Here is a 230,686-nt window from a genome sequence, read left to right as displayed (position 1 = left end):
CATTCGTCTATGCTCCGTAGTAGGTCGAAGTTACGCAAAACCCTTACGTCGATAAATATTGAATCCCTATTAAATAGATGGGTTTTTTACTATTTTTAGAGTTCACAAAATTTTCAACTAACCCATGAGCAACTACCACATTAAACATTTGGAAGAATATTTTCAGGTCTATAGGAAATCGGTCCGGAATCCAGAAGGATTTTGGGAGGAGGTGGCCGAGGAACATTTTGTGTGGCGGAAAAAATGGAATTCTGTTCTTGACTGGGATTTCTCCAAGCCAGAGATCAAATGGTTTGATGGCGCTCAGCTTAATATAACTGACAACTGTATTGATCGCCACTTAAGAATTCGCGGCGATAAAACAGCAATCCTTTTTGAACCCAATAATCCTGATGAGGAAGCACAGCACATTACCTATCGACAGTTGCATGAAAGGGTGTGTCGATTTGCCAACGTATTAAAAGACCAAGGCGTTCGAAAAGGGGATAGGGTGGTGATTTATTTGCCCATGATTCCAGAATTGGCTGTTTCCTTGCTGGCATGTGCCCGCATTGGTGCAATCCACTCCGTGGTTTTTGCCGGATTTTCTTCAACAGCCCTGGCAACGCGTATAAACGATTGCGAGGCAAAAATGGTCTTGACTTCCGATGGTTCCTACCGTGGAGCAAAAACCATCGACCTAAAAGGTATTGTGGATGAAGCCCTTACCCAATGTCCGGGAGTGGAGACCGTTTTGGTGACCGAGCGCACTGGGGCTAAGATCCATATGGAAAAAGGTCGGGATAAGTGGTTGGCCCCACTCTTGGAGAAAGCGTACTCCGATTGTGTTCCAGAAATTATGGAGGCCGAAGATCCACTTTTTATTCTTTATACTTCAGGATCCACAGGAAGGCCCAAGGGAATGATGCATACCACGGGAGGTTATATGGTTTACACGGCCTACACCTTTAAAAATGTGTTTCAATATAGGGAGGAGGATGTGTATTGGTGTACAGCAGATATTGGTTGGATTACGGGACACTCCTATATCGTCTACGGACCCTTGGCCAACGGAGCTACCACGGTAATGTTCGAAGGTGTTCCATCATACCCGGATTTTGGTCGCTTTTGGGAGATTGTACAAAAACATAAGGTCACCCAATTCTATACTGCTCCAACCGCGATTCGGGCATTGGCAAAGGAAAATTTGGATTTTGTCACCGAATATGATCTTTCAAGTCTTAAGGTACTGGGAACTGTGGGTGAACCCATCAATGAGGAGGCCTGGCACTGGTATAATGATCATGTTGGGGAGAAAAAATGCCCTATTGTGGATACATGGTGGCAGACAGAAACAGGAGGTGTACTTATTTCACCGATTCCGTTTTCAACTCCGACCAAGCCCACCTATGCCACCTTACCAATGCCAGGAGTTCAGCCTGCACTTATGGATGAGCATGGAAAGGAAATCAAAGGAAATCAGGTGGATGGACGTTTGTGCATAAAATTCCCATGGCCTTCCATAGCAAGATCTATTTGGGGAGATCATCAGCGGTACAAGGATACCTATTTTTCCGCCTTTGAGGGAAAATATTTTACAGGTGATGGTGCTTTACGTGATGAGGTTGGCTACTACCGAATCACAGGTAGGGTGGATGACGTTATCATCGTTTCGGGCCACAACCTAGGAACCGCTCCAATAGAAGATGCTATCAATGAGCACCCTGCAGTTGCTGAATCGGCCATTGTAGGCTTTCCTCACGATATAAAAGGGAATGCTCTCTATGGCTATGTAATTCTGAAGGAAACAGGTGAGTCCCGTGATCGTGACAATCTGAAAAAAGAAATCAACCAAATGATCACGGAACATATTGGGCCCATTGCGAAGCTGGACAAGATTCAATTTGTTCCAGGCTTGCCGAAGACCAGAAGTGGAAAGATCATGCGACGTATTTTGCGTAAAATTGCCTCAAAAGACACTGGAAATCTGGGTGACATCTCCACACTTTTGAATCCTGAAGTGGTTGAAAAAATTATGGATGAGGCCTTGTAAGAAACCTAGTTCTTATGATTGCAGTAGGTTGGAAGTACTAAAAACAACCTTGCTAGAGATGAATGTCTTGAGAATTTTAGGCGCTTTAGTGGTAATGGCCCATTTTTCTGGAGAGATCAATGCGCAAGACCCAATTTTTCAATTAGATTTTGATGCCCATAGTTTTGAAGAGACTATTACCGCTAAAGAGGATGCAGTTTACATAGCGGATTTGCTGCAATCCGAGTTCGCTCCGGGAATATCTGGTCGGGCTTTGGATCTTTCTGCCAATGCATCGCTGAGAAGGCCGATTAAGGTAGAGGATAATCTGCTTCCATTCTCTGATGGACAGTCTTTTTCCATTGTAACATGGGTTAAAACCTTACCCAATGCCTTGATGGGTACCCCTATTATGGGGAACAAAAAGGCCAATGACCCTGAAGCAAAAGGATGGCAACTTTACACCCAAAGTAACGGTGCTTGGGCATTGGAGTTGCATGACGGTAAAAATCAATATGCGTACAGACCAACTGCTGGCAGACAAGGAGTTAATGATGGGGAATGGCACCAAATTGCATTCACGGTCGATCAAGACAAAGAAGAAGTATGGATGTATTTTAACGGGAAAAATGTCGCCATATACAACACTCCTGGGATTGGGGATTTGCATGCGAAATTAAGAACCGTTATTGGAGGGTCTGATGAAAAATGGGAATACGGGTCCTATGCGCAATGGAATGCCTTTAATGGTTTCATAGATGAGATTAAGATTTGGGATAGAGTTGTTAGTTCCGAGGAAATCCATGATCTATATACCGAATTTTATTCTTACAACGAAGAACCTGAGGAAGAAATCAAACCACAACATTTAAAGGTCTTGGCATGGAATATATGGCACGGGGGACATAGATATGGTGAGGCTGTGGGCGTGCAGCGGGTTATAGAAACTATAAAAGCAACCAATGCGGATATTATTGGTTTAATTGAAACTTATGGATCAGGTGAAATTATAGCGGATGCTTTGGGATATCACTTTTATTTGATCAGTTCCAATCTGTCCATAATGAGCAAATATCCAATTACAAGCACGATTACTGCCTTTAAACCCTTCAATTTTGGAGGGGCGCAGCTTCGGTTAGGAAAAAACAGAGACCTAATCTTTTTTGATACTTGGCTGCACTACCTTCCGGATTATGGACAGGAGGTAATAGAAGGAAAGAAATCACCAAAACAGTTGATCGCTGATGAAGGAAAAACTCGCCATGCAGAGGTAAAGTCCATACTTATGGAAATTGCACCCTATCTCAAAAAGTCTAACGAGGTACCAATTATTATGTCTGGGGATTTTAATGTAGGCTCTCATTTGGATTGGATCGAGGAAACCAAAGGGATACATTACCAAAGGAAGGTAAAATGGCCCGTAAGCATGGAAATGGCCGATGCTGGGTTCATCGATAGTTATAGAGAATTATACATTGATCCATTGCTTGACCCAGGTTTCACATGGACCCCAAGAGCTGCAACTTCATCAAATAAATACGGATTGCGGGATAGAATTGATTATATCTATTACCAGGGCGAAGCGCTTAGCGCAATTGAATCCAAAGTAGTGGATTACCATCCCATCATGTTTCCCTCTGATCATGCAGGGGTCTTGACCGTTTTCCGAATAGATTAAAATCAAGGAAAGCACCCAAAATCACCAAAGTTGGAGCTTGGTGTAAGGCAAGGCCATAAAACACAGACCAAGGGATACAAACCATCATATCATGAAAAATAGTATCTCTTGGATTCTTCGGTTGGCGGCGGCCATAATCTTGTTGCAAACCCTATTCTTTAAGTTTACTGGCGCCCCAGAAAGTATTTACATTTTTGAACAAGTTGGTATGGAGCCTTGGGGGCGCTATGGAAGTGGAATAGTGGAGTTGGTGGCGAGTGTTTTGCTTTTATGGCCCAGAACGGTCGGTTTAGGTGCACTTTTGGGCATCGGTGTTATTTCTGGAGCCATCTTCTTCCACCTCACCAGTTTGGGGATTGAAGTCCAAGGCGACGGTGGATTATTATTCTATCTGGCCATGGTAGTTTTTGTTTGTTGTGCTATTCTTTTGAGGCTGTTTTGGGGGCAAGTGAAAGAGATACTGCCCTTCTTTTGAAAACAAGCGGTTAGGAGTTAGATCCAATATCCTAAAACCTCGTTAAAACCTTCATTTTCTTAAGCTGGCTTAAGTATAAATTCCACGTTGAGGAGTAGCTTTGTACTACATTTCATTTAAACAAAGCGAAATTGGCAGATAAACATACCATTGTGATTGTTGGCGGGGGATTTGCAGGCTTGGAATTCATTAAAAACATGCGTGATTCCCCAAGATTTAATCTCATTTTGGTGGACTCCAACAACTACAACTTCTTTCCACCCCTCATTTATCAAGTATCTACGGGTTTTATGGAACCATCAGCCATTAGTTATCCATTTCGGAAGATACTAAGAGGGAAGAAAAATGCGCGTTTTAGGTTAGGGGAGTTACAACGGGTCATTCCAAAGGAAAATAAGATTGTTTTGGACAATGGGGAACTGCTTTACGATACCCTTGTCATGGCAACAGGCACCGAAACTAATTTCTTTGGCAATGCTAATATTGAAAGGCATAGCTTACCCATGAAGACCATAAGTGATGCGCTTTCACTTAGAAATGTAATCTTTACAAGACTGGATAGAGCCACCAGATTATCCGATAGTGCTGAACGCAAGCGGTTGCTCACCTTTGTTATCGCCGGTGCCGGTCCCACGGGTGTAGAACTTTCAGGGATTTTTGCAGAAATGCGTGATCACATCCTCCAAAAAGATTACCCAGAACTGAAAAAAGAAGACCTTGGAGATATTTATCTACTGGATGGCCAAGATGCTGTATTGGCCGCAATGTCTTCAAAATCCCAAAGCTATACCTACAAGAAGCTAAAAGGGCTGGGGGTGAAAATCAAATTGAACACTTTGGTGACCGATTTTGTGGATGAAACAGTACATCTTTCCGATGGGAATACCATTGCGGCCAAAAACCTGATATGGGCGGCAGGGGTATCGGCAAAAGTCTTTGATGGTTTTAACCAGACTAGTTATGGAAGGGGTAGGAGACTGAAGACCAATGCCCATAATCTGGTGGATGGATATACCAATATTTACGCCTTGGGAGATTGCGCCGTTTTGGATGGGGACAAGGAATATCCTGATGGACACCCGCAATTGGCCCAGCCAGCCTTACAACAGGCTAAGAATTTGGCAAGTAATCTATTGTCAGCAAATGACACTTGGAAACCATTCACCTATAAAAATAAGGGCTCTCTGGCCATAATTGGGCGTAACAAGGCTGTAATGGACCCGCCCAAGGAGCGTTTTTTTGTTAAGGGTTTTGTTGCATGGCTAATATGGATTTTTGTGCATATTATGGGCCTTGTGAATTTTAAGAACAAGGTGCGCACTTTGTACAACTGGATTGGTTATTACCTCTACAAAGACCAATATTTTAGAATGATCATTAAACCTAGGGAGCGAGGGTGAAAAGAACTGATTTACTGAAATTTAAAATTATAGGTCAACGAAATTAGAGGACTGTTCAGCAATGCGATTTCATATGCCCCCAAAGGACTGCTACGAAAGATTTCGGAGTTTTCAGCAAAATCTATACGTTGGGTATAGTAGGTATTTATAGGGTTTCTTCTCCCATAAACGTTGTAGATGGTAAAGGTCCAATCATTTTGCCAGCGTTTGTTTTTCTTGCTTTTACTAAAGTGGACGTTCCAGGAAAAGTCCAATCGATGATACAAGGGAAGCCTTGCATTGTTTCGCTCTAAAAAAATGGGTACGGTTATGCCATCAACATCCACAGTGGCATTGGGTGCAGTAAAAGGTCGCCCTGTTTGCGCTGTGAAATTAAAACTCACCGTGTTATACTTATCCTTTTCAAAATTGATGGTTCCATTAAAAACATGGGGCCTATCAAAGTCCGAAGCAAACCAATTATTGTTATTTATACGATCCGCCACTCGCTCATTCACGGATCGCAACAAACTTCTGGACCACGTATAATTGAACCATCCATTTACATTTCCTGTAGGCTTTCTAAAACTAAGTTCAACTCCGTAAGCCTGACCTTTACCTTGAACGATATCCTGCTCTACAAACTCTTCGAGGAAAAAATCTGCACCGGGTTTATAGGTGAGCACATTTTTAGTATCCCGGTAATACCCTTCCAATCCTAATTCGATACTATTGTCGCTTAGGTTTTGATAAATGCCAAGACCATAAGTGTCGCCCGTTTGTGGTTTTATATTGGCGTCGGAAACTTTCCACCTGGAGGTCGGCAAAGGCGTGGTACTGTTATAAATGTTTTGGAGGTACTGGTTCACCCGAGCATAGCTTGCCTTTAGTGAAGTGTTTTCATCCAAAGCAAATGAAACTCCCAATCGTGGTTCCAGACCGGTATAAGTTTTGACAGCATCGCCCTTTCCAAAAACCTCCCGGTTGGTAATGGAACCATCTATGTCATCAAAAGTAGCAAGGGTGTATGGGCCAACTAGGGTAAAATGATTGTATCGTAAACCCCCGGAAAGTGAAAGTGACGGTATGGGTTTCCAGTTAAGATTCGCATATCCAGAAAGTTCATAGCTTGTTTCATCGCTTAGCGTAACTGGAGTAATATCGGCAGCAGTACCTGGATCTAAACTTCCTGGCGAGATTTTATAGCGATTGGCCTGCACTCCAATGTAGTAGTCCCAATTATCATTGACCTGCTTGGAAAACTCTGAAATAAGACTGATATAGTTGATTGCTGATTCAAACTCGATTTCATTATTGCTCTCAATTTCTGGAAAGATAATTTTTGGTGTGTAATCACTGCCCAATAAAACTGTCTTTAGATTCGCACTTTCGTTAAAGGAATGAGTCCATCTTAAGGTACCGTTCAAGATGCCGAAATCGTATTGGTTGGTTTCAGAACTCACATTTTCGATTTGGGAAATAAGGTCGAGCTGATAAAAATCCTTACTATAAAAGCCGGTAAATGAGACCTGGTCATCTTCCGTGGGGAGGTATATCAATTTAACGGTCCCATCGGCAAATCTCGCTTTGGTATTTTTCAAACGCTCCGAAAAAATTGGGAGTAAAAAATCGGTAAACCCTCCCCGAACACCAGCATAGAGCATCAGTTTATCCTTAACCAAAGGGGTTTCTACGGATAGTCTACTGGACAAAAGTCCGAGCCCGCCGGATAGCTTAAATTTATTTACATAGGGATTCTTCACTTTAACATCCAAAACCGAAGCTATCCGCCCTCCGTAGCGCGATGGAATATTGGCACGGTAAAGATCAACGTTGGAAACCGCCTCCGGTGTGAAAACAGAAATAAGCCCAAATAGGTGGGTAGGATTAAAAATGGGAGCATATTCATAGAGTAATAGGTTCTGGTCCAACGACCCACCACGCACGGACAGTCCATTGCTCACATCGCCTGCATTATTTACCCCTGCAACCAAAGTCATACTCCTCAGTACATCAAATTCGCCCAAAGCCATGGGCAATTTTTTTAGTTCCGGAGCTTTCAGTTGCACTACTCCCATTTGTGGGGATTCTATATTGTCATTAACCTTTTTTGCCTTCACCACAACCTCGGAAAGTTGTTGTTCTTGCTCGGATAAGGCGATTTCCAACAACACATGGCGATTTAGAACTATGCGTTGTCTATATCGCTTATATCCAATGTTACTGACCGTTATAGTGTATGTGTTTTCCGGAAGCTCAAGGGCTAGGTTCCCATTTTCGTCCGTGATTCCACCGCAAGAACATGGGGTAATGGAAATCTGGGCATTTTCAATTCCTTGCGCAGTTTGTTCATCCGTAATCCTAAACGAAAGTTCATAGGTCTGGGTTTGTGCGGTCATATACCCACCAATGGAAACAATAAGAAATAGATATATGCGAAAGTTTTTTTTCACGTAAGGGTTTTATGGTTTTATTCTTCCCAAGCTTCGGGTTCCATCGCTGTTTGAAAACGTGTTTCTGAACAACTGGTGCTGGTTACAATGGGTATGTTACAAGGTGGTGCATCACCAATACATTGCGCTGGATCACATAATATTTCACACGATTCCAACTGCAGAAAATCACGGACTTCAACCGGAGGTTCTTCAATTGCCTCTCTCCTAATAAAGATGGATCTAGTGGAGCTTGCTGCGGCAGTAAACCTTCCCAAAACAAATTCATCTTTGTCCTGAGTATTGGACATATTGCCCACCAAGGCTGCGGGAGGAGGTGCGTTAAGTCCCCCATTGTTATCCACGATATCTTTGAGCACCCTATAGTAATCATAGGCTTGGGGCGATAAAGAAAATTGTTGCAGCTCCACAACAATGTTTTCCTTGGTGTATAAAATGACGTCTGCTACGGGCAAAGCATTTATTTGGAGACCGTTGGTAAACTCATCGGAAAAAATCTTTATGTTTTCATTGTATCGTTTTTGCCAACAATCTTGTTCGCACAAATAATCAGCTGTATAGTCCAACCCGAATACTGGGTTTTCCTGGCACTCCCCATCTCTTAAAATCCCGTTGGCGCAACTTTTGCAAACCATCAAATTTTCAAAGGAGGTAAACCGCCAAAAATAGTAGTTATCACTATTTGGTGGATCGGTCAAGTCAACCGAGATAAAATGACCTGGAAGAAATTCATCCTTACTTTCCCGAAAGACCAGCTCCGGATTGTAGGTTGCCCGGATATTGGAAATTGCCACAGGTTCGGAAATACGTTCTGGTGAGGATTGGTACTCCCTGCCATCGGCCAAAGTAATAGAAAGCTCCCAGATACTTCCTTCGTCAGCTACAAAGTTCAAGGGTGGAACGTAGATATTATCTTGAGGTATTAGGGATACTTCCGTGTTGGTATCCACATTTCGGTAGCGCACTATGGCATCGCCCAAAAGGTTAAATTTTAATCTATCCTGCTCCAGAACCGATTCCGACACCGTAACAAATGAAGAACCCGGAGTGGTGGATAAAAGTGCATCGATGTAAATCAATCCTTCTTCGTTTTCAAAAATGGGTTCTACAGGATCAATACATCCCAATAAGAAAAAGGCAAGCCCATACCATAGGAAATTTATCTTATTACAATAGGAGTGCTTTTTGATCTGGGCGGGCATATTCAAATTCTTCTTGCAATCATAAAGGTCGCTAAAAAATTGATGCTCAAACCGGTCGCAGCTAAATGATTGTAATAATGTATTTATCAATACATGATCAGTAAGCTAAATTCCAACCAATTTTAGCAGAATGGTTCTGTTTTGGTACAGACTGGACAAGTATTTTAAAGCATTTCGAGAGGTTTTCTTTTGGTGCTAGAAAAAGATTAACAAAAGGCAACTAAAAAGTGATATGCCTTTGTATCTAGTTCTTCTAAATGAAAAAACCCTTGAAAATCAAGGGTCTTTTGTAGCGAGAGGGAGACTTGAACTCCCGACCTCAGGGTTATGAATCCTGCGCTCTAACCACCTGAGCTACCTCGCCATATTGCGGTTTTGCGGGTGCAAATATAAAGTTTAATTTTTGCCCTATCAAAATTCATTTTAATTTATTATTTGATATTTATTTTTATATCTTCCCAGATTATAGCCTATTGTTGAAAGGAAAAATAGAACACTAGAATGAGTGATAAGGTCAAATTTGAAATTGAGTTTGTAATACAGGCCTCGCCTCAATTACTTTACCAATATATCTCTACTCCATCAGGCTTGTCAGAGTGGTATGCCGATAATGTAAACTCTAGAAGTGAGCTCTTTACATTTATTTGGGATGGAGCAGAGGAGAATGCCAAAATGCTGAAACGGAAGAGCGATGAGTTCGTGAAGTTTGCTTGGGAGGAAAATGATGATGACAGCTACTTTGAAATGCGCATCATTGTTGATGAGATTACAAAGGATGTGTCCCTTTTCATTACAGATTTTGCTGAAGATGACGAAGTGGACGAGGCTAGAATGCTCTGGGAAAACCAGGTATCGGATTTAAAGCAAGTATTGGGATCCAAGTAGAAGTATTCCAAGCGAAAACGTATATTTGGTCCCGATTTTAATCGGGACTTTTTTATGGTCAATTTTGATGGGGCATTGCTTCCCAAATCTTCTCCAATCCTTACGCACGCCAATCGTGGACTCAAATATGGCGATGCGCTGTTTGAGACCCTCCGTTGTGTAAATCAAACTCTTTTTTTCTGGGAGGACCATTACTTTAGGTTAATGGCATCGATGCGAATTTTGCGAATGGAAATTCCAATGGATTTTACCCTGGAGTTTCTAGAAGGTGAGATTCAAAGAACAGTGGTCAAAAATGGTTTGGAAGACCAACCTGTTAGGGTGAGAATGACCGTTTTCCGAAAAGATGGAGGGCTTTACGATCCAACAACCAATGAGGTTTCTTATTTGATCGAAGTTGCTCCAATGGAGTCGCCCTTTTATCTATTGAATTCGGGATCTTATGAGGTAGAATTGTTCAAGGATTACTATCTGAACAAGGATATGCTTTCCAATTTAAAGACCACCAACAAAATCCTTAATGTAGTGGCCAGTGTTTTTGCCAAGGAAAATGGCTATAATAACTGTCTATTGATCAACGGGGATAAACAAGTTGTGGAAACCATCAATGGAAATTTATTTTTGGTGAGTGGAAACACGGTAAAAACCCCACCGTTGTCCGACGGATGTTTAAATGGCGTTATCAGAAAAAAGCTAATGGAGATCATTAAAACCGTTGAAGGCTTGGAGTTGCTGGAAGAGTCCATTTCCCCATTTGAGCTTCAAAAGGCGGACGAACTTTTCTTGACCAATAGTATCCAAGGAATTATTTCCATTGGGAAATACCGAAAAAAAGAGTTTAAAAATAAGCTGGCTCAGCAGCTTCTTGGTAAACTAAATGCAAAAGCCCGTTTGGGGTGAGCTAGTTTAAAGAGGGGTTTTCAGGGGAATTGGACCAAAGCAGGTAGTCTCCGCCAAGTTCAACCATTTTTTCCTTCCAGAATGCATTGGAAGGTTTTTCAAGAATGTTACTTTCATATTCATTTTGTACCACGACCCAAGATTTGGATGAGAGCTCATGGTCCAACTGATGGGAATCCCATCCGGAGTATCCTAAGAAGAACCGAATATCTTGCTCGGTAATGGTCCCATTGTTTATTAGCTCCACAGTCTTATCAAAATTCCCGCCCCAAAAAATACCATCTGATATTTCAATGCTATCGTCTATCAATTCTGGTACTTTATGAATAAAATAAAGATTGTCCTGTTCAACGGGCCCACCATTGAAGACTTTAAAGGGGATGGTAATTTCAGATATGAGGTCGCAAATGTTGTAATCCAAGGGCTTGTTCAAGATAAAGCCTACAGAGCCCTCATGGTTGTGCTCGGCCAAAAGTACCACGGATCTGTTAAAGGAAACGTCTCCGGTAAGTGTTGGTTCCGCTATCAATAATTTTCCTTTTGTTGGTTTGAGGCCTACCATTTAGCTAGCTTCTTTCTTTTAAATGTAATATAAATCCGAATAATTACAAAAAACCTTTGGAATGACCGTAAAATAAAAAAGCACTTCCGTTGGGAAGTGCTTCTATATATTGTGTTACCAAACTGATTAGTTGACTGAACCGCTCAATTCTGCTCCAGCTTTGAACTTTACAACGTTCTTAGCTGCAATCTTGATAGTTTGTCCAGTTTGTGGATTTCTACCTTCTCTTGCATTTCTCCTGGAAACTGACCAAGAACCGAAACCTACCAAAGAAACTCTGTTTCCTTTTTTAAGCGATCCCTCTACGTTACCCAAGAAAGATTCCAATGCTTTTTTAGCCGCTGCTTTCGTGATGCCAGCATCAGCTGCCATAGCATCGATTAATTCTGTTTTGTTCATAATGGAATTAAATTAATTGTTGTAAAATAATTTTAATGCTGAACAAATTTATATGGATTTGCCTCAAACGCAAGTAAAACCAAGGGAAATCGGGTTTTTTGTTGATAACTTGAAACGTTTGTTGATAAAGTAGAAAAAAAATGGGATGATTTCTGAGACTAGTGGTAGTAAGGCTTCAGCGAAGATGGGCCTCATTATCAAGACTTAGGCCATTTAGCACTTCACCAATTTCCATTCTTCGCTTACCTGGAAGCTGTACCTCGAGCAGATGAAGATAACCTCCCTCTACAGCAACCTTTAATCCTTTCTTTTCCGGAAAAAGTTTTCCTACCATATAAGTATGTTTGGCCAACTCTATCTCCGATTTATAAATTTTGATGTTAGCCTCCTCCTTATTATTTATTAATTGGCTCCAGGCCGCTGGGTATGGACTTAAGCCCCTAATATGGTTATGGATTTGTTCCATTGATGCTGTCCAATCTATTTTGCAGGTTTCCCGGTCTATCTTATGTGCTGGTTTAATTGCTGTAGCATCCTTTTGTGGTGTACTGGTAACTTGGTCCGATACAATTTGTTGACAGGTTTCCACAACTAGTTCCGAACCAACCAACATCAATCTATCATGCAGGGTGCCAGCATTGTCCTCCAAATAAATGGGTTCCGATTTTTGTAGAATGATATGGCCCGTATCTATTTTATCATCAATAAAAAACGTGGTAACACCTGTTTCGGTTTCCCCATTGATAATGGCCCAATTGATTGGAGCAGCGCCACGATATTGGGGAAGAAGGGAGGCATGAAGATTGAAGGTGCCAAAAGTAGGCATGCTCCAAATCACCTCTGGAAGCATCCTAAAGGCAACCACTACTTGCAAGTTGGCGTTAAGTTGGGCCAACTCTTTAATAAACTCCTCATTCTTTAAATTGGTGGGCTGCATCACCTTTAGACCTCGTTCCAACGCAAAGCTTTTCACAGCGGATTCCTGCAACTTACGACCGCGACCTGCGGGTCTATCCGGCGCAGTTATAACACCAACCACCTCGAATCCGGCGTCTAAAACTGCTTTCAGGCTTCCCACCGCAAAATCGGGGGTCCCCATAAAAACGATTCGGAGTTTATTTTTTGATGTTGTATGTATTTCCATTTGTCAATAAAATCAATTCATCTTCAAGCAACTCCTGAAGCGCCATTACTACTTGTTGTTGTGCAGCCTGTAAGGTCTGTTCCAAAATCCTGGAGGTTAGTGGTTTCTTTTCCAATAGCTCCAGAATCCCACGTTTTAGTACTTCAAGCGATTGTAATTCTGTCGGTCTGCAAATATCGCATGTCCCACAAATTTTAGAAGCCTTTTCTCCAAAATAATCTAAAATATAAGCACTTCGGCAACGGGTGCTGTTGTCTATATAGCTTAATATGGCGGACATATTTTGATGCTTAACTTGGTGGAAATCCTTGATTTTGTAGGCAAAGGTATTTATGGTACGATCATCCTCACGAGGAACCAGAAAGTTGATTTCCAAATCGCTTGTGGCATTTTTATATGTCGCAATACCATCAGCATCTAACTGTTGCAATATCTTTTTTAGGTTGACTTCCCCAATGCCCGTTTTTCTTGATAGCAGGTGAAGGTTTAGTTTGGTGTCATATTCTGTAATACCTCCATAAGTTCTAAGTATGGTCTGAATAATTGGAGCCGTTTGCCGGTGCTTTTCTAAATACTCAAAGATTGTAGATTTGGAGGCAGTAAACTTTAGCGAGGTTCGTTCGGAAAAATTCTCTGACAATGAAATGACGGAGTTCTGGTCTAGGATTCGAAGACCTTGATAGGTCATATTTGCGTTAAAACCGTAGCGTTGGCAAAATACATTGAATTTTAAAGGCAAAGGTTCGGCTATGGATTCACCGTAGGAAATTTGAAAGTAATTGTTCAATTTTACGTACAACAGTTTCACAAAGTCCACATTGGGCAAACTTCCGAGAAATTGCCGTTTGGCCTGCTCTTCATCCTCTTTGTGCGTAATCATGATTGCACGGGAAGGAAGACCATCCCTTCCAGCACGACCCGCTTCCTGAAAATAGCTTTCCAAACTATCTGGAATTTGATAATGGATAACTAGCCTTACATCCGGCTTGTCCACACCCATACCAAATGCATTTGTGGCTACTATACTTTGTACTTTTCCTTCCAACCAGAGTTGTAACCTTTCCTGTTTTTCCTTTTTTGAAATCCCTCCATGAAAAAAAGTAGTCTTGATGCCATTTTTTTTCAAGAACTCCGAAAGGCTCAAGGTCATTTTTCGTGACCTGACATATACAATGGAACTCCCATCTGTTAGGGATACATATTTATTAAGCTGGTACAATTTGTCTTCCGTATGCCGAACCTGGAACGAAATGTTGGAACGGGAAAAGGAATCCTTGAAAATGGTCGCCCTTTCCATATTCAGGTTATGCAAAATGTCCTTTACCACCTTTGGGGTCGCGGTGGCCGTTAAAGCCATTAGTGGGACGTTGGGGACTATATCCCTTAATACCGCACATTCCAGATAAGCGGGTCTAAAGTCATTCCCCCACTGCGAAATACAGTGAACCTCATCAATAGCAACAAGATTTACGTTCATTTGCCTGATGCGTTCCTGGACTATGGATTGTTGTAAACGTTCCGGTGAGAGATACAAAAACTTATAATTCCCGTAGAGGCAGTTGTCCAACAAATCATGGAGCTCCGTATGGGGGATGCCACCGGTAAGGGCAATGGCTTTGATTCCCTTCAATTTAAGTTGATTAACTTGATCTTGGATAAGTGCCACCAAGGGAGAAACCACAATACATATTCCTTCCATGGCCATAGCTGGAACCTGATAACACACTGACTTTCCTCCCCCTGTAGGCATCAGGGCAAGAACATCCTTACTGTTTAGGATAGTGTCAATAATGTTCCTCTGGGATCCCCTAAAATCGTCATGACCCCAGAATTCCTTTAAAATCTGTTTTACATCTTTCTGCACTAATCTGGTTTAAGGGCTTCCAGAATAAAGGAAACACGTTCTGGAACCGGGTTCTTGGGTACAAGAATGGGATCGTAGCCAAATTTTCTATAGGCATGCATCAGGGCCTCATGAATTTTCTCCGCTTCGGCATAAGTTTCAAGTCGTTCATTGTCCGAAACATAGATTTCTTTCCAAGGTGGAACAATAAATATGGTATCGTAGGGATGGTCCTTGCACGCTGCTACGAAACTAGCGTCGTACTCCTGACCAAAAAAATCCATATAGGCCAAAACATCAGGGATTCCACGGTCAAAAAAGCTAATGGGAACATCCAAATCCAAAGAATTGAGATAATGCTGGGTTCTTCCAGAGAGAAGATTTTTATTGAATTCCAAAGCGTCATCAACAAATACAAGGGGATTTGACACAAAACTATCGGGTTCCCCATCCAACTTTGCCTTTGAGGTCATATCCCTAATAATCTCATGAAAACAGTGATGTCCCTGCTCCTCCAATCCTTTTATGATGGATGTCTTTCCCGTTCCGGGCGCACCTGTAATAACGGTTTTATGGTTCCTCAAATACAATTATTTATCAACACAAAGTAATGAAATAGCCAGAAGGAAAAAAAATTGTATCCTAAGACATATATTTGTAAAAAATAGGGTATGGAGAAGGAGAAACCTGAAGAGTTTTACGCGCGGCTTAAAGAGCAATTATTGGAAAATACGGCATGGCCCTCCAATTATTTGTACAAGTTTATTGTTCCTACGGATGATGAGAAAATCAACCAAATCAACAATATTTTTAACAACACGGGTGCTGTAATAGAATCCAAGAAATCCAAGAAGGGAACCTACACTAGTATTTCCATCACGGTGCATTTGAAGGACCCGGATGAGGTCATTGCCAAGTACAAGGAAGTGTCCAAAGTAGACGGGGTTATTTCGCTTTAGGGCAGGCATTGCTATAATTTTAGTATTTTGCAGGCGTTATCAGATAAGACTTCCCAAAATTTAATTTCATTAAACGCTTTAATTTGAACGAAGTAGAGAATTTAGAATATAATACGGAGCGTCCAAAACTCCATATTCCAGAGTATGGCCGTCATTTTCAGAAAATGGTGGACCATGCCGTTTCCATAGAAGATAGAGAAGAACGGAACAAGATTGCCAAGGCGATAATCAGCGTTATGGGCAATCTGCAGCCGCATTTACGCGATGTACCCGATTTTCAGCATAAGCTTTGGGACCAACTTTTTATCATGTCCGATTTTAAACTGGATGTGGAATCGCCTTTCCCAATTACCTCTAAGGAAGTGTTACAGCAACGGCCAGAACCATTGGAATATCCGCAGAACCATCCAAAATACCGCTTTTATGGAAATAACATTAAGCGTATGATCGATGTTGCAATCAAATGGGAGAAAGGAGATATGCGTTCCGGCTTGGAATATGCTATCGCCAATCACATGAAAAAATGCTATCTCAATTGGAACAAGGATACTGTTGAGGACAGCGCAATATTTGCACATTTGAAAGAACTTAGTGATGGGCAAATAGATTTGGCTCCAGATGGTGAAACACTTACCGACAGTGGACAGTTCCTCAAAAACCGTTTATCCAAGTCCAACAGAAACGGTGGCAGCAATAAAAAAGGACAACGAAACAACAGGGGTAAAAAAAGGTATTAAATTCCATAGGAATCCATGGGAACATTTCGAATAGAGGGTGGGCACCAATTGCATGGTGAGATAACACCCCAAGGGGCAAAGAACGAAGCACTTCAGATTCTTTGTGCAGTGCTGCTTTCAGCAGAAAAAATTACCATAAACAATATTCCGGACATCGTTGATGTCAATAAGCTAATTGCACTTTTAGAGGACTTGGGCGTAAAAATCCAGAAAAAGGGTAAGGGCAGTTACACCTTTAAGGCGGATGATGTTAATTTGGAATATCTCCAGACCGACCAATTTAAACAGGATGGACGTGGTCTACGAGGTTCCATTATGTTGGTTGGCCCGCTGTTGGCCCGATTCGGAAAAGGGTACATCCCAAAACCGGGAGGGGACAAGATTGGCCGCCGTCGTTTGGACACCCATTTTGAAGGATTCATAAAGTTGGGAGCCAAGTTCAGGTACAACCGGGAAGAGTATTTCTACGGGGTTGAAGCTGATAAGCTCAAAGGAACCTACATGCTCTTGGACGAGGCTTCCGTTACGGGTACGGCGAATATTGTGATGGCTGCAGTACTTGCAGAAGGAACAACCACCATTTACAATGCAGCTTGTGAGCCTTATTTACAGCAGTTGTGCAAGATGCTCAATCGCATGGGAGCAAAGATTTCTGGAATCGGCTCCAACTTACTGACCATAGAAGGTGTTGAAGAATTAGGCGGAACTGAGCATACCATGCTTCCAGATATGATTGAGATTGGTAGCTGGATTGGTTTAGCGGCCATGACCCGTAGTGAACTCACCATCAAAGATGTCAGCTGGGACGATTTGGGCCAGATTCCGAACGCTTTCCAAAAATTGGGGATACAATTGGAGCGACGGGGAGATGACATCTATATTCCCAAGCATGAAAACGGATACGAGGTACAGAGCTATATCGATGGTTCTATTTTGACTATTGCTGATGCGCCTTGGCCCGGTTTAACCCCGGACCTATTGAGTATTTTGCTCGTTGTGGCCATTCAGGCCAAAGGCGAGGTGGTCATCCATCAAAAAATGTTTGAAAGCCGTCTGTTCTTCGTGGACAGGTTGTTGGATATGGGTGCCAAGATCATTCTTTGTGATCCCCACCGAGCCACAGTGATTGGCCATGACTTTAAATCCACCCTAAAAGCCACCAATATGGTTTCGCCGGATATTCGGGCTGGGGTTTCCTTATTGATAGCGGCCTTGTCTGCCAAGGGCACATCCACCATCAACAACATTGAGCAAATAGATCGCGGTTACGAGAACATTGACGAACGTTTGCGTGCTATTGGCGCCAAAATTGTTCGGGTTTAAGACTTTTCAACCTGTGCCCTGAATACCTTGGGCGACATTCCGGTGAACTTTTTAAATGTGGTAGCAAAATATTGGGACGTACTGAATCCCAAATTGTAAGCAACCTCGGTTACGGAATTGGTCTTTAGCAGTTCTTCTTTGGCCCTTTCAATCTTTAATCTGTTGATGTAGGCTTTGGGCGGAGCCCCAAAATGCTGTTTGAACCAGCTTTTAAAGTAAGCGGTTGAGAAATTCACCAATTCAGCCAACTCATCCACATAGATAATCCGATGCAAGTTTTTGGCTATAAAATCATCAATAATCTTAACTCTTTCCGAAGGAACTACAATTTGTACGGTCTGGGATAGTTCAAGAGTTTCCAACAGCAACTGAACCAATAATTGGTTTGTGGTGAGCTGGACTAATGTGGTCTGATCCGATTCAAGTTGGTCAATCAATTTTTGTAAAAGAGATTTTAGACTTAGGCTTCCTTTAAATATCTCCCCTGTATTAGCCTTGAGCGACGATATTAGAAAATCTGACTGTTCTTCAGGAAGATTGCAAAGCTGCCCTTGGGTATGATCTATATAAACCTGGAGCCAATACAATTCCCCAATATCCTCTGGATAAACCCCAGAACTGTGAGCGTGATTGGGTGGCACAATCAAGATATCATTACCTCGAAGTTTTAGTAATTTCCCTTCCAATTCATAATACTGCTGCCCTCTAATACAAAAGCAAATTTCCATTACACCCTGGTGCTGGTGGGATTCCAGTATGGGTTCAACTTTTCGATAATGGTAATGTCCAAAATCCACAAACCTTGGATAACCCAAGCTTGGTAGGTGGAATACTCTGCGTTTTTTTGTTTGATTTTGCATGTATATGTATAAAAAAATAGGGTCATACGAATTTAGAAGACTTTCCTCAGAATTCCGATTTAATTTGACCCATCAAGTTTAAACCATAAACGATGAAAGATTTGTTCCTAAAAAATGGATATGCAAAATTGGACCGTTTGATTCCCAATTCAGAAGTAGAAAATTTAAGAGTTTTATACGATGAATTACTTCAGGACAAAGAGCGCACCTTGGGATTGCGAAGTGATTTGGGTGGGGGAGAAGGTGGTACTGTGGAAAAAATCACCCAGATTATGCGCCCCAGCATGGTTGAGCCAAAACTCTTAGAGACGATTTCCTATCTACTAGCTTTGGATCATGTAAAAGACATGTTGGGTGAGGATATGGAGCTCGATTTTGATATGCTCATCAACAAAGCACCCCACACCAACACCCCAACACCGTGGCATCAGGATGCCGCCTATTGGATAAAAATGCCGGACAAACGATCGGCCAGCTGTTGGATTGCTTTGGATGAGGTCTATGAGGAAAACGGCTGTATGTGGTTCATTCCCAAAGATGGAGATACTATTTTACCTCATAAGCATTACACCGAAGGTGGTGCCTTGCATTGTGAAACAGATGCCATAAATGCGGAATGCATTCCGCTCAAACCTGGAGGTTGTACTTTCCATGATGGATTTACCCTCCATTATAGCAGAGGCAATACTACAGATTCGCAAAGACGGGCTTTAATTCTTAATTTCAGGCCTAAAGCAATGATCCAGTTAGAGCGGGAGCAGGGCGTTGATCATACCGGAGAGCGAAAAGTACGGAACAAATAACCTATGGAAATAAAATGGATATATCCAAGATGGGGGAGTGCCCACCTGGAATGGGAAGTGTTTTTGAGCAAGGTCAAAGAACATGGCTATCACGGCGTGGAAATAGATTTGCCATTTGGTCCGGATAAGAAAGAAATCGCAACCATGTTAACCGATTTTGAGCTGGACTTTGTGGGGCAGCATTGGCAGACTCAGGAAGTAGATCATGAAAAGCACATGGAGGAGTACAAACGCCATTTGTACAATTTGGCTGAGGAAAAGCCTTTGTTGATCAATTCCCACACAGGACGGGATTTCTTTTCTTTTGAACAGAATTTGGAGTTGATCAAACTTGCACAACAAGTAGAGGTGGAAACAGGTGTTCCTATCGCCCACGAAACGCACCGGTCGCGATTTCCCTTTGCGGCACATGTTTGTAAGCAATATTTGCATGAAATTACATCTTTAAAACTGACTTCAGACCTTTCCCATTGGTGCTGTGTGGCTGAAACCTTGTTGGAGAACCAGCAAGAGGCTGTGGATTTGGCTATACAACATACCTATCACATCCATGCAAGGGTAGGGTCTACCCAGAGTCCGCAAGTTATGGACCCAAGGGTTGATACATACCAAGAGGAGTTAGCTCAATTCAAAAAATGGTGGAAAGCCATGCTTGAAAATGCCGAATCAGGGGGGAGGCCGTATATCACGATTGCCCCAGAGTATGGCCCGCTACCTTATGCTTTGCAGCACCCTCAAACAGGAGAATTATTGGGGGATCAATGGGAAATCAACCAATTTATTAGAAAGGAAATTGAAGATTTATGGGATTAGTTATGGCTCCAATTGTTGGGGTCATCACTATCATTGGGTGACAGTCCCAGGATATCCCCATGGGTATCCACTCCTAGACCGACCACACTTCGGTTGACATAGTTAAAATAACTGACCACTTGATTGACTTCCAAGATTTCACCTTCGGTGAAGCCCACTTCCCTTAGGTGTTCAATATCTTGCTGTGTTATATCCGCATGGTTCAGCGTAAGCATTTTCGCATATAGGCTCCCAGCAAAGAATTTGGTGGAAAAGAAGTCGGATAATTTATTCTTTAGAACAACTTCTTTGAAAGTATCTGCTCTGGAATCATCGCCCAATAACCGCTTAAAGCCCTCAAAATGATGCTGAAAACAATAATCACATTGGTTAAGATGGCTCACATAAGTTCCCAAAGCTTCCAAATACCATTTGGGAAGGGTGTTGTTGGAATTGTGGAGCACGTTTTTATAGAGCGCCATATGACCCACCAAAGTATGTGGCCGTAAACTGTGGATAAGCAACACGTTGTCCACATTGTTGTTGGGGCCTTTTACCCGATCATAAATTCGTTTGAGTTCCTTGTTGGCTTCCTCATAGCCGATAATTTTGATCCAGCTCATTAATACATGGTGTTGGGGTTGGCGGATTTCTCCGGAATTTGTTGGATGGCATCCCAATGTTCGCAAATTTTTCCATTTTCATCAAACCGGAAGAAATCCATGGTTACGTATTGATCGTTGCCCGGCCAGGTTTGGTGGGTGTGCAGGGCCACCAAATTGCCTTCGGCAATGCAGCGTACAAATTCAATGGATTTATCGGGATACTCATCCTGCATTTGTTCAAAATAGCTGATAAACCCTTGGGTGCCATCGGCCACATCTGGGTTGTGTTGGATGTATTCTTCGCCTACATACTTTTCAATGGCTTCGGCGGGGTGCCCTAAATAGGCCATTTTATAAAAGGCAATGGCGTTTAGTTTGTTTTGTTCCAAGTTCATGTCTGTTTGTTTATTTGTCGTCAGTTCGAGTAGGTTTTCGATAGAAAACCATATCGAGAACTCATTTAGCCTAACGCGTCAATTCGAATTTTTCCAAAGGAAAAGTATCGAGAATCAAGGATTTGGCATATAAAATTCTTGTTTTCGATACAATTTTTTCAGCGATAGACTGAAAAAATCACTCAAACTGACGAATTTCAATAAATAAGCCGTCAAAGAATATTTCTAATATCCGTCCAATTAATCAACTGAATGTCGTCCCGGGCAATTTGCGCCTTGGCAAAATCGCTGGTAAAGAAATCAAAATCTATCTGCCGCCATTCCGACCCAAAGTTGGGATGGTTCACCGTTACCCCCTGCATTTCCTGTTCGTCAAAAGCTGGATGAATCAAGATCACATTGAAACCTTCCACCAAGTCATCAAACACACCCGCATAATAGTCCCACAATTGGCCCTTTTCAAAATACGAAATATCCCCAATGTGGACTTTGTCCACTGGAATGGCCTCGGGTTTTATCGGATTACTTTCATCCAGGCCGACCATATCGGATAATTCTCGACTACGCTGCACAGGAAGTTTGTAACGTCTACCCAATTCCTTATAGACTTCAAACAAATCAGGGCGGCTCCCCACACTGTACATGTGCGAATCCAAATGGGAAGGGGAGAGGCCGTATGAGAGGAATTTTTCTATCTGGGCAGTGAGTTCCTTGCGGACATCTTCGGCCGCGGCATGTTCCCGAACTTGTTCCCGTTTTTTATAGAAATGTCCATTGGAATCTACCAAAGAGGGCACTTCAGAAACGGGCAACACAGGGCCAAACTTATAGTTTTCCCATTCGCAAGTGAGGGTAAGGTGTACCCCATGATCAAACTGAAGATTTTGTTTTGTCCACTGCGCCATTTCATAAAACCAAGGGCAGGGCACCATAATGCTGCAGGAGTTTACAATCCCAGATTGCAAGGATTGCATGGTGGCCAAATTCTCTGAATGGGAGAGTCCAGCATCATCCGCATGAATCATTAAAAGTTTGGTGTTGGCAGGATAGCCGAGTTTTTGGGCGAGGTTCATTTTGGAATTATTTGTATTAAAATGAATTCTAAAGGGTTACCCCTTTTCCACCAAACTCCCATCCGGATATTGTGCAAACCGACCTTTATCCTGATCATGTACATTATCGGGGTAAGGCCAGGGCCAGCCACCGAACTGGGTCAAACGGTATTCTTCCATAGCTTGCTGGATTTCCTCCTCGGTATTCATTACAAAAGGCCCGTACTTGGCCACAGGTTCATCTATGGGTTGTCCTTGCAGCATTAAAAAATAGGCTTTTTCCGCACCAATTTTAAGGGTCACCTCTTGGAAAGGGTCCAAAGCAATACCAAAGTTGGGATTTACCTTTCTATCTCCAATATAAATCTCTGAACCTTCGTAGAAATAGAGGGTTCGAGTAGCCAAGGAGCTAATTTTAGGCAACGTGTATTCCGTTTCAGCCTCCACGTGGATATTCCAAATGGCAACTTGGTGCTCATCTTTGGCCGCCCAAGAATTTGGGGCAGGGTCATTGGCTTGGGCGCCTCTATAGTTTCCTGCTATGACTTTGATTTGGGCATTTTTTTCCTGAATCACAGGGATGTCCTCATGCCAGAGCATTTTAAAATGCGGTTCCACAAACTTATCAGCCTTAGGGAGATTCAACCAGATTTGGAACAGCTCCAAAGGGTTGTCCTTATCCGTGTTGAGCAAAGGAAACATTTCGGAATGTTGCACGCCCCTGCCTGCCGTCATCCACTGCACATCGCCTTGACCAAAGCGGCCGGCTGCGCCCAAAGAATCAGAATGATCACAAAAACCTTTGTTGACAATAGTGATGGTTTCAAATCCGCGATGAGGGTGGTACGGAAAACCTGGAATGGTCTGCCCGTGGTACATACGCCATCCGTCTTTGATAGTAAAATCGTTACCAATGTTTCTGCCTTCCAAGTGTTTGGGGTCAGGACCTAGTTCACCATTCCCTTTGGGATAATGGTCCAAATGGTACACACAGAACAAAAAGGGGTCTTGGGTCTGCCAAGGAAAACCTAACGGAAAGGTTTGTAGAATAGGATCGGGCATAGCTTATTTTTAGTTAATCGTGCTTTGGTTCTGAAGTTTTTGGAGTAGTGAATTGGGTACTCAGGTATTTCTGTTTCCATTCCCCGTTTTCATAGCTCCCTACAATAAAATTATAGGTATTATCATCCACGAATTCCCAATAATCGGTTACTAAGGATTCCCCATAGGCGTAGGTATAGACAATGTCTTTGCCTTTGGCGGTAACCGTACCCTCGGTAACTCCGCCGAACACATCAAACTCCCAAAACTTAATGGTATTTGATGCGGCATCAAATTTACGAAGACCATGATTCCGGGGACCGTAGATTGTTTGTTCCTTGTTGGTATAGCCATTGGAATCTGCTATGACCAGCGTTTGGCCAAGGTCGTATCGGAACGTAATATCCTGCTTAAACTTGGAACCATCTCCCCAATTTCCCTCGGCGGACCAGGTTTTGCCCACCAAAGGTTCAAAAAAAGAAAGTTGGTTTTCCTGACTTTGTAAGTTTCCTAAGCCTGCAAAAAGCAGGCTTAGGAATATTATTTTTTTCATATAAATTCTAGTTGCTCCCAATAGGGGGAGGTCCATCGATCATGGCCTCATATTTCTCATCACCCTTACGGGTTTTATACTCCTCTTTGACCTTGGCCACCAACTTTGGATTTTCAAACAGGTCCGCCATAGTCATCGCCATAGCCTTGGAGGCATAGATCATTCCTTTATGGCCAATGCTCATTCCACCACAGGCTACCACGGCCCAAGAATGCCAAGGGGTGTCTTTGGGTGCTGTGGTTACGCTTAGGTTAATGTTGGGTACATTCCAACTAACGTCGGCTACATCTGTTGAACCTCCGCCAGGATTTTTTTCTGTTTCTCTCAAGGGTTCAATTTTACTGTCCATTCCCACTTGTGGTTTGCCGGTGGCTTCTTGGATACCCTTACCAAATGCAATTTCCTGTTCAGTATAGGTTATGGGACCCAGCAGTTCTAAGTTTTTTTGCATGATTTCCCCTCCGGAACGGTTCACCAACATCTCATAAATTCCGGAAACCAGTGAGATTTTATAATCCACATTGGCCATGATGGCGGCGCCTTCAGCCATTTTTTTTACGCGTTCGTAAGTGGGTAGCATTACTTTTCTTTTTGGATCTCTAACCCGAACCCAAATTCTGGAATAATCAGGGACTACGTTGACTACCTGGCCTCCATCTTGGATATGATAATGTATTCTGGATGTGGGTTTGATATGTTCTCTATAGTAGTTCATTCCGTTGGTGTATAACTCAAGAGCATCGGAAGCGCTGCGTCCGTTCCATGGATCTGCGGAAGCATGGGCGGCCTGTCCATAGAATTCTACGATAAAGTCAATTAGTGAAAGGCCGCTTTGAACATCAGCCTCCGTATTGGCGCCAGGATGCCAGCTGATGTTAACATCAACGTCATCCCAAAGTCCGGCCTTCACCATCCACACCTTAGCAAAGAACTTTTCTTCGGCCGGAGTACCCAAAAACTTAACTGTCCCCTTGAGTTTACCTGCTTCAATTTGCTCCTTAATGGCAATGGCAGCACCCAAACTAGCCGCTCCAAACAAATTATGTCCACAACCATGACCTGGTGCTCCGTCTATTCTTGGATCCTTGGTGGGAACCGTTTTTTGCGAAAGTCCAGGAAGGGCATCAAATTCCCCCAAAACACTGATCACTGGTTGCCCAGAACCATAGGTGGCCGTAAATGCAGTAGGGATATCTGCCACACCCCTGGTTACCGTAAGCCCATTTTTTTCGGCGTAAGAAGCAAGCACTTCCGCCGAATTGGATTCATTGAAAGCAGTTTCGGCATACTCCCAAATGGAATCGCTGACCTTGATTAGGTTTTCTTTATGGTCTTCAATGGAAGCGATTATCGCTTTTTTGGTAGAATTCATTTTTTGCGCCCCAAGGTTGGCAGAAAGCAAGCACAAGATTAAAAGTGTAAAGAATTGTTTCATTATATGTGATATTTGAATTAGTCTAAAACCCGGTAACATCCTCTGAAAGTAGAAGAAGAGATTTCTTTCCTTTAAGAAAGTATCAACACTTAAAAGTACTGAAAAACCTTTAACCCACGGCGTCCTTATAGACTTTTAGGCAGCGTTCGCGGGCCATTTTGTGGTTAACGATTTCTGGGGGATAGGTAAGTTCTTGAAATTCAGGAACCCATTTATTTACATAACCACCCTTTGGATCGAATTTGGTGAGCTGTAGAGTAGGGTTGAAAATCCGAAAATATGGTGCTGCATCAACCCCTGAACCGCAGGCCCATTGCCAGTTGCCCACGTTGCTGGCCAGTTCATAGTCCAATAGTCTTAGGGCAAAATAAGCCTCACCCCAACGCCAATCGATAAGAAGGTGCTTGCACAAAAAACTTGCCACCAGCATTCGTACCCTATTGTGCATATAGCCTGTCGCGTTCAATTCCCGCATACCTGCATCTACTAGGGGGTACCCCGTCTGACCAATTTTCCATAGGTTAAACTCGGCCTCGTTGTTTCGCCATTGGATGCGGTCGTATTTGGGTTTGAAGGCCTTGGTGACCGTATGGGGAAAATGCCATAGAATTTGCATAAAGAACTCGCGCCATATCAGTTCGTTCCAAAAAGTCTCGTTCTCTTCTTGAATGGCCTTTTTTACTGCCTTTCGGACAGAAATGGTTCCAAACCTTAGATGTGGTCCTAATCTTGAGGTACCTCGGTGGAGACTGGGAATGTTTCTTGTATGCTCATAGTTGCTGATCAAACTGGGCGAAAGTTCAAAATCTGGAACCACAATCTTTGAGGGTTCAAAACCTAATTCTCGAAGTGATATTTGGGGAAGGTCGGAGGCGATTAAAAGATTATGGAAGTAGCTTCGCGTATCAAACTCCTTGAGATGTTCAATGGGGTTAAAGCTTTCCTTCCAGCGCTTTTTAAACGGGGTGTATACAACATAAGGTCGCCCATCATCCTTTACAATATCATCCTTTTCAAAAATGACCTGGTCTTTAAAGGTGTTTAAAGCGATGTTATTGGCTCCAAGTAATTCACGTATGGATTGGTCACGGTTTTGAGCGTAAGGCTCATAATCGTGATTGGTGTATACGGAGGCTATCTCAAATTGTTGGATGAGTTCTGTAAAAACCTCCAGGGGTTTTCCTTTATAAAAAGCTAATCCGCTTTTATGTTTTGCTTTAAGTTCAGTATTGATTTTTTGAAGACAACCGTAAAAAAAGGAAACACGGGCGTCTTGTTTGGGAAGTTTGTGAAGTATTTCAGTATCAAAAATAAAAATAGGGAGTACAGGACAATTACTGTTTAGTGCATGGTACAAAGCCGCATTGTCGTCGAGTCTAAGGTCTCGTCTAAACCAGAAAATGGAAACGGGCCCGGTCATAGAATTGTGCTATAGCTTGATAGTATGGACTTCCTAGACAGGTTTTAGTGTCAAATGACTGTCTTCAGCAATGTTGGAAGCGAATAATTTGTTCAGTTGCCGTTCGCGATACTCGAAAATTTGCTCCAGTTGCCGCTTTACAAAAAGCGAATGCGCCGTTCGGCCTAAAATCCCTAAAGGCAATTTGTAATCGATAATATCTTCCATTTCAATCCCAGTGCCCTTTTCAACAATAAAATGTTTGTGATGCCACAAATCATAGGGCCCAAAACGTTGTTCATCAACAAAATATTCACCTTCCCTTACATGTGTAATTTCAGTGACCCATTTGGTGCTGTAAAATGGAAATGGTTTCACAATGTACTGAATTATCTGACCGGGATACATTTTCTTTTCCGCACCTGAAAGGATGTTGAATCCCATGTGGTCCGGGGTAATGGTCGCCAAATTTTTTGGATTGGAAAGAAAATCCCAGGCTTCCTTTTTGGAAATGGGTAAATACTGTTTTTTGTGTAACCGGTAGATTTTCATGTCTTACAAAGATAATAAATTTGTTTAATAAAAAATAAAAAAGATTAAACAAAAATAGATTTGTTTCCTGTGTTTTGTTTTTAAGTCTTTCTTAACAATCGCAACTTGCCATTATATTTAGTTTTGTTTCACTAACAAATTTAAAACACCATTTACATGAAAAAATTAGCATTATTTGTGTTTGTAGCGCTTCTTTCCGTTTCCATGGAAGCACAGTTACAGACACCTCAACCCAGCCCATCATCCAAACTTAAACAGACCGTGGGTCTTACAGAAGTAGTGGTGGAATATGCCCGACCTTCCATGCGAGGAAGAAAAGTATTTGGAGATTTGGTGCCCTACGGTGATCTTTGGAGAACTGGTGCTAACCAAAATACAAAAGTTACTTTTAGTGATGACGTTACGGTTGATGGTCAAGAGATGAAAGCAGGAACTTATGCGTTGTATACCAAGCCTGGTGAGTCCTCCTGGGAAGTGATTTTCTATGCAGACGCCAACAATTGGGGCACTCCAAGAGAATGGGATGACAGCAAGGTGGCTGCTAAGACTACTGTTGAAGCGTATCAGATGCCTATGGCTGTTGAGACTTTTACAATTACGATTGACGATTTACACAACAACGGAGCGACATTGGGTATGATTTGGGAAAATGCCTATGTGGGTGTCAAGTTTGAGGTTCCTACACTGGCCAAAGCCCAGAAAAGCATCGACGCTGTGATGGCAGGCCCTGGGGCGAACGAATATTATTCGGCAGCTTCTTATTACTATGAGGAAGGGAAGGATTTGGCCAAGGCCAAAGAATGGATTGATAAGGCTGTGGAAATGCGACCAGAAGCATTTTGGGTGATGAGAAGACAATCTTTGATCTATGCCAAATTGGGAGATAAAAAAGGAGCCATCGAGGCGGCTAAAAGATCCATGAAAGTTGCTGAAGAGGCTGGAAACTCTGATTATGTAGAGCTGAACAAAAAGTCTCTTAAAGAATGGGGAGCGCTGTAAACCTGCACACCTTTTAATAGAACTGACCCACGCAAACGCGTGGGTTTTTTTACGCCTTGATTGGAGGTTTTCTTAGAAATCCGTCAAAACTCTCAATGATTAGGGCCAGGATAATTACCAAACCGCATCCAAAGGCGTTGAGCCATAAATAGGACATCCAGTCCAAATACCAACCAATAATCACAATGACCTGGGTGGCGAGGGCCGCAACAAATACGGCATTTCCTTTTACAAACTTGAAAAAGAAGGCCAGCAAAAATATACCTAATACGTTACCGTAGAAAATGGAGCCAATAATATTTACCAACTGAATAAGATTATCGAAAAGATTAGCCACACAGGCAATTATGATTGCAAGAACACCCCAAATTAAGGTAAAACCTTTGGTGGCCCAGAGGTAGTGTTTTTCATCCTTTTCAGTTGTGTTGTTTCTTTTGTATAAATCAAGAGCTGTAATGGTCCCAAGTGCATTCAACTCCGAGGCCGTTGACGACATGGCGGCTGAGAGGATTACAGCCAATAAGAGGCCGATTAAACCAGCAGGAAGATTGTCCAAGATAAAATGGATAAAAACATAATCCTTGTCATTGGTTTCCACAGAGCTATCCGCTTTGGCTATAAGGGATTTGGCTGCATCCCGGTTAGCTCTCTCCCTCTGGTTAATTTTTAGAATATCCAGTTCTGCCTGTTGTATAGCGTTATATTCCTTAAGGCTCAAAGCTGTTGAAAATGCTTCTTGGGCCTTTTTCTTTTCCTGTTCCAAAGCCACATGGCCTTCTTCCAAAATACGGTAATCTTCAGCATATTCCGAGTTTTGAATAGCTTCGGCAGCGGCAGGATTAAAGTTTATAGGGGAGTGGTTATATTGGTAAAAAACGAAGACCATCGCACCTACCAAAAGGATGAAAAATTGCATTGGGATTTTGAAAATTCCGTTGAAAATAAGCCCTAATTGGCTTTCGCGGACAGATTCTCCCGACAGATAACGTTGCACCTGACTTTGGTCGGTCCCAAAATACGCTAGGGCCAAAAAGAATCCACCTGTTATCCCACTCCAAAAAGTGTAGCGATTATTGGTGTCCAAGCTAAAATCCAAAATTTGTAGTTTGTTGTTGGCACCGGCTATTTTCAATGCTTCGCCAAAGGATACCCCGTTGGGAAGGGAACCTAATATAAAAAAGAAAGCAAAGAACATGCCCACCATGATGATGAACATTTGCTGCTTTTGCGTAACACTGACTGCTTTGGTGCCACCGGAAACGGTGTATAAAATCACCAAAATTCCTATGATGATGTTAAGGGTGCGTAAATCCCAGCCTAGTACCGCCGAGAGAATTATGGATGGAGCAAAAATGGTTATCCCCGCTGCCAATCCCCGTTGAATTAAAAACAAAATGGCTGTTAAGGTCCGGGTTTTAAGGTCGAACCTCCCTTCAAGCATTTCATAGGCCGTATAAACTTTTAGTTTTCGGTAGATAGGAATAAAAACCAGACAGATGACAATCATTGCCATTGGCAATCCAAAATAAAACTGCACAAATCCCAGACCGTCATGGAATGCTTGCCCAGGTGTTGATAGAAAAGTTATGGCACTGGCCTGTGTTGCCATTACGGAGAGACCGATGGTCCACCATTTGGCATCATTTCCGCCCATCACATAATCCTCAACATTTTTACTGCCCTTGGTTTTCCAAACACCGTAACCAACTATAAAGAGCAGGGTGCTGCCCAGGACAATCCAATCTAATATCCCCATTAAGGTCTAGTTATTTAGCATCATTATGAAGTAGAAAATCAAAATGTAAATGGCATTCAATAGCAATACAACCGTGTATTCCCTTTTCCATACCAATTTACTTTGCATATTATCCTTTGACATTGCTTTCTTTTTTCACTTCACTTTTTCCAATGGACAACATATTGGCAAAAAGTTTGTACGCCCCGGAAACTCCTGCAGGAAGTTCCCTGAAAAAGCTTAGTCCCGTGTAAATGTAGTGGCCGTCGCCATATGGTGCCACCAAGAGGCTTCCTTCTTTCGAGGTTTCACCTTCATCGGTCATGGAGAGCACCGGAGTGAATTCCTGACTCCATTCCTTCGGAAAATAAAGTCCACGTTCCTGCACCCATCCATCAAAGTCACTTTCCTTGATGGTGTTGGGAAAGTTGACCAAAGAATGGTCATTGGCAATAATACTTACACTGGCAGTTTCATCCGTAACCCTGTCCCGTGATAGAGTAAGGTCGTAGGGTGCAATGTTTTCAAATTGTTTGCTCCATCTTCCGGCCGTGTTGTACTGTACGATCATATTACCACCGTTTTCTACGTACTCGAAGAGCAAGGGCTGTTTAAATTTTAGCGATTCCACCACATTGTAGGCCCTTATTCCAACCACTATGGCATCATATTTATCCAAAGAACCACTTTGGATATCGTTGGGGTCTATGGTATGAACTTGGTAACCAATTTGTTTAAGGCTTTCAGGAACTTTGTCCCCGGCACCCATGATGTAGCCAATATGTTCCCCGGATTTCTGAATGTTCATCCTCACCACTTTGGCCTCGGCCGGCAATAGTATGGACTGTTTTGGAATGTGGTCGTAGACGATTTCAACCAACTCTTTGTCAAATTCATTTCCATTAAGTGTAACAATTGAAGTAATATTCCCTTCACTATCGTTCGATGGTGGTGTTACCTGAAAAGTTACGGCTTGTTCCTGTCCTTTTTGGGCTATTGAAAAGGAGGCGTTTTCAGGTAGTACCGTCCAACCTTGGGGATGTTCCAAATGCACGGTTCCGGAAACATTGTTTTTGCCTGCTCTCACCTGTACCAATACCTCACGCGGTTGGGCATCACTAAAAATCATGACCTCTTCGGCAATCTTGGAGGTAACCGAGGGAAGTACCGCGAAGGGTTCATACAACTCACCTTTATCAGGTTTGGAATATCTATGAATCACGGGTTTTATAAAGTTTATCTGATAACCGTCGAAATCCAAGGAGAAAGTAGCGTGAAAGACACTTGGAGTTTCAGGTTTTCCTATCATTTCTTGTTCGTTCACCACGTACATCCCCAAACTACCAGGTTTATCCAACCAATAGGGACTGGAACTGGTGGCATCAGCAGGAATATCGAAATCCAAGGTTAAATTTTCCTTTTTGTTATTAGTCAAAGTCAGATTAGGAGTCAATTTGGAAGTTACTCCAGTGACGGTAATTTCCTTTAGACCAATTTGCTGTGGACTTCTGTTCACTACCTCAATGTTAAGTTTGGCAGCATCCCCGGGAGTAGTGGAACCTGATTCGGTGCTAACTTCCATATAGAGTCCTGCACAGTCCAGAATAAGCTCCCTCAATTCCTCGGATTTAAGTGTTTTCCAATGATTGTCCTCAATCTGTTGTAGGAGTTGGTAGGCCTTTACCAAATCGGGCAAATGTTGGGAAGGATCGCTAAAATTAAAGTTCGACTCCACACCTTCCAGAATCTTACCAATAGCGTCGCCACCTTTTACCCGGGTCCATGTAGTGTTTATGCCATCAAAAAGATTGTTGGAAGCGGGCATGTCCCCTTTCAACAATTCTACATATTCGTCCTGCGACCCTCGAGTGGTCAATCTGCCGAATCCCTGACAAAGGTGTTGGCTACTGGCCATGGACGCAATTTCATTATTGGAAAGCCCCAGTTCAGGATAGTAAACTCCAATATCCAATTTTAGCATTTTGGATTTGTCCGCCTTTTCAAAATTCTCCCGACTACCATAAAACCACCAAGATGTATTAAAAAATATACGTTTGGGCTGCCAGATCGAGGTTAACTGAAGTTGTTCTGGATACTTATTGGTATCACCGGCCAGATCGAAGGCCTCTACGCTCAACATCGCTGAGGTGGTATGGTGTCCATGTGTTGTGCCTGGTGTTCTATGATCAAAACGGTTTACGATTACATCGGGTTTAAGTTTTCTGATGGCCCATACGACATCGGCAAGTACTTTGTCCTCATCCCAAATGGTAAGTGTCTCCTTGGGATGTTTGGAATAACCAAAATCATTGGCCCTGGAAAACCATTGTTCCCCACCATCCACGCGCCGTGCAGCAAGCAACTCTTGAGTTCGCAGAACCCCCAATAATTCTCTTAACTCAGACCCGATTAAATTCTGGCCACCATCACCACGTGTAAGCGAAAGGTACGCGGTTCGTGCCTTATCGTGATTGGATAGATAGGAAATTAAACGAGTGTTTTCATCATCCGGGTGTGCCGCTACATAAAGTGCGGTCCCCAAAAAATTCAGTTTTTGGAGCTTGTGGTGAATTTGGGTGGAAGAGGGTTTGTTGGGTGCCTGAGCAAATGATGTGGCAACAAGGCAAATCAAACTTAGGCTGCTAACCCATAATTTTTGCATACCTGATTATTTAGTGGTTGCACCAAATATAGAAAGATTAGTACCAGAGCAAATGGAATTTAGAACATCTTTAACAAGAGGAGACATCCCAAAATAGACCTTCCTAGAGACCCAAACTATCCCTTAAAATGACATCTTTATTGCTGTTCTGTCCCCAGTACGCTGTTTTAATTGATTTTAATCGGGTTGCCTTGGTTGTCAATTGCTTTGCACTTGGGCCAAAACCACTCTTGAAGGTCTCCGACCAACTTTCAATGCTATGTGGGAAAGATGTGGTAAAAGTAATTTGTAAAGTCCTTTCCAGCTCGGGGTAGGTCAAAGTGTAAGAACTAAGAGCACCATCTTGGGACAATTTAGCAACTGCATTATAGGCCTTTAAGGCTTTGTGCCGCAACCTCGAAAATTCCAAGGATGGAATTACTTCCAGTTCTCCGACTGGTAAATCCGTTGGGTTAATTCTAATCTTGTTCCAAATTTCGTTCTCCAACAGGTTTTTATCCAGAGTTACTTCTTGGTCCGCCTCAGACTCAAAATAAGAGTGGGAGGTAAGCTCAAATTGCTCTCTATTATTGAGTTGGGAGTACACATGTCCACACCATTCTTGCATGGACAAACTTGTTTTTATGGCATGCTGATTATCGTGAACGGGATAAAAAGTGCTGCTCATCACGGAATAGGGGTAAATGCCTGTAAGATATTTTTTGGTAGCGTTGAGTTTTAATACGGATACATTACTTCTATTCTGTCTATCGGCCTTCACCTGTTTTTCAGGCAGAAAAGGCTCCGTTACATAGATGAGGACTGCATGTCCGTCCCTCAGTTCGCCATAGCGGGCTTGTTCCAATTTGTAAGATGTTATTTCTGCATTTCCTGCATACCAATAGGACTTAAACTCATCCGACAAGACCTTTTTTGGCTCTTTAGCTTCCGATGATTCCAGATTGGCAACCAAGGGTTTTTCCATGTTTGAGGCCTTGGTTTTTTCAACACAAGAATTTAGTAAGGACAATAGGGTAAGACAAAATACAAGGAGCAGGAAATTATGCAGTACTTTTTTCATGATAGCAAGAGTTTGTATAAAGTTACGAATGAATACCTAGGAAACCAGTGCCATTAACGTTTTGTAAACTAAGTGGGTTGGCAGCCCAACTACATTGGTATAAGACCCCTTAATTTCAGAAATACCGATCATCCCGATCCATTCCTGAATGCCGTAAGCACCGGCTTTGTCAAATGGTTTACAAGTATCAATATAGAATTCAAGTTCTTCGTTAGTAAAATCTTTGAACTTTACTTGGGTTATGGCATGAGCCGTTTTTTGATTGGAAACCGAGGTAAAGCAGACGGAGGTAATGACTTCATGCCAGTCTCCGGACATCAATTGCAACATATGCTTTGCCTCCTCCTTGCTAGACGCCTTTGCCAATGATGTTTCTCTGTGCCACACGACCGTATCTGAAGTAATAACTATATCCTTCGGCTCCAACAGTTGTTTAAAAGGAGTGGCTTTCAGCTTTGCCAAATAATCTGAAATTTCACTTCCTTTTAAATGGTCGGGGTAAACTTCTTCCACCGCCATCGGCCGGACCTCAAAATCAAACCCCATTTCTTCCAAAAACTTCTTTCGTCTTGGGGAACCAGAACCAAGAATTAGCCTATACCCTTTCAATTTTTCTTTAAGTGGATGTGTGGGCTCAGTCATTTTTAGAGCTGTAATTATCGTTCCAATCGCCGCGTACCTTTAAAACCTGTTCAACAATGTCCCGAACACAACCATCTCCTCCATTCTTATGGCTCACATAATCTGAAATAGCTTTGACCTCTGCAACGGCATTTTGAGGAGCTGTGGCCAAGGCAACCATTTTCATTGGATGAACATCGGGTATGTCATCTCCCATATATAAAACTGAATTGGGATCGATATTGTGGATATCCAAATACTCGTCCAAAGGGTCCTGTTTATGATGTGCACCAAGATAAATATCGGTGATGCCGAGTCCTTGCAAACGTGTTTTTACACCTTCATTGGTACCTCCGGAGATGATGCAGATGTTATATCCTTTTTGCAAGGCCGTTTTTAGGGCATATCCGTCCTTTACATTCATTTTCCGAAGCATCTCCCCTTCTGTGGTTACCAATACGGACCCATCCGTGAGAACACCATCCACATCAAAAACAAAGGTGGTGATTTGGTTAAGGAGCTCCTTATAGTTTTTCTTCATATCTGGTTTTTATTGCTTCACTCAAAAGTTTATACAAAATCTGTTCTTGGGACTGTTCCAATAACTCTAAATGCTTCTCCACGCTCTTGGAATCTCCTCTTCTGGCTGGCCCGGTCTGTGCTCTGAAAGTTGACATGCCCTGAACCTTTTCAGCGGTTTCCAGGATTAACGGACGAAGTAAATCAAACGGAAGTTTTTCCTTCTCACAAATATCTTCTCCAACGCTATAAAGATAGTTGGTGAAGTTATTGACGAAGACCGCGGCCAAATGTAACTTCTTTCGTTGCTCGGAATCAATGTGGTGGACACGTTTTGAAATACTGGCCCCCAACTTCTCCAGTACCTCAAGTCCTTTTTGCTGCTTTGCTTCAATACAGACGGGAATTGTGTTAAAGTTTAATGCTCTTTCTTTAGAAAAGGTTTGCAATGGATAAAATACACCGGAATTCTCATGAGCTATCGACTTCATTTCCATAGCACCCGAGGTATGCACAACCATTCCTTTTTTATCGGCAACAAGTTGGGAAACCGTGCGAATGGCATTATCCTTTACCGCAATAATATAAACGTCGGCATCTTTTATTTTTAAAGGCTCAGAACAGGTTGGTGCGTAAACTTGATACGGTTTAAGATTGTCTTTGTTCCGTCCATAAACTTGAATAAGGTCAAGATCTGGGCAGGAATAGAAAACCTGACTCAAGTGATGAGCCAAATTACCAGTTCCCAAGACGATGACAGATAGCATGGCGCAAATGTAACCAAAGGCTACAAGGTGAGAAAAAACACTTTTTACCTTCTAAACATTTTTTGTGTTAAAGTTTGGACATGTTGCTGGGATCTAGGATTCTTTATGCCGTCATAGCAATCTTTTCATCCTAAAATAGCTTAATTTTGCAAGCTAAAATTACGTCGCGTCCGATGATAGACCTTCTTAAAAAGACCCTCTTCTCTACTAAACTTATGGCCGTCCTTTTTTTGCTCTTTGCTTCAGCAATGGGCATAGGAACCTTTGTGGAAAGCTGGTATAGTACCGAAACAGCTAGGATTTATATCTATAATGCCACTTGGTTTGAAGCTATCATGGTCTTTTTTATGATCAATTTTATAGGGAATATTTTTCGTTATCAGTTGCTCAGTTGGAAGAAATGGCCAGTTTTGGTGCTCCACCTTTCCTGGATTCTTATTATCGTGGGAGCCTTTGTCACGCGCTACATAAGTTATGAGGGAATGATGCCGATTAGGGAAGGTAGCTCGGAAAATCGATTCTATTCTGATAAGACCTTTTTAACCGTATTTGTAGACGGAGACATCAATGGGCAAACAAAGCGCAAGGTATTGGAGGATGACCTTCTAGTAACAGAGGAGGGAATGCGATCTAGTTTACCCTGGAAGTCCGATTTCAATGGCCAACCTTTTACCATTTCTTATAATGATTTTATGGAAGGTGCTGAGGAAGGTCTCATTCCAGATGAAAATGGAACCCCTTTCCTAAAGATTGTAGAGGCGGGTGACGGACAACGGCATGAGCACTATCTGGAGGATGGCAAAATAGCCAGTATCCATAATGTTTTGTTCGCTTTGAACAAGGAAACCGACGGAGCCATCAATATTTTTACAGACGGTGGGACCTACAGGATAAGCACTCCTTTTGAAGGACGTTTCATGCGAATGGCGGACCAGTTTCAAGGTGAAGTGGGCAAAGATTCCTTGCAAACTTTGCAATTGCGGTCGCTCTACACCATGGCGGGAATGCAATTTGTGATTCCGGAGCCGGTCGTCAAAGGAAGTAATGGAATAGTCAAAGTGCCAGAGAATGAGGTGACCGAGGCAAGTTTGGATGCGCTAGCAGTAACAATTTCGGCAAATGGCGAATCGGTAACGAAACAATTGCTGGGAGGAAAGGGTAGTGCCAATTTTTCGGATAAGATACATGTTGGAGGATTGGATTTCTCTCTAAGTTATGGATCTAAGGTATACGAACTTCCTTTTTCCATTCGACTGAACGATTTTATTGCCGAAAAATACCCCGGTACTGAAACCGGTTATGCTTCTTTTATGAGCAAGATCACGGTGAATGATGACCTTCTTTTCGACTATGATATTTTCATGAACCACGTATTGGACCACCGTGGTTATCGTTTTTTTCAATCCAGTTTTCATCCAGATGAAAAAGGAACAGTACTTTCAGTAAATCATGATTTTTGGGGTACCTGGATTACCTATATTGGTTATTTCCTGCTCTACATTGGTCTTATGGGGATTATGTTTTTTGGTAAGACCCGTTTTCGTGATTTACAAAAATCCTTGAAGAAGATCAAACAGAAAAAGACTGCTTTAGGAGCTATTGTTCTTCTATGGTCGATAACGGTTTCCGCCCAACAGGCGGAGGACTCACATGCCCATTCAAATTTGCCGTCCAAAGCGCAAGTGGACTCAGTCATCCGTGCTTCCATTGTTGCGGAGGATCATGCGGAACGTTTTGGGGCTTTGGTGATTCAGGACGAAGGAGGACGAATGAAGCCTATCCACACCTTTGCCTCGGAACTCCTCAGAAAATTGAGTGGAAAGGATACCTATGAAGATTTGACAGCCAATCAGGTTTTTCTATCTATGATGATGAACCCTGGAGTTTGGTACAATACGGAGTTCATCAAACTGGCAAAAAGGGAAAACGATAGCATACGAAAGGTAATTGGGGTTGAAAAAGGCACCAAGTTTGTTAAGGCCACTGACTTTTTTGATTCCAAAGGGAACTATAAGTTGCAACCCTATCTGGAAAAGGCTACTTCGACCACAAATCCATCCAATTTTGAAAAGGATTTTAAAAAGGTTGGTGAGCGTTTAAGCTTGCTCAATATAGCCTTAAGTGGACAGATTGTAAAAATCTATCCATTGTTGAATGATGAAAATAACAAATGGATTTCGGCCATAGAATATCGTTCAGGTCAGTATCAGGTTACTGATTCTCTTTACGCCAATTTCATCAAAAACTCCATGCCCTTCTATTTGGGCTCGCTTCAAAGCGCGATTTCCTCTGGTGACTATACCCAGCCAGACCGCCTGTTGGAGGCTTTTAAGCAAAATCAAAAAAATCACGGTGCCGAGGTGTTGCCCTCTGACAACAAGGTTAAGATTGAAATCCTGTATAACAAGCTGGATATTTTCAACCGTTTGTACATGTACTATGGATTAGTTGGAGGACTGTTGTTCTTGGTGTTGATTTTTAGAATTTTCAAGGAACGGGAAATATGGAAAGCCGCTTCCTATTTTCTTAAAGGGACCATTATCCTGTTTTTTGTTTGGCATACGGCGGGACTGATTTTACGTTGGTACATTTCCGGTCACGCGCCTTGGAGTGATGCCTACGAAAGTATTTTATATGTATCCTGGGCCACTATGGGAATTGGACTTGCTCTGGGTAAAAAAAGTGAGCTTACCATTGCAGCAAGTGCCCTGGTTACCGTAATGCTTTTGGTGGTGGCCCATATGAACTGGGTAGACCCCTCCATTGCCAATTTGGTACCCGTTTTGGATAGTTATTGGTTAATGATTCACGTAGCCGTAATTGTAGGGAGCTATGGTCCTTTGGGAGTTGGAATGATTCTGGGTCTGGTCTCACTTCTATTGATGGTGTTGACTACTAAAAGAAACAAGGAACGAATGGAGCTGAACCTCAAGGAACTTACCGTTATCAATGAATTGGCCCTAACTGCAGGTTTGGTCATGTTGACGATTGGTAATTTTTTGGGAGGACAATGGGCTAATGAAAGTTGGGGGCGCTATTGGGGATGGGACCCCAAGGAGACCTGGGCCTTGATTTCCATTATGGTGTATGCCTTTGTATTGCACATGCGTTTGGTACCTGGATTAAGAGGTAGGTGGATTTTCAATTTCGCCAGCGTTATAGCCTTTGCTAGTATTATGATGACGTATTTTGGAGTGAACTTTTACCTTGTGGGATTGCATAGTTATGCCAGCGGTGACCAGGTCATAACACCAAGTTTTATATGGTACACGGTCCTTTGTGTCTTTGTTTTAGGTGGAATAAGTCTTTGGCGATACCGGGTGCACTATACCAAATAAGGGAGTTATTCTTCCAGTAAGAGACGCATTAGTTCTTCCGCTGCCACTTTTCCTTTCTCCTTTAAAAAGGGTCTCGGGGTATCATCCCCAAGTTCAAATACTATGGCGGGCATATTGTAATTGACATAGAAGAACGCACTGGAAACCATGGTGGGTTTAATGCGTTTGGAAGGTCTTACGTTGGTTTTCTTTTGGGGTAGCCTATCACTTATCTTTTTGATCCAATCAAAAACGATTTTGCCCTTTTGTCCGCTAAACAGCGTGTCAACTGGGTAGTAAATATCGTCCCAAGTGGAGTGAAAATCGGCCCCAAAGACAAATTCATATCCGTTTGCACTTTTACTTTTTAGAAAGTCCCGTACGCTTCTTGTCTCGGGCTGGTTAAAGTTCTGCCAGTCCCTGTTGAGGTCAATTCCCCCCATGCTATGCCTCCAGTGGCCGTTATCCACCCCATCCGGATTCATCAGTGGAACCGCAAAGACCGTGTGTTCTGCGCGGAACTTTTTGGCTAGCTCACTCTCCCCGCTAATCGTTTCCATGAAAGATTTCATGGCGATAAATCCGGTGACTTCTGGTGGGTGCTGACGTGAGATGATCATCAAGGCTTTTTTTGATGAGGTAACTTCATCGATTTCCATAAGATGGATAGGACGCGATTCTATGGATCGCCCAATTTCTTGGATTGACACATAGGGTTTTGTGGCCAACGAATCTATCCAGCTCTTCACTCGTTTAGAGGTGTAGAGTTCTTGGGCTGTGACCCAAAGTGGATTTTCGGTCACGGATAGGGTCAGTTCTACCGATTCTGGCGCAGCTTTGATCCCAAATTCGCCCTCCCCGGGATTTATTGCTTTATAAGCAGTGCTGTCGATGGGTTTAAAATGGATGCCATCGGCACTCAATTTTGGAAAATACCGACTTCTGGAATCCTGGTACAACAACTTTACCGTGATTTCTCTTGGGTTTTTGGTCCACACCTTGAAAGCGTACCACGGACTTACATTGATTGGGGTATTTTCGGCAGTTATCCAAACAGTATAATGGTCATTGCCGTCAACAGAGACTCCGTTGAGTCTTGCTCCGTCGAAATCATTGGAAAAGAAGGTGGTTTCATCATCAAAAGACCAAATCCCCTTCCATTGCTTTTGGACAGGTTTGTTGACAGTAGGAACAATAGCACTTTGTTTTTGGCCCTGATATCCCTTTTCGGTACTGTTTTTGGCCGTAGTTTCGTATACAGGGGATGCAGAATTTTTACAAGCGTATACTAAAAGGAGCATTAAAACGGCAAGTAGACGAAGTGTGGTTTTCATGCGAAGATTTTTTATTGTTTTACTTACAGGGAGCTTCTGTAAATTGACCATGAAACTTTGAAATTTCAAAATTTTCATTAAAAAAAATATGGAAATGGTGATGGTAATACTTTTTTTAGCATCTTTGCACCATCATGAAGTTATAAGAATTATGTCCGCTATAGATGTCACATTGGCCTTTGTGCCGAAGAACTAACCGAAAGACTTTTCGGTAGAGTGACGTTTGCCTTCTTTTTTTACACATAATTCTTTTAAAATGACACAATCAAATAAATTATCCCTTAAGAAATTTTTTAGCTATTTCTGGACCGCTGTAACCGGTAAAGAAACTGAGTTTACTACAGGAAGTATCCGAAAGGCCATCTTTATGCTTTCCATTCCCATGATTTTGGAAATGCTGATGGAATCCATCTTTGCCATTGTGGATATTGCCTATGTATCCCAAGTTAGCGTTAATGCAGTGGCCACAATTGGGTTGACGGAATCTGTAATAACCCTTATTTATGCCCTTGCCATAGGACTAAGTATGGCCGCTACCGCAGTGGTAGCTCGTAGAATAGGTGAAAAAGATGTCCAGGGAGCAAGGGTTGCCGCTGTGCAGGCCATAGGCCTAGGTATTCTTATCTCCATACTATTGGGTATAGTTGGACTTCTATATGCCGAGGAGATCTTGGCATTGATGGGAGGTGAGCCCGACCTCATTGCCGAAGGTAGCGGATATACCCGATTCTTGATCGGAGGCAACATCACCATAATGCTTCTATTTTTGATCAATGCGATTTTTAGGGGTGCGGGTGATGCATCCATAGCGATGTGGGCCTTAGTGCTTTCCAACGGACTCAATATTATTTTGGACCCCATTTTCATTTTTGGTTGGGGACCTGTTCCTGAGTATGGTGTTATGGGGGCTGCAATAGCCACCAATATTGGTAGGGGAAGTGCGGTCATCTTCCAACTTGGAATTTTGTTCTTTGGTTGGAGTAAAATCAAATTGGCGTTGAAAGACCTTGTAGTCAACGTAAAGGTTATGGTCAATTTGATCAAGGTATCTTTGGGCGGGATAGCCCAGTTTCTAATAGGGACCTCCAGCTGGGTATTTCTAATGCGCATCATGTCCGAGTTTGGTAGTGAGGTGTTGGCGGGCTATACCATTGCCATCAGGGTTATCATGTTCACCTTGATGCCGGCTTGGGGTATGAGCAATGCTGCGGCCACCTTGGTAGGGCAGAATTTGGGTGCCCAGCAACCGGAAAGGGCAGAGATATCTGTATGGAAAACCGGGAAGTACAATGCCTACTTTATGGGCTTGGTTTCCTTGATCTACCTATTGTTTGCTAAAACCATAATTTCACTTTTTAATGATACGCCCAGCGTAGTGGAAAGTGGTTCACGTTGCTTGCAGATTATAGCGGTGGGCTATGTGTTTTACGCGTATGGCATGGTGGTTTCCCAGGCATTTAACGGGGCAGGGGATACCAAGACACCTACCAAAATCAATTTCTTTTCCTTTTGGATGTTCCAATTGCCCATTGCCTACGTGGCGGCCCTCGTTTTGGATTGGGGCGCAACTGGAGTTTTTGTGGCCATCACGGCTGCAGAAATGTTGCTAGCCATCATGGCGATTGTTTGGTTTAAAAAAGGGAATTGGAAAAAGGTCCAAGTATAGGTGGTTTCGTATCTTTATCCTAAACATTTTTTAGGATATGGCTTCGGAACAAAAAGGCACCAATACGATTTGCACCCACACCGGTAGTGTAGAGGATAAGTTATATAAAGGCGCCACCTCCCCATTGTATATGAGTACATCGTATGCGTTTGAGGAGGTGGATGTCAAAAGATATCCTCGCTATTTCAATACGCCCAATCAAGAAGCACTAGGCAAAAAACTGGCTGCGTTGGAACATACGGAAAAGGCCATGATTTTCGGAAGTGGGATGGCTGCCATCAGTACTGCCTTGATGACTTTTTTACAGGCCGGAGACCACATAATTTTTCAACAGACCCTATACGGAGGTACCTATAATTTCGCAGTGACCCAGTTGGAGCGTTTTGGAATAAGCTATTCATTTACCGATGGATGGAGAGCCTCAGATTTTGAAAAGGAAATCCGGTCGAATACCAAGGTGATTTATGTGGAAACCCCTTCCAATCCGTTATTGACGATTACCGATTTGAACGGTGTTGCCGAGGTAGCTAAGAGACATGGGATCATGACAATGATAGACAATACCTTTGCCAGCCCCATCAATCAAAACCCAGTGGATTTTGGAATTGATTTGGTGATACATAGTGCCACCAAGTACATGGGAGGACACTCAGACATCTGTGCTGGGGTAATTGCCTCTACAGAAGAAAATATGGAAAAGGTGTTTCAGACTGCCATCTGCTTTGGAGGAAGTTTGAGCGACTATACCGTTTGGTTATTGGAGCGAAGCCTTAAAACGATGGGACTAAGGGTAAAGGCACAAAATTCCAATGCACAACGAATTGCAACCTATCTCGAGCAAAGTCCAGATATAGAAAAGGTATATTATCCAGGTTTGATGAAACATCCAGACCATGAGTTGGCCAAAGCCCAAATGAAGGACTTTGGTGGCATGCTATCCTTTGAACTGAATCAGGAAATAGACGTGACCCTGTTTTTTAAACATCTTAAATTAATAAAACCCTCAATGAGTTTGGCCGGTGTGGAAAGCACGGTGTCTTCACCTGTAAAGACCTCCCATGCACTTATGAGCCCGGAGGATCGCACAAAACAAGGCATCAAAGATTCTTTGGTTCGGTTTTCGTTAGGAATTGAGGATTTTGAAGACCTAAAGGGAGATATAGAGCAAGCCATTGCCAAGGTTAAATCCATGCGGGTGCATGCATAGCAGAAATTCATGAAATTAGATATTCTAGTATTTGGAGCGCATCCTGATGACGCTGAGTTAGGTGCCGGGGGCACCATCGCCAAAGAAGTTTCCAGAGGTAAAAAAGTTGGAATTATAGATTTGACCAGAGGTGAATTGGGAACTCGGGGCACTGCTGAAATAAGGGACCGAGAAGCGGCCAAGGCCGGTCAGATTTTAGGTGTGGCGGTTCGCGAAAACATGCAGTTCGCGGATGGCTTCTTTATAAATGACAAGGAGCACCAAATGGAAATCATCAAAATGATTCGAAAGTTCCGACCAGAGGTTGTTTTGTGCAATGCGGTGGATGACCGTCATATAGATCATGGCAAGGGAAGTAAGTTAGTTAGCGATGCCTGTTTTTTGAGTGGGCTGGTTAAAATAGATACAAAAATGGAGGGTGAGGATGAATGGCAGGAAGCATGGAGACCCAGAGCTGTGTACCACTTCATCCAATGGAAAAACTTGGAACCCGACTTTGTGGTGGATGTAACTGGTTTTATCGAAAAAAAGAATGAGGCTATTTTGGCGTACGGTTCACAATTCTTTGATCCAAAAAGTGATGAGCCCGAAACACCTATAAGCAGCAAGAACTTTATAGATAGTGTTACCTATAGAGCAAGGGACATGGGAAGATTGGTTGGTGTGGAGTATGCTGAAGGTTTTAATGTGGAACGCTACGTGGCTGTGGATAACTTGGATGCCCTAATCTAATTAACTGGCTTGTTGGTACCGTTTCTCTGCCTTTGGAATGGTGAAGAAAAAGGTGGTTCCTTTCCGAATAATACTTTCGACCCAGATTTCCCCATTGTTTTTCAAAATCATCTCTTTACAGAGAGAGAGCCCCAACCCAGTACCTTTTTCATTATTGGTACCGTAAGTGGTTATGTTGGTTGAGTCCGTAAAGATTTTCTTTTGTATCTCGGTGTTCATACCGATCCCTGTATCCCGGATCATAATTTGCCACACTTTACGTTTTTCTTCGGCTTCAATGGTTATAAGTCCGTTTTCTGGAGTGAATTTTATGGCGTTGCTCAATAAGTTTCGAATGACGATATCTATATGGTGCTGATCTGCCCAACCCAAAGGGTTTTCTGGCAATTGATTGATGATTTTAATTGATTTGGCAGAGGCTACTTCCGATAAAAGCTGAATGTTGCTGCTTACCAACTTATCCAACGAAATTCGTTTAGGCTTTGTAGCTACCCCATTAAGCTGTGTCTGACCCCATGACAATAGATTGTTCAATGCAAAGGATATGTTTTCCACATCGGACTTGAATTTGGGGATGAAGGAAAGAAACTCATCCTTGGTAATTTCTCCTTCCGTAAACAGCTTCAACATGCCTTGCAATGCTCCAATGGGCCCTCTTAAGTCATGTCCGATAATGGAAAAAAGCTTGGTCTTAGTCTTGTTGATTTCATTTAGCTGTGATTCCCTTTGGCTGACCACCTCAGATTTTTGATGGAGCTCAACATTCAATTTCTTTTGGATACGGGCACTGCGACGCACCATAAAGGTAATTCCACTTAAGATCAATAAAATGATTACCGCAAAGTAAATATAGGTCCGCTGCTTGGCCAAGGCCATTTCATTTGCAGCTATCAGTTCCCTTTTTTCTTGTTGATACTGTAATTTGGTCTCCAAGAGGGAAAGACTTTGTCGATTTTTGTCTTTAGAGAGCGAATCCGAAAGACTGGTAAAGGTTTCTAGATGAATTAGTGCGGCATTTGTATCACCTTGACTTTTATGTAATTTATAAAGTGTCTCCGAGCACTCCTTTTCTCCCTGAAGAGATTTTATTTGTTTTGACAATTTAAGCCCGTCATTGGCATAGGCCAAGGATAAACTATCCCTTCCCAGTCCCAGATATACCTGGGCCATTCCGTTCAGCAGTTTAACTTTCTCCCGATTATCATCCAGGTCATTGTGCAACAAATTACTTTGATCAAACCAATACAAGGCCCATTGGTATTTTTCCTGCTCTAGATAGATACTCCCTTTTACCTGGTAGGCATAGGCCAGCCAATCATATATCTTATGTTTTTCAAAAATGGCTATACTCTTGTTCACATTGAACATGGCATGTTCAAAGTTTTTTGCGTCCTTGTACATGGAAGCCATATTGCTTTGTGTTTCGGCATGAAAGATTTCATTGCCTAATTTCCTATTGATGGCTTGTACGGTATCGTAGAAAATCTCAGCGTTCTTAAAATCTTTCTGATCCGCATAAAGGCTGGCGATATTTTCATTGAGGATGGACAGCATATCCTGACTGTTGACCTGTTTGGCCAAATCAATACCTTTTAGGTATAAATTGAGCGCTTCGGCAACATTACCTTCGTAATAGTGGTCATTGGAAAGTGCGTTGATAATACTCAACTCACATTCTTTGTCATTAATGTTTTTTGCGAGGGCCAGGGCTTTTTTGAATATGGCCATTGACTTTTGACGATTTCCCGCATCGGAATAATAACTGCCAAAATTTTCAAGGGTCCTGATTTCCCCATGTTTAAAGTCGATTGCCTTGCACAGCTCCGAAGCTTTTTGGTTTATGGCATATAAACTGTCACTGCTAAAGAACCGGTGGGCATGGGCAAATTCAATCAATAAATTGATGTGCGTTGTATCCTTCGGATTGAATCTTTGGGTAGATTCCAGTCGCTTTAGTTTAAAACCCAAACTGTCTCTTTGGCTCAACTGTCCATGCATCGAAATTGAAAACAGAAACAGGCCAACAAGCAGCAGGACTTTTTGTAGGATGAACCATGGTTTTTGAGGTCGTAATTTTCGGGACATTGGTACTTTAAACTATGATTTGTAAAAATACTTTTGTCATAAAGTAATCGGAATTAAATGTTGTGAACACGCGAAATATGTGTGTTTTATCCCCGTAAAAGTGTATTTCGTCGATGTTTTTGAAGATTTGCATGGTTTTCTGGTTCTTGAGGAAATGGGAAATCGGTATAATTTGAATGCAAACTTTATGTAGGCTAAACTTGAATTTCCTTTGACAGAAATAATAAAAGAAGTATTTTTGCCTCCGCTTTAAATGGTGGTTGTAGCTCAGTTGGTTAGAGCGCTGGATTGTGGTTCCAGAGGTCGCCGGTTCGAACCCGGTCTTCCACCCAACAAAAAGCCCTTCCAGATGGAAGGGCTTTTTTTGTGCCTTTGACGGGATGCTGTTGCTATTTTGCCGGTTTGTCCACGGCAGGACGATTTTCCCTGTTTGCTACTTCCCAAGCGGTATAGAATACCAAACGTGTCCGAGTTTCCAATAGATCATAATTGATTTTATCAGGTGTATCCCCAGGTCTATGATAATCTTCGTGTGTTCCGTTGAAGTAAAATATTATGGGAATGTTGTTTTTGGCAAAATTGTAGTGATCACTTCTATAGTAGAACCTGTTGGGATCGTTCTCGTCGTTATACGTATAATCGAACTCCATATTGATGTATTTTTCATTGACCTCCTCCGAAAGTTCATGTAGTTCAGTGCTGAGTTTGTCAGAACCAATGAGATATAGGTAATTCCCATCTCCACCCTTTTTGGGATCAATTCTTCCTATCATGTCAATGTTGAGGTTAGCAACGGTTTGCTCCAAGGGCAAAATAGGATCAAAATCTGTGTAATAGCGGGACCCCAACAATCCCTTTTCTTCTCCGGTGACATGCAAAAATACAATGGAGCGCTTAGGTCCCTTACCGGCATCGGCAGCTTTTTTGAAGGCTTCTGCAATTTCCAACAAGGCAACGCTTCCAGAGCCATCGTCGTCCGCACCATTGTTAATTTGACCATCCGCAGTAATTCCAATATGATCCAAATGGGAAGATATTACTAGATATTCCTCTGGTTTTTCCGAACCTTTGATGATGGCCGCTACGTTTTCCGAGTCGATAAGCTTGTTTGCACTTGATATTTGAAGCTCAAGTTCTACAGATAGATCAGATGGAGTATTATCGGAATCAATATCTGATTTAAGTGTGGTTGCCGAAGTTTTGTTGAGTAAGATGATAAAACTATCGGAAGTTTCTTCCTTCAGACTCATCTGACCTCGTTTGTTGGTCTTCATAAAGTTAAAATACCCTTTAAACCGGGAAAAGTTGCCATCATCAAAGTAGAGAACACCTTTGGCACCTTTTTCCGCAGCTAAATTGGACTTTTTACCCATAGCTTCACTCATATTGCTCCAAACGGATTTCTCATCAGTTCCCGATACAGTATAAGTTCCGTCAGCGTTTTTGGGTTCGCCGGCTTTTATCAAAACGAGTTTTCCTTTCACATCCAAACCTGAATAATCTGAGTAATTTTCAGTTTCAACACCAAAGCCGGCATATACCACTTGTGTAAAGGTTCCCTTTGCTTCAGAAAAAGTTAGGACATTGTCTCCAAGCTCGAAATTAGAACCATTTATAGTGATGCTTCCTTCGGGAACTTGCGCTATTTCCAAAGGAACTTTTTGGAAATAATCGCCATCTGGTTTGGCAGCGGGAATCTCCAATCCCTGGTATTCCTTTCTTAGGTATTCCACTGCTTTTTTCTGTCCTGGAGAGCCCGTGTCCCTTCCTTCGAACTCATCGGAAGCATAAGTGTAGAGGTGTTCTTTGAGTTCTTCTTGGGTTATGGTCTCTGCATATGCGACAGGATCTATGTCCTGTTTTGGGGAAGCTTGGGGGCTAACCGTCTTTTGGGAAGAATTGCATGAAAATGCCAGTCCGATTAAGGCAACGAAAATGATTCTCATTGTATATAATTTTGAATGAACAAGGCCAAAAATAAGGAAACAAACTACATCTATTTCCATATAGATCATTAATATCCAAAGGTATGGGAGCAAAGATGACACTGAACAATTCCATTTTAAACTACAATACAGGATAAGCGGGTCAAATAAAATTTGATATCGCATAAAAATTTATGGAAAACTTGTGGGGAAAAGTCTTTTAGGTAATACATTTGGAGTGACCTAATACTATGGTAATCGATATACTAAAGGCATGAGCAAAAATGTTATCGTAATTGGCGGAGGAATCATTGGTCTTTCCACTGCCTATTTTCTGCAAAAAAATGGGCACCAGGTAACCGTTTTGGATAAATCCAATATGGATTCTGGAGCGTCTTATGTAAATGCAGGTTATATAACGCCAAGTCATATTGTTCCGTTGGCTTCACCAGGAATGATTTCGAAGGGCATCAAATACATGTTCAATTCTTCGAGTCCTTTTTATATGAAACCACGACTTGATCTTGATTTTATGAAGTGGGCCTGGTATTTCAAAAAATCCTCGACCAAAGAGAAGGTGGAAAGGGCCATGCCGGTTATTATGGATATCAATTTATTGAGTCGTGAGCTATATGAAGAAATTCATAATTCTGGAGAGCTGGGCGATTTCCATTTAGATCGCAAAGGACTGCTCATGATGTACCAAACGAATAAGGAACGGGACCATGAAAATGAAGTGGCAGAAAGAGCAAAAGATATGGGGCTACAGGTCAATCATTTGGATTTGGACGGATTGCGTTTAGTAGAACCAGATGTGGAGCTGAACGCCAAGGGAGCCTTTCATTACGAATGCGACCGCCATACCACTCCCGATCAGATTATGGAACGCCTTGCGGGGTACCTCGCTAAAAACGGAGTGAAAATCCATAAAAATGAACAGGTTGTGGATTTAAAGGCAACCAGTGGAAAGGTGAGCGAAATTATCACCAATAAAGGAAGCTATACCGCTGATGACATTGTTTTTGCTGCAGGTTCTTGGACTACAACACTTTCCAAAAAACTAGGCGTTCATTTACCGCTTCAGGCCGGTAAAGGATATCGGATAAATGTGTCCACACCCACCAAGATAAACATGCCAGCCATCCTGATGGAGGCTAAAATGGCGGTTACCCCGATGCAAGGTTTTACGCGTTTTGCTGGTACTATGGAGTTTTCCGGTATTAATAATATCATACGCAAGGAACGGGTGGAAGCTTTGGCAAGGGGAGCAAGCAAATACTACAAAGGATTGCATATTCCCGAAGAAGACAAGCAGAATGCACAATGCGGCTTAAGACCCGTTAGTCCTGATGGATTACCCTACATTGGAACTACCGACAAATACAAAAACTTGGTTTTTGCTACAGGTCATGCCATGATGGGCTGGAGTTTGGGCCCTGCGACCGGAAAATTGGTGTCCGAATTGGTATCCGGGAATAAATTGTCATTGGATATTTCTCCGTTTGCCCCAGATCGAAAGTTCTAATACCATATTTTGTTTTGGTTAATTTAGATAACTGGCATTCTTTTTGTTTCGTAATTGGTTGAATTCGAACTAATTTTGCAGTATGGTCAAAAACTACTTTTTATCTTTTTTTACAATCCTCTTTTTTGCCGTTGGACTATTAGGTCAGGAAATACGGATATTAAAGGTGGGCGACTTTGACCTAAACGGGAAGGTAAAGACATGTTTGGTCATAACGGACTACGGCAAGGAACTCTTTGAATTTGATACCCAGGGATTCTTAACGCGGACCGTAACACAGTACAACGATACCGACCAGGACATTACATACTATAAGTATTCTGATGGTCAGCTCGTGGAAAAAAGGATGGAAAGTTACAAGGATGAGGTTTTGGACGCCGCGACGTCCATGGCCAATTTCTATACAAGGGATAGTCTACAGCCCGGTAAAGTAATGGAGCAGATTATCTCCTATGACAAGGAATTCATTGAACAGCAGGAATACGTGTATGACGATGAGGATAGGCTCGTAAAGATTACAACTTCGCATGCGGGGGGAGTAGATGAATCCACGATTGAATACGCTTCCTTCAAAAACGAATCCACCAAGAGCTATTTTATCAATGCCATATTGGAAAAATCCGTGAGGACCTCGGAACGGAAGAGGGCAGGAGGGACCCAAAAGGTAATACTGACCAAAGAATATGTGGATGGGGAACCTAACAAGGCCGAAGAGGAAGTCTTTGATGCATCAGGCAAGGTGCTTTCCAAAGAGATGTTTGAATATGACGGGGTCAAGAATGAATTTGCTTCACAGAAAAAATCATTTTATTCCTACAATGCCGAGGGTATTTTGGAAAAGATAACCACTAGAACAAGCAACTCCGAATCCGTAAAGGAATATATCTTTCAGTTTGATAGCAATGCAGAGAAAAACTGGACAAAGCAGATTATTACTCCGGATAATGCTTATTCAACAAGACGGATTACGTATTATCCTGAGGAAAAAGAAAAACAACCTGGAGATTCCAACTGATTACTTCAGTTCCAGAAGATCCCACAGATTACCATACAAATCCTGAAATACCACAACCGTTCCGTAATCCTCTTCCCTGGGATTTTCAGTGAACATAACACCTTTGTCCTGCATGGATTGGTAATCGGACCAAAAATCGTTTGTGTGAAGAAAAAGAAAAACCCTACCTCCGGTTTGATTTCCAATAGTCGCTTCTTGTTCCGGTCCAACGGCCTTACCGAGAACTAAACCCGCCTCTGAGTTTTTTGGGGAAACTACTACCCATCTTTTTCCCTCACCCAAATCAATGTCTTGTTGCAGTACAAAATTTAGCTTTTGTGTGAAGAAGAAAATGGCTTCATCGTAATCTTTTACCACAAGCGTGGTGTGGGCAATATGTCGCATACCTCTAAAGAATGGTTTTTATAAGTTCGGGTTTTATTTCATGTCCTCCTTGAAAGGTGATCAGTTCTGCTTTACCTCTGAAAAGCGATTCAATTTTAATCTGCTCCAAGGCTCTTCTCTTCTCGTTCAGAAATTCGTCTGAATCCCCAAATACAATTTTCACCCGAGTTGAGTCCCAATCAACAAAATTTAAATCTTCCTTCTTCAGCTCATTGGGAATACCACCTGCATAAAGAACCAAAGCGCTGCACTTTATCTGTCTTCGGACCATCCATCGTATCGCTACTGAGACCCCTTGCGAAAACCCAAATAGAATAAGATTTGTATGGGAGGAAAGTTTCTCTGCTTCAATCACTGCGTCTATATACCCCAACACATTTTCAGTTTCCATGGCGGTATTTTCTTTTGTCAACCAGCTTGCCCCAACGTATTTGTATTCGTTTTTCAAGTAATATTTGGATGGAGCCTGTGGAGCGATGATGTAGTTCTCCTCGGCATCCAAGTGCTCAAAATGCTTAATGAAATACCTGCTTAAATAGCCAATTCCATGAAAGACCAGCCAAATGTTTTTAGTTCTTGTGGTAAGGGTGTTAAGGGTTTTGTATGTGTTTTTTGAAGTGTAGGATACCGTCTTTTCCATGAGTGATACAAAGTGGGAAACTTAATTCTTTAATGCTATACCTTTACGTAATTTTACAAAAAATAGGTGGATGGAAGATCATAAGGAAAAGATTCTTGCGGTTTGCAACGGTATTTGCAAAAACACACTCATGGAAACCCTCGATATTACGTATACGGATGTGGGCGAGAACTTTTTAATTGCTCGAATGCCGGTGACGCCAAAGGTACATCAACCAGATGGCGTACTTCATGGTGGAGCATCGGTTGCCTTGGCAGAGAGTGTTGGAAGTGCGGCTTCCTATGTTTTCTTGGACGGGCAGGAATTTTTTGTAAGGGGGATAGAGATTTCTGCGAACCATGTCAAGTCCATTCGGGAAGGTTATGTTTATGCCAAAGCTTCCATTATACACAAAGGAAGAACTACCCAACTTTGGGAAATAAAGATAACCAACGAAGAAGGTGATTTAATTTCCAATTGTAAACTCACTACCATTGCCCTTCCCAGAAAATAAGGATTTTCAGCAGCTCATATCCAAGATTAAGTCTTGCTTTGAACAGGGCTTGCCCTTTGCGGTTTACCGAAAGCCGGGTGAAGCTGAATTGACAGGGGTTTTTCAATCGAACCAAGTAATTCATCGGACCGAAAATTTTGTTGGGCAAGGCTTTGTTTTTGCCCCTTACGATTTTAATGATGACGCCATACTTATTCAAGCTGATGAAGTACTCAAATTGGCTTGTCCACAACCCTTAACGCATGCCCCGAATAGAGCCAAAGTTTCAAATGATGGACGGAATGCCCACATGGATATGGTGGCGAGGGCCGTAAAAGAAATTCAAAAGGGAAGTTTAAAAAAGGTCGTACTCTCCCGAAAACTGGATGTAAAGGTTTATCAAGAACCAGATGTGATTTTCACTCAATTACTTCGGCACTATCCTGATGCCCTATGCTACCTTTGGTTTCATCCTAAAGTGGGCACTTGGTGTGGAGCCACGCCAGAAACACTTCTAAAAGTCAAGGGGAACCAACTTAGGACCATGTCGTTGGCCGCAACAATGTCCGTAAGGGAAGGGGAGGAGCCCAAATGGGGAAGCAAAGAAATCGAAGAACAGGAGATGGTTTCGGACTATGTCCGTGAACGACTTTCCATACTCACGGATAAGCTAGAGGTCGGGAAGGTACAGTCCGTAAGAGCAGGGAATCTATGGCACCTTAAATCCGAAGTGAAGGCGACATTGCTAAAAAATTCCATGGATCAAATTATTAAGGCACTGCACCCCACACCGGCCGTTTGTGGTGTCCCGGTTTTGGAAGCGAAGGATTTTATTGCGAAGCATGAAAATTATAAAAGGACCTACTATACAGGCTTTTTGGGTGAGCTAAACCTATGTGCCCAAGATGAGGTTTCACTATTTGTCAACCTGCGCTGTATGACAATTCAAAATGGGATGGCCAGTATTTTTGTTGGGGGAGGTATAACCGCTGCCTCCAATCCGGAAAGTGAATGGATTGAGACCCAGAATAAAAGTAGGACAATGCTCAATATCCTGGAATTTGAGTATCAATAATTTTGGGTGAATTGTTTTTTGGGATGTACTTTTGTGTTCCATGACGTACTCCAATATTCCCGCTGCCCAAACATTGGTTTTATACTTTAAAACAAAGGGAATTAAAAATATTGTGATTTCTCCGGGTTCCCGAAATGCCCCTCTGACCCTTAGCTTTTCCAAACATCCCGACTTCAATTGTTTTAGTATTGTGGATGAACGGTGCGCTGGTTTTTTTGCACTGGGGATGGCCCAGCAATTACAGGAACCAGTGGCGGTGGTTTGTAGTTCTGGAAGTGCCATGCTGAATTATTATCCGGCGGTTGCAGAGGCATTTTATAGTGACATACCTCTTGTTGTTGTTTCAGCTGATAGACCACAATATAAAATTGATATAGGTGATGGTCAGACCATCAGACAACAAGATATTTTTGAAAAACATATCGGCTATTCGGCCAACCTCAAACAGGATGTTTGCCATAATACTGAAACCTATAAGAAGTACGCAGTAGAAGGGCAAAATGAAAGTCAGGAATCCATTCAGAACCACAATGTTCTGGAAATTCAAAAGGCTCTGGACATTGCTTTTGAATACAGGACACCGGTTCACATCAACATACCTTTTGAAGAACCCTTATATGGAACGACCACTGTTCCCTTGGTAGAGGTGAAAAAACTGCAAAAGACTAGTTCCAATGCAAAGACCCAAGTTGATTTTGCATTGCTCAAGAACATCTGGGATTCAAGTAGCAAGAAAATGGTTTTGGTAGGGGTAAATCCCCCAGATGAACTCGAAAGTGATATCATAAGAAACCTAGGAGAAGATGACAATGTTTTGGTTTTTACGGAAACGACCTCCAATGTGCATCATCCTAACTTCTATCCAAGTATTGATAGTATCATTGCACCCTTGGAGAAAGCATCGGACAAGGAGGAAAAATTTAGGGCGTTACAACCCGATTTGTTAGTAACCTTCGGCGGTCTAATCGTATCCAAGAAAATAAAGGCCTTTCTCAGGGACTATCAACCCAAAAACCATTGGCATATAGGCGGGAAGAAGGCCTATGACACGTTTTTCTGTTTGAAAGAACATGTGAACATTCACCCAAATGATTTCTTCAGACAGATGTATCAACAACCCAAAGCATTGGAAGATAGTTATCGGTTACAATGGGATTCTGTAAAACAACATTATGAAAAAAGAAGGGCGGAATATTTAAAACAAATATCTTTTTCCGATTTTACCGCTTTTGATGAAATATTGAAAAATATCCCGAGGGGATATCAAGTACATTTGGCCAATAGTTCGACGGTACGTTATGCGCAATTGTTTTCAATGAACCCTTCTTTGCACATTTATTGCAATCGCGGTACCAGTGGTATAGATGGCAGTACTTCCACCGCAATGGGAGCTGCTGTCCACCATAAAAACCCTACCGTGCTGTTAACCGGGGATCTTAGCTTTTTTTATGATAGCAACGGTCTTTGGCACAATTATGTGCGAAGTGATTTTCGGATTATTTTAATCAATAATGGAGGCGGGGGAATTTTTAGGATTTTACCTGGTTTTGAAGAAACGAAGGATTTTTCAACCTTCTTTGAAACACAGCATGACCATTCAGCGGAGCAGTTGGCAAAGATGTACCACTTTGATTATGATTGTGTTAAAGATGCATCTGATCTAAGGAAAAGCTTGGTTGGGTTCTATGCAGAATCCACGGCACCAAAACTTTTGGAAATACGCACGCCAACGGCAGTAAACAATAAAATTTTGCTTGACTATTTCGATTTTATATCTTAGAACCAAGTCAAATAATAACCATAAAAGAACACTTGCAATCATGAGCAAAAGAGATGAATTAATTGAGAAGTATGCGGCCGATATCAAAGAAAAATTTGGACAAGCTCCCGACATGGATCTATTGACCAAAGTGGCCGTGGGATTGGGACCTGCCATCTACAACCTAGATGCTTCCAAAGTCTCAGGTTCCGATGAAAAGGAATTGGAGACAGTAAAAAATAACTTCTTGATGAAAAAATTGGGTCTTGATGAGAGCGCTGACCTCATGAATGCTATCAACAGTGTTATTGATCAATACGGGAGATCCGAAAAAAATAAGCACCGAGCGGTTATTTACTACATGCTCGCGAAGCATTTTGGAAAAGAATCTGTGTATAACTAAACGATAATGTCACTAGCTAGGAAGCGGCCAATGGCCGCTTTTTTTATGCCCATATTTACCGCTACCTTTGCCGCATGATAGAATTGGGGAACTACAATACATTGAAGGTACTTAGAGGAACAAGTATTGGCCTTTTTTTAGGAGATGGTGAAGGCACGGAAGTACTACTTCCGAATAAGTACGTACCGGAGGATTTCCAGATAGATATGGATATGAAGGTGTTTTGCTATTTGGACAACAATGAGCGACCCATTGCTACAACTCTTGAACCCTATTTGATTAGGAATGGGTATGGTTTCTTAAAGGTGGTCCAAGTAGGCTCATATGGGGCTTTTTTGGATTGGGGATTGGAAAAACACTTATTGGTTCCTTTTAGGGAACAGGCCACCCGCATGGAGGAAGGCAAAAGTTACGTAGTCCATTGTTACTTGGATCAGGAAACTTATAGATTGACAGGCTCAAGTCGCCTAAAAAGGTTTTTGAACAATGAGGGCTTTGATCTTCCCGTGAATACCGAGGTAGATTTATTGGTAGGCAGAAAAACTCCCCTGGGCTGGGAGGTCATTATTAATGATCAATACAAAGGTTTGGTATTTGAAAATGACGTGTACAAACCGATCACAGTCGGAAACCGTCTAAAAGGATACATCAAAACTGTAAGGTCAGATTTAAAGGTGGATGTTTCCCTACAGCCTATCGGGGCTAAAATGTTGGAGCCTACGGCAAATGGAATTTTGGAAAAGCTGAGGGAGCACAATGGCTTTTTGGGGTTACACGATAAATCGGATCCCGAAGAGATTAAAAGAACCCTGCACTTAAGCAAGAAAGCCTTTAAAAAGGCCATAGGCACCTTGTATAAAGAACGGAAGATTTCTATTAAGGAAGACGGAATTTACCTGCTTGAAAGCACTTAAAAGACTCGTTGAAGCAGTTCATAGATTTCTTTGTATTTTGATACCGTTAAGTTTTTTTCTTTCACCAAAAATTTTACATTTGTAATAGTGTATATTAACTTATTGAAAGCTATGCGTTTAGCGTACTTTCAAAACTCTTAACTTACCTAATATGCCGTTTATTGAAGAAAGTGATTTATTGGACTTGCACAAGGACATTGACAAGGCCCAAATAATCAATGAAAGACTTTTAGACCAAATAAAATATAAGAACAAGGATCTCCGCAAGATAAAATTGCAACGTAACATCCTGTTGGGCTTTACCGCATTGTTTGTCGTGGGTACTTTGGCCATTACATCTTTTACAGCTGGACTTAGCAGCAAGAACTCTTTTGAAAACCAGAATAACCTGCTGGTATCCATCGACAGCTTGGATGTCATTAAGGCCCGTATAGATAACCTTAAAATTCAGAATGAGGAATTGAGCTTGGTGCGGGAATTCTACCTGGCCAAAGCTTTTTTGGATAAGGAGACCATCTACTCCGTCCAGGTCAAGTCTTTTGTGGACAACAATGTAACCCTGGCTTCGGAAGCCCTTACGAATACACTTTTTGTAAAGACCAATCCATTCTATGCCTACTCCTTGGGTAATTTTGAGACCTTGGATGAAGCCCAATTGTTCAGAAAGCAATTGGTAAACATGGGATTCAAAGACGCGTTCGTTGCCTCCTACCAAGATGGAAAAAGAGTTAAAATAGAAGATCCTTATTAGTCTTGGGTAACACAAAGGCTTGGATACAAGCTGCGCGATTAAGAACACTTCCCCTTTCACTTTCAGGAATTATAGTCGGAACTGCCTTGGCAATGATGCAAGGTCATTTTGACCCTATTGTTTTTGTTCTGGCCCTACTTACCACAATTGGATTTCAGGTCACCTCCAACTTTGCCAACGATTATGGAGATGGCGTAAAAGGAACGGACAATGAAGATAGAATTGGCCCGGCTAGAGCATTGCAGAGCGGGTTACTCGCGCCCTCATCACTTAAGAAAGGGATCATTGTTTCCATAATACTAAGTTTGATTTTGGCCTTCGCCTTAATCTATGTTTCCTTCGGAAAAGAAAACCTAAAATATATTTTGGTCTTTACCGCGTTTGGGGTTCTCAGCATTTGGGCCGCCATTCGATATACTATGGGTGCAAATCCATATGGATATCAGGGTTTAGGTGATGTTTTTGTTTTTCTTTTCTTTGGACTTTTGGGGGTTTTGGGCAGCATGTTCCTGTTCACCAAATCGATGGACTGGGCCACCCTGTTTCCCGCCATGTCCATTGGCTTTTTATGTGTAGGAGTCCTGAACTTAAACAACCTTCGCGATGTGGTATCGGATCGTAAGCACGGCAAAAACACCCTTGTGGTTAAAATGGGGTATAAAAACGGAAAGCTATATCATTATATCGTATTGACTTTGGCTTTCCTTGGTTTTTTGACCTTTTCTTGGCTTAGAATTGAATCCTTATCCGCTTGGTTTTACCTATTGGCCTTCATACCAGTCCTTATCCATCTTATCAAAGTAATACGAACTCGGGACCCCGCTGAGTTGGACGGAGAACTGAAAAAACTGGCCCTGAGTACATTTTTGTTGTCCCTACTGTTCTTAACGGCTGTTAAGTTTTTTTTGTAATTTTGATTCGAACCCGCTAAACATTACACAATTTGGAACACCCCATTAAAATACTAATTGTAGAGGATAACGTAATTATTGCAGACGACATGCAATCCATGCTCGAAGAAATTGGGTACGAGATTGTTGATAATGTAATAGTGTACGAGCAGGCCGTTGAGGTATTGAAGAACAATCATGTCGATTTGGTGCTTATCGACATCATTCTTGCGTCGGATAAAACGGGAATAGATTTGGGCAAGCACATCCGGGAAGTTTACAATATACCGTTCATTTTCGTGACCTCAAACTCGGACCGGGCAACGGTTGAAAATGCAAAAACGGTGAAACCAGACGGGTATTTGGTGAAACCCTTTGAGCAACAAGACCTTTACACTTCAATTGAAATAGCACTGTCAAATTTCGATTATGCGCGTAAGGAGAAAAGTAAAGAGATTGCCGGCAATGAGGGGGATACCTTCACCTCGAATTCGGTTTTGAAGGATTCTATTTTTGTAAAGAAACAACATCTTTACTATCGTATCCAGTTTGGCGATATTCAATTTATAAAGGCAGACAACGTCTATTTGGAAGTAAATACTGTAGATAAGAAATTCTTGGTTCGTTCGCCGCTAAAGGATTACTTGGAGAAACTCCCGAAGAACAAATTCTATAGGGCACACAAATCCTACATTGTAAATGTGGATCATATTGATGCCATCAACTCCAAGGATATCATGATCAACAATAACCTGATTCCTATTTCCAAGGATTTTAAGGAATTCATAATTTCTTCCATGAATAGCTAATAGCTTTTTTATGTTAAAATATACAAGTGCCTTTAGGGGCACTTTTTTTTATTATAGACTTAATTGACCCAATTACCACAAGTTTCGTGTCGTTCACAACAATAGTTTCACCTGTTTGGTAGATGCGTTTACTTTAGCAGTGTTATTAATTCAGAAAAGTAATTTTTTCATTTTCATATAGTGTTCTCGTAAAAGGGTCTTGTCCAAGTTGGCAGGACCTTTTTTGTTTTGGAAGGCATGAGAACTCCATGAAATGCACAAAACACCGACAAAAATCACTTTTGCATACACCACCAACACTTTCACAACAGAATTGGACACTTTCACAACAATACTCCATAAGTCTTTACGAATGGATTTAATTTTGTTTTGAAACCTGCGTTTTAATTTAGAGGGGCACTTAAAAACACCTTTTTGATTAAGGGCAAGATTTGAAATAACAAAAAACGGCAAAACACACCTTAATACCCTATAAGCACTACCCATAAGATTGATGATGCACAACCTCAAGAAATTATTTTCAGCCTTATTTTTTGTAATGCTTTTAAATGCCTCCGCCCAGGATGTGGAAGGGGAGGAGATAAGTGTATTGACGGAGTTTCAAAATACCAATGGCTCTGAAGGAAGGTTTGAGGTCTTTTTTAATGCCGTAAACCGGTACAATATAAATTCCGCCTATGATTGGCTGGATACCATCAAAATATACCTTTCCAATTCCCAAAAAGCCAACGATTCCATTGCGGCTCAGCGCTACAGGGTCATGCAGACCCAAGTGTATAACGATTTGGGGGAGTTTGATAAAAGTATTGCGCTGGCAAAAGAACTGTATGCCAAAAAGGATTCTTTGGATTCCAGCTCACGAAAAATCATCTTGGAAGTATTGGACGACAACTATGCCAATTTACAGTTGTACGACAAACAAATAGAAATCCGTAAGGAAAAACGGGAATTGGGCTATACGGACAATGTGGCCTTCTACGATATCTACAGCAACTTGGGCTTGCATAGAAAAGCAAGGAACCAATATATCATGGAGGTAAAGCCTACCATTGCCGATAATGATTCCTATGGTTTGGCCAAGTACCACAGCAAGGTGGGAAACTATCTCAGATTGGATGATTCAGCTCCCACAGCCTTGAGCGAACTCAAAAAGGCCAAGGCGTATTTAGATGTGTTCCTGAATGATATCTCAAAAGAAAAAACAGAGGAGCAACTTTTTGAAAGTGACCTGTTAAAAGCTGAAATCGAAGGGAATATTGGAAAATGCCATGTGCTGTTAAGCGAGTACGAAGAAGCTGTGCCCCTGCTGGAAAACAGCATAGAGGTTTTGAATTCTTCGTCCCGTAACTCGCATAAAAGCGAGGTTATAGAAAATACCCTTAACCTGGCAGACGCCAATTTGCAGCTAGAAAGATATACCTCTGCCAAGCAAAGTTTGGACATCGATTTTGAAAATATCAGTATGCTGCAACGTATTAAACGGAACAGTCTGCTAGCCGCTTATTATGACAAGGTTGAAAGTTTTAGAAATGCAGCGACTTATTATAAGCGTAACGAGCGTATCAAAGATTCTCTTACCCAAAAGCAAAGTTCCATTATCAAACAACAACTGGTGACCATAGTTGCCAATGAGGATTTGGAAAACTCCCAACGTTTGATTGATGAGCAAAAAAGAATCAATGAATTGGCCCGAAGCGAAATGAAGGCCAAAGATGAGCGAATCAATCTAGTTTTCATTTCCTTGATTTTTACCTTACTTGGTTTTGCGGGATTGGTCTATGCCTATTTAAAGAGCATCAAGAACCAAAGATTGATTGCGGAACAAAAACATATCATCGAAAACGCTTTGGTGGAAAAGGATTCGCTACTTAAAGAGATTCACCATAGGGTAAAGAACAATTTACAGATGGTGTCCAGTCTGTTGAGTCTACAAACAAAGAATACCAGAAGCAAATCGGCCATCGAAGCCTTGGAAGAAGGAAAGAGCAGGGTAAAGGCCATGGCATTGATCCATCAAAAGTTATATCAGAACGATGATCTGTCTGTTATCGAAATGCAGGGTTATATCGAAAGTCTCATCAATAGTGTACAGTCCGTTTATAAAAAAGGAGGCCACAACATTAGCATTACCATAGATGCCGAAGGAACAGAGTTGGACATTGATCGCGCCATACCTTTTGGGTTGATACTGAACGAACTTGTTTCAAATTCCTTCAAGTATGCCTTCCCGGAAAATGACGACAACGGAAAGATTTACATCCATTTACGGAAGAATGGCGAACAAGGGTATTTTGAATATACCGATAATGGAGTTGGTCTGCCCGACGATGCAGACGAACGGGCCCATTCCTCAATGGGCATTCGCTTGATGAATCGACTGGTGAATCAGTTGCAATCCAAGCTTAACATCGACAAGGAAAACGAAGGAGTTCGTTTTTGGTTCAATTTTAGTTGATTCCTTTTTCACACCTGATGGTTTCAAAATGTGGTAAATTTGGAATCATTGCATGAAAGCTACCTACACAAAGTACATCCTAAATTTTAAGCGCCCCAGCGGCACTTCTCGGGGCATCATGACCCATAAGGAGACCTGGTTCCTGATTCTGGAGCGGGATGGTAATCTAGGTATAGGGGAATGTGGTATTTTAAGAGGGCTTAGCGCGGATGACGTTCCGGAATATGAGGAAAAACTCATTTGGCTTTGCAAGCATATTGAAGGCAACAAAGCCGAACTCCAAGCAGAACTAAAAGAGTTTCCATCCATTCAGTTTGGATTGGAACAGGCCCTTTTGTCCTTGGAGTCCCAGAATCCTTTTGAACTCTTTCCATCCGATTTTATCCACAAAAACGCTCCCATTCCCATTAATGGTCTCATTTGGATGGGCGACGAACAGTTTATGCTTTCCCAATTGGAAGATAAACTCAAAGAAGGTTTTAGGTGTATCAAAATGAAAATAGGGGCTATTGATTTTAAAACAGAACTATCTATTTTGAAATCCATACGAAAGAACTTTTCACCCAGTGAGATAGAGCTCCGAGTGGATGCCAATGGTGCATTTGCTCCAGAGGACGCCATGGTAAAATTGAACACCTTGGCGGAGTTTAAGTTGCATTCCATAGAACAGCCCATTAAACCAAAACAAAAGGAGGCCATGGCCAGATTATGTGGTCAAACACCATTGCCCATAGCTTTGGATGAGGAGTTGATAGGAGTTTTCGATGTAACAGAAAAACAAAGATTGCTACAAACCATACAACCGCAATTCATTATCTTAAAACCCAGTTTGGTAGGTGGCTTCCAAGGAAGTCGGGAATGGATTGAAATTGCAGAGTCAATGAATATTGGCTGGTGGGTAACCAGTGCACTGGAGAGTAATATTGGCCTCAACGCCATTGCACAATGGACGTATACCTTGAGTTCCGATATGCCTCAGGGTCTGGGGACAGGGAGTTTGTTCACTAACAACTTTGAAAGCCCTTTGGCGGTCAGGGACGGACAATTATGGTATGGGGATGGTACCGTTTGGAAACAGAATTTAATTAAGGATTTATGTATATAGAACAAGGATATAAAGGAGATCTTGGACTTTGGAAATACCTCTTTTTACCGGTGGGTTTCATTGGCTTGATGGCAGTAAACTATATTTTGACCATCAATTCGTCTGTTAGTGTGGAAGACGCCATGCAGCAGATGATAGAACAATGGGGCGCCAATACTGTCCTGGTTATCGCATTGCTTCCGCTAGCTGTGGGGCTGTTTGTAGTCTTGGGATGGACCAAGCTCATCCATCCCCAGTCCATAACTTCCCTGACCACCTCTCGAAAAAAAATAGATTGGAAACGCATCTTTTTTGCCTTTTCGTTATGGGGAGGTGTGACTATTTTATTGACCTTGATAGATATCTACGCTTCACCAGAACATTATGTGTTCAACTTTAACCTTGAAAAGTTCATTCCCCTGGCAATCATCGCCCTAGTACTTATTCCTATGCAGACCAGTTTTGAGGAATACTTGTTTAGGGGGCATATGATGCAGGGTTTGGGACTGGCAACCAAAACCCGATGGATTCCGTTACTGGTGACCTCTGTTTTGTTTGGGTTGATGCACATGGCCAATCCTGAAGTGGAGAAACTGGGCATGGGCATTATGGTCTATTACATTGGGACAGGACTTTTTCTAGGTATCCTTACTTTGATGGATGAAGGCCTGGAATTGGCCTTAGGTTTTCATGCCGCCAATAATTTGATAACCGCGCTTTTGGTAACTGCCGATTGGACCGCTTTCCAAACGGACTCCATTTATAGGGATATTTCTGAGCCCACTTTGGGTTGGGATGTACTTATTCCCATTGTCGTAGTGTTTCCAATTCTGCTCCTTGTATTCGGAAGAAAGTACAAATGGACCGATTGGAAAGGGAAGTTGTTTGGACCGGTCTTGACAAAGGAAGAATTTGTAGCAACAAATGATGGTGAATCCCTCTTGGCGTAAACTGCATCCAGATTTTAAATTGAATGGGAAATCCTACCAATGGGAAGAACTTCCGGAAGTAGGTTATAGCCTAATTAAAGAAGGAGAACCCTTTGAAAGAGCCATTGGGGACTTTTTAGTGGACTGGACCATGGACAATCCAACGGTTTTGGTCCAAACATCCGGTTCTACCGGGAAGCCCAAGGACATTCTTCTGAAAAAGGAGCATATGGTCAATTCTGCCAAGGCTACTGGAAATTATTTTGGTTTACAGGCAGGAGATACTTCGCTACTTTGTCTACCTAGCACAGGGATTGCAGGAAAAATGATGTTGGTCCGCGCTATGGTCCTGGGACTGGAATTGGATTATGTAAAACCATCGTCCACACCGTTGGATAACATAAGTCGAAATTATGATTTTTGTGCGATGGTGCCTTTACAGGTAGAGCATTCGTTGCTCAAGCTGGAATGTATTAGAACTTTGATTATAGGCGGAGCATCAGTTTCACCGAGTTTGAAGGAGAGGTTGATGTCGCTTCCCGCTCAGGTTTTCGAAACCTACGGGATGACGGAAACGATTACCCACGTAGCCGTTAAGTCAGTTAAAAATTCAGGTTTCAAAGCCTTGCCCAATATTTCCTTCGCACAAGATGATCGGGGCTGCTTGGTTATAGAAGCTTCTAAAATCTCCGATGAGCCAGTTGTCACAAATGATATGGTGGAGCTCATCAGTGAAACAGAATTCCAATGGTTGGGCAGGTATGATTCCATCATCAACTCCGGGGGTGTAAAACTCATCCCGGAGCAAATAGAGCAAAAAATCGCTCCCTTGATTTCATCGCGGTTTTTTGTCGCAGGAATTCCGGATGAGGTTTTGGGCGAGAAGTTGGTACTGATCTTGGAAGGAGAGGCCGTTCCAGATTCAGATTTCCTTGATGCTATAAAAAGGTTAGATGGGATAAACAAATATGAGGTGCCTAAAGAACTTTACTTCGTTCCCACCTTTGAAATGACTACCACTGAAAAAGTCAATCGCAACGTTATTCTAAGAAATCTTTTCGGGTAAACTTGGCTAAACACAATTGATGTGTTTCAAAAGTAAGTTTGCCTATTACCCTATAGTTACGTAATGGGACTTTGCCCTAAATGTTTAGAAATAGCTTAAGAAAAGTACAGCTTACCACTTTTTTTATGTGTGGGAAATGATGTATTTTAAGGGAAAGATTTTTTACATGCCAAAACTGATTCGCTTTTTACCTTTTGCCCTCTTGTCTTTCACTATTTATTCCCAACAAATACTTCCTGAGGTGGAACGGGCCAGGGTGGTGGATGAAATTTTGGAAGAACGTTTTACCTACCTGCTCCCAAAACTTATGGACCAAACCGGTATCGACATGTGGATTTTAATATCCCGCGAATACAATGAAGATCCCGTGCTTAAAACCATGCTTCCCGCGACTTGGCTCAATGCAAGGCGAAGGACGATTCTTGTGTTCTACCGGGATAAGGCGAAAAAAACCATGGAGCGACTTGCCGTGGCACGCTATAATGTGGGAAAAAGTATAGTTTCGGCTTGGGATAAGGAAAAGGAACCCAATCAGTGGAAAAGATTGATGCAGCTTATTGAAGAACGAAGTCCAAAACAAATCGGGCTGAATTTTTCCAAGGACCATAATATAGCCGACGGCCTTGATAAAACCGACTACGATGAATTTATGGCCAATCTTCCCGAAAAGTACCATTCCAAGGTGGCAACAGCGGAGCAGTTGGCGGTACGTTGGGTGGAGACTAGAACAGAAAGGGAAATGACCATCTTTAACCAGTTGGTGGATATAACCCATGATATTATTGCCGAAGCATTTTCTGAAAAAGTGATAACACCCGGGGTCACTACCACCACCGAGGTGGAATGGTGGATGCGACAAAAGGTTACCGATTTAGGGTTGGAAACTTGGTTTCACCCCACGGTTGATGTGCAGCGAACCAGCGAGGAACTGGTGGGGCACCTGTATTCCTTTTCGGGAAGACCGGATGATTTGGTCATCCAGCCCGGTGATTTATTACACTGCGATTTCGGCATTACCTACCTAAGACTCAACACGGATTGTCAGGAGTTGGCCTATGTCTTAAAACCAAAGGAAACCGAACCTCCTTCCTTTTTGGTAAATGCCCTAAAGGATGGCAACAGCGTACAGGATTTTTTAACCTCCAATATGATTAAGGGTCGAACTGGAAACGAAATTTTGGCCAAAGCACTTCAAGATGGCAGAAATGCAGGTCTAAAGCCCGCCATTTACACACATCCCTTGGGAAGTTACGGACACTCGGCCGGAACTACCATTGGCATGTGGGATTCCCAAGGCGGGGTAATGAAGGATGATGGGGAAAATTACCCACTCAACCCAAATACAGTATATGCTATAGAACTCAACACTACAGTAAATATTCCCGAGTGGAAGCGGGATATCCGCATCATGTTGGAGGAGGCAGGATTCTATGGCGAAAATGGATTTAGATATGTCAATGGGAGACAAACAGAACTCTTACTTATTCCAAGGGTGAAATCGCATCTGGGGAATTAAGGAATGTATATGATGGAAGATCAGAGATAACTGGGCCTAGCAATAGGCCATCAAAATTTAAAGCTATGAAACGAAACATTGTTTTGGTACTCCTCACCCTCGTTGGGTATGGATTGACCGCCCAAGTGCAGGTTAAAAAAATAAAGGGTATTGTCACGGATGGACTTTCCCCATTGTCTAATGTAAATATTAGCATCAAGGACAGTGATCAAGGTGTAAAAACCGATAAAACCGGGCGCTATGAAATTTATGCGGATGAGGGACAGGTGCTGGTCTACAGCTATGTAGGAAAACAGGATATGGAGATTATGATTCAAGATGTGACCCGTTTTCTCAATGTGGAGATGTTCGACAAGATTGAGGAGTTGGACGAGGTTACGGTCACCAAACGCAGCAAAAAGTCCCAAGTAGAACTATTTAAGGAATACCAAGAAAACAAAAGCCTGATCAAAACAGGCTTCGGAATTTTGGACCGTGAGAAGACGGGCTACTCCATGCGCATCTTGGATGGGGATGACTTAAGTTCGGCCGGGCAGGATTTTATAGACGGCCTTCAGGCATGGATTCCTGGCGCACAGGTGTTTAGACCCAATGCCTTTAGACCTGGTGGGGGTTCACTTTTGGGCAATGTGGGTCGCCCCACCGACCTGACCATACCTATTGTATATTTACCCCGTGCCACGCGTTCAGCAAAACCAGTACCAGCTGTTTATGAGGTGGACGGTGTGCTCTTCACCGATGCTCCTGTCTTTCTTTCCTCAAACAATATTGAACGCATTGCTGTAATAGAATCGATAGCAGGAATTGCCAGGTACGGCAGCTTGGCGGCTGGTGGTGTTGTGATTATTAACACAAAGACAGGGAACTATAGTAAAAAGGAAAAAGGCACGAACAAGCCGTTCGATCAAGCCAAATTAAGGAACAATTTTTGGGACGAATCACAGCTTGGGAATATGAATATCGCGGAACCTTCTTATATGGTGGAACTCAAGAACACCAAAAATAAAGAAGAGACAGAAGAGTGGTTCGAAACCCAGCAAAAGGTATATGCCAATTCCCCTTACTTTTATTTGGATGTCCTTTCCCATTTCAATTCTAGTAAGGAATACAAAAATTTGGCGGATGAAGCCATAACGGTTTTGGAAAGTAGGTTTGCAAACGACCCTAGGGTTTTAAAGGCCTTGGCTTACCAACTAGATGCTGCGGGCGCCTATGAAAGGGCCAATGAGATTTACAAACAGGTGTTCATTCTTCGTCCCCATTATGCCCAATCCTATCTGGACTTGTCCAACAGCTATCGAAATGCTGGCAATCTTGAGTACGCCGCCACGCTTTATGCCCGTTATAATTATTTGGTGAAAGAGTCCTTTTTTGAGGATTCAGAATCCTTTTCCACTGTCCTTGATAACAGTTTTAACAACCTTATTACCCAACATGGAAATTTGATAGGGGAGGGACGTACGGCGGTTAAGGTGAAAGATGGGGAAGAATTTAAGGGGACACGAGTCGTATTTGAATGGAATAATAGCGAGGCGGAATTTGACCTTCAATTTGTTAACCCGGAAAATCAGTATTACACATGGAACCATACGTTACGTGAGAATTCAGAACGAATTATGGAGGAGAAGAAACAGGGGTTTTCTTGCCAAGAGTATCTTATTTATAAACCCATAGGAGGAACTTGGAGAATCAATGCGCAATACTTGGGTAACAAAAGCTTGACACCAACGTATTTAAAAGCCACTGTTTACCATAATTTCAATACAGCGGCCCAGCAAAAAGAAATACATGTGTTTAAACTGAGCGCTAAAAACAATTACCAGAGCTTGTTTTCCATCGATGGTTCAAATTCGATGAAGGAACAATAAAACAGTGCTAAGGAAAGAGGTGACCGTCAATTCATAACCTGTATCTATGGGTTGGGAACTATCATCCGTCAACTCTGGGATGGATTTATTTTGAATTTTGCCTACTTTGTCGCAATCTTAATAATCTAAATATGAAAATCTCGAAATTTATTCTGATCTTTTTCTTTGGATTGATTGGAGCATTTGTGTTTGGCCAGGAAAAACAGGTGACCATTTGTTGGGATGTTTCCTATTCCATGTACAATAGGGATTTGGATAAGGAATTTTACTTTTTGGATGCCTACTTTAAGACTAATATGGATGCCTCCGTCGCCCTTCTTTCATTTAATAATGAGGTAGTATCCAAAGAGAGTTTCGGGGTTAAAGGAGGTGATTGGTCTAACATAAAGGAAAGACTTAGGGGGTTGACTTATGATGGTGCAACATCTTTTGAATTGCTTGATGCCTATACCGAAAAAGGGGATGTATTGGTTTTTACGGATGGAAATCAGAATTTGGGTACAACCACTCCCAATTTTGGTGGTGAGGTCTATATTATCAATGGAAAAAAAGACTTTAATAGGGCCAGCCTAAACCTCTTGACCATTGTGAATAATGGGAATCTTATTAACCTTACGGAAAAAACCGGAGAATTTGGATCAAGTGGTAAGACTAAGGCTTACTCAGGAACTGTATACAGTGGAACTTCCGGTTTGGCTGCTGTTGATGTCTATATAAAAGAGTTTCAGAGTCAGGGAATCAAAACCAACACTTCAGGTGGGTATAGTATCAGGGCTTCTGTTGGAGATACTTTGGTAGTTTCTTTTGGAAATAAGAAAAAGCAGATTTTGTTGGAGGAAGAAGATGAGCTTGATTTTGTTTTTGACGATTCAGGGATTCAACTACAGGAAGTGGTGGTAGTAGAGGATAGGGATAAACCTACTGAAGAAATAACAACTGGATTTGGAAAAGAAAACAAGGATAAGATTGGATATGCTGTGCAATCAATTGACGAGGAGGATATTTCACCAATTGCAACAACAGGCAATACTGCAATTCAAGGAAAATTTTCTGGCGTAAGCCTTGGTCAAAATGAAGATTTAAGTCAAATTAAAATGAGGCCGAGTAATTCGGTTCTGGGTAACAATTACGGATTAATAGTAATTGATGGAGTGCCTATGGAACGATCTAATTCTTTCACGGGTGAGGTGGCCAATACAGATTTTGTGAATCCTCAGAATATAGCAGAAGTTACTGTTTTGAAGGGTTTGGCGGCGACCAACCGTTTTGGTAGCCTTGGGGCAAATGGAGTATTGTTGATTACAACAAAAACAGCAAAGTCCAATGGACCCACAGGAAAGAAAAGAGATTTGGCCCAATTGACCGATAACTTTTATGACGGAAAACTAAAGGTTAACAATAAAACCTTGGTTACCCCATATTTAAAAGAACTTAAAAAAGGCAAGAACCTGGAAGAAGCTTACAAGATTTATCTGAACCAGCGTAAATCCTATTGGGATAACCCCGAGTATTTGGTGGATGTTGCCTCTTTTTTCTACGGGTCAAAACCCGAATTAGGAAATCGAATTCTTTCCAATATCCTGGAAAAAGATAATGTTGGTTTTGAAGAATTAAGGGGTATGTATCTTAAATCCATGGAAACTGGGAACCATAAAATGGCACTGGTGGCAAGTACTAAGATGTTGGATGAATACCCAAATAAAATACAACCGTATTTAGATGTGGCCATGGCCCATAAAGGTGCGGGTAACTATCAGGAGGCCTATGATATGCTAGCAAGCATCGTTGACCGAAAGGCCAATACCGAGCTTAATTTTTTAGGCCTTGATAAAATCGCTGGAGCGGAAATAAGAAATCTTGTGAATCGAAATGGTAAGGATTTAGACATGAACAAGGTAGAACCCAAGTATCGGAACAACCTGACCTATAATGCCAGGTTACTTTTAGATTGGAGCAATCCCGATGCAGAGTTTGTGGTACAGTTTGTAAATCCTCAAAAACGTTTTTTTAATTGGGAGCATACAGATACGAGCGACAAAAAGCGAATTTTAAACGAGCTACAGCATGGGTACGCCAGTGAACAATTCGAAATCGTAGGCTCCGACACCGTGGGTGACTGGATTTTGAATGTTACCTATCTGGGGAATCGAACCCATGGAAATAAAGTCCCTACCTTTCTAAAGTGCACCGTGCAGTACAATTTTGGAAAGCCCAATCAAAGAAATGAAGAATTCATGATTCGTCTCATGGAATCTGGAGAAGAACAACAGTTAGCCAAATTTGCGGTTCAGTGATTACACCTGCAAGACGCCCATATTAAAGCGTTTTTCTATTGGGGAGTGATTGGCAGCCTCAATGCCCATAGAAATCCATTTACGCGTGTCAAGCGGGTCAATAATGGCGTCTGTCCATAATCGCGAAGCTGCATAATAGGGAGATATCTGATTGTCGTAACGTGCTTTAATTTTTCCAAACAATTCCTTCTCTTTGTTGGCATCTAAGGCTTCTCCATTTTTCTCCAAAGAGGCCTTTTCAATTTGCAAGAGCACTTTGGCAGCCGAGTTACCACTCATTACGGCCAGTTCGGCGCTTGGCCAAGCCACAATCAATCGAGGGTCATAGGCCTTACCACACATGGCGTAATTTCCGGCACCATAACTATTACCAATAACAATGGTAAATTTTGGCACCACCGAGTTGCTCACGGCATTTACCATTTTGGCACCATCTTTAATGATACCTCCGTGTTCGCTTTTACTCCCGACCATAAATCCCGTAACATCTTGCAAAAACACCAGCGGGATTTTCTTTTGGTTACAATTGGCGATAAAACGTGTGGCCTTGTCCGCTGAATCGGAATAGATGACTCCGCCAAACTGCATTTCACCTTTTTTGGTCTTGACCACTTTGCGCTGGTTGGCAACGATGCCAACGGCCCAGCCATCGATTCTGGCATACCCGGTCAGGAGTGACTTACCATAGCCTTCCTTGTACTGTTCAAATTCGGAATCATCGACCAATCGTTTGATAATCTCCAACATATCGTATTGGTCACCTCTTGATTTTGGAAGAATCCCATAGATATCCTCTTGTTTCTCAGATGGTTTTTTTGAGGTAACCCTATTGAATCCAGCTTTTTCAAAATCCCCAATTTTTCCAACGATGTTCTTTATTTTATCCAGGGCGTCTCTATCGTCTTTGGCTTTGTAATCCGTTACGCCACTGATTTCCGAATGTGTGGTGGCTCCACCAAGGGTTTCGTTGTCTATACTTTCACCAATTGCAGCCTTTACCAAATAACTTCCTGCCAAAAAGATACTTCCGGTTTTGTCCACTATCAGGGCTTCGTCACTCATAATGGGTAAATAAGCGCCACCGGCAACGCAGCTCCCCATCACAGCGGAAATTTGGGTAATGCCCATGCTGCTCATGATGGCGTTGTTTCGGAATATGCGACCAAAGTGTTCCTTGTCGGGAAAAATCTCGTCCTGCATGGGAAGATAGACCCCCGCGCTGTCCACAAGATAAATTATAGGTAAGCGATTTTCAATGGAAATCTCTTGGGCCCGTAGGTTCTTTTTGCCGGTTATGGGAAACCAAGCCCCGGCTTTGACGGTCGCATCATTGGCTACAACCACACATTGTTTTCCTTTTACATACCCAACTTTTACTACAACTCCGGCCGACGGACAACCCCCGTGTTCCTCATACATTCCTTCGCCGGCAAAGGCCCCGACTTCAATGGAATCCGAACTCTTATCCAACAGATAGTCAATACGCTCACGGGCGGTCATTTTTCCCTTGGAGTGATGTTTTTCAATACGTTTTTTACCACCTCCAAGCTTTACTTCGGCCAGTTTTTTTCGGAGTTCGGAAAGTTTGAGTTTATTGTGGTCTTCGTTTTTATTGAAGTTAATATCCATAGTTCGTAAAACTGTTGCATCTTGTAGGCTAAAGATAAGGAGTTATAATCATTACTTTTGATGGAATATGGAACGAAAAATTAGATGGGGAATTGTTGGCCCTGGAAACATTGCCCATAAGTTTACTTCTGATTTGAAACTTGTTGAGGGAGCTGAGGTAACTGCTGTGGCTTCAAGAAACAGGGACAAGGCGGAAAAATTTGCTGATGAATTTGAAATTGGTCACGTCTTTGGGTCGTATGATGAACTTTTTGCATCAGATTCGGCGGACATTGTCTATATCGCCACACCCCATGTTTTTCATAAGGAATTGGCCATAAAGGCGATGAACCATGGAAAACATGTGCTGTGCGAAAAGCCAATGGGTGTCAATAGGGGTGAGGTGGAAGAAATGATCAAGGTTGCCAAAGCCAACAAGGTTTTTTTGATGGAAGGATTATGGTCCCGCTTCAACCCATCTGTCGTAAAGACGATGCAAATGGTGGAAGAAGGTGCTATAGGTGAAGTTTCTTACCTCCATGCAGACTTCGCATTCTATGGCATGGATAGGGACGAAAGCTCTAGGATACTAGATCCAAATTTGGCCTCGGGTTCCCTTTTAGACATTGGCATCTATCCTATTTTCTTGGCTTATCTCATTCTTGGGAAGCCTACCGAAATAAGTGCTTTTTCCAATTTTCACCAAAACGGTACAGAGCTACAGACATCCATGATTTTTCATTATAACAAGGCACAGGCTATCTTGTACAGCGGCTTAACAACAGCTTCCAAAATGGAAGCAGAGGTATCTGGAAGTACCGGGGAGATTTTCATACACCCTAGATGGCATGAAGCAAAGGGACTTACAAGTATGGTAAATGGCGAGGAAAAAGTGTGGGATATGCCTGTTTTAGGCAATGGCTTCACCTATGAAATCGAAGAAGTACAACAATGTCTTTGGGAGAGGAAACTCCAGAGTGATAAATGGTCACACCAAAACAGTTTGGATTTGGTTGGTCTTATGGACACTATCAGACAAAAAACAGGCATCAAATTTCCGTTTGAAGCATAAACTTGATGCTGTTTCATTGGATTATTCCATTTTTTACGATATTTGATTTTCTACTGAACTAACAATATGGGAATGAACAAGAATACGGTGCTGGCGTATGCCACTTGGATTATGATTCTAGTGGGACTGGGTATGATAGCACTAGGTGCCTTTAAGTATGATGAAGTTGCTGGCTACGGTTTTGCGGCCGTGGGAATCGGCTTTTTCGCGATTGCTTGGGTATTTAACGCACTCAAGGGCAGGGTTTAACTTTCCAGCTATATATTTAAATAAACAACTACCGAATGTCAGACGATAAGAAGGTCATTTTTTCAATGTCCGGGGTGACCAAGACGTTTAAAACCGCCAATACCCCTGTTTTAAAGAATATTTATCTCAGCTTCTTTTATGGAGCTAAAATTGGGATTCTGGGACTCAACGGTTCTGGAAAATCCACCTTGTTGAAGATTATAGCGGGAGTGGATAAGAACTATCAGGGCGATGTGGTTTTCTCTCCCGGTTATACAGTTGGGTATTTGGAACAGGAACCACAACTGGATGAGGATAAGACAGTCTTGGAAGTGGTAAAGGAAGGTGTTGCGGAAACCGTGGCGATTTTGGACGAGTATAACAAGATCAATGATATGTTCGGCCTTCCGGAAGTTTACGAAGATGCAGATAAGATGCAGAAGCTTATGGACAAGCAAGCTGCGCTTCAGGATAAAATTGATGCGTCCAATGCTTGGGAGTTGGACACAAAGTTGGAAATTGCTATGGACGCCCTTCGTACTCCAGAATCGGACAAGAAAATCGGGGTGCTTTCCGGTGGGGAACGTAGAAGGGTGGCCCTATGCCGACTGCTGCTTAAAGAACCTGATGTTTTACTCTTGGATGAGCCCACAAACCACTTGGATGCGGAGTCTGTACATTGGTTAGAGCACCATTTAGCACAATATAAAGGTACGGTGATAGCGGTAACGCACGATCGTTATTTCTTGGATAATGTGGCTGGTTGGATATTGGAATTGGATAGGGGCGAAGGTATTCCATGGAAAGGAAATTACTCGGGTTGGCTAGACCAGAAGGCCAAGCGATTGGCGCAGGAGAGCAAACAGGCTTCTAAAAGACAAAAAACCTTGGAACGGGAGCTGGACTGGGTTCGTCAAGGTGCCAAGGGAAGACAGACCAAGCAGAAAGCGCGTTTAAAAAATTACGATAAGCTTTTGAGCCAAGACCAAAAACAATTGGAGGAAAAATTGGAAATCTATATTCCGAACGGCCCTCGATTGGGTACAAATGTCATAGAGGCCAAAGGCGTGAGCAAGGCCTATGGCGATAAATTATTGTACGAGGACCTGAACTTTAACCTTCCACAAGCTGGTATTGTTGGAATCATTGGACCAAATGGCGCTGGAAAAACTACTATTTTCCGGATGATCATGGGAGAGGAAAATCCGGATAAAGGGGATTTTGCCGTTGGTGATACCGCCAAGCTGGCCTATGTAGACCAAAGTCACTCCAATATTGACCCTAATAAAACCATTTGGGAAAACTTTAGTGATGGACAGGAATTGGTAATGATGGGAGGGAAGCAGGTAAACTCTAGGGCATATCTGAGCCGCTTTAACTTTTCTGGAAGCGAGCAGAACAAGAAGGTAAGTATGCTATCTGGGGGAGAGCGCAACCGACTCCATTTGGCCATGACCTTAAAAGAAGAGGGGAATGTGCTGTTGTTGGATGAGCCTACGAATGATTTGGATGTGAATACACTAAGGGCTTTGGAAGAGGGTCTAGAGAATTTTGCAGGATGCGCGGTAATCATCTCGCACGATAGATGGTTCTTGGATAGGATTTGTACACATATTTTAGCTTTTGAGGGCGATTCGCAGGTGTATTTCTTTGAAGGGTCTTTCTCTGACTATGAGGAGAACAAAAAGAAACGCTTGGGAACGGATATCATGCCCAAGCGTATCAAATACAAAAAGTTGATTCGCTAAAACCAACCAACGGATTTATTTTTTGGCTTCCAAAGCCAGTAAACCTTCCTGAAGTAATTTACGGGCATTTTCCAGGTACATTTGTTGATGATGTTCCAGACTGTTTGGGCCTTCCTTATCTTCGGAAGTATCTTGTGAAATAGATTTTGAAAGTGTCACCAAGTTTTTAATGGCCTCTTCGGCTGCCTGCAGTCGTTCCGAGGAATGCTTATCAAAAACCTTGATCATTTCCATTTCCATGGAAGCTTCGTTTTGACTTGTCTCTACGTAAGCTTCATGCTCCAAGGTGCTTTCGGCACTATCTTCTACCACAACCGGAGTGGCTCCAAGGGTGCATTCGTCCAAGAGGGTTATAACCTCGTTGATGATGCCCATGGATTTTTTTGAGAAATAACGGCCGGCATCCCAATCAACAGGTTCTACGGCTTTTTGTAAGACTTCAATGGCGTCCAATCTTTTATCCTCAGAAGCATCGCATCCGCATTCTGCTTTAAAGCTTTCGGATTTTTCCAAGGCAACCAATGCCCTTTCTGCATAATACATCTGGTGTTCAAAATTGGTGGCGCTCAGTGCCTTTTTTGTATGACTCAGCCCATAAGTGATTTTGGCGTAGAAATTATCGCACTGATTGGCAAGGGAAATGTTTGCTGCAAAAACGCATGCTAAAGCAAACAAAGCATAATATTTGTTGGTCATGGTTAAGTACTGATTTGGGTTTGGTACTTCAATAGTAACGTTGAGGCCGCTTCATTATTATATAGGTCTAGAATTCGTCCTTGGGGTACCAATCGAGTTGCACGACCTTAATTTTCGGTTTTTTTTGTTCGATTAGAGTCCTAAATCTTTTGACATCTCCTACATTGGGTCTACCTCGATAATGATACGGATAGACCGCCATGGGCTGAAATTCCAACACTGCATCGGCTGCACTATCAACGGTCATGGTATAAGGAAGGTTCATACAAACAAATGCCTTGTCTATATTTTTTAAGTTTCTCATCTCGGGGATATCCTCGGTATCCCCTGAAAAATAAATACGTTCTCCACCCATGTTTAGAACATAGCCATTACCACGACCCTTGGTATGGAATTTTAAGGCTTCTTCCCTAAGATTATACATAGGAATGGCTTCAACGGTAATACCATATCTATCTTTTGAATCCCCATTGTTGAGCACATCAATTTGAGGGATAAATTCTTCTGGCATCTTATCGGCCACGGCCTGTGGCATCATAATTTTGGCATTGCGGGTATCCAGTTCTTGGAGGGTTTCCAAACTAAAATGATCTCCGTGAATGTCCGTGATCAATATTAAATCAGGAAGTTTATGGTCCTCAAAGGCCTTTTTGCCGCCAACAGGGTCTATATATATGGTATACCCTTTCCATTCCAATACCGCGGTTGCATGTTCAATTGGATGGATTTTAAGTTCACTGTTCATTTGGGGTTTTTCCGAAATAATTACTTTTTGTCCCAAAATGGGCATGGAGACAAGTGCCAGAATTAGACTTGTAGCAAGTTGAAGATACTTTTTTTTCATAATGGAGAAATTTCAAGAGGACATTAAAATTAGTGTATCCGCTTGATTACCAAATGTTTTTTTCAGATAATTTCATCCACAAAAATCCAAATCAAAAACTATTGCGTATATAACTCAGAACACAATTGATTAAAACACTTTAAACGCAAAGATCAATTAATTTAAAAGTTATGACGGAAACAAAAAGTAACAACGGATTAAAGGTAATAGCTGGTCTACTTGGGGTAATCCTTTTGGGAACTATCATCTATACAGTAAGCCTTTACCAGGATAAGAAAAAGACCACCAATGCACTTACCCAAGAAAAAGAATTGGTAGTAGATGATTTGAACAATCTTAAATCTGAGTACGACAAGGCTATTTTGGAAAGCAACGCTACTAATGAAGAATTGGTTGCTGCTAGAGACAATATTGCAAAGTATATCGATTCTGTGCAAGGAATGAAAGCTGACATTGCTTCCCTATCTAGATACAGAAGACAAGTAAGCGTTCTTAAAGCTGAAAGGGAAAAATTGTTGAAGCAAGTTGATTCTTTGACAAGCTCAAACACCTTGTTGGCCATGCAGAGAGACAGCACATTTGTTGAGTTGGAAAAACAAACTGTATTCAACGATTCTTTGGTTGTACAAAACACCCAGTTGGCTGATGCCGTAGAAAGAGGTTCTGCACTTAGCCTTTCTACTTTCACTGTAGACGCGGTAAGAGAAAGAAACAGCGGAAAATTGGTTTCTACTTCCAGAGCTAAAGCTACTGACAAATTCAAAGTTTGTTTTACAGTTGCAGACAACGTAATTGCTGAAGCAGGTGACAGAGAATTCTTTATTGAAGTACTAGACCCTCAAGGTAATGTTTTGGGTGACAGCTTCTCTAAATCTAGCGAAGATGGTGCCTCTATTAGCTATAGCAAGGGAACTAACTTCTACTATGAGAACAGCTCCTTGGATGTTTGTGATTATATCAACAAGCCAGCATCCGATTTCCAGAAAGGGAACTACATGGTTAATGTTTATGATGGTGGATTGAAGTTGTTAGGAACTTCCAAATTTGCCTTAAAATAGTATACACTATCCACATTTCACAAAAAAGCCCGGTTCTTGTTTGAATCGGGCTTTTTTAGTTGCTGGGATTTTGTTTACTTCAAACTTCCCACCATATCTTCAGGTTTAACCCATTCATCATATTCTTCTGCACTCACATAGCCCAAATTGATGGCTTCCTCGCGAAGTGTTGTTCCATTCTTGTGGGCCGTATTGGCAATTTCTGCTGCCTTATAATACCCTATTTTGGTGTTTAAAGCCGTTACGAGCATGAGGGAATTGTTCAACAAGGTCTTAATGACCTCGTGATTGGGCTCAATACCAACAGCGCAGTTCACGTCAAAACTTACACAAGCATCCCCAAGTAATTGGGCTGATTGCAAAATGTTTGCTGCCATCATGGGTTTAAACACGTTTAACTCATAATGTCCCTGGGTACCACCAACGCTAACCGCTACATCGTTTCCTATCACTTGTGCACAAACCATGGTCATGGCCTCACATTGGGTGGGATTTACTTTTCCGGGCATAATGGAACTCCCAGGTTCGTTCGCTGGAATAATAATTTCACCAATGCCCGAACGGGGACCAGAGGCCATCATCCGAATATCATTTGCTATTTTATTTAGGGATACGGCCAATTGCTTGAGAGCCCCATGACTTTCCACAATAGCATCGTGGGCAGCCAAGGCCTCAAATTTATTTTCTGCGGTTTGGAAAGGTTGACCGGTAAACTCTGAGATGTATTTGGCCACCAGAACATCATAACCATTGGGGGTGTTGAGTCCCGTACCAACGGCGGTCCCTCCCAAAGCCAATTCGCTCAAATGGGGAAGTGTGTTTTTTAAGGCTTTTAGGCCATGATCCAATTGGGATACATAACCAGAAAACTCCTGACCTAAGGTTAGGGGAGTGGCATCCATGAGGTGCGTCCGCCCAATTTTGACCACGTCCTTGAACTCGTTCGATTTTTTTGCCAAGGTGTCTCTAAGCTGCTCCACCCCGGGAATGGTAACTTCTACTATTTTTTTATAGGCTGCAATGTGCATCCCGGTTGGGAAGGTGTCGTTGGAAGATTGACTTTTATTGACATCGTCATTGGGTTGGATGGTTTTTTCTCCCTCCCCAATTTTCTTGCCTGCGATTTCATGTGCTCGGTTGGCAATAACCTCATTGACGTTCATATTGCTCTGTGTTCCGGAACCAGTCTGCCAAATAACCAAGGGAAACTGATTATCGTGCTTGCCCGCTAGAATTTCATCACAGACCTGACCAATCAAATCTCTTTTTTCTTCGGCAAGGACACCAAGTTCATGGTTGGTGTAGGCCGCCGCCTTTTTCAAATAAGCAAAACCATAGACCACTTCCAATGGCATGGAGGCTGGCGCTCCTATTTTAAAATTGTTCCGGGAACGTTCGGTCTGGGCTCCCCAATATTTGTCCGAGGGCACTTTAACTTCGCCCATGGTATCTTTTTCAATTCTAAAACTCATGTGTACATTTTTTAGGATATGCAAAGTTAGGACTTCGTCAAGTTATTTTACCTGACATCTGTACAATTGCACATTTTTTAATTTGAGATTTGCTTTTTTATATGAAATGAAGGTATCTTTGTGCAACAAAAGGAAATAACATGTTTGATTTTGACCAGTACCTAGGATTTTTAGCATTTTTGACCATTTTGACCATTGGTTTTTGGTTGATGATTTTCCTCTTGACTTTTGTGGTACCCTATTGGTTATTTGGGAACCTTATGGAAATGTATAAAGAAAGACGTGAGGCCAAGCGCGCTCAACGAAACGAATAAAAAAAGAGGCTTTAAGCCTCTTTTTTAGTTTTAGATTTCTTTTTCTTCTTTTTATCCTTCTTTTTCTTTTTCACCTTGAACTTGTTTTCCTGAAGTTCTACATAGGCCAAGTATTTTTCCTCAGGAAGCCCAGTTTTTAGCTCCTGATCTTGACGATCTCGGATTTTTTCCACTTCCTCCTGCATCTTTTGGGGCTCCAGCTCCAGGATTTGAAGTTCTATTCGCTGTTGCACGGATTTTACCAAAGTGGTTCGCACTACTGCTTCCTCAAAAGGGTCTAAACCCAGCTCCTCCTTAATCGTTGGCATTTCCAAATCCACAATCTCCTCTGCGGTCAAAGGGTCCGCTTTTTTTGGTGCTTCCTGGGCCTGTGGGATGGAACTGCGCTGTCGTCCAAAACGGTTCCCATAACCATACCCGCTTCCATAGCGATTACCATAACCGTATTGGGCTACCAAATCATTGGCAAATAGCAACCCCATGAATAGGGCGAGTGGTAGAAGTATTTTATTTTTTTTCATCAGTACCTTAAATTAATGGTGTTTAAGTCCTATGTATCAACCTAATTCATTGTAAATCCTTTATTTAGGACTCGAGCAAGTTACTAATTTTATCAGCAGGTCTTGCAACCACCGCTTTTTTACCCTTGACAACAATGGGCCGCTCAATCAATTTTGGATGTTCAATCATAGCCTTGATAATTTCTTCATCTGTAAGGTCTTTGCCCCGGTATTGTTCCTTCCAGATTGCTTCATTTTTTCGAACCAACTCCATAGGGCTGATACCAAGAAACTCAATGACAGTTGTTAAATCTTTTATGCTTGGAACATCTTCCAAATATCGTACCACTTCAAAGGCCTCCCCAGAATTTTCCAAAAATTCCAAGCCTTCACGTGATTTTCTGCATCTCGGGTTGTGATATATTTTAATCATGTTTATTCAATTACTGTTTCTGTCCTTAGGATTCCAAAATCCAACAAACGAATTCCAGAACTATTCCTCTTTTTGCCCCATCATCATTAGAAAGGCCTTCAGAAAAGGATTTAATTCTCCGTCCATTACCGCATCCACATTTCCGGTTTCTTCACTTGTACGCACATCCTTGACCAATTTATAGGGATGCATCACATAATTCCGAATTTGAGAACCCCATTCAATTTTCATTTTAGAGGATTCTATCTCAGCCCTAGCTTCTTGTTTTTTGCGAAGTTCAATCTCATACAATTGCGATTTCAACATCTTCATGGCGGTCGCCCTATTGTCGTGCTGAGATCGTGAATCCGAGCAGGAAATTTGGATTCCCGTTGGCTTGTGAACCAATTGCACCTTTGTTTCTACCTTGTTGACGTTTTGCCCACCAGCTCCACTAGATCTTGCGGTAGTAATTTCAATATCGGCTGGGTTGACTTCAATTTCTATGCTATCATCCACCAAGGGGTATACGTATACGGATGCAAAAGAAGTGTGTCTTTTAGCATTACTGTCAAATGGTGAAATACGAACCAGGCGATGCACCCCATTTTCGCCCTTCAACCAGCCAAAGGCAAATTCTCCCTCAATCTGCAGGGTCACCGTTTTTATGCCCGCAACATCCCCTTCTTGGTAGTTAAGTTCTTTAACCTTATACCCGTTCTTTTCGCTCCACATGAGATACATGCGCATTAGCATGGAAGCCCAATCACAGCTTTCCGTACCCCCTGCACCAGCGGTTATTTGAAGTACTGCAGTTAGCTCATCACCCTCCTCAGAGAGCATATTTTTGAATTCCAGGTTTTCTATGGCGAGTTGTGCCTGCTCCAATTGTGCATCCACTTCATTCTCTTCCACCTCACCGGCCTGAAGAAACTCAAGCAACACCTCCAGGTCCCCAACCATGGAACTCGCATCGTTGAAGTCGGAGACCCACTTTTTTTTAGCCTTTAAGGCTTGCATTTGGATTTGGGCTTCTTGAGGATTGTCCCAAAATCCGGGTGCGGCAGTTTTTTCCTCCTCGTTCTCTATTTCAATAAGTTTGGCATCAATGTCAAAGATACCTCCTTAACGCGCCAAGGCGTTCAATAAGATCTTTATGCTGATCTGTGGTGGCCATACAATAAATTTCTGGCAAAAATAAGGTTTCAATATAGTCAGGCAACGAAATTTATATAATTTTAGCTACAACTATCTGAGATATGAAAAAACAGCTTTCTTACGCCATTTCGATTCTATTTTTTACCAGCGGTTTGCTGGCCCAAAATTTTGACAAAACCAAGAATTTCCAAAAATTCAACGGCTTCTTTAACTTTTACTACGATGATGCTACGGACAAAGTGTTTTTGGAAGTCAATGAACTGGAAAAAGAATTTCTATATGTGTATTCCCTGAGCAGCGGTGTCGGAAGTAACGATATTGGACTGGATAGGGGTCAGCTGGGAAATGAACAGGTGGTCTTCTTTAGAAAGGCAGGTAACAAATTACTTTTGGTCCAACCCAATATGATGTTTAGGGCCAATACGGATAACGAATTGGAAAGAAAGTCCGTAGAACAGGCCTTTGCCAAATCCGTTTTGTTCGGTTTTAAGATTGAGGAAGAATCAAAGGGCAAATACCTCATTGATATCACTGACTTTTTGATACAGGATGCCCATGGTGTTACTGCACGATTGAAATCCAGAAAACAGGGGACCTACAGTTTAGATAAATCCAAAAGCGCGCTCGCATTTGAACGTACCAAGGCCTTTCCCAAAAATGTGGAATTTGACGTCACCCTTACCTTTAAGGGGAATGCGGAGGGCGATTATATCAAATCGGTAGTTCCAAATCCTTCTTTGGTCACCGTGGCCCAACACCATTCTTTGATTGAATTGCCCGATCAAGGTTATGAGCAAAGGGAATTTGACCCCCGAAGTGGTTCTAACCTGTTCGCCTATTACGATTATGCCACACCTGTACAGGAACCTATCTTAAAACGTTTTATTTCACGTCATCGACTTGAAAAGAAAAACCCGAACGCAGAGGTAAGCGAAGCGGTGGAACCCATTGTTTACTATTTGGACAATGGAACACCCGAACCTGTGCGTTCGGCCTTGTTGGAAGGTGGGAAATGGTGGAACCAGGCCTTTGAGGCCATTGGCTATAAAGATGCCTTCCAACTAAGGATTTTACCGGATGACGCCGATCCCATGGATGTCCGTTACAATGTAATTCAATGGGTGCATAGATCTACTAGAGGTTGGAGTTATGGGATGAGTGTAAAGGACCCAAGAACTGGTGAGATTATTAAAGGGCATGTAAGTTTGGGAAGTTTGCGTATCCGTCAGGACTTTTTAATTGCGCAGGCGCTTATGGACAGGCCCTTTGCGGAGCGGGACGATAATTACCAACCAATGCTTGAAATGGCCCTAGCTCGAATTCGACAACTTTCGGCCCATGAAATTGGTCATACCCTGGGTTTTGCCCACAACTTTGCCGCTAGTACCAATAATCGGGCTTCTGTGATGGATTACCCCCATCCGCAATTTGAGCTTGACGGTGGTGAGATCCAGTTTTCCAATGCCTATGATACAGGAATTGGTGAATGGGATAAGGTTACCGTAGCATATTCCTATTCCGATTTTCCTAGCGGGACTGACGAAAAGGAAGGACTTAATGCGATTTTGGAAAAAGCACAAGCGGATGGACTTCGCTATATTTCCGATCAGGATGCTAGACCAAGGGGAGGGGCTCATGCTTTAGGGCACCTATGGGATAATGGCAGAAATGCATCACAAGAACTGGATAAGGTTTTAAAGATAAGAGAAACCGCAATCGGCAATTTTTCGATGGATAACATTCGAACAGGGGAGGCCAACTCGGTTTTGGAAGATGTTTTTGCTCCTTTGTACTTCTTTCATCGATATCAAACAGAGGCCGTTTCCAAGTTGATTGGCGGACTTGACTATAATTATAGCGTGAAGGGGGATGGCCAGCGAATGGTGTATACTATAAGCGAATCCACTCAACAAAACGCCCTTGAGTCCATTTTACGTACCCTGGATGCCTCGGAAATTGCCATACCCGAAGATAAACTGGAGCTTTTTCCGCCAAGGGCCATTGGGTATGGGCGTACAAGAGAATCGTTCAAGGGAAGAATGGGGGTTAGTTTTGACGCCCTTTCCGTTGCTGAAACAGCAGCTGATATGACATTGGGTCTTTTGTTACACCCAGAACGTGCTTCCCGATTGATACAGCAAAAAAGCTTGGATAAAAACCAGCTGGGACTGCAAGAAACCTTAGACAAGGTGATTAAGGAAACCATTCAAAAATCCCATAGGGACCCTTACTTAGAACAGGTTCAACACACCATCAATTTCAGGGTGCTAGATCATTTAATGAACTTGGCCGCAACTAGGAGCGTGCACCCTCAGGTTAATGCCATCGCCATAGAAATCTTGAAAACCCTCAAGGTATCCATTCTTAATACCGATAGAAATGCAATTTCTGCCGAAATGGTGAGGCGTATCGATGCGCTGTTCAAAGCTCCAAACAGCTTTAAAGTGATGGCTTCGCCAAAAATACCGGATGGGTCTCCCATTGGAATGGATTGTTTTCACTAAGCCTGACGTATTATGGAAGTTAATTTGATCAGTGATACGGTCACCAAACCCTCAGAAGGTATGCTTCAGGCCATAATGGAGGCCAGGGTAGGGGACGATGTCTTTAAAAACGATCCTAGTGTAAATGCCTTGGAAGCAAAAGTAGCGGATTATTTCGGTATGGAAGCCGCCCTGTTCTTTCCAAGCGGTACCATGGCGAATCAAACCGCAATCAAGCTACATACGCAACCAGGAGAACAATTGATTTGCGATAAGTACGCCCACGTTTATAACTATGAAGGAGGAGGGGTTAGTTTTAATAGCGGAGTATCATGCAAATTGGTGGATGGTCATAGGGGGATGATGACCGCTTCACAGGTCGAAGAAAGTATTAACCCGCCCGACTTTTACCACAGCCCGCTGACCACTTTGGTATGCATTGAAAACACAACCAATAAAGGAGGAGGCGCCTGTTGGGATTTTGAAGCACTAAAAAAGATTAAAAAAGTTTGTGACGCCAATGGATTACAATATCATTTGGATGGTGCTCGACTTTGGAACGCCTTGGTGGCCAAAAATGAGGACCCTAAGGATTACGGGCAACTTTTTGATACCATTAGTGTCTGTCTAAGCAAGGGATTGGGGTGCCCCGTGGGTTCGGTTTTGGTTGGAAACAAAGAATTAATTGATAAGGCCGTAAGGGTTCGAAAAGTCTTAGGTGGTGGTATGCGACAGTCCGGGTTTTTGGCCGCTGCCGGAATTTATGCGCTGGATAATAATATCGCCAGACTTTCTGAAGATCATGAAAAGGCGGCTGAAATAGGCAAGGTCCTATCGCATTTGCCTTATGTGAAAAAGGTGGAGCCCATAGAAACCAACATCATCATTTTTGAGTTGGATGAGCAGAAAATGTCCTCGGAAGTGTTTTTGGACACACTCCAGCAAAAACAAATCTCAATTATTGGAATGGGCCAGGGCAAGCTGCGCATGGTGACGCATTTGGACTACACCCAAATAATGCACAACCATCTGCTACAAACACTAAAATCTATAGGTTAGCCTTCTTATTTAAATAAGGAATCCATTCCCGGTATGTTGGGCATTCCCTCTTTGGCGACGGCTGCAAGTTCTGTTTCATTGATATTGGTTGCTTTTTCAATAGCCTTGTTCAATGTCAAAACTAGGTAATCTTCCAACTGCTCTTTGTCCTGTAACAGCGAATCGTCCACAGTTATGGATTTTATCTCCCTATTGGCGGTAATGGTAACCTTAACTTGTCCGTCGGATGAACTTTCATCAATGAGGACGGTGTTCAACCGCTCTTTGGTTGCCTTTACCTTTTCTTGGGTTTCCTTAAGTTTACCCATCATGCCCATAAAATCTCCAAACATATTCAGAATTTAAAATGTTTTAAGGGTCAAAAGTACTAATTTGGGCCAAATTAGATTGGTATGAAACATGGCTCAATCCGTCCACTTTATTTTTTGATAAGCCTTATTTTTGCAGGCGCTTGTAAAACCGAAAACAACAAATTGATGCAGATAAAGGCTCCTTTGGCCAAAAAGAACCCAACCCAGTTAGAAAAGCATGGTGACATTAGGGTGGATGACTATTATTGGATGAATGACCGGGAAGATCAGGAAGTTTTGGACTATCTGAATGCGGAAAACTCTTATTATTCAAATATGACTTCCCATACCAAGAGCTTCCAAGAAGAACTCTTTGAGGAAATGAAATCCAGAATTAAGGAAGACGACAACTCCGTTCCCTATAAATACAATGGGTATTGGTATATCACCAAATATGTCAAAGGTGGGGAATATCCCTTGTATTTCAGGAAAAAAGGCAATTTGGAGGGAGCGGATGAATTAATGTTCAATTGTAATGATCTAGCCAAAGAGCACGAGTTTTTCAATCTAAGGGGGATATCGGTAAGTCCGGACAATTCCATGGCATCATTTGCTACGGATACCGTATCGAGAAGGCAGTATACCATTCAGGTTAAAAACCTACATACAGGAGAGATACTATCGGATCACATTGAAAATACAACAGGCAGCTCCGTGTGGGGGAATGATGGAAAAACGTTGTTTTACACCAAGAAAGACCCAGTTACCCTGCGATCGGATAAGATTTATAGACATGCGCTAGGGACTTCGGCCAAGGAGGATGTTCTAATTTTTCACGAGAAAGATTCCACTTATAACACTTTCGTTTACAAAACCAAGTCCAGAAAATATATTGTAATAGGTTCGGTGAGCACGTTGACCACGGAATATCAAATTTTGGATGCGGATAATCCAGAAGGGGATTTTGAAATCTTTTCTCCACGGGAAAGGGGTGTGGAATACTCCATTGCACATTACAATGGCAATTTCTTTGTACTTACCAACAAGGATGGCGCAACAAATTTTAAACTTATGAAGGCCACAGAGGGAAAAACGAATTCCAAGGATTGGGAAGAGTTTATTCCGCATAGGGAAGCCGTGCTTCTTGAAGATGTGGAGATTTTCAAAGACTATTATGTGCTTACGGAAAGGGAAAACGGGCTGAACCAACTTAAGATTTCCCGTTGGGATACCGGTGACTCCTATTACCTTCCTTTTGATAGTGAGACCTATGTTGCCGGAACTTCGGTCAATGTTGACTTTGATACCCAGGAGCTTCGGTACTATTATAATGAAATGGGAGCGCCCTATGCCATTATCGATTTCAATATGGAAACCAAGGCCAAGAAAATATTGAAGGAGCAAGAGGTTTTGGGTGGAAAGTTCGACAAACAAAATTACCGGACAAAGCGTGTTTGGGCCACGGCCAGGGACGGTGTCAAAGTGCCCATTTCCATGGTGTACCATAAGGACACCCAATTTGATGGCAACAGTCCTTTGCTGCAGTACGCTTATGGCTCTTACGGTAGCACTATTGATCCTTATTTTTCCTCCATTAGACTAAGCTTGTTGGATCGTGGCTTTATTTATGCGATTTCCCATGTTAGGGGTGGGGAATATTTGGGCAGAAATTGGTATGAAGATGGAAAATTATACAAGAAGAAGAACACTTTTACCGACTTTATCGATTGTTCTCAATTTCTTGTGGATAATAATTACACCAGCCCAAAACATCTCTACGCTGCCGGAGGTTCCGCTGGCGGATTGCTTATGGGCGCCATAGTGAATATGGCACCTGAGCTATATAATGGGGTGATTGCGGCGGTTCCTTTTGTGGATGTGGTCACAACAATGTTGGACGATAGCATTCCCCTTACCACTGGAGAGTATGATGAATGGGGCAATCCTCATGAAAAAGAGTACTACGAATACATGAAATCATACTCGCCTTATGATAATATAACTGCCAAGGCCTACCCAAACATGTATGTTTCAACAGGTTTGCATGATTCGCAGGTACAATATTGGGAACCAGCCAAGTGGGTGGCCAAACTTAGGGAACATAAAACGGATGGTAACCTGTTGTTTTTGGACACCAATATGGACGCAGGTCACGGCGGGGCTTCAGGCCGTTTTGAATCGCTAAGGGAAACTGCCAAGGAATATGCATTTATTTTAGATTTGGAAGGAAAAGTCCCATAAAATAAAAAGTGCTATTTTTGTGCCGGATAAATTGTTGCCTAACCAACGATTTGCCCCTTACCTAAACCCAGTTATGAGAAAACAGATAAATGCGCACAGCAATATTCTTGATTTAATTGGAAATACCCCCTTAGTTAAGCTTAATAAAATTGCCCAACCTCTTACAGGTAATTTCTATGCCAAGGTAGAAGCCTTTAATCCAGGTCATTCTTCCAAGGATAGAATTGCGGTTTATATTATAGAAGAAGCAGAACGCAAAGGGATTTTAAAACCTGGTAGTACTATTATTGAGACCACTTCCGGCAATACCGGCTTTAGTTTGGCTATGGTCAGTATTGTAAAGGGCTATAAGTGCATTTTGGCGGTTAGTTCAAAATCGTCTCCAGATAAAATAGATATGTTACGCTCCATGGGAGCCAAGGTATATGTTTGTCCTGCGCACGTGAGCGCGGACGATCCAAGATCATATTACGAAGTGGCCAAGCGTCTTCACCAAGAGACCAAAGATTCCATATATATCAATCAGTATTTTAACGAATTGAATATCGAGGCCCATTACAACACCACCGGTCCCGAGATTTGGAATCAGACGAATGGAAACATAACCCATTTGGTGGCGTGCAGTGGAACCGGCGGTACCATTTCTGGAATTGCCCGTTACCTGAAAGAGCAAAATCCTGAAATTAAGGTGTTGGGAGTGGATGCTTACGGTTCGGTCTTGAAAAAATTCCATGAAACCGGGGAATTTGACCATAATGAGGTCTACCCTTACAGAATAGAAGGACTTGGGAAAAACCTTATCCCTGCTGCGACCGATTTTAACGCTATTGACCGTTATATTAAGGTAACAGATGGCGAAAGTGCCCATATGGCCAGAAAAATTGCCCACTCTGAGGGTATTTTTGTGGGATATACCAGTGGGGCGGCAATGCAGGCATTATATCAATTGAATACGGAGGGTGAATTTTCGGAGGATAGCAACGTTGTTGTTATCTTTCCAGACCATGGTTCACGGTATATGAGCAAGGTATACAGTAACGAATGGATGGAAAATCAAGGATTTTTTGATATCCAGAATGCTGAAACCCCTGAAAAAATAGAATACATCAAGTAGTACTTGATTTACTGTAAATTGGAACGGCAATGGCTCTCATTGCCGTTTTTTTTTATCCTGATATTTAGTTATGTGGGCTTACCAAAAATATATATTTTTGCATTTGAATTAATTTTGAGGTAGATGAGAGATTTATTTGACAGAATTATTGAAAATAAAGGGCCTTTAGGGAAATGGGCATCGCAGGCTGAAGGTTATTTTGTATTCCCAAAACTGGAAGGACCCATCTCTAATCGAATGAAGTTCCAAGGAAAAGATGTAATTACATGGAGCATCAATGACTACTTGGGATTGGCCAATCTCCCTGAAATTAAGAAAGTTGACGGTGAAGCTGCACTGGAACATGGCTCGGCTTATCCTATGGGTGCAAGAATGATGAGTGGTCATACGGATTACCACGAGCAGTTGGAACAAGAACTTGCCGCCTTTGTAAATAAAGAAGCTTCTTATCTTTTGAATTTTGGATACCAAGGGTTTATGTCGGTAATCGACGCTTTGGTTGCTAAAGATGATATTATCGTTTATGATGTGGATTGCCACGCCTGTATTATCGACGGGGTACGTCTACACATGGGCAAACGCTTTACCTTTAAACATAATGATGCCGGAAGTCTTGAAAAAAACCTGGAAAGAGCCACAAAATTGGCTTCGGAGACAGGCGGTGGTATTTTGGTGATTTCGGAAGGTGTTTTTGGTATGAGGGGTGAACAAGGTATCCTCAAGGAGATTGTGGCCCTGAAGAAAAAGTTCAAGTTTAGGCTTTTGGTGGATGATGCACACGGTTTTGGTACCCTAGGTAAGACTGGGGCAGGAGCTGGAGAAGAGCAAGGGGTGCAGGATGAGATAGATGTCTATTTGGCCACTTTTGCCAAATCTATGGCCAGTATTGGCGCCTTCGTAGCGGCCGATCAAGAAATCATAGAGTACCTTAAGTATAATCTTAGATCACAGATGTTTGCCAAGTCATTGCCCATGGTATATGTCAAAGGGGCACTAAAAAGACTGGACATGCTTCGCACAAGGCCCGAGCTAAAGGCGAAACTTTGGGAGAATGTGAATGCGCTGCAAAATGGACTTAAGGAACGAGGCTTTGATATAGGAACCACATCCAGCTGCGTTACACCGGTATATTTAAACGGTAGCATTCCCGAAGCCATGGCATTGGTTAAGGACTTAAGGGAAAACTACGGTATCTTCTGTTCCATTGTGGTATATCCAGTTATTCCGAAAGGTCTGATTTTACTTCGTTTGATTCCTACTGCTACCCATACCATGGAAGATATCGCAGAAACCTTGGATGCTTTCTCCGGTATTCGTGAGCGACTTCAAAACGGAACTTACAAAAGACTTTCCGCAGCTGTTGCTGCTGCAATGGGCGAATAAAACTGTTAACCTATCCCGTTATTGTTTTTTTGAATTGGCTTGGGGGAAGTCCATAGTAGGATTTAAATGAGCGAATAAAGTGGGGGTCATCATAGAATCCGGTTTCAAATGAAATTTCGCCAATAGTTTTGGAATCTTTCAGCAATTGCTTCATGGCATGATCCATTTTGACCTGAAGCTGATATTCCCCAATCGTGCACCCCATTCTTTTTTTAAACGCCCTTGCCAGATACACCGGATGTACATAAACTCGTTCTGAGAGGGATTGGAGCGAGTGAAAAACCTCCTTTTCATCGTTTACGATAATGGTGATTGCTTTTATCCATCGCAAATCTGCTTTGGGAAAATATTCATGGGCAAGCCCACCATACCAATCGTAAACATATTCCGTGGCAAGATCCATATCATGAACTCCTTTCTTCAGCAGTACTAAAAGCTTGTAAAGTGAAGGGTGTCCAACTACCTTGAACTTCTTGAGTGAAGTTAAAGGAATTTGTGTGCTGCCCTTTAGGTTGAACCAACTGGGCTTGAATTCTATATTAAAGCATTTACCGTGAACCGTTTCAAAGGTGTTTTTATGTTTATAGCCTTGCGGTCTGAACAGAGCTTCACCCGCTTCAACACGCTGCACGGTATTTGAACTCTGCTCTAGATAACTTCCTGAAAACAAAAGACTCAAATACGCATTTTGGTGATCATGTACCCCAATATCATCCTCTTCACTATATTCCGTGATACAAAGTTTGATATCATCATTTTCGAGGACATCTAGACTGTTACCAAAATATTCTCCGCTAGATAGATTAATCACCTGTGATACAATATTGCTTTACTTCTTAGTCCATAAACATGGAATTTGTTACGATCTAGACCCTGGTAGAATTATAGATTGAATGTGACAAGCTAATTCCTGAGTGCTTTCCTATAGGTTCTCCTACGTTTGTGTGTAACGGGGTCAAAGTGTTTCCACATTTGCCTAATGGCGACATTTTCTTCCAATTCAGGCGTTCTAATGCAGTTTTCAACACCACGTTTCTTGAAAGTTTTATAGTATTCATTAAAAATTACCGCGGTAACCCCTTTGTTTTGGAAATCGGGTCTAATCCCTATTAAATAGAAAATAACATCCTTGCTATGTTTCTTAGCCCTTAAAAGATGAAATACCCCTGTAGGAAAGAGTTTTCCTTTTGCCTTTTGGAGCGCCTTTGAAAATGAAGGCATAACAATGGCGAAGGCTACCAGTTCGTTGTCAGCGTCAACCACAAACTTGATGTATTCTGGATTGATAAAACTGATGTATTTCTTTTTGAAGTACTCCTTCTGCACATCGGTAATTTTGACAAAGGAGGCTAAACTGGAGTAGGTATTATTGAATAGATCAAACATTTTGTCCACCCATGGCATAATTTCCTTACTGTTGTCAAAGTTCAGTTCCCGAAGGCCATAACGTCTTTTGATTAGCATATTGGCTTTCTGGAACATCTTAGGGTCCGCATTGGCAAAAAGAAATTTGTTTTCTAGATATTCTTTTTCTTTTATAAACCCATGCTTTTCATAATGGGAAAGATAATAGGGGTGGTTGTACCAAGTAATCATAGTACCAATGTGGTCGAAACCGTCTATAAGCACGCCCACCTTGTCCAGGTTTGAAAAACCAACCGGACCTTCCATATATTCAAGATCATGGCCTTGACCAATTTCGGCCACTTTTTTAAGCAAGGCTTCGGATACTTCAAAATCATCCACAAAATCGAACCAGCCAAAACGCATCTTCCGCAATTGCTGCTCGTTGACCTCAAGCCAATTGATGATTGCCGCAACACGCCCCACGATTTTGTTTTCCCTATAGGCAAGGAAGAATTGGGCTTCTGCATTTTTGAAGACAGGATTCTTTTCAGGATTAAAGGATTCCATTTCATCATTAATAATTGGAGGAACCCAATACGGTGAATCCTTATATATCGAAAAGGGAAACTTGACAAAAGCTTTTAAATCGGCCTTGGACTGAACCTGCTTTACGGTGACCATACGTTATTTTTTGTAAGGTCAATATTAGGAATATTCTTAGCGGGAGAAAAATGATACCCACAAAACTTAGAAGTCTAGTTTATCCTTCTTCTTTTTCTTGGATTTTTTGCGCTTTTTCTTAGCCGCTCCTTTTTTGATTTTTCCATTCTTTCCGCCTTTCTGGTCCGAAATGGCAACAAGCTTGTCCTTATGGAAATCTAGTCGGTAGGAGAAACCAAGTACGGTAAAGATTCTGGAGGGAGAATTCTTAAATCCCGAACCCAAATGAAAATCAGCCTGAAAATTCTCATTAATAAGATAGGCTACCCCTGTTCGAAGTAGCACATCTGAATACCGATCACTGCTAATACCCTGTCCTTCTAAAAACACGCTCCATTTGGGATCCCTAAAGGCGTGTGTGATGGACATGGCAAAATTCAACTCTGGAAAGTCAGTTCCAATGCGGTCGTATGCAAGATTGGAAATCAATACAAATCTTGGTGAAAGTCTACTTTGGGTAGCGATGGCCGCCCTTGGCGCTACAACGGGATCACCAACATAAAATGGATTTTCCCCTAAGGTAAACGTAGCTCCCGCATATACAGAGACCGCTGGAATTAGGTTTTTCCACTGGAATACATTGTTGGCCCTCCAACTATAGAGATTGGGTTTGCTTCGCTCAGGATTTTTATAGGGATCGAAGATCAAGAATTTCAGACCCAGGCGATTTCTGGAAAAATCGGTACGTCTCTCATCCGTCCCCAGATTGGTAAAGGTCACATTTTGGGTGATAAATGACCCTTCCCAATTAAGTTCCAGAGTTTCAAAAAGCAAACCATATCGAAGGGAGAAATCCACCCCTAAAATGTTGGAATCCGTATTGAGATCCGCATTGTCCTGCTGTTCATAAAGCAGTCCCATCTCACCTTGCACGACATTTCTTCCTACGGCATAGGCACTTACAGCCCTACCGGGCCTGTTGCTGTTGATAACATCCGTATACTGGGCATGGGTGAACAATGGGATTAAGCAGAATAGAAAAAGGGCCTTCTTGATCACAGGGAAATCCATATAACTTATTTTAATACTATTTTAAGAAACTTTAGAGTCGTTTAAGGGACTAACAATGTAATTTTGATGCAATAGCTATTGTTATATGGTTTTATTACAAACGATTTTACTGGTTGTATTAGTATACTACGCGGTTAAATTGCTGCTAAGGTGGTTGGCACCTAAGTTGTTGAATTATGCTGTTAAGAAGACCAATGAGCGCTTTGGACAGCAATTTGGCAATTATCAGGATTTTAGTAAACAACCTGATAATGAGGGTGAAACTACCATTTTTTCTAAGACAACCCGAAAATCCAATCCTTCAAAAAAAGTTGGAGAATACATAGATTTTGAAGAAATTGACTAATATTTGTCTTTTCAAAATCATTCCATGAATCTTTCCTTTAAAGCAGTTGTTACCCATCTTTGTGTAATCGCTTTCTTTCTTTTGGCCTCTCTGGTCTACTTTTATCCGGTTTTGCAGGGTAAGGCCATTTTTCAGTCGGATATTGCCCAATATAAGGGCATGGCCAAGGAGCGAAATGATTATAAAGAATTGAGTGGGGAAGAATCGTATTGGACCAATAGTGCTTTTGGTGGTATGCCCACCTATCAGTTGGGGGCCAATTATGAGCACGACTATGTAAAAAAACTGGATAGATTGATTCGGTTTTTGCCCCGTCCGGCGGACTATCTTTTTCTATACTTTATTGGATTTTATATTCTGATGCTATGTCTCAAAGTGGATTACAGGTTGGCCATAGTAGGTGCGCTGGCGTTCGGATTTTCCACTTATTTTATAATTATCCTAGGGGTTGGTCATAATGCCAAGGCGCATGCACTGGGCTATATCCCCATGGTCTTGGGTGGGATAGTACTAGTGTTTCGAAAAAAGTACCTGCTCGGATTTATACTTACTGCATTGGCCATGGCACTGGAAATAAGTGCCAATCATTACCAGATGACCTACTATTTCATGCTACTGGTGCTGTTACTGGGTCTGGTGCAGCTCATTTATGCAATCAAGGACAAAAAATTAAAACATTTTTTCGCCTCTGTCGGCATTTTGATAGGTGCAGTTTTACTTTCCATAGCCACCAATGCCACGGGACTTATGGCGACAAAAGAGTATGCAGATTGGAGCACAAGGGGAAAATCAGAATTGACAATTAATCCCGATGGAAGCGCAAAGGAAGTTCAGACGGGCTTGGATAGGGACTATATTACCTACTACAGTTATGGAATAGCAGAATCATTGGATTTGTTTGTTCCTAGAATGTTTGGAGGTTCAGGAAATGAGGATTTGGGCAAAAAATCAAAGGTTTATGAGTATTTGACCGGTCAGGGACTTTCACCAACAAGAGCTGTAGAAGTTTCTGGACTTTATTTATACTGGGGACCACACCCCATGTCGGGTCCAGCTGCGCCTGCCTACGTTGGGGCAATAGTGATTTTTCTTTTCATTCTTGGCCTGATTCTGGTCGATGGAAAAAAGAAATGGTGGCTCCTCTCTGGGGTTATTTTGTCCTTGTTGTTATCATGGGGCAAAAATTTTCCGGCGCTAACCAATTTTATGATTGACTACTTTCCCTTGTACAATAAGTTTAGGGCTGTTTCTTCGATTCAGGTAGTTTTGGAGTTATGCTTTCCTGTATTGGGTATTCTTGGTGTTAGGGAATTGTTCCGAGGTAAACTTAAGGCAGCCAAAAAACTAAAAGCCCTGAAACTTTGTTTTTTCATTACACTTGGGCTTGGCGTTTTTATTTTCGTACTAAAGGGGTTCTTTGATTTTGTTGGACAGAATGATGAGACCTATCGACAATATTTTGGGGATGCGCTATTGGATATTCTTCGACGTGATCGTCAGGCAGTATATGTTTCGGATACAATTCGTTCTTTGATCTATGTGACTCTGGCCGCATTGACCTTATGGTTTTTTATAAAAGACAAGATTGGAAAAAATCTGGTTTCCATACTACTTGGAGCACTTGTTTTGTTTGATTTGGTTGGGGTGAGTCTTCGATATGTGAATGAAGATGATTTTGTACGTCAACGTCAGGTAAATGAGCCATTTCAGGCCAGTCAGTTGGACCAGATGATTCAACAAGATCAATCGGTTTACCGGGTATTCGACCCGCAGGAAGGGCTAAATGGAGCAAGAACTTCTTATTTCCATAAATCGGTTGGCGGCTACCATGCTGCTAAACCCAGACGGCTTCAAGACTTGTTCGAATATCATTTATATCAAAACAACCTTGAGGTTTTGAATATGTTGAATGTAAAGTATATTATTCAACAGGATGAGGAAGGAAACAACGTCCCGGCTGTCAATGATGGTGCCAACGGACCTGCCTGGTTTGTGCAAAACCTAAAAAGCGTAGGGTCTGCCAATGAAGCGATAACGACATTGAAGGACATCAATTCCAAGACGCAAGCTATAATCAATACCAAGGCTTTCCCCACGGTAACAAAACTGAGCTATGAAGTGGATTCGTTGGCACAAATTCAAGTGGAAGACCATAGACCTAATTACATCAAATACCAATCAAACAATTCCAATGATGGGTTTGCCATTTTTTCGGAGATGCATTATCCCAAGGGATGGAACGCCTATTTGGATGGGCAATTAGAACCTCATTTTAAGGTAAATTATGCACTACGGGGCATGAAGGTTCCAGCAGGCAAGCATACCATCGAATTCAAATTTGAACCTGAGGTTGTTAGAACAGGAAGCCAAATCGCTCTTGGAAGCAATATTCTTTTGGGCTTGGTGATTTTGGGTGGAATTGGTTTGTCCTTCCGACGTAAAAAATCTGAAAAGGAGTAATGCATAAAGTTTTGGTCATAGCATATTATTGGCCCCCTGCTGGCGGACCTGGTGTGCAACGATGGCTAAAGTTTGTCAAATACTTTAAGGATTTTGAGGTGGAACCGATAGTCTATGTGCCTGAGAATCCCCATTACCCAATTGTGGATACCCAGTTGTTGCTGGATGTGCCCCAAGATGTCAAAATACTAAAAAGGCCTATCCGAGAACCCTATGTTTGGGCTTCGTTACTTTCCAAAAAGAAAACAAAAACTATCAGTTCTGGAATCATTCAGGAAAAAAAGGCCTCATGGTTAGAGCGGATTTTGTTGTGGATAAGGGGCAATTTCTTTATTCCGGATGCCCGCAAATCATGGGTGCGACCTTCCATTACTTACTTACAGGAAATCATAGAAAAAGAGGGGGTGGAAACGATTATTACCACGGGGCCACCGCATAGCTTGCACCTAATCGGTCTTGGCCTGAAGAAAACTAAAAAGCTGCAATGGATTGCTGACTTTCGTGACCCTTGGACCACTATTGGGTATCATAAAAAGCTGCTCCTGACCAAAAAATCCCAGCTAAAGCATAAGAGCTTGGAAACGGAGGTTCTATGCACGGCCGATAAGATTGTAGTCACTAGCAACACCACGAAAAAGGAGTTTGAACAAATCACCCAGAAACCCATAAAAGTAATTACCAATGGGTTTGATGAATTACTAGCCCCTACTGGATTGGATACCAGTTTTACAATCTCGCATTTGGGCTCCTTGTTGACAGGAAGAAACCCAGTTTCCCTTTGGAAAGCCCTTCAGGATTTGGTTACATCCCATCCCGATTTTGGTAAGTCTCTAAAGATCCAGTTGGCCGGGGTAGTGGGGGAAGAGGTCCATGCCTCCATTTCTAAATTTGGGTTGAAAGACTATGTGGATATGCTTGGCTATTTATCCCATTCCAAAGTGGTGGAAGTTCAACAAAAATCGCAATCACTATTACTTTTGGAAATAGATTCTGAGGAAACAAAAGGAATCATACCAGGAAAGCTGTTTGAATACCTGAACGCAAAGCGCCCTATTTTGGCAATTGGGCCTGATGAATGGGAAGCTGGGGATATGATTGAAGCGGCAACAGCTGGAAAGGTAGTTGGCACAAATGACGTTGAAGGCCTAAAAAGCTTACTTTTGACTTGGTTTGAAGCTTTTAAATCTGGAAAATTAGAGTGTAATCCTGTTGGGATTCATCAATACCATAGAAAGGAACTCACCAAGCAAATGGCAAACTTCATTCAATGGGAATCGTCTTAAAACAATCCTTTAAAAACACCATAGTCACTTTTATCGGGTTTGGTTTTGGCGCTATCAACACCCTGTTTCTGTACACCAATATTCTTGAGCCCACCTATTATGGCCTGGTGACTTTCATTTTAGCTACAGGAGCCATTTTAATGCCAATCATGTCCGCTGGCGCGCATAATAGCCTGGTGAAGTATTATAGTGCTCAAAGCGAGGAATCGAAGGGTAACTTTTTGACCCTGGTTTTGGTGGCGCCCTTGTTGATTATATTGCCTTTGGCACTTTTTTTTGCTCTCGCCCAAGATGCCATTGGAAATTGGCTCTCCATCAAAAATGCGTTGGTGAAGGACTATCTTTGGTATTTGTTTTTGGTTGGACTGTCCATGGCATACTTTGAGGTTTTTTACGCCTGGAGCAAAGTGCATTTAAAGTCTGTATTTGGAAATTTCCTTAAAGAGGTATTCGCCCGTATCTGTGTTACCATTTTGTTGACCTTGTTGTACTTTGAAATGATATCTCTGGAATTCTTCCTAAAAGGGATTGTAGGGGTCTACTTATTGCGCACCCTGCTCATGAAAAGCTATGCCTTTTACCTCAAAAAGCCCAATCTTGGCTTGTCGTTTCCGAAACACACTAAGACCATTTTGGGGTACGGACTTTTAATGGTACTGGGGGGTTCCGTGGCATTGATTCTTCTTGAAATCGATAAGTTTATGATCAACCAGTTCAAGGCCATTGAAAATGTTGCCTTTTATGGGGTTGCGGTATATATCGCTACGAGTATTATAGTTCCGGCCAGGGCCATGAACCAGATTACCTATCCGTTAACTGCAAACTATTTAAACGATGGAAATCTATTTGAGTTGGAAAGTCTTTATCGAAAAACATCCCTTACTGCTTTTATCGCTTCTGGCTTGTTGTTCGTTTTGATTATTTTAAACATAAATGATTTGTTCTTGCTTTTACCGGAAGAGTATAGAGGAGGTTTTGCAATTGTCGCCCTAATTGGAATGGCCAGGGTTTTTGATGCACTCATGGGCAATGTTAATGCCATTCTGTATTATTCCGAATATTACAAATGGGTATTGGGAATGGGAATATGCTTTGCCTTAACCACCATTTTGCTAAACCTGTGGTTGATTCCCATTTATGGTATTGAAGGGGCCGCTTTGGCAAGTTTTGTTGCTATTTTTCTATTTGATCTGTCGAAACTGGTTTTTGTGAAACTAAAGTTTGGGTTTTTACCGTTCACAGGTGCAACCTTTAAAGTGTTGGCCACCCTTGTATTGCTTAGCTGCTTGTTTTGGGTCTTTCAATTTCCTTTTCATCCCATAGTCAATATTGGCCTAAAGTCTGCTTTGGTCGTGGTAATGTATTTGGGGATTTTATATCGATTTGATATTTCGGAAGATGTATCCGGGGTTTTGTCCAAATGGCTAAAAAGAAAAACCCCGTAGCGGATAAATCCAACTACGGGGTAAACAACTAACCAACCTAAAAACTATCTTTATTGCACTCTTCTGGTACTTCTTGACCTAGTGCCTGTGTTATTGCTTCTTCTTGAACTATTGTTCCCAGAACTTTTTCGGACCGTTGTCTTGGTACTTCTGGTAACTGTTCTTTTCGGAGCACTACTTCTACTTGCTACACTTCGACTGCTGCTTTTTCGAGCCTGAGGCTTTCTGTAGGTAGTACCAGAGCTTCTTGTAACCGTCCTTTTAGCACTATTGTTTCTGCTAGCTACAGGCCTATTTGAATTACTTCTAGCCTGCGGCTTTCTATAGGTAGTACTTGTGCTACGGGTTACCGTCCTGCCCCTTGGAGTAGATGTTACCTCTCTTTTGGCAACGGTTCTACTGTTGGGTTTTCTGGTCACTTGTCTTTGGGTGACCGTTCTACCGTTGGAGCGGGATACACTATTTCCATTTCTATATTTTCCTTGTTTTACGGTTCTACTGGTTCCATTACTTCTTCCAACGTTTCGGTTAGATCGTGTTACAGCATTTCCTTTTCTGAAATCATCATTTCTGTAATTGTTTCTACCGTTATATCTGTTACTTCTTCCATAATCGGCACCATCTCGTCTTACTTGGTTACGTCTGGTGACTCTGTTATCGTTCCTATAGATTCTATCCCTTCCATGATGTCTGTTATTATATCGATCATACCTGTAGGTTCTACCTCTATTAACATAGTTTCTGCGGAAGTTATCCCTATATGGTCTGTAATAGGTATACCTAACAGGTCTGTAATATCTTCTGTAAGGTCTTGTATACACATTACAGAATGAAACTGCTGGTCTTACAAAGTATCTGTGGAAAGGTCTGTACACATAACCTCTATTATAGACATTGATGAATCCGGTACAATGGCTAAATACTCCACCATTATAGAATACGTTCAATCCACCAACTCTTCGTACACGACCGTTTCTATACCAAACATCCACACCACCAATCTGCGAAACACGCCCATAATAATCGTAATAGACAGGAATGTTCTCTACTTGGATTACAGCCCCATAGTCATCATACTGTACAAAAGGATTGTAATTGTACCCAGAGTTGAAGGTAACACCCACATTACCAATTCGGGCACCTACACCAACATTTACCTGATTATCGATAAAGAAATCAAACTCCCCATCTGGGTATACTGAAAAAGTTACCCCATTTTCCACAAAGATGAATGAGTTCCCGTAACGATAGGTACTGGTAACCAATGCTGTGTTTTCTTCGGCTGCCTGGATGTTTGGAACGCCCAAGAGCACTGCTGCTATAATGAGTACTAACTTTTTCATACTATCCGATTTTAAATTCTGAATGCAACTATTTACATTCTGAATAGTATTTACCAAACAGCGTGCCAAAAAAAAGCAGAAATTCTTAAGTAATTGAAAATTAAGTATTTAAACTTTGTGCGTAATAGAAAACAGTGCAATGTGGTTTAAGCCTTCCAGATTTTCAGATTTCGGAAAACCCACCTTCCCAGCTCCTTCGCTAATGCTCAGGACTACATAGGGGAAGGAGCTTTTCTTGGTGTTATCTTATGACCAGTTTTTCAATGGTGCCATAAATAGAGTCTTTATGGTAGATTATCATGATGTACATACCGGCGGCAATATCGCTAACATCGTACCCGGCGCTGTTGGGTCTTAAGGATTTGATCAAGTTTCCGGAGAGGTCGTAGATTTCAACTTTGGAGAATTCTATTTCGGAATCGATATGGACGATATCTTCTGCTGGGTTGGGGTGGAGGGAGATTCTAATAGATTCACCCGTAACCTTTGGATTGTCTTCGAAATCTTCCTCTTCAACTTCTTCTTCTGGTTTTTGATCTGGGCAGAATGGGTGTTGGTCTATGACAGGATTATTAGAAAGGTGGAATTCTGGAAAACTTGGAATTGGGATGTTGTTTTCATCATATTGTATAACCGGAGGTACATAGCTACATAGATTCAAATATTCCAATAGGTAGTTGGCGTGTATAACAAATGAAACCCCAACATCACTCAGGTTTTGCAGGTCAATTGCTTTGAGTGAATCATTGGAGGATATGTGTAGGTCGATACCAACCGATTTTAGCTTTTGGAGTTTAAGTTCTTTAAGATTCGCATTGTTATGTATATGAATATCCGTTTCTATTACCACCAGATTTGAAGTTTCAAAAGATTCCAATTTTAAGTTGTGGTAAAGATTTATACCCCCCGCTGTTTCTAAAATTGGTGCATTGATTTTATTTAATGATTCATTGCTGGAAAATTCAAATTCTCCTCCATGTTCTGCATTGTTGCCACAATTGCCAATATTGGTAAGGGAAGGAAAGTCAAGTTCAACTAGTGAGGGATTTAATTGAAATGAAACTCTTTCGCAGGTGGTTTTCAGTTTTGGCACTTTTACGCTTTCCAATTTTGGATTATCTATAAAACTGAAGGAAGCACCAACATACTCTAAAAGCGGAAAATCTGCTTTTTTTAATGAGGGATTTTCTGTTATCACCAAATAATCGGTAGTCTTCTGTAATTGTGGAAATGATATATCTATTAAATGTTCATTTTTTGTCATCAATAATTCAACCTCCACATTTTCTAATAGAGGGGCCTCAATTCCGACAAGATTGGTTGTATAACAAAAGGCCAGTGTACCTTTGACTGAAGTTAAGTTTGGGAATACCAATATTGTTGGACGGCTGTAATTAATTTCACAATAGAATTCATTGCCATCAATAATTTCATCTTTTATCTCAACAACTTCTATTTCATTTTCAAAACCAACATTATTCTCATGGGAATATAAAAATGTACATACATGTAATAGAATCAAAAAAGTAATTTTTCTCATAAGCATATTTTAAGTGTCTCAAATAGATTTGGGATACAATGATCCGCAACTTAAAAGTATGGTGACCGGTATCTGAAAATGTACCTGAATTGATGAATGCCCCTTTTGAATTGACGGATGGGGTTATTTTAGGAATGGATTTGGTTCGCTAAGTGTTGGATGGCAGGGGTCAGAGGTTGGAGGTCGGAAGTCAGATGGCAGAAGTCAGATGTCAGATAGCAGAAGTCAGAAGTCAGAAGTCAGAGGTGGGATATCAGCTGTCAGATAGCAGATGAATGGAGTTGGGGGTTGGTTTATAAACACAAATCAATTTTGAGTTGAAAATGTTAAATGCAGGACGCACGGAACAAAAAGTATGCAAAATGGTATTCCGGATAACTAAATTCCTAGCTCCTAGCTCCTAATTCCTAACCCTTAATTCTTGATTCTTCAATTGAAACCTTAAATGGTAAGTCAGAGTTTTTCCCTAAGGTAGGTTGCCGTTACCGACTGCTTGTTTTGAATCAGTTCTTCTGGTGTTCCCTCGGCAACCAAGTTACCACCATTTTCACCACCTTCGGGCCCCAAGTCAATAATATAGTCCGCGCATTTGATCATCTCAATATTATGCTCGATCACCAAAACGGAATGCCCTTTGGCAATCAACTCATCAAAGGATTTCAGCAGTTTCTTAATATCATGAAAATGGAGTCCCGTTGTGGGCTCATCAAAGATGAACAACGCCTTTTCTTTGGTATTCCCCTTTACCAAAAATGAAGCAAGCTTAATACGCTGTGCCTCCCCGCCCGAAAGGGTAGAGGAGGACTGGCCCAGGGTGACATAGCCCAATCCCACATCTTGCAGCGGTTGCAGTTTGGAGACAATTTTGGTTTGATTATAGGTTTTAAAATGGTCTATGGCCTCATCAATAGTGAGATTCAGCATATCATCAATACTTTTTCCTTCAAACTGGACTTCAAGTATCTCCTTTTTAAAACGTTTACCCCCGCAAACGTCACACTCCAAATGCACATCTGCCATGAATTGCATTTCCACAGTAATTTCACCTTCCCCCTTGCATTTTTCGCAACGACCACCATCCACATTAAAAGAAAAGTGTTTTGCTTGGTACCCCCTTAGTTTGCTCAACTTCTGCGAAGCAAATAGACTACGGATATCATCATAGGCTTTTATATAGGTTACCGGATTGGAACGGGAAGACCTTCCAATGGGATTTTGATCTACGAATTCTACATGTTTTATATGTGCATATTTGCCTTCAATTTTGGTAAACTGCCCGGCTTTTTCCCCGTAACCGCCAACTTCCTTTAATAATGCCGGATACAATATCTTCTTTACCAAGGTGCTTTTGCCACTCCCGGAAACCCCGGTGACCACCGTAAGCATGTTCAACGGGACAGTGACATCAATATTCTTAAGATTGTTTTCCCTGGCCCCGATAATGTGGATATGGCTCTTGGAATTTTTTCTTTCCGACGGAACCTCAATCGCCTTTGTACCATTCAGATAATCGGCTGTTAGGGAATTGGCTTTTAGGATATGCTCCATGGTACCTGTTGCAACAACCTCCCCACCGAGTGTCCCAGCTTCTGGACCAATATCTATGACCTCATCCGCCGCTTTCATAATGTCCTCATCATGTTCCACCACAATTACCGTATTGCCTAGGTCCCTAAGGGATTCCAGCACCTCAATCAAATTTTCGGTATCTTTTGGGTGAAGACCAATACTGGGTTCATCCAAAATGTACATGGAGCCTACCAAACTACTTCCCAATGATGTGGCTAGATTAATACGTTGACTTTCCCCTCCAGATAAGGTATTCGATTTTCGATTTAGCGTAAGATAGCTCAGTCCTACCTTGCTCAGAAAGTCAAGACGTGTAGTAATTTCCTTTAGGAGGCGTTGTGCAATGGTCTTGTCATGTTCTGATAGTTGTAATTCTTCAAAAAACGGAACTAGTTTTTTTATGGGCCGTTCAATAAGGTCGGAAATAGAATAGCCACCAACCTTTACATAATTGGCCTCCTTCCGCAAACGCTTGCCTTTGCAAACGCTGCACTTTGTTTTTCCCCGATACCTGGATAGCATGACCCGATTTTGGATTTTATAGCTTTTTTCTTCCAGCATTTGGAAAAATTGATGAAGGCCGGTGAAATGCTCATTGCCGTCCCAAACCAATTGCTGTTGCTCTTCTGTAAGTTCAAACCATGGTTTGTGAATTGGAAAGTCGAAGGTGTAGGCCGAGTTGACCAATTGATCCCGATACCAAGACATACTTTCTCCACGCCAGGGAAAAACGGCATTTTCATAAATGGAAAGTGCAGTGTTGGGAATAACCAAATCAGCATCTATTCCTATTACATCACCGTACCCTTCGCATTTTGGACAGGCACCATAAGGGTTGTTGAAGCTGAACAAATGCACATTGGGCTCCAAGAATTTCATTCCATCCAACTCAAATTGATTGCTGAACACCTTGATCTCGCCACTTTCCAGGTTTTCTATAATACACTGACCTTTACCTTCAAAGTAGGCATTGTCCACAGCGTTGGCCAATCGGTTATAGAAATCTTCATCCTCCTTTACAATTACGCGATCCACAACAAGGTCAAATTCACGTCCGATATCTTCAGGAGCTTGATCTATTCGCAGTACCTCCCCACCATATTTTATCCTGGCATACCCCTGTTTGGAAAAAAGCTCCAAAGATTTTAATGGTTCCTTATCTTCTTTGATTTGTATTGGAGCCAATAGGAGCAACTTGGTTCCTTCCTGCAAAGACTTGATATGTTCGATGACGTCGGTCACCGTATTCTTTTTGACCTCTTGACCTGATATTGGAGATATGGTTTTCCCGATTCGCGCAAACAACAGTTTTAGATAATCGTATATCTCCGTGGTGGTACCTACCGTTGATCGTGGGTTGGTGGAATTAACTTTTTGCTCAATGGCTATTGCTGGAGCTATACCTTTAATATAATCCACTTTGGGTTTGTCCAACTTGCCTAAAAACTGACGGGCATAGGAAGAAAGGCTCTCCACATAGCGCCTTTGACCTTCGGCATATAAGGTGTCAAAAGCAAGGCTGGACTTGCCAGAACCCGACAATCCAGTGATGACGACGAGTTTATTTCGTGGAATAACGACATCTATGTTCTTAAGGTTGTGGAGTTTGGCACCTTTTATGATGATGTTTTTCTTGGCATCTATATGTTCAACCGAGGTCATATGTTAAAATTTGAGATTCAAAGATACGGTACACCACACTTTATACGTATATTGTATCAGTTAACATCGGAAAAAGCCCAAATCACAACATTGTTTTTTCGCAGGCATACCGTTTTTCTATATTTGGTATGTAATTAAAACGCTGATAGGCCTATACAGAAATAATTACTTTTTTAAAATTAAGCTAATAACTCTAAGTCTTCCCAACGAAGGGAAAGGCTGGTGATTATAACCAAAAAAGTAATTTGTATGGAACTACAGATTGATGACTCAATATTAGTTAAGAGTTACATTTCCGGAGACGAGAAAGCCCTTGAGACCCTAATCAACAGGCACAACCAAAGAATATCCAGTTTTATTTATTCTAAAGTTATGGACCGGGATGTCGCAGAAGACATCTTTCAGGACACCTTTATTAAGGTTATTAAGACCCTCAAAAGAGGTTCGTACAGTGAAGAAGGTAAGTTTTTACCTTGGGTGATGCGTATTGCGCATAACTTGATCATCGACCATTTCAGGAAGAACAAAAGAATGCCCAAGTTTGAGGGCAGCGACGACTTTAACATCTTTTCAGTCATCAAAGATGATAAGCTCAACGCTGAAAAACAGATTATCAAGAACCAGATAGATAGTGATCTTACCTTACTTATTGAGGAACTCCCCGAAGATCAGAAAGAAGTATTGATCATGCGTATCTATAAGGATATGAGCTTTAAAGAGATATCTGAAAATACAGGTGTGAGCATCAATACAGCACTTGGCAGAATGCGATATGCCCTGATTAACCTTAGAAAGATAGTGGAACGCAATAATATCGTTTTAACGAATTAATCTGCATTCCATCGACCACGACAATATTTCAATTCTAGCGCCGTTATCTAATTGTAACATTAATGCTAGAATATGGAAAACATTTACTCTGAAGAACAAGAAACCGTTAAAACGGTAAAAGCTAGACGAGAAACAGTGGATTTCTTGCTAAGCTATTCCAAATCAATCCAAGTGGTTGATTACAAAAAACACAAATTTGAAGTTACTTTAAACTAGGACTTCAAAAAAAACGTAAAAAGAGCCGCTATTAGCGGCTCTTTTTGGTTTTATAATACTCGTTTAGCACCGTTTTCCTTCCTATGGTCCGCGTAATAATGTCTTTTTCCAAATCCCAACCGCGGGCAGGGGAGTATTCCCGTCCGTACCAAATAATCTGTAAATGAAGTTTGTTCCAGACTTCTTCTGCGAAGAGTCGCTTGGCATCGCGTTCCGTTTGGACGACATTTTTTCCATTACTGAACCCCCAACGGTACATTAATCTGTGGATATGCGTGTCAACCGGAAAGGCTGGAATTCCAAAGGCTTGGGATACCACCACACTTGCTGTTTTGTGTCCTACGGCAGGAAGCTCCTCCAGTAATTCTATATTTCTGGGAACCTCTCCATTATATTTTTCAATCAAAATCTGGGACAGTCCATGAATACCTTTGGATTTCATGGGCGAAAGTCCAACAGGGCGAATGATTTCCCTGATTTCCTCCACACTAAGTTTTACCATTGCATAAGGGTTATCCGCCTTTGCGAAGAGAATGGGTGTAATCTGGTTTACCCTAACATCGGTGCTTTGCGCCGACAACAAAACCGCAACCAATAAAGTATACGGGTCTTTATGATCCAGGGGAATTGGAATGGTTGGGTACAGCTCATCCAAAGTCTTAAGAGCAAAATCTACCTTCTCTTGTTTTGTCATTTTTTGTTTAACTTTGAAGATAATAAATTAAACAATTGATTTAAAGTCAGATTCATATGAACACATTAAAAGTAGGAGATAAAGTACCTGAATTTTCAGCAAAGGACCAAGATGGGAACACAATTAATCTCAGTGATTACAACGGGAAAAAGTTAGTGGTCTTTTTCTATCCAAGGGCAAACACACCTACCTGTACCGTTGAGGCATGTAATTTAAGGGACCATTATGGCGAATTACAGGAAAAAGGATACCACATTTTGGGTGTCAGTGAAGATTCTGAGCGGAAACAGACCAATTTTAGAAACAAATTTGACTTTCCCTATCCGTTGTTGGCAGATACCGAACATACCGTTATAGAAACCTTCGGGGTATGGGGACCAAAAAAATTTATGGGACGTGAATTTGATGGCATTCACCGAGTTACCTTCCTCATAGACGAAAATGGAATAGTTGAAAAGGTAATCGACAAGGTCAAGGCCAAGGAACACGCAGCCCAGATTCTGGAACAATAGCTAATTCATGCGCAATTCAATTAAGCCTCTTCCTTCGCGGGAAGGGCTTTTTTTGTGAAGAGCTTTTTCTCTTTGATCATTTCAGCAATACCTTCAGGCAACATTTCTTCCCAACCATCTTCACCACTGGTAATGCGCCTTAGCACTTCTCGGGAGAAGATATCCATAATATCGGGATCATAGTCGATGATATCCATCACCTTGCCATTGTATTTGAAGAACTTATAAAGCTCCTTCATTCTTGGATGCACCTTTACGTTGTTGCTAGTCATAATCTGCCCAGTAGACGAATCCTTCATGGGATAGAGGTAAACCTTCAAATCTTTAAAGAACAATTTTCCAAAGGCTTCCAAAATACCACCACTTAGATCGCGGTAATATCTTTCGTCAAAAACGTCGACTAAATTATTTACCCCCATGGTCAATCCAATCTTGGACTTGGTGTAATTGTTGAAGTATTCTACCAGTTTGTAGTACTCCTTAAAGTTGGAAATCAGTACAGTGTGGCCTAAAGAACACAGCAATTCCGCCCTATCCATGAAATCTTGTTCATCTATCTCACCGGAGGCTTTTAAATTGGAAAGGGTAATTTCAAATACCACAATGGTGTTTTCGTATTCTACAGTTTGTTCCCGAATAAAAATATCATAGGATTTCTGGAACATGTCCATATTAACCTTGGTCACAGGTCTAAAACTTCCCCTAAGGGCTAAAATGTTCTTCTTGTAAAGCACTGCCGCAGGGAGCAGATTGTTCCCATCAGGGCCAAACATAACTGCATCGGTCATTCCATTTCTGATAAGTTGTAAGCTCATCAAGCGGTTATCCACATCTTTAAAGTGGGGACCGGTGAAATTCACCATGTCAATTTCGATAGTATCCCTATCAATATGATCATATAGATATTTCAGCAGCTTTTTTGGTTTATCGTATTTAAAAAATGCACCGTAAATAAGATTTACCCCTAAAGTTCCTAAGGTCTCCTGCTGCAATCTGGCCTCATTTTGTTTGAATCGAATATGCAAGACAATTTCATCATATTCTTTCTGCTTGGGATCGAGCTGGAATCGTATTCCAATCCAACCATGCCCCTTATAACGTTTTGAAAAATCAATGGTTGCAACCGTATTGGCAAAGGAAAAGAACAAATAATCTGGATTGTTTTCCCTACTGATACGTTCTTCCACCAAACGCATTTCATGGGCCAGCATTCTTTTGAGTCTGGGCTGTGTCACGTACCTACCATCATTTTCCACTCCATAAATGGCATCACTGAAAGCTTTGTCGTAGGCACTCATTGCCTTAGCTATGGTACCTGAAGCTCCACCTGCCCTAAAAAACTGTCGGGCTGTTTCTTGTCCTGCGCCAATCTCGGCAAAGGTGCCGTAGATATTAGGGTTCAAATTGATTCTTAGGGTTTTTGCCTTGATCGATGGAATGTTCTCAAAGGCGTTTTGGTTGCGGGATTCAGTGGACATAACCGATATTTTAGATAAAAACAAAGTTACACTCTTCCTCAAATCTATTAAATAAATAAGTTATAATTTTGGATTTAATGGATGATAGGATGACCATTACTTTTTTGGGTACGGGAACCTCGCAAGGAATTCCCATTATAGGAAGTGATCATCCGGTCTGCCTGAGTTCGGATCCCAAGGATAAAAGGCTTCGTGTATCCGTATTAATTTCCTGGAAGACCTACAATTATGTCATTGATTGCGGACCCGATTTTAGACAGCAAATGCTTACTAACCAAATCCGCAGCATCGACGGTATCCTCTTTACGCATGAACACGCCGACCATACTGCGGGAATTGATGATATCCGGCCATTCTTCTTCCGCCAGGGAGATATTCCAATTTACGCCCAGGAGCGGGTTGTGGAATCGCTCAAAAAAAGATTCGATTATATTTTTGCCGACACGAACAGATATCCTGGTGCTCCAGCGGTTAAGGTAAACGTAGTAACCAAAGATCAACCCATCTTACTTGGTGATATGGAGGTAATTCCCATCGAAGTACTTCACAACAGATTGACCATTTTTGGATATCGTTTCGGAGATTTTGTATATCTGACCGATGTAAAACGTGTTGAGGAAAGTGAAATCAAAAAAATAAACAAAGCCAAAGTGTTGGTGGTCAATGCATTGAGAGAAGAGGCGCACCATTCCCATTTTAACTTGGAAGAAGCTTTGGCGTTCGCTAAAAGAGTGGGAGCGGAGCAGACCTATTTTACCCACATTAGCCATTTACTGGGATTTCATGCCGAGGTTGAAAAAAAACTACCAGAGAACGTACATTTGGCCTACGATAATTTACAATTGACGATTTAAGTGATATGAAGAACAAAATATTCCTTTACCTGTTTGTGTTTGCCGCTTTGATAGCGCTGTACCAATTTGTGAGCACCAATAATCTTCAAAAGAGTTTTCAGTCAGATATTAACAGAATGAAAACGGAAATAATGGCGCTTGAAGATTCCCTTCAGCAATCGCAATTACGAATTTTGGACATGCAGTATTTTTCATTGGAAAATAATGACGACGCTCTGGCCTATTACGATCATTTGAACTTGGAAAATCCTGTGCGCTATATTGAGGATAAACTTTTGGAAACCAATGAGCAAAAGGGAAACAACCCCTTGGTGCCTTATGATGGTATGGAGGGCGATTTTAAGATCAACAAAATCAAAGTGCTCAACCATAAATGGTTGTTGGCCGATTTTTCAGATGGTAAATATTGGGGAGATTTGGTGATCAAGTATGAACTAAAAGATGATCTAGCTGTAGATTTTACTTTGATGGACCATTTACTTTATGCCCGCAGCAATTAAAGTCGCTTTACCAACCAATCCCTGAACGCATAAAAGTTTTGTTGGCTGACCCCATGACCAATGGGAAACTCCTGATAGGTGTGTTCGATGTTTAGCCTGTTAAGGAAATCGGGTGTTTTTTGTGCCCATTCAACTGGTATTACTTGATCTACTTGGCCGTGGGAGGCATAAATGCCCAAGTGGGAGTGATCCTTGTCAGTATAACCTTCGGTAAGAATGTTTTCATTAATGTAACCGCTTAGCGCCACAACATTTTTTATCTTTTCCGGATAGGAAAGGGCAACGCTATAACTAAGAATGGTACCCTGACTGAATCCCAGTAAGGTGATGTTTTCCCGATCTAAATTATAGGTATCACAGGCCTCCTCAATAAAGGCAACAATCTTCTCCCGACTTATCTGGGCTTGTTCGTCATCACTCCATTTGCCATATTCGGCATCAAAGTTTATGGCATACCAGGCATGCCCAAATGGATCTAGATCATAGGGTGCTCGTACGGAAATTACCAAAAGCTCGCTGGGCAGTTCTGAGGCAAAGGAAAAAAGGTCCTCCTCATTGCTTCCATACCCATGGAACATAAAAATGACAGGTACTTTACCAGAAATATTTGATGATGGTCTGAGTAGGTACTCCAAAGATAGCGGGGTGGGGGACATGGGATTTGTTTAAGGAATAAAGGTAAACCATTTTTGAAAATTGGCTCCAAGCCAAGGCAGCAACTGTTCCCTATTTTTAATGGCATAAAAAAGGCCATAGCAGACCCCAAATAGATATATCACCCAAAGGATGGACCAAATGGGCAAGACTTCCATGTTGGTCAGATTGAAATAGGTTGCTAAAGCGTGGTAAATGAGGTGTATCCCAAAGGCCTGTCTAATATGAAGCCGCGCGAAGGCATTTTTGGGTTCCATATTCATGGTGATGGCAATAAAACAGCCTAGAATGGTACAATAACCTAAGATGGCTGCGGTTCTTCCCGGTTTGGAATTGCTCAAAATGCTAAAGTGTGATTTGATTATTGTTGATCAGTCCAAGAACTTTTCCCTTTAAGTTTTGACCTTGGAACATATTATTTTTAGAGGTAGATGCACTATCATCTTTCTGAAATGTCCATTCCGAACTAGGCTCAAATAGTGTTAAACAAGCCATTTCCCCTTCTTTTAAACTTGGAGCGGGAACTCCAAAACGTTCCCTTCCCTTAGTGAGCAATGCAATGGTTTCCTCAGTGTCCAGTAGAGTATTTAATGCCCCAAAGGAAGATTCCAAACCAATGGTACCATAAGCTGCATTGTCAAATTCCACCTTTTTTTCCTCAATATCCATGGGCATGTGGTCAGAAGTCACAAAATCTATGGTCCCATCTTTCAACCCCTTAATAAGGGCCTTGCAATCCACTTTTGTTCTTAACGGCGGGGACACTTTGAAGTTGGTATCAAATTCGTTCAAGGTATCATCGGTAAACAATACGTTGTGTATGGCCACACTGCAACTCACATCCAATCCTTTCTTTTTAGCCGCGGATATCAGCTTGACGGAATTAGCAGTGGAAATTGTTGGAATGTGCAACTTTCCTCCGGTATATTCCAAGATAAAAAGGTCACGCGCGATCTGCAGTTCCTCTGCTAAACTTGGGATTCCCTTTAGACCAAGTGATGTTGAGACTTCCCCTTCATTGACAATACCTTTTCCCTTGATCTGTGAATCTTGTGGAAATGACATGACCAATCCATCAAAGTTTTGTGCATAGAGCAGCGCGATTTTCAGCAGATTGGGGTTGGAAATGGATTGTTTAAAATCGTAAAAGGCAACAGCACCTGAATTATGCATATCGAAGAGCTCCGCCAAATCCTTTCCCTCAGAGGCCATGGTCAAACTTCCCATCGGGTATGAACGTGTCACAGAACCGTTACTTCTTTCCTTCAAAAAAACGATGTCTGAACTTGTGTCCGGAACCGGACGTGTGTTGGAATTGAGAACGATATCCGAAAAGCCACTTCTCGCAGCTACAGCAAGTCCATTTTTAATGGTTTCACGTTCTTCAAAACCAGGCTCGCCAAAGCTCACGCTACTGTCAAACCACCCAAGAGACACATGCAAATTTTTAAAAGTCAATTCCCTCACGTTGGAGAGGGGGGCGATGGAAGCTGAAATCCTTTCAATGACACCTTTTTTAATGAGAATGTCTCGTTTTTTTAAATGGAGGTTTTTATCCTCCGGACATACTATTTTAGCAGATTTCAGCAGTATGTTCATCTAATAACTTTTTGTATGATTACTTCCAATAGCGCCAGAAGCAGTGCTAAAATAACAAACCATTTCCAATAAGCGGTAATGGTATTTTCTGCTTTCAGATAATCAAAAAGGCCAGAAACGGATTCTTGAAGGGAAACTTCTTCAAAATTTTCTAGGTTGGTATAGCTTAAGTCGCTTTCCTTTCTTGGATAGTTAAAACTGATATTGCTCAACGAATCCAGCTCTTTTTTGATGGTATATATTCCGTCTTTTATTGGGTTTTCGTCAAATGTCAGTTGTACTTTGTTGGCATAGGTCTGTTGCCTTGGAATAAACTCATACCCCTCTTGAGCCACATTCAGAACTGCATCGTTCCCCATATCCAAGCTTAAATCCACTGCCACAGGTTTGCCCAATGTATGATAGATATCGGGCATCTTTAAACTGAAGGCTGCCATATTATAAAAGGTGGGGACGATCAATGGAGAACTTTTGAAATTGGTGTTTTCCAACTCCAACGGAGCTGTGAAAAAATAAAAACCATCTATTCCCGATAAAAAAGGAGTGTCTCCCTCCATGGAAAGAATTCTTGGGGCATTGGTTAGCACTTCGTAATAGGTATTCACCTGTGGGTATTGAAAATTATATACCCGCTTCTCAAAAACGTTTTCATACAACGGATGATCAAAAGTGATGTCCGTTATCTTCTTTCCAATAGTTTGTGACTGCTTGAATTGGGTACCGAAGTAAGTAGATAAAAATGTATTGTAGGAGCTTGGGTCTACCCCCGAGGCCGGAATAAAGATTATGGTTCCACCATTGGCCCTAAAGGTTCGTAAGACCTGTTGCAGCCCATTGGGAATGGTCTTCAATTGATTTAAAACGACAACATTTTGTCTGTCCAATACGCTATAATCCAACTGATCAAGTTCAAAAATGTTCAATTCGAATTCATCGGGTGTATATAGCTTTCTAAGATAATTGGCATCGGAATCCGTTATGGTAAGAACCTGAATCCTTTCAGGTTCATCAATATTAAAGAAGAAACGGTTGTCATAATCCAACCCATTCTCTTGTATTTCTACACGACCTTTTAATGTTTCTTGGGCGGGAATGGACAACACCAAAGAAGCTTTTCCATTATTTTCAAAGGTGGCGGAACTTTTTGCAATTAACTGCTCTCCGTTATACAGGGAAACTGGAATACTTTCATCCCTTTCACCACCTGATAGCAGTACCGTTAGTTTGGACTGATCCGAAAAAAGGTCCTCTACATACAGAGAATCAAGAGAAATGTTACCGTTTTCCCTCGGCCGTACCGGTACATAATGAAATTGTGTTTCGGCATTATTTTGAATTGGCGTGCCCAAGGTTTGTTGAAAATCCGAAATGAGCACAAGATGTTTGGCTGTGTTTCCATCATCTGAAAATAAACTATTCGCCTTCAGGGCTATAGCATCAAGCTCCATTTGCTCATGGGAATAGGTCAGGGACAAGAGCCTATTCTGAATATCCATTAACCGCACCTGTCTGAAGGTTTCCTCATTGGTGAATAGGGTAAAAACATCATCTTCACCAAGATTTTTTAATAGGTCCTGCACTGATTTTTCCAATAGGCTCAGACCATTATGTCTCGCTTGCATGCTAAAGGAATTATCCAGATAAATAATGGTTTCCTTTTCCTTTAAAGCCGTTTCAGAAGCACTAAAAGGTTGGGCAAAAGCAATGACTAAAGCGGTAAGAAGTAGCATTCGGGTTACAAGCAGGAACCACTTTTTTAAGTTGTTGCTCTTTCTTGATTCGGATACCACTTGTTGCAACATGGCAACATTGGTAAAAGGAGTTTTCTTAAACCTTCGAAGCTGAAAAAGATGAATGAAGATGGGGATTAAGAGAAGTAAGAGGGCCCAAAGGATTTCCGGATGTTTAAACTGCATTCCCAACTTTGATTAGGCAAATATAGGGGTTAAGGTGGAAACTATGCTGTTAAGGATTTGGTAATTTGAATTGGAAGAAACCAAGTTGTTGAATGTCCAGTGTTTGTCTGAATACAGCGGTATATAAATTAGCAGAAGAAAAAATAATCATGCATCGGCACCTGTTTTACTTTTGAAAAGAAATGTTTGATATCCCTTTGTGCTGCTTCGTTGGCAACGGTCACAATACTTTGAGGATGGTTCAAGTTTTTAAGTGTTTTAAAATGAACTAGTTCCTTGCCATAAATTTTCTTTCCAATTTTTAGAGGATTGTCGCATAACCAAACGAAATTAATCTGCATCTCGAGCAAACGTTTGGCGATGGTTTTCCCTTTATAACCGGCTCCCCAAACCACTAAGGGTCTTTTGGGTCGGTAATCGAGCTTCAAAAAATAATGGAGTTTGATATCCAGAAAGTAATTTTGCGCATAATGCTCGTGGGTACGAGAGGTTCTGGTATCGTAGTCCCTCCAATGATGTAGCACCTTGTCGCATGGAATTACCTTCAGCCCATTTGCATAAAACCGAAAAGTAAGATCATAGTCCTCTGGATAGCGATTTGGATTGAAAGCATTCGAGATATCGAAATCCGTTCGGTGCACCATCCAACATGGAGAAGGAATTACACATTCTTTATAAATTTCATCGTAATTCTTGCCTTCTGCTGTTAAACTATTGAGCCAGGTTTCATAGCGTTCATACCCATTGCTGATTCCACGATGTGAAAAGTATCTGACCTGCCCAACTGCAACATGTCCTTTTCCATGGGAATGTAGCGCATTTAGCATCCACTCCAATCGTTCTGGAACCATAATATCATCAGAATCCATACGGGTTACAAAGTTGCCGGCAGCTTTGGTATAAGCCATTTGCAGTGCTGGGATAATACCTTGACCACGATTTTTGTATGGTTGGATTCTTTCGTCCTTTGCAGCGTAGTGTTGCATGAGGGCCGGGCTGTTATCTGATGAACCATCGTCGATAGCAATTACTTCCCAATCGTTATGGGTTTGGGCAAGTACGGAATCCAGACATTCGGGTAAATAGAGTTCCGTGTCCTTGAAAGGAATTAAAATGCTCACTTTGGTGTTGGACATGCACAAAGAAAGTAAAATCCCTGGTTATGCCATTCTTAATCAAAAGGAAGTAGGTCGGGTTCAATGTAGGTCGTCTTGGCCATTTTATTTGAAAAAACCTTGTAACTATAGTGTTGTTCAAGGAGTTCTTTAAAGGCTACCTCTAATCTAGGATGTGTTACAAGGAAGTGCTTAAAATCCGGGGATTTGGTTTTGAGCATAAAATGATGCACCACCTTCACAGAAGCCACTGTTAGGGTCTTGTTGAATTTAGTGCCATTCCCATGGATACCATCAAAATTGGAAATATCCGCACAAACCTTATCACATGCATCAAGCAGTTGGTACTTCTTTAAATAGATCCAAGCCAGTCTTAAATGGGCCTCGTGGGTAAATAAAGAAGGGGGGAAATCCCCCCTCGAAAATTGGGTTTCAAACTCTTGGTCCGAAAGTTGATGATGACTTTTCAACGGTTTTATATGTTTCCAAAGCGGTGTATAACAAGGCATAAGGGGAACTTTTGATGGTTATGCTGTTTTTTTCTTATTGACATCCTTAAAGGTGATCATATCCCAAATTTTAGCTGAGGCACCATGATAAAAACCAGTCTCATGTTCATAGCTCTTTGGGTTTTTAAAAGTTCCAAAAATGATGTCAAAAAGCGGGATATCAGAATAGTTGAAGGCATGTACTCCTTTTGCATGATGCACTGTATGCGCTTCGGGTCTTTGAATAATATAGCCCAACCATGCCGGTGTTTTGATGTTGCTATGTTGAAAAATTCCTAAAAAGGTTGTGATCAATATAAATAGGGTAGTTGCCTCAGGAGTGAAACCGGCTACCACCACCAAACACAGACTTCCCAAAAGTGTAAAACCGATCATGTCCATGGGACTAAAATAAAAGGCCCCATAACTGTCCATGCGTTCTGCACTGTGGTGCATTTGATGGAATACTTTCCATAGCTTATCATTTTTATGCATGCTTCTGTGCCACACATACAATGCAAATTCGTAAATCATGACGCCTACGAAAGCTCCCCAACCAGCGCCTAGTGATGTTAGGTCAAAAATCTGATACTCTATCAAATAAGTGTCCCAAATCAATGGGAAATAGGTCGAGAGGTAAAAGAAAACCGCGAAAGAGGTCAATCCCCTTAGTTTCCAATTTTTCATTTTGGGGAGGGGTCTAGCTGGGAACAACCCTTCCCATAGCATTAAAACTCCGTACATTCCCAATACAATTAGCGAGATAGGATCTACCAATACTTCCCAAGGATTCGGTAGATTCTGTAAAATAGATTCCATTTGTTCTTTTTTAATTATTTGATCTTGTTGTTACACTCTTAAAGGCAAAAGTTTTTGCCTTACAATGTGAGGAGAGTCTGTAAGTTTAAGTGTTCCACTGATGACTTCGCTCTGGAACATAGCTGCAGAAGGTTCCTGTTTTTATGGAATTTGACAGGTGCTTGGCCAGTGTGGGATGCACTTTTTCTAGACGTTTTATGGCACTTCGTATGCGCCAGGTAACTGCGGACCTTGCTTTTTCCAGCGAGGAACCGGTCTTTCTGATTTTATTGGCCATCCCGGTCACTTGCGATAAATGTTCGAGCAAGGTTTCGTATTCCTCCCTTAATTCTTCAACTTCGGATACCGATCCCATTTCCTCGGCATCGGCAATCGATGCCTGAAGTGACACAATTTTTTGTCTATAGTCCTTTAACGCTTGATTATCTATAATTGCCGCACCATCACTATCCAGAACCGTACCCATAAGTTCTGTACAGTGCAGCTGCTTTTCTGGCTGTCGCAAAAGCTTCACAATATCATGAAACCCCTTACAGTCTTTGACCACTACAGATTCTTTGGCATATTTCATCTCCCAAAGCTCTCCGTTTAACACGAAATCACCATGAAGTTGACTATCAGATAATGAACCTGTTTCATTGGTGGACTGTTCTCGACGTTCTGGACGCCCCAAATGATCCCAAAAAGGTTCTAGATTGGTTTTTCCCTTGTATGGGTTTACCATGATTTGCCAGTCCAAGGCCTGTTTTTGGGTAGTGGGTCTGCCGTGGTTGATGTTTTTTTTGAAGAGTGCCATATACTTATCCCAATAGGTCTTCATTTTGTCAAACTCTGAAAGGTGATAGTAAGCTGCAGCTACGTAGGCCGCAAAATCTGTCCAAACGGAGCTATCGGTAACCTTTTCGGCATAGGATATGGACTTTTCAAAATCGCCCAACTCAAAATAGATGAAAGAAGCGTGGGGAAAATAAATATCTGGATGAAGGGGATTCAGGTCCCGTGCCTTTTTAAAAAGAACTTCTGCTTCCTTGGTCAATCCCAAAAACACCATGGTAAAAGCAATGAGAATAAGATTGTCCGCGTCATTGGGGTTCATTTTCAAGGACTTCCGAATAAAATATTCCGATTTATCATAATCACCCGAGTAGAGAAAAGTTCTTCCGAGAACCGCCAAGGAAACGTAGTCGTTTTCGTCCAGTTCAATGGCTTTAAGGGCATATTCATGGGCCCCTTTTTGACTTACATCCCATCGATCCCACAACTGACAGCTCCACTCATTGAAATAGGAAAGCGAAATCCCGGTATACGCTCTGGCGAACTGTGGATCAATTCTTAGCGCGGCCTCAAACCGCTCCCTGGCCTGTAAATCACTTTCAATAGTACCTTTTTTCAACAAGTTCATCCCGAGAAGCCAATTTTCATAAGCCGCCAGATCAACAGATTCCTTGCGGTAGGAATAGGAAAGTAGGTCATGATTGATTTGCTGCTGCAGGATATTTACAACTTGCTCGGTAACCGTATTTTGGGTATTCAACATGGTTTCCAAACTCTCATCATGATTCCCCGCAAAAATGATTCGGTTATCCCTCGTTCTTACCAGCTTTATTCCAATTCTAAAGTGGTCCTTTTCCAATGGTCTAAAGCTACCAGTGATGATATAGTCCGTTCCTAACTGGGAGATTGCTGTCGCATCCGAAGAATTGGTAATGCCCAGAGAGGAATATTGTGAGATTACGGAGAGGCCTATAAACTTCGAAAAATTGACAATAAGATCTTCAGTGAATCCCAAAATAATGGGACTCAAACCATCCACTTCACCTAACATCTGAAACGGTAGAACGGCTACAGTTGTGGTGGATTCCTTATTACCTATTAATTCCATATAAGGGGGTTACCTGATAAAGATACAAAATGATGATTTTGTCCAAGTACATTTGAAAACCTTGTAAATCAATTAGTTATTCTATGAAGGAAAAAACGTGCTAAAGTGGGGATTTTAGAAAAATACCGCGAATGAAATTGTACGAATGGAATGAATAGCCATCTATTTGGAGCAAAAAATTGTAATACTGGTAAGATTCTAATGGTTATTGGGGCAGGCTCACCTTGTAATTTACCTTATAAAGTCTGCTTCCACCATTTTGATAGGAATCCAAATATGATTTTAAAGTGGCCATATCTTGAAGTCTACCTCCTGGGTTGGTGCTTCTTCTGCTGGTAAAGTAAAATACCCCGTTGGTTTCATCAACAAAGGGGCAGTAATCCATAAACCTCGAATTGAGAGGTTGGGGCAGAGGTGCTGCCTTTGACCAATTTCCATCTGTGTCCTTAAAACTGATGTACATATCCCCACTTCCCAATCCATCTTCACGATTATATCCGCCAAAAATTAGAAAGGTATCACCCCTAGAGATATAAGCGTTGTACTCAAAACCTTCTGAGTTTACAGCCTCACCCAAGGCTACAGGTTTGGAATAGGAACCATTTTCAAAAGCGCTGAAGAAAATGTCATCCTTACCCATGGCTTCAGGCCCATCACATGTATAATATAGATTTCCATTTGTTGCAACCGCAGGATAGAACTCGTTGTATTCCGTATTCACAGGTGCCCCAAGATTAATGGGCTCTGACCATTTAGCATTCTTATCGGCCCTATCCACATACCAAATATCAAAGTCTTTAGTTTCCCCTTCTTCATCAAGTGGACGGTTGGAGACAAAATAAAGTCGAAGTCCATCAGGCGACAGGAATGGCTCAATGTCTTTGTATTTTCCTGAAAAAGAAGCTATTTCAGGTTTCTGCCAGTCCCCATCCTTTTTCAAGGACACGGAAATTACAGAGACCTCCTCGTGTTGCGATTGAATGGTAAAGTAAGCCTCTGTGCCCTCCTGGGTCATGCTAAAATCCCTCACTTTGTCAAATTCCTGTAGTACGTTCAAAGCGGGTTCCACTTTGGTGTTAACCTGGGCACATGCGACCATCCCGGTTAAGTAAATCAGCAATGAGCTTACTTTTTTCATCCTTATTTTTTTAATGCTTTTTGAATTGCTTCCAGGGCAAGGGTATTCATAATCTCATATCCTTCCTTAGTGGGGTGGACGCCATCCTCTGCCAATGCTTTGGGAAGACCGTTTCGTTCATCGGCCATTGCGCCAAAATAGTCAAGGTAGTTAAGCCCTTTTTGTTCCGCCAATTCACGAAGCATCTCGTTTAGTTTTGGAATTTTTATGTTGGGAGATTGTCCAGGCTTCCAAGGATAATCAAAGGCGGGCAGCACAGCACAAACAATTGGACAAATACCGTTCACTTCTGCCAACTCCACCATGGATTTGATGTTGTCCCTTATTTGTTCCAAGGTCATTGGGCCAGTGTTTCCGGCAATATCGTTGGTTCCAGCAAGTATCAATACCACTTTGGGATTTAGGTCAATGACGTCTTGTCTAAACCGCAGTAGCATTTGCGGGGTGGTCTGTCCACTTATTCCTCTATTAATAAAAGAAGGATTTTTAAAAAAACCTGGATTGGCAACCGACCATCCTTCGGTAATGGAATTTCCCATGAAAACAACCCGGGCATCATCGGAGGCCGACTTCATGAGCTGTAAATTTGCATCCTGGTATTTACCAAGATTGGCCCAATCCTGGGCTTTGGCATTGTTAAAAAAAGAAAGGAAGGATAACAAAATAAGGAATAAAGTTCTGGTTCTTAGCATGATTGAAGGTGTTTTCTAAAAGTAATCAATTTTGTTTTTGAATTGTATCAAAGTGTAGGGAACTGCAACCTGGTTCTTATTTTCCCAAAGCTTTTTCCACATTTTGAAAATACATTCCCATATGTCTCCCATCCACCAAGGCATGATGCGCCTGCACTGCCAATGGCATCATCATCTTATCATTTTGCTCGAAGAATTTCCCCCAACTTATGCGCGGAACCGAATCATGTGGATGATAACTCATGGCATGTTGAATACTGGTGAAGCTCACCCATGGAATTGCGGACATAAAGAGATAGTCATCCCGACCGTGTTCATCTTCAATGGATGGGTGGGTCCTCATGCGCTCAATGGTTTCCTCCGCATCCCTCATAAAATCAACCGCACTCGTACTAAAGGGAACGGTACAAAAACTAAAAACATCGGTTTCATCGGTGGGAACGGTAAACGATGGATGAACAAAATCATGCTCCACCACCTTTCCATTTCGAATTCGCCATTTGAATTCTTTGATTGCATTGGCCTCCTGGGAAAGTACATGTACCAAACTTAAGGTTAGGGGAGCCCCACTTGTTTTTATTGAAGAAAGAAACGCGGTGATGTCCACATTTGCGGTAATATTGAAATGCGGATGGTTCATCCCATTAAAAAAGTCGAAATGCTTTTTTCGATGTGAACTTTTGAAATCAATTTCCTTCATGGCCACAGCCTTACTGTTTGGGAGGCGTAATCATGATATGTGCCCTATGCGTCCCGGGGTCCATAATCCAAGCATGGCCCGGAGGCGTTGGAGTAGTGGGAAGACCTGTAGATTCTCCAGTGGCATATGGAATGTAAAAAACATAGCGGACGTAGGGATTGTTAATTTCACTTGTTTCCGCATCCACTTCACCAGTAAAAACACATAAGGTAGATTTGTCTGGCATTTTCAACTTTCCGGACTTTACTTCCGATTCCCGGATATCAAAAATTTCCTGAAATGACTTCCCCTGAGCTTTAAGCTCCCTTCCTCTGGCCATAAAAGCGTCCAAATCCTTGTGATAGGCCGCGGTTGAAAACTTTTCTTTCTTAGGGTCGTGAGCCAAGGCAATATAATCATTGTTGCCCTCTTGTAGGGTTACGAAATTTCCGGTTGCATCATATCCGTAGACCTTGGCACCGTCTTTATAATCTGCAGGAACTGCCATTAAAGCGGTCTTGATTTGCCATTCTTTGGAAGGAACAGTTTGTGCCTTGAGTCCTTGCGCAATGAGGAATAGGCCAAGCCCTAATAGGAAACTAATTTTTTTCATATATCAATATTTAGCACTTTTTCCGTTGGATGCAGTCTTTAGGATAAACGCCCGTAAATCATCGTTCGCTTTTTTCAGGTCCTCACGCCGCAAATACATCATATGTCCGGAGCGATACCCTTTAAACTCAAAGCGGTCTTTCATACGGCCACTTGGGTCCACTTGCCACATAGTGTATTTAGCATTGAAATAGGTGGTGGCACCATCATAATAACCCGATTGTACCAGAACATTAAGATATGGATTCTGTGCCATTGCCTGTCTGAGATTGTCACGGGTATTATCATCTTCATTGTTCCAAGGGTGGACAGGACCGAACATATTGTACTTGATGTCGGTCTTAAACTTAAGTTCCTCCTGAAGGTAATAGTTAATCGCCGGAGTGAAGCTGTGTAACCATGAGGTAAGTTCCGCGGAATAATCCGGGCTACCCCCAAAGAGTTGACGGTCAATGCCCAAGTATCTACTATCCAATCGCCCCACGTTATATCCGCCATTTTCTTTACGAAGGTTCTTCCAGAAAAACTGTGTTGGGACATCTAGATTATGGTCCAGGATGTCTTTTTCCTTTAAACCGGAATAATGAGCCATTTTCTTTGCGACGGAAGATCGTTCAGCATCGGAAATAAACCCACCTTTGGCAATCGCAGGAATCAAAGTGTTGACGGTATAATTTTCGGCTTCGGGCAGCACTTCGAGAAGGTCTTTTGACTGTAATTCTGAAGGAAGCATTTTGTGATGCCAGGCGGCTGCAGTATAATACGGAAGGTTCAAGGCGCTGGAAACCGGCCCGCCAACTCGAATGACCCTATAATCTGCTGGTGAAACCATAATTACACCATTGAGATACATCCATTGTTGGTTTTGCAGTGCAAGGCTCAAACCCATAACCCTGGTCCCTCCATAACTTTCTCCTATAATATATTTTGGTGAGCGCCAACGGTTGTTTCTTGTAACGAAAGTGTTTAGCCATTCTGCCAAATAGGTGACATCAGCATTGATGCCGAAGAATTTGTCACGGTCCACCTCATCTCCCATTTCTGGAATGGTGCGCGAGTACCCTGTGTTTGCGGGGTTCACATAGACAATATCAGTAACGTCCAATACGGAGAATGGATTTTGCTTTACCCCATATGGTTGGACAGGATATCCTTCATCATCAATTTTGAGCACCCTTGGTCCGGTATATGCCAAGTGCATCCAAACAGAACCGGAACCTGGTCCCCCATTAAAGGAAATAAGCAAAGGTCGAGACGCCCTGTCCCTAACGTTGTTTCTTGTATAATAAGTATAGTGTAACGAGGCGACTGGCTTTCCCATTTCATCCCAGACAGGTTGGGTACCGGTGGTTGCGGTATAGCTGATGTTCGTACCATTTATGGTCACGCTGTGTTGCGTTGTTACCGTGGTGTCAACGGGTAGTTTACGGTCTTGGGACATTACCGATAAGGCACAAGTTAATGCGCAAAGGGAAAGATAAAAATGCTTCATTTTATGTTGAATTAGTCAGATTCTAAATGTAGGGATTTTGGTCGGATTTCTATATCCGAAAGGATGCGTAAACAAAAGATCTAACATTTCTTTAAGTACCATAAGTAGTAACTTTAAGGGAATAAAAACCGCACGTATGAAATCCATAACCCGAAGAAAATTCAACCAAAAAATAGCCCATGGTCTAACAGGGGCAGCAATGCTCAGTGCTTCGCCAATGCTTCATGCCCTTCCAAAAGGAAATCAACAGAAAAAACTGGGCATCGCATTGGTAGGATTGGGGAGCTATAGTACCTATCAATTGGCTCCTGCTTTGATGGATACGGAACATTGTTATCTGGCAGGTATTGTAACCGGAACTCCAGAGAAGGAACAGATATGGGCCAAACGTTATAAGATTCCTACAACGAATATTTATAACTACAAGAATTTTGATTCTATTTCGGATAACAAGGATATAGATATTGTTTATGTGGTGCTTCCCAATAGCATGCATGCCGAGTTTTCTATTCGGGCGGCCAAAGCAGGAAAGCATGTGATATGCGAAAAGCCCATGGCCATGAACGTGGATGAATGCGATGCCATTATTAAGGCGTGCAATGATGCCGGAGTGAAATTGGGCATGGGATACCGATTACACTCGGAACCCTACACGCAGGAGGTCAAGCGTTTTGTGAAGGAAAAGACGTTTGGGAATGTTCACTATATCACCGCCGACGCAGGGTATCGCTCAAGATCTAATCCAAATCAGTGGCGATTGGACAAAAAACTTTCTGGCGGAGGAGCTTTGATGAACATGGGCGTGTATGCGATTCAGAGCATCATTTATGGAACAGGGGAAAACCCAATTTCTGTGACAGCCCAGGAGTACAGTACTGCACCCGAGTATTTTAAGGAAACCGACGAAACCATCACCGCCCAATTCGAATTTGAAAGTGGTGCTGTTGGCAATATCATGACCTCACATAACATTAGGGCGAATCGCCTTTTTGCTTCGTGCGATAACGGCTGGTTTGAACTGGACCCTGCAAGCACCTATATTCCATTGGCCGGTAGAACCTCAAATGGACCACTTGATTTTCTTCAGGAAAGTCAACAAAAACTACAGATGGATGATTTTGCAAAACATATTCTTTTTGATGCCCCTAACCGTGCTCCAGGGGATATGGGAAAACGTGATATGATCATTGTTGAGGCCATCTATAATTCCATTGCCGAGGGCGGAAAACGTATGCCACTGGACTTCAAACCCAGTTTTGGATTTGGCGACTGAAAAAATGCTAAACCCTTGCCATGGTTTTAACCTAAGATCTGCCCAATTTGCTTCAGTTCATCCGAAGAAAATTTAGTGTTTTTTAGCGCTTCAATATTATCAAGCAATTGCTGTTTCTTGCTAACTCCGACCAGAACCGTTGTTATCGTCTCATCCCGTAGTACCCATGCAAGCGCCATTTGCGCCAAACTTTGCTCCCTGGAAGAAGCAATGGCATTCAATTTGGCAACCTTGTCCAAAACTTCAGGAGTAATATGGTCTGCATTTAAGTAGCGTGCATCCTTTACAGCTCTTGAATCCTCAGGTAGACCTTTTAGATATTTATTGGTCAGAATACCTTGTTCCAAGGGAGAAAATGCAATGGCTCCAACTCCTTTTTGACGGAGAACATCCAACAATCCGTTTTCCACCCAACGATCGAACATATTATATCTAGGCTGATGGATGAGCAATGGCGTCCCCAAGTCTTGGAGAATTTCTTGAGCCCTGGCAGTATCTTCGGCGTTATATTGGGAAATTCCCACGTAAAGGGCCTTTCCTTGCTGTACAATGTGATGCAATGCTCCCATGGTTTCTTCAAGTGGAGTTTCTGGGTCAGGTCTGTGATGATAAAAGATATCCACATAGTCAAGCCCCATTCGTTTTAAGCTTTGGTCCAGACTTGCAATCAAATATTTTCTTGACCCGTAGTTTCCATATGGGCCTGGCCACATATCCCATCCCGCTTTAGTGGAAATGATAAGCTCATCACGATATGGAACAAAATCTTTCTGAAAAATACGACCAAAGTTATCCTCTGCGGCACCATAAGGAGGTCCGTAGTTATTGGCCAGATCAAAATGGGTAATACCAAAATCAAAGGCTGTGCGCAATAATTGCCTGCCGTTGTTAAAATCATCGGTGTGCCCAAAATTATGCCATAGCCCCAGGGAAATCATAGGAAGCAGCAACCCACTTTTTCCGCATCTTCGGTATTTCATTTGCTCGTACCGATCGGCTTTCGCAACATAATTTGTAATTCCGGAATTATCATTGATGTTCATGGTGTGGTATTTGGTTTTGCAATTGTAAATATAAGGCTCAACAGCTTAGGCGTAAAGCTGCTGGAAACATTACTAGAACTTTTCAAAAACTCCCAATCCAAATAGGGCGAAGTCATATTTAACTGGGTCTGTGGCATCCAAATTCCGCAAACTGGTGTCTAATTCCAGTAGGGCTTTGGCATCGTTCTGTTTACGTTTTAGAAGCTTAAGTTTTCGGGCCACATTGCCCGAGTGTATATCCAAAGGACAGGACAGCTGGTTGGGACTAAGCGTGTTCCAAATACCAAAGTCCACCCCAGTGCTGTTGTCACGGACCATCCATCTTAGGAACATATTGATTCGTTTGGCGGCAGAGCCCTTGCTTGGGTCAGAGACATGTTTTTGTGAACGACTTAGATGTGGAAGTTCAAAGAAAACCTGCTTCAGCTTTGTAATGGCATATTGCATGCTCTTGGATTCCTGGTATTTTGCAAACACACCTTCAAGACCATTGTGATGTTGATAGATATTTTTTAGTGACAACACGAAATATTTCAAATCATCACCATTAAAAGTTCGATGTACAAATGGGGCCAGCGCATCAAGGTCCTTGGCAGAGTGGTTCAAAACAAAATCATGGGGAGAATGTTCCAAAAGTGTCATCAGCTTCGTAGCGTTGTTGATGATACTTTTTCGATTCCCCCAGGCGATGGTTGCCGTTAAAAAACCACTGATTTCGATATCTTCTTTTTTAGAAAATTGGTGTGGGATTTGAATGGGGTCCTGTTCCAAAAAGCTTGGATGATTGTATTGCTGGACCTTGGCATCCAAAAATTCCTTCAGTTCCTTTTGGGTCATCTTAGGATGTCACGATTAAACCATCCACCATGGTTAATTTTCTATCCGCCATGTTGGCCAGTTCCAGATTATGGGTGACCAATACAAAAGTCTGCCCAAACTCGTCACGAAGCTTAAAAAACAGTTGGTGCAGATTATCTGCGCTTTCCGAATCCAGATTACCACTGGGCTCGTCTGCCAAGATAACAGATGGATTGTTGATAAGGGACCGAGCCACCGCAACACGCTGCTGTTCCCCTCCCGAAAGCTCACTGGGTTTATGATGGGCACGTTCTGACAACCCCAAAAAGTTTAAGAGTTCCATTGCCCTTTTTTCGGCTTCAACTTTTGGAGTCTTTTTGATAAATGCCGGGATGCAAACATTTTCCAGGGCCGTAAACTCAGGAAGCAGTTGATGGAACTGGAAGATAAAACCGATATGTTCATTCCGGAATTTGGCCAGTTGCCTATCATTCAGTTGATTGATATTGACCCCATTGATTTCCAGCGAACTATCCGTTTTATTGGAAGCCACATCAAGTGTACCAAGGATTTGTAACAGTGTTGTTTTTCCCGCTCCGGAAGCCCCAACAATGGAAACGACCTCACCTTTTGAAATATCAAGATTCACACCTTTAAGAACCTTAAGATCCCCAAAGGATTTTTGAATATTGCTTGCTTTTATCATGTTTGCGCCACTTGCGAGGGTGAAAGTAACGATAACTGATGAGCAGACAAAAATTGTAGTTTTAAATAAAAGTTTTTTGATATCGGAACGACTGAATAATGAAAATTAGTTGGATGTTTGAGCAAAGAACGCCAACTTTGTTTAACTTTACGAAATAATGGATAAACAAAATAACACAAAACTTGAAACCGCAATCTTTGCTGGAGGTTGTTTTTGGTGCACCGAAGCAGTCTTTCAACGTCTGAATGGGGTGGAAGAAGTAGCTTCAGGATATACTGGAGGTGATATTAAGAACCCTGCATATCGAGAGATTTGTACGGGTCGTACGGGTCATGCCGAAGGGATTCGAATTACATTTGATCCTACAAAAATTGCATACGAAGAACTTTTGGAAGTGTTCTTTGCCACGCACGATCCCACAACATTAAATCGACAAGGTAATGACGTGGGTACCCAGTACCGCAGTGAGATTTTCTATACCACGGAAGGACAAAAACAGAAGGCAGAGGAATTCATTGCTCTTTTGGAGAACGAAAATATTTTCGGGAAACCTATTGTTACTGCGGTTTCGGAACAAAAACCTTTTTATCTTGCGGAGATTGAGCATCAGAATTACTACAATGATAATTCCGCTCAGCCGTATTGCCAAGTCATCATAGACCCTAAGATCAAGAAATTGAAGAAACATTTTTCGAATAAGCTAAATACCACATCATAGGCATGTCACCATATCAAAACCTAGAAGAATATAACATAAGCATCACCAATGAGGTCAAAGACCGATTTTCCAAAATAATAGATGAAATTGGGGAAGACGTCAATCGGGATGGCCTACAAAAAACTCCTGAAAGGGCTGCCAAGGCCATGCTTTTTCTTACCCAGGGCTATCGCCAGGACGCGGCGGAGATTCTAAAAAGTGCCATGTTCAAGGAAGATTATGACGATATGGTGATTATAAAGGATATCGAGGTGTATTCCCTTTGCGAACATCATATGTTACCGTTTTTTGGCAAGGCGCACATTGCCTATATCCCCAATGGTCATATTGTTGGATTGAGTAAAATACCAAGAGTGGTTGATGTTTTTGCAAGGCGACTCCAGGTACAGGAGCGCTTGACCCATGACATCTTGGAATGCCTTAACGATACCTTGAAGCCCAAAGGGGTTGCCGTGGTAATTGAGGCTTCGCACATGTGTATGATGATGCGGGGGGTGCAAAAGCAAAATTCGGTGACTACTACCTCTGGTTTCCGAGGTCAATTTGAAAAGATAGAGACTCGGAACGAATTCTTGAAGCTTATCAGTTCCGATTTATCCTAGTTAATTTCCCAGATTCAATGGTAATTGCTATTTTTCGTCAATGGCTGAAGCGAAAAACGACAAATATAAAGACCTTCTTTTAGGACTGTTGTTCGATGGTATTGGAATGCTTTCTTTTGCAATCCCTGGAATAGGAGAGTTCTCTGATGTAATTTGGGCACCCGTTGCTGCCTGGTTGATGACCCGGATGTACAAAGGGAAAATAGGACAGGTTGCTGGAGTGGTTACCTTCGTGGAGGAGCTTGTTCCTGGTCTGGATATCATCCCAAGTTTTACGCTCATGTGGATCTATACACATGTCATCTCCAAGATAAAAAAGTAACAAGCAAAAGTTTGTCAGCGATCTTCGGGTACTTTTGGGGATGATAAAAAGTCGTCTAGCAACTGATTGAATTCTTTTGGAGCTTCCCAAAACATGGCATGGCTCTCAATGGCCACGCATTTTGCGTGGGGGGCATTTTTTTTCAACCAATTCGCTGTATTCTCAAACCATGTATTTCTGACCATATATAAGGCAGGAACTTTACCATCGATGGATTTCAAGGTATCTTGATAATCACTCACTAGGCCGTCTATATACAAGCTAAGGGCAGCGTATCTGGGAGTTTTCAACATTTGTTCCACCATCCAGTCCTCTTCCTCGATGTCCTGATTTTTTACCAACATCCATTGCACCACTTCCCTGGCGTAGGTCAAGTTATCCTGAATTAGGTCCTTCAAACTTCCGCGGTAGTCTTCAAAAGAGCCATACACCCAGTCTTTAGAAGTATCGCCTATCCATTTAGGGGGCTCGTCAATAAACACCAAGCGGTTAATGTTATCTGTTCCAAAGAGTTCGATATATTCAAAAATTGTTGCACAACCACTAGACCATCCAATAAGTATTACATCATTTAAATCTAAGCGCAGCAAAAGGGCATTCAAGTCCCTTGCATGTGTTTGGTAAAAGTTTCCGTTTTCGGTTTTGGAAGATTCGCCCTGACTTCTTGGATCATAGGAAACAAATCTAAACCTCTTGCCGTAATGCTCTTTTTGCTTTTGAAAGAATTGGGAGGTCATGGTCCATCCCGGAATAAAGACAATGGCAGGACCCTTGCCTGTATCTTCCACGAAGACCTGAATACTGTCATTGCCTATAGTTAGGAGTTTAGCTTGGGCCGAAATGGAAAGGGTACTTAAAACTAAGCTAAAAAAGACCAACCAATTTCTAAAACGCATCGGACACTATTTTGGGTATGGATTCCTTGTACTGAATTTGAAGATAGTTATGACCATTACTTAGTTCGGAAAAACCTTCCGGAGTGATTTCAGGTCTATCGGGCCCAATCAGTGTCGCTACATCACCAACTTCTAAACTTTTTTCAGAGCCGATGGACAGATTGCAGTGACTTGCGTTCACATTCACAACTTTGAAGAGTTCATTGTTCACCAGGACTTTTGCACCATTTTCCGCACCGCTAAAATAGCCATCGGCCCAACCAATGGGCAGGGTGGCAATCCATTCGTCATTTTCCAGTTTATAGAATCGGGAAAAACCAATGGTATCACCCTTTTTTAGCTTTTCCACTCGTATAACCCGGGCCCGAAGTCTATAGGTGGGCTGTAGCGCCAACGTATCTGTGGCTTTCATATCCACTAGTGGATGGGAACCGTGGAGTAATATACCCGGTCGTACCATACTGAAATGGGATTCTGGAAGTTGTAACATAGAAAGTGATGGAGCAATATGAAGCTTTGGGACATTGATATCCATCTCTTCCAGCTGACTCACGACACCTTGGAATCTGGTAATTTGTTCCTTGGCGAAATCTTCAGGAGTTGTTAAGGTTGAATACATTCCTTCTATTCTAATATTTGGAATATTGGAAAGCTTCTTGACCCATTCAACACCTTTACCATAAGGCATTCCCATTCTACCAAGACCGGTGTCCAGGTACAATTCAACCAAAACTTGTCCACTATAAGTTGAAGCCAGTCCGATGATTTTCTCAGTGGATTCCATTGAAAAGGCGCTTAAGGTGATGTTATTTTGAACCAATTGAAGACCTAAATCTTGGTCAAAATCACCCATTAATAAAATGGCTTTTTTAACACCATTTGTCCTTAAGGCCAGGCACCGTCGATCGTTTACAAGAGCAAAACCATGTACAAAAGGACTTTCATCCAATATCTGGGCAACCTCCACATCCCCCAAACCGTAAGCATTGTTTTTAAGCACTGCTAAAATACCCCTGCCGTTGGCTTTTTCAGATATAAGTTTGGCATTTCTGAGGTATGCACTTCGTGATAGCTCTATCCAGGGATTATAGCTCTCGGGCACTATCATTGGATTTTCCGGATGTAAACCCCCATATAGGTAGGCACCGGTGTAGCCCAAAGCCAGAGAGCCTAGAATTGTATTTTTTAGGAATGTTCTTCTATTTTTCATAATTCAGAATCCTTATATCTTGTATAATCAGTATCAAAGTGGAATACACTTTCTTAGAATTGCTTCAAAAAGGTAATTTTTCCAATGAACTGCCTTGTACTCTGAACAGGATCAAAAACATCGGTTTGCGTGTCATTGAATACCAGATATACAAAGGAGAGCGGCATATATTCCCAACTCATTCGTACATTCCAACGTCCTTGCTCATCAAAGCTATTGTATTGATAGAATGTGGATAGCTGAAGTCTTGGATTCAAGGCCAACCGCAAGTTAGCGGAATAGAGATTCGTGCTAAGATTGGATTCATCAACCCCAACGTCTTTGATGGTATTATGTTCATATTCCAAGGCAAGCGCTGCATGGGGAATAGGAGCAAAGCGTGCCGCCGCATTAATGGTATTTCGGGTTCCGTTGTAAAAACTACCAAAGTTATAACCAATGTCCCCAGACCATTTTTTGGATAAATCGGTGTTGTACTGCACCAAATAACGTGTATAATAATAATTGTCCTGAGCTATTTGCAATCCCAATGGGGCAAAGTCAAAGTTGATATTTTGCCAAGTGGGTGTTGTTGAAATCTCAAAAAAACTATTGTCCTTAAACCACGTGAATACAGGAAAAATGTACAAACTTGCCTGTTGAAATTGCGTGGGGTCCGTGGCATCATGCAAGTAGTTGGCAAACATTCCTGGATCCCACCGGCGTATCCAGTTGGTTTTTTTAGGCCTCCATACAAAATACCCCCCTGGGTTATGCCGGATTACATTGGTTTGCCTCACAAAGCCCATTCTGGGGTTGTAATTGGCATCCGTGTACTCGGTAACCCAACCGTAATAATATTTATTGGAATCGTTCCCGGCAAAGATGCGACCGGCAAATCCCGTTTCTCCTGTGGCCTCATCAATAGAGGTGGAGAGGAGATACTGAATATCCCACTGACTTTTGGGTCGTATTTGTCCGTCGACCGTTATAGTGGTGTTGTTGTTGCTTTCCAAGTTTAGCTCATCATAACTATCATCCAATCTATGGGTGACCATTACACCGATATTATTTTCACGCCCATAATTCCTTAGATACCGAAAAACCCCAAAATTGGCACCGGCCGACCCGTCCGTTTCACGCTGACGTACAAAAAGTCCGGCCAATGCGTCCTTTTCGGTGCGTTGGGTAAAGCGAGCACCAACATCAATAGGTGCAGGAATGGCGTTGAAATTCCCTTGCAAACCAATTCTTCTGCTAAAAAAAGGTCTAATGGACTGTTGCAATCCGCCAGCCCAAATACCTGAATTCTCTAAGAAGAACTGCCGACGTTCTGGAAAGAAAATATTGAAACGTTCCAGGTTGTTCACAGCCCTATCCACATCCGCCTGGGCAAAATCCGTATTTACCGTAAGATCTAAAACTGTTTTTGGGTTTAGCGCCCATTTGGCATCAAATCCCACTTTTGGGTCACTCACTTTTGAGGTTAGCACGTCTCCGGCTTTGTTCTCATCGTACTGATAAAGCGAATAGGGTTCCACCCTAATGTTGGCCGACGGAGGTGGTACCTCAATTCCAGTGAGCTTGGCAGCATAGGTCATCCGATAGGGAGTGAAGGATTGCGGAATTGCAGGAAAGGTGGATACTTCAACTTCCCTTCGGGCATATCGAACCATGGTCATACCCAATTCTATGGTATTCCCATTTTCGGGCAGATTATAGCGCAGTGATTTAAATGGGATGGCCATTTCCACCGTGAAACCTTCATCGGTACGTTGTGTACGTACGCGCCATAAGGTATTCCAACCTGTGTCAAAGTTGTTTCCATTGAAATTTTGGAAATCCCTTTGGTTCCCGTAGGGAGTGGTTTGAAATCCTTGGGCGTACTGTTTTAGGTTTTGGGGATCCAAAGCCACACCAAAAATGTCGTTTTCACCCCAACTAAAATCACGTCGTAAATCCTGTATACGAATTCCGGCAACTCCTAGGGAATCCTTGCAAAATGCACCGACGTAGAGGTTCTTGTCGTCGAATAAAAAACGAACCAATGTTTTATAGGTAATTTTCCCACCTTGTCTTGGTTCTATTCTAAAAAAATCATCAACTATTTGGGCTTTCTCCCAATCCTTTTCGTCCAAAAGACCATCCACCACAATGGTCGTACTCGCCCTGGAGACCGGGATTTCCATTGGGACCTCGGGAGGAGGGAAGTTTTCCGCATCAGCATCCTGACCTTGAATCAATTGTACTCCCGAGCATAAAGCCAGAAGTAGTATCCAGTGTAATTTCATGCTATTGGGTTATGAATTTTTCTGTGGATTGTGATCCAACACCTTTTAAGAATCCCAGAATCACACCAATCAATGCGATAAAAACCAGGGCAATTATCGAAATAAGGGTAGTATCAGATGTTAATCTTTGATATTGAAACTCGGGTAGATTTTCATAATCGTCAGTGGAAAAGGGTTCATTACTATACAGAAATGGGAGCAAATGCTGCCGCCAAGATTCGGCAAAAGCGGTCACCTGTTTTCTATAATTTTCATAATCCTTGGTAGACGAACCAGCAAGAGCGTTTAATTCCTGTTGCACAATAATAGCCGGAGAAATCCACTTTAGTTGAGAAATCCATTGTTGCTGGTTTTGCAGTTGTTGCTCAAAACGCCCTACAACGGGTTGTAATTCTTCACGGACCAACTGCTGGGAGGCCATATAACGATGGTAAAAGCTTCTATTTTGATTTGGATCATTAATCGCATATTCAGGATGATCTCTGAGGAAGTTATCGAGTATTTGATCCTGTTTTTTGGTGGCCTCCGCCTTTGCACTTCTCATTTCATTGATCATTAGCGTTCTTGAGGGCATGGGATATAAGGCATTTCCCATTTGATTCAATACTGATGGAATCAACAATACAAATACCAACCAAAGCCCAATAAGCGCAATGGCATTTTTTGAAGAACTACCTACCCATAAATTGACAGCAAAGGCCAGGGCAAACCAAAAGAAGATGTATCCTAATGTAACCCCAAAAACTGGCAAAAGCTCAACTATATTTACTCCGCTGGGGATAATCACTGAAACTAAGATTAAGACAACACCGATCATCAGTACAACCCAAAACAGCCGAATTCCCATTTTTTGGAATACCCAAGATCGCATGGAAATGGGTTGGGAAGCGAGCAAGCGTAGTGTCCCACTTTCTTTTTCTGAGGATAACACATTGTAAGTAAACGCTATAATGATCAACGGCAATAGGTAAATAATGACAAAGGCCAGGTCGAAACTGCCAAAAAGTTGTTGGACAGGATTGCTAATCTCGGTAAAATTGAGGGCCATATCATCTCCAGAGGCCTTCGGTTTGATATAATGTGAGAACAAATCGCTTTGACCAGTGGCAACAAAGGCCAGAGGTCCTGGATTCATGGCTGCCACCCGGGGGTGATAATTCCCAACGGCCATGGGCTTGGTTGGAATGGTCCACCGGGATGCGCTTACTTCCATACCTCGCTGAACAGAATCTAACAGAATGAGCATATTTTGATCTGACTCCTTTACTTCATTAAAGGCCGCCTGGATATCATTTTTTCGCTTGTCAACTTTTTCATTGCCGTTATAAAAAGCAAAAAGAAAGAGGCCCAATAGCAAAAGTGTCATCAACTGAATCCAGCCATTTCGCAATAGACTTTTTAATTCGTACTTAGAATTGAATTGATACATGGCTACAGTTTTTTGGTGGTGAAAAAGAGAAGAAGAAAAGTGCCTAAAACCCAAACGGAAAGAATAACCAGATTGGAAGTATTGGTGGTAAGGGTTTCTCCAAGTTCTGGAGGATCATATCCAAACTGTGGCATATTTTTCCAGGTATCGGCATTTGCCCTATAACTCCACTCTCCATAAGCCGAGTTTTCCGCAAAATTACCGTTTAGAGATGCTTGAAGCTCCACTCGATAATTTTCGGCGGCGTCAGCAAAATGCCAATGGGTGGCATAATCGGTATTGGCTATGGCCATACTCATAAAGCGAGCTGGAAGAAAAGGCGATAATACGGCAAGACCCCTATAGAGTTTCGACTGTTCCTCAAATTGGGTCTTTAAATGCTTGTAATGTTTTAGGTAAATCTCTGCCGTATGCTCTTCTCCCTTTTGCATTCTGTAGGCATCAAAATTAAAGGGAAGCTGTTCCAAACTATCCACCTTATATTCCTTTAATACCTTTTGTTCCAATAATTTGGCTTGCTTATTCCATGGGTCATGGCCATCGAGTCCTTCTTTTTGATCCTGTAGGATGTTAGAGGCGAACTCCTGCCGAGTGGGGTAGGGGTGTTTTGATTCTGCAATATTGCTGGCGGCTTTGGGGACAGCCAAACAGGCCAGAATCCAAGTGGCCAATGCCACCACCAAGGCTATTCCCGACTTCTTCATTTTTAAGGAAATGAACAACACCAAGTTGATAAATATGAAATAATATCCCATGTAAATCAAAAAGAGCATACCCAGTGATTGCCAGTTAAAGACACCAAAGTTTTCCAAGTTGGACAATACAATTCCGGCAACGATAAATAACAGAAAGACAATTGTAAAAACAGGTAGAAAAAGGGCAAGCCATTTCCCCAAGATTAATTTCCAAATAGGAGTGCCCTGACTTTTGAGTAATACCAAGGTGCCCATTTCACGTTCTTTCGTGAATGCATTGTAGCCTAAGAAGACTATGAGCAAAGGAATAATGAACAGTAATACAAAATCGGGTGTCAAATCTCCAAAACGAGCTAGTCCGGTTTGGTCCGCAGCTTGGCTAAATTGTGCTTCATTTCGTTTGTGGGCCTCCAGAAAAATGGAGGTTCCGGTAAACTTGTCAACACCTTGGTCCACCAATGACAGTGGATATTTTGGTTTAAAAGCGTAGGTACCATAATGCGCGGCGGAGTGTGGATTTTTCTCACCTTGATTTTCCCATACGGCACGTTCTTCATTGTCGGCCTGCTGGTATTGTTGATTGGTAATGGTGTATTGCGTTTTACTGATCCATGTGGCCACTGCTATCAGTAGTAAAACAATAAAAAAGCTTATCCGTACACGACCATCCCTTAACAGTTCTCTGAGTTCTTTGATTAATGTAGAGCGAATCATAACGCAAGTTCTTTGTAGTCCATTGTCTTGAGGTAGGCGTGCTCCAAATCCGAAAGGGATATATCCGTTGCCAAAAATTCTTGTCTAAGTTGTCCACTTTTCATGATACCGATATGTGTGGCAATTTCCTTAGCCCTAAAAAGATCATGTGTTGCCATTAAAGTAGCCACACCTTTATTTCTGAGTTTTTGGAGCAATAGTCCAAACTCATTACTAGCCTTAGGGTCAAGGCCAGAAGTGGGTTCATCCAATAACAGTACATTGGCATTTTTGGCCAAAGCAAGCGCTATGCCCACCTTTTGTCGCATACCTTTTGAAAATGTTGAAATACGTTGATGGAACGCCACTTTTTGCAGCCCAGCTTCATCCAGAAAGGCCTCCAATTGGGATTTACTAAGGTGCGTACCCCCAATCCCTGAAAAATAATCCAGGTTCTCCACCGCGGAAAGACTGGGGTACAACATTAAATTTTCCGGAATATAGGCCAAGTGTTTTTTTGTCTTCTTTGGGTCTTCAGAAACGGCTAGACCATTGATGAACGCATTTCCGGAAGTAGGCTTGATAAAGCCCAATAATAGGTTGATAGTTGTGGTCTTTCCGGCACCGTTGGCCCCTAAAAGACAATAGAGTTCTCCGGCTTTGATATTGAGGTTCAAACGGTCCAATACAAGCGTATCACCATACGATTTGGTGAGATTATCTGTTGTGATCATTAGAATTGTTATTAATGTTAGGGTGCAATACATGTACCTCCAAAGTCCCTATAAATGGTCAATGAAGTAGGAGAGCAGTAATGGTTTAACCCAATAGGCCAACCTTAACAAAAAAATGCTAACAGTTCTTGGGTGGTCCCCTGCGATAAATGGCGTCAAGCCTTGTGGAAAGAAATGTACTGTCAATGGACTCGTGTGTTGACAGAAAATGAAAAGTGTAAAAAACCGGTTCGATATGGAAATTAAGTGTAACCGGTTTGGAATCTAGTTTGGCGCATAGGTCGCATTGGACTTCCATTGAAGCAACCATTTCCAAGCCATCACCGATTCCGCTGAAACAATCATCTACATGTGTTGTAAACATATGGTAGGCACCAAACAATTGTTGCGCGAATAACGAAACAATCATTGTGGTGCTTAATACCGTATGCTTCAAGTTCCTATACATGAAATGATTTGTATTCTATATGTTTAAATAAGCAATCTTATTCAATAGTCAAGTCAAAGGTTTCGGTAATGTCAGTTTCACCACCAGCATCCTCTTTGGTACCATCGTTTGGCTTTTTTGGCTCGTGACGCAAGGTAACGGTCAGTGTTCCCGAACTTGCATCCGTGGTTTCCAAGGTAAATGTAATCCCAACAGGATTTGTAGTTGTGAAGTTTTCTCCAGTTTCTTCAGAGACATAATCTGATTCATTGTCAGTATACGCGGTAGTGGCATTCAAAGCGCCATCGATTTCAAAGAAAAATTGGTGCTCAGCGGCTTCACCTTCAATTTCCTCGTTTACTTCTTCTGCAGGTGTTTCTGTTTCGTTTAGAAGCACCAGCGATCCATTATAAGTGGTGTTTTCGGACAGATTTCCTGATACTGTAATTACTGGAGCGTCCGGACCGTCACCATCTAAATCTCTGGTTTGCAGCGTAATTGCAGCGCCTCCTCCCTGTGGTGTAAGGGTTACTGTCATCGTGGTGATTACTTCCTCCTCATTGATTTCTTCTGGAGCGTCGTTATCGTCACTGGAGCAGGAAGTCAAAAAAATTCCTGATACTAATGCCAATGATAAAAATTTGATAGTTTTCATGTAATAAGGGTTTAATATTAATAGTTAAATTTTAATTGGATTAAAAAGTTTCTGCCCAAATCGTCAGCAAAAAAGCGCTGTCGATTCAGATATTCTCTGTAATTGGAATCTAATAAATTACTTACGACCAAGGATGTAGTAAGTTTTGATGTTTTCCCCAATGGAAACTCCATTTGCGACCGAAGTCCCAGTAAGTGATAGGCATCTGGTGCGGTGTTGATGGCCAACACCACATCTTCCTGATCCTGGGGTGAAAAGACACTTATATTTTCCGGTGTTTCATTTTGCCTGAATACATATTGACTTTCCAAGGAAACGCTAAAGTTTTTCCATTCAGGTATGCTGTAGGAAATGGAATTTCTAAGATTTGCCGATGGGATGTTGATCAAAGCTGAATTTCTGGTAATGTCTTTTCCCTTGACCAAAGAAAATCGATGTTCAGTTTTCACTGCTGGCGTCCAGTTGGCATATCCAAACACATCCAGGCCTAATAAACGGGCGTTGGTCTGTCGATACTCCCAAACGGGAAAGGCCCCGCGAATGGTAAATTCCACCCCAGAAGGTTCCAACAGGATAAAATCCTGAATCCAATTGGCAAAAGGTTCCAAGGTGAATCCCCAATGACTAAAATCCTTTTCCCAAGAGGCCGATACTTTATGCGAGGTTTCGCTATCGATACGCAAATCACCCAATTCTATTCGGGCTGCGGAATGGTGCAACCCATCACTGAACAGCTCGGAAGGATTGGGCGCGCGTTGTGCCAGGGTATAGTTTAACTTCAATCTATCACCTGGGCTAATTTCATAATTTGCTCCGAAGGTTCCCGATATATTATGATAGTTGAAAACCGGATTCGTAAGCAAGGTATTCCCTCGGTCATCAACAATTATATCTTGAAAATCAACATTATAATTTCTTTCGTTCCACCGAGAGGTCTGATAAAACTTTTGGGCATCAATTCTGCTGAAATCGTAACGGAGCCCTCCTTCCAGCAAAAGGTTATCATTTACCTGATACTCCCCTACAAGAAAGCTTCCAAAATCAAATTTCTCATAATCGGGAATAAGACGCCTTACCCCGGTTGCGGGATTCGGAAAGTTCTCTTGATAACGGCCTAAAAGACCAAAATGCAACTGTATGTCTTCTTTAGCATCCCATTTAAAATCGGTTGTTAAGGTATGGGTGGTCAATTCCAAGTCAATGGAGGCCGTTCCATCCAGTTCACCACGACGTACATCAAACTCAAATCTTCGATTGCTTTGAAAATCGTACTGTAAATTCCATTTCCCCAGCCCTTCAAATCGCTTGTACAACTTTACTTTTCCTAAATGATGTGTAACTTCTTGCCTAGGATTCTGCAAATCGTAGGTAAATGGTCTTATGACTTCGGGCTGACCATTGTTAATTGCTCGAATGAGATCATCGACATTTCCGATGTGTGAAGCCCTTAAAATGGCTATTTCGGAGGTAAAATAGGCGTAACGTACATCCCAGCCCCAGGTGAACTGGTGTTTTCCAAATTGTAGGGAAGCCCCCCATTCCTGCATGCCCGTGTTGGACAGCACATAATCCGGAGCCTCATGGTCACCAAAACGTTTAAAGGAACCTTGTCCTTTTACAAACCAACCTTCACCAAAAGTCTTGGTCAATTCTGTGGATAGACTTCCACCTCGTCCATTGGAAACTCCGTTTAACAATGTTTTTCCAAATATGGTGTCCTTGGCAGGAACCCTGGCCTGCTCCACAATTATGGTTCCTCCTATGGCATCCCCGCCATATTGTAGGGCCGAAGCACCTTTTACCACCGAAATGGAACCAGCTGCATTGATATCCAGATTGGGAGCGTGTTCATCGCCCCATTCCATGTCCTGCATCCGTACCCCATCGTTAAGAATAAGCACGCGGCTTCCGTTGAGTCCGTGTATGGTTGGCTTTACAATATTTGCCCCGGTGTTAAGCGATGCCACACCATTTAATTCACGCAGTGCATCCCCAAGGGTTCCAGAACTGTAGAGTTCCAAGGTTTGAAGCTTGAGTTTTTCTTCTAGGGCCGTATTTGTTTTATCGCTTACCGCATCACCCACAACATTTACCTCATCCAGTTCCTCCAAATGATGTTCCAGACTAATATCCAGTTGTTTATCATTGTTCAGGGTTACCTCCAAGAAGATAGTGGAGCATTCAGGATGGGAAACCTCCAATTCGTATGCACCTATACATAATGCTTCTATCCGATAGTTCCCAAGGGAATCGGTTTGAACTTCTTTTGAAGTACCTACAATAAGTATGGATGCATTTTCCAATGGAGCCTTACTATGATAATCGGTTACCTGTCCGGATATGGAATTTTTACAGTTCTGCGAGAGTCCAAATTGAGAGACCACTATAAGCAGTACGAAAGAAAGCGTCGCTTTCATTTTCAAGATCAATAAATTAATAGTTAAAAAAGGGCCTTTTTAAGTGCCCGGGAAGCTTGATTCTAGATGGCCATTGAAGGTGGAGGCCTAGAAAAAAGAAGGGATGTTGAGAAATCTGTAATAACGTAAGGGAGAACCGTCAGAGGTTCCTCCTCTATAATAGGAGTGACATTTTGTTGGGGTAGGGTGTCATTGTTTGCCAACATATCCATGGATTGGTTATCCATGGCAATGTCGCATAAATGACAATTCTCTGCGGTATCGCTATCGTCTTCTTGATGGGAATACACGTGCAATGCAGAAACCTTGACCAACATTAGGGAGGTCAATAGTACAAAGCCCAAGATTTTCTTAAAATCCCACATTATCCGCAAATCTAACCAATTTAGGGTAAAGCTTTATGTTAACGAAAACTTAATTAAGGAATCAAAAAACCAAGACCCATACGTTTGAGCATCTTCTTTTCAAAACTCCAGAAGAATTTGAACTGCCCAAAAAGCCATCCGAAGCATACCAGCAGAACCTGATAGATCGGGAAAATCAGCACAATGCGGGCTGTCCAATAGATCCATCCGGCAACCGTGTCCTTTTTAAGCCCAATGAGTTCCGTAAATGGCCCGGCAAGTTTTCCCGCAACACTACCAGTAATGGCAAAAACAATAAAAATAGCAATCATCTCCCAACGGTAGGTCACTACCCATTTGTTGGCCAGTTTTTTGAAGCACCAAAGAAAGAAACGGAGCATTAGCCAATATATTAATCCACTTATTAGGAATGTAAATGGCCACTCCCAGGTGGTATTGTTTAATTCAAAAAGATGAAGGAATCGCCGTGTAATGATATATGCAGTTCCGGCGAGTAAAACAACCCCTAGCAAAGGAAATATATAGTGCCAGTTTTGTCCAATGTCCCAGCGTTTTTTGATTTTATCCATCCTAAGTAATTCGATGGCAAAAATAGCATATTAAATGCGGGGAAGAAAGGGACCTAAACGTTGATTGTACTTTCGCTGAAAATATATGAAGTAGTTGTATAACTTATAGTTGACTTCATAGCCATAGTCTATCCCAGGTTCGTAATTGATTTGAAGTTCATATAGGTTGGGATTGAACACTTGCGGTTGCAATACCCTTTGGTTCCAATTGGTTACCAACAATCTGTTCCGGTTTTCAAGGAAGCTTTGAGAATAGTAGCCTTCTGGCCTGGCAATACTTTGTAACCAAACATAAAAGCCCGGTTCAATAATGATGATCTCGTATTCGGTTTTGTCATCTTTGATCTCTACTTGCTGTTCATCATCGGAACTGAAGACAGCTTGCTCTTCAGCGGAAATGGCGAGTGCTTCTTTTTGGCTTCCGCAGGAAACCACCAATAGTGCCCCGCAGAAGATGATCAGCACTTTTTGTAAAATGTTCTTTTTCATAACATTAAAGTACAAAAAAAGCCATTTGTAGTATCAAATGGCCTTGTTAAATAACGTTAAGGATGTGGTCTACTTCCCGAAAAGTCCTCCTAAAAGTCCACCCAATCCACTTTTTTTCTGATTTCCGCCCGACAATACCATTCCGGCCAAATCGTCGATAACACTTCCATCCCCGTCAGAATCCAAAAAGGTTTCAATTAGGGATTGTTGTTTATTTGCTGAGCTTCCGCCACCCATAAGACCTCCAAGAAGGCCTCCAAGACCATTAGCATTACTTACATTTTGTTGTCTGGATTGTTTTCCCAAATATCCCAAAAGGATTGGAGCAGCAATTTTAAGAATTTGTGCGATGGAACCTGCATCCATTCCAGATTTACTACTTAGGGCATTCTCTACCTGTGGTTGTTTGGAACCAAAAACATGGCCCAAAATTCCTGCACCGTCATCCATTACACTTTGGTCCACGCCACCTCCGAACAAACCACCCAGGTCGTTCAGAATACTACCATCGTGTTTAGAGGAAAGCGCATTCATAAGCCCTTCCGCTCCAGAAGGGGTAGAGGCATTTCGTTTCATCGCCCCCATAAGTAATGGCATAGCCATGCTGAGCACATCTGCAGTTTTGCCTTCAGACTGTCCAGTTTGTCCAGCTACGCCGCTAATCAATTGTTTGCCCATTGGGCTATTCAATAAATCTAATAATCCTGACATTTTTATAGTGTTTAGTTTAGCTACACAATGTACAAAAAAGAAAACACGAACCGGAAAAAACGGAAAAAAACACCTACGTTCCCAAAAGGCCAGATACCTGTTCGGCCAACTCTAATCCAATGCGATCCTGTGCTTCCACCGTTGCGGCTCCAATGTGGGGTGTCAATGAAATTTTTGGATGCATTAAAATTCTGATTTCCGGTTTGGGTTCGGACTCAAAAACATCTAGGCCGGCGAAGGAAAGTTTTTCTTTTTCGAGGGCATCAATAAGGGCAACCTCATCCAAAACACCCCCGCGAGCGGCGTTCACCACACCAGCTCCCTGTTTCATCATATTGAACTCCTTTTCGCCCAGGACATAGCCTTTTTGGGCAGGGACGTGAACTGTTATGAAATCGGATTGTTGCAGCACCTCTTCCATTGAACTGGCCTCAAGCGCAAAGGTTAAGGACTGTCCATCAAAAAATGGAACACTCAGAGTACAATCCTCCACGTTATGATCACTGTAAAGTACTTTCATGCCCAAGGCAAGGCCAATTCTGGCGGTAGCTTGACCAATTCTGCCAAAACCAACAATGCCCAAGGTCTTACCGCGAAGCTCCATACCACCAGCATAGCTCTTTTTAAGCTGTTTGAACTTGCTATCCCCATCCAGTGGCATGTTCCTGTTGGAGTCATGCAAAAAACGAACCCCACTGAACAAATGGGCAAATACAAGTTCCGCAACGGAAGCGGAAGAAGCCGCCGGGGTATTGACCACATGAATTCCCTTGGATTTGGCATAGGCTACGTCAATATTGTCCATACCTACACCGCCCCGACCGATTAACTCCAAATCCGGGCATGCATCAATCAAGGCTTTGTCCGCTTGGGTAGCACTGCGAACCAGTAGCGCCCTTATTTGATTTTGATTGATAAAGTTGGCAAGTTGTTCCTGGGCTACTTTGGTAGTGATTACCTTAAATCCATTTTTTTCAAAAGCTTCAATACCCGAGGGAGAAAGCCCGTCGTTGGCCAATATGTTGCTCATATTTTTTAAATTAACATTGGGATTAATAAACTGATCTTATCCTTTCTTTTCCAATTCGCTCATAATGTCCACCAAAACACCTACGCTTTCCAAGGTCATGGCGTTGTACATGGAAGCACGATACCCTCCGACCGAGCGGTGACCATTAATACCACTAATCCCTGCCTCTTTGCATTTTTCGTCAAAAATATCCTTCAAGCTATCGTCCGTGATATTAAAGGTAGCGTTCATGATGGAACGGTCTTCCTTGGCCGCAAAGCCAGAGAACACTGGGTTCAACTCGATTTCAGAATAGATAAGATTAGCTTTTCGTTCATTAATTTCTTCAATTGCTTCGATACCGCCCAAATCTTTTAGCCATTGCAGGGTAAGCATGGATACATATACGGCAAACACCGGAGGTGTATTGAACATACTATCCTTTCCGGCATGTATGGCGTAGTCCAACATAGAAGGTATTTTCCTGGAAACTTTACCAAGGACATCCTCCTTGACCACGACCAAGGTGGTTCCCGCTGGGCCCATATTCTTTTGTGCGCCGGCATAAATGAGATCAAATTGTGAAAAATCCATTTGGCGGGAAAAAATATCAGAACTCATATCACAAACCAAAGGGACCTTGGTTTTAGGAAAATCCTTTAACTGCGTTCCAAATATGGTATTGTTGGAAGTTAGGTGCAAGTAATCCAAATCTGTCGGCACGTTGTATCCTTTGGGGATGTAATTGAAGTTTTGATCCTGGGATGAGGCAACTTCTACAATTTCACCAAATAGTCGCGCCTCTTTAATCGCTTTTAAACTCCAGGTACCGGTATTGACATAGCCTGCTTTTTTTTCCAAAAAATTGTAGGCGGCCATTAAAAATTGGGTGCTGGCCCCACCTTGAAGAAAAAGTGCTTGATAACCTTTGCCTTCCAAACCAAGTAGTTCCAAAGCCAATGACCGGGCCTTTTCCATGATGGCCACAAATTCCTTGCTTCTATGGGAGATTTCTATAAGTGAAAGTCCAATACCATCCAATTCTATTATGGCCTCCGAGGCCTTTTGCATCACTTCTTGTGGTAAAATACATGGTCCGGCGCTAAAATTGTGCTTTTTCATCTTCAGTTGTTTGAGGGTTGAGCGACCTAGGGAACGGTGTGCCCCCTTTGGGTCATTTTAAATAAGCCCCAAAGGTCTTAAAAAAACTTGTATATAAAAACGATCGTCGAAGGAGATACGGCTTATAGGCTGATAAGAAATCCCAAGGTGTCCACCCCATCCGCATAATCATGGAGTCTTGGTTTTTGGGTTTCACCAAATGAAATTTCATTAGTGATGAACCCTTTGGAGACCACGCATTGTATATCCTCTTTTTTGCTTTGCAAATGTTGTTTTATGGAGTCTTTGGAATCGTAGTATTCATAGAAAAGCGAAGCTATGGGGGAAGCAAAACCACTATCTTCTTTTAGCACAATAAAGCCGTTGTCCAGAATTTTAAATGCACTCATCAAATAAACAGCCTTGTTGTAGTCATAATTGTTGGCATATTTATTCTGATTTACGATATCCTTATAGTTGAAAAGTGCAGTGAACAATACATCAAAATTATAGTTTTGGGGCACAAAGATTTTGGAAACGTTGCGGCAGCCCAAACCGTAATATCTAAAAATATCCTCACCCAAAGCAATCAATTCTTCTGAAGATTCCTCACCGCTGAGTACCGCAACGGCATTCCGGTTTTTACGGATAATGTTCGGTTTTTTTCCAAAATAATGTTCAAAGTACCTACTGGTGTTGTTGCTTCCGGTGGCGATGACAGCATCAAAATGCCCAAATCTCCCTTCTACGAAATTGATACGCTCTTTTAATCTAGGTTCCACCCCAATAAGATAGTTGGACAGAAAGGGCAGGAGCACCGTATCGTTGGAAGACAATTTGGCTTGTACGGAATTCCCCGATAAAAGCACGGAAATAAAATCATGGAACCCAACCAAAGGAATATTTCCTGCCATGACCACTCCGATTATTTTAGGTGTTTTGGAGGAGTCAATGGAATATGAACCTAACCAGGAATCAATTTTACTTGCCTGAAGTAATTGACCCCAGTGGTGCAGACAATGCAGCACATTATCCTCGGTGAACCATCCGTTTTGATGTCCGGCCTTTTGAACAGCTTCTTCCAGCGAAGCATGTGCAGGATGGTCTTTTGTATTGCGATTTTCACAAAATTCGGTGAGGTAATCCCCAAGATTAACAAAAGCTTGCACGATGTGATTGGGTGGGCTCATTATATTTGTATACTATTTTAGTAGGGTTTATTTTTGTGCAAAAGTACGCATGCCCGGTTTACTGGGCATAAAAGAAAAAGAAAATTATGGCGATTATCATAACGGATGAGTGTATCAATTGCGGGGCCTGTGAGCCAGAGTGCCCCAATACCGCAATTTATGAAGGTGCAGATGAATGGCGTTACAGCGATGGAACCTCGCTGGCAGGAGATGTGGTATTGCCAGATGGCAAGGCGGTCAATGCTGACGAGGTACAAGAACCTATAAGTGATGAAATCTATTATATAGCTCCGGACAAATGCACGGAATGCATGGGCTTTCATGAAGAGCCCCAATGTGCTGCCGTGTGCCCTGTGGACTGCTGTGTTCCGGACGAGGACCGGGTGGAGTCAGAGGATGTGTTGCTTGGTAAGCAAAAGTTCATGCACCCTGACGGGTAACCTATAGCATCTTAGCGGCAATTTCCCTTAATAGTTTGGCACAGACCATTGCGGTCATATCATTAATGTCCCGATTTGGATTGTATTCCACGATATCGGCTCCAACAAGCAGTGCGTTTATATCTTGGATAATTTGAATCACCTCCCTTGTGCTCAACCCTCCCGGTTCGTGATGGGATACACCCGGCGCAAAAGCGGGATCTAGGGCATCCATATCAAGGGACAGATATAACGGATTTTTAAATGTCGGCATCTTAAAGGATTTAAAATCCTTCATCTCGTTGATGCTTACCCCAAAGCGCTTTGCATTTTTTCTTTGTTCATCGTTCAACGTTCGAATTCCAACCTGCTGCAGGTTTGATGCTAAATCGTTGTCCATGATGTTGTAAAATGGGCAGGCATGGGAGTAGGGATCACCCTCAAAATTGGAATAAAGGTCCCCATGCGCATCAATATGGAGTATATCCAATTTTCCATAAAGCTCATGAAAAGCCTTTATGACGGGGTAGGTAATGGAATGGTCACCTCCAAAGGTGATTAAAGGTTTGTTTTTTTCTAGATTGTTGGAGGTTACCTGCTCAATATCCAAATAGTCCGAAATTCTAAAATCACCCTTGTCATCAAATAACTCTGGATCAATAAAGGTACCGTCTTCGGCATAGTAATTGGCAGAATCACTACGATAGGCTTTTCGGATGGCAGGTGGAGCATGGGCGGGCCCTCGGAGAAAAGAGGACTTTTCATCAAACAAAATACCTTGCAATGTAATTTTGGTCATGTCTAAAGGTAATCAGAATCCAATTTCCCTAACAAGCATTTCTTCATACTTTTGCAAGATCAATTCAGCTAAAAGACTATGGAGGAAAAGCAAAAAGAGTATAATGGGTTCTGGAAACAGTTGGGATGTATCCTTTCCGTTGTGGTAATTTTGACCATAGTATCCATTTTTATCATTGGTGCGTATCTGCTCTTCAATGGTTTTTAAGGTTCCGCAAGGACTTTTCTTTCAAAACTTCAAACTATATTTGCACGCCTAATTTAATTGACAATTAGCAATACGCAATTTGCAAGGGTCAGTTATCTTGAATCTAACACCTTAAATCTATTGTCAACCCGATGAAAGCCGGAATTGTAGGATTACCCAATGTAGGAAAATCGACCTTGTTCAACTGCCTCTCCAATGCAAAGGCACAAAGCGCCAACTTTCCCTTTTGTACCATTGAACCCAATATTGGGGTGGTGAACGTACCCGATACCCGATTGGAGAAATTGGAAGAACTGGTGAATCCTGAAAAAGTGATTCCAGCTACGGTTGAGATTGTTGATATAGCGGGCTTGGTAAAGGGTGCAAGCAAAGGCGAGGGACTCGGAAATCAATTCTTGGGGAACATCCGGGAAACCGATGCCATTCTACATGTATTGCGCTGCTTTGACAACGATAATGTAGTGCATGTTGACGGTTCCGTAGATCCAATTCGTGATAAGGAAACCATAGATATGGAACTTCAGCTGAAGGATTTGGAAAGCGTTGAAAAAAAGCTGGACAAGGTAAAGCGTGCGGCCAAAACTGGAAACAAAGAGGCGCAAAAAGAAGCCGGTGTGCTGACCACCCTTAAAGAAGGTTTGGAAGCGGGCCAATCGGTACGTGCCATTTCCGTTGCAGAAGACGACCATACCGAATTCGTAAAACCCTTGCAGTTGATTACGGACAAACCCGTAATGTATGTCTGTAACGTGGATGAGGCAGCTGCGGTAGAGGGCAACGCCTACGTGGACCGGGTAAAACATGCCGTAGCAAACGAAAATGCTGAGGTCATCTTTTTGGCCGTAGGTACCGAAGCTGATATCACGGAACTGGAAACCTACGAAGAGCGCCAAATGTTCTTGGAAGATTTGGGACTTTCAGAACCAGGTTCGGCGAAACTTATCCGTGGAGCCTACAAGCTTTTAGATTTGGAAACCTATTTCACCGCCGGACAAAAAGAGGTAAGGGCATGGACCATTCCTGTAGGTGCCACGGCGCCCCAGGCCGCTGGGGTTATCCATACGGATTTTGAAAAAGGTTTTATCCGTGCCGAAGTGATTTCCTATGCCGATTATGTACAATATGGTAGCGAGACCAAGGTAAAAGAAGCTGGCCGTATGCGTGTGGAAGGCAAGGAATATGTGGTAAAGGATGGGGATGTTATGCATTTTAGGTTTAATGTCTAGAGACAAGAAATTCCAGATTCAAGACACAAGACTGAAAATTCAAAAACTACTGCTTCGAGGCCATTTGTGAACTAGGCGTCCAAACATATATCACCATACGGTATTTAACATTAATAATTTGTCCAACCTCTAGCATAAAGTGTCTTGGTTCTGGCGTCTAATATCTTGTGTCTAACATCTACCTCGTCAACCCAAACCCCTCATCCATCAATTCAAACGGCCCATCCGTAAATTGGGAGGCTTCCCCAACCTTTAAAAAAGGGACTTTTAGGACTTTATGACCAATAAACAAGTCCTATGAAATTTCTAAAAACCTACAAAACCAAAAAATGGTTGGTCTTTGGCCTGCCCATACTTGATGTGCCTGATTATAGCATGTAGCAAAAAAGAGGATGACGCAGTAGATGACAATCCCATTACGGAAGAAATGACCTTTACCAGCTTTTCGCCAACCAGCGGTGAGGCCGGGGTAACCACGGTCACCCTAACCGGCACCAATTTTAGTACTACACCGAGCGAAAACTCGGTAAAATTTGGAATGGCCACGGCAACGGTGACTGATGCCAAGGCCAACGAGTTGCAGGTCACGGTGCCAGAAACGGCTGAGACCGGTACCATAAGTGTTACCACCAACGGCACCAAGGTGACCAGCACGGATACTTTTACGGTGGAGGACCCAGAACCCCAAATGACCATCACCGGGTTTGACCCTATGGAAGGGGAGTGGGGTACGGAGATAACCATATCTGGGACAAACTTTCGAGAAACCGTTGACGTTGTAACTGTCAATGCCAGAGATGCCGAAATCGTGTCTAGGACATCAACTGAAATAGTAATCAAAATCCCTGATGCTCGCACTGGTAGTATTATTGTGTACGATGATGCAAATAATCAACATGTCGAAAGCGAAAACGACCTTACCGTCTTCCATGGTAGGTGGACACAATTGGAGGATTTTGAGGGAATAGCACGGGTTAATGCATCAACTTTCAGTATCAATGGCAAAGGGTATGTCGGACTTGGAGTGACTAATGGAGTGGAAGAAATTAAGGATTTTTGGGAGTATGATCCAGAAAGTGACCATTGGGTTGAGAAGGCCCAATTCGATGGTTTAGGAAGGCACTATCCTATATCGATTGCTATTGCTGACAAAGGCTACGTAGGTCTGGGTAACAGCTTTGATTTTGGATCTGATCTTGATGATTTTTGGGAATACGACCCAAGTTCTGATGAGTGGACCGAAAGAAAATCCTTTGATGGAGGTAAAAGAAAAGGAGCAATTGCGTTTTCATTTGGAGACAATGGATATGTGGGTACTGGTTTTAGGGATTTAGGAGGAGGAGAATACGAATATTTAAAGGATTTCTGGGAGTATAGCCCAGACAATAATATTTGGAATAAAAAAACAGATTTTGGAGGTACGGCACGGGAGAATGCACTTGCTTTTTCTGTTGGTAGCATGGGATATACAGCAATGGGCTATGATGAGGAAAATGGGTCTTTGTCGGATTTTTGGGAATATGATTATGAAAATGACACATGGTCAAAAGCCAACATTTCTGCTCCAAATGACCTGTACAGATATAGTGGGGTTGCATTTTCGATAGAAGGTAAAGGCTATATTGGTCTGGGTAAAGATGGTAATAATTACTTTGTTGATTTTTGGGAATATTTTCCAGTGGATAACGAATGGGTTCGGGTGGCTGACTTTAAAGGTGATGGGAGAACAGGTGCTGCCGTATTTGTGATTGATGGCAAGGCTTACTTGGGTCTCGGTTCCTCTGGCGAAGGAGAGCTTAAAGATTTCTGGGTCTTTGACCCCGGCAATTAATTTTAGAAATAGGTGGTTTTTTCATTTATATAAGCACCGGCTCTTTGGGTCGGTGTTTTTGCGTTGCTGCAAGGGTCATCCGTGTAAATTAGTGGAATTCTTGTCAAGCTTTTTTGTGGTACTCATCTGTAAACGTCAATTGAAAAAGGGCATCCGTCAACTCAAACGACCTATCCACAAATTTGATAAGCCTTGCCACAGCTAAAACTTCCACTTTTGGGCTTTCTAACAAATTAAAGAAGTCCTATGAAATTTCTAAAAACCTACAAAACCAAAAAATGGCTGGTCTTTGGCCTGCCCATTTTGGCCATGTGTATTATTATTGCCTGTAGCAAGGATTCCAACGATGATCCTGCGGATGACGGCACCAACCCCGATGATGATCCCACACCAGCGGAAATGACCTTTACCGATTTTGACCCAAAAGAGGGGGAAGTTGGCATTGAAGTAACCCTTACAGGTACCAATTTTAGCACCACGCCTAGCGAAAACACGGTGAAGTTTGGGGAAGTGGAGACCCCCGTTAAAATAGCCACGGCTACTTCACTGAAAGTTGATGTTCCGGAAGGAGCAGTTACCAGCAGCTTAAGCGTTACAACAAACGGAAAAACCGTTAGCAAGGCCAATCCCCAGTTTACGGTGATTGTGCCCAACCCAGTTCCTGTGATCACCGGCTTCGACCCAGAGGAAGGGGAATGGGGCGATCATATTACCATAGTGGGTACTGGATTTACCGTAATGGACAATAATGTTACCATTAATGGCATTAATGCAGAGGTTCTGAGTTTTGAAGAAGATGACGTTCAATTCCTTACCGTGGAAATTGGGGATAATACCCGTACGGGAAAAATTGAGGTCACCAACAGTTTTGACGAAAGTGGCGAAAGCGAAAACGACCTTACCGTCTTCCATGGTAGGTGGACACAATTGGAGGATTTTGACGGTGGAACATGGGCGAATGCAACCACTTTTGCAATTGATGGAAAAGGTTATGTCACAATGGGAACCGATGGCATTACCCAATCTTTTAATGAAGTTTGGGAGTATGATCCCATTGTAGATAGTTGGGATGAGAAGGATAACCCGTTTCCGGGTATAGCAAGAGTATTGGCCGTTAGTTTCGTTATTGATCAAACCGCCTATGTGGGAACTGGAAGGCGCAATGGAATTAACTATGGGGACTTTTACAAATATGAACCTCAAGAAGATATGTGGACTCAAATAAATACTTTCCCCGAAGCGGACAGGTTTTCTGCCGTTGGATCTTCGACCAATAATCATGGATTTGTTGGCACAGGTAGTAGTGTTGGAATCTCCAAATCAAAGGATTTTTGGCAATTTGACCCACAAATAAATGACGGAGAATGGGTTCAGATATCAGATTTACCAGGGGAGGCTAGGTATTCGAGCACTGGATTTAGTATTGCTGACAAACTCTATGTAGGAACTGGTAATACAGGTCTAATAGGATTAAATGATTTTTGGGCATATGATCAGGAGACTGCACAATGGACAGAGGTGGCAAGTATAGGAACCGGTCGTTCTTTTGCAGCTGGTTTTTCTATTGGTGATAAGGGTTATATAGGTATGGGCATTGATTCAGACCAGAACTTATTAAATGATTTCTGGGAACTTGATCCAGCAACGAACTCGTGGACAAGGGTAGCAGATTTCTCAGGTCCAACTCGACTAAGCTCTGCAATTTTTGAGATTGACGGCAAAGCTTACATTATAGGTGGCACCAGTGAAGGAGAATACTTTTCAGACGTCTGGGTCTTTGACCCTGGAAACTGAGCTTAATTAGGTTTGAATTTTGCGAGGATGAGAGCACCGGTCCTTTTTGGGTCGGTGTTTTTTTTTGCCCTCATGGCCATTAGCGCTAATTCGTGACATTCGTGTCTAACTTAAATATATCGCTTGAATACATCTCGGTCTGCCTAAATAAGCCCCTATCAACACCCCTTGTTGATTACTTTCTACCCGGTGCCCTAGTATTTTTGTGCCTAAATTTTATATTAGCGAGGATTAACCCTAGTTTATGGCACAGACCCAGTATACAGAGGATAATATTCGTTCGCTGGATTGGAAGGAGCATATTCGTATGCGTCCCGGGATGTATATTGGTAAATTGGGAGACGGCTCTTCCGCCGATGACGGTATCTATATCCTGCTCAAGGAAGTCATCGATAACTGTATCGATGAGTTTGTTATGGGGTCTGGGAAGACCATCGAGATCAACATCAAGGAAAACACGGTGCATGTTCGCGACTACGGTCGGGGTATTCCCCTCGGCAAAGTGGTGGATGTGGTCTCCAAAATGAATACTGGGGGAAAGTACGATACCCGTGCCTTTAAAAAATCGGTAGGGCTTAATGGGGTAGGGACCAAGGCAGTCAATGCCCTGTCCACTTATTTTAAGGTGGAATCCAATAGAGATGGGAAGTCCAAAACTGCGGAGTTTGAAACTGGAAATTTGGTCAACGAGGAATTGTTGGAGGAATCCTCTCGTCGAAGGGGCACCAAAGTTAGCTTTGTGCCAGATGAGACCATCTTTAAAAAATATAAGTACCGCAACGAGTATGTGGAGCGCATGCTCAAAAATTACGTCTACCTTAATCCGGGCCTCACCATTGTCTTTAATGGCGAAAAATTCCATTCGGAAAATGGGCTCAAGGATTTGTTGGAGGACAACAACAACCAGGAAGACTTTCTCTACCCGATCATCCACCTGAAAGGAAACGATATTGAGGTGGCCATCACCCACAGCAAGACCCAGTATAGCGAGGAGTACCATTCCTTTGTAAACGGGCAGCACACCACCCAGGGAGGTACGCACCAGGCGGCCTTTAGGGAGGCCGTGGTAAAAACGGTACGGGAACACTATGGGAAAAACTATGAGGCCTCGGATATTAGAAAATCTATTATTTCTGCCGTATCCATCAAGGTAATGGAGCCGGTTTTTGAAAGTCAGACCAAGACCAAATTGGGATCCACTGATATGGGGGGCAATCTGCCAACGGTTCGCACCTATATCAATGATTTCATTGGGAAATATTTGGATAACTTCCTGCACAAGAACCAAGAAACGCGGGATGCGCTGCAACGCAAGATCATTCAAGCAGAAAAGGAACGAAAGGAACTTTCCGGAATTCGAAAATTGGCCAGGGAGCGTGCCAAAAAGGCCAGCTTGCATAATAAGAAATTACGGGATTGCCGCATCCACCTTCAGGACATGAAAAAGGACCGTAGGTTGGAAACCACCCTGTTTATTACTGAAGGGGATTCTGCATCGGGTTCCATAACCAAATCCAGGGATGTAAATACGCAAGCGGTTTTTAGTCTTCGGGGGAAACCCTTGAATTCTTATGGCATGTCCAAAAAGATTGTCTATGAAAATGAGGAGTTCAATCTGCTACAGGCGGCATTGAACATTGAGGAGTCCATGGAGGACCTTCGGTACAATAATATTGTCATTGCTACGGATGCTGATGTTGATGGTATGCACATTCGATTGTTGCTCATTACATTTTTCTTGCAGTTCTTTCCAGAACTTATAAAGGAAAACCATTTGTATATCCTGCAAACGCCTTTATTCCGGGTTAGGAATAAAAAAGAAACCATCTATTGCTATAGTTCCGAGGAAAAACGGGACGCCATGGAAAAATTAAAGGGCAGGCCCGAGATTACCCGATTTAAGGGATTGGGTGAGATTTCTCCGGATGAGTTCAAGCATTTTATCGGTGACGATATTCGACTGGAACCTGTGATGTTGGACAAGGCCATGAGCATAGATAGTTTACTTAAGTTTTATATGGGGAAAAATACTCCGGATCGTCAGGAATTCATTATCAAAAATCTTAAAGTAGAACTTGATTTAGTTGAAGAAAACCAACTATAAACCAGATAAATGACCTCCTTCTAAATGGAAGAGAACGAAGCAGTGAACGATGAAGGTTTAGAAAACCAAGAAAACGCGCAAGATAGTCTTACCCGGGTAACGGGCATGTACAAGGATTGGTTCTTGGATTATGCCTCTTACGTTATCTTGGAACGTGCGGTGCCCGCCATCGAAGATGGCTTTAAGCCAGTGCAGCGACGGATTATGCACGCCCTAAAAGAACTGGACGATGGCCGGTACAATAAAGTGGCCAATGTGGTAGGACATACCATGCAGTACCACCCACATGGGGATGCCAGTATAGCGGACGCCATGGTGCAAATTGGTCAGAAGGACCTCTTGATCGATACCCAAGGGAACTGGGGGAACATTTTAACCGGGGACAGTGCGGCCGCCTCCCGTTATATTGAGGCTCGACTATCCAAATTTGCCCTTGATGTTGTCTATAGCCCAAAAATTACGGAATGGCAGCTATCCTATGACGGAAGAAAAAAGGAACCTGTCAACCTTCCGGTAAAGTTTCCGTTGTTATTGGCGCAGGGAGCTGAGGGAATAGCTGTAGGACTTTCTACAAAGATTTTGCCCCATAATTTCAATGAACTCATTGATGCTTCCATCAAACATCTGAAAGGGCAACGCTTTAAATTATTTCCAGATTTCCCTACCGCCGGAATTATTGATGTTACCAATTATAACGAAGGCATGCGTGGGGGCAAGGTGCGTGTAAGGGCCAAGATTTCCACCTATGACAAAAACACCCTGGTCATCAATGAGATTCCTTATGGCACCAACACCTCCTCTTTAATCGATTCTATTCTTAAGGCCAACGATAAAGGGAAGATCAAGATTAAAAAAATAGAGGACAACACGGCTGCGGAGGTCGAAATTTTAGTGCATTTGCCCAGTGGCATATCTCCTGACAAGACTATAGACGCGCTTTATGCCTTTACGGCCTGCGAATCTTCAATTTCGCCATTGGGCTGTATCATTGAGGACAACAAGCCCTTGTTTATTGGCATCAAGGAAATGTTGGAGCGTTCCACCGATTTCACAGTGGAGCTACTTAAAGCAGAGCTTGAAATTCAATTGGGTGAACTGGAGGAACAGTGGCACTTTGCATCTTTGGAGCGGATTTTTATAGAAAACCGGATCTATCGAGACATTGAAGAAGAAGAAACATGGGAAGGGGTAATCGCTGCTATTGACAAAGGGTTAAAACCGCATACCAAACACCTAAAAAGGGCGGTCACCGAAGAAGATATTGTAAAGTTGACGGAAATCCGCATCAAACGAATTTCCAAATTTGATTTGGACAAGGCACAGCAACTGATTGATAGCCTGGAGGAACGTATTGCCGAGACCAAGCACCATCTGGCCCATTTGGTGGATTTTGCCATTGATTATTTCAAGGAACTGAAGAAAAAATACGGAAAGGGTAGAGAACGCAAATCCGAGATCAAGATTTTTGATGACATCGAAGCTGCAAAAGTGGTTATCAGAAACACTAAGCTTTATGTGAACAGAGAGGAAGGCTTCATCGGAACTTCACTGCGAAAAGATGAGTATGTGACCGACTGCAGCGACATAGATGACATCATCGTTTTTACCAAAAAGGGGGAAATGATGGTTACCAAAGTGGACTCAAAAACCTTTATCGACAAAGGAATTATCCACGTTGCGGTCTTCAAGAAAAAAGACACTCGCACTACCTACAATATGATCTATAAGGATGGTAGGGGCGGTCCCAGTTATATCAAAAGGTTCAATGTTACGGGAGTGACCCGCGATAAAATGTACCAATTAGCTGGTAAAAAACCTTCTTCCGATGTGCTTTATTTCACAGCGAACCCTAACGGGGAGGCGGAGGTCATTACGGTACTGTTAAGACAATCGGGCAGTATTAAAAAGCTGAAATGGGATTTGGACTTCGCGGATTTGATGATCAAAGGCAGGGCTTCCAAAGGAAATTTGGTTACCAAGTACCCGGTAAAGCGCATAGAACTCAAGGAAAAGGGCGTTTCCACGCTAAAACCAAGAAAAATATGGTTCGATGACATTGTGAGTCGACTTAATGTGGACGGACGTGGCGAACTTCTTGGCGACTTTAAGGGGGATGACCTGTTATTGATCATCGACCAAAAAGGAAAAGTAAAGACCATTCCCCCTGATTTGCTCACACGCTTTAGCGATGACATGATCGTGCTGGAAAAATGGAATCCCCAAAAGCCTATTTCGGTTGTGCATTACGAAGGGGAGAAGGAACGCTATTATATCAAACGGTTCTTGGTGGAGAATCCCAACAAAGAGGATGTGGTGATTTCCGAACACCCAAAATCCTTTATGGAATTGGTGTCCACAGATTGGCGGCCTGTTATTGAGATTGAATTTTCCAAGCCAAGGGGAAAAGAGGCAAAGCCCAATCAACAAGTGAATATAGAAGATTTTATATCGGTAAAGGGAATCAAGGCAACGGGTAATCAGCTTACGGCCGAAAAAGTAAAGAATATCAACGCCTTGGAATCGCTTCCTTTTGAAGAGCCCAAGGAGCCTTCGCCAGAAGAAATTGAAGTTGTGGACGAAGAGCCTATAGAATCTGACAATAACGAAATAAAAACAAAAGATGACGGTTCTGATCAACCCACCTTGTTTTAATGGGTTATTCTACCTATTTTGTCGCCTAGATAGACACACCATCCTAAAAGCTTAAGTTCCCATATGGATTTTACCAACCCGTTAGTGTACGGTGTTCCCGTATTCATAGCATTCATTTTATTTGAATTGACCTACAGTAAGACCCATGGGGATGACCATCTGTATGATTGGAAAGACCTTGCGGCAAGCGGGTTCATGGGTATTGGTTCTGCACTACTGGGACCTTTGTTCAAGGTGATATTCGCCATTGTCCTTTTTGAAGGTGTTTATGAATTATGTAATCCAGAAGTGAACGGGGTGCGCCAGAACTTCTTGGGATATCAATCCTTCAGTTATGCTTGGTATGTCTGGTTATTATGTCAACTGGCCGATGACTTTACCTACTATTGGTTCCATCGGGCAAATCATGAGATTAGAATTCTCTGGGCCGCACACATTGTGCACCACTCGTCGGATAACTACAATTTGGGAACAGCCGTCCGGAATGGATGGTTTACCATTTTGTACAAGCCGCTTTTTTATATGTGGATGCCAGCTATCGGCTTTCCTCCGGAAATGGTGGTCGTGTGTTTGGGTATTGAGGCATTGTGGCAATTTCAGCTGCATTCTGTTTATGTTCCAAAACTGGGTTTTCTGGAAAAGATTTTTAATACGCATACCATGCACCAAGTTCACCATGCGCAGAATGTTGAATATCTGGACAAGAACCATGGAGGTTTTCTCAACATCTTTGACAAGATGTTTGGCACCTGGAAGGAGCTAGATGATGATATTGATGTGAAGTATGGTGTAATTCATTCCCCAAACTCCTATAACCCGGTTGTTATTTTAACCCATGAGTTCAAGGATATTTGGAACGATATGAAAAGGTCAAAGAATTGGCGGCACAAATTCATGTACGTCTTTGGACCTCCTGGATGGAGTCATGATGGAAGTACCATGACCGTAAAGCAACAACAGAAACAGTTTAGGGAATATAAGCAAGCAAACCCTGGACTGGTCTTTCACAGACCCAATTAGAAACTATTCTTCCAAAACTTCTTGCTTGCCCTTTTCTTTGTTTTTCTTCATTCGCAGGTCGAAGAATTCCACCATTAGCGAGAATGTGATCGCAAAGTATAAGTAACCCTTTGGAATTGCACCAATCTCGTTTTCAAAGACCACCAGGTGCGATAGGTGAGCCGCCTCGGTAATTAGCATAAACCCAATCAAAATAAGAAAGGAAAGTCCAAGTACCTGTACAGAGGGGTGTCTGTTCACAAATTCCCCAACAGGATTGGCGAACAGCATCATGATTAATACCGAAATAACTACAGCGGTGACCATAAGCACCAAGGCATCAGTTGGGTTAGGTGATATGCCGTTGGTCATTCCGATTGCAGTTAAAATGGAATCAAACGAGAAAACAATATTGATGACCGTGATTTGAACAATGGCGTTGGTCAAAGAAGATGAGCGGCTTTTGGTCACTTCTCTTTCATCATGACCGCGGTCCTCTATTTTTTCATGGATTTCCTTGGTGCTCTTGTACAAAAGAAAAAGCCCGCCCAGGAACAAGATAAGGGCTTGCCAGCTAATACCTCCATGAATCCAAGATTCGTCCAAAATCAAAAAAGGTTTTTTCATTTTAGTGAGCCAAGTAATTCCAAACAACAATAAAATTCGCATTCCCATGGCCAGGATCAAACCGATGTTCGTTGCTTTTTTACGGTCTTTTTGCTCCAGTTTTCCTGCGGCAATGGAAATGAATATAATGTTGTCTATTCCCAGGATAATTTCCAAAAAGGTCAAAGTGAGCAATGCCATCCAAGCATCGGGACTCGTGAAGATTTCAAACATGGTTAGTGTATTTTAATTGCGGTTCCCCTAAATTTACGTTTGTCGCCAATGGCGTTGTATTCAAATGTATAAGAAGAATCTGAAGTTGTCAATATTTTTATATGAATTGATTTCTCCTCTGCCTTGTTTTTGGGATGCTTATTTTTCAACACATATTCGCAATCATTGATCCAACGAATGGAAGATGTGTCCTGTTTTCCTTCAAAATAATCTACTTCGATTTCACTGGTCCTTTCAAATGTGGTTTCTTTTTGAACTCCATCAATCTCCGTTGTAAAGGAAAATTTTCCAGTTTTAAAATCAGAACAGTTGCGCTGCGGGGGTTGGTCACATGACCAGAGAAGTGCAACAAAAAAGCCAAAAACAATTCTTTCAAACATGCTTGCAAAAGTAAGGGCAAAGCATGGATTTCCTTAAAGGTCTTTACTTTTTTTTGGATTGAAACTCGCAAAAGAACCATCCGAATAGAAAATCACAATTTGTGTTGGTCGGTGGTTGTTGGGAGTGAGAATTTCATCTCCAACATCCGAAAGGGATGGATTGTCGACAGTGTTCTTGCTTTTTTCCGGAGTAGGGGCAATAGGGATATTGTCATCTTTGAGGAAATTCCCTAGTCCGTTAAGCAACCAATACAGGTTGACTTCTGGATAGGCCTGCATCAATTTCATCACAAAGTCCAAACTTGGATTATTTCTTCCACTAAGAATATGGGAGACACTGGAGCGTTGAACGCCAAGAGCATTGGCAAAAGCACTCACGGATATCCCATAATGGTCGATAATCTTCCGAACACGATCAACAATTCCTTCGTTCACAACTGTAGCAAAATTTGAATCAAAATTAGGTCATGAAATAGGGCCGCACAACTAAATTTATGAACAAGTCGTAATTTTAATATAAACTATTAGTAAATATGATAGTTTTTAAAATGCTGTTTGTTAGTAATTTATGATACACCATAAAGTTTATGTTATTTTTTTGTTACATCTGTATCATTATACTGATTTAAGGCTCCGAAATGCACCCTTAAAAGAACGTAAAACTGTTACAATTGTAAATTTTGATTAAGTTATTTTTGTAACCTTGTTCGCGAAGCATATGACTACTTATCAACATTCGGAGTACAAAGAGCATTCGGTTTTTGGACGGTATGTGACCCATGAATCCCTCCTGAAAAATTGGATACCAAAACTTGATTCGGGTAAGTTCAAGATAATTGGGAATTCGGTTAATGGTATCCCTATAGGTGCACTTACTTTGGGAACCGGACAAAATCGTGTCTTAATGTGGTCGCAGATGCATGGAAACGAATCCACCACAACAAAGGCGGTTTTGGACTTGGTAAATTTTTTGTCTTCTGAGGAGCAACTGGCCGAAACCATTTTAAAAAGTTGTACGCTTTGTATTGTTCCCATCCTAAATCCGGATGGAGCCAAAAACTATACAAGGGTAAATGCAAATGCAATAGATCTAAATCGGGATGCCAAAAACCTAAGCCAGCCGGAAAGCAAAATCCTTCGTGAACTTTTCCAGGAATTCGAACCTGATTTTTGCTTTAATCTGCATGATCAACGCACCTTATTCAGTGCGGGAAAAAATGAAAAGCCGGCGACCGTGTCCTTTTTATCTCCGGCGAATGACCCAGAGCGGACAATAAATGATACCCGTGCAACTGCCATGAAATTGATTGTGGGCATGAACAAGGTCTTGCAACAGCTTATTCCTGGACAGGTTGGAAGGTACGATGACGGCTTCAATGACAACTGTGTAGGCGATGCCTTTCAGATGCTGGGCGCACCTACAATTTTGTTCGAAGCAGGCCATTTTCCCAAGGACTATGAAAGAGAGGAAACTAGAAAGTTCATTTATATCGCTTTGCTTGAAGTCCTTTCCGTAATCTCAAACAATCTGGTCGGCAACTTCGAAACCAACGATTACTTTGAAATTCCTGAAAACGAAAAGCTGTACTTTGATGTGATTGTCCGCAATTTGCATTTGGTTGATCCGACAAGGGGAGAAGGTGATCTGGCTGGAATCCGTTTTAAGGAACAATTGGATGGGGATACCATTGTCTTTTTACCGGAAATTGAAGCTGTGGGTAAATTGGAAGGACACTTTGGACATCAAATCTTGGACTGCTCAAAAAAAATGGATTTGGAAGTAATTTCTCAAATGGAAATGCTTCATTTACTGCAAAATGGATAAGAACTCTTTTCCATTTATCTGTCTTTTGTTACATTTTGTTTAAAAAATCAGCATTTTTTTTACATATAATTTCTTAATTAACTACTTTTGATCAAAATATTCACACTATGAGCAAAGTAAAATTAGACGAAATAGATCACCAGATATTGGACATGTTAATTGACAATACGCGGACGCCATTTACGGATATCGCCAAAAAGCTGTTGATATCTGCTGGTACCGTACACGTTAGGGTCAAGAAAATGGAAGAATCCGGAATCATCAAAGGATCTTCTCTGACATTGGACTACGTTAAATTGGGCTATTCGTTTATTGCCTATGTTGGTATCTTTTTGGAGAAAACACACCAGACTAAATTTGTGCTGGAACGACTCAATCAGATACCCTACGTTACAGTTGCTCATATCACCACAGGTAAGTTCAATATTTTCTGCAAGATCCGGGCTAGGGACACTACTCATGCCAAAAACATTATTTTTAAGATTGACGATATCGATGGAATCAGTAGGACCGAAACGATGATTTCCTTGGAAGAGAGCATCAATGACAAAAAGCGATTGATGCACACCATCTTCAACGAGTTATAGAGCTAAATTAAATTTTGGTTATGTTGAGTTCTGAACTGATGTCTTCGGAATACAATCCTTATTACCATCCTTATATTGAAGCATTGGGGGGAGAGGTGATGCTAATGGACCAACTGGTTGACGGCAAGGATCTTTTTATTTCTTTTTTGAATGACATTCCTTCGGAAAAACTCGCTTTTTCCTATGCCGAGGGGAAATGGAGCCTAGCTGAGGTATTGATGCACATTATTGATGCGGAAAGAGTATTTCAGTATCGGGCCTTTCGCTTTGGAAGAAACGACAAAACTCCTTTGCCCGGTTTTGAACAGGATGATTATGTGCCGGAGTCAAATGCTAATCAACGATCCAAGCGTGAAATCGCCGAAGAGTACCGAACTGTGAGGAGTGCCAGCATTGCTTTGTTTCGTTCCTTTTCCAATGAAACCTTGCGGCGAATTGGCATTGCCAGCGGTTCCGAAATGAGTGTTCGTGCATTAGGTTTTGTGATTTGCGGACATCAGGCGCATCACCTCAAAATTGTTCGGGAACGATACTTGGGTTAAAGTAGTTTTTGACTATAGGCCGTCCATTTCTTGTTCTTGGTCAGACTCTAAATCCGGATGTATTCCGTCTTCACTGCCATCCAAAACTGCCTTTGTCTTGGAATTTTTGTCTAATTCCTTTTCAATGTTTTCCTCAAAATTGGAAATGAAATTGGAAAGACTTTTGCTGATCTTAACCAGATACACGGCATCATCAGTGCGAACTTCTACGGCCTCAATGATCTCTCCGCTTGGTTTTTTTAGGGTAATGATGTCCTCATCACCATAGCCGTAGGGATAAGAGTCGATCAAGACAGCCGCCACTTTGTGGTCCAGCTTTTTGTAATCAATCAATATGCGCTTCATAGTGGATAGGTTTATGGTTTCCTATCCTAAGCTATAAATTTTTGGAGCTGATAAATGCAAAGAGTTGTAAACGGCAACTTTTAGTATATGTAGTTGTCATTCTTTGTAGTAAGCGAAGGCTTCGTGAAAAAGATCTTCCGGAACCTTGATGTCGGTCACCGCCTTTCCAATGGATTGAAGCAGTACAAAATTCACATCCCCATGGGAATTCTTCTTGTCGTATTTTAAAAGGTCGATGATGCAGTCTATATCTTGCTTGTTGAATTCAGCCCGATCAAAATGATTGAGGAAGGTGTCCTTGATCTCCTGAAGGGAAAGGCCAGATAGTCCTTGCAATTTATGGGATAGGTACCCTTCCAGAATCATACCCACCGCAATAGCCTCACCATGAAGTAAGGTTTTCTTATCCGGAGTGTCCAGACAGTAAGATTCTATGGCATGCCCTAAAGTATGTCCGAAATTTAAAATTTTGCGAATCCCTTGTTCCGTAGGGTCTTGGGTCACCACTTCGTTTTTAATGGCAATCGATTTTTTAATGGTGTTGGTGGTTCCATAATCCGAGCAGTCCCGAAGCGATTTCCAATAGGTTTCGTCCTTGATCAATCCATGTTTCAGCATTTCAGCAAAACCACTTCTTAATTGTCGTTCTTCCAGTGTTGATAAAAATTCTGGAAGCACCAACACCATTTCTGGTTGGTTGATTACTCCAATTTGATTTTTTAAAACGCCCAAGTCGACCCCTGTTTTACCACCGACAGAAGCATCTACCATGGACAGCAGGGTAGTGGGGATGTTGATGAAATCAATTCCTCGTTTAAAGGTAGAGGCCACAAAACCTCCAAGGTCCGTGAGCACCCCACCACCTAAATTGATCAATAGACTTTTTCGGTCTCCACCTTGGTCAGATAACCATTGCCAAACCAACATGCAAGTATTGATATGCTTGTGCTCTTCCCCGGGTTTGATTTCAAAAATGGAGTCAATGGCAAATTGGGCCTCAATTTTTTTTACCAAAAGTGGCAAGCAATGTTTTTTTGTGTTTTCATCTACCAGTACAAACACCTTGGAGTAGTTACTTTTGGCGACAAACTGCCGCAAGGTCGCCTCGGCCAACTCCTCCAAATAAACTTCATGTGACTGCGATTTAATCGACTCCATACAATTTAAATTGCACCGCTAAATAAAGACTTATTTTATAGATAATGTTCCAAAATTGGGACTTATATTTGAATCTTTAATAGATTCATAATAATGCACCCGAATTTTGAGAATACCGCAATCGCGTTTCAACTGAAAACGGATTCGGAACTGGAACGTGCGTACTTCCTCTTTAAACTTATTGCCAATGAGCCACTAGTTAAGATCGGTACGGCAGTGACCAACTTTGCATTAAAAGCCCATTTGCCTATTGAAGGTTTGATTAGGGCTACAGTTTTCGACCATTTTTGCGGCGGGGTAAATGAAGAGGATTGTATACCCATTATTGACAAAATGCACAGTAAAGGGGTGCATTCCATTTTGGACTACTCTGTTGAAGGCAAGGAGGTGGAAGACCAATTTGATTTTGCATTACAAAAGACCTTGGAAGTTTTGGATTTTGTAAAAGAGAAGGAGGCAATTCCATTTGCGGTGTTTAAGCCCACAGGATTTGGACGGTTTGAGCTATATCAAAAAGTGAGTGCAGGAGAGCAGCTCAACCAAAATGAAGTGAGAGAATGGGATCGGGTACAAAATCGCTATCATCAGGTGTGCAAGAAAGCCCATGATCTGGATGTGCATTTGCTCATAGATGCGGAAGAAAGTTGGATGCAGAATGCGGCAGACGACCTTTGTTTGGGGATGATGCGAGAATACAACCAGAAGAACACCGTAATCTTCAATACCCTGCAAATGTATCGCTGGGACCGCATGGACTATCTGAAACAGATTCATGAGACGGCTAAAAAAGAGGGCTTTAAGATTGGCCTGAAAGTAGTTCGTGGTGCCTATATGGAAAAAGAAAATGATCGTGCTGAAGATATGGGATACAAGAGCCCCATTTGCATTTCCAAACTAGCCACTGATAACAATTTTGATGAGGCGGTTTCCTATATTATGGATCATTTGGATACCCTGTCCATCTTTGCGGGCACCCATAATGAGGAAAGCTGTTTGAAGTTGGTGGACCTAATGACCCAAAAAGGTTTAGCGCACAACAACCCCCATGTTTGGTTTGGTCAGTTGTATGGTATGAGCGATCATATCTCTTTTAATCTCTCCGAGGATGGATATAATATTGCCAAGTATGTCCCCTATGGTCCGGTGAAAGACGTAATGCCCTATTTGATTCGGAGGGCAGAGGAGAATACTTCTGTTGCCGGACAGACTACCCGTGAGTTGGCCTTGCTCCAAAAAGAAAAGGAGCGTAGGAAGTTGGATCTTTAGTTTTCCTGAAGTACCGAAATGATGTTTACTTGATCCGGACAATTTTCCGTTTGAAGTTCCACTTTTTGATGAGAGATTGTTTTTTGGATATAGTAAACCTTGCAAGGTTCCGATTTGGTATCACTTTTTCCAAAGTCGATGTCGCCGTCTTCCAGAAAAGATCTGATCAATAACGTATCACGGAATTCGCTTGGTAAACCATCGTCAAAAACCAAGGGCTTGGAGCGCATATCCTTCAACACTCTGCAATTGGGGAAATAGCAGAATTCTATCCCATTTTCACCAGATTTCTTTTTGAGGAAAAAAACCAGGAACACAATTCCTATGGACAGTCCAACAAGATACCATCCCAAGCGTCTTAAAAATGCCATGCAGTACTAAAAAATTAAAAAGTTAATGTCGTTGTAGGTAAGCCCAAACCAATCTCCAACCGATTTATTGGTCAAAATCCCATGGTACATGTAAAGACCATTGCGAAGCCCTTTATCAAATCGGAGCGAATGTTCCAAGCCACCATCTTCCCCTATTTTCAATAAGTAGGGTGTAAAGATGTTGCTAATGGAAATGGAAGAAGTCCTGGGATAACGGGATGGAATATTGGGCACCCCATAGTGGATCACATCAAACTTTTCCACTGTGGGTTTGTCATGGGTGGTCACTTCGGAAGTTTCAAAACATCCGCCCATATCTATACTGACATCGATAATAACGGCACCCCGTTTCATATGCTCCACCATGGTGCTGGAAACAACAACGGGAGAGCGGTCTTTTCCGCGAGCGGCCCCAATGGCCACATCACAACGCTTGAGAGCTTTGAGTAAATTCTTTGGCTGTATGGTAGAAGTGTATACGGTTTGTTTTAAGTTGGTCTGAATGTTCCTTAGCTTGGTAATCGAATTGTCAAATATTTTAATATTGGCACCGAGGCCCAAAGCGGAACGTGCCGCAAACTCGCCCACTGTTCCCGCTCCTATAATAACCACTTCCACAGGAGGGACACCACTGATATTTCCAAACATCAGTCCGTTGCCCTGGTTGGTGGTGGCCATGAGTTCAGAGGCAATCAAGATGGACGATATACCGGCAATCTCACTTAAGGACCTTACCGCCGGGTATTTTCCGTCTTCATCCCGAATGTATTCGAAGGCAATGGCGGTCAATCGTTTCTTGGCCAACTTCTCAAAATACGCCTTGGATTGGGTCTTGATCTGTAAGGCCGAGATAACGATGGTCTGGGGATTGATCAAATCAATTTCGGATAGGGAAGGGGGCTCTACCTTTAGGATGATAGGACAGGAAAAAACCTTTTTGGTATCCCTGCTTATCTCTGCCCCGGCGTTGGTGTAATCATTGTCCGAAAAATTGGCCCCGTCACCCGCACCAGACTCTATGAGTACACGGTGTCCGTGCGCCGTAATGGCGTTCACTGCATCAGGGGTAAGGCAAATCCGTTTTTCTTGATATTGGTTTTCCTTTGGAATACCAATAAAAAGTTCACCCTTTTTCTTTAAGATTTCCAGAGTTTCCTCTTGTGGTAATAATTGTTGCTTGCTAAAGGGGGAGGACGGTTGGTTCATAAAATGTAAAAATGAAGGTAACCCCAGAGGATTAAAACAAATTTACATTTTTTTTGCAAGCGTATTTTGACGTTGCTCCAGTTTCTCACGCTCTTTACGAAGCTCTTCTTTTTCCTTGAGGATTTGCAGTTCGGTATCCATGGCTTCCAGATCAATACCATGTACATGTTTGTCCACAAGTTTGACCCTAATGAAATAGACTACTGGGACAACCACCATGGTCACGGCAATGATATAAAAAATCTCATTTTCGTCTATCGAGTCATTGTCCGAAGAAAAAACACTGAACAGTTGAAAGCTGTACATGGATATAGGCACCAATATGGCATGGTACCACCATTGCTTACTAGTTGTAAACCAGATGACCAACAGTATTAGGGGAATAAATTTTAATAAATAAAACCAAATAGCAGTTTTAACATCGGCAAATCCATTGGCCGATAAGGTGAAAAATAAAAGATCTAATTCCTGCTTTCCATCCAATATATATTTATGAGAATAAAATATTAAGGGAGTCGTGGCAATGATTAAAGCAAGTAGGCCTTCTATTATTAGTTTGGTTCTGATATGTCTTCTGTTGCCCATAATATATTAGGATAACTACAAATACCAGAATTTATTGTAGAAAAAAACCCTTCCGAAGAAGGGCTTTTAGTTTTAAGATAAAGTAATTAAAAGGTAATGTAACTATCGGTTACTCCTTTTAACATTCTTTTTCTTTACACTTGTTGTCTGGTCCTTGTCAATGTCTACAACTCCAGTAGAAACCGCAGTCATCGCCAAAAAGGCAACAGCCAACATTCCAAAAAATAATCTTTTAGTGTTCATCGTAAAAGAGTTTTTGGTTAATAAATGAATTCATTTCAATAACAAATGTAGGAAAAATTACTTTCCTGCAGTGCATTTCATCGATAAAATTTGCATTTTATCCTAAATAGGGAACTTTTTATCGACAGTTTTGCCGTTCATCGAAATGTGACAAGAAGGTAATGGGATTTGATTTTAATCCAGACTAAACTCGACTGAACGAGTGTTTTCATCGATAAAGTGTAAGTGAATGGATACTTTGTCCGTAGGTAAGAGTGATTGAATTTTCTCGGGCCATTCCAAAAATAGCCAGGCATCCGATGCGAGATAATCTTCCAGTCCCATGTCAAGCGCCTCTTCTTCAGATTCAATTCTGTAAAAATCAAAATGATAGCCCAACAGATTTCCATCCTTATGATGGTACTCATTGACCAAACCAAAAGTTGGACTATTGGCCTCGTCGGCACCATCCAAGGCTTTGACCAATGCCCGAATCAAAGTGGTTTTACCGGCACCCATGTCGCCATGAAAACACAAAGTCTTATTTTTCAGATGGTTGAGAAGCGTTTGGGCTACCTCGTCAATCTCCGATAGCTTAAATGTAATCTCCAAATCAAATTATTTTGGCTCCAAAACTACAAAAGGAACAATCATTTCTTCCAAGGAAACACCTCCATGTTGATACGTATTTCGATAGTACCCCACATAATGGTTGTAATTATTGGGGTAGGCAAAAAACATATCATTTTTCGCAAAAATAAAACAGCTACTTAAATTAATATTGGGCAGATGAATACTTTGCGGATCCTTGGTAGCCAAAACTTCCTTCTTATTATAGGTAAGACTTCTCCCGGTTTTATAGCGAAGGTTCAAACTGGTTTCACGATCACCTATTACTTTGGAAGGCTGCTTTACATTGATGGTTCCATGATCTGTGGTCAATATCAATTTCATTCCCAAGTTTTGTGCCTGTTGGATAATATCCAATAGGGGTGAATTTTTAAACCAACTTAGGGTTAGGGAACGGTATGCCTTATCATTGGAGGCCAACTCCTTGATTACCTCCATTTCGGTTTTGGCATGGGAAAGCATGTCTACAAAATTGTAGACCAGAACCGTAAGATCGTTTTGTTGTTGGGATTTAAAATTTTGGGCCAACTGCCTACCTTGGCGCAGATTACTTATTTTATGATATTCCCATTTTAGATCTAGTCCCAACCGCTTTAGCTGCTCCCCAAGAAACTCAGCTTCAAACAAGTTTTTTCCACCTTCGTCCGTATCGTTCTTCCACCAGTCCGGATATTTCTTTTCCATATCCGATGGCATTAGTCCTGAGAAGATTGCGTTTCGCGCATACTGCGTTGCAGTGGGGAGAATGCTATAGTACGAAGACTCCTGTTTCTTTTTATAATGGACCGCAAGTGTTTCCTCAAAAGCCAACCATTGATCGTATCTGAGGTTGTCGATAACCACCAATAAGGTTTTGTTGCCTTCCAGTTCGGGCTGTATATTCTTTCGAAAGAGGGTATGGGACATTGTGGGGCCATCTTCTCCTTGGAACCAGCCTTGGTAATTGTTATCTACAAACTTGCTGAACTGTGAATTGGCCTCAACTTTTTGGGATTCCAAAATTTCGAACATTCCGGAATCCTCGATTTCTTCCAGTTGCAGTTCCCAATAAATCAGTTTCTTGTAGAGCTCTTCCCATTCCTCACAGCTGTTCACCATGGAGAGATCCATGGCTATTTGTCGAAATTCCTGTTGGTAGTTTGCGGTGGTTTTTTCAGACACCAAACGGGAATTGTCCAAACTCTTTTTAAGGGACAACAGGATTTGATTTGGATTCACCGGTTTAATAAGGTAGTCGGCTATTTTGGAACCAATAGCTTCATCCATTATATATTCTTCCTCACTCTTGGTGATCATAACAACTGGAATGGAGGAATCCAGTTTCTTGATTTCATTCAAGGTTTCCAGACCTGAAATGCCCGGCATGTTTTCGTCCAAAAAAACAATATCGAAAAAAGTGTTTTTTATTTCTTCCAGTGCATCCTGACCACTTTGACTGGTGACAACTTTATAGTCTTTCTTTTCTAAAAAAAGGATGTGGGGTTTCAATAGGTCTATCTCGTCATCGACCCAAAGAATGGTGATCTTGTTCATATAGTGGTTATCTTTGCGGAATTAAACTCAATGCCCTTGGTCCAAACCAATAAGCTTAAAGTCTTTAACGATCCAATTTACGGTTTTATTGGAACTCCAAATGAACTTATTTTTAATCTGATAGGCCACCCGTACTTTCAGCGCCTTAGGCGCATTTCACAAATGGGGATGTCCTACTTGGTCTACCCCGGCGCACACCACACCAGGTTCCATCATGCATTGGGGAGCATGCACCTGATGACCAAGGCCATCCAAACCCTGCGGTTGAAACAAGTTGAAATCTCAGCAGAGGAAGAGACTGGATTGCTATGTGCCATCTTGCTGCATGATATTGGTCACGGACCATTCTCTCATGCCCTAGAAGGGTTTGTGATTCCTGAATGCAGTCATGAGCAGATTTCCCTGGAGTTTATGGGAAGTCTAAACCAAGAATTTGATGGCGGACTCACCACTGCGATTTCCATTTTTAAGGGGGAGTATCCAAAACCTTTCCTAAACCAACTGGTTTCCAGTCAGCTGGATATGGATCGTTTGGATTATCTTAAACGAGATAGTTTTTATTCAGGTGTAACCGAAGGAAACATCAACTCGGAACGATTGATTTCCATGCTAAATGTGGTGGACGGACACCTGGTTGTAGAGGAGAAGGGTATTTATGCAGTTGAAAAGTTTCTGATGGCACGGCGGTTTATGTACTGGCAAGTATACCTACATAAAACCAGTTTGGGTGCCGAACAAATGTTGATAAGAATCATGCGGAGGGCAAAAAAACTAATTTCTGAAAATAACCTCCTTCCTGCCAGCAAGGCACTCTTATTCTTTCTGGAGCAAACCAACCCAATGGAAATTGATGATCAGGTATTGTCCCGTTTTGCAGAGTTGGATGATGTGGATGTGCTATCTGCCATTAAGGAATGGCAGCATCATGAGGATGTAATACTTTCCAGATTGAGTAAAATGGTCCTCAACAGAAATCTACTTCACGTTAAAATTAAGAACAAGCCGATTTCGCAGGAAAAAGCCGAAGAACGTATGAATTTGGCCATGGTCGAACACGGTTTAACTCTGGAAGAAGTCCAAAATTTTGTTTTCATCGGAGAGATTTCAAACAAGGCCTACAGCCAAAACCATCAAGCCATCCGTATATTAAAAAAGAACGGAAAGGTAACAGATGTATTAAGGGAATCGGACCAGCTTAGCCTAAAGGCTTTGTCCAAAACCGTTACAAAATATTATAGCTGCTACCCTAAAGAAGCCGTTTAACAAATTTTGTTACTTTTGCAGAAATGAAATTTACAGCCACCCAAATTGCCGGAATTTTAGAGGGAGAAGTTGAGGGAAATCCTCAAATTGCTGTTCACAAATTATCTAAAATAGAGGAGGGGGAGAAAGGATCTCTCACCTTTTTGGCGAATCCCAAGTATACCTCATACATCTATTCCACAAAGGCCTCGATTACCATTGTCAATAAAGATTTTATCCCCGAGCAGGATTTATCCACAACTTTGATCAAGGTCGAAGACGCTTATAAGTCGTTCTCCAAACTTTTGGAATACTACAATCAGGTTAAGAATAATAAAGTGGGTATCGAGAGCCCGTCTTTTATTTCAGAATCCGTGGATTATGGAGAAGGATTTTACCTAGGTGCTTTTTCGTATTTAGGAGATAACGTAAAGATTGGCAAAGATGTAAAGGTATATCCCAACGTCTATATAGGAGACAATGTGGTGATGGGCAATAACGTTGTCGTTTTCGCCGGCGCAAAGATTTATTCGGAGTCCATTATTGGAGACAATTGTGTGATACACAGCGGAGCCATTATTGGGGCGGATGGTTTTGGATTTACTCCAAACAGTAATGGGGAATACAGCAAAGTACCGCAGACCGGAAATGTGATCCTGGAAGATAATGTTGATGTTGGCGCAGGTACCACAATTGATCGTGCAACCCTGGGTTCTACCATATTACGCAAAGGTGTAAAATTGGACAATCAGATTCAGATTGCCCATAATGTTGAAATTGGTGAACATACGGCTATAGCCGCACAGACAGGTATTGCAGGTTCTACCAAGATTGGGAAAAACTGCCTTATAGGTGGTCAAGTCGGCATCGTGGGGCATATCACCATAGGTGACCGTGTTAAAATACAAGCCCAATCGGGCATCGGAAGGAATGTAAAGGACGATGAGGTCCTTCAAGGTTCGCCGGCCTTAAATTATGGCGATTATAATAAATCTTACGTACACTTTAAGAATTTACCAAAACTGGTAAATCAAGTTTCCAACTTAGAAAAAAGGATTAACGGTGAGCAAGACTAGCGTAAAGCAGCGCACTATAAAAGGTAAGGTAACCCTAGAGGGTGTAGGGTTGCATACCGGGGAAAATGTTTCCATGACATTTGTTCCTGCAAAGGAAAACCATGGATTTGCCTTTAAGCGGGTGGATTTAGAGGGGGAACCCATCATTGAGGCGGATGCCAACTATGTGGTGAATACCCAGCGAGGAACCAATTTGGAAAAAAACGGAGTTAAGATTCAAACCTCGGAACATGTCCTCGCCGCTTTGGTCGGTTTGGATATCGACAATGTGTTGATCGAACTGGATGCTCCGGAGCCGCCAATCATGGATGGCTCTTCCAAGTTTTTTGTGGAAGCTTTGGAAAAAGCAGGTATCGTAGAGCAGGAACAAGAACGGGAAGAATATGTGGTTAAAGATGTCATTTCCTATAAGGATGAGGCTACTGGCAGCGAGATCACGGTCATTCCTGCTGAGGAATACCAAGTGACCACCATGGTTGACTTTGGAACCAAGGTGTTGGGGACCCAAAATGCCACATTGGATAAAATGTCCGATTTCAAAACCGAAATTGCCGATGCCCGTACCTTTAGCTTTTTGCATGAATTGGAAATGCTCCTTGAGCATGGTCTGATCAAAGGAGGTGATCTTAACAATGCCATTGTCTATGTGGACAAGGAGATTTCCGAACCCACTATGAAAAAACTGGAAAAGGCATTCAAAAAGGAAAAGTTGTCCGTAAAAACCAATGGTATTTTGGACAACCTTACATTGCATTACCCAAATGAAGCGGCACGGCACAAACTTTTGGACGTTGTGGGTGACCTTGCATTAGCGGGGACCAGAATTCGCGGTAAGGTTATAGCCAATAAGCCAGGGCACTACGTAAACACCCAGTTTGCAAAAAAGCTGTCCAAAATCATAAAGATCGAAAAAAGAAACAAGGTGCCAAGTTTTGATTTGAATCAAGCTCCATTAATGGATGTGACCCAAATCATGAACATGCTGCCACATAGGCCACCTTTTTTATTGGTGGATAAGATTCTTGAACTTTCCGATACCCATGTTGTGGGTGTCAAAAATGTAACCATGAACGAACCGTTCTTTGTGGGGCATTTCCCAGGGGCTCCGGTCATGCCTGGAGTATTGCAGGTGGAGGCTATGGCACAAACAGGTGGGATTTTGGTGCTGAGCACCGTACCCGACCCTGAAAACTACTTGACCTTCTTTATGAAAATGGACAATGTAAAGTTCAAACAACAGGTGATGCCAGGAGACACCTTAATTTTTAAATGCGATTTGATCGCACCAATACGTCGAGGAATATGTCATATGCAGGCCTATGCCTATGCAAATGGCAAGTTAGCCTCTGAAGCCGAACTGATGGCGCAAATCGTAAAAACCAAAAACAACTAGAATTTCATGAACCAACCATTGGCATACGTACACCCGGGAGCTAAGATTGCCAAGAATGTGGTAATAGAACCCTTTACCACCATTCATAACAATGTTACTATTGGCGAGGGTACCTGGATTGGTTCCAACGTCACCATAATGGAAGGTGCTCGAATTGGAAAAAATTGCAATATTTTTCCTGGCGCCGTGATTTCCGCAACTCCCCAAGACTTAAAGTATCAAGGAGAGGAAACCACTGTACATATTGGTAATAACACTACCATTCGGGAATGCGCTACTATAAATAAAGGTACATCGGACCGTATGAAAACGACCATTGGGAACAATTGTCTTATTATGGCATATTGTCACGTAGCCCATGATTGTTTCATCGGTGATAACTGTATTTTCAGTAATAACTCTACCTTGGCAGGGCACGTCACTATAGGAACCAATGTGGTTTTGGCAGGAATGGTGGCCGTACACCAGTTTGTCTCCATTGGCAACCACGCCTTTGTAACAGGAGGTTCCCTCGTAAGGAAAGATGTACCTCCCTATGTCAAAGCGGCCAGAGAACCTTTGTCCTATGTAGGTATCAATTCCGTTGGACTTAGACGAAGAGGTTTTGATTCGGATAAGATTAGGGAAATCCAGAATTTATATCGCATTCTTTACCAAAAGAATTATAATAATACCCAAGCAGCTTCCATCATCGAAGCAGAAATGGTCGCTACCCCGGAGAGGGATGAAATTCTTCAATTCATTAGGGATTCACAAAGAGGGATCATGAAAGGATATTTTAGCTCAAATTAAAATTATGGCAAATACTTCAGATATACGCAAGGGGTTGTGCATCAAATACAACCACGACATTTATAAGATTATAGAGTTTCTTCATGTAAAACCAGGCAAAGGACCTGCTTTCGTAAGAACCAAATTAAAAAGTGTTACCACCGGCAAGGTTATCGACAATACCTTTTCTGCTGGGCACAAAATCGAAGATGTTAGGGTGGAAACCAGGTCGTATCAATATTTATACCCTGAAGGGGACACCTATCATTTTATGAATACAGATGATTACAATCAGATTTCTCTTCAAAAGAGCTCTTTGGATGCACCTGATCTTTTGAAAGAAGGTGAGGTTGTCACCATACTTTTCAACACTGAGGATAGCATGCCATTATCGGTTGAAATGCCCGCAAGTGTTATCTTGGAAGTTACGCATACCGAGCCTGGGGTAAAAGGTAATACCGCAACCAACGCTACCAAACCTGCCACGGTAGAGACAGGTGCCAGAATAAATGTGCCGCTTTTTATCAACGAAGGGGATAAGATTAAAGTGGATACAGAAAAAGGCAATTATCAAGAACGGGTAAAAGAATAACATAATATGCGGTTTCCACGAACCTACACCCTTAAAGAGATTGCTGAGATTATAGGTTCAGAGTTTGTTGGTCCATCCGATTTTCCAGTTTTGGGTATGAATGAAATTCATGTGGTGGAACCTGGTGAAATTGTTTTTGTGGATCACCCGAAGTACTACGACAAAGCCTTGAAGTCAAAAGCTTCTGTGGTACTGATCAACAAAGATGTGGAGTGCCCTGAAGGTAAGGCGCTTCTTATTTCTGAAGAACCCTTTAGCGATTTCAACAAGCTTACCCATTTTTTTAAACCGTTCCAAAGTTCGGGGGCTTCCATTTCAGAAACTGCTGAAATAGGCGAAGGGACGGTGATCCAACCTAATTGTTTTATTGGAAATAATGTAAAGATTGGCAAGAATTGTTTGATTCATGCGAACGTAACCATCAATGATAATTGCATTGTTGGTGATGAGGTAATTATTCATAGTGGAACTGTGCTCGGCTCGGATGCCTTCTATTACAAAAAACGCCCTGAAGGTTTTGAAAAACTACTTTCTGGGGGACGTGTCATCGTTGAAGATAAGGTAGAGATCGGAGCATCGTGTACCATCGATAGAGGAGTCACCGGAGATACCACAATAGGGGAGGATAGTAAACTAGATAATCAAATCCAGGTGGGACATGATACCCTAATTGGCAAAAAGTGTTTGATTGCTTCGCACACCGGTATAGCGGGCTGTGTGGTGATTGAAGATGAAGTAACGCTTTGGGGGCAAGTTGGAATCATCAGTGGAATTACAATTGGAAAGGGAGCTGTGGTGTATGCTCAATCCGGAGTAGCAGGCAGCCTAGAGGCAGGTAAGACTTATTTTGGAAGTCCGGCTGCTGAGGCTCGTGTTAAAATGAAGGAGTTGGCCATGATTAAGAACATCCCATCCATTTGGGATAAGATCAAAGGGAAATAGAAAAAAACACTGTAAAGTTTCAGGGCAAAAGCACTACTTTTGTCCTGCTTAATAAATTAAAAATATGAGTGTCTTAGTAAACAAGGATTCAAAAATAATTGTACAAGGTTTTACCGGAAGTGAAGGTACTTTCCACGCAGGTCAAATGATTGAATATGGTACCAATGTTGTAGGTGGGGTTACCCCGGGCAAAGGTGGCCAAGAACATTTGGGAAAACCGGTTTTCAATACGGTTGAGGAAGCTGTTAAGCAAGTTGGCGCGGATACCACCATTATTTTTGTTCCACCAGCGTTTGCTGCAGATGCTATTATGGAGGCCGCTAGTGCTGGAATCAAAGTAATTATAACCATTACGGAAGGTATTCCCGTAGCGGATATGGTAAAAGCAAACGATTACATAAAGGATATGGACTGCACCTTGGTAGGACCAAACTGCCCAGGGGTTATCACTCCTGACGAGGCCAAGGTAGGTATCATGCCCGGGTTTGTTTTCAGAAAAGGAAATGTTGGGATTGTGTCAAAATCCGGAACCTTGACCTATGAAGCCGCGGATCAGGTAGTGCGACAAGGCTTGGGGATTACCACCGCAATTGGTATTGGTGGAGATCCAATTATTGGAACCACAACCAAAAAGGCCGTTGAATTGTTGATCAATGATCCGGAAACCGAGTGTGTTGTCATGATTGGTGAAATTGGTGGACAACTTGAGGCCGATGCGGCAAAATGGTATAAAGAAAGCGGAAGCAGTAAGCCGATTGTAGGTTTTATTGCGGGTGAAACAGCTCCTGCAGGAAGGACAATGGGTCATGCCGGCGCAATAGTTGGCGGCAGCGATGATACTGCCCAAGCCAAAAAACGCATTATGAGGGAATGTGGCATTCATGTTGTGGATTCTCCTGCCGAAATTGGATTAAAAGTAAAGGAAGTGGTTGGCTAAACAACCGTTAAAACTATTGTAAATCCCGTTTCATACGGGATTTTTTTTCGTCAAAACATAAAACAAAAACTATATTTGATCATCAACCATCAAACTAATTTGGACCACTATGAAATTATTGGAAGGTAAAAATGTAATCATTACCGGTGCGAGCAGGGGAATAGGAAAAGGAATAGCTCAGGTGTTTGCTGAACACGGAGCCAATGTTGCCTTTACCTACAGCTCTAGTGAGGCACCCGCGTTGGAACTGGAAAAGGAACTTGAAGGATTGGGTGTAAAGGCCAAAGCCTATAAAAGTAATGCTGCAAGTTTTGGAGAATCAGAGGACTTGGTCGCCAAAGTGTTGGAAGATTTTGGTGGTATAGATGTGCTTATCAACAACGCTGGAATCACCAAGGACAATCTGTTGATGAGGATGGGAGAGGATGATTTTGATGCCGTGATAGAGATTAACTTGAAATCGGTATTTAATATGACCAAAGCAGTTCAGCGAACACTATTGAAACAGCGCAAAGGCTCAATCATCAATATGAGCAGCGTGGTTGGGGTCAAGGGAAATGCTGGTCAAACCAATTATGCAGCCTCAAAAGCAGGAATGATTGGTTTCACTAAATCCGTTGCCCTTGAGCTTGGATCAAGAAATATTCGTTGTAATGCCATTGCACCAGGATTCATTGAAACCGAAATGACCGATAAATTGGATGAGAAAACGGTCCAAGGTTGGCGAGATGCCATTCCTTTGAAAAGAGGAGGAAGTCCTGAAGATGTAGCCAATGCATGTTTGTTCCTTGCATCTGACATGTCGGCCTATGTTACGGGTCAGGTGCTAAATGTGGACGGTGGGATGCTAACCTAAAATGGATGGAAATACGAACGGTACTCCTTATCATTGTAGCTGCTATTGTAGCCTTGGCCATCGTATTTTACCAATACCTTTACAAGCATAAAAAAAGAAGTTCTTTAAACCTTATCCTTGCGGGATTAAGGTTCTTGAGCTTGTTTGGGGCGTTTATTTTACTGATAAATCCAAAATTTACCAAGCAAGAGTATTTTCTGGAAAAGACCAATTTGGTTTTTTTGCTGGATGGGTCCTCATCTATATTGGAAGCTGAAGCTGAAGAGGAAACACTTGAAGTTGTCCAGGGACTCACCGAAAATTCCAATATCAAGGAACGTTTTAACGTACACCCCTATATTTTTGGCTCGAAGCTACTTGGAATGGACTCAATTTCCTTCCGTCAAAACAATACTGATATAGCCAATGCCATTGATGGTGCAAATGAAGTCTTTGTCAATGCCCCAAAAACCTTTGTGTTAATTTCCGATGGCAACCAAACCCTGGGAAAGGACTATGGGTATACTCGTTTGGATGCTGATGTAAGCTTGCATGCGGTAGCTATTGGGGATACAACACAATATCAGGATGTTTCGGTGGATTTGGTGAATACCAACACCTATGCATTTCTTAAAAATCAATTTCCGGTTGAAGCCAGGATACGCTATAAAGGTGATGATACAGTGTCCGTACAAGCCATAATAACTATGGAAGGTCAGACCGTGCATCGAGAAACCGTATCACTCAGCCCTGTAGACAACTCCCAAACCATACAGACCTTGATAGAAGCCGATCAAGTTGGGTTAAAGTCCATCAGAGTCAATGTGGAGACCTTGAAAAACGAACGAAACACGATTAATAACACCAAGGAAACCGCTATTGAAGTAATTGATGAGAAAACCAATGTGGGCATTGTTTCGGATTTTTTGCATCCAGACATTGGTGCATTAAAAAAATCCATTGAATCTAATGAACAGCGCTCGGTCACAATACTTAAGCCAACCGATTCAAAAGAGAAATTTGAAGCTATTGATATTTTTATTCTTTACCAACCAACCAGGAGGTTCGCAAGTATCTATGATTATCTTCAACAAACACGAACTTCCCGATTAACAATAACCGGAACCAAGACCGACTGGGGTTTTCTTAACCAGGTACAGACCAGTTTTTTCATGGAAAACCTGAACCAGTCCGAAGAAATAGTTCCAGTACTGAATAACGCTTTCAAAGTTTTTGGAGTTGGAGATTTTAGTGTGGATGGGTTCCCACCCCTTCAAGGAAGTTTAGGTGATGTGGAGTTGAAGCTATCTGGGCAAACTATTTTATTTCAAAGGATTCGGGGTGTTAACTTAGATAAACCCTTGTTTTCCGTCCTTAATGAGGATAATAGGCGGGAAGCTATTCTCTTCGGGGAAAACCTTTGGAGATGGAGGGCTCAAACCTATAGGAATAGCCAGGATTTTTCAAGTTTTGACAATTTCATGGGTAAATTAATGGTATATCTGAGAAGTGATAATAGAAGGAGTAGACTTGAGCTTGATTTCGATTTTATTTTCAACGATGCCAGTCTTGCTAAGATAAGAGCTTCCTTTTTTGATGAAAGTTATGCTTTTGACCCCAATGCGAATCTAAAGATTACCATTAAGGGTAAGTCGAACAGTTTTTCCCGAGAGGCGCCCATGCTATTGAAGGGATCTTTTTATCAAACCGATTTAAGCGATTTACCAGCGGGTGCATACAATTTTACAGTAGCTACGGATAACCAGACGTTAAGCCGCTCCGGGAGTTTTCAAATCTTGGATTTCAATCCTGAAAAACAATATGTCTCCACCAATTATGATAAACTTAAAAGGTTGGCGGAGAACAATAACGGAGCGGTGTTTCTTCCAGAGAATGTCGAAGAATTGATAAAACATTTAACCGAATCTCCGGAATATCTTCCCATTCAAAAGAGCAAACAAAATGTCGTATCTTTAATAGATTTTAGGGTTTTGTTGGGCATTATTGCATTCACCTTGGCCCTAGAGTGGTTTATTAGAAAATATAACGGATTAATATAAAATAACACGAATGGATAGATTACCTAGAATTGCTTTACCCCTGGTTTTTACAGTCATAGTATTGATTGTTTTAGTTTCAAAAACGATTGTAAGGATTGGCCCTGGAGAAGGCGGGGTTCTATTTAGGCCCGCAGGAGGTGGGGTGGTTACCGATAAGACCTACGGGGAAGGCTGGCACATTGTGGCACCTTGGAACGATATGTTGATACACAAAGTGAGGCAGCAATCAATTTCGGACGAAATGAACGTACTCTCCGTAGATGGATTGCAGGTTTCCGTAAACGGGACCATTTGGTTTGAACCCGAATATCAGAATCTTGGAAACCTGATAAAGACCAAGGGAGAGGATTTTGTTGTGGAACTATTAGATCCTGCAATCAATTCCGCAGCCAGAAGCGTTGTGGGTAGATATACCCCAGAGCAACTATACTCCAGTAAACGGGACGTTATTGAGCAGGAAATTCTGGAAGAAGTCCGAAAGGAGCTTGATGGTCAATTTTTAAATGTAAAACGTATTTTGGTTGAGGATGTAAAGCTTCCTCCAACCATTAAAGAGGCCATTGAAAGAAAATTGAAACAAGAACAGGAATCGTTGGAATACGAATTTAGGCTGGAAAAAGCGGCAAAAGAGGCGGATCGCCAGCGAATTGAAGCCCAAGGAAAGGCGGATGCCAATAAGATTCTTAGTGCCTCCCTGACGGATAAAATCCTTCAGGACAAGGGAATAGAGGCAACCCTTAAACTGTCACAATCACCTAATTCAAAGGTAGTTGTAGTCGGGTCAAGTGGTGATGGCCTACCGTTAATTTTGGGAAATAACTAATTCGGCCTTTTTTGATAAAAAAATATATGCTACTTTTGAACGCATAATGAGAAACAGAACCACACATCATCATTTTTATCCTTGCTATCAAGCGAGATAGAAATGTATTGTGTAAAAATATATTCTAACCCGTTTGAGCAATCAAACGGGTTTTGTTTTTAATCCTGTTTGGTAATCAGACAAAACAAGATCAGAAATGACAAAAATTAGAATTGCTGTCCAGAAAAGCGGACGTTTGAATCAAGATTCCCTTAAAATCCTTAAAGATTGTGGAATTTCTATTGATAACGGCAAGGATCAACTTAAGGCAACAGCGCGAAATTTTCCTTTGGAAGTATTCTATCTGCGAAATGGTGACATTCCCCAGTATTTGAGGGATGGCGTAATTGATATTGCTATAATAGGCGAAAATGTCTTGGTGGAAAAAGGCCAGGATATCTCCGTGGCGGAAAAGCTGAATTTTTCCAAATGCCGGGTTTCCTTGGCGGTACCTAAAGGGATGGAATATAACTCCGTTATGGATTTTGATGGGAAGCGGGTAGCCACTTCTTATCCGAACACGGTGAAGCAGTATTTTGAATCCAAAGGCGTTTCGGCCGATTTACACATTATCAATGGTTCTGTGGAAATAGCACCGAATATTGGTTTGGCTGATGGTATTTGCGATATCGTTTCCAGTGGCAGTACATTATTCAAAAATAATTTGAAAGAAGTGGAGGTGATTCTAAAAAGTGAAGCCGTATTGGCGGTGTCACCAAAGATATCAGATGAGCGAAAAGATATCTTGGAAAAACTTCAATTCAGGATACAGTCTGTTCTAAGTGCACGCCAGAACAAATACATTCTCTTAAATGCGCCTAACGAAAAACTGGACACTATCATTTCCATTTTACCTGGAATGCGCAGCCCCACGGTACTTCCTCTGGCCGAAGCAGGGTGGAGCTCGGTGCACACCGTCATCAACCGGGATGCTTTCTGGGAGGTTATAGATGAGTTGAAACTGGCCGGTGCGGAGGGAATATTGGTATGCCCAATTGAAAAAATGGTAGTGTAATGCAGCACGTAAAATATCCAAAGCAAGAGACATGGGGGGCACTCTTAAAACGCCCCACCCAGACCGTGTCGGACATCGAAGAAACCGTGGAAATCATTTTTAAGGAAGTTCAGAAAAATGGGGATGCCACAATTAGGAACTTTACCAAAAAGTTTGATCAGGTCGAGATGGAATCTTCTGCGGTAACAGCAGAAGAAATTTCCATAGCTTCCAATGATGTAGGTGCTGAGCTAAAGGAGGCCATTATATTGGCTAAAAACAATATTGAGACATTTCACAAAGCGCAAAAAACAGACCGTCTCAATGTGGAGACCATGGACGGGGTATTGTGCTGGCAAGAAAAGAAACCTATTCAAAAAGTAGGATTGTATATTCCGGGGGGAACTGCACCACTATTCTCTACTATTTTGATGTTGGCTATACCAGCCAAGATTGCCGGATGCAGCGATATTGTACTATGTACCCCGCCCAATAAAGATGGAAAAATAGATTCCGCGATTTTATACACGGCCCAATTGTGTGGCGTAACCCAGATTTATAAGGTAGGTGGAATCCAGGCCATTGCCGGAATGACCTTTGGTACGGAATCTATCCCAAAAGTGTACAAAATCTTTGGCCCGGGAAACCAGTTTGTTACCGTGGCTAAACAATTGGCCACTAAGCATGGTGTTGCCATTGACATGCCCGCCGGCCCAAGCGAACTTTTAATTGTAGCAGATGATTCTGCCAACCCCTCTTTTGTCGCTTCTGACCTTTTGAGTCAGGCGGAGCATGGCCCAGATAGTCAAGTTGTTTTGGTCAGTACTTCCAAAACTTTATTGGATCAGGTTGCCGCGGAGGTACAATCACAATTAGAGGATTTACCACGGAAGGATATCGCAAAAAAAGCCATTGCCAACAGCAAACTTATTCTCATGGAGGATGACCAGCAAGCTTTGGAGTTGATCAACTCATATGGACCGGAGCATTTTATCATTTGTTCCGAAAATGAAAACTTCTACGTAGAAAATATTCTAAATGCCGGGTCGGTTTTTGTTGGAAATTTCACTCCAGAAAGTGCTGGAGATTATGCATCGGGTACAAATCACACCCTTCCGACCAATGGATATGCTAAACAATACAGTGGGGTACATCTTGACAGTTTTATGAAAAGTATGACTTTTCAAAAAATTTCGGAACGGGGGATTTTGGGTATTGGAAATGCTATTGAACTAATGGCAGAGGCGGAAGGGCTTCAAGCGCACAAAAATGCTGTAACCCTTAGATTAAAAAGTCTAAAATCCTGATACAGAATTGATGAAAAGGAAAATGGACATAAATCAATTGGTTAGGGATAACGTGAAGAACCTTAAACCCTATTCCTCGGCTCGAGACGAGTATGTCTCCGATGGCTCACAAATGATTTTTCTTGATGCCAATGAGAACCCTTTTGAAAATGGGGTCAACCGTTATCCGGATCCTCAGCAGCGAAATCTAAAGGCATTGTTGGCACAGCAGCGCAACATCTCACAGGGCAATATTTTGTTGGGGAATGGAAGTGATGAAGTCTTGGATTTGATTTTTAGGGCGTTTTGTGAACCCAATCGCGATAATATCATCACCCTGCCGCCCACTTATGGAATGTATAAGGTATTGGCCGAAGTCAATGCCGTTGCAAATAGTGAAGTACTTCTTACTTCAGATTTTGAACCAAATGTGGAAGGCATTTTATCCAAAGCTGATGAAAATTCAAAACTTCTTTTTATTTGCTCCCCAAACAATCCAACCGGCAACGCTTTTTCGCAAGAAAAAATAAAGTCTTTACTGGAGAGTTTTCAGGGATTGGTTGTTGTGGATGAGGCCTATATAGATTTTTCCGGGAAGGAAAGTTGGGTGTCGCATCTAAAACAATACCCCAACCTAATAGTGACGCAAACCTTGTCAAAGGCCTATGGGATGGCGGGAATTCGTTTAGGAACCTGTTATGCTTCGGAAGAAATTATCGCAATACTTAACAAGATAAAGCCCCCGTATAACGTCAATGAATTGACGCAAAAAAAAGCCTATGGGCGGGTTGCTGATACGGCAACCGTTGCCAAAGAGGTTTCCACTATTTTGGAGGAAAGGAATAGTATGGTTTCGCTTTTGGAAAATCTGGACTTTGTAGAAAAGGTCTATCCTACGGATGCTAATTTTATTTTGGCGCTGGTAGATGATGCCCCAAAGCGATATGAACAATTGTTAGAGGCCCATGTGGTGGTTAGAAATAGAACCGGTCAGCCCTTGTGCAAGAATACCTTGCGTTTTACGGTGGGAACTCCGGCAGAGAACAAAATGCTAAAAGCGATATTAAACCAATTGCAATAATGGGAAAGAAAGTACTTTTTATTGATCGGGATGGCACCATCATTAAAGAAACAGCCGATGAGCAGATAGATGCCTTTGAAAAAATGATGTTCTATCCAAAGGCGTTCACTTTTTTAGGGAAAATAGCGGAAGAACTGGATTTTGAACTGGTGATGATTACCAATCAAGATGGTTTGGGAACGGCTGTTTTTCCGGAAGACACCTTTTGGCCCGTGCACAATTTTATTCTAAAATCTTTTGAGAATGAGGGGGTTATTTTCGACAAAGTTTTTATTGATCGGACCTTTCCAAAGGATAATGCCGATACCAGAAAACCGGGGACCGGTTTGCTGACCGAGTATTTTTCTGATTCCTATGACCTTAAAAATTCCTTTGTAATAGGAGATCGACTTACGGATATGGAATTGGCCAAAAACCTTGACTCAAAAGGAATTTTCATTAATGATAAGACCCATTTGGGCACTACGGAAATCACTGTAAAACAGGAAGAACTCCAAGAACACATTGTGCTTGAAACCAATGACTGGGGAAGTATATACGAATTCTTGAAACTCAAAAGTCGAGTTGCAAGCGTTTCCCGAAAGACCAATGAGACGGACATTTACATCAACCTTGATTTGGATGGGACGGGAACAAGTAGGATTGATACTGGGCTAGCCTTCTTTGACCACATGTTGGACCAGTTGTCCCGACACGGTCAAATGGATTTGGAAATCAAAGTGAAGGGAGATTTGCAAGTAGATGAGCACCACACCATAGAGGATACAGGAATTGCTTTGGGAGAAGTGTTCCATAAGGCACTTGGCGACAAGATGGGGATAGAGCGTTATGGCTTCTGTTTACCCATGGATGATTGTTTGGCTCAGGTAGCTATTGATTTTGGAGGTAGAAATTGGTTGGTGTGGGATGCGGATTTTAAACGCGAAAAAGTGGGTGATATGCCCACCGAAATGTTTCATCACTTCTTCAAGTCATTTACAGACGGTGCCAAGGCAAACCTTAATATAAAGGCTGAAGGAACCAATGAACACCATAAAATCGAAGCAATTTTCAAGGCTTTTGCAAAATCCATCAAAATGGCTGTAAAACGAGATACAGAAAAGATGGTGTTGCCGTCAACAAAAGGAATGCTCTGAAGTTAGAAACTAAAAATTCGAAGTACGTAGCTTACATGGCAAACAAAGATTTAAAAGATAGAACAAAAGCATTTGCGCTAAGATCTTGGAAACTATGCACCTGTTTCCCAAAATCAAGAGAGTACAACGCCTATATAAATCAATTGATAAGAAGTTCTAGCTCCGTGGGTGCAAATTACAGAGCTTCCCAACGAGCCAAATCTAGGGCGGACTTTATCAATAAATTAAAAATCGTTGAAGAAGAGGTTGACGAAAGTATGTTCTTTTTGGAACTTTTAATGGAGATTAGCAAGGAACATCAAACCGAAATGAAGGCATTGCATTCAGAGGGTAATGAGATATTGGCCATTATAGTGTCCTCAATTAAAACAGCCAAATTAAACAGAAACTAGTATGGGGAGATTAGTTTATACTTCGTACTTCCAACTTCTTATTTTGCTATGAAACTTGTGATATTGGATTACGGTGCTGGGAACATCCAAAGCATCAAATTTGCTGCAAAACGATTAGGTTATAATGCTGTTTTGACTGATGCCGTTGATGAAATTCGTGCAGCGGACAAGGTTATTTTCCCTGGTGTGGGGGAGGCAAGTTCGGCTATGGCCAAATTAAGGGCCAGTGGATTGGATCAGCTTATTCCAAAATTGGAACAACCTGTTCTGGGTATTTGCCTTGGTATGCAATTGATGTGCAATTCCTCAGAGGAGGGCCATACCAAGGGGCTTGGTATTTTTGATTTGGATGTGGTCAAATTTTGCCCGAGAGTGAAAGTACCCCAAATTGGATGGAACCAAATCGAGGATTTAAAGTCTGACCTGTTCCTTGGAGTGCCAGAAGGCTCCCATATTTATTTGGTACATAGTTTTTATGCCCCCATAGGATCGGATACCATTGCTTCAAGTGACTATGCATTGCGCTATAGTGCAGCTTTGCAAAAGGATAACTTTTATGGAGTTCAGTTTCATCCAGAAAAAAGTAGCGATGTAGGGAGTTTGATACTTAAAAATTTCTTGGAAAAAGTTTAATATGAGAACTTATATTTCTTCGGATAAAACACTATTGGATGTTGACAAAATCCATGATGCGATAAAATCATCCTATTGGGGTGGTTATCGTACCTTGGAAATGACCCAAAAAACAATCGATAGCAGTATTTGTTTTGGGATTTATAATGAGGATGATGTGCAACTCGGTTTTGGAAGGGTACTGACAGACGGTGTCGTGTTCGCCTATATAATGGACGTAATCATCTTTAATGGGTTTCGCGGAAAAGGATTGGGAAAGATGTTGACCCAACATATTTTGGAATACCCCGAAATAAATAAGGTCCATACTGTGGCTTTAAAAACAATGGATGCCCATGGGTTGTATCAGGCCTACGGATTTGAAAAGGTTGGCGATTCAAAAATGTGGATGGCCAAGGATAACGCAACGTACGATATACAATGAGAATTATTCCTGCCATAGATATTATTGACGGCAAATGTGTTCGCCTGTCCAAAGGGGACTACGCCACTAAAAAGGTATACAATGAAAACCCATTGGAAGTTGCCAAACAATTTGAGGATCATGGGATTTCCTATTTACATCTGGTTGATTTGGATGGTGCTAAATCCAAGCATATTGTCAACTATGGAATTTTGGAAACCATTGCTTCAAAAACTGATTTAAAGATTGATTTTGGAGGTGGGCTCAAAACCGATGAAGATCTCCGTATCGCATTTGAATCTGGTGCTAGTCAGATTACCGGGGGTAGCATTGCCGTAAAGGATGAGACCACTTTTACCAAATGGCTTGCGACATATGGTTCTGATAAAATTATTTTAGGGGCTGATGCCAAAGATGAAAAAGTAGCAGTTTCGGGTTGGACCGAGGAGTCGGACCGCTCTTTGATTCCTTTTATTCAGTCCTATCGGAGCAAGGGCGTGGAATATGTTATATGCACTGATATCAGCAAAGACGGAATGCTGAAGGGGCCCTCTTTTGAGCTGTATCAAAAAATATTGGACCGAACCATGAGGAAGGAAACCCGGATTACCGGGAGTGGAGTGGAGGATTTGGAGACCATGGGAATTAAGCTGATTGCTAGTGGAGGGATTTCGGAATATGAAGAGTTGCCCAAACTAGCTGCAATTGGTTGCGAAGGAACTATCATAGGAAAGGCCATATACGAAAATCGAATTAGCCTAAAACAATTGGAAAATTACATTTTGGAGTATGGAAACAGTTAATCAGCTTCAGGAAGAATTTGTGAAAAATGCCTCATACCGAATGGATGAGAGTCTTCGAATGGTTAAGATTTGCCTTGATCAGCTTTCTGAAGAGGTGATTTGGAAAAAACCCAACATGTCAACAAATAGTATCGGGAATCTGATTTTGCATTTGTGTGGAAATATTACCCAATATGGCATTGCTTCGTTACAGCATCTTGATGATCAGAGAAACCGAGATGAGGAGTTCGCTATTTCCGCAGGATATGACCGAACTGCTCTTTTACAAAAATTAGAAGCCACGGTTGAAGAGGCCAAGAGCGTATTTAAAGAGGTTCCAGTTTCAGAATTACTTAAGAAACGATCAGTTCAGGGGTTTACGTTTTCGGGAATTGGAAATATTGTTCATGTGGTGGAGCATTTTTCGTACCATACGGGGCAGATTGCCCTATGGACCAAAATTTTGAACAACAAAGATTTGGGCTTTTATAGCGGAATCGATTTAACGGTTAAAAACGAATAAGGTTAGCATGTTGACAAAACGAATCATTCCTTGCTTGGACATTAAAAACGGACGTACTGTTAAGGGTGTCAATTTTGTGGATTTACGAGATGCCGGGGATCCGGTGGAATTGGCCGCAGTCTATGCTCAGGAAGGCGCAGATGAACTGGTTTTCTTGGATATCTCCGCTACAGAGGAAAAAAGGCGAACGCTTGCGAACTTGGTATTCCATGTAGCGGAAAAAGTGAATATTCCTTTTACCGTAGGAGGAGGAATCTCTTCTGTGGAGGACGTGGACATTCTATTGAAGAATGGAGCCGATAAGGTTTCCATTAATTCTTCAGCGGTAAAAAGGCCAGAGCTCATCAACGAACTGGTGGCCAAATTTGGCTCGCAATGTATTGTGGTCGCTATTGACGCGAAACAGATTGATGGGGAATGGAAGGTTCACCTTGTTGGTGGCAAGGTTCCCACAGAAATAGACCTTTTTGAATGGGCACAGGAAGTGGAATCTAGGGGTGCAGGGGAAATCTTGTTTACATCCATGGACCATGACGGGACCAAGAACGGCTTTGCCAATGCAGCTTTGGCAAAACTTTCAGAATTGGTCAATATTCCAATCATCGCTTCTGGCGGGGCAGGCACAATCTCCCATTTTACGGATACATTTAATGAGGGAAAAGCGGATGCTGCTTTGGCAGCTAGTATATTCCATTTCAAGGAGATAGGAATTGGTGATTTAAAAACAGCTCTAAAAACCGAAGGGATTCCGGTACGTATGTAATCCCTTGAATTAAAACAAAAGATGGAAGTAGATTTTGACAAAAACCCGGAAAAACTGGTTCCGGCCATTATTCAAGATGCTAGGACTAGAAATGTCCTAATGTTAGGCTATATGAATCAGGAAGCTTTGGAAGTTACCCGAAAAACAAAGAAGGTCACCTTTTTTAGTCGCAGCAAGCAACGACTTTGGACCAAGGGTGAGGAAAGTGGTAATTTTTTGGAATTGGTGAATGTCAAAAATGATTGTGACAAGGATACTCTTTTAATAAGTGTTAATCCTTTGGGCCCAACATGTCATACCGGCACAGATACCTGTTGGGCGGAGAAAAATGTTCAACGGTATGGGTTTTTATCTGATTTGGAAGGAGTGATTGCTGCCCGCAAAAACAATACGGATAATGCGGACAGTTACGTAGCTAGTTTGTTCCGAAAGGGAATCAATAAGATTGCGCAAAAGGTTGGGGAAGAAGCGGTTGAAACGGTAATAGAGGCTAAAGATTCAGATGATGAGCTGTTTTTAAATGAAAGCGCCGATCTCCTTTTTCACTATCTCATTCTGCTACAAGCCAAGGGCTTTACCCTTGAGGATATTGTGGAAACACTAAAAAAGAGACATAAATAAGGACTTAAACAATAGCGTTAAGTTTTCTCTAAAGCCAATGGGATTAGGGTGAAATACCTTAATTTTATGTAATGGCTATGAATACTAGAAAGGGGTTTCGGTTCACTACTTATGAAGCTCCTGAACAAACCCCTTTTGAAAAACTATTTGAGATTTTTCAAGAATTGGTCACACATACTTCAGGCGATGTGGAGGAAGCCCTTGATTGGTTACGCGAGCTGGACAAGGAGTATCAGCTTACGGATGATGACTATACCATAGACGATTTTATTGAAGACCTTAAGGCCAAAGGCTATATCCGGGAAGAATTTGATACGGATGGGGAACGGGGTGAAGGAGAAGAAGGTGAAGGTCTTGGAAGTCTGTCCATTACCGCCAAATTGGAGCGCATGTTAAGGCAAAGGGCGCTAGATCAGATTTTTGGTAAACTGAAGCGAAGTGGTTCGGGAAATCACAAAACCGGAAAATCGGGTAGGGGAGATGAGCATACCGGTGAGTTCAGGGAGTACCGTTTCGGGGATGCCCTTGAACATATTTCCATGACCGAGAGTCTAAAAAATGCCCAAATCAATCATGGATTGGATAGTTTTTCCCTGAATGAAGAGGATTTGGTGGTTGAAGACACCCAGTACAAAGCACAGATGAGCACCGTGCTCATGATAGATATCAGCCATAGCATGATTCTTTATGGGGAAGATCGGATAACACCGGCCAAAAAGGTGGCCATGGCCCTTGCCGAATTGATTACCACCAGGTATCCCAAGGATACCTTGGACATCTTGGTTTTTGGAAATGATGCCTGGCCCATCGCCATAAAGGAACTTCCCTATCTTAAGGTTGGACCCTACCATACCAATACGGTTGCCGGACTTCAATTGGCCATGGACATGTTGCGTCGAAAGCGCAATACGAACAAACAAATCTTTATGATTACAGATGGAAAGCCTTCCTGTCTACGATTACCTAATGGGGATTATTATAAGAACAGTGTTGGACTGGACGACTATATTGTGGAAAAATGTTATGCTATGGCACAGCAAGCTCGAAAGTTGCATATTCCCATTACCACTTTTATGATTGCAGAGGACCCCTATTTGATGCAGTTTGTACGTGAATTTACCATGGCGAACAAGGGAAAGGCTTTTTATACGGGTCTTAAGGGGCTAGGTGAAATGATTTTTGAGGATTACGAACAAAACAGAAGAAAAAGAATTAAAGGATAGTCAAAATACATGTCAAAACAAGAGTATACCAACATCAAGACCTTAGGCCAATTGAAGGCTTCGGGCTATGAATATAAAAGCATAAAGGACGAATTACGACAAAACCTCTTAGGCAAAATAAGTAGGGGAGAGTCAACGTTCCAAGGTGTCTGGGGTTATGAAAACTCTGTAATTCCCGAGTTGGAAAGGGCAATTCTTTCCCGGCATAATATCAATCTATTGGGACTTAGGGGGCAGGCCAAAACCCGTTTGGCACGCCTTATGGTGCAACTTTTGGACGAATGGATTCCGGTGGTTGAGGGCTCCGAGGTCCACGATGACCCTTTGAGGCCCATATCGAGGTATGCAATGGAGTTAATTAAGGAGAAAGGGGATGAAACCCCAGTGACCTGGTTGAATCGGGATGAGCGTTTCTATGAAAAATTGGCCACTCCAGATGTAACGGTAGCTGACTTAATTGGTGATATTGACCCCATCAAAGCGGCAAATTTAAAGTTATCGTATGCCGATGACCGCGTCATTCATTTTGGTATGATTCCAAGGGCCAATCGTTCCATATTTGTCATCAACGAGCTACCAGATTTGCAGGCTAGGATACAGGTGGCCTTGTTCAATATTCTCCAAGAAGGGGATATCCAGATTAGGGGATTTAAGCTTCGACTTTCATTAGATCTTCAGTTTGTGTTTACTGCAAATCCTGAGGATTACACGAATCGCGGGAGTATTGTTACTCCCTTGAAGGACCGTATAGGTTCTCAAATCTTGACACACTATCCCGAAAATCTTGAGGTAGCAAAGAAAATCACCTTGCAAGAAGCTAAATTGGATGAAAGACAAACGGACACTGTACATGTACCCGAAGTGGCCATGGACGTTCTGGAACAAATTAGCTTTGAGGCTAGGAAGAGTGAGTATGTAGATGCCAAAAGTGGGGTTAGTGCACGAATGAGCATTACTGCTTTTGAAAACTTGTTGAGCACAGCGGAACGAAGGATTGCCTTGTCCGGAGAAAAGAAAACCGCAGTTCGATTAAGTGATTTTACGGGGGTGATTCCTTCCATCACAGGAAAGATTGAATTGGTTTATGAAGGGGAACAAGAAGGAGCGGGCAGTGTGGCGGAAACCTTGATTTCTGATGCTGTAAAATCCCTATTTCCGACATTCTTTCCGGGAATAGCCAAGTTAGAACGGAAGGATGCGGAAACAGTTTATGATGAGCTGGTCCATTGGTTTTTTGATGGTGATGGATTCGACTTATTGGATGAGGACGATGACGATACCTATAGGGAAAAACTGGATTCCATTCCACCGTTGAATGCCTTGGTTAAGGAATATCAACCTTCCTTGTCAAAAGAAGATTCCTATTTTATGAAGGAATTGCTCTTGTGGGGATTGGTGGCCCACAAAAAATTGAGCAAACACCGTTTTGTTCAAGGTTATCAATTCAAAGACCTATATGGTAGTTATATAAGAGACCTATAGGGCTATTATTGCCAGATGTTCAGATTGTCGTTGTATTCCTCAAAATTGTATTTCCCTACCAGCTGTTTTCGATGCCAAAAAGAAATCAAGGTCAAGATGGGCAACAAACCGTAAAGTATAAGGCTTAAATAGGCAACGGGCTTAAAAGTAGCTGGGATTACGTGTGATTCGTACTGGGAATACGAACCAAGAATCGTTACTGTATCATAAATCTTGAAAATGTAGACAATCATTACAGCATATAATGCATACTCCAGATTTCTCATTTTAGGGTCGGGTAGCTCATCTTCCGTAATCTTGAACCACAGTACATATAGGTAAAGGAAATGAACTAGGGACAACAAGGGAAAAATATAATTGTCCGCTTTCAAGAAATAGAATTTATTGGTATAAAGTCCATAGAAATTAGAGATGCCCAGTAGGACCAGAATGGTAAAAACAAGGATGCCGTTTCTTCTCCAAGTAAGTTTGTCAAGCAGTATCTTCATAATTTTCTGAGATTTGGGACGCTCAAAGCTTGAACAAATAACGAGGTTTCAAATGGTTTTATTTTTATTATATCGATTAACAACAAAGAATGTTGGGTAAGTCGAAAAAACAGAGGTTAAAACCTTTTATGGACTATCTTTTTAAGGGAAATCGTTTGAAAAAAGTTGCGCTTCGCCATAACCATTCCAAAGGTCCATATCTGAAGTTACGTAGCCACCATTTGCTCATGGCCATTTGAATTGCGATAATCAAAAGGGCCATCCCAAAAGTGTATAGATTCCTAAGTTCGCCAATTTGGCCAAGCCCCCATCCAAAAAAGAGAAATGTGCCCAAGACACTTTGGAAAAAATAATTGGTCAGCGCCATTCTTCCGTAGGGGGCAAATTTTTCAAGGAATTTTTGTGGTTTGACCTTTTTATAGAGAATCACAAAAACACTGAGAAGGATAAATGTAACCGATACACTGTTCAGGTCCAATGCGGTAAGACCAAACATGGCCACCCAATTATCGAAAGTTACGTTTGGGCCCATGCTACCAAAGGTAAGTGCCATCAACCCTCCGGATACGACAAAGAGAACCAAAGACCAAATCCATGTGCGCTTTACCAGTTTTTTCTGTTCCCTGTATTTTTTGAAAAATTCGGTACGGCCTATATATAATCCCAACAGAAAATACCCAAAAGTGGCATACCCGCGACCAAATACCCCAAATTGAAAATTCATCTTGTTTAAGTGCCCTTGCCATCCATTGAAAGCAAAGACATCCCATATACTACCTTCCTTTAAAATGGAATAGTATTGCACGACCTCGGGACTGTTGGGGGTCATATCCATTCCCTCAAATAGATTGGCGCCTTTTGTAAAGAAAAACACTACATATCTGCCGAGCCCCAAAAAAAGAAGGGCTACAAAACCTAAAATCCAATTACTTTTTACCCTATAGAAAGGAATCAATAGTACCCCCAACATCGCATAAACGGTCAAAATGTCACCAGCGTAAAATAAACTGTGCAGGTAGCCAATACCCAATAGGAGCATCAGCCTCCATAAAAAACGGCTGCCAAAATAAGCTCCTTTTTGGCTTGCATTGTCCATTTGTAAATAAAAACTAAGTCCAAACAGAAAGGAGAAAAGGGCAAAAAATTTTCCTCGTAAAAAGATTCCAATAATCACATCAACTGCATAGTCAAGTGGTCCTTGGTGCACTGCCTCATTGAAACTCTCGGGGGCAGGAGCACCGATATAATTTTCCACCATGTGGACAATAACAATTCCCGCCAAGGCAAAGCCCCGTAGGGCATCAATAATGGTAATTCGCTCTTGAGATAAGCTGTTTTGGATGGTTTTCATTTTAGTTGAGTTGATTGATGATTACTATAGGTACACAGATCAAGTGATTTGTTACACCGAAAGAAATGTAATTATTTGATTCTTAAAATGCTAGAGGTTACACCAAAGGTTTTTTTTGTATTTTGGAACAAATGCTTTGGATAGTGCAAAATTGGATTTACATTTTATTGATCATCCTCGGGGTATATATGTTCATAAGTGTGATGCTATATGTGCTTCAGGACTATTTTCTGTTTAAACCTGAAAAATTACCCAAGGATTTTCAGTTTTACTACAACAATCAAGAGATAGAGGAGTACAATATAGATACCCGCGATGGCGAGGTCATTAACGGGTTGCGGTTTAAGACCGAAAACCCCAAGGGAGTGGTGTTTTACCTAAAGGGAAATTCCAAAAGTATCAAGGGTTGGGGTAAGTTTGCCGTGGATTTTACCCGACATGGGTTTGATGTTATTATGGTGGATTACCGTGGTTTTGGGAAAAGCACCGGCCGAAGAACGCAAAAGGCCGTAAAACGGGATATGCAGGTAATCTATAACAAGATCAAGGAAAAGGTTCCTGAAAAATATATCATCTTATATGGTCGTTCCATGGGTTCGGGCTTTGCCGCCAAATTGGCTTCCATGAACAATCCCAGAATGTTGATTTTGGACGCACCCTACTATAGTTTGAGTAAAGTAGCCAAAAAATACATTCCCTTTATGCCACTTTCACTTTTAATCAAGTTTCCAATGCCCACTTACAAGTGGTTGAAGTATGTTAATTGCCCCATTCATATCATACATGGTACGGATGATAGGCTTATCCCATATAAGACCAGTGTGAAGTTATCCAAGATTAAACCAGAACTTACTAAGTTGTATACGGTAATTGGGGGCGGACATAAAAACCTCAACAATTTTGAATCATATCATAAAATGCTGACGGAAATAATTACCACGAGACCTAAAAAGGCCAATTTGGAAGGTTCTAGTTTTCATGTCAAACATGCATCAAAAAGGGCCAATGCAAAAGCTTAAACGCGCCGTACTCATACTCTTATCTCTTTTTCTATTAGTAATACTTATGTTCCATACGCTTCAGGATAAACTCATATTCTTACCCTCTCAGCTCCCAATGGATTACACCTATACTTTTAGCCATCCATTTGAGGAAATTTTCTTGGATACTCCTGATGGTGCTCGACTGAATGCATTACATTTCAAAAGTCAGGAGTCCAAAGGTTTGATTTTATATTTTCACGGTAATGCAGGTGATTTATCCCGTTGGGGCCTAATTGCCATGGACTTCGTTGATTTGGGCTATGATGTGCTCATCATGGATTACCGAGGCTATGGAAAAAGTAATGGGGAGGAAGAAAGAAGCGAAGAGGTTCTTTTTGCCGATGCCCAGTTATTCTACGATTTGGCCCGCAAAAACTATCAGGAAGAGGCCATTGTACTTTATGGGCGTTCACTGGGTTCCGGAATAGCCACTTATTTGGCCTCCCGCAATAATCCAAGCAAACTTTTGCTGGAAACTCCTTATTATAGTTTGGTAGATGTTGCCAAGGGCCGGTTTCCGTTCCTACCTGTAAAACAGATAATGAAGTATCAACTGAATTCTTTTGACTTCATGAAGAAGGTAAAAGCGCCCATCCGGATTTTTCATGGAACCCAGGATAAAATAGTTCCCTATGCCTCGGGAAAGAAATTGTTTGATAGCATTTCCAATCCGGATAAGGTAATGTATACCATATCGGAAGGGGAACATAATAACTTGGTGGATTTTGAAAGTTTCCAAACTGCCATACGGTCAGAATTGGACTAGTTTATTTAAAAAGGTCCGACGATAGATAGCGATCTCCTCGATCACAGACAATGGAAACAATAGTGCCACTTTCCAGGGTTTTCGCCAAACGTAACGCCACTGCTGCGGCTCCACCGCTGCTTACTCCAGCAAAAATACCTTCCTCGCCGGCCAATTTTCGAGCCATTTCCTCCGCGTCTTTTTGACTTACCTCCATGACCCTATCCACTTTTTTGGGATTGAATATCTTTGGGAGATAGGCCTCGGGCCATTTACGGATTCCTGGAATTCTGGAATCGTCTGTGGGCTGAACACCCACAATCTGAATATCTTGGTTTTGTTCTTTCAAAAATGTAGAAGTGCCCATAATAGTGCCTGTGGTGCCCATACTGGAAACAAAATGGGTGATTTGGCCTTCGGTGCCTTCCCAGATCTCTGGCCCAGTGGATTTATAATGAGCTTTCCAATTGTCGTCGTTGCCAAATTGGTTCAACATCCTGTATCCGTGATCTGCTACTTTGGCCTCGGCATAGTCCCGGGCTCCCTCAATACCTATATCCGAAGGGGTAAGCGTCACCTTGGCGCCATAGGCCCTCATTGTTTGAACCCTTTCCTTGGTGGAGTTTTCGGGCATTACAAGCTCAATGTCCAAATTGTAAATTCCAGCAATCATGGCCAGGGCAATACCCGTGTTTCCACTTGTCGCCTCAATGAGCTTTGTGTTTTGATCAATTTCTCCCCGCTCCAGACCGCTTTTGATCATATTTAATGCGGGCCTGTCCTTAACACTACCTCCCGGATTCTGCCCTTCCAGTTTAAACAATAGCCGCACATTGGGTTTTTGGTTCAGGACCCTTGATTCGACCAAGGGAGTATTTCCCACGAGGTCCAATATGGATTTAAACATCCGATGCAGTTTTGATTCGTACCTCTGACGTGTGAAATACCGTTGAATTCGGCGGTACGGAAGCAGTTAACCACGCGTTTCCGCCAATTACCGAGTTTTCGCCAATCACCGTATTACCACCCAAAATTGTTGCGTTGGCATAAATGGTAACGTTGGACATGATGGTAGGATGCCTTTTGGTTTTCTGCAGGTTCTTGGCCACGTAAAGCGCACCCAAAGTTACACCTTGATATACTTTTACATTATCATGGATTATGGCAGTCTCACCAATGACAACTCCCGTGGCGTGGTCAATAAAAAAGGATTTGCCTATCTGTGCCCCAGGGTTGATGTCAACGCCCGTTTGTCTATGGGCATATTCAGTCATCAATCTTGGCACCAGAGGAAAACCTCTTGTGTACAATTCATGCGCCAGCCTATAGATAGCAGTGGCATAAAACCCAGGGTAGGCCATATATATCTCTTGCAAGGACAGGGAAGCGGGGTCACCATTGACAATGGCCTCGGCATCAAGGTTCAATCGTTCCAATATACCCGGAAGTGTTTGCACATAGCTATCCCAGACCTTGGTACACGGTTTGTCCAGTTCCCAGCACGCCAAGCTTACCAGAACACTGAATTTTTTCTCGAGGATTTCGAGATTTTCTGCAACCGGGGTGTTCACATCAAACAAGGTGTGAAAAAGAAGCTTGGTAAAATCCTCAGTTTCTTCTTTTAATCTATAGTCTAAATAGGGTAATTTTTTGTGCCTATTCAGTTCATTGATAATGGTTTCCTTATCCATTGGTCAGAATTATGGAATAAAAATAGCCAATTGACTTATACAACACGACCAGATTTATCTAACTTTAGCTAAAAGATAACACTTCAACGAGCAATTGTGAATAATTCCTTAATTACCAAAGAGGCTTTTGATTTTTTAAAAGACTTGGCCAAAAACAATAATAAAGATTGGTTTCAGACCCATAAAGCTACCTTTAAAAAGCATGAGGCAGACATAAAATCCTTTTATCAAAATGTTCAGGAAAATTTGGATGTGCATGACGAGATTGAAAAGATGAAGATGTTCCGAATCTATAGGGATGTACGATTCTCTAAGGATAAGACCCCTTATAAAACGCATTTTGCCGGCTCTTTTTCGCGTTTGGGTGCAAGATTGCGCGGCGGATACTACCTAAGGATCAAACCAGGTGAGACCTTTGTTGCTACTGGATTTTGGGAACCCAACAAAGAGGATTTATTCCGAATTCGGAAAGAGTTTGAGATGGACGCTTCGGGTATCAGGAAGGTAATCAATGAGCAATCATTTAAATCCATTTGGGGTGAATTACAGGGTGACGGCGTGAAAACTGCTCCAAAGGGATTTGACAAAGAACATCCCAATATCGACCTTATAAAGCGAAAGCAATTCATATTCGTACGGAACTTTTCGGACAAAGAAGTACTTTCTAAAACTTTCATAAAAGAGGTTGATAAATCCTTTAAAGCTATTAGGCCCTATTTTGACCTGATGAGCGATATTCTCACCACCAATTTGAACGGGGAGTCCATTTTAGACTAAGACTTCGCTTTCTAAAAGCTGTACTTGGTCCTTCAATCGGTTGATTACCATATTCATCATACGCTTGTTCAGTGCGGATGAATTTTGGATGTAGGTAGTATATTCCTCCACCGTAAACTGGCCTATGATCATTCCTTTTAGCGAGTTCCTGAACTTAATGTCCTTTTGGATTGAATTCTCTATATGCTCCAATTTTTTCTCCATTGAGAGCTCGTAAAACGCTCCTTTGTGTTTTCTGATATAGTTCTTGAAAACCTCTATGATCAGATAGTTTTGGAATTTGATAATCGGCCGTAAAGTTTGGTTCTGAAAGCGCTCACCGAAGCTCATATCGTTGTTCAATGAGCTGTGGCCAATCTCTGGACGACTGTCCAAAAGATGTTTGGATCTTGAATCCATAATGAGAGTTTTAATAAAATTACATATTCCAAAACTCCATATTCTTGCCGGTAACAAATCTTTTTAACGATGTTATGAACAGCAACCATTTATTCATAACTTCGTTCGCACTTGAGATAAATTTGATATGAAATTTGGAAAAGTTGACCATCCTGAGTTGGTGGATTTCACTATCCCACAGGATCATGAAGATACAGCCGTAGTATTGGAGAATCAGGGGGGGACTGATAAAATGAATGTATATGTTGGCTGTGCGAAGTGGAACCGGCAGGATCTCAAAAACTTTTATCCCAGGGGTACCAAGGATGAATTGGTCTATTATGCCTCTCAGTTCAACAGTATTGAGTTGAATGCTACATTTTACCGGATTTTTCCAGCCGAGCAATACGAAAAGTGGCGAGACAAAACACCGGAAGGATTCAAGTTTTTTCCTAAAATGACAAACGAGGTAAGTCATTTGCGTCGACTTAATGACAAGGTCTATGAAATTGCTGACAGGTACCTAGAAGTAACATCGTTGTTAAAGGAAAAATTAGGCACCATATTTCTTCAAATGCACAATAACTTTGGACCAAAGAATTGGGATAGGGTAGTACAATTTGTAGAATATTGGCCTAAAGAATTTCCATTGGCGATGGAGTTCAGACATACAGATTGGTTTACGGATGAGACTATTGCTAACGAACTATATCATCTTTTAAAGGAAAATGGCATTGCCAATGTTCTGGTGGATACCGCTGGCAGAAGGGACATGATGCATATGAGATTGAGCAATAACGAGGCCTTTATCCGGTACGTGGGGGCCAATCACAGTTCTGACTATAATCGTTTGGAAGATTGGGTAACTCGTTTAGAACAATGGAAACATCAAGGGCTGACCAATCTTCATTTTTTTGTGCACCAAAACTTGGAAAAAGAATCCCCATTACTTTCTGCACATTTTATAGAGCAGTTGAACAAAGCCCTGGGTACCCGTTTAACAATTCCGCAAACTTTGGAACCTAAGAATAAAAGCTTGTTTGATTAGGAGAATGCACTGAATCCAGTTCAGTTTTTGGCAATCCTAATAGACCCAAATTGTCAATTTGCCATTCGACTCCTTGCAGATATCCCAAATTGATAAATCCGATATATGGTGTTGTGCTTTTCATCCTGTTATAAGCTCTTTGGACTAACTTTGCAGTAGAATCTTAAAACAGTTTGCTATGAGATTTCACACTAGAAAATGGGTAAAACCAGAGGACTTAAATGCGAATGGGACTTTGTTCGGTGGTAAGGTCTTGGCTTGGATTGATGAAGAGGCAGCTTTGTACAGCATTGTACAGTTGGAAAGTAAAAAAGTGGTAACTAAGTACATATCTGAAATCAATTTCATGAGTACAGCCATGAAAGGTGACATCATTGAAATTGGCATCGAGGTCATAAAGTTTGGTACCACTTCTATATCGCTTAATTGTGAAGTCCGAAACAAAATGACCCATGAGAGCATTGTTACCGTGGACAATATTATCATGGTCAATTTGGACGAAAGTGGAAATCCCGCACCGCACGGGAAGACCAAGGTGGAATTCGTAAAAGATCGCTTGGCCAAAAAGGAAAAAGAGGGACTATCCTAGTTCATCGTGGCCGAATAGGCTTGAACTTCATCCAGCACCCTAAGCAGGTTCTCACCCCAGAGTTTCGCGATATCTTCTTCGGAATAGCCTCTCTTGACCAATTCCATGGTTACGTTAAAGGTTTCAGAGGCATCAGACCACCCTTCGATGCCGCCACCGCCATCAAAATCGGAGCTAATACCCACGTGATCAATACCAATAAGCTTAACCATATAATCGATGTGATCGACCAAATCTGTAACACCAACTGCTACTGGAGCATTTGGGTCCTTGGCCGCCAACGCATTCGCCAATCGGGTAATTTTAGGGTAGTTTTCAATGAATTCACTTTGCTGGGCTTCCGTCAGGCCTGAAAATTGGGAACGTTCGTACCAATTCACCTCCAAAGAGTCCGCCACAGCCTGATTCTTACTTTTCATATAGGCAGCTCTTACCTCATGTTTTTCCGTATTCAAGTAAGAACTGAAGGCCACGGTTTGGACAACCCCACCATTTTCCTTTAGGAGCATCAACTGTTCGTCATCCAAATTGCGGCTATGGTCACAAAGGGCTCTTGCAGAAGAGTGGGAGGCAATAATTGGGGCCTTGGACAGCTCAACCATTTGTATCATGGATTCTTTGGAAGGATGGGAAACATCGATCATCATTCCAAGCCTATTCATCTCTTTTACTGCACTTTTACCCAAATCACTTAAGCCATTATGAAGCCAGATACTATCTTTTTCGCCGGTATTTGAGTCACAAAACTGACTATGTCCGTTGTGAGATAATGAAATATAGCGCGCACCTCTGTCGTGGTATTCCTGAAATTTGGATAGGTCATCTCCAATGGGGTAAGCATTTTCAACCCCTATCATGGCAATTTTTTTACCGGCTGCATGGATGCGCCTAACATCGGAGGAGGTCAAAGCCAGTTCAATTTCATCAGGAGCATAGTCCTTACATAACCTATGAATCGCGTCAAATTTGGAAATAGCATTTTCAGAAGCCTTTGTATAGCCTTGGGCCGAAAGAGTATCTTGTCCGGTATAAACAATTAACCAGGCCACATCCAGTCCGCCTTCCTTCATTTTTGGGAGGTTGATTTGGGTTTCCAAACGTTGGGTGTAATTGATACTATCGGTAAAATTGTTCACGTTGATATCGTCATGAGTATCAATAGTAATGACTTTTTCGTGGATTCTTTTGGCTTTTTCTTCCAAGGTTTCTTCGGTTTTGTTAGGCTGCTTTTCAGCACATGAAAATAGGAGCAGAATACTGCAAGAAAGGGTAAAGTTTCGCATACCTTAAATTTTACACCTACAAATAACGCAATTTGACAACAAAAAGGAAGCCCTACGGAACATTAAGTTGGCATCCCTATTAAGAATCGACATTTTTAGTGGTATAAGAACCATTAATTACAGATAGTTTGGGAACTAGGGAATTACTTACGTATTTGGAAAAATTGGAAATTGGGTTAAGCAGCTTCTCGTACGATGAACTTGGAACCGAAGATGCCGGTAAACTCAAGAAATCTTTTGACAATTTTAAAAACGGATTGGAAAACAAAGTCTTTGGTGTTTCGGAAATGAAACAACTGGATGTTATTTATGAGCAGATTGGAATTTCATCTTTGCCCGAGCATAAAGTCACTGTCCCCATTGAAAAAGAAATAAATCCTGCCCATGAGGTAGAATTGCTCTTTACTCTTGTGCATATGCTAGATCAAACCCAGCTGGATAGGAAGCAGCAGGAAATGATCAAGGCATTAAAAAAGGTTAGCCAACGACTTAATACGGTTAGCAGGCAAATGAACTCCAAGCAAAAACCAGTTGCAACGGATGCCGAGTTGATCGAAAAAAACTTGGAATCGGTTTTTACCACCCAGAAGGTAAACCTTAGACCGGTATTGGATGAATGTATGGGGCAAATGGAACTTTTGGAGGAGCTCGTGCGAATTTACAAACAGAATATTTTGGAGTTCATTGGAAAAGTCAAGGTCAATTTACAAACGGAGAATTTTAGGGGTGTCGATTTTGCATGCCAAAAAATTGAGGCTTGTTTAAAAATGATGAAAACCGTCAGTTTACTGGAGATTACCGAACAAATGAGTATGGTCTGCAAGACCGATAATGATATTAAGTATCTAAACTTCCTTTATCAACAGTTTTTGGTAGAATACCCTAAAGTTGAGGAATTGGTCGATTTTGAAATCGACGTACTGCGCAATATGTAACAACAACCATGGTCAAGAACCTGCCCGAATATCATCAAAGCATCTTTTTTCCGTTGTTGCAACATGCGTCGGATATGGATTGCAAATTGTTGCTGATCGAGCAGATGTTGGAAATAGGGGACCGTAAAGACCTGGCCCTTTTAGAAGAACTGGAAGCTCATCCAAATCCCAAATTGAGTAGTAAAGCATTTGAAGTCCGTTGCGGATTATTGGAACGTTTGGGTATTGAGGACCCTTCCGAAAAGACAAAGCTTCCCATGAACCTTTGTTTTATTTATGACGAATTCGATATAGAACCTTCCAAGATAGATCCAGATTTGGATATGGACTTTGGTATTCCCTTGGACATTCTGGATTCATAGCTACAGTACTAATCGCCACTTCCAAATTGAAAGGAAAACCCTTCCTGAACTTCCTTTAAATCCTTCATTTCTTTAACAAAATACACCACTAAAACCCTTGGTTTCACCACAAAATATTGTCCTTTCATAATCTTTGAGCTAAGTTCACGTTATAAGTATAACCCAAACAGAAAACCACTTAATAATTATGTTATACGATACCTACGGAGAAGAATATTTGGCATTTCTTCAAGAATTAAATGAAATTTTGAGCGTAAACGAACTTGTAGAGTTAGATTATCTATAGACCTAACACCCCAAAAAACGTAATTCATGAACAATCAGAACCAAGAAAACACCGCATACTTGAGTTTTATTCAAGATTTGAACCAAATGCTCACGGATTATAATATTAATCAGTTGAGTCGTCCGTAACGGACGTTGGGTATAAAGCATAAAAAGGGCCGTTAAAAACGGCCCTTTTTTTATTGGTTTGAGTTAGGTATCAGCCTAAATAGCTCTTTAAAATTTTGCTTTTGGACGTATGTCTTAGTTTTCGAATGGCCTTTTCACGAATTTGGCGCACACGCTCCCGGGTAAGGTCGAACGTGCTGCCTATTTCCTCCAAGGTCATGGACTGTTGGTCCCCAATTCCGTAATACAATCGCACCACATCAGCTTCCCGAGGGGACAGGGTTTCCAATGCCCTATTGATTTCGGTATATAATGACTGGTGCATCAGCTCCTTGTCTGGTTTGGGAGATTCCCCCGAGTTCAGCACATCATAGAGGCTAGATGTTTCCCCTTCTTTCAGGGGAGCGTCCATGGATACGTGACGACCAGTATTCTTCAAGGATTGCTTCACCTCACTTACGGTCATATCCAACTCTTTGGCAATCTCTTCAGGCGATGGAGGTCGCTCATGCGCCTGTTCCAAATAGCTGAAAGTCTTTTTAATTTTATTAATGGAGCCAATTTTGTTCAAGGGCAATCGAACTACACGGGATTGTTCTGCCAAGGCCTGAAGAATGGACTGTCGAATCCACCAAACCGCATAGGAAATAAACTTAAACCCTCTGGTTTCATCAAAACGTTGGGCAGCTTTTACCAATCCTAAATTGCCCTCATTGATCAAATCTGGTAATTTAAGTCCCTGGTTTTGATATTGTTTCGCAACGGATACCACAAACCGAAGGTTGGCGTTGGTCAATTTTTCCAAGGCAGCTTGGTCTCCAGCCCTAATCTTCTGAGCCAACTCCACTTCCTCCTGGGCAGTAATCAGCTCAATTTTGCTGATGTCTTGAAGGTATTTGTCTAGGGATTTGGACTCACGGTTGGTAACCTGCTTAATGATTTTTAACTGCCTCATTGGTGTAATTAGGATTGTAGTGAATATAAGCATTCAGTATACACCATAAAACACAATTTTCCAAACGGCATTTACTATTGTTATCAAAATGTTATTAGAAAAAGTACAACTGCTTCAAAATCAATATGCTAAATAATTGTTGATAGTATCTTGATAGAATTGCTAAACTAAATCCCAACCCGAGTTTAAAAAACAGCTAATTTTGTAAGGTTTGATAATTTGGAACATTTAATCCATTTTTCCTTTGGAGATAGAAAGAGCAGTAAGCAAGAAAACATTATACGATTACCAACAAGAGGATCTTAAAAAGATCTTTAAGCATATCAACGAACTGCCACAGGGCACCAATATCTTATATCAATTACCTACCGGTGGTGGGAAGACTGTGGTTTTTTCCGAGATAACTAGAAAGTACATTCAGGACACGGGAAAAAAGGTAATGGTACTTACCCATAGGATTGAGCTGAGCGGACAGACTTCCAAAATGCTTCATGGGTTTGGTGTCGCAAATAAAATCATAAACAGTGAGGTAAAGGAACTGTACGACCAGGACGAGTATATGTGTTTTGTGGCCATGGTAGAGACCTTGAACAACCGCCTACAAGAAGAAAAGGTGAAGCTCAACAATATTGGACTGGTCATTATTGATGAGGCGCATTACAACTCGTTCAGAAAACTGTTCAAGTACTTTGAAGAATCTACCATTTTAGGCGTGACCGCCACACCCTTGAGCTCCAATATCAAGCTTCCAATGAAGGATAATTATAAGCACTTGATCATTGGGGAATCTATTAAATCCCTGATTGAAAAACGCTTTTTGGCAAAGGCGAACCTATATAATTACGATGTTAGCCTTAGAACCCTAAAGCTTGGTATAAATGGCGACTATACAGTGAAATCCTCGGATGAGTTCTACGGAAACCATAGCATGCTGGGGAAATTGCTCACCGCCTACGAAGATATTGCCAAGGGAACCAAAACCCTTATTTTCAATAACGGAATCAGTACTTCCCTTTATGTGTACGAAACCTTTAAAAAGGCAGGCTATAACATTAGACATCTGGACAATAAAAATACGGCCACGGAGCGAAGGGAAATTCTGGATTGGTTTGCCAATACTCCCGAGGCGATATTGACATCAGTAAGTATCCTGACCACAGGTTTTGATGAGCCTACAGTGCAATCCATAATCTTAAATAGGGCCACACGCTCACTTACCTTGTACTTTCAGATGATTGGAAGGGGGTCACGTATACTCCCTGATAAGGACGAGTTCCAGGTCATTGATATGGGGAACAATATTGCCCGTTTTGGACCCTGGGATTCTCCCGTGGATTGGCAGGAAATATTTCATTTCCCTGATTTCTACCTGGAAAACATTAAAAACGATGAGGATATTGAGCGCGAATTTGTGTATCAAATGCCGGATGAGCTCAAAGCCAAGTTTAGTAAATCTGAGGTAATCACCTTTAATGTCAAGGAGGAATATAAAAGGGTTTTTGCACAAGGAAGAAAATCTAAGGAAGTTTTGGAAATGAGCATTGAACAACATGCCCAGATCTGTGTTGAAAACAGTGAGGATGTTTTTGATGCCCGGATTTTGGCCAAGGAACTCAAGGAAGAAATTGCCTACCGTGTTAGGCAATATTCCTATTGCATTATGAACAATACCAAGAACTATAAAGAATGGTTGGAGGAAGATTATGAGCGCAAACTCCGCTCTAGTATTTCCAAAAAATTTGCGGCACTTATGTAGATTCTAGGATTTGTAATGGAGTATTGTTTTGCCATTCGCCTTTTGCCAAATACCTTGCTTAAACTTAACAGTGCCTACGTTTTATTAACTGTATTTAGCTAATTGACCATTGCAACGCAACGAAGTGAAGAAAATCCTCATCATCGGACATGTATGGCCAGAACCTTCCACTACTGCAGCAGGGCATCGCATGATGCAACTCATAGAGGCTTTTCAGGTGTTGAGGCATGAAATTGTTTTTGCTTGTACCGCCTCTAGTACAGTCCATAGTCTTGATTTGGAGGATATGGGAGTGAGGACAATGGAGATAAAGCTCAATAATTCAAGCTTTGATGAGTTTCTTTTGGAGCTTAAACCAGATCTGGTGGTTTTTGACCGCTTTATGACCGAAGAACAATTTGGATGGCGGGTAGCCGAATTTTCCCCTCGGGCCTTACGAGTTTTGAACACGGAAGATTTACATGCATTGCGAAAATCCCGGGAGGAGAGTTTCAAGCAGCATAAAATCTGGACAGTTGAAGATTGGAAAAACCATCCTATGACGATTAGGGAGTTGACAAGCATTTTTCGTTGTGACCTGTCCCTAATGATTTCCAGTTATGAAATGGAACTTCTGAAGGAACAAGCTAAGATTCCAGAGCAGCTTCTTCTGCATCTGCCCTTTATGTTGGAACCTCCTTCGTCTGAAAAAAAAAGAAGTTGCCCCAGTTTTATTGAACGGAGCGGTTTTATCTGTGTGGGAAATGGGAAACACGCTCCAAATGTAGAAGCTTTCAAAATTTTGAAACAGAACATTTGGCCCAAAATACGCGAAGAATTACCTACTGCCAAGCTTTCTATTTGCGGCGCTTACCTGCCACAACAAGTATTGGAAATGCACAACCCCAAAGAAGGTTTTGAGGTCAAAGGCTGGGTGGAAGATCTGGACAAGGTTGTTCGAAACGCTCGACTCCTATTGGCACCCATTCAATTTGGAGCGGGAATAAAAGGGAAGTTGATCGATGCCATGAGTAACGGAACTCCATCCATAACTACCCCGATTGGAGCCGAGGGAATGCACGCCAGCCTACAATGGCCCGGAGCAATTTGTGGGCATTGGGAAGAATTTGCCCAATCCGCAATTCATTTGTACACCCAAAAAGATGATTGGCGGGCGGCCCAAGAGAGGGGAGTGGTCATTTTGCAAAAACAATATCAAAAAAGCACACAAATAAACACCTTGAAATCTCGTTTTGTAAACCTGCAGAACAATTTACAATTCCATCGTTCCCAGAACCTTATGGGGCGAATTCTACAACAGCAAACCGTTTCTGCATCCAAGTATATGGCTAAATGGATTGAAGAGAAAAACCGCAAATAAACGGCTCAAAAACTATGAGTTCCTGTTAAATTCCACTGTTTCCGATGAACCTTCGGAGTAAGATGAAAAATGCCCTGTACCAGATAAAGGTTCCCTGGAGAATATTGGAAAAAGTTTTCAATAGTAGAATGGGAAAGGGCCGGAGAGAGTCCTTTTTATAGCCCCAAGGTTGGCAGGTGCTTCACATTGTGGTAGGTCAAGGTGGCCTTGACACAGGATTTTATCTGCTCTTTGGGCAAAGGAGCATCCATCCTAAATATAAGGGCCCTGTTTCCCTCATAAGTAAGGTCATTGCCAAAAACCAACCTGAAGGTATGCACCAACTTACTGGTGCATTGAAAATAAAGCGCGTACTGATCTGGCCTTTTTTCCTTCCAATCCATACGCAGGGTGCTCCCTTGAGGAGTTAAAAAACTGGGTTCACCCCATTTGAGGGCTTCCCCCAAACGTTCAATTTCACTGGACTCCTTGGCGGTTTCCAATACCAGTGCTCGCAGCTCCTGCATTTTCTCTTGTATCCCTTCAGGATAGCTATCCATTCGCGCTTCAAAATCGGGATGTGTGGTTACTTTTACACTTGCCATACACAAATCTAAATCAAATTTTAAAGATGGGTCAGGTGGTTTTAATGGAACATTGTATATGGGAAATAAACAATAAGGTCCTTATGCTTAACTTTAAGGAATCTTCCAAGATTATTAAGTTATGATTGATTTGCCCAAAGAGATACTCTTGACCCTAGTAGTGATTGTGTCCACCTTCCTAATAAATTCTTTGATCAAAAGAGCCATAAAGCGTTTTGGCCGATTGGGTGCGATCGACGTAAACAATAGAAAGATCATATTTTATCTGGCCTATCTTGGGGTGCTAACCATTGCAGCTACAGTGCTGTTGGTGATTTGGGGCCTAAATCTTCAGGATTTTGCGATTTTTATTTCTTCGGTGCTTGCGATTTTGGGTGTTGGTTTTTTTGCACAATGGTCCATTTTATCCAACCTAACCGCAAGCGTCATTTTGTTCTTTAGCCATCCCTTGCGTTTAGGAGATCGTATTCGGGTGTTGGACAAAGATTTTGACTGGACAGGGGAAATTGAGGATATTAGCGCATTTTATCTTTTTATGAAGACTGATGATGGGCGGCAAATTACCATTCCCACTAATCTGGTCATCCAAAAGGGAATAGAAATTTTGGAAAAAGAAAAAGTTGAACGTTTGGAAGCTTAAAATTCCAACTAGTTGTCTTTATTCAGTGCGGACAACAACTTTTCCCAAATGTTTGCCCTCACCAAAATATTGTATCAGTTTTGGGAGGTCTTCAAAATCGTGAGGGCCATCCAATTCGCATTTTAACTGTCCTTTTGCTGCCAATTCACCAATTTGTTCTAATCCCTCATTGGGTTTTAATGACAAAATCTGATATCTTTTGTTACCTAGCTTGGTGAAAAGTCCGCCCCAAAAAAGCAATGAGAGCAACTTGGTCAGTTTACCGCCAATGCTGATGTATTTTCCTTGTGGGGTCAATACTTTTTTATAGTCAAATACGCGCTGATTGGTTTTACAATCAAGGATAACATCGTACTGTTCACTCCGCTTGGTGAAGTTTTCTTTTTGATAATCAATCACTTTGTCAAATCCCAAGGACAACATCTTCTCCTGCTTAGCTTCAGAGTCAACTCCAGCAACGTAGCACTTTTTCAATTTGGCCAGTTGTAGTCCAAGGGTACCAACACCTCCACCTCCACCATTGATCAGGACCCTTTGCCCTTTCTTAAGTTCTGCTTTATCAAAAGCTTGTTGAGCCAATAAGGTCGCATGGGGGAGGGCTGCCGCCTGAAAGAAATCCAATCCTTCCGGCATTTTTTTAACTGCTTCCGCGGAAATGCATATATATTGGGCAAAACTTCCAAAACCAAAATTGGAGATGTCCCCGTGCACTGCATCACCAACCTTAAAGTTCGATATCTTGGTACCAACTTCCACTACCGTTCCTGCCAATTCCATTCCTGGGATTGGCTTTTTTGGCTTGGACAGCCCGAACATAAGTCGATATAAATAGGGTTTTCCCCTAACCACTGACCAATCATAGTCGTTTATAGCCGAAGCTCTTATCTTAATCAATAGCTGATCCGAACCAGGGCTGGGTTTCACTATATCCTTGACCCGCAATACCTTTTCCGGAGAACCATAACTATCGTAATAGAGTGCTTTCATAGATTAGCGAATATCATTTAATTCCATGGGAAAGTCAAGGTTATGGCAAATCCAAATTTGCTTCAGTGCTAGGAACACGGTATTTAATAATTTCAAGATATTGTTTGTCGTTTTTATCCTACGTGTTTGTAAATCATTCTGTACCTTAATGGCAACTTTGGTGCGAAATTTTGTCTTTTTTTTACAATTTAAATAATCACTAAGGATTCAATTTTGTAATCTATGAAGATATTGACCTATTTTTTGGCTGCTATTTTAGGATTGGTAAGTCTGAGCACCGTAGCTCAAACTCGGCTATCCGGTCATATTGTGGATTTGGATTCACGTCAACCTGTGGATTTTGCCAATATTGGTGTCCTTGATAAAAATGTGGGCACGGTATCGGATTTTGACGGTAGTTTCAAACTGGATTTGGAAGCCTCGGACATCAATTCAACGGACACCCTGCAGATTTCGAGAATAGGCTATAGGACTATAAAATTTTCCACGAAGGACTTTTTGGAACAATTGCAATCCAATCCCGTGGTTGAACTGGAGGCCACTGCCTACGAACTGGACGGCATTGTGGTGAAAAGCAGCGACTCAGACAAAAGGCGCATGGGTTACCAGAGTCGCTCCAAGCGACTTTTTGGGTTTTGGAACGACAGTCTGGCCCTTGGAGGAGAGCATGCCTCCAAGATTATGGTAAGGCGCGGCCCGGTAAAACTGGAAGACTTGTCCTTTCATGTGGCAGCGAATATCTCGGACAGCATTCTGGTACGGGTCAACGTCTACGAATTGGAACGGGGACTTCCCGGGAAAAACTTTACCACGGCCAACATCCTGCATACCATCAAACAGCGGCAAGGGACCATCACGATCGATCTATCGCCCTATAATATTGTTGTGGACGACCACTTTGTGATCAGTCTGGAGCTGTTAAAAATCTATGGAGGCAGGGTAGGCATCGGCATATCGGCCTTTGATGATGGCGCACGTTCCTATACCCGTGTAGTGAGTCAGGGCAGGTGGAAACGGATGCGCAAGGGTTTCACCATTGCCTATCACCTGAACACCTCCTCGGTGGACAAGGAGGATATGGTCGCGGGTAAAGATGGAATACCAAAAAGGGACCGACCCGATATTGTCTCGATTCTCTGGGATACTTCAAGATCCATGGAGCAACGTGACCTGGAGAGGGAACTTGCCTTTTTGGACGCCTATTTTAAGGAAATTGGAAGTGTTACAGTTGCCCTAAGAAAATTTAGCAATAACTGGAGTCGTTCTAGACTTTTTAAGATAAACAATGGATATTGGTTGGAACTGAAAAAAGTGTTGGAATCCACTCGGTACGATGGAGGAGCCAGCCAAAGGTTATGGGATAGTATGGAAGTCTCTGGGCATGCCCTGCTCTTTACAGATGGGAAGAACTATCCCGAAGACTTGGGCAAAGAATGGTCCACTGAACTTTTTACCATCAATGGCGACCCCAGTGCCAATCATAAGTTTTTAAAAGAACTGGCCGAGGACCATGGGGGGAACTACCTGAACCTGGAAAAAATGGTGGATCTGTCCAAGGCGCTACAGTTCACAAAATTCCATATTAAGGATAACCTTGAATACGGCACACGTCTAGATGTCAAAAAGGCCTCTACGGTCAGGGGCAGTGTGGGGGACCTGGACAGCCCATTGACCAAAGTTTTGGTAAAAGTACGGAACTCGGACCGTGAGACTCGAACGGATACCAAGGGCAACTTTTCCATTCAGGCCTTTGATGGAGAGATTCTCGACTTTTCGTACCCTGGAAGGGAAGACGCCTCCTCAGTGGTCAATACCGGCTCTCAGATGTTGAAAATTATCATGCCCATCGGCATCACCGCTCTTGAGGAAGTGGTTTTGGAGGAGAACCGAAAACTGGAGGAGCTGCATAGGCCGTTGAACAAGGATATCAATACCCGTTTTGGAAAGTTGGACATGAACAAGGTGGGGTTTAGCGTAAAACAAATGGAAGGTTCTGAGATTAGTCCATCCGCCCAAACTCTTATGGATGCGGTTGAAGGAAAATTTCCTGGGGTAAAAACGGTTCGGGTATACCCTGAAGATTATGAGGTGGTTCAATTGAGAGATAGGGCACTGGCATGGGATATAGATGGACATATTTACCCTCCTCAGACACCACCTTTTCATATCAACGTACATAATATTAAGGATCTCACAATTATGCCACCCTCTTGGTCAGTAGCTAAGTATGGACGTTTGGCACCAGGAGGAATAATTATTGTGCGGACCATTAGTAATACATTTGATGATATTGAATTAGTTGATAAAACCATTACCAAACCAGGAAATATTTACCTTAATGATGCCGTTGAATTGGCCTCTGGACTGCCCAGCAAACCGATTTATGTTCAGCGAATAGCGAATAGAAGCTCGGCCAAAGAAGGATATTTGCAATATCTTAAAGAGCAAGAACATTATGGTTCCTATCCCAGTTTTTATCAAGAGTCCAGTGAAATTTTCCTCCGTTTTTGGAAAGAAGTCTCCTTATCCAACTTGGTCAAATCCAATTTATTGGAATCCTTTTCTGAAAATACGGATGCCCTTAAAATTTTGGCTTATTCCTATGAACAACAAGGTGACAATAAGGAAGCCCAGTTGGTCTATGAACATATCCACGGGATTTCCCCTTCCCTTCAGGCAAAACGGGATTTGGCGCGAATGTTGACAAAACTGGGAAGCTATAAGGAGGCCTGGTCTGTCTACAAGGGCTATGTCAGTAATCGCGACTATTTGGAAGAGGAAGGATTGGACAAGCTTGCTCGAAGGGAGATTTTAGATTTCGTCCAGAATCATGGCGACAAAGTAGGATTGGACCCTTCCAAGTTCAATTTTGAGGAGACGGGAGACCTAAGCCTTATTGTGGAATGGAACGATCCCAATACCCAATTTGAATTGCAGTTCGTTGGGCCAAATCAAAGGTTTTTCAATTGGAACAATACAGTGGAAGTGAGTCAAGAACAGACGTTAGAGGGTAATTTGTCCGCAATCTTTGATATTGATGAATCCCAACAAGGGGACTGGCTTGTGAATATGACCTATATGGGCAACCAAGCAAATCTGCCCACCTATCTCAAGTTCACCCTGCGGAACAATGCAACGGGAGAGGAAGAGATGAAGATGGTCACTCTGCGGCAACAAAATGTGAAGTACAAAGTGATGAACATTGGTAGCAAGGGAATGATGTTATATTGATTTACTATTTCCTATTTTAATTGCTCCGATGCAACTTCGAAATTAATAGTAGCCTTTCCAAAAGTAGCCTTCCAGAAGTTATAGGTGCTTCCCCAGGAAGCATCGGGGTCAGCATTCCGCGCAAAGTTTTCAAGATTAAAATTAAGAGTTTCCAGCTGTTCATCGGAAACTCCGTTTTTTGAAATAACAACGACCAAGGCATCAAATTCCGTTTGGGCATTCTGATAGGAAGGCACCCTCACACCATTTTCTGCAACGATGTCTTCAGCGGTATAGCTGTTTATAGCATCGGCCGTAAATACCCCGAACTCCGATGTAGGTTGTGGATTTTCAGCAACGGTAACAGTTTCCAATTCGTCTTCACCAATAAGGCCCATGGAATATAATTCCAGATTAGCATAGGGTACTGAATTACCACCATTTGCTACGGTACCAAAACCAGCACTTCCTTCCACAAGTCCACGATACCTGTCATCCCCAAGGCTTTCAAGTTCATCGAAACCTCCCAATTGACCTCCAACACTTGAATATCCCCAGTGCCCTCCTGCGGTGGTAGGAATTAACCCATGATTGCTCCAATAATGCAGGATTTCATGCAGAAAGGGCCCATTTCTGATATATTCCGTTCGAGGCATATGGATGACGGTTTTTAGCTTTCCATTGGAACCAAAGGCATCTGTGTTGTCCCAGAGCGATCTCCCCAGGCCTTCAATGTCATTTTTGGCGGGTGTGGTCAATCCATAATACAAATTCTCTGGTTGTGAGCTTTCAACAGAGAGAATGATGATAAAATCAAAATCATCAGTGAAATGTTCATAAACTTTATTGGAAACACCACGCATATCCCCATTTCCTGTCAAAAATTGATTGTAAGCCGTATCAGAGAGCTCTAAATGGGCAAACCTTTTTCCTTCATCAAGGGTGAACCCTTGTTCCAATTCAAGGGTTTCCTCATTGGATGTACCATCATTAGCATCATCATCTCCGGGAGCATCCTGTTCGGGTATTTCAGAATCATCGGGAGCATTCGATAGGTCTTCCATTTCACTGTAATCCTTGCTACATGATACAATGAAAAAGGAAAAAATTAGAAAAAGCGCAGGGATTCGAAGGGATTTGGGGCTATACATAAGTGTTCTAGTTTAAAATTTCAACGTAGATGCCCGTGACATATTTTATTGAAACACAGGATCTCGATGAAATACATGTGAAGTGAAAACCATACTATTCGTTGTCCTCAATCGTAATCCACTTTTGAGTTGCACCAATCTATTTATCTTTGAAGAAATACTTTTTTAATGACGAAGACACCCAACTGGCAGAGTGCTATGGAATTTGACGATATCACTTATAAAAAAAGTGATGGCGTAGCACGAATAGCTTTTAACCGGCCTAATGTCCGAAATGCATTTAGACCCAAGACCACAAGCGAATTGTACCAAGCGTTCTATGACGCTCAGGAGGACACCTCAATTGGGGTGATCCTGCTTTCAGCAGAAGGACCTTCAACCAAGGATGGCGTATATTCCTTTTGCAGTGGAGGGGACCAAAAGGCTAGGGGACATAAAGGATATGTTGGAGAGGATGGGTACCATCGATTAAATATTTTGGAAGTGCAGCGTTTGATACGCTTTATGCCCAAAGTGGTCATCGCCGTGGTTCCAGGATGGGCCGTTGGAGGAGGCCACAGTCTTCATGTGGTTTGTGATATGACCTTGGCGAGCAAGGAACACGCTATATTTAAGCAGACCGATGCCGATGTGACCAGTTTTGATGGAGGATATGGTTCCGCTTATTTGGCTAAAATGGTGGGGCAGAAGAAGGCGAGGGAGATTTTCTTTCTTGGTCGAAACTACTCAGCCCAGGAGGCCTACGAAATGGGAATGGTAAACGCTATTGTTCCCCATGAAGAGCTTGAGGCGACCGCATATCAATGGGCGCAAGAGGTATTGGAAAAATCTCCGACCTCTATAAAGATGCTAAAGTTTGCGATGAACCTTACCGATGACGGCATGGTAGGGCAACAAGTATTTGCTGGGGAAGCAACTCGTTTAGCCTATATGACGGATGAAGCCATTGAGGGGAGAAATGCCTTTTTGGAGAAACGAAAGCCAAACTTTGGAAAAAACAAGTGGATCCCCTAGAGGATCCACCCATCAACCTAATTGCAATAAAGAAATTAAAGTTGTATCAGTTTACGTTCTAGTTTCTCTAGCTTGGCCTTGTCCTTGGCCATTTTCATCTCCAACTTGGCGGCTTTGAGTTCCAATTTTTCACGCCCCACTTCAGATAGGTTTTTTGTGGAGGCATTTCTTCGGGCATTCAGTTTTTCCAGTTTAATACCATCCGTTCGCTGCTTGGTTTTAAATTTAAGTACGGACCGCTCCATTTTGTTTCGCTTTTTAAGGGCCTTCACGGTTTTTTTGGCCTCCTTTTCCTCCAATTTTAATTGGTATTCCGATTTCTGCACTGTAGCCGTGGTTTCAATTTCAGCTTCAGTCAATGCCGCTTCAGCATTGTCTATTTGTGCATGGACACCATAAACGGATAAACAAATGGTTACAAGGGTATAGATTGTTGTTCTCATGGGATTCGTTTTTAATTGGGACACCAATGCTGCCTTTAGGTCACATTTGAAGAGGAAATGCCCAAAACTAAAAAGAGCCTTGCCACTTGGGTCAAGACTCTTTTACGAGAACACTATATGAAAATGAAAAAATTTACTTTCGTAATTATTACATGGTAAATGTACCACCAGTGTTTCCGCAAATGAAATTATTGTTGTGAACGGCCCTTTTGTTGTGGTTAGCCGCCAATTTTAGTGTATTATATCGATTTATGGTATACTTTTTACGACGGCCGACAAGAAGTTGTTGATGTCAAATTGCGGGTCCTCTGCCAGTCCTGTGCGTACTACGACCAAATCCTTGGACGGAACAACAAAAACATATTGCCCTTGATATCCGTTACATGAAAACATGTCTTTGGGCACATCGGGATACTTACCTTGGGAGTTCAGCCAAAAATGGGCACCATACCATCCGTCTGAATGCTCGGTAGGTGTTGTGATATAATCCGTCCAACTGTCTCTAAACAATTGTTCTCCGTTCCAAAGGCCTCGGTCCAAATACAACTGACCAAACCTGCCCCAATCCCTAGTATTGGCCCAACTGTATGAAGAGCCTACGTAATTTCCAGCAACATCTGCCTCCAAAACCATGGAATACATCCCTATCTTATCAATGAATGATGCATAGGGAAAATCGAGATATTCTTGATGGGACCTAAATTGCTGTCTCAAGATTCCAGAGAGTAGGTTGGAAGTGCCAGAAGAGTAGTTCCAAATTTCTGTCGGTGGCGCCACGGCCGGTTTGTTTCTTTGCGACATGGTCATATCACTTTCCAAGAACAACATCTTGGTTACATCGGAAATTTTGGTGTAATCCTCATCCCATTCGAGTCCGCTCTGCATGCGCAACAGATGATTTAATGTGATTTCTTTTCGCTCGTCCTCACCCCATTCTGCAATAGGTGCCGGCCAGTCCATTTCTAGCTTGCCCTTCTGTTCCAAAACACCATAGCAAGTGGCCAGGACACTTTTGGTCATAGACCATCCTAAAATGGGCGTATCCTTGGTGAATCCGTCCAAATACTTTTCAGCAATAAGATGGCCCTTATAAAGGACAAGCAAGGTTCGGGTCTTTCGTAACTCAGGTTCTCCAAAAGCATAGGCAATGGCCTTGTCCAATTGATTTTGGTCAATTTCCGGAAAAATGGTATCCTTCGGTGCCTGCTGTCCGTAGGGATAGGGAATGGTATCCAATGGTTGAATTCTATTCGGCTTAATTTGTATTTTATTGGCCTCATAGTCATCCGTAACCAACACAGTTCCCAGGCCATCCCTGTACATTGCTTCGCGATTCATTAGGCCATATACCGAAGCAGTAGCAGTTTTTTGCTGCTGATCCACCTCGGTGTCCGCTAGTTTTATCAACGGCACGTTGTTATCGTTTTGCGTTACGGATGCAGCCGGGCGTTCTGCCACAAAAACCGCCGAGGCCATATTTTTGGCCGCATAGCCTGAAATAATGTTGAGTTTGGGATAGTTTAAATAAACAATTACTGCCAAGCCAACAAATAGCAGCAGCAAAATGCGCTTAAGTAGTTTCATGAAGTAAGATTTATCGTAAATTTCTGGAACTAAATATAAACATTTACTTCATGTCCAATCTAGGAATGATCATTGAAGAGCGGAGTAGGGATATCGGCGATTTTTTAGTAGGGAGATTGATTCCCTTCCGAAAAAAGAGAATGATAGGTCCGTTTATTTTTATTGACCATATGGGACCTACCACACTTGGCCCTTCAAAATACATGGACGTGGACCAACATCCCCATATCGGTTTGTGTACTTTGACCTATCTGTCGGAAGGTGAGGTGCTGCATGAAGACAGTTTGGGTACTGTCCAGCCCATACAACCTGGTTCAGTTAACCTAATGGCTGCCGGAAAGGGTGTATCCCATACGGAAAGGACACCCGAGCATTTAAGAGGAGGAAAGAGCTTTAAAGTTGAGGGATATCAAATTTGGATAGCTCTGCCCAAAAACCTGGAGGATATGGACCCGGAGTTTTTCCATATTCCAGAAAGTGACTTACCCAAATGGGAGGAAGAAACCGCCCGCTTTACTTTGGTAGCTGGAGAAGGATACGGTAGGAAGTCCCCAGTGCCCACCTATTCTCCTTTATTCATGGTGGAAATACAGACCACCGAAGAATTTCAGCTGAACGTAAATGGAAAATTGAAAGGGGAAATCGGAATTTGTATTGACAAAGGTGGAATAGAAGCTTGTGGAGAAGCTGTGGAGAAAGGAAATATTCTTGTCAGTAAGGTGGAAGACACCTGTAATATTTTGGTACGACCCAATTCCCGTTTGTTATTGTTTGGCGGTGAGGTTTTTCCAGAGGAACGGTTTATTTATTGGAATTTTGTCTCTTCCGACAAGGCAAAAATTGAGGAAGCGAAAGAGGCTTGGAAAGCAGGTACTTTCCCCATGATGAAGGATGATGACACCTATGTGCCATTGCCTTAATTGGGAACTTCAACCAAAATACCATTACTTCGTATTAAATATCCAACCCATGCCAAAAGACTTAAAACGTCCTTTCTTTTTCGCACAATTCACCCTATTACTAATCGTTTTGACCTCCTGCGCTCCTGAGCAGCCTAAAAAGGAGGAGGTTCTTTTTCAGCAGTATTGTGCAAGCTGTCATATAGCTCCTAAAATTGAATCTCTTCCCAAGGAAATCTGGAGGGATGCGGTATTGCCCGATATGGCTTCCCGAATGGAAATAGAGGAAATGTATCAGGACCCTAATGAGGTTAAACCTGGTTTTCGACCTAAAATCAAATTGGCAGATTGGTTATCCCTCCAAAATTATATTGTGGAACTGGCTCCCGAAAGATTAGAGTCACCACCAATTCCAAAACAGAATTCACTTGGGTTGTTTAGCCCAAAGACCGTGTCATTAGATGACCAAAATGGGGCCTTAATAACATATCTGGAATGGAATACCACGCATAACTGCCTATTTTATGGTGATATCTCGGGTAGATTGGCAGCATATGACTATCCATCCAATACTTCTAAAAAAACCTTTCAAGGACATACTCCCATAACCTGGTATAATAGCAGAGATTTAACCCAAATGGTCACAGAAGTAGGAATTTTAGACCCTTCGGAATTGGAACAGGGTAAAATGACTGTTATACAAGATGTGGACACATTAACACTTTCCAATCCATTTCATAGACCCGTGCATACCCTTATGGAAGACCTCAATGGGGACGGAAATCTAGAATTGGTGGTTAGTGAGTTTGGAAATGAAACGGGCCAATTATCCTTGTTGACCAAGGCTGAAAACGGGCAATATGATAAAAAGACACTTTTGAACCTTCCTGGCGCCATACGAACCTTAGCCAAGGACATGGACAAGGACGGAAGGCTGGATTTGGTTTCAATTATTTCCCAGGGCAATGAGAGTGTTACCATTTTCTATCAAACAGGGGATTTGGATTTCAGAGCAGAAAAGGTGTTGGAGTTTAGTCCGGTATATGGAAGCAGTTGGTTTGAACTTGTAGATTACAACGGCGACGGGCATGATGATATTATTACCGTCAACGGAGATAATGCGGACAAATCCTATGTGCATAAGCCGTATCATGGGATGCGTATCCATCTTAACGATGGGAACAATAGTTTTTCCGAAGCCTTTTTCTACCCCCTTTATGGAGCAACTAGGCTGTTGGCCAAGGATTTTGATCAGGATGGGGACTATGATTTTGGTCTGATCAGCTCGTTTCCCGATTATGAAAAACATCCAGAGTTATCCTTTGTGTACTTGGAAAATATTGATTCCAATAATTTTCAGTTTTCAACACAAACCCTTGAAAACCCAAATGCAAGTCGATGGTTTTTGATGGATGCTGCGGATATTGATGGCGATGGGGATGAAGATCTTTTGCTAAGTGCATTTACCTATGTGTTCACTCCAGTACCGGAGGAGTTGTCTGAGCAATGGTCCCAAGGAAACGTGGATCTCTTGGTGTTGGAAAATAAATTGAAGTGAAAGCGATTTTTGTCATAGGATGGATTCCGTGTTTTTTCTTTCTTTCCGCTTGCGAGGAGGAAGGTTCCAACTTTTCATCCTACGAATGGTTTGGGCTTGAAGTAACTGCATCCGCTTATAACTCGGTGTCCTGGCAAACAACGGAAGAAAACCCTAGCGTTGCTGCCTGGGGAGACACCCTAAAGCCGGGAATGAAGTGCATAGCGGTGTCCCGGGACTTGTTGCAAAAAGGACTGACCCACAACACTATGGTGCGGTTGGATACCTTCCCTGATACTTTTTATGTAAAGGATAAAATGAACAGACGTTGGCGCAATCGAATTGATATTTATATGGGAACTGATATTAAGAAGGCAAGGGAATGGGGCAAAAAGAGATTACAGATTTGCTATGCAGTGGTTGTGGATACGATAAAAACAAAGGAAGATGAAAAGTAAAACTTTATTTTGGCTTATTGTTTGGTTGTTCCTGCTGCAATCCTGTTCAATTCAACGGGAAATAGTTGACAGGCCCATTGTTTTTGACCAAGAACGCATAAAACTTACCAAGGAATACTTAGCTCAGCGGTATAATTTGGTTCAAGATACTCCAGAGATCATCCCTAAAATGGTGGTGTTGCATTGGACCGCGATTCCAACCTTGGAAAAGTCCTTTGAAGCATTTGAGAAGTCAACTTTACCCAATTGGAGACCGGATATTGAAAGTGTAAGCGGTCTAAACGTTTCCTCCCATTTCCTGGTGGACCAGGATGGAACCATTTACAGACTTATGCCCGAAACCACTATGGCCAGACATGTCATTGGACTCAATCATTGTGCCATCGGAATTGAAAATGTAGGAGGAACCTCAGAAACTCCCTTGACCAAAGAACAGCTAAAATCAAATATCTTTTTGGTTCGTTACCTGACTGAAAAATATCCCATAGAATATGTTGTGGGACATTTAGAGTACACCCAATTTGAGGGACACCCACTTTGGTTGGAAGTGGATGACAGCTATCGGACCAAAAAAACTGACCCTGGAATGGATTTCATGCAAAAGGTCCGAAGGGCCACAAGAAAACTTAGTTTTAAACCTGTGCCAACAAAATAGAAACATGCAAAAAAACATTTTCCTACTGATTTTTAGTTTGATTTGCGTTCTTTCCAATGCCCAAGAATCTATTACCAATCAACTTTATGACACCTACCATACGTATAAAGAAACGGCTTTGGACAAGAGGCGTATTAAGCATCATCAACTTCAACCACTGTTAAAAAGGTACGAGGTTAATCCAAAATTTCATGTTGAAAAGGTAGGAGAGTCCATTGAAGGAAGGGATTTGCACCTTGTCAGTATCGGTTCGGGCAGCGAAGATATTTTTCTTTGGTCGCAGATGCATGGAAATGAACCAACGGCTACACAGGCCATTTTTGATATCCTTAATTTTTTGGATGCTCCTGAATTCAAAGCCGAAAAACAGGAAATACTCTCCAAGTTGAAACTACATTTTCTACCTATGCTCAACCCGGACGGAGCTGAAGTTTATCAACGGAGAAATGCACTGGGCATTGACATCAATAGGGATGCTTTGCGCCTACAATCCCCAGAGGGAAGAGCATTAAAACGGATTCGGGACAGTCTTGATGCCAAGTTCGGTTTCAATCTGCATGACCAAAGCACATATTACAATGCAGAGCTAACGGATAAGCCTGCAACCATCTCCTATTTGGCGACTGCCTTTAATTATGACAAGGACATCAATGAGGTGCGCTCAAACGCCATGAAAGTCATTGTTTATATGAACGGTATAATTCAAAAATATGCACCGGGACAAGTGGGCCGTTATAGTGATGATTTTGAACCAAGAGCTTTTGGCGACAATATTGCTAAATGGGGCACCAGCTTGATTTTAATCGAATCCGGAGGTTATGCAAATGACAGGGAAAAACAGGAAATCCGTAAGCTTAATTACGTTTCTATCTTGTCCGCCCTATATACCATAGCGCAAAAGAGCTATGTGGACATCCCAATCGAGGATTATGAAAAAATTCCACGGAATGACCGGAAATTATTCGATCTAAAGATTGAAAATGCGACTTATGAACTCCATGGAAAGGACTATATCATAGATTTGGGCATACACAGACAAGAGGTGGATTTGGAGGGACATGAGCAATTCTATTATAAAAGCATTGTGGTGGATCAAGGTGATTTATCCACCTATTTTGGTTACGAAACTTTCGATGCATCAGGGCATAGAATCATTCCCGCCAAAGTATACCCTAGAGCAATTAACACCAACACACGGAACATGTGGAACAGTGAGGGCAGCCCATTTAAATCGGGATACGGCTATTTTAAAACCGATTTTCTACCGCCCATAGCTTACACGGAGATGCCCGGGCACTTTGTGGCAAACAATTTTAGGGTTCCCAAATTTGTTCTACAACCTGGAGTTAATCCGACTTTCTTTTTAGAAAAGGAGGGTAGGCTCACCCATGCAGTGATCAATGGGTTTTTAATAGATTTCTCCCAGCCCATAGAGAAACAAAATTTCGGCAACGGACTGATTTATCGTTAATAACCAAACTGAATCGTTGTTTCATTACCGTACCATAAAAGCAATACCAACATGGTAAATAGGGTACAGACAATGGAAACGAAAAGGGAAAGCACCACACTTTTAAATCCCTTGGAGAAAGGGCCTATTGCACTGTTTCTTATAATTTCTTTTACCACATCCATAGCATTTGTTTGAGTTGAACATCTTTTAAGGTTATTAGGATGTAATCAGTTGTTGTCTATACTATTAGAACAACTGTTGGTCTAAAAACCCTACCATTTCACTGTTTTCGCCTTGGGAAATCCCTACCTTCAAACCATAAAATCTGAAAAACAAACCTTGAATATCATGTTACGAAAATTTTCCTTTTTACTTGTTGTAATGACCTGCGCTCTGGGCTATGGCCAAGAAGGCGCTATATCACTTTTCAATGGTAAAAATCTAGATGGATGGATTAATCATGGAGAAGAGAAATGGTATGTGGAAAATGGAGAATTAATCTGTGAAAGTGGCCCCAAGGCAGAATACGGCTATTTGGGTACTGAGAAGTTTTATAAGAACTTTGAGTTGACCTTGGAATTTAAACAGGAAAATGATGGAAACAGTGGAGTATTTATCCGCTCCACTTTTGAAGGGACCAAAGTTTCTGGGTGGCAGGTGGAAGTTGCACCTCCCGGCAAACATACCGGTGGTGTATATGAGTCCTATGGCAGGGGATGGCTGATCAAGCCAGAGCCTGAAAAGGAGAAAGCACTTAAAATGGGGGAGTGGAACACTCTTAAAATAGTTGCAAATGGATCAACTATAACTTCCTGGCTGAACGGAACCGAAATGATAACTTTAACCGATGAAAAAATTGGCCAAGGAGAAGGCTCTATAGCACTACAAATTCACGATGGTGGAGGTATCAAAGTAAGATGGCGCAACATACAACTAATACCCCTTGACTAAGAATCTATCGAATGTTAGTAACTTGAAGCTTTCATAGGGGTTACCTCAAATTTTCTGAACTCCACAGGACCATGGTCACCTTGAATCATAAATGAACCTGGTTCACCTTCCTTACTATCAATTGCTCCTCCAGTAATTCCTGGGATGGTTTGGTTTTGAATAATGGTTTTTCCATTGGCCACTATGGTTACACGCGACCCAATTAATGTTATTTCATAAGATTGCCACTCATTGGAAGCCTCGGCGGCATTTTCATTAGGTTCCAAAAAACCGTAGATCCCTCCAAAATAGATATCCATGGGGTCCAATCCTTTGTTATCCGCAATTTGTACTTCGTAACGGCCCCGTAGGTAGATTCCACTGTTGCTTCCTTCCGGGTATCTAAATTCTGTTTTAAGCTTAAAATCCATAAACTTCTGATCACTAATTAGATTAGCGCCCTGTTTTGGACTGGTTAAGATTCCTTCCCTCACGACCCATTGATTATCCCCATCCGTATGCCAGCCATTTAAATCGGTACCGTTGAAAAGGTTTATGGTGTCAGTCCACTCTGGGTTTTCTGTAAAGGGCAACTTGGGCTGTTTTACCCCTGTCCAGTTGGAGGTACTGCCATCCGTATATATCATGGTGCCCTTTAATTCTTCACCAACCATCTTCCCCTCAAATTTCATGTCATTTCCCTCCGGCTCCCATTGTCTTGGGATACTAAAGCTGAAGCCTTCAGCGGAACCTTTTACTTCAGAAATTGGTCTGGCACTGCCAAATGCGAAAACAAATCTCCCCACTAGGGTATTATGTCCTGAATGTCTGATTTCCAACCAAGACGGTTCTTCTTTACCTTGAAATTCCATTTCCAAATCCCATCTGCCTTCCAGGGGGTTTTGGTCTTGGGCCATTGATGAATTAGAGGAGAAAAAACTACCACAGCAGAGTGTGAACAGCAGCAATGAAATACGCATTTTTATTGACTTTTGATTTTGCAAAAGCCAAGATACATATTAATAGGAAATCAATTTGGTGAATTTTGTTATGCTCGACAGACTATTCACATCCCCCCTCAAAGCCGCTGGCATTAAACTTGGTTTGTACGGCACCCTGGAGCCCAGCATGGCTTAGCTGAATTACTAGGTTGTTTTCGCCACTTCCATCTCTTTTTGGAGTACAATATTCAAAAAGATAATAACTGCTGGCTTGTTCCGAAACCCGCTGGGATATTTGGGTGAAGGTGGTCTCAAGTTCTTCTTTGTTTCCGGCAAAAACACTTGCTGTTCGGCCAATATCAGAAAGGATATCTGCATCAATCTCAGCACCCAATCCAATAGTGAAAAAGGAAATGTTCCTATTCGCATCGTTTACGGCATTCAGTGCACTTTCCCTGGAATAACGTGAGGCTTGGTCGGTACCATCAGTAAAAAGAACAACCGATGCAGCCCCGATAACATCATCTTGCTCATTGGTCCGAATCAGATTTTCCGCTACCTCGGTGGATTTGATAACAGCTCCGTATAGATCGGTAGAGGGGTCTGCGCTAATGTCGGAGGTAATTCCTTCTATGGAAGTCACAAGCTCCGTGGTAGAGGAGGTGGGCTCGTTCAGCAAGTGCAATTCATCTTCTCCATCGAACCAATAGATGGCCATCTTAAAAGAATCTGATTCCGGGTTCGGCATCACATTGTTTATGAAACTCGCAGATGCTGTCTTTAGTTCATCCAGACTACTTTCCAAAACACTATTGCTCAAATCAAGCACCAGTAAGGTATTATTGTTGAATACTTGCGAGTTCGGCGATATTCGTGCTAAAGATTCTGAAGAAGAAATAGTGTTAAAGCAATTGTCGTTACGCCCTTGTTCATAGATGGTAAACTGGTCCGCTGAAAGACCGGAAACGGGATTTCCCTGCACATCTGAGACTCTAAATAAGATTGAAACTTTTCCTGGAAGGGTAGTGAACTGATCCTGAATGGACAAAAGCAATTCGTTGTCCTCGAAGCCTAGACAATCATCCGGTTCTTCACCTTGACCTAGTTCTCGTTGATTGATATCGAAGCTTACATCATCATCGGCATTTCCACAACCAACGAATAGAGCTAAAAGTATAAGTATAAGGGGATATTGAAATGGAATTTTCATTTTCTATCGTTTGAGGTTCTTCCTTTGGAACGCAAAAAGGAAAGTTATAGTGTGCTTTAAGAAAATTTTGTAGTTTCCATAAATGAAATTCGCTCCGAGAAAATTTTCAATTATTTTTCTATTGGTTTGGTCATATTCAGCTTTGGGCCAAGCTGAAAATATTGCTGAAAAGTTGGGTTATCCCAAAGATGCTAAAATGCTGATTATCCATGCAGATGACTTGGGTATGTCCAATTCAGAAAATAGGGCCAGTATCGAAGGCTTGGAAATGGGACCTGTCAATTCAGCAAGTATAATGGTACCTTGTCCGTGGTTTCCGGAAATCGCGAGCTATGCCAAAACACATCAGCATGTTGATTTTGGACTGCACCTTACCCTGAACAGCGAGTGGAAAAATTACAAGTGGGGACCAGTAAGTGCTAAGGATTCCGTGGCAACCTTGGTCAATTCCCAAGGTTATTTTTTCGACAATGTGCCAGAGGTTGTTCAAAAGGGTGACCCAGACCATGTTGAAATTGAATTGCGAAACCAAGTGTTAAAGGCCAAAAAGGAAGGTATTGATATTACCCACTTGGACGCGCACATGGGAGCTGCCATGGGTTCAGTTGATTTTTTGGCCGCCTATATTAAGGTTGGTAGGGAATTTAACTTGCCGGTGCTTCTTGATGATGCGATTCCGGCTATGGCAGATACAAAAATTCAAGAAATGCTGGGCCCAAAAGATATAGTAATGGATAGAACCATGTCTGCAAACCCAACCAATTTTGCCAATGGCATGGATGTCTTTTACACTTCGATCTTAAATGAATTGGAGCCAGGTCTGAATTGTCTACTTATTCACTTGGCTTATGATGACGTGGAAATGAGGGCTATCACAGTGGATCATCCAGATTGGGGCGCTGCTTGGCGTCAGGCTGACTTTGATTTTTTCAACAGTAAGGAGGCCAAAAAACTAGTGGAAGACAACAACATCGTTCTCGTAACATGGAAGATGCTCAGGGATAAAATTGTTAGAGCAGACTGATTTATTTTTTTTAAAAAAAAGTTAAATCCTTCAGCCCTTTGTTAAAAATCAAGGCTTCCATTCAATTTTTGGTAACTTCAAGCAAACAACTTCTCAATTAGAAAACTATGCCAACGTATCAAATTAAAGTAAATGGAGCTTCGCAAACCGTTAACGTTTCCGAAGATACTCCCTTATTGTGGGTATTAAGGGACCACCTAGACCTTGTAGGTACAAAATATGGATGTGGAATTGGGCAATGCGGTGCCTGTACCGTGCATGTGGATGGAGTGGCCATGCGAAGCTGCTCACTTACCCCTGCCCAGGTTGATGGTAAATCGATTACCACCATAGAAGGATTGTCTGAAAATGGAAACCATCCTGTTCAAGAAGCGTGGAAAGAAGTGGACGTTCCCCAATGCGGGTATTGTCAAGCTGGTCAGATTATGACAGCTTCTGCTTTCCTTGAAAACAATCCGAATCCAACCGAAGAGGATGTGAAAAATGCAATGCACGGCAATATTTGTCGCTGTGCATCTTACACTAGAATCCGTAAAGCAGTTATGATTGCTGCCGATAATATGGATTAATTCCCATTCACACTTAAAAACGAAAAAATGTCATCAAATAATTCCCATATATTAAGCAGAAGGGCCTTCATACGAAACTCCTCTTTGGCAGGTGGAGGTCTTGTTATTGGATTTAATCTGTTCCAGGCGTGCAAACCAAAGGTTATTGCAGAACCAGCAATCGACCTATCGACTTTAGATTATAACGACTTTAATGCCTTTATCAAAATAGCTGATAACGGTGCGGTCACCATCTTTTCGCCAAATCCAGAAATAGGTCAGGGGGTAAAGACATCGATGCCCATGATTATTGCTGAAGAACTTGATGTGGCGTGGAAAGATGTTTATGTTGAACAAGGTATTCTCGACACCGAGAATTATACGAGACAAGTGGCAGGCGGAAGTCAATCCATTAGACAAGGATGGGATGCCTTAAGGCAAACTGGTGCCAAGGCAAGGCATATGTTGGTGAGTGCCGCCGCTTCACGTTGGGGAGTAGACCCTTCTGAATGCACTGTTAGCGATGGTGTTATTACTAACGCTGCAGGGGAGACCTTGGGATACGGAGAAGTTGTAAATGAGGCCGCTCTTTTGGAAGTTCCAGAGGAAGTAGAGCTAAAACATCCCAAAGATTACAAAATCATGGGTAAGGACGCCACCAACGTTGATATTGAAAAGATAACAAGTGGCAAACCACTATTCGGATTGGATTATAAAGCCGATGGTATGGTTTATGCCGCCGTGGTTAGACCGCCAAGCTTTGGACACAAATTAGTTTCCTATGATGATAGTGAAGCTAAAGGTATGCCTGGGGTTATTGATGTGGTGACGATTGGTGAAAAAGTCCGCTCCTTGCTGGCGGAAGACCCTGGTTTTTCGAGTAAGATTTCTTCTAGTGATAAGGTGGTGGTCATAGCCGAAACAACTTGGCAAGCTTTCAAGGCAAAAGAGGCTATCAAAGCGACCTGGGAAGAGGAAACCCCAATGGAAAGTACAGAGCAGCATGATGAAATTCTAACTGCCCTCTTGGATGGCAATGATTTTAATACGATGCGTTCAGATGGTAATGTGAAAAAAGCCTTTGCCGAGGCTGATCAAGTATTGGAGCGGACCTATGAGTCGCCATTCTTACCGCATAACTGTATGGAGCCCATGAATTTCTTTGCCAATGTCACCGAAGAGAAGGTACATTTGGCCGGTCCTATCCAAACTCCCGCTTGGAAGGCAGGACTTGTTGCTAAAATGTTGGGTAGGGAAGAAAAGGATATCCATTTGGAAATGACCCGTATGGGAGGCGGTTTCGGCCGAAGACTCTATGGAGATTTTGTTATTGAAGCCTCAGAAATTTCAGATAAAATAAAAAAACCGGTAAAAGTAGTCTATACCCGAGAGGATGATATGGAGGACGGAATCTACCGGATGGCTATAAAATACAGGATAAAAGCAGGAGTGAAAGATGGTAAATTAACAGCATATCATCTAAAGGAAGCGGCCGTCAACGATAATATGTATGGGCTTATTCCGAACTTTTTCCCTGCTGGGGCTGTGGAAAACTATCAGGTGGATGCCGCAAGCTACGATAGCAACATCACTACCGGAGCATGGAGGGCACCATATACCAATTTCTTGGCCTATGCTGAACAAAGTTTCTTTGATGAGTTGGCGGAAATGATGGAGGTTGATAAAATTCAACTCCGATTGGACCTGCTACAAAATGTAAAAGGTACTACGGATGAGCGCATCCAATACTCTCCGGAGCGTATGGAAGAGGTCATAAAATTAGCGGTGGAAAAATCGGGTTGGGGAACTAAACCTGCCGGAGTCCATCAAGGATTTGTCAATTATTATTGCCACAACACCCATGTTGCCGAAGTGGCCGATGTGGAAATTGAGAACGGAGAGCCCGTGGTCAAAAAAATAACCTGCGTTGTGGATTGTGGAATTGTGGTCAATCCTACTGGCGCTCTTAACCAGATTGAAGGCGGCGTTATTGATGGGGTCGGACACTCCATGTATGGTGAACTGCAATTTAAGGATGGCAAGCCAACATCCAATAATTTTGATGGATATAGACTAATACGGATGAAAGAAGCTCCGGTTGTGGAAACTTATTTTGTGGAAAACGAGCACACTCCAACTGGACTGGGTGAACCTACCTTACCGCCAGCTGGTGGTGCGGTGGCCAATGCTTTGAAGGCCGCAACGGGCAATAGACTCTACAAACAACCATTTATAAAATCGCCAGAACTTTTAAAAGTGCCTGAAAAGGAAATTATAGGTTGATTATATGACAATACTTTTGTTTGGGATAACCAAGGACATCGTGGGGAGTTCCACCTTGTCCGTTCCCACTTCTAGCGCAACAGGCAGAAAAATTCCCAAAACGGTAAAGGAGTTGAAAGAGTTCTTGGGGGAAACATATCCCGAGCTAAATAAACTTTCCTCTCTGGCCGTAGCGGTGAACAACTCCTATGCCAATGACAGTGAAACAATCAATGCTTATGACGAAATTGCACTTATTCCCCCGGTTAGTGGGGGATAAATTGTAAGCACCTTATGTTGAACAGACTTGGAACTAAACCTATGTTGATAGATAATCATAATCGTCAAATTAATTACCTCCGATTAGCGGTTACAGATCGTTGTAATCTGCGTTGTAATTATTGCATGCCTTCAGAAGGTATTGATTTTGCAAAAAATGACCGACTGTTGACCATCGATGAACTCATTCAGGTTAGTGAGATTTTGGTGGGTCAGGGTATTGACAAAATAAGGATTACAGGTGGTGAGCCTTTTGTTCGTAAAGATTTGATGTTGTTGTTACGGGCTTTGTCGGATATGAACGGATTGAATGAAATCTCGGTAACCACGAACGCTACCGTAATAGGCCCCCATATTGATGAGCTGAAAGAACTAGGGATAAAAAATATCAACGTAAGCCTGGATTCCATCAATAGGGATACTTTTGAACGCATTACGCGAAGAAATCAATTTGACACCGTGCACAACAACCTTATCCGGTTAATTACCGAAGGTTTCAACGTTCGAATCAACTTTATTGTTTTGGAGGGGCAGAATGAGCAGGACATGATTCCAATTTTGGAGGTTATGAAACATCATAAAGTGTCCATTCGATTTTTGGAAGAAATGCCATTTAATGGCGGTACTAAAAGCTTTACTGGCATCAAATGGAACCACAAGGCCATTCTGGAGCATATAGCCGAAAGTTACCCCGATTATAGAAAGTTGGAATCCCCAAAAACATCCACATCGGTAAATTACAAGATAAAAGGGCATGCCGGCACCTTTGGCATCATTCCATCATTTAGCCGAACATTTTGTGGGAGCTGCAATCGCTTAAGAGTTACTGCTACTGGAGATGTAATCACTTGCTTGTATGGAAAACCCAAGAGTAATTTGCGGGAGGTCATCAGAGGAGCTTCGCCCAAGGAAAATATTGAAAATGAGATTTTGAAGGCTGTTGGTGCAAGGGCAAAGACAGGTTTTGAGGCACAAAATGAGCATGCTACCACGGTATTTGGTAATTCTATGACTTCCATAGGAGGTTGATGGCAGGAATAAAAGCGAATAAAATGGAGGAGAATATCCCACAACTATATGGACTTGTGCTTGCTGGGGGTAAGAGCACACGCATGGGTTCCGACAAAGGTTTAATCGATTATCATGGGGTTCCACAGCGAGAATATTTATATGCGTTGTTGAATGATCTATGTGATAAGGTTTATATGAGTGTCCGGGATAAACAGCAAGCAACGGAGTTGACCGGATTCGATTGTATTTTGGATAACAACCAACACCGAGGTCCCTTCAATGGAATTCTAAGTGCTCATAGGACTTTTCCACAGGTTGCATGGCTGGTGTTGGCCTGTGATTTACCACTTTTGGATGCCGATACCTTACGAATTCTTGTGAAGAATCGAGATGACAGGAAAATAGCTACTTCTTTTGCTACCAATGAAAGTGGATTACCTGAGCCCTTGGTCACCATCTGGGAACCAGAGGGATTGGAACAATCTTTGACTTATCTGAAGACTGCGGAAAGTAGCTGCCCGAGGAAATTTTTAATCAATTCGGATATCCATATGGTGCATCCAGAACATGACGAGGTACTTTACAATGCCAATTCATTGGCCGATTACCAGTTTGCCAAATCCAAAATTGGTTGAGTTATGGCTGATAACAGATATGATAGGCAAACCAGACTGAGGGATTTTGGGGAAAGAGGCCAAGCTGCATTGACAAACGCCAAGGTCTTGGTTGTGGGTTTGGGAGGACTTGGTTTACCTGTAGTTCAATACTTGAATGCCATGGGTGTAGGAACTCTGGGCCTGATGGATCAGGATACCGTGGAACTCCATAACCTTCAACGACAAGTATTGTATTCCGAGGACGATATAAATCGTTTAAAATTGGATGTTGTGCTGGAAAAATTGGAGCAACAAAACTCAGAGACTGTTTTCAAACCCTTCGATACATTTTTAACCAAACAAAATGCCCTGACGATTATCCAGGACTTTGATGTTGTGGTGGATGCCACGGATAATTTCCCTACACGTTACCTTATAAATGATGCTTGTGTAATATTGGGCAAACCATTTGTTTATGGAGCCTTGCATGGTTTTGAAGGGCATCTAAGTGTCTTCAATCATCAAGATGGGCCTACCTATCGATGTTTATATCCAAAAATGCCAAATCCGCAGGAGGTTCCGGATTGCAATGACAATGGTGTCCTTGGTGTGGTGCCGGGAATTATGGGAACGCTTCAAGCCTTGGAAACCGTAAAAGTAATTACAGGTATTGGTGAAGTGCTGTCTGGTGAATTGATGGTGTTTGATGGCTTGACCCAACGTATGTCAAAGATGAAATTCCAGACTATAGCAGAGCATAAAAAAAGAAAGAAACTGGAAGAATTTTATGACCCTTTGGATTGTGTTACCGCGACTACGATTGACCCAAAGGTTTTTCGGGACATCAGAACCACACAGGAAATCACTTTGGTGGATGTGAGGTCTGCCAAAGAGTTTAGTGCAAGTCATTTACCGGAAGCCGAACATATTCCATTAGATCAACTTGGCCAACGACCAATTCCCATACCCGCAAGTAATAAAGTCTATCTTATCTGTCAGTCAGGTAAGCGAAGCGGTATCGCAGCAAAGCAATTGCAAACCATCTATCCCAATATTGAATTTTGTTCTATTTTGGGCGGTATGAACAAAGTACTACCATTAGTAACCGACATTCAATGATCTCATTTGAAACTGCTTTTCAAAAGGTCATGGCTTTTGCCACTGATTATGGAACTGAATTGGTTCCTTTGAAAAATGCCTCAGGGAGGGTTTTGGCCGAAATAATTGCGGCTGATCGTGACTTCCCTCCATTTGACAGGTCTACCAAGGACGGCATTGCTATTAAATTTACAAGCCATACAATATCCAATCGAGTCTATTCCATAGCTGGGTTGGCCCAAGCCGGAAGTCCACAACAGGAACTGTTGGACACTGGGAGTTGTATTGAGGTGATGACCGGGGCAATGGTTCCAAAAGGGGCCGATACCGTAATCATGTATGAACATCTGTCAAAATCAGAAGATGGTAGGTCGTTTACTTTGGAACAGGAAGTGAAAAAAGGACAAAACATTCATTACCAAGGCAGTGATACTGGTGAGGGGGAGAGTTTACTTCCAACGGGAACTGTATTGGGACCCGCAGAAATCGGGGTATTGGCATCTGTAGGGAAGTCGATGGTTTTAGTGAAAAAACTACCCAGGATAGCAGTCATCTCCACGGGAAACGAACTGGTGGATGTAGATCAAACCCCAAGACCATATCAAATAAGAAAATCCAATGTGCATAGCTTACAAGCTCTTTTGGGAAAGGAGC

Annotated in this window: 218 protein-coding genes and 2 tRNA genes (2 of these 220 cut by a window edge); 116 read left to right on the top strand and 104 right to left on the bottom strand. The window is 42.0% G+C overall.

What is annotated here, in order from left to right; all coding sequences use genetic code 11:
- A protein-coding gene (locus tag BUC10_RS05575) for an AraC family transcriptional regulator (RefSeq protein WP_073176948.1) crosses the window boundary here: on the bottom strand, positions 1-3 show its 5' end (the start). It extends 861 nt beyond the left edge of the window; only the first 3 of its 864 coding nucleotides appear in the window; its start codon is at positions 1-3; its stop codon lies beyond the left edge, outside the window.
- Between the two features lie 121 nt (positions 4-124).
- On the opposite strand from BUC10_RS05575, the gene acs reads away from it, so the two are divergent.
- The 4 genes from acs to BUC10_RS05555 all read left to right on the top strand — a co-directional run bounded on the left by acs (position 125) and on the right by BUC10_RS05555 (position 5,564).
- Positions 125-2,032, top strand: coding sequence for an acetate--CoA ligase (gene acs / locus BUC10_RS05570; protein WP_073176947.1), 1,908 nt, complete (start codon positions 125-127; stop codon positions 2,030-2,032).
- A gap of 58 nt (positions 2,033-2,090) precedes the next feature.
- Positions 2,091-3,689: a LamG-like jellyroll fold domain-containing protein gene (locus BUC10_RS17670; protein ID WP_165614857.1), complete on the top strand. Its 1,599-nt coding sequence runs from the start codon at positions 2,091-2,093 to the stop codon at positions 3,687-3,689.
- 91 nt (positions 3,690-3,780) lie between these two features.
- The gene (locus BUC10_RS05560) at positions 3,781-4,164 is read left to right on the top strand and encodes a DoxX family membrane protein (protein ID WP_073176946.1); all 384 of its coding nucleotides are present in this window, start codon (positions 3,781-3,783) and stop codon (positions 4,162-4,164) included.
- Between the two features lie 131 nt (positions 4,165-4,295).
- On the top strand, positions 4,296-5,564 hold the full coding sequence (locus BUC10_RS05555; protein ID WP_073176945.1) for an NAD(P)/FAD-dependent oxidoreductase: 1,269 nt from the start codon (positions 4,296-4,298) through the stop codon (positions 5,562-5,564).
- Between the two features lie 11 nt (positions 5,565-5,575).
- Here BUC10_RS05555 and BUC10_RS05550 read toward each other — a convergent pair whose 3' ends face one another.
- The 3 genes from BUC10_RS05550 to BUC10_RS05540 form a co-directional block, all read right to left on the bottom strand.
- Positions 5,576-7,996 (bottom strand): TonB-dependent receptor, encoded by a 2,421-nt coding sequence (locus BUC10_RS05550; protein ID WP_073176944.1) that lies wholly within the window; start codon positions 7,994-7,996, stop codon positions 5,576-5,578.
- A gap of 17 nt (positions 7,997-8,013) precedes the next feature.
- Positions 8,014-9,198, bottom strand: coding sequence for a DUF4249 domain-containing protein (locus BUC10_RS05545; protein ID WP_073176943.1), 1,185 nt, complete (start codon positions 9,196-9,198; stop codon positions 8,014-8,016).
- Positions 9,199-9,488: 290 nt separating this feature from the next.
- Positions 9,489-9,562, bottom strand: a tRNA-Met gene (locus BUC10_RS05540).
- Positions 9,563-9,699: 137 nt separating this feature from the next.
- Between BUC10_RS05540 and BUC10_RS05535 the strand changes: the two genes are divergently transcribed.
- Together BUC10_RS05535 and BUC10_RS05530 are read left to right on the top strand one after the other, a co-directional pair.
- Entirely contained in the window at positions 9,700-10,083 is a 384-nt protein-coding gene (locus BUC10_RS05535) for an START-like domain-containing protein (protein ID WP_073176942.1), read from the top strand.
- A gap of 54 nt (positions 10,084-10,137) precedes the next feature.
- Positions 10,138-10,983 carry an aminotransferase class IV gene (locus BUC10_RS05530; protein WP_073176941.1) on the top strand — a complete coding sequence of 282 codons (846 nt, stop codon included), beginning with the start codon at positions 10,138-10,140 and terminating at the stop codon, positions 10,981-10,983.
- A gap of 1 nt (position 10,984) precedes the next feature.
- Here BUC10_RS05530 and BUC10_RS05525 read toward each other — a convergent pair whose 3' ends face one another.
- From BUC10_RS05525 to BUC10_RS05505, 5 genes are all read right to left on the bottom strand, one after another.
- Positions 10,985-11,545 carry a YqgE/AlgH family protein gene (locus BUC10_RS05525; protein ID WP_073176940.1) on the bottom strand — a complete coding sequence of 187 codons (561 nt, stop codon included), beginning with the start codon at positions 11,543-11,545 and terminating at the stop codon, positions 10,985-10,987.
- Between the two features lie 126 nt (positions 11,546-11,671).
- Positions 11,672-11,944 carry an HU family DNA-binding protein gene (locus BUC10_RS05520; protein WP_073176939.1) on the bottom strand — a complete coding sequence of 91 codons (273 nt, stop codon included), beginning with the start codon at positions 11,942-11,944 and terminating at the stop codon, positions 11,672-11,674.
- A gap of 175 nt (positions 11,945-12,119) precedes the next feature.
- Positions 12,120-13,088, bottom strand: a complete 969-nt coding sequence (fmt, locus tag BUC10_RS05515) for a methionyl-tRNA formyltransferase (protein ID WP_073176938.1) — start codon at positions 13,086-13,088, stop codon at positions 12,120-12,122.
- On the bottom strand, positions 13,060-14,952 hold the full coding sequence (locus tag BUC10_RS05510) for a RecQ family ATP-dependent DNA helicase (RefSeq protein WP_073176937.1): 1,893 nt from the start codon (positions 14,950-14,952) through the stop codon (positions 13,060-13,062). Before BUC10_RS05510 ends, fmt begins: the two co-directional genes overlap by 29 nt.
- Positions 14,952-15,515 carry an AAA family ATPase gene (locus BUC10_RS05505; RefSeq protein WP_073176936.1) on the bottom strand — a complete coding sequence of 188 codons (564 nt, stop codon included), beginning with the start codon at positions 15,513-15,515 and terminating at the stop codon, positions 14,952-14,954. Before BUC10_RS05505 ends, BUC10_RS05510 begins: the two co-directional genes overlap by 1 nt.
- Positions 15,516-15,602: 87 nt before the next feature.
- On the opposite strand from BUC10_RS05505, the gene BUC10_RS05500 reads away from it, so the two are divergent.
- The 3 genes from BUC10_RS05500 (at position 15,603) to murA (ending at position 17,950) form a co-directional block, all read left to right on the top strand.
- On the top strand, positions 15,603-15,890 hold the full coding sequence (locus BUC10_RS05500) for a DUF493 family protein (protein ID WP_073176935.1): 288 nt from the start codon (positions 15,603-15,605) through the stop codon (positions 15,888-15,890).
- A gap of 83 nt (positions 15,891-15,973) precedes the next feature.
- Complete coding sequence (locus tag BUC10_RS05495) at positions 15,974-16,627, top strand: DUF4290 domain-containing protein (protein WP_073176934.1); 654 nt, start codon at positions 15,974-15,976, stop codon at positions 16,625-16,627.
- A 15-nt stretch (positions 16,628-16,642) separates the two neighbouring features.
- Positions 16,643-17,950 carry a UDP-N-acetylglucosamine 1-carboxyvinyltransferase gene (murA, locus tag BUC10_RS05490; RefSeq protein ID WP_073176933.1) on the top strand — a complete coding sequence of 436 codons (1,308 nt, stop codon included), beginning with the start codon at positions 16,643-16,645 and terminating at the stop codon, positions 17,948-17,950.
- Here murA and BUC10_RS05485 read toward each other — a convergent pair.
- Entirely contained in the window at positions 17,947-18,810 is an 864-nt protein-coding gene (locus BUC10_RS05485; RefSeq protein WP_073176932.1) for an AraC family transcriptional regulator, read from the bottom strand. The genes murA and BUC10_RS05485 overlap by 4 nt on opposite strands.
- Before the next feature lie 92 nt (positions 18,811-18,902).
- Between BUC10_RS05485 and BUC10_RS05480 the strand changes: the two genes are divergently transcribed.
- Together BUC10_RS05480 and BUC10_RS05475 are read left to right on the top strand one after the other, a co-directional pair.
- On the top strand, positions 18,903-19,613 hold the full coding sequence (locus BUC10_RS05480; RefSeq protein ID WP_073176931.1) for a phytanoyl-CoA dioxygenase family protein: 711 nt from the start codon (positions 18,903-18,905) through the stop codon (positions 19,611-19,613).
- 3 nt (positions 19,614-19,616) lie between these two features.
- Positions 19,617-20,426, top strand: coding sequence for a sugar phosphate isomerase/epimerase family protein (locus tag BUC10_RS05475; RefSeq protein ID WP_073176930.1), 810 nt, complete (start codon positions 19,617-19,619; stop codon positions 20,424-20,426).
- Here the strand turns inward: BUC10_RS05475 and BUC10_RS05470 are convergent.
- The 8 genes from BUC10_RS05470 to BUC10_RS05435 all read right to left on the bottom strand — a co-directional run bounded on the left by BUC10_RS05470 (position 20,423) and on the right by BUC10_RS05435 (position 27,437).
- Positions 20,423-21,028 (bottom strand): carboxymuconolactone decarboxylase family protein, encoded by a 606-nt coding sequence (locus tag BUC10_RS05470; RefSeq protein WP_073176929.1) that lies wholly within the window; start codon positions 21,026-21,028, stop codon positions 20,423-20,425. The genes BUC10_RS05475 and BUC10_RS05470 overlap by 4 nt on opposite strands.
- A complete protein-coding gene (locus tag BUC10_RS05465) occupies positions 21,028-21,405 on the bottom strand; it encodes a nuclear transport factor 2 family protein (RefSeq protein WP_073176928.1) in 378 nt (125 codons plus the stop codon). Before BUC10_RS05465 ends, BUC10_RS05470 begins: the two co-directional genes overlap by 1 nt.
- 212 nt (positions 21,406-21,617) lie before the next feature.
- The gene (locus tag BUC10_RS05460) at positions 21,618-22,478 is read right to left on the bottom strand and encodes a polysaccharide deacetylase family protein (protein WP_073176927.1); all 861 of its coding nucleotides are present in this window, start codon (positions 22,476-22,478) and stop codon (positions 21,618-21,620) included.
- A gap of 36 nt (positions 22,479-22,514) precedes the next feature.
- Positions 22,515-23,519 carry a pirin family protein gene (locus BUC10_RS05455; protein ID WP_073176926.1) on the bottom strand — a complete coding sequence of 335 codons (1,005 nt, stop codon included), beginning with the start codon at positions 23,517-23,519 and terminating at the stop codon, positions 22,515-22,517.
- Between the two features lie 13 nt (positions 23,520-23,532).
- Positions 23,533-24,051, bottom strand: coding sequence for a hypothetical protein (locus tag BUC10_RS05450; protein WP_073176925.1), 519 nt, complete (start codon positions 24,049-24,051; stop codon positions 23,533-23,535).
- Between the two features lie 7 nt (positions 24,052-24,058).
- A complete protein-coding gene (locus BUC10_RS05445) occupies positions 24,059-25,486 on the bottom strand; it encodes an amidohydrolase (protein WP_073176924.1) in 1,428 nt (475 codons plus the stop codon).
- A gap of 109 nt (positions 25,487-25,595) precedes the next feature.
- Entirely contained in the window at positions 25,596-26,906 is a 1,311-nt protein-coding gene (locus BUC10_RS05440; RefSeq protein ID WP_073176923.1) for a cryptochrome/photolyase family protein, read from the bottom strand.
- 33 nt (positions 26,907-26,939) lie between these two features.
- The gene (locus tag BUC10_RS05435; RefSeq protein WP_073176922.1) at positions 26,940-27,437 is read right to left on the bottom strand and encodes an SRPBCC family protein; all 498 of its coding nucleotides are present in this window, start codon (positions 27,435-27,437) and stop codon (positions 26,940-26,942) included.
- Positions 27,438-27,593: 156 nt separating this feature from the next.
- Here BUC10_RS05435 and BUC10_RS05430 point away from each other — a divergent pair, with 156 nt between their 5' ends.
- Positions 27,594-28,436, top strand: a complete 843-nt coding sequence (locus BUC10_RS05430) for a DUF2911 domain-containing protein (RefSeq protein ID WP_073176921.1) — start codon at positions 27,594-27,596, stop codon at positions 28,434-28,436.
- 49 nt (positions 28,437-28,485) lie between these two features.
- Here the strand turns inward: BUC10_RS05430 and BUC10_RS05425 are convergent, their stop codons facing one another.
- The 6 genes from BUC10_RS05425 to BUC10_RS05400 all read right to left on the bottom strand — a co-directional run bounded on the left by BUC10_RS05425 (position 28,486) and on the right by BUC10_RS05400 (position 35,800).
- A complete protein-coding gene (locus tag BUC10_RS05425) occupies positions 28,486-30,192 on the bottom strand; it encodes a sodium:solute symporter family protein (RefSeq protein ID WP_073176920.1) in 1,707 nt (568 codons plus the stop codon).
- A 109-nt stretch (positions 30,193-30,301) separates the two neighbouring features.
- Complete coding sequence (locus BUC10_RS05420; protein ID WP_073176919.1) at positions 30,302-32,833, bottom strand: PIG-L family deacetylase; 2,532 nt, start codon at positions 32,831-32,833, stop codon at positions 30,302-30,304.
- Positions 32,834-32,936: 103 nt separating this feature from the next.
- Positions 32,937-33,893 (bottom strand): septum formation inhibitor Maf, encoded by a 957-nt coding sequence (locus BUC10_RS05415; RefSeq protein ID WP_073176918.1) that lies wholly within the window; start codon positions 33,891-33,893, stop codon positions 32,937-32,939.
- Positions 33,894-33,929: 36 nt separating this feature from the next.
- A complete protein-coding gene (locus BUC10_RS05410; protein WP_073176917.1) occupies positions 33,930-34,535 on the bottom strand; it encodes a Maf family nucleotide pyrophosphatase in 606 nt (201 codons plus the stop codon).
- A complete protein-coding gene (locus tag BUC10_RS05405) occupies positions 34,528-35,055 on the bottom strand; it encodes a KdsC family phosphatase (protein ID WP_073176916.1) in 528 nt (175 codons plus the stop codon). The genes BUC10_RS05410 and BUC10_RS05405 overlap by 8 nt, the downstream gene beginning before the upstream one ends.
- Positions 35,039-35,800: a Rossmann-like and DUF2520 domain-containing protein gene (locus BUC10_RS05400; RefSeq protein ID WP_073176915.1), complete on the bottom strand. Its 762-nt coding sequence runs from the start codon at positions 35,798-35,800 to the stop codon at positions 35,039-35,041. The genes BUC10_RS05405 and BUC10_RS05400 overlap by 17 nt, the downstream gene beginning before the upstream one ends.
- 173 nt (positions 35,801-35,973) lie before the next feature.
- Here BUC10_RS05400 and BUC10_RS05395 point away from each other — a divergent pair, with 173 nt between their 5' ends.
- A complete protein-coding gene (locus BUC10_RS05395; RefSeq protein ID WP_073176914.1) occupies positions 35,974-39,138 on the top strand; it encodes a cytochrome c biogenesis protein CcsA in 3,165 nt (1,054 codons plus the stop codon).
- Between the two features lie 5 nt (positions 39,139-39,143).
- Here the strand turns inward: BUC10_RS05395 and BUC10_RS05390 are convergent, their stop codons facing one another.
- The gene (locus BUC10_RS05390) at positions 39,144-40,451 is read right to left on the bottom strand and encodes a M14 family metallopeptidase (protein WP_073177217.1); all 1,308 of its coding nucleotides are present in this window, start codon (positions 40,449-40,451) and stop codon (positions 39,144-39,146) included.
- A gap of 256 nt (positions 40,452-40,707) precedes the next feature.
- On the opposite strand from BUC10_RS05390, the gene BUC10_RS05385 reads away from it, so the two are divergent.
- Genes BUC10_RS05385 through bshB1 form a run of 3 tightly spaced genes read left to right on the top strand, consistent with a single transcriptional unit; the run spans position 40,708 to position 44,056 of the window.
- The gene (locus tag BUC10_RS05385) at positions 40,708-42,117 is read left to right on the top strand and encodes an MATE family efflux transporter (RefSeq protein ID WP_073176913.1); all 1,410 of its coding nucleotides are present in this window, start codon (positions 40,708-40,710) and stop codon (positions 42,115-42,117) included.
- Between the two features lie 37 nt (positions 42,118-42,154).
- Entirely contained in the window at positions 42,155-43,324 is a 1,170-nt protein-coding gene (locus BUC10_RS05380; protein WP_073176912.1) for a trans-sulfuration enzyme family protein, read from the top strand.
- Between the two features lie 9 nt (positions 43,325-43,333).
- Complete coding sequence (bshB1, locus tag BUC10_RS05375) at positions 43,334-44,056, top strand: bacillithiol biosynthesis deacetylase BshB1 (RefSeq protein WP_073176911.1); 723 nt, start codon at positions 43,334-43,336, stop codon at positions 44,054-44,056.
- Here the strand turns inward: bshB1 and BUC10_RS05370 are convergent, their stop codons facing one another.
- On the bottom strand, positions 44,057-46,141 hold the full coding sequence (locus tag BUC10_RS05370) for a tetratricopeptide repeat-containing sensor histidine kinase (protein ID WP_073176910.1): 2,085 nt from the start codon (positions 46,139-46,141) through the stop codon (positions 44,057-44,059).
- 255 nt (positions 46,142-46,396) lie between these two features.
- Here BUC10_RS05370 and BUC10_RS05365 point away from each other — a divergent pair.
- Positions 46,397-46,472 (top strand) — tRNA-His (locus BUC10_RS05365).
- Between the two features lie 58 nt (positions 46,473-46,530).
- Here BUC10_RS05365 and BUC10_RS05360 read toward each other — a convergent pair.
- Complete coding sequence (locus BUC10_RS05360) at positions 46,531-48,087, bottom strand: M28 family peptidase (protein WP_073177214.1); 1,557 nt, start codon at positions 48,085-48,087, stop codon at positions 46,531-46,533.
- Positions 48,088-48,340: 253 nt separating this feature from the next.
- Between BUC10_RS05360 and BUC10_RS05355 the strand changes: the two genes are divergently transcribed.
- Complete coding sequence (locus BUC10_RS05355) at positions 48,341-49,591, top strand: NAD(P)/FAD-dependent oxidoreductase (RefSeq protein ID WP_073176909.1); 1,251 nt, start codon at positions 48,341-48,343, stop codon at positions 49,589-49,591.
- Positions 49,592-49,673: 82 nt separating this feature from the next.
- Positions 49,674-50,606 (top strand): hypothetical protein, encoded by a 933-nt coding sequence (locus BUC10_RS05350; protein ID WP_073176908.1) that lies wholly within the window; start codon positions 49,674-49,676, stop codon positions 50,604-50,606.
- Here the strand turns inward: BUC10_RS05350 and BUC10_RS05345 are convergent, their stop codons facing one another.
- Positions 50,607-50,990, bottom strand: a complete 384-nt coding sequence (locus BUC10_RS05345; RefSeq protein WP_073176907.1) for a VOC family protein — start codon at positions 50,988-50,990, stop codon at positions 50,607-50,609. It lies immediately after the preceding gene.
- Between the two features lie 4 nt (positions 50,991-50,994).
- A complete protein-coding gene (locus tag BUC10_RS05340; RefSeq protein WP_073176906.1) occupies positions 50,995-51,630 on the bottom strand; it encodes an alpha/beta hydrolase in 636 nt (211 codons plus the stop codon).
- A 70-nt stretch (positions 51,631-51,700) separates the two neighbouring features.
- Here BUC10_RS05340 and BUC10_RS05335 point away from each other — a divergent pair, with 70 nt between their 5' ends.
- From BUC10_RS05335 to BUC10_RS05260, 15 genes are all read left to right on the top strand, one after another.
- Positions 51,701-52,123, top strand: a complete 423-nt coding sequence (locus tag BUC10_RS05335; protein WP_073176905.1) for a PaaI family thioesterase — start codon at positions 51,701-51,703, stop codon at positions 52,121-52,123.
- Entirely contained in the window at positions 52,104-53,177 is a 1,074-nt protein-coding gene (locus BUC10_RS05330) for a chorismate-binding protein (protein ID WP_165614856.1), read from the top strand. The genes BUC10_RS05335 and BUC10_RS05330 overlap by 20 nt, the downstream gene beginning before the upstream one ends.
- A 40-nt stretch (positions 53,178-53,217) precedes the next feature.
- Entirely contained in the window at positions 53,218-54,957 is a 1,740-nt protein-coding gene (gene menD, locus BUC10_RS05325) for a 2-succinyl-5-enolpyruvyl-6-hydroxy-3-cyclohexene-1-carboxylic-acid synthase (RefSeq protein ID WP_073176904.1), read from the top strand.
- A gap of 40 nt (positions 54,958-54,997) precedes the next feature.
- A complete protein-coding gene (locus BUC10_RS05320; RefSeq protein ID WP_073177208.1) occupies positions 54,998-55,339 on the top strand; it encodes a DUF2853 family protein in 342 nt (113 codons plus the stop codon).
- A 74-nt stretch (positions 55,340-55,413) separates the two neighbouring features.
- Positions 55,414-56,253: a CvfB family protein gene (locus BUC10_RS05315; protein ID WP_073176903.1), complete on the top strand. Its 840-nt coding sequence runs from the start codon at positions 55,414-55,416 to the stop codon at positions 56,251-56,253.
- 151 nt (positions 56,254-56,404) lie between these two features.
- Positions 56,405-57,004: an SPOR domain-containing protein gene (locus tag BUC10_RS05310; RefSeq protein ID WP_073176902.1), complete on the top strand. Its 600-nt coding sequence runs from the start codon at positions 56,405-56,407 to the stop codon at positions 57,002-57,004.
- A gap of 2 nt (positions 57,005-57,006) precedes the next feature.
- Positions 57,007-57,915 (top strand): 1,4-dihydroxy-2-naphthoate polyprenyltransferase, encoded by a 909-nt coding sequence (locus BUC10_RS05305; RefSeq protein ID WP_073176901.1) that lies wholly within the window; start codon positions 57,007-57,009, stop codon positions 57,913-57,915.
- Positions 57,916-57,947: 32 nt separating this feature from the next.
- Positions 57,948-58,703 carry a LytR/AlgR family response regulator transcription factor gene (locus tag BUC10_RS05300; protein WP_073176900.1) on the top strand — a complete coding sequence of 252 codons (756 nt, stop codon included), beginning with the start codon at positions 57,948-57,950 and terminating at the stop codon, positions 58,701-58,703.
- Positions 58,704-59,241: 538 nt separating this feature from the next.
- Positions 59,242-61,158, top strand: coding sequence for a sensor histidine kinase (locus BUC10_RS05290; RefSeq protein WP_245812780.1), 1,917 nt, complete (start codon positions 59,242-59,244; stop codon positions 61,156-61,158).
- Positions 61,159-61,210: 52 nt separating this feature from the next.
- Positions 61,211-62,263: an o-succinylbenzoate synthase gene (menC, locus tag BUC10_RS05285; protein ID WP_073176897.1), complete on the top strand. Its 1,053-nt coding sequence runs from the start codon at positions 61,211-61,213 to the stop codon at positions 62,261-62,263.
- Positions 62,254-63,192: a CPBP family intramembrane glutamic endopeptidase gene (locus tag BUC10_RS05280; protein ID WP_073176896.1), complete on the top strand. Its 939-nt coding sequence runs from the start codon at positions 62,254-62,256 to the stop codon at positions 63,190-63,192. Before menC ends, BUC10_RS05280 begins: the two co-directional genes overlap by 10 nt.
- A complete protein-coding gene (locus tag BUC10_RS05275; protein WP_073176895.1) occupies positions 63,167-64,237 on the top strand; it encodes an AMP-binding protein in 1,071 nt (356 codons plus the stop codon). Before BUC10_RS05280 ends, BUC10_RS05275 begins: the two co-directional genes overlap by 26 nt.
- 166 nt (positions 64,238-64,403) lie before the next feature.
- Positions 64,404-65,753, top strand: a complete 1,350-nt coding sequence (locus BUC10_RS05270) for a M24 family metallopeptidase (protein ID WP_073177205.1) — start codon at positions 64,404-64,406, stop codon at positions 65,751-65,753.
- Positions 65,754-65,818: 65 nt separating this feature from the next.
- Positions 65,819-67,621, top strand: a complete 1,803-nt coding sequence (locus BUC10_RS05265) for a carboxypeptidase-like regulatory domain-containing protein (protein WP_073176894.1) — start codon at positions 65,819-65,821, stop codon at positions 67,619-67,621.
- A 131-nt stretch (positions 67,622-67,752) separates the two neighbouring features.
- A complete protein-coding gene (locus tag BUC10_RS05260; RefSeq protein WP_073176893.1) occupies positions 67,753-69,915 on the top strand; it encodes a TonB-dependent receptor plug domain-containing protein in 2,163 nt (720 codons plus the stop codon).
- On the opposite strand, the gene BUC10_RS05255 is transcribed toward BUC10_RS05260, so the two are convergent.
- Complete coding sequence (locus BUC10_RS05255; protein ID WP_073176892.1) at positions 69,916-71,544, bottom strand: acyl-CoA carboxylase subunit beta; 1,629 nt, start codon at positions 71,542-71,544, stop codon at positions 69,916-69,918.
- 67 nt (positions 71,545-71,611) lie between these two features.
- Between BUC10_RS05255 and BUC10_RS05250 the strand changes: the two genes are divergently transcribed.
- From BUC10_RS05250 to ettA, 3 genes are all read left to right on the top strand, one after another.
- Positions 71,612-72,595, top strand: coding sequence for a Gfo/Idh/MocA family protein (locus BUC10_RS05250; protein WP_073176891.1), 984 nt, complete (start codon positions 71,612-71,614; stop codon positions 72,593-72,595).
- Between the two features lie 66 nt (positions 72,596-72,661).
- Positions 72,662-72,844 (top strand): CAL67264 family membrane protein, encoded by a 183-nt coding sequence (locus tag BUC10_RS05245; protein ID WP_073176890.1) that lies wholly within the window; start codon positions 72,662-72,664, stop codon positions 72,842-72,844.
- A 35-nt stretch (positions 72,845-72,879) separates the two neighbouring features.
- Positions 72,880-74,571 (top strand): energy-dependent translational throttle protein EttA, encoded by a 1,692-nt coding sequence (ettA, locus tag BUC10_RS05240; RefSeq protein ID WP_073176889.1) that lies wholly within the window; start codon positions 72,880-72,882, stop codon positions 74,569-74,571.
- A 15-nt stretch (positions 74,572-74,586) separates the two neighbouring features.
- Here ettA and BUC10_RS05235 read toward each other — a convergent pair whose 3' ends face one another.
- Complete coding sequence (locus tag BUC10_RS05235; protein ID WP_073176888.1) at positions 74,587-75,267, bottom strand: hypothetical protein; 681 nt, start codon at positions 75,265-75,267, stop codon at positions 74,587-74,589.
- Between the two features lie 67 nt (positions 75,268-75,334).
- Complete coding sequence (locus BUC10_RS05230; protein WP_073176887.1) at positions 75,335-76,111, bottom strand: MBL fold metallo-hydrolase; 777 nt, start codon at positions 76,109-76,111, stop codon at positions 75,335-75,337.
- A gap of 170 nt (positions 76,112-76,281) precedes the next feature.
- Between BUC10_RS05230 and BUC10_RS05225 the strand changes: the two genes are divergently transcribed.
- Entirely contained in the window at positions 76,282-77,169 is an 888-nt protein-coding gene (locus BUC10_RS05225; RefSeq protein ID WP_073176886.1) for a hypothetical protein, read from the top strand.
- A 74-nt stretch (positions 77,170-77,243) separates the two neighbouring features.
- Here BUC10_RS05225 and fumC read toward each other — a convergent pair whose 3' ends face one another.
- The 4 genes from fumC to prfB all read right to left on the bottom strand — a co-directional run bounded on the left by fumC (position 77,244) and on the right by prfB (position 81,044).
- Positions 77,244-78,641, bottom strand: a complete 1,398-nt coding sequence (gene fumC / locus BUC10_RS05220) for a class II fumarate hydratase (protein WP_073176885.1) — start codon at positions 78,639-78,641, stop codon at positions 77,244-77,246.
- A gap of 325 nt (positions 78,642-78,966) precedes the next feature.
- A complete protein-coding gene (locus BUC10_RS05215; RefSeq protein WP_073176884.1) occupies positions 78,967-79,476 on the bottom strand; it encodes a hypothetical protein in 510 nt (169 codons plus the stop codon).
- Between the two features lie 64 nt (positions 79,477-79,540).
- A complete protein-coding gene (gene arsC, locus BUC10_RS05210) occupies positions 79,541-79,888 on the bottom strand; it encodes an arsenate reductase (glutaredoxin) (RefSeq protein WP_073176883.1) in 348 nt (115 codons plus the stop codon).
- 60 nt (positions 79,889-79,948) lie between these two features.
- Positions 79,949-81,044, bottom strand: a protein-coding gene (prfB, locus tag BUC10_RS05205) for a peptide chain release factor 2 (RefSeq protein ID WP_116465738.1) whose coding sequence is annotated in 2 segments (ribosomal slippage) — positions 79,949-80,980 and positions 80,982-81,044 — 1,095 coding nt in all. Because the reading frame shifts where the segments join, the coding sequence is not laid out codon by codon here.
- Positions 81,045-81,126: 82 nt separating this feature from the next.
- On the opposite strand from prfB, the gene BUC10_RS05200 reads away from it, so the two are divergent.
- Together BUC10_RS05200 and BUC10_RS05195 are read left to right on the top strand one after the other, a co-directional pair.
- Positions 81,127-83,529 carry a zinc-dependent metalloprotease gene (locus BUC10_RS05200; RefSeq protein ID WP_073176882.1) on the top strand — a complete coding sequence of 801 codons (2,403 nt, stop codon included), beginning with the start codon at positions 81,127-81,129 and terminating at the stop codon, positions 83,527-83,529.
- Positions 83,530-83,541: 12 nt separating this feature from the next.
- Complete coding sequence (locus BUC10_RS05195) at positions 83,542-84,567, top strand: threonine aldolase family protein (protein ID WP_073176881.1); 1,026 nt, start codon at positions 83,542-83,544, stop codon at positions 84,565-84,567.
- A 5-nt stretch (positions 84,568-84,572) separates the two neighbouring features.
- On the opposite strand, the gene BUC10_RS05190 is transcribed toward BUC10_RS05195, so the two are convergent.
- The gene (locus BUC10_RS05190) at positions 84,573-84,899 is read right to left on the bottom strand and encodes a YbaB/EbfC family nucleoid-associated protein (RefSeq protein ID WP_073176880.1); all 327 of its coding nucleotides are present in this window, start codon (positions 84,897-84,899) and stop codon (positions 84,573-84,575) included.
- A gap of 60 nt (positions 84,900-84,959) precedes the next feature.
- Between BUC10_RS05190 and BUC10_RS05185 the strand changes: the two genes are divergently transcribed.
- The 3 genes from BUC10_RS05185 to BUC10_RS05175 all read left to right on the top strand — a co-directional run bounded on the left by BUC10_RS05185 (position 84,960) and on the right by BUC10_RS05175 (position 89,595).
- A complete protein-coding gene (locus BUC10_RS05185; RefSeq protein WP_073176879.1) occupies positions 84,960-87,098 on the top strand; it encodes a S9 family peptidase in 2,139 nt (712 codons plus the stop codon).
- 73 nt (positions 87,099-87,171) lie between these two features.
- A complete protein-coding gene (locus BUC10_RS05180) occupies positions 87,172-88,212 on the top strand; it encodes a cysteate synthase (protein WP_073176878.1) in 1,041 nt (346 codons plus the stop codon).
- Between the two features lie 123 nt (positions 88,213-88,335).
- Complete coding sequence (locus BUC10_RS05175; protein WP_073176877.1) at positions 88,336-89,595, top strand: cysteate-C-fatty acyltransferase; 1,260 nt, start codon at positions 88,336-88,338, stop codon at positions 89,593-89,595.
- Between the two features lie 10 nt (positions 89,596-89,605).
- Here the strand turns inward: BUC10_RS05175 and BUC10_RS05170 are convergent, their stop codons facing one another.
- The 3 genes from BUC10_RS05170 to BUC10_RS05160 all read right to left on the bottom strand — a co-directional run bounded on the left by BUC10_RS05170 (position 89,606) and on the right by BUC10_RS05160 (position 92,673).
- Positions 89,606-90,406: a helix-turn-helix domain-containing protein gene (locus BUC10_RS05170; protein WP_073176876.1), complete on the bottom strand. Its 801-nt coding sequence runs from the start codon at positions 90,404-90,406 to the stop codon at positions 89,606-89,608.
- Between the two features lie 92 nt (positions 90,407-90,498).
- Positions 90,499-91,623: a GTP cyclohydrolase gene (locus BUC10_RS05165; protein WP_073176875.1), complete on the bottom strand. Its 1,125-nt coding sequence runs from the start codon at positions 91,621-91,623 to the stop codon at positions 90,499-90,501.
- Between the two features lie 66 nt (positions 91,624-91,689).
- On the bottom strand, positions 91,690-92,673 hold the full coding sequence (locus tag BUC10_RS05160; protein WP_073176874.1) for a transporter: 984 nt from the start codon (positions 92,671-92,673) through the stop codon (positions 91,690-91,692).
- 85 nt (positions 92,674-92,758) lie between these two features.
- Here BUC10_RS05160 and BUC10_RS05155 point away from each other — a divergent pair, with 85 nt between their 5' ends.
- The 4 genes from BUC10_RS05155 to BUC10_RS05140 are packed head-to-tail and all read left to right on the top strand — an operon-like array spanning position 92,759 to position 98,207.
- Positions 92,759-93,019: a DUF4834 family protein gene (locus BUC10_RS05155; protein ID WP_073176873.1), complete on the top strand. Its 261-nt coding sequence runs from the start codon at positions 92,759-92,761 to the stop codon at positions 93,017-93,019.
- A gap of 24 nt (positions 93,020-93,043) precedes the next feature.
- Entirely contained in the window at positions 93,044-95,479 is a 2,436-nt protein-coding gene (locus BUC10_RS05150) for a YfhO family protein (RefSeq protein WP_073176872.1), read from the top strand.
- Positions 95,479-96,762, top strand: coding sequence for a glycosyltransferase family protein (locus BUC10_RS05145; protein ID WP_073176871.1), 1,284 nt, complete (start codon positions 95,479-95,481; stop codon positions 96,760-96,762). Before BUC10_RS05150 ends, BUC10_RS05145 begins: the two co-directional genes overlap by 1 nt.
- A complete protein-coding gene (locus tag BUC10_RS05140; protein WP_073176870.1) occupies positions 96,747-98,207 on the top strand; it encodes an oligosaccharide flippase family protein in 1,461 nt (486 codons plus the stop codon). Before BUC10_RS05145 ends, BUC10_RS05140 begins: the two co-directional genes overlap by 16 nt.
- 50 nt (positions 98,208-98,257) lie before the next feature.
- Here BUC10_RS05140 and BUC10_RS05135 read toward each other — a convergent pair whose 3' ends face one another.
- The 3 genes from BUC10_RS05135 to uvrA all read right to left on the bottom strand — a co-directional run bounded on the left by BUC10_RS05135 (position 98,258) and on the right by uvrA (position 104,321).
- Positions 98,258-99,550 carry a hypothetical protein gene (locus BUC10_RS05135; RefSeq protein ID WP_073176869.1) on the bottom strand — a complete coding sequence of 431 codons (1,293 nt, stop codon included), beginning with the start codon at positions 99,548-99,550 and terminating at the stop codon, positions 98,258-98,260.
- A 241-nt stretch (positions 99,551-99,791) separates the two neighbouring features.
- The gene (locus BUC10_RS05130; RefSeq protein ID WP_073176868.1) at positions 99,792-101,090 is read right to left on the bottom strand and encodes a T9SS type A sorting domain-containing protein; all 1,299 of its coding nucleotides are present in this window, start codon (positions 101,088-101,090) and stop codon (positions 99,792-99,794) included.
- Positions 101,091-101,543: 453 nt separating this feature from the next.
- Positions 101,544-104,321 (bottom strand): excinuclease ABC subunit UvrA, encoded by a 2,778-nt coding sequence (gene uvrA / locus BUC10_RS05125; protein ID WP_073176867.1) that lies wholly within the window; start codon positions 104,319-104,321, stop codon positions 101,544-101,546.
- A 249-nt stretch (positions 104,322-104,570) separates the two neighbouring features.
- Here uvrA and BUC10_RS05120 point away from each other — a divergent pair, with 249 nt between their 5' ends.
- Positions 104,571-105,152, top strand: coding sequence for an RNA polymerase sigma factor (locus BUC10_RS05120; RefSeq protein ID WP_073176866.1), 582 nt, complete (start codon positions 104,571-104,573; stop codon positions 105,150-105,152).
- A 247-nt stretch (positions 105,153-105,399) separates the two neighbouring features.
- Here BUC10_RS05120 and BUC10_RS05115 read toward each other — a convergent pair whose 3' ends face one another.
- Positions 105,400-106,062 carry an endonuclease III domain-containing protein gene (locus tag BUC10_RS05115; RefSeq protein ID WP_073176865.1) on the bottom strand — a complete coding sequence of 221 codons (663 nt, stop codon included), beginning with the start codon at positions 106,060-106,062 and terminating at the stop codon, positions 105,400-105,402.
- 56 nt (positions 106,063-106,118) lie between these two features.
- Between BUC10_RS05115 and bcp the strand changes: the two genes are divergently transcribed.
- The gene (bcp, locus tag BUC10_RS05110; protein ID WP_073176864.1) at positions 106,119-106,574 is read left to right on the top strand and encodes a thioredoxin-dependent thiol peroxidase; all 456 of its coding nucleotides are present in this window, start codon (positions 106,119-106,121) and stop codon (positions 106,572-106,574) included.
- 20 nt (positions 106,575-106,594) lie between these two features.
- Here bcp and BUC10_RS05105 read toward each other — a convergent pair whose 3' ends face one another.
- Positions 106,595-108,052, bottom strand: coding sequence for a nucleotidyl transferase family protein (locus BUC10_RS05105; protein WP_073176863.1), 1,458 nt, complete (start codon positions 108,050-108,052; stop codon positions 106,595-106,597).
- Between the two features lie 89 nt (positions 108,053-108,141).
- On the opposite strand from BUC10_RS05105, the gene BUC10_RS05100 reads away from it, so the two are divergent.
- The gene (locus tag BUC10_RS05100; protein WP_073177203.1) at positions 108,142-108,906 is read left to right on the top strand and encodes an MBL fold metallo-hydrolase; all 765 of its coding nucleotides are present in this window, start codon (positions 108,142-108,144) and stop codon (positions 108,904-108,906) included.
- A 5-nt stretch (positions 108,907-108,911) separates the two neighbouring features.
- The gene (locus BUC10_RS05095) at positions 108,912-109,406 is read left to right on the top strand and encodes a hydrolase (protein ID WP_073176862.1); all 495 of its coding nucleotides are present in this window, start codon (positions 108,912-108,914) and stop codon (positions 109,404-109,406) included.
- On the opposite strand, the gene BUC10_RS05090 is transcribed toward BUC10_RS05095, so the two are convergent.
- The 13 genes from BUC10_RS05090 to BUC10_RS05030 all read right to left on the bottom strand — a co-directional run bounded on the left by BUC10_RS05090 (position 109,403) and on the right by BUC10_RS05030 (position 122,492).
- Entirely contained in the window at positions 109,403-110,062 is a 660-nt protein-coding gene (locus BUC10_RS05090) for an alpha/beta hydrolase (RefSeq protein ID WP_073176861.1), read from the bottom strand. The genes BUC10_RS05095 and BUC10_RS05090 overlap by 4 nt on opposite strands.
- A 9-nt stretch (positions 110,063-110,071) precedes the next feature.
- Entirely contained in the window at positions 110,072-110,401 is a 330-nt protein-coding gene (locus BUC10_RS05085; RefSeq protein WP_073176860.1) for a hypothetical protein, read from the bottom strand.
- Positions 110,402-110,405: 4 nt separating this feature from the next.
- The gene (locus BUC10_RS05080) at positions 110,406-111,659 is read right to left on the bottom strand and encodes a dihydroorotase (RefSeq protein ID WP_073176859.1); all 1,254 of its coding nucleotides are present in this window, start codon (positions 111,657-111,659) and stop codon (positions 110,406-110,408) included.
- A complete protein-coding gene (locus tag BUC10_RS05075; protein WP_073176858.1) occupies positions 111,656-113,575 on the bottom strand; it encodes a BatA domain-containing protein in 1,920 nt (639 codons plus the stop codon). The genes BUC10_RS05080 and BUC10_RS05075 overlap by 4 nt, the downstream gene beginning before the upstream one ends.
- A gap of 128 nt (positions 113,576-113,703) precedes the next feature.
- Positions 113,704-114,711: a glycosyltransferase family 2 protein gene (locus BUC10_RS05070; protein ID WP_073176857.1), complete on the bottom strand. Its 1,008-nt coding sequence runs from the start codon at positions 114,709-114,711 to the stop codon at positions 113,704-113,706.
- A 35-nt stretch (positions 114,712-114,746) separates the two neighbouring features.
- Positions 114,747-115,199 carry a hypothetical protein gene (locus BUC10_RS05065; RefSeq protein WP_131819049.1) on the bottom strand — a complete coding sequence of 151 codons (453 nt, stop codon included), beginning with the start codon at positions 115,197-115,199 and terminating at the stop codon, positions 114,747-114,749.
- Between the two features lie 18 nt (positions 115,200-115,217).
- Positions 115,218-115,997: a sterol desaturase family protein gene (locus BUC10_RS05060; RefSeq protein WP_073176855.1), complete on the bottom strand. Its 780-nt coding sequence runs from the start codon at positions 115,995-115,997 to the stop codon at positions 115,218-115,220.
- Between the two features lie 85 nt (positions 115,998-116,082).
- A complete protein-coding gene (locus BUC10_RS05055; RefSeq protein ID WP_073176854.1) occupies positions 116,083-117,879 on the bottom strand; it encodes a tetratricopeptide repeat protein in 1,797 nt (598 codons plus the stop codon).
- Positions 117,880-118,084: 205 nt separating this feature from the next.
- Entirely contained in the window at positions 118,085-119,017 is a 933-nt protein-coding gene (locus BUC10_RS05050) for a PD40 domain-containing protein (protein WP_073176853.1), read from the bottom strand.
- 2 nt (positions 119,018-119,019) lie between these two features.
- Positions 119,020-119,709 (bottom strand): SGNH/GDSL hydrolase family protein, encoded by a 690-nt coding sequence (locus BUC10_RS05045; RefSeq protein ID WP_073176852.1) that lies wholly within the window; start codon positions 119,707-119,709, stop codon positions 119,020-119,022.
- A 76-nt stretch (positions 119,710-119,785) separates the two neighbouring features.
- Positions 119,786-120,409 carry a chloramphenicol acetyltransferase gene (locus tag BUC10_RS05040; RefSeq protein WP_073176851.1) on the bottom strand — a complete coding sequence of 208 codons (624 nt, stop codon included), beginning with the start codon at positions 120,407-120,409 and terminating at the stop codon, positions 119,786-119,788.
- A 10-nt stretch (positions 120,410-120,419) separates the two neighbouring features.
- Positions 120,420-121,001 (bottom strand): hypothetical protein, encoded by a 582-nt coding sequence (locus BUC10_RS05035; protein WP_073176850.1) that lies wholly within the window; start codon positions 120,999-121,001, stop codon positions 120,420-120,422.
- A 3-nt stretch (positions 121,002-121,004) separates the two neighbouring features.
- Positions 121,005-122,492 carry a S10 family peptidase gene (locus tag BUC10_RS05030; RefSeq protein WP_073176849.1) on the bottom strand — a complete coding sequence of 496 codons (1,488 nt, stop codon included), beginning with the start codon at positions 122,490-122,492 and terminating at the stop codon, positions 121,005-121,007.
- Positions 122,493-122,628: 136 nt separating this feature from the next.
- On the opposite strand from BUC10_RS05030, the gene BUC10_RS05025 reads away from it, so the two are divergent.
- Positions 122,629-123,765 (top strand): Gfo/Idh/MocA family protein, encoded by a 1,137-nt coding sequence (locus BUC10_RS05025; protein ID WP_073176848.1) that lies wholly within the window; start codon positions 122,629-122,631, stop codon positions 123,763-123,765.
- Positions 123,766-123,791: 26 nt separating this feature from the next.
- On the opposite strand, the gene mgrA is transcribed toward BUC10_RS05025, so the two are convergent.
- From mgrA to BUC10_RS05010, 3 genes are all read right to left on the bottom strand, one after another.
- Positions 123,792-124,808 carry an L-glyceraldehyde 3-phosphate reductase gene (gene mgrA, locus BUC10_RS05020; RefSeq protein WP_073176847.1) on the bottom strand — a complete coding sequence of 339 codons (1,017 nt, stop codon included), beginning with the start codon at positions 124,806-124,808 and terminating at the stop codon, positions 123,792-123,794.
- A 72-nt stretch (positions 124,809-124,880) separates the two neighbouring features.
- Positions 124,881-125,645, bottom strand: coding sequence for a TIGR02757 family protein (locus BUC10_RS05015; RefSeq protein WP_073176846.1), 765 nt, complete (start codon positions 125,643-125,645; stop codon positions 124,881-124,883).
- Position 125,646: 1 nt separating this feature from the next.
- Positions 125,647-126,312 carry an ABC transporter ATP-binding protein gene (locus BUC10_RS05010; protein ID WP_073176845.1) on the bottom strand — a complete coding sequence of 222 codons (666 nt, stop codon included), beginning with the start codon at positions 126,310-126,312 and terminating at the stop codon, positions 125,647-125,649.
- A gap of 157 nt (positions 126,313-126,469) precedes the next feature.
- On the opposite strand from BUC10_RS05010, the gene msrA reads away from it, so the two are divergent.
- The 3 genes from msrA to BUC10_RS04995 are packed head-to-tail and all read left to right on the top strand — an operon-like array spanning position 126,470 to position 127,954.
- Entirely contained in the window at positions 126,470-127,030 is a 561-nt protein-coding gene (gene msrA, locus BUC10_RS05005; RefSeq protein ID WP_073176844.1) for a peptide-methionine (S)-S-oxide reductase MsrA, read from the top strand.
- Positions 127,031-127,032: 2 nt separating this feature from the next.
- Positions 127,033-127,632 carry a GTP cyclohydrolase I FolE gene (gene folE / locus BUC10_RS05000; RefSeq protein ID WP_073176843.1) on the top strand — a complete coding sequence of 200 codons (600 nt, stop codon included), beginning with the start codon at positions 127,033-127,035 and terminating at the stop codon, positions 127,630-127,632.
- 40 nt (positions 127,633-127,672) lie between these two features.
- Positions 127,673-127,954 (top strand): hypothetical protein, encoded by a 282-nt coding sequence (locus BUC10_RS04995; protein WP_073176842.1) that lies wholly within the window; start codon positions 127,673-127,675, stop codon positions 127,952-127,954.
- Positions 127,955-127,968: 14 nt separating this feature from the next.
- Here the strand turns inward: BUC10_RS04995 and BUC10_RS04990 are convergent, their stop codons facing one another.
- The 16 genes from BUC10_RS04990 to BUC10_RS04915 form a co-directional block, all read right to left on the bottom strand.
- On the bottom strand, positions 127,969-128,850 hold the full coding sequence (locus BUC10_RS04990) for an alpha/beta fold hydrolase (protein WP_073176841.1): 882 nt from the start codon (positions 128,848-128,850) through the stop codon (positions 127,969-127,971).
- A complete protein-coding gene (alr, locus tag BUC10_RS04985) occupies positions 128,840-130,060 on the bottom strand; it encodes an alanine racemase (RefSeq protein WP_073176840.1) in 1,221 nt (406 codons plus the stop codon). Before alr ends, BUC10_RS04990 begins: the two co-directional genes overlap by 11 nt.
- A 53-nt stretch (positions 130,061-130,113) precedes the next feature.
- A complete protein-coding gene (locus BUC10_RS04980; protein ID WP_073176839.1) occupies positions 130,114-132,330 on the bottom strand; it encodes a DUF5916 domain-containing protein in 2,217 nt (738 codons plus the stop codon).
- 1 nt (position 132,331) lies between these two features.
- Positions 132,332-133,759: a DUF3526 domain-containing protein gene (locus BUC10_RS04975; RefSeq protein ID WP_073176838.1), complete on the bottom strand. Its 1,428-nt coding sequence runs from the start codon at positions 133,757-133,759 to the stop codon at positions 132,332-132,334.
- Between the two features lie 2 nt (positions 133,760-133,761).
- Positions 133,762-135,168 carry an ABC transporter permease gene (locus tag BUC10_RS04970; protein ID WP_073176837.1) on the bottom strand — a complete coding sequence of 469 codons (1,407 nt, stop codon included), beginning with the start codon at positions 135,166-135,168 and terminating at the stop codon, positions 133,762-133,764.
- The gene (locus tag BUC10_RS04965; RefSeq protein WP_073176836.1) at positions 135,165-135,881 is read right to left on the bottom strand and encodes an ABC transporter ATP-binding protein; all 717 of its coding nucleotides are present in this window, start codon (positions 135,879-135,881) and stop codon (positions 135,165-135,167) included. Before BUC10_RS04965 ends, BUC10_RS04970 begins: the two co-directional genes overlap by 4 nt.
- Positions 135,882-135,999: 118 nt before the next feature.
- Positions 136,000-136,329, bottom strand: coding sequence for a hypothetical protein (locus BUC10_RS04960; RefSeq protein ID WP_073176835.1), 330 nt, complete (start codon positions 136,327-136,329; stop codon positions 136,000-136,002).
- Between the two features lie 37 nt (positions 136,330-136,366).
- Positions 136,367-136,963 carry a type 1 periplasmic binding fold superfamily protein gene (locus BUC10_RS04955; protein ID WP_073176834.1) on the bottom strand — a complete coding sequence of 199 codons (597 nt, stop codon included), beginning with the start codon at positions 136,961-136,963 and terminating at the stop codon, positions 136,367-136,369.
- Positions 136,964-136,980: 17 nt separating this feature from the next.
- Positions 136,981-139,380, bottom strand: a complete 2,400-nt coding sequence (locus BUC10_RS04950; RefSeq protein WP_073176833.1) for a TonB-dependent receptor — start codon at positions 139,378-139,380, stop codon at positions 136,981-136,983.
- Between the two features lie 62 nt (positions 139,381-139,442).
- Positions 139,443-139,754 (bottom strand): hypothetical protein, encoded by a 312-nt coding sequence (locus tag BUC10_RS04945; protein ID WP_131819048.1) that lies wholly within the window; start codon positions 139,752-139,754, stop codon positions 139,443-139,445.
- A 44-nt stretch (positions 139,755-139,798) separates the two neighbouring features.
- Positions 139,799-140,314: a DUF6787 family protein gene (locus BUC10_RS04940; protein WP_073176831.1), complete on the bottom strand. Its 516-nt coding sequence runs from the start codon at positions 140,312-140,314 to the stop codon at positions 139,799-139,801.
- Positions 140,315-140,344: 30 nt separating this feature from the next.
- The gene (locus BUC10_RS04935; protein WP_073176830.1) at positions 140,345-140,803 is read right to left on the bottom strand and encodes a DUF6146 family protein; all 459 of its coding nucleotides are present in this window, start codon (positions 140,801-140,803) and stop codon (positions 140,345-140,347) included.
- Positions 140,804-140,872: 69 nt separating this feature from the next.
- On the bottom strand, positions 140,873-141,514 hold the full coding sequence (locus tag BUC10_RS04930) for a DUF937 domain-containing protein (protein ID WP_073176829.1): 642 nt from the start codon (positions 141,512-141,514) through the stop codon (positions 140,873-140,875).
- A gap of 73 nt (positions 141,515-141,587) precedes the next feature.
- Entirely contained in the window at positions 141,588-142,544 is a 957-nt protein-coding gene (locus BUC10_RS04925; protein ID WP_073176828.1) for a D-2-hydroxyacid dehydrogenase, read from the bottom strand.
- 36 nt (positions 142,545-142,580) lie between these two features.
- Positions 142,581-143,645 carry a 3-phosphoserine/phosphohydroxythreonine transaminase gene (serC, locus tag BUC10_RS04920; RefSeq protein WP_073176827.1) on the bottom strand — a complete coding sequence of 355 codons (1,065 nt, stop codon included), beginning with the start codon at positions 143,643-143,645 and terminating at the stop codon, positions 142,581-142,583.
- 122 nt (positions 143,646-143,767) lie between these two features.
- The gene (locus BUC10_RS04915) at positions 143,768-144,814 is read right to left on the bottom strand and encodes an acyl-CoA reductase (protein ID WP_073176826.1); all 1,047 of its coding nucleotides are present in this window, start codon (positions 144,812-144,814) and stop codon (positions 143,768-143,770) included.
- Between the two features lie 86 nt (positions 144,815-144,900).
- Between BUC10_RS04915 and BUC10_RS04910 the strand changes: the two genes are divergently transcribed.
- Entirely contained in the window at positions 144,901-145,254 is a 354-nt protein-coding gene (locus BUC10_RS04910) for a 4Fe-4S dicluster domain-containing protein (protein ID WP_073176825.1), read from the top strand.
- Position 145,255: 1 nt separating this feature from the next.
- On the opposite strand, the gene speB is transcribed toward BUC10_RS04910, so the two are convergent.
- Complete coding sequence (gene speB, locus BUC10_RS04905) at positions 145,256-146,032, bottom strand: agmatinase (protein WP_073176824.1); 777 nt, start codon at positions 146,030-146,032, stop codon at positions 145,256-145,258.
- Positions 146,033-146,110: 78 nt separating this feature from the next.
- On the opposite strand from speB, the gene BUC10_RS18010 reads away from it, so the two are divergent.
- The 7 genes from BUC10_RS18010 (at position 146,111) to BUC10_RS04875 (ending at position 156,866) form a co-directional block, all read left to right on the top strand.
- Positions 146,111-146,239 (top strand): hypothetical protein, encoded by a 129-nt coding sequence (locus tag BUC10_RS18010; protein ID WP_262493186.1) that lies wholly within the window; start codon positions 146,111-146,113, stop codon positions 146,237-146,239.
- Positions 146,240-146,370: 131 nt separating this feature from the next.
- Positions 146,371-147,465 carry a redox-regulated ATPase YchF gene (ychF, locus tag BUC10_RS04900; RefSeq protein ID WP_073176823.1) on the top strand — a complete coding sequence of 365 codons (1,095 nt, stop codon included), beginning with the start codon at positions 146,371-146,373 and terminating at the stop codon, positions 147,463-147,465.
- Between the two features lie 358 nt (positions 147,466-147,823).
- On the top strand, positions 147,824-149,296 hold the full coding sequence (locus BUC10_RS04895; protein ID WP_073176822.1) for an IPT/TIG domain-containing protein: 1,473 nt from the start codon (positions 147,824-147,826) through the stop codon (positions 149,294-149,296).
- Positions 149,297-149,542: 246 nt separating this feature from the next.
- On the top strand, positions 149,543-151,090 hold the full coding sequence (locus BUC10_RS04890; RefSeq protein WP_073176821.1) for a Kelch repeat-containing protein: 1,548 nt from the start codon (positions 149,543-149,545) through the stop codon (positions 151,088-151,090).
- A gap of 244 nt (positions 151,091-151,334) precedes the next feature.
- The gene (locus BUC10_RS04885) at positions 151,335-153,194 is read left to right on the top strand and encodes a DNA topoisomerase IV subunit B (protein ID WP_073176820.1); all 1,860 of its coding nucleotides are present in this window, start codon (positions 151,335-151,337) and stop codon (positions 153,192-153,194) included.
- Between the two features lie 24 nt (positions 153,195-153,218).
- Positions 153,219-155,846, top strand: coding sequence for a DNA gyrase/topoisomerase IV subunit A (locus BUC10_RS04880; RefSeq protein WP_073176819.1), 2,628 nt, complete (start codon positions 153,219-153,221; stop codon positions 155,844-155,846).
- Positions 155,847-155,909: 63 nt separating this feature from the next.
- Positions 155,910-156,866: a sterol desaturase family protein gene (locus tag BUC10_RS04875; RefSeq protein ID WP_073176818.1), complete on the top strand. Its 957-nt coding sequence runs from the start codon at positions 155,910-155,912 to the stop codon at positions 156,864-156,866.
- 3 nt (positions 156,867-156,869) lie between these two features.
- On the opposite strand, the gene BUC10_RS04870 is transcribed toward BUC10_RS04875, so the two are convergent.
- From BUC10_RS04870 to BUC10_RS04860, 3 genes are read right to left on the bottom strand one after another with little or no spacing between them, the layout of a single operon-like run.
- A complete protein-coding gene (locus tag BUC10_RS04870) occupies positions 156,870-157,685 on the bottom strand; it encodes a TerC family protein (protein WP_073176817.1) in 816 nt (271 codons plus the stop codon).
- A 2-nt stretch (positions 157,686-157,687) separates the two neighbouring features.
- The gene (locus BUC10_RS04865) at positions 157,688-158,065 is read right to left on the bottom strand and encodes a DNA topoisomerase IV (RefSeq protein ID WP_073176816.1); all 378 of its coding nucleotides are present in this window, start codon (positions 158,063-158,065) and stop codon (positions 157,688-157,690) included.
- Positions 158,066-158,098: 33 nt separating this feature from the next.
- The gene (locus BUC10_RS04860) at positions 158,099-158,500 is read right to left on the bottom strand and encodes a helix-turn-helix domain-containing protein (RefSeq protein ID WP_073176815.1); all 402 of its coding nucleotides are present in this window, start codon (positions 158,498-158,500) and stop codon (positions 158,099-158,101) included.
- A 283-nt stretch (positions 158,501-158,783) separates the two neighbouring features.
- On the opposite strand from BUC10_RS04860, the gene BUC10_RS04855 reads away from it, so the two are divergent.
- The 3 genes from BUC10_RS04855 (at position 158,784) to BUC10_RS04845 (ending at position 161,019) form a co-directional block, all read left to right on the top strand.
- Positions 158,784-159,890, top strand: a complete 1,107-nt coding sequence (locus BUC10_RS04855) for a M14 family metallopeptidase (RefSeq protein WP_073176814.1) — start codon at positions 158,784-158,786, stop codon at positions 159,888-159,890.
- A gap of 107 nt (positions 159,891-159,997) precedes the next feature.
- Positions 159,998-160,477, top strand: a complete 480-nt coding sequence (locus BUC10_RS04850) for an Lrp/AsnC family transcriptional regulator (RefSeq protein ID WP_073176813.1) — start codon at positions 159,998-160,000, stop codon at positions 160,475-160,477.
- A gap of 20 nt (positions 160,478-160,497) precedes the next feature.
- Positions 160,498-161,019, top strand: coding sequence for a DinB family protein (locus tag BUC10_RS04845; RefSeq protein ID WP_073176812.1), 522 nt, complete (start codon positions 160,498-160,500; stop codon positions 161,017-161,019).
- Positions 161,020-161,031: 12 nt separating this feature from the next.
- On the opposite strand, the gene BUC10_RS04840 is transcribed toward BUC10_RS04845, so the two are convergent.
- Complete coding sequence (locus BUC10_RS04840) at positions 161,032-161,364, bottom strand: hypothetical protein (RefSeq protein WP_073176811.1); 333 nt, start codon at positions 161,362-161,364, stop codon at positions 161,032-161,034.
- Between the two features lie 96 nt (positions 161,365-161,460).
- Positions 161,461-162,522, bottom strand: coding sequence for a 3-dehydroquinate synthase (gene aroB, locus BUC10_RS04835; protein WP_073176810.1), 1,062 nt, complete (start codon positions 162,520-162,522; stop codon positions 161,461-161,463).
- Between the two features lie 93 nt (positions 162,523-162,615).
- Here aroB and BUC10_RS04830 point away from each other — a divergent pair, with 93 nt between their 5' ends.
- Positions 162,616-163,788 (top strand): proline dehydrogenase family protein, encoded by a 1,173-nt coding sequence (locus tag BUC10_RS04830; protein ID WP_073176809.1) that lies wholly within the window; start codon positions 162,616-162,618, stop codon positions 163,786-163,788.
- Here the strand turns inward: BUC10_RS04830 and BUC10_RS04825 are convergent.
- The 6 genes from BUC10_RS04825 to porX form a co-directional block, all read right to left on the bottom strand.
- Entirely contained in the window at positions 163,785-164,159 is a 375-nt protein-coding gene (locus BUC10_RS04825; RefSeq protein ID WP_073176808.1) for a DUF4258 domain-containing protein, read from the bottom strand. The two genes, BUC10_RS04830 and BUC10_RS04825, sit on opposite strands and share 4 nt — an antisense overlap.
- 6 nt (positions 164,160-164,165) lie before the next feature.
- The gene (locus BUC10_RS04820) at positions 164,166-165,365 is read right to left on the bottom strand and encodes an alanine dehydrogenase (protein WP_073176807.1); all 1,200 of its coding nucleotides are present in this window, start codon (positions 165,363-165,365) and stop codon (positions 164,166-164,168) included.
- A gap of 42 nt (positions 165,366-165,407) precedes the next feature.
- Positions 165,408-165,950: a hypothetical protein gene (locus tag BUC10_RS04815; RefSeq protein WP_073176806.1), complete on the bottom strand. Its 543-nt coding sequence runs from the start codon at positions 165,948-165,950 to the stop codon at positions 165,408-165,410.
- A 102-nt stretch (positions 165,951-166,052) separates the two neighbouring features.
- Positions 166,053-166,193: a hypothetical protein gene (locus BUC10_RS17815; protein ID WP_165614855.1), complete on the bottom strand. Its 141-nt coding sequence runs from the start codon at positions 166,191-166,193 to the stop codon at positions 166,053-166,055.
- 174 nt (positions 166,194-166,367) lie between these two features.
- The gene (gene tsaE, locus BUC10_RS04810) at positions 166,368-166,784 is read right to left on the bottom strand and encodes a tRNA (adenosine(37)-N6)-threonylcarbamoyltransferase complex ATPase subunit type 1 TsaE (protein WP_073176805.1); all 417 of its coding nucleotides are present in this window, start codon (positions 166,782-166,784) and stop codon (positions 166,368-166,370) included.
- 6 nt (positions 166,785-166,790) lie between these two features.
- Positions 166,791-168,335, bottom strand: coding sequence for a T9SS response regulator signal transducer PorX (gene porX / locus BUC10_RS04805; RefSeq protein WP_073176804.1), 1,545 nt, complete (start codon positions 168,333-168,335; stop codon positions 166,791-166,793).
- Between the two features lie 36 nt (positions 168,336-168,371).
- Between porX and BUC10_RS04800 the strand changes: the two genes are divergently transcribed.
- The 23 genes from BUC10_RS04800 (at position 168,372) to BUC10_RS04690 (ending at position 190,364) form a co-directional block, all read left to right on the top strand.
- Complete coding sequence (locus BUC10_RS04800) at positions 168,372-169,598, top strand: HD domain-containing protein (protein WP_084732562.1); 1,227 nt, start codon at positions 168,372-168,374, stop codon at positions 169,596-169,598.
- 23 nt (positions 169,599-169,621) lie between these two features.
- On the top strand, positions 169,622-170,653 hold the full coding sequence (gene lpxD, locus BUC10_RS04795) for a UDP-3-O-(3-hydroxymyristoyl)glucosamine N-acyltransferase (protein WP_073176802.1): 1,032 nt from the start codon (positions 169,622-169,624) through the stop codon (positions 170,651-170,653).
- Positions 170,640-172,046 (top strand): bifunctional UDP-3-O-[3-hydroxymyristoyl] N-acetylglucosamine deacetylase/3-hydroxyacyl-ACP dehydratase, encoded by a 1,407-nt coding sequence (locus BUC10_RS04790; protein ID WP_073176801.1) that lies wholly within the window; start codon positions 170,640-170,642, stop codon positions 172,044-172,046. Before lpxD ends, BUC10_RS04790 begins: the two co-directional genes overlap by 14 nt.
- A gap of 6 nt (positions 172,047-172,052) precedes the next feature.
- A complete protein-coding gene (lpxA, locus tag BUC10_RS04785) occupies positions 172,053-172,838 on the top strand; it encodes an acyl-ACP--UDP-N-acetylglucosamine O-acyltransferase (protein ID WP_073176800.1) in 786 nt (261 codons plus the stop codon).
- A gap of 4 nt (positions 172,839-172,842) precedes the next feature.
- Positions 172,843-173,409, top strand: a complete 567-nt coding sequence (gene efp, locus BUC10_RS04780; RefSeq protein WP_073176799.1) for an elongation factor P — start codon at positions 172,843-172,845, stop codon at positions 173,407-173,409.
- Between the two features lie 6 nt (positions 173,410-173,415).
- Complete coding sequence (locus BUC10_RS04775; RefSeq protein ID WP_073176798.1) at positions 173,416-174,351, top strand: UDP-3-O-(3-hydroxymyristoyl)glucosamine N-acyltransferase; 936 nt, start codon at positions 173,416-173,418, stop codon at positions 174,349-174,351.
- Positions 174,352-174,415: 64 nt separating this feature from the next.
- A complete protein-coding gene (gene sucD, locus BUC10_RS04770) occupies positions 174,416-175,288 on the top strand; it encodes a succinate--CoA ligase subunit alpha (RefSeq protein ID WP_073176797.1) in 873 nt (290 codons plus the stop codon).
- Positions 175,289-175,397: 109 nt separating this feature from the next.
- Positions 175,398-176,144, top strand: a complete 747-nt coding sequence (gene fabG / locus BUC10_RS04765) for a 3-oxoacyl-[acyl-carrier-protein] reductase (protein WP_073176796.1) — start codon at positions 175,398-175,400, stop codon at positions 176,142-176,144.
- Positions 176,145-176,149: 5 nt separating this feature from the next.
- On the top strand, positions 176,150-178,183 hold the full coding sequence (locus BUC10_RS04760) for a vWA domain-containing protein (protein WP_073176795.1): 2,034 nt from the start codon (positions 176,150-176,152) through the stop codon (positions 178,181-178,183).
- Positions 178,184-178,193: 10 nt separating this feature from the next.
- Positions 178,194-179,006, top strand: a complete 813-nt coding sequence (locus BUC10_RS04755; RefSeq protein ID WP_073176794.1) for a prohibitin family protein — start codon at positions 178,194-178,196, stop codon at positions 179,004-179,006.
- A gap of 196 nt (positions 179,007-179,202) precedes the next feature.
- Positions 179,203-180,060 (top strand): ATP phosphoribosyltransferase, encoded by an 858-nt coding sequence (hisG, locus tag BUC10_RS04750; protein WP_073176793.1) that lies wholly within the window; start codon positions 179,203-179,205, stop codon positions 180,058-180,060.
- The gene (gene hisD, locus BUC10_RS04745) at positions 180,060-181,346 is read left to right on the top strand and encodes a histidinol dehydrogenase (RefSeq protein WP_073176792.1); all 1,287 of its coding nucleotides are present in this window, start codon (positions 180,060-180,062) and stop codon (positions 181,344-181,346) included. The genes hisG and hisD overlap by 1 nt, the downstream gene beginning before the upstream one ends.
- Before the next feature lie 10 nt (positions 181,347-181,356).
- Positions 181,357-182,406 (top strand): histidinol-phosphate transaminase, encoded by a 1,050-nt coding sequence (hisC, locus tag BUC10_RS04740; protein ID WP_073176791.1) that lies wholly within the window; start codon positions 181,357-181,359, stop codon positions 182,404-182,406.
- Positions 182,406-183,542: a bifunctional histidinol-phosphatase/imidazoleglycerol-phosphate dehydratase HisB gene (gene hisB, locus BUC10_RS04735; protein WP_073176790.1), complete on the top strand. Its 1,137-nt coding sequence runs from the start codon at positions 182,406-182,408 to the stop codon at positions 183,540-183,542. The genes hisC and hisB overlap by 1 nt, the downstream gene beginning before the upstream one ends.
- A 35-nt stretch (positions 183,543-183,577) precedes the next feature.
- Positions 183,578-183,934 carry a four helix bundle protein gene (locus tag BUC10_RS04730; protein ID WP_073176789.1) on the top strand — a complete coding sequence of 119 codons (357 nt, stop codon included), beginning with the start codon at positions 183,578-183,580 and terminating at the stop codon, positions 183,932-183,934.
- A gap of 48 nt (positions 183,935-183,982) precedes the next feature.
- The gene (hisH, locus tag BUC10_RS04725) at positions 183,983-184,567 is read left to right on the top strand and encodes an imidazole glycerol phosphate synthase subunit HisH (protein WP_073176788.1); all 585 of its coding nucleotides are present in this window, start codon (positions 183,983-183,985) and stop codon (positions 184,565-184,567) included.
- A 1-nt stretch (position 184,568) separates the two neighbouring features.
- Positions 184,569-184,991, top strand: coding sequence for a GNAT family N-acetyltransferase (locus tag BUC10_RS04720; protein WP_073176787.1), 423 nt, complete (start codon positions 184,569-184,571; stop codon positions 184,989-184,991).
- Positions 184,988-185,773, top strand: a complete 786-nt coding sequence (locus BUC10_RS04715) for a 1-(5-phosphoribosyl)-5-[(5-phosphoribosylamino)methylideneamino]imidazole-4-carboxamide isomerase (RefSeq protein ID WP_073176786.1) — start codon at positions 184,988-184,990, stop codon at positions 185,771-185,773. Before BUC10_RS04720 ends, BUC10_RS04715 begins: the two co-directional genes overlap by 4 nt.
- The gene (locus BUC10_RS04710; RefSeq protein WP_073176785.1) at positions 185,760-186,275 is read left to right on the top strand and encodes a DinB family protein; all 516 of its coding nucleotides are present in this window, start codon (positions 185,760-185,762) and stop codon (positions 186,273-186,275) included. The genes BUC10_RS04715 and BUC10_RS04710 overlap by 14 nt, the downstream gene beginning before the upstream one ends.
- A 7-nt stretch (positions 186,276-186,282) precedes the next feature.
- A complete protein-coding gene (gene hisF / locus BUC10_RS04705; RefSeq protein WP_073176784.1) occupies positions 186,283-187,038 on the top strand; it encodes an imidazole glycerol phosphate synthase subunit HisF in 756 nt (251 codons plus the stop codon).
- A 21-nt stretch (positions 187,039-187,059) separates the two neighbouring features.
- Complete coding sequence (gene hisIE, locus BUC10_RS04700) at positions 187,060-187,659, top strand: bifunctional phosphoribosyl-AMP cyclohydrolase/phosphoribosyl-ATP diphosphatase HisIE (RefSeq protein ID WP_073176783.1); 600 nt, start codon at positions 187,060-187,062, stop codon at positions 187,657-187,659.
- 71 nt (positions 187,660-187,730) lie between these two features.
- Complete coding sequence (locus tag BUC10_RS04695) at positions 187,731-188,882, top strand: vWA domain-containing protein (RefSeq protein WP_073176782.1); 1,152 nt, start codon at positions 187,731-187,733, stop codon at positions 188,880-188,882.
- A 9-nt stretch (positions 188,883-188,891) separates the two neighbouring features.
- Positions 188,892-190,364, top strand: coding sequence for a magnesium chelatase (locus BUC10_RS04690; protein ID WP_073176781.1), 1,473 nt, complete (start codon positions 188,892-188,894; stop codon positions 190,362-190,364).
- A gap of 5 nt (positions 190,365-190,369) precedes the next feature.
- Here BUC10_RS04690 and BUC10_RS04685 read toward each other — a convergent pair whose 3' ends face one another.
- Positions 190,370-190,852: a hypothetical protein gene (locus BUC10_RS04685; RefSeq protein WP_073176780.1), complete on the bottom strand. Its 483-nt coding sequence runs from the start codon at positions 190,850-190,852 to the stop codon at positions 190,370-190,372.
- A 133-nt stretch (positions 190,853-190,985) separates the two neighbouring features.
- Entirely contained in the window at positions 190,986-192,203 is a 1,218-nt protein-coding gene (locus BUC10_RS04680) for a DUF418 domain-containing protein (protein WP_073176779.1), read from the bottom strand.
- A 143-nt stretch (positions 192,204-192,346) separates the two neighbouring features.
- Here BUC10_RS04680 and BUC10_RS04675 point away from each other — a divergent pair, with 143 nt between their 5' ends.
- Positions 192,347-193,222, top strand: a complete 876-nt coding sequence (locus tag BUC10_RS04675; protein WP_116465750.1) for an alpha/beta hydrolase — start codon at positions 192,347-192,349, stop codon at positions 193,220-193,222.
- Complete coding sequence (locus BUC10_RS04670) at positions 193,209-194,012, top strand: alpha/beta hydrolase (RefSeq protein WP_073177200.1); 804 nt, start codon at positions 193,209-193,211, stop codon at positions 194,010-194,012. Before BUC10_RS04675 ends, BUC10_RS04670 begins: the two co-directional genes overlap by 14 nt.
- Position 194,013: 1 nt before the next feature.
- On the opposite strand, the gene cysM is transcribed toward BUC10_RS04670, so the two are convergent.
- Both cysM and epsC read right to left on the bottom strand, forming a co-directional pair.
- Entirely contained in the window at positions 194,014-194,898 is an 885-nt protein-coding gene (gene cysM / locus BUC10_RS04665) for a cysteine synthase CysM (RefSeq protein WP_073176775.1), read from the bottom strand.
- Positions 194,891-195,682: a serine O-acetyltransferase EpsC gene (gene epsC, locus BUC10_RS04660; RefSeq protein WP_073176773.1), complete on the bottom strand. Its 792-nt coding sequence runs from the start codon at positions 195,680-195,682 to the stop codon at positions 194,891-194,893. Before epsC ends, cysM begins: the two co-directional genes overlap by 8 nt.
- Positions 195,683-195,778: 96 nt before the next feature.
- On the opposite strand from epsC, the gene BUC10_RS04655 reads away from it, so the two are divergent.
- Entirely contained in the window at positions 195,779-196,459 is a 681-nt protein-coding gene (locus BUC10_RS04655) for a DUF2461 domain-containing protein (RefSeq protein ID WP_073176772.1), read from the top strand.
- On the opposite strand, the gene BUC10_RS04650 is transcribed toward BUC10_RS04655, so the two are convergent.
- Positions 196,451-196,858: a glyoxalase gene (locus tag BUC10_RS04650; RefSeq protein WP_073176771.1), complete on the bottom strand. Its 408-nt coding sequence runs from the start codon at positions 196,856-196,858 to the stop codon at positions 196,451-196,453. The genes BUC10_RS04655 and BUC10_RS04650 overlap by 9 nt on opposite strands.
- A 127-nt stretch (positions 196,859-196,985) precedes the next feature.
- Here BUC10_RS04650 and BUC10_RS04645 point away from each other — a divergent pair, with 127 nt between their 5' ends.
- Entirely contained in the window at positions 196,986-197,885 is a 900-nt protein-coding gene (locus BUC10_RS04645) for a DUF72 domain-containing protein (RefSeq protein WP_073176770.1), read from the top strand.
- A gap of 178 nt (positions 197,886-198,063) precedes the next feature.
- Positions 198,064-198,474, top strand: coding sequence for an acyl-CoA thioesterase (locus tag BUC10_RS04640; protein WP_073176769.1), 411 nt, complete (start codon positions 198,064-198,066; stop codon positions 198,472-198,474).
- Here the strand turns inward: BUC10_RS04640 and BUC10_RS04635 are convergent.
- Entirely contained in the window at positions 198,471-199,757 is a 1,287-nt protein-coding gene (locus BUC10_RS04635) for a dipeptidase (protein ID WP_073176768.1), read from the bottom strand. The genes BUC10_RS04640 and BUC10_RS04635 overlap by 4 nt on opposite strands.
- 128 nt (positions 199,758-199,885) lie before the next feature.
- Between BUC10_RS04635 and BUC10_RS04630 the strand changes: the two genes are divergently transcribed.
- Together BUC10_RS04630 and BUC10_RS04625 are read left to right on the top strand one after the other, a co-directional pair.
- Entirely contained in the window at positions 199,886-200,692 is an 807-nt protein-coding gene (locus BUC10_RS04630) for a hypothetical protein (protein ID WP_073176767.1), read from the top strand.
- 8 nt (positions 200,693-200,700) lie between these two features.
- Positions 200,701-201,054 (top strand): hypothetical protein, encoded by a 354-nt coding sequence (locus BUC10_RS04625; protein WP_073176766.1) that lies wholly within the window; start codon positions 200,701-200,703, stop codon positions 201,052-201,054.
- 484 nt (positions 201,055-201,538) lie between these two features.
- Here the strand turns inward: BUC10_RS04625 and BUC10_RS04620 are convergent, their stop codons facing one another.
- A complete protein-coding gene (locus BUC10_RS04620) occupies positions 201,539-202,402 on the bottom strand; it encodes a sigma-70 family RNA polymerase sigma factor (RefSeq protein WP_073176765.1) in 864 nt (287 codons plus the stop codon).
- A gap of 244 nt (positions 202,403-202,646) precedes the next feature.
- Here BUC10_RS04620 and BUC10_RS04615 point away from each other — a divergent pair, with 244 nt between their 5' ends.
- Together BUC10_RS04615 and BUC10_RS04610 are read left to right on the top strand one after the other, a co-directional pair.
- Positions 202,647-204,158 carry a DEAD/DEAH box helicase gene (locus tag BUC10_RS04615; RefSeq protein ID WP_073176764.1) on the top strand — a complete coding sequence of 504 codons (1,512 nt, stop codon included), beginning with the start codon at positions 202,647-202,649 and terminating at the stop codon, positions 204,156-204,158.
- A gap of 124 nt (positions 204,159-204,282) precedes the next feature.
- Positions 204,283-205,518: a glycosyltransferase gene (locus BUC10_RS04610; RefSeq protein ID WP_073177197.1), complete on the top strand. Its 1,236-nt coding sequence runs from the start codon at positions 204,283-204,285 to the stop codon at positions 205,516-205,518.
- A 155-nt stretch (positions 205,519-205,673) separates the two neighbouring features.
- On the opposite strand, the gene BUC10_RS04605 is transcribed toward BUC10_RS04610, so the two are convergent.
- Positions 205,674-206,102, bottom strand: coding sequence for a DUF1801 domain-containing protein (locus tag BUC10_RS04605; RefSeq protein ID WP_073176763.1), 429 nt, complete (start codon positions 206,100-206,102; stop codon positions 205,674-205,676).
- Positions 206,103-206,223: 121 nt separating this feature from the next.
- Between BUC10_RS04605 and BUC10_RS04600 the strand changes: the two genes are divergently transcribed.
- Entirely contained in the window at positions 206,224-206,742 is a 519-nt protein-coding gene (locus BUC10_RS04600) for a mechanosensitive ion channel domain-containing protein (protein WP_073176762.1), read from the top strand.
- Positions 206,743-206,760: 18 nt separating this feature from the next.
- On the opposite strand, the gene BUC10_RS04595 is transcribed toward BUC10_RS04600, so the two are convergent.
- A complete protein-coding gene (locus tag BUC10_RS04595; protein WP_073176761.1) occupies positions 206,761-207,729 on the bottom strand; it encodes an NAD(P)-dependent alcohol dehydrogenase in 969 nt (322 codons plus the stop codon).
- 222 nt (positions 207,730-207,951) lie between these two features.
- Here BUC10_RS04595 and BUC10_RS04590 point away from each other — a divergent pair, with 222 nt between their 5' ends.
- Positions 207,952-210,960 carry a carboxypeptidase-like regulatory domain-containing protein gene (locus tag BUC10_RS04590; protein WP_073176760.1) on the top strand — a complete coding sequence of 1,003 codons (3,009 nt, stop codon included), beginning with the start codon at positions 207,952-207,954 and terminating at the stop codon, positions 210,958-210,960.
- An 11-nt stretch (positions 210,961-210,971) separates the two neighbouring features.
- Here the strand turns inward: BUC10_RS04590 and BUC10_RS04585 are convergent, their stop codons facing one another.
- Positions 210,972-212,090, bottom strand: coding sequence for a hypothetical protein (locus tag BUC10_RS04585; RefSeq protein WP_073176758.1), 1,119 nt, complete (start codon positions 212,088-212,090; stop codon positions 210,972-210,974).
- A 168-nt stretch (positions 212,091-212,258) separates the two neighbouring features.
- Here BUC10_RS04585 and BUC10_RS04580 point away from each other — a divergent pair, with 168 nt between their 5' ends.
- A complete protein-coding gene (locus tag BUC10_RS04580; RefSeq protein WP_073176756.1) occupies positions 212,259-213,104 on the top strand; it encodes a 1,4-dihydroxy-2-naphthoyl-CoA synthase in 846 nt (281 codons plus the stop codon).
- Between the two features lie 35 nt (positions 213,105-213,139).
- Here BUC10_RS04580 and BUC10_RS04575 read toward each other — a convergent pair whose 3' ends face one another.
- Positions 213,140-213,547 (bottom strand): serine--tRNA ligase, encoded by a 408-nt coding sequence (locus BUC10_RS04575; protein ID WP_073176755.1) that lies wholly within the window; start codon positions 213,545-213,547, stop codon positions 213,140-213,142.
- Between the two features lie 249 nt (positions 213,548-213,796).
- Positions 213,797-215,131: a serine hydrolase domain-containing protein gene (locus BUC10_RS04570; protein WP_073176754.1), complete on the bottom strand. Its 1,335-nt coding sequence runs from the start codon at positions 215,129-215,131 to the stop codon at positions 213,797-213,799.
- A 50-nt stretch (positions 215,132-215,181) separates the two neighbouring features.
- On the opposite strand from BUC10_RS04570, the gene BUC10_RS04565 reads away from it, so the two are divergent.
- From BUC10_RS04565 to BUC10_RS04545, 5 genes are read left to right on the top strand one after another with little or no spacing between them, the layout of a single operon-like run.
- Positions 215,182-216,051 carry a pirin family protein gene (locus tag BUC10_RS04565; RefSeq protein WP_073176753.1) on the top strand — a complete coding sequence of 290 codons (870 nt, stop codon included), beginning with the start codon at positions 215,182-215,184 and terminating at the stop codon, positions 216,049-216,051.
- Between the two features lie 49 nt (positions 216,052-216,100).
- Positions 216,101-217,588 carry an FG-GAP repeat domain-containing protein gene (locus tag BUC10_RS04560; protein ID WP_073176752.1) on the top strand — a complete coding sequence of 496 codons (1,488 nt, stop codon included), beginning with the start codon at positions 216,101-216,103 and terminating at the stop codon, positions 217,586-217,588.
- A complete protein-coding gene (locus tag BUC10_RS04555; RefSeq protein ID WP_245812778.1) occupies positions 217,585-218,025 on the top strand; it encodes a 3D domain-containing protein in 441 nt (146 codons plus the stop codon). The genes BUC10_RS04560 and BUC10_RS04555 overlap by 4 nt, the downstream gene beginning before the upstream one ends.
- A complete protein-coding gene (locus BUC10_RS04550) occupies positions 218,015-218,680 on the top strand; it encodes a peptidoglycan recognition protein family protein (RefSeq protein ID WP_073176750.1) in 666 nt (221 codons plus the stop codon). The genes BUC10_RS04555 and BUC10_RS04550 overlap by 11 nt, the downstream gene beginning before the upstream one ends.
- A 4-nt stretch (positions 218,681-218,684) precedes the next feature.
- Positions 218,685-220,151 carry a M14 family zinc carboxypeptidase gene (locus tag BUC10_RS04545; protein ID WP_073176748.1) on the top strand — a complete coding sequence of 489 codons (1,467 nt, stop codon included), beginning with the start codon at positions 218,685-218,687 and terminating at the stop codon, positions 220,149-220,151.
- Here the strand turns inward: BUC10_RS04545 and BUC10_RS17810 are convergent.
- Positions 220,148-220,315 carry a hypothetical protein gene (locus tag BUC10_RS17810; protein WP_165614854.1) on the bottom strand — a complete coding sequence of 56 codons (168 nt, stop codon included), beginning with the start codon at positions 220,313-220,315 and terminating at the stop codon, positions 220,148-220,150. The genes BUC10_RS04545 and BUC10_RS17810 overlap by 4 nt on opposite strands.
- Before the next feature lie 166 nt (positions 220,316-220,481).
- On the opposite strand from BUC10_RS17810, the gene BUC10_RS04540 reads away from it, so the two are divergent.
- Positions 220,482-221,084 carry a 3-keto-disaccharide hydrolase gene (locus tag BUC10_RS04540; RefSeq protein ID WP_084732559.1) on the top strand — a complete coding sequence of 201 codons (603 nt, stop codon included), beginning with the start codon at positions 220,482-220,484 and terminating at the stop codon, positions 221,082-221,084.
- A gap of 14 nt (positions 221,085-221,098) precedes the next feature.
- Here the strand turns inward: BUC10_RS04540 and BUC10_RS04535 are convergent, their stop codons facing one another.
- Both BUC10_RS04535 and BUC10_RS04530 read right to left on the bottom strand, forming a co-directional pair.
- Positions 221,099-222,043: a 3-keto-disaccharide hydrolase gene (locus tag BUC10_RS04535; protein ID WP_073176746.1), complete on the bottom strand. Its 945-nt coding sequence runs from the start codon at positions 222,041-222,043 to the stop codon at positions 221,099-221,101.
- A gap of 82 nt (positions 222,044-222,125) precedes the next feature.
- Positions 222,126-223,214 (bottom strand): vWA domain-containing protein, encoded by a 1,089-nt coding sequence (locus BUC10_RS04530; protein ID WP_073176744.1) that lies wholly within the window; start codon positions 223,212-223,214, stop codon positions 222,126-222,128.
- Positions 223,215-223,410: 196 nt separating this feature from the next.
- Here BUC10_RS04530 and BUC10_RS04525 point away from each other — a divergent pair, with 196 nt between their 5' ends.
- The 8 genes from BUC10_RS04525 to BUC10_RS04490 form a co-directional block, all read left to right on the top strand.
- Positions 223,411-224,238, top strand: a complete 828-nt coding sequence (locus BUC10_RS04525) for a polysaccharide deacetylase family protein (RefSeq protein WP_165614853.1) — start codon at positions 223,411-223,413, stop codon at positions 224,236-224,238.
- Positions 224,239-224,345: 107 nt separating this feature from the next.
- A complete protein-coding gene (locus BUC10_RS04520) occupies positions 224,346-224,807 on the top strand; it encodes a (2Fe-2S)-binding protein (protein WP_073176739.1) in 462 nt (153 codons plus the stop codon).
- A 27-nt stretch (positions 224,808-224,834) separates the two neighbouring features.
- On the top strand, positions 224,835-227,069 hold the full coding sequence (locus BUC10_RS04515; protein WP_073176737.1) for a xanthine dehydrogenase family protein molybdopterin-binding subunit: 2,235 nt from the start codon (positions 224,835-224,837) through the stop codon (positions 227,067-227,069).
- A 4-nt stretch (positions 227,070-227,073) separates the two neighbouring features.
- The gene (locus BUC10_RS04510; RefSeq protein ID WP_073176735.1) at positions 227,074-227,328 is read left to right on the top strand and encodes a MoaD/ThiS family protein; all 255 of its coding nucleotides are present in this window, start codon (positions 227,074-227,076) and stop codon (positions 227,326-227,328) included.
- A 41-nt stretch (positions 227,329-227,369) separates the two neighbouring features.
- Complete coding sequence (gene moaA, locus BUC10_RS04505) at positions 227,370-228,356, top strand: GTP 3',8-cyclase MoaA (protein WP_073177190.1); 987 nt, start codon at positions 227,370-227,372, stop codon at positions 228,354-228,356.
- A 23-nt stretch (positions 228,357-228,379) separates the two neighbouring features.
- On the top strand, positions 228,380-228,973 hold the full coding sequence (locus tag BUC10_RS04500) for an NTP transferase domain-containing protein (protein WP_073177188.1): 594 nt from the start codon (positions 228,380-228,382) through the stop codon (positions 228,971-228,973).
- A 3-nt stretch (positions 228,974-228,976) separates the two neighbouring features.
- Positions 228,977-230,053, top strand: a complete 1,077-nt coding sequence (locus tag BUC10_RS04495; protein ID WP_073176733.1) for a HesA/MoeB/ThiF family protein — start codon at positions 228,977-228,979, stop codon at positions 230,051-230,053.
- Positions 230,050-230,686, top strand: the 5' portion of a protein-coding gene (locus BUC10_RS04490; protein ID WP_073176731.1) for a molybdopterin molybdotransferase MoeA. 569 nt of this gene lie beyond the right edge of the window; the window shows 637 of its 1,206 coding nt (coding positions 1-637); its start codon is at positions 230,050-230,052; the stop codon falls past the right edge of the window. The genes BUC10_RS04495 and BUC10_RS04490 overlap by 4 nt, the downstream gene beginning before the upstream one ends.

Origin of the sequence: Flagellimonas flava (assembly GCF_900129665.1) — a bacterium.
GTDB lineage: Bacteria > Bacteroidota > Bacteroidia > Flavobacteriales > Flavobacteriaceae > Flagellimonas > Flagellimonas flava.
Note: the sequence above shows the minus strand (reverse complement) of the source record. Positions and strands in the feature narration are given on the sequence as shown.

Excerpts from the sequence above, each read along its gene's own strand:
- BUC10_RS04895 (WP_073176822.1), top strand. The coding sequence starts at position 147,824 with ATGTGCCTGATTATAGCATGTAGCAAAAAAGAGGATGACGCAGTAGAT.
- BUC10_RS04540 (WP_084732559.1), top strand. The coding sequence starts at position 220,482 with ATGTTACGAAAATTTTCCTTTTTACTTGTTGTAATGACCTGCGCTCTG.
- BUC10_RS04855 (WP_073176814.1), top strand. The coding sequence starts at position 158,784 with ATGACTACTTATCAACATTCGGAGTACAAAGAGCATTCGGTTTTTGGA.
- msrA (WP_073176844.1), top strand. The coding sequence starts at position 126,470 with ATGGATAAACAAAATAACACAAAACTTGAAACCGCAATCTTTGCTGGA.
- BUC10_RS04570 (WP_073176754.1), bottom strand. The coding sequence starts at position 215,131 with ATGAAACTACTTAAGCGCATTTTGCTGCTGCTATTTGTTGGCTTGGCA.
- BUC10_RS05080 (WP_073176859.1), bottom strand. The coding sequence starts at position 111,659 with ATGAACATACTGCTGAAATCTGCTAAAATAGTATGTCCGGAGGATAAA.
- BUC10_RS05320 (WP_073177208.1), top strand. The coding sequence starts at position 54,998 with ATGAGCAAAAGAGATGAATTAATTGAGAAGTATGCGGCCGATATCAAA.
- BUC10_RS04520 (WP_073176739.1), top strand. The coding sequence starts at position 224,346 with ATGCCAACGTATCAAATTAAAGTAAATGGAGCTTCGCAAACCGTTAAC.
- aroB (WP_073176810.1), bottom strand. The coding sequence starts at position 162,522 with ATGGAGTCGATTAAATCGCAGTCACATGAAGTTTATTTGGAGGAGTTG.
- BUC10_RS04640 (WP_073176769.1), top strand. The coding sequence starts at position 198,064 with ATGAGATTTCACACTAGAAAATGGGTAAAACCAGAGGACTTAAATGCG.
- BUC10_RS04850 (WP_073176813.1), top strand. The coding sequence starts at position 159,998 with ATGAGCAAAGTAAAATTAGACGAAATAGATCACCAGATATTGGACATG.
- menC (WP_073176897.1), top strand. The coding sequence starts at position 61,211 with ATGAAAGCTACCTACACAAAGTACATCCTAAATTTTAAGCGCCCCAGC.
- cysM (WP_073176775.1), bottom strand. The coding sequence starts at position 194,898 with ATGTTTAAATCCATATTGGACCTCGTGGGAAATACTCCCTTGGTCGAA.
- BUC10_RS05485 (WP_073176932.1), bottom strand. The coding sequence starts at position 18,810 with ATGCAAAATCAAACAAAAAAACGCAGAGTATTCCACCTACCAAGCTTG.
- BUC10_RS05155 (WP_073176873.1), top strand. The coding sequence starts at position 92,759 with ATGGTTTTATTACAAACGATTTTACTGGTTGTATTAGTATACTACGCG.
- BUC10_RS04605 (WP_073176763.1), bottom strand. The coding sequence starts at position 206,102 with ATGGCAAGTGTAAAAGTAACCACACATCCCGATTTTGAAGCGCGAATG.
- BUC10_RS04550 (WP_073176750.1), top strand. The coding sequence starts at position 218,015 with ATGAAAAGTAAAACTTTATTTTGGCTTATTGTTTGGTTGTTCCTGCTG.
- BUC10_RS05530 (WP_073176941.1), top strand. The coding sequence starts at position 10,138 with ATGGTCAATTTTGATGGGGCATTGCTTCCCAAATCTTCTCCAATCCTT.
- folE (WP_073176843.1), top strand. The coding sequence starts at position 127,033 with ATGTCACCATATCAAAACCTAGAAGAATATAACATAAGCATCACCAAT.
- BUC10_RS05470 (WP_073176929.1), bottom strand. The coding sequence starts at position 21,028 with ATGAGCTGGATCAAAATTATCGGCTATGAGGAAGCCAACAAGGAACTC.
- moaA (WP_073177190.1), top strand. The coding sequence starts at position 227,370 with ATGTTGATAGATAATCATAATCGTCAAATTAATTACCTCCGATTAGCG.
- hisD (WP_073176792.1), top strand. The coding sequence starts at position 180,060 with ATGCAGCACGTAAAATATCCAAAGCAAGAGACATGGGGGGCACTCTTA.
- BUC10_RS05340 (WP_073176906.1), bottom strand. The coding sequence starts at position 51,630 with ATGGAAAAGACGGTATCCTACACTTCAAAAAACACATACAAAACCCTT.
- ychF (WP_073176823.1), top strand. The coding sequence starts at position 146,371 with ATGAAAGCCGGAATTGTAGGATTACCCAATGTAGGAAAATCGACCTTG.
- lpxA (WP_073176800.1), top strand. The coding sequence starts at position 172,053 with ATGAACCAACCATTGGCATACGTACACCCGGGAGCTAAGATTGCCAAG.
- BUC10_RS05265 (WP_073176894.1), top strand. The coding sequence starts at position 65,819 with ATGAAACGAAACATTGTTTTGGTACTCCTCACCCTCGTTGGGTATGGA.
- BUC10_RS05420 (WP_073176919.1), bottom strand. The coding sequence starts at position 32,833 with ATGCAAAAATTATGGGTTAGCAGCCTAAGTTTGATTTGCCTTGTTGCC.
- BUC10_RS05350 (WP_073176908.1), top strand. The coding sequence starts at position 49,674 with ATGGTCAAAAACTACTTTTTATCTTTTTTTACAATCCTCTTTTTTGCC.
- BUC10_RS05135 (WP_073176869.1), bottom strand. The coding sequence starts at position 99,550 with ATGAAAAAGTTAGTACTCATTATAGCAGCAGTGCTCTTGGGCGTTCCA.
- BUC10_RS05480 (WP_073176931.1), top strand. The coding sequence starts at position 18,903 with ATGAAAGATTTGTTCCTAAAAAATGGATATGCAAAATTGGACCGTTTG.
- BUC10_RS04510 (WP_073176735.1), top strand. The coding sequence starts at position 227,074 with ATGACAATACTTTTGTTTGGGATAACCAAGGACATCGTGGGGAGTTCC.
- BUC10_RS05235 (WP_073176888.1), bottom strand. The coding sequence starts at position 75,267 with ATGACCAACAAATATTATGCTTTGTTTGCTTTAGCATGCGTTTTTGCA.
- BUC10_RS04925 (WP_073176828.1), bottom strand. The coding sequence starts at position 142,544 with ATGAGCAACATATTGGCCAACGACGGGCTTTCTCCCTCGGGTATTGAA.
- BUC10_RS05280 (WP_073176896.1), top strand. The coding sequence starts at position 62,254 with ATGTATATAGAACAAGGATATAAAGGAGATCTTGGACTTTGGAAATAC.
- BUC10_RS05130 (WP_073176868.1), bottom strand. The coding sequence starts at position 101,090 with ATGAGAAAAATTACTTTTTTGATTCTATTACATGTATGTACATTTTTA.
- BUC10_RS05215 (WP_073176884.1), bottom strand. The coding sequence starts at position 79,476 with ATGAAAAAAAATAAAATACTTCTACCACTCGCCCTATTCATGGGGTTG.
- BUC10_RS04525 (WP_165614853.1), top strand. The coding sequence starts at position 223,411 with ATGCTGATTATCCATGCAGATGACTTGGGTATGTCCAATTCAGAAAAT.
- BUC10_RS04840 (WP_073176811.1), bottom strand. The coding sequence starts at position 161,364 with ATGAAGCGCATATTGATTGATTACAAAAAGCTGGACCACAAAGTGGCG.
- BUC10_RS05310 (WP_073176902.1), top strand. The coding sequence starts at position 56,405 with ATGCCGTTTATTGAAGAAAGTGATTTATTGGACTTGCACAAGGACATT.
- BUC10_RS05270 (WP_073177205.1), top strand. The coding sequence starts at position 64,404 with ATGCCAAAACTGATTCGCTTTTTACCTTTTGCCCTCTTGTCTTTCACT.
- BUC10_RS04975 (WP_073176838.1), bottom strand. The coding sequence starts at position 133,759 with ATGTATCAATTCAATTCTAAGTACGAATTAAAAAGTCTATTGCGAAAT.
- BUC10_RS04815 (WP_073176806.1), bottom strand. The coding sequence starts at position 165,950 with ATGGGCAACAGAAGACATATCAGAACCAAACTAATAATAGAAGGCCTA.
- BUC10_RS04545 (WP_073176748.1), top strand. The coding sequence starts at position 218,685 with ATGCAAAAAAACATTTTCCTACTGATTTTTAGTTTGATTTGCGTTCTT.
- BUC10_RS04930 (WP_073176829.1), bottom strand. The coding sequence starts at position 141,514 with ATGTCAGGATTATTAGATTTATTGAATAGCCCAATGGGCAAACAATTG.
- BUC10_RS04500 (WP_073177188.1), top strand. The coding sequence starts at position 228,380 with ATGGAGGAGAATATCCCACAACTATATGGACTTGTGCTTGCTGGGGGT.
- ettA (WP_073176889.1), top strand. The coding sequence starts at position 72,880 with ATGTCAGACGATAAGAAGGTCATTTTTTCAATGTCCGGGGTGACCAAG.
- BUC10_RS04845 (WP_073176812.1), top strand. The coding sequence starts at position 160,498 with ATGTTGAGTTCTGAACTGATGTCTTCGGAATACAATCCTTATTACCAT.
- epsC (WP_073176773.1), bottom strand. The coding sequence starts at position 195,682 with ATGGATAAGGAAACCATTATCAATGAACTGAATAGGCACAAAAAATTA.
- speB (WP_073176824.1), bottom strand. The coding sequence starts at position 146,032 with ATGACCAAAATTACATTGCAAGGTATTTTGTTTGATGAAAAGTCCTCT.
- BUC10_RS04650 (WP_073176771.1), bottom strand. The coding sequence starts at position 196,858 with ATGGATTCAAGATCCAAACATCTTTTGGACAGTCGTCCAGAGATTGGC.
- hisF (WP_073176784.1), top strand. The coding sequence starts at position 186,283 with ATGTTGACAAAACGAATCATTCCTTGCTTGGACATTAAAAACGGACGT.
- BUC10_RS04530 (WP_073176744.1), bottom strand. The coding sequence starts at position 223,214 with ATGAAAATTCCATTTCAATATCCCCTTATACTTATACTTTTAGCTCTA.
- BUC10_RS05245 (WP_073176890.1), top strand. The coding sequence starts at position 72,662 with ATGGGAATGAACAAGAATACGGTGCTGGCGTATGCCACTTGGATTATG.
- BUC10_RS05105 (WP_073176863.1), bottom strand. The coding sequence starts at position 108,052 with ATGTCCACTGAATCCCGCAACCAAAACGCCTTTGAGAACATTCCATCG.
- BUC10_RS04635 (WP_073176768.1), bottom strand. The coding sequence starts at position 199,757 with ATGCGAAACTTTACCCTTTCTTGCAGTATTCTGCTCCTATTTTCATGT.
- BUC10_RS05355 (WP_073176909.1), top strand. The coding sequence starts at position 48,341 with ATGAGCAAAAATGTTATCGTAATTGGCGGAGGAATCATTGGTCTTTCC.
- BUC10_RS05415 (WP_073176918.1), bottom strand. The coding sequence starts at position 33,893 with ATGAAAAAAGTACTGCATAATTTCCTGCTCCTTGTATTTTGTCTTACC.
- bcp (WP_073176864.1), top strand. The coding sequence starts at position 106,119 with ATGAACACATTAAAAGTAGGAGATAAAGTACCTGAATTTTCAGCAAAG.
- BUC10_RS04600 (WP_073176762.1), top strand. The coding sequence starts at position 206,224 with ATGATTGATTTGCCCAAAGAGATACTCTTGACCCTAGTAGTGATTGTG.
- BUC10_RS05060 (WP_073176855.1), bottom strand. The coding sequence starts at position 115,997 with ATGGAATCTATTTTACAGAATCTACCGAATCCTTGGGAAGTATTGGTA.
- BUC10_RS05015 (WP_073176846.1), bottom strand. The coding sequence starts at position 125,645 with ATGACCCAAAAGGAACTGAAGGAATTTTTGGATGCCAAGGTCCAGCAA.
- alr (WP_073176840.1), bottom strand. The coding sequence starts at position 130,060 with ATGAAAAATAGAAGAACATTCCTAAAAAATACAATTCTAGGCTCTCTG.
- BUC10_RS04965 (WP_073176836.1), bottom strand. The coding sequence starts at position 135,881 with ATGATCACAACAGATAATCTCACCAAATCGTATGGTGATACGCTTGTA.
- serC (WP_073176827.1), bottom strand. The coding sequence starts at position 143,645 with ATGAAAAAGCACAATTTTAGCGCCGGACCATGTATTTTACCACAAGAA.
- BUC10_RS05070 (WP_073176857.1), bottom strand. The coding sequence starts at position 114,711 with ATGTCCAACACCAAAGTGAGCATTTTAATTCCTTTCAAGGACACGGAA.
- BUC10_RS05525 (WP_073176940.1), bottom strand. The coding sequence starts at position 11,545 with ATGGTAGGCCTCAAACCAACAAAAGGAAAATTATTGATAGCGGAACCA.
- BUC10_RS05120 (WP_073176866.1), top strand. The coding sequence starts at position 104,571 with ATGGAACTACAGATTGATGACTCAATATTAGTTAAGAGTTACATTTCC.
- BUC10_RS04980 (WP_073176839.1), bottom strand. The coding sequence starts at position 132,330 with ATGAAATTACACTGGATACTACTTCTGGCTTTATGCTCGGGAGTACAA.
- BUC10_RS05410 (WP_073176917.1), bottom strand. The coding sequence starts at position 34,535 with ATGACTGAGCCCACACATCCACTTAAAGAAAAATTGAAAGGGTATAGG.
- BUC10_RS05255 (WP_073176892.1), bottom strand. The coding sequence starts at position 71,544 with ATGGATATTAACTTCAATAAAAACGAAGACCACAATAAACTCAAACTT.
- BUC10_RS04575 (WP_073176755.1), bottom strand. The coding sequence starts at position 213,547 with ATGAGAACAACAATCTATACCCTTGTAACCATTTGTTTATCCGTTTAT.
- BUC10_RS04535 (WP_073176746.1), bottom strand. The coding sequence starts at position 222,043 with ATGCGTATTTCATTGCTGCTGTTCACACTCTGCTGTGGTAGTTTTTTC.
- BUC10_RS17815 (WP_165614855.1), bottom strand. The coding sequence starts at position 166,193 with ATGAACACTAAAAGATTATTTTTTGGAATGTTGGCTGTTGCCTTTTTG.
- BUC10_RS04580 (WP_073176756.1), top strand. The coding sequence starts at position 212,259 with ATGACGAAGACACCCAACTGGCAGAGTGCTATGGAATTTGACGATATC.
- BUC10_RS04830 (WP_073176809.1), top strand. The coding sequence starts at position 162,616 with ATGCACCCGAATTTTGAGAATACCGCAATCGCGTTTCAACTGAAAACG.
- BUC10_RS05025 (WP_073176848.1), top strand. The coding sequence starts at position 122,629 with ATGAAATCCATAACCCGAAGAAAATTCAACCAAAAAATAGCCCATGGT.
- lpxD (WP_073176802.1), top strand. The coding sequence starts at position 169,622 with ATGAAATTTACAGCCACCCAAATTGCCGGAATTTTAGAGGGAGAAGTT.
- BUC10_RS04910 (WP_073176825.1), top strand. The coding sequence starts at position 144,901 with ATGGCGATTATCATAACGGATGAGTGTATCAATTGCGGGGCCTGTGAG.
- BUC10_RS04825 (WP_073176808.1), bottom strand. The coding sequence starts at position 164,159 with ATGGCATTTTTAAGACGCTTGGGATGGTATCTTGTTGGACTGTCCATA.
- mgrA (WP_073176847.1), bottom strand. The coding sequence starts at position 124,808 with ATGAACATCAATGATAATTCCGGAATTACAAATTATGTTGCGAAAGCC.
- BUC10_RS05315 (WP_073176903.1), top strand. The coding sequence starts at position 55,414 with ATGATAGAATTGGGGAACTACAATACATTGAAGGTACTTAGAGGAACA.
- BUC10_RS05520 (WP_073176939.1), bottom strand. The coding sequence starts at position 11,944 with ATGAACAAAACAGAATTAATCGATGCTATGGCAGCTGATGCTGGCATC.
- BUC10_RS05465 (WP_073176928.1), bottom strand. The coding sequence starts at position 21,405 with ATGAACTTGGAACAAAACAAACTAAACGCCATTGCCTTTTATAAAATG.
- fabG (WP_073176796.1), top strand. The coding sequence starts at position 175,398 with ATGAAATTATTGGAAGGTAAAAATGTAATCATTACCGGTGCGAGCAGG.
- BUC10_RS05360 (WP_073177214.1), bottom strand. The coding sequence starts at position 48,087 with ATGAGAATCATTTTCGTTGCCTTAATCGGACTGGCATTTTCATGCAAT.
- BUC10_RS05010 (WP_073176845.1), bottom strand. The coding sequence starts at position 126,312 with ATGATAAAAGCAAGCAATATTCAAAAATCCTTTGGGGATCTTAAGGTT.
- BUC10_RS05545 (WP_073176943.1), bottom strand. The coding sequence starts at position 9,198 with ATGCCCGCCCAGATCAAAAAGCACTCCTATTGTAATAAGATAAATTTC.
- BUC10_RS04565 (WP_073176753.1), top strand. The coding sequence starts at position 215,182 with ATGTCCAATCTAGGAATGATCATTGAAGAGCGGAGTAGGGATATCGGC.
- BUC10_RS04695 (WP_073176782.1), top strand. The coding sequence starts at position 187,731 with ATGGCTATGAATACTAGAAAGGGGTTTCGGTTCACTACTTATGAAGCT.
- porX (WP_073176804.1), bottom strand. The coding sequence starts at position 168,335 with ATGAACAAGATCACCATTCTTTGGGTCGATGACGAGATAGACCTATTG.
- BUC10_RS05150 (WP_073176872.1), top strand. The coding sequence starts at position 93,044 with ATGAATCTTTCCTTTAAAGCAGTTGTTACCCATCTTTGTGTAATCGCT.
- BUC10_RS05055 (WP_073176854.1), bottom strand. The coding sequence starts at position 117,879 with ATGGAATTAATAGGTAATAAGGAATCCACCACAACTGTAGCCGTTCTA.
- BUC10_RS04865 (WP_073176816.1), bottom strand. The coding sequence starts at position 158,065 with ATGTTTGAAAGAATTGTTTTTGGCTTTTTTGTTGCACTTCTCTGGTCA.
- sucD (WP_073176797.1), top strand. The coding sequence starts at position 174,416 with ATGAGTGTCTTAGTAAACAAGGATTCAAAAATAATTGTACAAGGTTTT.
- BUC10_RS04890 (WP_073176821.1), top strand. The coding sequence starts at position 149,543 with ATGAAATTTCTAAAAACCTACAAAACCAAAAAATGGCTGGTCTTTGGC.
- BUC10_RS05200 (WP_073176882.1), top strand. The coding sequence starts at position 81,127 with ATGAAAAAACAGCTTTCTTACGCCATTTCGATTCTATTTTTTACCAGC.
- BUC10_RS05165 (WP_073176875.1), bottom strand. The coding sequence starts at position 91,623 with ATGGTCACCGTAAAGCAGGTTCAGTCCAAGGCCGATTTAAAAGCTTTT.
- BUC10_RS04990 (WP_073176841.1), bottom strand. The coding sequence starts at position 128,850 with ATGCGTTTTAGAAATTGGTTGGTCTTTTTTAGCTTAGTTTTAAGTACC.
- BUC10_RS05145 (WP_073176871.1), top strand. The coding sequence starts at position 95,479 with ATGCATAAAGTTTTGGTCATAGCATATTATTGGCCCCCTGCTGGCGGA.
- BUC10_RS04915 (WP_073176826.1), bottom strand. The coding sequence starts at position 144,814 with ATGAGCCCACCCAATCACATCGTGCAAGCTTTTGTTAATCTTGGGGAT.
- BUC10_RS05400 (WP_073176915.1), bottom strand. The coding sequence starts at position 35,800 with ATGCTATCTGTCATCGTCTTGGGAACTGGTAATTTGGCTCATCACTTG.
- BUC10_RS05090 (WP_073176861.1), bottom strand. The coding sequence starts at position 110,062 with ATGTCCCCCACCCCGCTATCTTTGGAGTACCTACTCAGACCATCATCA.
- BUC10_RS05260 (WP_073176893.1), top strand. The coding sequence starts at position 67,753 with ATGAAAATCTCGAAATTTATTCTGATCTTTTTCTTTGGATTGATTGGA.
- BUC10_RS05385 (WP_073176913.1), top strand. The coding sequence starts at position 40,708 with ATGACACAATCAAATAAATTATCCCTTAAGAAATTTTTTAGCTATTTC.
- BUC10_RS05395 (WP_073176914.1), top strand. The coding sequence starts at position 35,974 with ATGATAGACCTTCTTAAAAAGACCCTCTTCTCTACTAAACTTATGGCC.
- BUC10_RS04960 (WP_073176835.1), bottom strand. The coding sequence starts at position 136,329 with ATGTATAGGAACTTGAAGCATACGGTATTAAGCACCACAATGATTGTT.
- acs (WP_073176947.1), top strand. The coding sequence starts at position 125 with ATGAGCAACTACCACATTAAACATTTGGAAGAATATTTTCAGGTCTAT.
- BUC10_RS04995 (WP_073176842.1), top strand. The coding sequence starts at position 127,673 with ATGGCTGAAGCGAAAAACGACAAATATAAAGACCTTCTTTTAGGACTG.
- BUC10_RS05560 (WP_073176946.1), top strand. The coding sequence starts at position 3,781 with ATGAAAAATAGTATCTCTTGGATTCTTCGGTTGGCGGCGGCCATAATC.
- BUC10_RS04820 (WP_073176807.1), bottom strand. The coding sequence starts at position 165,365 with ATGAACCAACCGTCCTCCCCCTTTAGCAAGCAACAATTATTACCACAA.
- BUC10_RS04690 (WP_073176781.1), top strand. The coding sequence starts at position 188,892 with ATGTCAAAACAAGAGTATACCAACATCAAGACCTTAGGCCAATTGAAG.
- BUC10_RS04935 (WP_073176830.1), bottom strand. The coding sequence starts at position 140,803 with ATGAAAAAGAACATTTTACAAAAAGTGCTGATCATCTTCTGCGGGGCA.
- BUC10_RS04620 (WP_073176765.1), bottom strand. The coding sequence starts at position 202,402 with ATGAGGCAGTTAAAAATCATTAAGCAGGTTACCAACCGTGAGTCCAAA.
- BUC10_RS04680 (WP_073176779.1), bottom strand. The coding sequence starts at position 192,203 with ATGAAAACCATCCAAAACAGCTTATCTCAAGAGCGAATTACCATTATT.
- BUC10_RS05050 (WP_073176853.1), bottom strand. The coding sequence starts at position 119,017 with ATGAAAAAAGTAAGCTCATTGCTGATTTACTTAACCGGGATGGTCGCA.
- BUC10_RS04670 (WP_073177200.1), top strand. The coding sequence starts at position 193,209 with ATGCAAAAGCTTAAACGCGCCGTACTCATACTCTTATCTCTTTTTCTA.
- BUC10_RS05435 (WP_073176922.1), bottom strand. The coding sequence starts at position 27,437 with ATGAAAATCTACCGGTTACACAAAAAACAGTATTTACCCATTTCCAAA.
- BUC10_RS05370 (WP_073176910.1), bottom strand. The coding sequence starts at position 46,141 with ATGTCCCGAAAATTACGACCTCAAAAACCATGGTTCATCCTACAAAAA.
- BUC10_RS05115 (WP_073176865.1), bottom strand. The coding sequence starts at position 106,062 with ATGACAAAACAAGAGAAGGTAGATTTTGCTCTTAAGACTTTGGATGAG.
- hisH (WP_073176788.1), top strand. The coding sequence starts at position 183,983 with ATGAAACTTGTGATATTGGATTACGGTGCTGGGAACATCCAAAGCATC.
- BUC10_RS04880 (WP_073176819.1), top strand. The coding sequence starts at position 153,219 with ATGGAAGAGAACGAAGCAGTGAACGATGAAGGTTTAGAAAACCAAGAA.
- BUC10_RS05440 (WP_073176923.1), bottom strand. The coding sequence starts at position 26,906 with ATGACCGGGCCCGTTTCCATTTTCTGGTTTAGACGAGACCTTAGACTC.
- BUC10_RS04730 (WP_073176789.1), top strand. The coding sequence starts at position 183,578 with ATGGCAAACAAAGATTTAAAAGATAGAACAAAAGCATTTGCGCTAAGA.
- hisIE (WP_073176783.1), top strand. The coding sequence starts at position 187,060 with ATGGAAGTAGATTTTGACAAAAACCCGGAAAAACTGGTTCCGGCCATT.
- efp (WP_073176799.1), top strand. The coding sequence starts at position 172,843 with ATGGCAAATACTTCAGATATACGCAAGGGGTTGTGCATCAAATACAAC.
- BUC10_RS05405 (WP_073176916.1), bottom strand. The coding sequence starts at position 35,055 with ATGAAGAAAAACTATAAGGAGCTCCTTAACCAAATCACCACCTTTGTT.
- BUC10_RS04870 (WP_073176817.1), bottom strand. The coding sequence starts at position 157,685 with ATGTTTGAAATCTTCACGAGTCCCGATGCTTGGATGGCATTGCTCACT.
- BUC10_RS04970 (WP_073176837.1), bottom strand. The coding sequence starts at position 135,168 with ATGATTCGCTCTACATTAATCAAAGAACTCAGAGAACTGTTAAGGGAT.
- BUC10_RS05380 (WP_073176912.1), top strand. The coding sequence starts at position 42,155 with ATGGCTTCGGAACAAAAAGGCACCAATACGATTTGCACCCACACCGGT.
- BUC10_RS04585 (WP_073176758.1), bottom strand. The coding sequence starts at position 212,090 with ATGTATAGCCCCAAATCCCTTCGAATCCCTGCGCTTTTTCTAATTTTT.
- murA (WP_073176933.1), top strand. The coding sequence starts at position 16,643 with ATGGGAACATTTCGAATAGAGGGTGGGCACCAATTGCATGGTGAGATA.
- BUC10_RS05450 (WP_073176925.1), bottom strand. The coding sequence starts at position 24,051 with ATGAAAAAAATAATATTCCTAAGCCTGCTTTTTGCAGGCTTAGGAAAC.
- BUC10_RS05095 (WP_073176862.1), top strand. The coding sequence starts at position 108,912 with ATGAAGAACAAAATATTCCTTTACCTGTTTGTGTTTGCCGCTTTGATA.
- hisB (WP_073176790.1), top strand. The coding sequence starts at position 182,406 with ATGGGAAAGAAAGTACTTTTTATTGATCGGGATGGCACCATCATTAAA.
- BUC10_RS05250 (WP_073176891.1), top strand. The coding sequence starts at position 71,612 with ATGGAACGAAAAATTAGATGGGGAATTGTTGGCCCTGGAAACATTGCC.
- BUC10_RS04590 (WP_073176760.1), top strand. The coding sequence starts at position 207,952 with ATGAAGATATTGACCTATTTTTTGGCTGCTATTTTAGGATTGGTAAGT.
- BUC10_RS05035 (WP_073176850.1), bottom strand. The coding sequence starts at position 121,001 with ATGAAAAAAATTAGTTTCCTATTAGGGCTTGGCCTATTCCTCATTGCG.
- BUC10_RS05030 (WP_073176849.1), bottom strand. The coding sequence starts at position 122,492 with ATGAAGCATTTTTATCTTTCCCTTTGCGCATTAACTTGTGCCTTATCG.
- BUC10_RS18010 (WP_262493186.1), top strand. The coding sequence starts at position 146,111 with ATGGAGGAAAAGCAAAAAGAGTATAATGGGTTCTGGAAACAGTTGGGA.
- BUC10_RS17670 (WP_165614857.1), top strand. The coding sequence starts at position 2,091 with ATGAATGTCTTGAGAATTTTAGGCGCTTTAGTGGTAATGGCCCATTTT.
- fumC (WP_073176885.1), bottom strand. The coding sequence starts at position 78,641 with ATGAGTTTTAGAATTGAAAAAGATACCATGGGCGAAGTTAAAGTGCCC.
- BUC10_RS05195 (WP_073176881.1), top strand. The coding sequence starts at position 83,542 with ATGGAAGTTAATTTGATCAGTGATACGGTCACCAAACCCTCAGAAGGT.
- BUC10_RS04720 (WP_073176787.1), top strand. The coding sequence starts at position 184,569 with ATGAGAACTTATATTTCTTCGGATAAAACACTATTGGATGTTGACAAA.
- BUC10_RS17810 (WP_165614854.1), bottom strand. The coding sequence starts at position 220,315 with ATGGATGTGGTAAAAGAAATTATAAGAAACAGTGCAATAGGCCCTTTC.
- BUC10_RS05075 (WP_073176858.1), bottom strand. The coding sequence starts at position 113,575 with ATGCAGTTTAAACATCCGGAAATCCTTTGGGCCCTCTTACTTCTCTTA.
- BUC10_RS05445 (WP_073176924.1), bottom strand. The coding sequence starts at position 25,486 with ATGAAACAATTCTTTACACTTTTAATCTTGTGCTTGCTTTCTGCCAAC.
- BUC10_RS05230 (WP_073176887.1), bottom strand. The coding sequence starts at position 76,111 with ATGAAAAAAAAGTATCTTCAACTTGCTACAAGTCTAATTCTGGCACTT.
- BUC10_RS05175 (WP_073176877.1), top strand. The coding sequence starts at position 88,336 with ATGAGAGATTTATTTGACAGAATTATTGAAAATAAAGGGCCTTTAGGG.
- BUC10_RS05065 (WP_131819049.1), bottom strand. The coding sequence starts at position 115,199 with ATGCCTTGTTATACACCGCTTTGGAAACATATAAAACCGTTGAAAAGT.
- fmt (WP_073176938.1), bottom strand. The coding sequence starts at position 13,088 with ATGGAAATACATACAACATCAAAAAATAAACTCCGAATCGTTTTTATG.
- BUC10_RS05460 (WP_073176927.1), bottom strand. The coding sequence starts at position 22,478 with ATGAACCTCGCCCAAAAACTCGGCTATCCTGCCAACACCAAACTTTTA.
- BUC10_RS05045 (WP_073176852.1), bottom strand. The coding sequence starts at position 119,709 with ATGCTAAGAACCAGAACTTTATTCCTTATTTTGTTATCCTTCCTTTCT.
- BUC10_RS05185 (WP_073176879.1), top strand. The coding sequence starts at position 84,960 with ATGAAACATGGCTCAATCCGTCCACTTTATTTTTTGATAAGCCTTATT.
- BUC10_RS04685 (WP_073176780.1), bottom strand. The coding sequence starts at position 190,852 with ATGAAGATACTGCTTGACAAACTTACTTGGAGAAGAAACGGCATCCTT.
- BUC10_RS04755 (WP_073176794.1), top strand. The coding sequence starts at position 178,194 with ATGGATAGATTACCTAGAATTGCTTTACCCCTGGTTTTTACAGTCATA.
- BUC10_RS04625 (WP_073176766.1), top strand. The coding sequence starts at position 200,701 with ATGGTCAAGAACCTGCCCGAATATCATCAAAGCATCTTTTTTCCGTTG.
- BUC10_RS04775 (WP_073176798.1), top strand. The coding sequence starts at position 173,416 with ATGCGGTTTCCACGAACCTACACCCTTAAAGAGATTGCTGAGATTATA.
- hisG (WP_073176793.1), top strand. The coding sequence starts at position 179,203 with ATGACAAAAATTAGAATTGCTGTCCAGAAAAGCGGACGTTTGAATCAA.
- BUC10_RS05225 (WP_073176886.1), top strand. The coding sequence starts at position 76,282 with ATGACGGAAACAAAAAGTAACAACGGATTAAAGGTAATAGCTGGTCTA.
- BUC10_RS04645 (WP_073176770.1), top strand. The coding sequence starts at position 196,986 with ATGAAATTTGGAAAAGTTGACCATCCTGAGTTGGTGGATTTCACTATC.
- BUC10_RS04885 (WP_073176820.1), top strand. The coding sequence starts at position 151,335 with ATGGCACAGACCCAGTATACAGAGGATAATATTCGTTCGCTGGATTGG.
- bshB1 (WP_073176911.1), top strand. The coding sequence starts at position 43,334 with ATGAAATTAGATATTCTAGTATTTGGAGCGCATCCTGATGACGCTGAG.
- BUC10_RS05190 (WP_073176880.1), bottom strand. The coding sequence starts at position 84,899 with ATGTTTGGAGATTTTATGGGCATGATGGGTAAACTTAAGGAAACCCAA.
- BUC10_RS04950 (WP_073176833.1), bottom strand. The coding sequence starts at position 139,380 with ATGAAAGCGACGCTTTCTTTCGTACTGCTTATAGTGGTCTCTCAATTT.
- BUC10_RS05455 (WP_073176926.1), bottom strand. The coding sequence starts at position 23,519 with ATGCCCGATCCTATTCTACAAACCTTTCCGTTAGGTTTTCCTTGGCAG.
- BUC10_RS05140 (WP_073176870.1), top strand. The coding sequence starts at position 96,747 with ATGGGAATCGTCTTAAAACAATCCTTTAAAAACACCATAGTCACTTTT.
- hisC (WP_073176791.1), top strand. The coding sequence starts at position 181,357 with ATGAAAAGGAAAATGGACATAAATCAATTGGTTAGGGATAACGTGAAG.
- BUC10_RS05500 (WP_073176935.1), top strand. The coding sequence starts at position 15,603 with ATGGAGAAGGAGAAACCTGAAGAGTTTTACGCGCGGCTTAAAGAGCAA.
- uvrA (WP_073176867.1), bottom strand. The coding sequence starts at position 104,321 with ATGACCTCGGTTGAACATATAGATGCCAAGAAAAACATCATCATAAAA.
- BUC10_RS05290 (WP_245812780.1), top strand. The coding sequence starts at position 59,242 with ATGCTTTTAAATGCCTCCGCCCAGGATGTGGAAGGGGAGGAGATAAGT.
- BUC10_RS05040 (WP_073176851.1), bottom strand. The coding sequence starts at position 120,409 with ATGAAGGAAATTGATTTCAAAAGTTCACATCGAAAAAAGCATTTCGAC.
- BUC10_RS05180 (WP_073176878.1), top strand. The coding sequence starts at position 87,172 with ATGAGAAAACAGATAAATGCGCACAGCAATATTCTTGATTTAATTGGA.
- BUC10_RS04940 (WP_073176831.1), bottom strand. The coding sequence starts at position 140,314 with ATGGATAAAATCAAAAAACGCTGGGACATTGGACAAAACTGGCACTAT.
- BUC10_RS04955 (WP_073176834.1), bottom strand. The coding sequence starts at position 136,963 with ATGAAAACTATCAAATTTTTATCATTGGCATTAGTATCAGGAATTTTT.
- BUC10_RS04875 (WP_073176818.1), top strand. The coding sequence starts at position 155,910 with ATGGATTTTACCAACCCGTTAGTGTACGGTGTTCCCGTATTCATAGCA.
- BUC10_RS05100 (WP_073177203.1), top strand. The coding sequence starts at position 108,142 with ATGACCATTACTTTTTTGGGTACGGGAACCTCGCAAGGAATTCCCATT.
- BUC10_RS05425 (WP_073176920.1), bottom strand. The coding sequence starts at position 30,192 with ATGGGGATATTAGATTGGATTGTCCTGGGCAGCACCCTGCTCTTTATA.
- BUC10_RS04560 (WP_073176752.1), top strand. The coding sequence starts at position 216,101 with ATGCCAAAAGACTTAAAACGTCCTTTCTTTTTCGCACAATTCACCCTA.
- BUC10_RS05160 (WP_073176874.1), bottom strand. The coding sequence starts at position 92,673 with ATGGATTTCCCTGTGATCAAGAAGGCCCTTTTTCTATTCTGCTTAATC.
- BUC10_RS04495 (WP_073176733.1), top strand. The coding sequence starts at position 228,977 with ATGGCTGATAACAGATATGATAGGCAAACCAGACTGAGGGATTTTGGG.
- BUC10_RS05345 (WP_073176907.1), bottom strand. The coding sequence starts at position 50,990 with ATGCGACATATTGCCCACACCACGCTTGTGGTAAAAGATTACGATGAA.
- BUC10_RS05535 (WP_073176942.1), top strand. The coding sequence starts at position 9,700 with ATGAGTGATAAGGTCAAATTTGAAATTGAGTTTGTAATACAGGCCTCG.
- BUC10_RS05475 (WP_073176930.1), top strand. The coding sequence starts at position 19,617 with ATGGAAATAAAATGGATATATCCAAGATGGGGGAGTGCCCACCTGGAA.
- BUC10_RS05335 (WP_073176905.1), top strand. The coding sequence starts at position 51,701 with ATGGAAGATCATAAGGAAAAGATTCTTGCGGTTTGCAACGGTATTTGC.
- BUC10_RS05275 (WP_073176895.1), top strand. The coding sequence starts at position 63,167 with ATGATGGTGAATCCCTCTTGGCGTAAACTGCATCCAGATTTTAAATTG.
- arsC (WP_073176883.1), bottom strand. The coding sequence starts at position 79,888 with ATGATTAAAATATATCACAACCCGAGATGCAGAAAATCACGTGAAGGC.
- BUC10_RS04515 (WP_073176737.1), top strand. The coding sequence starts at position 224,835 with ATGTCATCAAATAATTCCCATATATTAAGCAGAAGGGCCTTCATACGA.
- menD (WP_073176904.1), top strand. The coding sequence starts at position 53,218 with ATGACGTACTCCAATATTCCCGCTGCCCAAACATTGGTTTTATACTTT.
- BUC10_RS04595 (WP_073176761.1), bottom strand. The coding sequence starts at position 207,729 with ATGAAAGCACTCTATTACGATAGTTATGGTTCTCCGGAAAAGGTATTG.
- BUC10_RS04715 (WP_073176786.1), top strand. The coding sequence starts at position 184,988 with ATGAGAATTATTCCTGCCATAGATATTATTGACGGCAAATGTGTTCGC.
- BUC10_RS04710 (WP_073176785.1), top strand. The coding sequence starts at position 185,760 with ATGGAAACAGTTAATCAGCTTCAGGAAGAATTTGTGAAAAATGCCTCA.
- BUC10_RS05390 (WP_073177217.1), bottom strand. The coding sequence starts at position 40,451 with ATGAAAACCACACTTCGTCTACTTGCCGTTTTAATGCTCCTTTTAGTA.
- BUC10_RS04760 (WP_073176795.1), top strand. The coding sequence starts at position 176,150 with ATGGAAATACGAACGGTACTCCTTATCATTGTAGCTGCTATTGTAGCC.
- BUC10_RS05430 (WP_073176921.1), top strand. The coding sequence starts at position 27,594 with ATGAAAAAATTAGCATTATTTGTGTTTGTAGCGCTTCTTTCCGTTTCC.